Source organism: Kitasatospora purpeofusca (genome assembly GCF_000718025.1).
GTDB lineage: Bacteria > Actinomycetota > Actinomycetes > Streptomycetales > Streptomycetaceae > Kitasatospora > Kitasatospora purpeofusca.
Window position 1 is genome coordinate 228,157 of record NZ_JODS01000003.1, and the last position, 230,686, is coordinate 458,842.

At 73.4% G+C, this 230,686-nt stretch carries 182 protein-coding genes, 8 tRNA genes and 6 pseudogenes (2 of these 196 running past the window's edge); 101 read left to right on the top strand and 95 right to left on the bottom strand.

Features of this window, described 5'->3' with window-relative positions; genetic code table 11:
• The 6 genes and pseudogenes from yidC to IF01_RS0107090 form a co-directional block, all read left to right on the top strand.
• Window positions 1-621 carry the 3' portion of a membrane protein insertase YidC gene (gene yidC, locus IF01_RS0107065; protein WP_030392423.1) on the top strand. Its footprint begins 549 nt before the window's first position, so the window shows 621 of its 1,170 coding nt (coding positions 550-1,170); its start codon lies off the left edge, out of view; it ends in the stop codon at window positions 619-621.
• 84 nt (window positions 622-705) lie between these two features.
• Complete coding sequence (locus IF01_RS0107070; RefSeq protein WP_030392424.1) at window positions 706-1,236, top strand: Jag family protein; 531 nt, start codon at window positions 706-708, stop codon at window positions 1,234-1,236.
• 282 nt (window positions 1,237-1,518) lie between these two features.
• Window positions 1,519-2,262, top strand: a pseudogene (rsmG, locus tag IF01_RS0107075) (16S rRNA (guanine(527)-N(7))-methyltransferase RsmG); the annotation flags it as partial.
• A gap of 268 nt (window positions 2,263-2,530) precedes the next feature.
• Complete coding sequence (locus tag IF01_RS0107080; protein WP_094745482.1) at window positions 2,531-3,508, top strand: ParA family protein; 978 nt, start codon at window positions 2,531-2,533, stop codon at window positions 3,506-3,508.
• Window positions 3,505-4,572, top strand: coding sequence for a ParB/RepB/Spo0J family partition protein (locus IF01_RS0107085; RefSeq protein WP_030392427.1), 1,068 nt, complete (start codon window positions 3,505-3,507; stop codon window positions 4,570-4,572). The genes IF01_RS0107080 and IF01_RS0107085 overlap by 4 nt, the downstream gene beginning before the upstream one ends.
• Before the next feature lie 123 nt (window positions 4,573-4,695).
• On the top strand, window positions 4,696-5,313 hold the full coding sequence (locus IF01_RS0107090) for a GNAT family N-acetyltransferase (protein ID WP_030392428.1): 618 nt from the start codon (window positions 4,696-4,698) through the stop codon (window positions 5,311-5,313).
• 106 nt (window positions 5,314-5,419) lie between these two features.
• Here the strand turns inward: IF01_RS0107090 and trxA are convergent, their stop codons facing one another.
• From trxA to IF01_RS0107125, 7 genes are all read right to left on the bottom strand, one after another.
• On the bottom strand, window positions 5,420-5,746 hold the full coding sequence (gene trxA / locus IF01_RS0107095; protein WP_030392429.1) for a thioredoxin: 327 nt from the start codon (window positions 5,744-5,746) through the stop codon (window positions 5,420-5,422).
• A 134-nt stretch (window positions 5,747-5,880) separates the two neighbouring features.
• Window positions 5,881-6,846, bottom strand: coding sequence for a thioredoxin-disulfide reductase (gene trxB, locus IF01_RS0107100; RefSeq protein WP_030392430.1), 966 nt, complete (start codon window positions 6,844-6,846; stop codon window positions 5,881-5,883).
• Window positions 6,847-7,019: 173 nt separating this feature from the next.
• Window positions 7,020-8,051, bottom strand: a complete 1,032-nt coding sequence (locus tag IF01_RS50905) for an anti-sigma factor family protein (protein ID WP_051754994.1) — start codon at window positions 8,049-8,051, stop codon at window positions 7,020-7,022.
• The gene (sigM, locus tag IF01_RS0107110; RefSeq protein ID WP_078879783.1) at window positions 8,048-8,785 is read right to left on the bottom strand and encodes an RNA polymerase sigma factor SigM; all 738 of its coding nucleotides are present in this window, start codon (window positions 8,783-8,785) and stop codon (window positions 8,048-8,050) included. Before sigM ends, IF01_RS50905 begins: the two co-directional genes overlap by 4 nt.
• Before the next feature lie 43 nt (window positions 8,786-8,828).
• A complete protein-coding gene (locus IF01_RS0107115) occupies window positions 8,829-10,844 on the bottom strand; it encodes a protein kinase family protein (RefSeq protein ID WP_051754995.1) in 2,016 nt (671 codons plus the stop codon).
• Between the two features lie 231 nt (window positions 10,845-11,075).
• Window positions 11,076-13,643 carry a murein biosynthesis integral membrane protein MurJ gene (gene murJ / locus IF01_RS0107120; RefSeq protein ID WP_051754996.1) on the bottom strand — a complete coding sequence of 856 codons (2,568 nt, stop codon included), beginning with the start codon at window positions 13,641-13,643 and terminating at the stop codon, window positions 11,076-11,078.
• A 56-nt stretch (window positions 13,644-13,699) separates the two neighbouring features.
• Entirely contained in the window at window positions 13,700-16,204 is a 2,505-nt protein-coding gene (locus IF01_RS0107125; RefSeq protein ID WP_051740571.1) for a DUF6049 family protein, read from the bottom strand.
• Window positions 16,205-16,584: 380 nt separating this feature from the next.
• Between IF01_RS0107125 and IF01_RS0107130 the strand changes: the two genes are divergently transcribed.
• On the top strand, window positions 16,585-18,006 hold the full coding sequence (locus IF01_RS0107130) for a CCA tRNA nucleotidyltransferase (protein ID WP_030392436.1): 1,422 nt from the start codon (window positions 16,585-16,587) through the stop codon (window positions 18,004-18,006).
• Window positions 18,007-18,109: 103 nt separating this feature from the next.
• Here the strand turns inward: IF01_RS0107130 and IF01_RS43625 are convergent, their stop codons facing one another.
• The 5 genes from IF01_RS43625 to IF01_RS0107155 form a co-directional block, all read right to left on the bottom strand.
• Window positions 18,110-19,195, bottom strand: a complete 1,086-nt coding sequence (locus tag IF01_RS43625; RefSeq protein ID WP_157855175.1) for an LppU/SCO3897 family protein — start codon at window positions 19,193-19,195, stop codon at window positions 18,110-18,112.
• Window positions 19,196-19,229: 34 nt separating this feature from the next.
• Window positions 19,230-19,820 carry an LppU/SCO3897 family protein gene (locus tag IF01_RS43630; RefSeq protein ID WP_051740567.1) on the bottom strand — a complete coding sequence of 197 codons (591 nt, stop codon included), beginning with the start codon at window positions 19,818-19,820 and terminating at the stop codon, window positions 19,230-19,232.
• A 187-nt stretch (window positions 19,821-20,007) separates the two neighbouring features.
• Complete coding sequence (locus IF01_RS0107145) at window positions 20,008-21,345, bottom strand: MFS transporter (protein WP_233290081.1); 1,338 nt, start codon at window positions 21,343-21,345, stop codon at window positions 20,008-20,010.
• 129 nt (window positions 21,346-21,474) lie between these two features.
• A complete protein-coding gene (locus IF01_RS0107150) occupies window positions 21,475-22,557 on the bottom strand; it encodes an inositol-3-phosphate synthase (RefSeq protein ID WP_030392440.1) in 1,083 nt (360 codons plus the stop codon).
• A 128-nt stretch (window positions 22,558-22,685) separates the two neighbouring features.
• The gene (locus IF01_RS0107155) at window positions 22,686-23,384 is read right to left on the bottom strand and encodes a PadR family transcriptional regulator (protein WP_030392441.1); all 699 of its coding nucleotides are present in this window, start codon (window positions 23,382-23,384) and stop codon (window positions 22,686-22,688) included.
• Between the two features lie 508 nt (window positions 23,385-23,892).
• Between IF01_RS0107155 and IF01_RS50910 the strand changes: the two genes are divergently transcribed.
• Window positions 23,893-26,532, top strand: coding sequence for a transglycosylase domain-containing protein (locus tag IF01_RS50910; RefSeq protein WP_167349728.1), 2,640 nt, complete (start codon window positions 23,893-23,895; stop codon window positions 26,530-26,532).
• A gap of 216 nt (window positions 26,533-26,748) precedes the next feature.
• On the top strand, window positions 26,749-28,287 hold the full coding sequence (locus tag IF01_RS0107165; RefSeq protein ID WP_051754999.1) for a glycosyltransferase family 87 protein: 1,539 nt from the start codon (window positions 26,749-26,751) through the stop codon (window positions 28,285-28,287).
• A 67-nt stretch (window positions 28,288-28,354) separates the two neighbouring features.
• Here IF01_RS0107165 and IF01_RS0107170 read toward each other — a convergent pair whose 3' ends face one another.
• From IF01_RS0107170 to IF01_RS0107180, 3 genes are all read right to left on the bottom strand, one after another.
• Window positions 28,355-29,389: an alanine racemase gene (locus IF01_RS0107170; protein ID WP_030392444.1), complete on the bottom strand. Its 1,035-nt coding sequence runs from the start codon at window positions 29,387-29,389 to the stop codon at window positions 28,355-28,357.
• A gap of 58 nt (window positions 29,390-29,447) precedes the next feature.
• The gene (locus IF01_RS0107175; RefSeq protein WP_030392445.1) at window positions 29,448-30,566 is read right to left on the bottom strand and encodes a lipid II:glycine glycyltransferase FemX; all 1,119 of its coding nucleotides are present in this window, start codon (window positions 30,564-30,566) and stop codon (window positions 29,448-29,450) included.
• A gap of 227 nt (window positions 30,567-30,793) precedes the next feature.
• Window positions 30,794-31,093, bottom strand: coding sequence for a hypothetical protein (locus IF01_RS0107180; protein WP_030392446.1), 300 nt, complete (start codon window positions 31,091-31,093; stop codon window positions 30,794-30,796).
• Between the two features lie 299 nt (window positions 31,094-31,392).
• On the opposite strand from IF01_RS0107180, the gene rpsF reads away from it, so the two are divergent.
• The 4 genes from rpsF (at window position 31,393) to rplI (ending at window position 33,171) form a co-directional block, all read left to right on the top strand.
• On the top strand, window positions 31,393-31,683 hold the full coding sequence (gene rpsF, locus IF01_RS0107185) for a 30S ribosomal protein S6 (RefSeq protein ID WP_030304539.1): 291 nt from the start codon (window positions 31,393-31,395) through the stop codon (window positions 31,681-31,683).
• 95 nt (window positions 31,684-31,778) lie between these two features.
• A complete protein-coding gene (locus tag IF01_RS0107190) occupies window positions 31,779-32,393 on the top strand; it encodes a single-stranded DNA-binding protein (RefSeq protein WP_030392447.1) in 615 nt (204 codons plus the stop codon).
• Window positions 32,394-32,470: 77 nt separating this feature from the next.
• Window positions 32,471-32,707 carry a 30S ribosomal protein S18 gene (gene rpsR / locus IF01_RS0107195; RefSeq protein ID WP_030304537.1) on the top strand — a complete coding sequence of 79 codons (237 nt, stop codon included), beginning with the start codon at window positions 32,471-32,473 and terminating at the stop codon, window positions 32,705-32,707.
• A 17-nt stretch (window positions 32,708-32,724) separates the two neighbouring features.
• Window positions 32,725-33,171, top strand: coding sequence for a 50S ribosomal protein L9 (gene rplI / locus IF01_RS0107200; RefSeq protein ID WP_030392448.1), 447 nt, complete (start codon window positions 32,725-32,727; stop codon window positions 33,169-33,171).
• A gap of 111 nt (window positions 33,172-33,282) precedes the next feature.
• On the opposite strand, the gene IF01_RS0107205 is transcribed toward rplI, so the two are convergent.
• Window positions 33,283-34,608 (bottom strand): MATE family efflux transporter, encoded by a 1,326-nt coding sequence (locus IF01_RS0107205; protein ID WP_030392449.1) that lies wholly within the window; start codon window positions 34,606-34,608, stop codon window positions 33,283-33,285.
• Window positions 34,609-35,204: 596 nt separating this feature from the next.
• Here IF01_RS0107205 and dnaB point away from each other — a divergent pair.
• The 4 genes from dnaB to IF01_RS0107230 all read left to right on the top strand — a co-directional run bounded on the left by dnaB (window position 35,205) and on the right by IF01_RS0107230 (window position 41,528).
• A complete protein-coding gene (gene dnaB / locus IF01_RS0107215; RefSeq protein ID WP_051740702.1) occupies window positions 35,205-36,701 on the top strand; it encodes a replicative DNA helicase in 1,497 nt (498 codons plus the stop codon).
• A 226-nt stretch (window positions 36,702-36,927) separates the two neighbouring features.
• Complete coding sequence (locus tag IF01_RS0107220) at window positions 36,928-38,586, top strand: PKD domain-containing protein (protein ID WP_051740558.1); 1,659 nt, start codon at window positions 36,928-36,930, stop codon at window positions 38,584-38,586.
• A 193-nt stretch (window positions 38,587-38,779) separates the two neighbouring features.
• Entirely contained in the window at window positions 38,780-40,003 is a 1,224-nt protein-coding gene (locus tag IF01_RS0107225; protein WP_063764159.1) for an acyltransferase family protein, read from the top strand.
• 118 nt (window positions 40,004-40,121) lie between these two features.
• Entirely contained in the window at window positions 40,122-41,528 is a 1,407-nt protein-coding gene (locus IF01_RS0107230) for an acyltransferase family protein (RefSeq protein WP_051740556.1), read from the top strand.
• A gap of 75 nt (window positions 41,529-41,603) precedes the next feature.
• On the opposite strand, the gene manA is transcribed toward IF01_RS0107230, so the two are convergent.
• Window positions 41,604-42,803, bottom strand: coding sequence for a mannose-6-phosphate isomerase, class I (gene manA, locus IF01_RS0107235; protein ID WP_030392454.1), 1,200 nt, complete (start codon window positions 42,801-42,803; stop codon window positions 41,604-41,606).
• Window positions 42,804-43,124: 321 nt separating this feature from the next.
• Between manA and IF01_RS0107240 the strand changes: the two genes are divergently transcribed.
• The 12 genes and pseudogenes from IF01_RS0107240 (at window position 43,125) to IF01_RS0107295 (ending at window position 55,586) form a co-directional block, all read left to right on the top strand.
• Window positions 43,125-43,886, top strand: a complete 762-nt coding sequence (locus IF01_RS0107240) for a polyprenol monophosphomannose synthase (protein WP_030392455.1) — start codon at window positions 43,125-43,127, stop codon at window positions 43,884-43,886.
• Between the two features lie 232 nt (window positions 43,887-44,118).
• Window positions 44,119-45,126, top strand: a complete 1,008-nt coding sequence (locus tag IF01_RS0107245; RefSeq protein ID WP_051755000.1) for an MBL fold metallo-hydrolase — start codon at window positions 44,119-44,121, stop codon at window positions 45,124-45,126.
• A 22-nt stretch (window positions 45,127-45,148) separates the two neighbouring features.
• Window positions 45,149-45,720 (top strand): annotated as a pseudogene (mobA, locus tag IF01_RS0107250) (molybdenum cofactor guanylyltransferase); the annotation flags it as partial.
• Between the two features lie 105 nt (window positions 45,721-45,825).
• A pseudogene (locus tag IF01_RS49220) lies at window positions 45,826-46,110 on the top strand (DUF6457 domain-containing protein); the annotation flags it as partial.
• Window positions 46,111-46,115: 5 nt separating this feature from the next.
• Entirely contained in the window at window positions 46,116-47,318 is a 1,203-nt protein-coding gene (locus IF01_RS0107260; RefSeq protein ID WP_375340972.1) for a molybdopterin molybdotransferase MoeA, read from the top strand.
• On the top strand, window positions 47,315-48,391 hold the full coding sequence (locus IF01_RS0107265) for a potassium channel family protein (protein ID WP_199523262.1): 1,077 nt from the start codon (window positions 47,315-47,317) through the stop codon (window positions 48,389-48,391). The genes IF01_RS0107260 and IF01_RS0107265 overlap by 4 nt, the downstream gene beginning before the upstream one ends.
• Before the next feature lie 11 nt (window positions 48,392-48,402).
• Window positions 48,403-48,966 carry a YbaK/EbsC family protein gene (locus IF01_RS0107270; protein ID WP_030392461.1) on the top strand — a complete coding sequence of 188 codons (564 nt, stop codon included), beginning with the start codon at window positions 48,403-48,405 and terminating at the stop codon, window positions 48,964-48,966.
• A 51-nt stretch (window positions 48,967-49,017) separates the two neighbouring features.
• On the top strand, window positions 49,018-49,995 hold the full coding sequence (locus IF01_RS0107275) for an NAD(P)H-quinone oxidoreductase (RefSeq protein WP_030392462.1): 978 nt from the start codon (window positions 49,018-49,020) through the stop codon (window positions 49,993-49,995).
• A 150-nt stretch (window positions 49,996-50,145) separates the two neighbouring features.
• A complete protein-coding gene (locus tag IF01_RS0107280; protein WP_030392463.1) occupies window positions 50,146-51,096 on the top strand; it encodes a hypothetical protein in 951 nt (316 codons plus the stop codon).
• A 259-nt stretch (window positions 51,097-51,355) separates the two neighbouring features.
• Entirely contained in the window at window positions 51,356-51,910 is a 555-nt protein-coding gene (locus IF01_RS0107285; RefSeq protein ID WP_030392464.1) for a bacterial proteasome activator family protein, read from the top strand.
• Window positions 51,911-52,242: 332 nt separating this feature from the next.
• Window positions 52,243-53,655: a protein kinase domain-containing protein gene (locus IF01_RS0107290; protein WP_078879784.1), complete on the top strand. Its 1,413-nt coding sequence runs from the start codon at window positions 52,243-52,245 to the stop codon at window positions 53,653-53,655.
• A gap of 110 nt (window positions 53,656-53,765) precedes the next feature.
• Window positions 53,766-55,586 (top strand): protein kinase domain-containing protein, encoded by a 1,821-nt coding sequence (locus tag IF01_RS0107295; RefSeq protein ID WP_078879746.1) that lies wholly within the window; start codon window positions 53,766-53,768, stop codon window positions 55,584-55,586.
• A 61-nt stretch (window positions 55,587-55,647) separates the two neighbouring features.
• Here IF01_RS0107295 and IF01_RS0107300 read toward each other — a convergent pair whose 3' ends face one another.
• Window positions 55,648-56,736 carry a phosphotransferase enzyme family protein gene (locus IF01_RS0107300; protein WP_078879747.1) on the bottom strand — a complete coding sequence of 363 codons (1,089 nt, stop codon included), beginning with the start codon at window positions 56,734-56,736 and terminating at the stop codon, window positions 55,648-55,650.
• Window positions 56,737-56,801: 65 nt separating this feature from the next.
• Window positions 56,802-57,461, bottom strand: coding sequence for a response regulator (locus IF01_RS0107305; protein ID WP_030392468.1), 660 nt, complete (start codon window positions 57,459-57,461; stop codon window positions 56,802-56,804).
• 380 nt (window positions 57,462-57,841) lie between these two features.
• Here IF01_RS0107305 and pdhA point away from each other — a divergent pair, with 380 nt between their 5' ends.
• From pdhA to IF01_RS0107320, 3 genes are read left to right on the top strand one after another with little or no spacing between them, the layout of a single operon-like run.
• Window positions 57,842-58,984 carry a pyruvate dehydrogenase (acetyl-transferring) E1 component subunit alpha gene (pdhA, locus tag IF01_RS0107310; protein ID WP_030392469.1) on the top strand — a complete coding sequence of 381 codons (1,143 nt, stop codon included), beginning with the start codon at window positions 57,842-57,844 and terminating at the stop codon, window positions 58,982-58,984.
• Window positions 58,984-59,958, top strand: a complete 975-nt coding sequence (locus IF01_RS0107315; protein WP_030392470.1) for an alpha-ketoacid dehydrogenase subunit beta — start codon at window positions 58,984-58,986, stop codon at window positions 59,956-59,958. Before pdhA ends, IF01_RS0107315 begins: the two co-directional genes overlap by 1 nt.
• Window positions 59,959-59,973: 15 nt before the next feature.
• Complete coding sequence (locus tag IF01_RS0107320) at window positions 59,974-61,413, top strand: dihydrolipoamide acetyltransferase family protein (RefSeq protein WP_030392471.1); 1,440 nt, start codon at window positions 59,974-59,976, stop codon at window positions 61,411-61,413.
• A 387-nt stretch (window positions 61,414-61,800) separates the two neighbouring features.
• Here IF01_RS0107320 and IF01_RS47400 read toward each other — a convergent pair whose 3' ends face one another.
• Window positions 61,801-62,877, bottom strand: coding sequence for a hypothetical protein (locus IF01_RS47400; protein ID WP_030392472.1), 1,077 nt, complete (start codon window positions 62,875-62,877; stop codon window positions 61,801-61,803).
• Window positions 62,878-63,260: 383 nt separating this feature from the next.
• Between IF01_RS47400 and IF01_RS43635 the strand changes: the two genes are divergently transcribed.
• Window positions 63,261-64,496 carry a M64 family metallopeptidase gene (locus tag IF01_RS43635; protein ID WP_051740552.1) on the top strand — a complete coding sequence of 412 codons (1,236 nt, stop codon included), beginning with the start codon at window positions 63,261-63,263 and terminating at the stop codon, window positions 64,494-64,496.
• A 74-nt stretch (window positions 64,497-64,570) separates the two neighbouring features.
• Window positions 64,571-65,917, top strand: coding sequence for an MFS transporter (locus IF01_RS0107335; protein WP_030392474.1), 1,347 nt, complete (start codon window positions 64,571-64,573; stop codon window positions 65,915-65,917).
• 60 nt (window positions 65,918-65,977) lie between these two features.
• On the opposite strand, the gene IF01_RS43640 is transcribed toward IF01_RS0107335, so the two are convergent.
• Both IF01_RS43640 and IF01_RS0107345 read right to left on the bottom strand, forming a co-directional pair.
• Window positions 65,978-66,814 carry a BRO-N domain-containing protein gene (locus IF01_RS43640; protein WP_030392475.1) on the bottom strand — a complete coding sequence of 279 codons (837 nt, stop codon included), beginning with the start codon at window positions 66,812-66,814 and terminating at the stop codon, window positions 65,978-65,980.
• Between the two features lie 149 nt (window positions 66,815-66,963).
• A complete protein-coding gene (locus IF01_RS0107345) occupies window positions 66,964-67,785 on the bottom strand; it encodes a maleylpyruvate isomerase family mycothiol-dependent enzyme (protein ID WP_030392476.1) in 822 nt (273 codons plus the stop codon).
• A gap of 175 nt (window positions 67,786-67,960) precedes the next feature.
• Here IF01_RS0107345 and IF01_RS0107350 point away from each other — a divergent pair, with 175 nt between their 5' ends.
• From IF01_RS0107350 to IF01_RS0107360, 3 genes are all read left to right on the top strand, one after another.
• Entirely contained in the window at window positions 67,961-68,758 is a 798-nt protein-coding gene (locus tag IF01_RS0107350; RefSeq protein WP_030392477.1) for a carbon-nitrogen family hydrolase, read from the top strand.
• 230 nt (window positions 68,759-68,988) lie between these two features.
• A complete protein-coding gene (locus tag IF01_RS51335) occupies window positions 68,989-70,092 on the top strand; it encodes a GntR family transcriptional regulator (RefSeq protein ID WP_063764161.1) in 1,104 nt (367 codons plus the stop codon).
• A 120-nt stretch (window positions 70,093-70,212) separates the two neighbouring features.
• Complete coding sequence (locus IF01_RS0107360; RefSeq protein WP_030392479.1) at window positions 70,213-70,860, top strand: putative DNA-mimic protein; 648 nt, start codon at window positions 70,213-70,215, stop codon at window positions 70,858-70,860.
• Window positions 70,861-70,921: 61 nt separating this feature from the next.
• Here the strand turns inward: IF01_RS0107360 and IF01_RS0107365 are convergent, their stop codons facing one another.
• On the bottom strand, window positions 70,922-71,707 hold the full coding sequence (locus IF01_RS0107365) for an SLATT domain-containing protein (protein WP_030392480.1): 786 nt from the start codon (window positions 71,705-71,707) through the stop codon (window positions 70,922-70,924).
• 472 nt (window positions 71,708-72,179) lie between these two features.
• Between IF01_RS0107365 and purD the strand changes: the two genes are divergently transcribed.
• The 4 genes from purD to IF01_RS0107385 all read left to right on the top strand — a co-directional run bounded on the left by purD (window position 72,180) and on the right by IF01_RS0107385 (window position 78,498).
• Window positions 72,180-73,427, top strand: coding sequence for a phosphoribosylamine--glycine ligase (gene purD / locus IF01_RS0107370; RefSeq protein WP_030392481.1), 1,248 nt, complete (start codon window positions 72,180-72,182; stop codon window positions 73,425-73,427).
• Between the two features lie 699 nt (window positions 73,428-74,126).
• Complete coding sequence (locus IF01_RS0107375; RefSeq protein WP_030392482.1) at window positions 74,127-75,704, top strand: M48 family metalloprotease; 1,578 nt, start codon at window positions 74,127-74,129, stop codon at window positions 75,702-75,704.
• Window positions 75,705-75,938: 234 nt separating this feature from the next.
• Window positions 75,939-77,480 (top strand): N,N-dimethylformamidase beta subunit family domain-containing protein, encoded by a 1,542-nt coding sequence (locus IF01_RS0107380; RefSeq protein WP_030392483.1) that lies wholly within the window; start codon window positions 75,939-75,941, stop codon window positions 77,478-77,480.
• 118 nt (window positions 77,481-77,598) lie between these two features.
• Window positions 77,599-78,498 (top strand): phosphoribosylaminoimidazolesuccinocarboxamide synthase, encoded by a 900-nt coding sequence (locus IF01_RS0107385; RefSeq protein WP_030392484.1) that lies wholly within the window; start codon window positions 77,599-77,601, stop codon window positions 78,496-78,498.
• Between the two features lie 28 nt (window positions 78,499-78,526).
• On the opposite strand, the gene IF01_RS0107390 is transcribed toward IF01_RS0107385, so the two are convergent.
• The 7 genes from IF01_RS0107390 to IF01_RS0107420 all read right to left on the bottom strand — a co-directional run bounded on the left by IF01_RS0107390 (window position 78,527) and on the right by IF01_RS0107420 (window position 83,147).
• Complete coding sequence (locus tag IF01_RS0107390) at window positions 78,527-79,147, bottom strand: response regulator transcription factor (protein ID WP_030392485.1); 621 nt, start codon at window positions 79,145-79,147, stop codon at window positions 78,527-78,529.
• A 25-nt stretch (window positions 79,148-79,172) separates the two neighbouring features.
• On the bottom strand, window positions 79,173-80,399 hold the full coding sequence (locus IF01_RS0107395; protein WP_030392486.1) for a sensor histidine kinase: 1,227 nt from the start codon (window positions 80,397-80,399) through the stop codon (window positions 79,173-79,175).
• Between the two features lie 98 nt (window positions 80,400-80,497).
• The gene (locus tag IF01_RS0107400) at window positions 80,498-81,352 is read right to left on the bottom strand and encodes an ABC transporter permease (protein ID WP_030392487.1); all 855 of its coding nucleotides are present in this window, start codon (window positions 81,350-81,352) and stop codon (window positions 80,498-80,500) included.
• Complete coding sequence (locus tag IF01_RS0107405) at window positions 81,349-82,353, bottom strand: ABC transporter ATP-binding protein (protein ID WP_030392488.1); 1,005 nt, start codon at window positions 82,351-82,353, stop codon at window positions 81,349-81,351. The genes IF01_RS0107400 and IF01_RS0107405 overlap by 4 nt, the downstream gene beginning before the upstream one ends.
• 163 nt (window positions 82,354-82,516) lie before the next feature.
• Window positions 82,517-82,592 (bottom strand) — tRNA-Gly (locus IF01_RS0107410).
• Window positions 82,593-82,629: 37 nt separating this feature from the next.
• Window positions 82,630-82,702 (bottom strand) — tRNA-Gly (locus tag IF01_RS0107415).
• Between the two features lie 127 nt (window positions 82,703-82,829).
• Window positions 82,830-83,147 carry a histone-like nucleoid-structuring protein Lsr2 gene (locus IF01_RS0107420; RefSeq protein WP_030304494.1) on the bottom strand — a complete coding sequence of 106 codons (318 nt, stop codon included), beginning with the start codon at window positions 83,145-83,147 and terminating at the stop codon, window positions 82,830-82,832.
• A 460-nt stretch (window positions 83,148-83,607) separates the two neighbouring features.
• On the opposite strand from IF01_RS0107420, the gene purS reads away from it, so the two are divergent.
• The 4 genes from purS (at window position 83,608) to IF01_RS0107440 (ending at window position 87,697) form a co-directional block, all read left to right on the top strand.
• Window positions 83,608-83,868 (top strand): phosphoribosylformylglycinamidine synthase subunit PurS, encoded by a 261-nt coding sequence (gene purS / locus IF01_RS0107425; RefSeq protein ID WP_078879748.1) that lies wholly within the window; start codon window positions 83,608-83,610, stop codon window positions 83,866-83,868.
• Entirely contained in the window at window positions 83,865-84,542 is a 678-nt protein-coding gene (gene purQ / locus IF01_RS0107430) for a phosphoribosylformylglycinamidine synthase subunit PurQ (RefSeq protein ID WP_030392490.1), read from the top strand. The genes purS and purQ overlap by 4 nt, the downstream gene beginning before the upstream one ends.
• Window positions 84,542-86,797, top strand: coding sequence for a phosphoribosylformylglycinamidine synthase subunit PurL (purL, locus tag IF01_RS41400; RefSeq protein WP_037779194.1), 2,256 nt, complete (start codon window positions 84,542-84,544; stop codon window positions 86,795-86,797). Before purQ ends, purL begins: the two co-directional genes overlap by 1 nt.
• Window positions 86,798-86,869: 72 nt before the next feature.
• Window positions 86,870-87,697 (top strand): sterol carrier family protein, encoded by an 828-nt coding sequence (locus IF01_RS0107440; protein ID WP_030392491.1) that lies wholly within the window; start codon window positions 86,870-86,872, stop codon window positions 87,695-87,697.
• A 71-nt stretch (window positions 87,698-87,768) separates the two neighbouring features.
• Here IF01_RS0107440 and IF01_RS41405 read toward each other — a convergent pair whose 3' ends face one another.
• From IF01_RS41405 to fbaA, 3 genes are all read right to left on the bottom strand, one after another.
• Window positions 87,769-88,605 (bottom strand): DUF3152 domain-containing protein, encoded by an 837-nt coding sequence (locus IF01_RS41405; RefSeq protein WP_051755002.1) that lies wholly within the window; start codon window positions 88,603-88,605, stop codon window positions 87,769-87,771.
• 350 nt (window positions 88,606-88,955) lie between these two features.
• The gene (locus IF01_RS0107450; protein WP_030392493.1) at window positions 88,956-89,369 is read right to left on the bottom strand and encodes a DUF3151 domain-containing protein; all 414 of its coding nucleotides are present in this window, start codon (window positions 89,367-89,369) and stop codon (window positions 88,956-88,958) included.
• Window positions 89,370-89,424: 55 nt separating this feature from the next.
• Window positions 89,425-90,453 (bottom strand): class II fructose-bisphosphate aldolase, encoded by a 1,029-nt coding sequence (gene fbaA / locus IF01_RS0107455; protein ID WP_279617254.1) that lies wholly within the window; start codon window positions 90,451-90,453, stop codon window positions 89,425-89,427.
• A gap of 363 nt (window positions 90,454-90,816) precedes the next feature.
• On the opposite strand from fbaA, the gene IF01_RS0107460 reads away from it, so the two are divergent.
• Window positions 90,817-91,542, top strand: a complete 726-nt coding sequence (locus IF01_RS0107460) for a DedA family protein (RefSeq protein WP_030392495.1) — start codon at window positions 90,817-90,819, stop codon at window positions 91,540-91,542.
• 134 nt (window positions 91,543-91,676) lie between these two features.
• Here the strand turns inward: IF01_RS0107460 and IF01_RS0107465 are convergent.
• From IF01_RS0107465 to IF01_RS0107500, 8 genes and pseudogenes are all read right to left on the bottom strand, one after another.
• A pseudogene (locus IF01_RS0107465) lies at window positions 91,677-92,057 on the bottom strand (type I phosphoribosyltransferase); the annotation flags it as partial.
• A gap of 53 nt (window positions 92,058-92,110) precedes the next feature.
• Window positions 92,111-93,328 (bottom strand): SRPBCC family protein, encoded by a 1,218-nt coding sequence (locus IF01_RS48115; protein ID WP_157855176.1) that lies wholly within the window; start codon window positions 93,326-93,328, stop codon window positions 92,111-92,113.
• Window positions 93,329-93,457: 129 nt separating this feature from the next.
• A complete protein-coding gene (locus IF01_RS0107475; RefSeq protein ID WP_244215455.1) occupies window positions 93,458-95,107 on the bottom strand; it encodes a polyamine aminopropyltransferase in 1,650 nt (549 codons plus the stop codon).
• A gap of 142 nt (window positions 95,108-95,249) precedes the next feature.
• Complete coding sequence (locus IF01_RS0107480; protein ID WP_030392499.1) at window positions 95,250-95,777, bottom strand: DUF2617 family protein; 528 nt, start codon at window positions 95,775-95,777, stop codon at window positions 95,250-95,252.
• A gap of 444 nt (window positions 95,778-96,221) precedes the next feature.
• The gene (locus IF01_RS0107485) at window positions 96,222-97,412 is read right to left on the bottom strand and encodes a pyridoxal phosphate-dependent aminotransferase (RefSeq protein ID WP_030392500.1); all 1,191 of its coding nucleotides are present in this window, start codon (window positions 97,410-97,412) and stop codon (window positions 96,222-96,224) included.
• A 148-nt stretch (window positions 97,413-97,560) separates the two neighbouring features.
• Window positions 97,561-98,124, bottom strand: a complete 564-nt coding sequence (locus tag IF01_RS0107490; protein ID WP_030392501.1) for a type III secretion system chaperone family protein — start codon at window positions 98,122-98,124, stop codon at window positions 97,561-97,563.
• A 182-nt stretch (window positions 98,125-98,306) separates the two neighbouring features.
• Window positions 98,307-100,913: an ATP-dependent chaperone ClpB gene (clpB, locus tag IF01_RS0107495; RefSeq protein WP_030392502.1), complete on the bottom strand. Its 2,607-nt coding sequence runs from the start codon at window positions 100,911-100,913 to the stop codon at window positions 98,307-98,309.
• A gap of 71 nt (window positions 100,914-100,984) precedes the next feature.
• Window positions 100,985-102,052, bottom strand: coding sequence for a LysR substrate-binding domain-containing protein (locus IF01_RS0107500; RefSeq protein WP_078879749.1), 1,068 nt, complete (start codon window positions 102,050-102,052; stop codon window positions 100,985-100,987).
• A gap of 71 nt (window positions 102,053-102,123) precedes the next feature.
• On the opposite strand from IF01_RS0107500, the gene IF01_RS0107505 reads away from it, so the two are divergent.
• The 3 genes from IF01_RS0107505 (at window position 102,124) to IF01_RS0107515 (ending at window position 105,880) form a co-directional block, all read left to right on the top strand.
• The gene (locus tag IF01_RS0107505; protein WP_030392504.1) at window positions 102,124-103,248 is read left to right on the top strand and encodes an SLAC1 family transporter; all 1,125 of its coding nucleotides are present in this window, start codon (window positions 102,124-102,126) and stop codon (window positions 103,246-103,248) included.
• Window positions 103,249-103,842: 594 nt separating this feature from the next.
• Window positions 103,843-104,874 carry a helix-turn-helix transcriptional regulator gene (locus IF01_RS50915; RefSeq protein ID WP_030392505.1) on the top strand — a complete coding sequence of 344 codons (1,032 nt, stop codon included), beginning with the start codon at window positions 103,843-103,845 and terminating at the stop codon, window positions 104,872-104,874.
• A complete protein-coding gene (locus IF01_RS0107515; protein ID WP_244215456.1) occupies window positions 104,861-105,880 on the top strand; it encodes a LuxR C-terminal-related transcriptional regulator in 1,020 nt (339 codons plus the stop codon). Before IF01_RS50915 ends, IF01_RS0107515 begins: the two co-directional genes overlap by 14 nt.
• Before the next feature lie 7 nt (window positions 105,881-105,887).
• Here IF01_RS0107515 and IF01_RS43645 read toward each other — a convergent pair whose 3' ends face one another.
• From IF01_RS43645 to dnaK, 6 genes are all read right to left on the bottom strand, one after another.
• The gene (locus tag IF01_RS43645) at window positions 105,888-106,514 is read right to left on the bottom strand and encodes a TIR domain-containing protein (RefSeq protein WP_051740548.1); all 627 of its coding nucleotides are present in this window, start codon (window positions 106,512-106,514) and stop codon (window positions 105,888-105,890) included.
• A 562-nt stretch (window positions 106,515-107,076) separates the two neighbouring features.
• Window positions 107,077-108,108, bottom strand: coding sequence for a TrmB family transcriptional regulator (locus IF01_RS43650; protein WP_051740546.1), 1,032 nt, complete (start codon window positions 108,106-108,108; stop codon window positions 107,077-107,079).
• A gap of 203 nt (window positions 108,109-108,311) precedes the next feature.
• A complete protein-coding gene (locus IF01_RS0107530; RefSeq protein WP_078879750.1) occupies window positions 108,312-108,824 on the bottom strand; it encodes a heat shock protein transcriptional repressor HspR in 513 nt (170 codons plus the stop codon).
• 7 nt (window positions 108,825-108,831) lie between these two features.
• On the bottom strand, window positions 108,832-109,983 hold the full coding sequence (dnaJ, locus tag IF01_RS0107535; RefSeq protein ID WP_030392509.1) for a molecular chaperone DnaJ: 1,152 nt from the start codon (window positions 109,981-109,983) through the stop codon (window positions 108,832-108,834).
• A gap of 158 nt (window positions 109,984-110,141) precedes the next feature.
• Complete coding sequence (gene grpE, locus IF01_RS0107540) at window positions 110,142-110,777, bottom strand: nucleotide exchange factor GrpE (protein ID WP_030392510.1); 636 nt, start codon at window positions 110,775-110,777, stop codon at window positions 110,142-110,144.
• Window positions 110,774-112,621 (bottom strand): molecular chaperone DnaK, encoded by a 1,848-nt coding sequence (gene dnaK / locus IF01_RS0107545; protein ID WP_030392511.1) that lies wholly within the window; start codon window positions 112,619-112,621, stop codon window positions 110,774-110,776. The genes grpE and dnaK overlap by 4 nt, the downstream gene beginning before the upstream one ends.
• A 321-nt stretch (window positions 112,622-112,942) precedes the next feature.
• On the opposite strand from dnaK, the gene IF01_RS0107550 reads away from it, so the two are divergent.
• The 4 genes and pseudogenes from IF01_RS0107550 (at window position 112,943) to IF01_RS0107565 (ending at window position 118,903) form a co-directional block, all read left to right on the top strand.
• Window positions 112,943-115,165: a (Fe-S)-binding protein gene (locus IF01_RS0107550; RefSeq protein ID WP_030392512.1), complete on the top strand. Its 2,223-nt coding sequence runs from the start codon at window positions 112,943-112,945 to the stop codon at window positions 115,163-115,165.
• Between the two features lie 352 nt (window positions 115,166-115,517).
• Window positions 115,518-116,591, top strand: a pseudogene (gene manB / locus IF01_RS0107555) (mannose-1-phosphate guanylyltransferase); the annotation flags it as partial.
• Window positions 116,592-116,766: 175 nt separating this feature from the next.
• Entirely contained in the window at window positions 116,767-117,834 is a 1,068-nt protein-coding gene (locus tag IF01_RS0107560) for a Yip1 family protein (protein WP_030392514.1), read from the top strand.
• Window positions 117,835-117,988: 154 nt separating this feature from the next.
• On the top strand, window positions 117,989-118,903 hold the full coding sequence (locus IF01_RS0107565; protein WP_030392515.1) for an alanyl-tRNA editing protein: 915 nt from the start codon (window positions 117,989-117,991) through the stop codon (window positions 118,901-118,903).
• Window positions 118,904-118,983: 80 nt separating this feature from the next.
• Here the strand turns inward: IF01_RS0107565 and dcd are convergent, their stop codons facing one another.
• Window positions 118,984-119,559: a dCTP deaminase gene (gene dcd / locus IF01_RS0107570; protein ID WP_030392516.1), complete on the bottom strand. Its 576-nt coding sequence runs from the start codon at window positions 119,557-119,559 to the stop codon at window positions 118,984-118,986.
• Between the two features lie 82 nt (window positions 119,560-119,641).
• Window positions 119,642-119,800 (bottom strand): hypothetical protein, encoded by a 159-nt coding sequence (locus tag IF01_RS0107575; protein ID WP_369826071.1) that lies wholly within the window; start codon window positions 119,798-119,800, stop codon window positions 119,642-119,644.
• A gap of 338 nt (window positions 119,801-120,138) precedes the next feature.
• Here IF01_RS0107575 and IF01_RS0107580 point away from each other — a divergent pair.
• A tRNA-Gly gene (locus tag IF01_RS0107580) sits at window positions 120,139-120,212 on the top strand.
• Between the two features lie 134 nt (window positions 120,213-120,346).
• On the opposite strand, the gene IF01_RS0107585 is transcribed toward IF01_RS0107580, so the two are convergent.
• Complete coding sequence (locus IF01_RS0107585) at window positions 120,347-123,325, bottom strand: Z1 domain-containing protein (protein ID WP_030392518.1); 2,979 nt, start codon at window positions 123,323-123,325, stop codon at window positions 120,347-120,349.
• A 13-nt stretch (window positions 123,326-123,338) separates the two neighbouring features.
• The gene (locus IF01_RS0107590; protein ID WP_030392519.1) at window positions 123,339-124,874 is read right to left on the bottom strand and encodes an ATP-binding protein; all 1,536 of its coding nucleotides are present in this window, start codon (window positions 124,872-124,874) and stop codon (window positions 123,339-123,341) included.
• A 486-nt stretch (window positions 124,875-125,360) separates the two neighbouring features.
• On the opposite strand from IF01_RS0107590, the gene IF01_RS0107595 reads away from it, so the two are divergent.
• The gene (locus IF01_RS0107595) at window positions 125,361-127,565 is read left to right on the top strand and encodes a tetratricopeptide repeat protein (protein WP_208624298.1); all 2,205 of its coding nucleotides are present in this window, start codon (window positions 125,361-125,363) and stop codon (window positions 127,563-127,565) included.
• On the opposite strand, the gene IF01_RS0107600 is transcribed toward IF01_RS0107595, so the two are convergent.
• The 4 genes from IF01_RS0107600 to IF01_RS0107615 all read right to left on the bottom strand — a co-directional run bounded on the left by IF01_RS0107600 (window position 127,504) and on the right by IF01_RS0107615 (window position 132,532).
• Window positions 127,504-129,279, bottom strand: a complete 1,776-nt coding sequence (locus IF01_RS0107600) for a CDP-glycerol glycerophosphotransferase family protein (protein WP_244215457.1) — start codon at window positions 129,277-129,279, stop codon at window positions 127,504-127,506. The two genes, IF01_RS0107595 and IF01_RS0107600, sit on opposite strands and share 62 nt — an antisense overlap.
• Window positions 129,280-129,405: 126 nt before the next feature.
• Window positions 129,406-130,056: a TetR/AcrR family transcriptional regulator gene (locus tag IF01_RS0107605; RefSeq protein WP_233290078.1), complete on the bottom strand. Its 651-nt coding sequence runs from the start codon at window positions 130,054-130,056 to the stop codon at window positions 129,406-129,408.
• Between the two features lie 548 nt (window positions 130,057-130,604).
• On the bottom strand, window positions 130,605-131,249 hold the full coding sequence (locus tag IF01_RS0107610) for a response regulator (RefSeq protein ID WP_030392523.1): 645 nt from the start codon (window positions 131,247-131,249) through the stop codon (window positions 130,605-130,607).
• Complete coding sequence (locus IF01_RS0107615) at window positions 131,246-132,532, bottom strand: sensor histidine kinase (RefSeq protein ID WP_051755003.1); 1,287 nt, start codon at window positions 132,530-132,532, stop codon at window positions 131,246-131,248. Before IF01_RS0107615 ends, IF01_RS0107610 begins: the two co-directional genes overlap by 4 nt.
• 291 nt (window positions 132,533-132,823) lie before the next feature.
• Between IF01_RS0107615 and IF01_RS0107620 the strand changes: the two genes are divergently transcribed.
• From IF01_RS0107620 to IF01_RS0107640, 5 genes are all read left to right on the top strand, one after another.
• Complete coding sequence (locus IF01_RS0107620) at window positions 132,824-133,387, top strand: GlcG/HbpS family heme-binding protein (RefSeq protein WP_030392525.1); 564 nt, start codon at window positions 132,824-132,826, stop codon at window positions 133,385-133,387.
• Between the two features lie 329 nt (window positions 133,388-133,716).
• A complete protein-coding gene (locus IF01_RS0107625; RefSeq protein WP_037779198.1) occupies window positions 133,717-134,130 on the top strand; it encodes a YunG family protein in 414 nt (137 codons plus the stop codon).
• 41 nt (window positions 134,131-134,171) lie between these two features.
• A complete protein-coding gene (locus IF01_RS0107630; RefSeq protein WP_279617253.1) occupies window positions 134,172-135,182 on the top strand; it encodes an NAD(P)-dependent oxidoreductase in 1,011 nt (336 codons plus the stop codon).
• A gap of 285 nt (window positions 135,183-135,467) precedes the next feature.
• Complete coding sequence (locus IF01_RS43655; RefSeq protein WP_030392528.1) at window positions 135,468-136,760, top strand: LPXTG cell wall anchor domain-containing protein; 1,293 nt, start codon at window positions 135,468-135,470, stop codon at window positions 136,758-136,760.
• Between the two features lie 235 nt (window positions 136,761-136,995).
• Window positions 136,996-138,213 carry a hypothetical protein gene (locus IF01_RS0107640; RefSeq protein WP_244215464.1) on the top strand — a complete coding sequence of 406 codons (1,218 nt, stop codon included), beginning with the start codon at window positions 136,996-136,998 and terminating at the stop codon, window positions 138,211-138,213.
• On the opposite strand, the gene IF01_RS0107645 is transcribed toward IF01_RS0107640, so the two are convergent.
• Window positions 138,210-139,046, bottom strand: coding sequence for an aquaporin (locus IF01_RS0107645; protein WP_244215458.1), 837 nt, complete (start codon window positions 139,044-139,046; stop codon window positions 138,210-138,212). The two genes, IF01_RS0107640 and IF01_RS0107645, sit on opposite strands and share 4 nt — an antisense overlap.
• Window positions 139,047-139,231: 185 nt before the next feature.
• Between IF01_RS0107645 and IF01_RS0107650 the strand changes: the two genes are divergently transcribed.
• Entirely contained in the window at window positions 139,232-140,029 is a 798-nt protein-coding gene (locus IF01_RS0107650) for a MerR family transcriptional regulator (RefSeq protein ID WP_030392531.1), read from the top strand.
• A gap of 111 nt (window positions 140,030-140,140) precedes the next feature.
• Here the strand turns inward: IF01_RS0107650 and IF01_RS0107655 are convergent, their stop codons facing one another.
• The gene (locus IF01_RS0107655) at window positions 140,141-141,118 is read right to left on the bottom strand and encodes a helix-turn-helix domain-containing protein (RefSeq protein ID WP_037779324.1); all 978 of its coding nucleotides are present in this window, start codon (window positions 141,116-141,118) and stop codon (window positions 140,141-140,143) included.
• A 313-nt stretch (window positions 141,119-141,431) separates the two neighbouring features.
• Between IF01_RS0107655 and IF01_RS0107665 the strand changes: the two genes are divergently transcribed.
• The 3 genes from IF01_RS0107665 to IF01_RS0107675 all read left to right on the top strand — a co-directional run bounded on the left by IF01_RS0107665 (window position 141,432) and on the right by IF01_RS0107675 (window position 145,489).
• A complete protein-coding gene (locus IF01_RS0107665) occupies window positions 141,432-142,844 on the top strand; it encodes a hypothetical protein (protein ID WP_157855177.1) in 1,413 nt (470 codons plus the stop codon).
• Window positions 142,845-143,144: 300 nt separating this feature from the next.
• Complete coding sequence (locus IF01_RS0107670; RefSeq protein WP_244215459.1) at window positions 143,145-143,831, top strand: SigE family RNA polymerase sigma factor; 687 nt, start codon at window positions 143,145-143,147, stop codon at window positions 143,829-143,831.
• A complete protein-coding gene (locus tag IF01_RS0107675; RefSeq protein ID WP_030392536.1) occupies window positions 143,828-145,489 on the top strand; it encodes a hypothetical protein in 1,662 nt (553 codons plus the stop codon). The genes IF01_RS0107670 and IF01_RS0107675 overlap by 4 nt, the downstream gene beginning before the upstream one ends.
• A 190-nt stretch (window positions 145,490-145,679) precedes the next feature.
• On the opposite strand, the gene IF01_RS0107680 is transcribed toward IF01_RS0107675, so the two are convergent.
• Window positions 145,680-147,185 (bottom strand): aminopeptidase P family protein, encoded by a 1,506-nt coding sequence (locus tag IF01_RS0107680; RefSeq protein WP_030392537.1) that lies wholly within the window; start codon window positions 147,183-147,185, stop codon window positions 145,680-145,682.
• A gap of 152 nt (window positions 147,186-147,337) precedes the next feature.
• Window positions 147,338-148,936 carry a PP2C family protein-serine/threonine phosphatase gene (locus tag IF01_RS0107685; protein ID WP_051755004.1) on the bottom strand — a complete coding sequence of 533 codons (1,599 nt, stop codon included), beginning with the start codon at window positions 148,934-148,936 and terminating at the stop codon, window positions 147,338-147,340.
• Window positions 148,937-149,648: 712 nt separating this feature from the next.
• Between IF01_RS0107685 and IF01_RS0107690 the strand changes: the two genes are divergently transcribed.
• Window positions 149,649-150,305: a bifunctional DNA primase/polymerase gene (locus IF01_RS0107690; protein WP_030392539.1), complete on the top strand. Its 657-nt coding sequence runs from the start codon at window positions 149,649-149,651 to the stop codon at window positions 150,303-150,305.
• Window positions 150,306-150,586: 281 nt separating this feature from the next.
• Here IF01_RS0107690 and IF01_RS0107695 read toward each other — a convergent pair whose 3' ends face one another.
• The 4 genes from IF01_RS0107695 to IF01_RS0107710 all read right to left on the bottom strand — a co-directional run bounded on the left by IF01_RS0107695 (window position 150,587) and on the right by IF01_RS0107710 (window position 155,309).
• Complete coding sequence (locus IF01_RS0107695) at window positions 150,587-151,573, bottom strand: DUF5926 family protein (protein WP_030392540.1); 987 nt, start codon at window positions 151,571-151,573, stop codon at window positions 150,587-150,589.
• Window positions 151,574-151,763: 190 nt separating this feature from the next.
• Complete coding sequence (locus tag IF01_RS0107700; protein WP_323182153.1) at window positions 151,764-152,183, bottom strand: hypothetical protein; 420 nt, start codon at window positions 152,181-152,183, stop codon at window positions 151,764-151,766.
• A 561-nt stretch (window positions 152,184-152,744) separates the two neighbouring features.
• Window positions 152,745-153,602 (bottom strand): glycerophosphodiester phosphodiesterase family protein, encoded by an 858-nt coding sequence (locus IF01_RS0107705; RefSeq protein ID WP_233290075.1) that lies wholly within the window; start codon window positions 153,600-153,602, stop codon window positions 152,745-152,747.
• A gap of 315 nt (window positions 153,603-153,917) precedes the next feature.
• Window positions 153,918-155,309: a purine-cytosine permease family protein gene (locus tag IF01_RS0107710; RefSeq protein WP_051740527.1), complete on the bottom strand. Its 1,392-nt coding sequence runs from the start codon at window positions 155,307-155,309 to the stop codon at window positions 153,918-153,920.
• A gap of 326 nt (window positions 155,310-155,635) precedes the next feature.
• Here IF01_RS0107710 and IF01_RS0107715 point away from each other — a divergent pair, with 326 nt between their 5' ends.
• The 8 genes from IF01_RS0107715 to IF01_RS0107755 all read left to right on the top strand — a co-directional run bounded on the left by IF01_RS0107715 (window position 155,636) and on the right by IF01_RS0107755 (window position 164,792).
• Entirely contained in the window at window positions 155,636-157,450 is a 1,815-nt protein-coding gene (locus IF01_RS0107715) for a S1C family serine protease (protein WP_244215461.1), read from the top strand.
• A 66-nt stretch (window positions 157,451-157,516) separates the two neighbouring features.
• Window positions 157,517-157,604: transfer RNA gene (locus IF01_RS0107720), tRNA-Ser, on the top strand.
• Between the two features lie 222 nt (window positions 157,605-157,826).
• Window positions 157,827-158,954, top strand: coding sequence for a peptidoglycan-binding protein (locus IF01_RS49225; protein WP_051740525.1), 1,128 nt, complete (start codon window positions 157,827-157,829; stop codon window positions 158,952-158,954).
• Between the two features lie 97 nt (window positions 158,955-159,051).
• Window positions 159,052-159,888 (top strand): MerR family transcriptional regulator, encoded by an 837-nt coding sequence (locus tag IF01_RS0107735; protein ID WP_030392546.1) that lies wholly within the window; start codon window positions 159,052-159,054, stop codon window positions 159,886-159,888.
• 72 nt (window positions 159,889-159,960) lie between these two features.
• Window positions 159,961-161,301: an MFS transporter gene (locus tag IF01_RS0107740; RefSeq protein WP_078879754.1), complete on the top strand. Its 1,341-nt coding sequence runs from the start codon at window positions 159,961-159,963 to the stop codon at window positions 161,299-161,301.
• A gap of 77 nt (window positions 161,302-161,378) precedes the next feature.
• On the top strand, window positions 161,379-162,743 hold the full coding sequence (locus IF01_RS0107745) for an FAD-binding oxidoreductase (protein WP_030392548.1): 1,365 nt from the start codon (window positions 161,379-161,381) through the stop codon (window positions 162,741-162,743).
• Between the two features lie 426 nt (window positions 162,744-163,169).
• On the top strand, window positions 163,170-163,499 hold the full coding sequence (locus tag IF01_RS0107750; protein WP_030392549.1) for a hypothetical protein: 330 nt from the start codon (window positions 163,170-163,172) through the stop codon (window positions 163,497-163,499).
• Window positions 163,500-164,021: 522 nt separating this feature from the next.
• Window positions 164,022-164,792 (top strand): pyridoxine/pyridoxamine 5'-phosphate oxidase, encoded by a 771-nt coding sequence (locus IF01_RS0107755; protein WP_233290074.1) that lies wholly within the window; start codon window positions 164,022-164,024, stop codon window positions 164,790-164,792.
• Window positions 164,793-164,919: 127 nt separating this feature from the next.
• Here IF01_RS0107755 and IF01_RS0107760 read toward each other — a convergent pair whose 3' ends face one another.
• Complete coding sequence (locus IF01_RS0107760) at window positions 164,920-165,990, bottom strand: EamA family transporter (protein WP_208624290.1); 1,071 nt, start codon at window positions 165,988-165,990, stop codon at window positions 164,920-164,922.
• Between the two features lie 152 nt (window positions 165,991-166,142).
• Here IF01_RS0107760 and IF01_RS0107765 point away from each other — a divergent pair, with 152 nt between their 5' ends.
• The gene (locus tag IF01_RS0107765; protein WP_051740523.1) at window positions 166,143-167,021 is read left to right on the top strand and encodes a DUF1906 domain-containing protein; all 879 of its coding nucleotides are present in this window, start codon (window positions 166,143-166,145) and stop codon (window positions 167,019-167,021) included.
• A gap of 7 nt (window positions 167,022-167,028) precedes the next feature.
• On the opposite strand, the gene IF01_RS48120 is transcribed toward IF01_RS0107765, so the two are convergent.
• Window positions 167,029-167,226, bottom strand: coding sequence for a hypothetical protein (locus tag IF01_RS48120; RefSeq protein ID WP_149030314.1), 198 nt, complete (start codon window positions 167,224-167,226; stop codon window positions 167,029-167,031).
• Between the two features lie 180 nt (window positions 167,227-167,406).
• Between IF01_RS48120 and IF01_RS0107775 the strand changes: the two genes are divergently transcribed.
• Window positions 167,407-169,068 carry a long-chain fatty acid--CoA ligase gene (locus IF01_RS0107775; protein ID WP_030392553.1) on the top strand — a complete coding sequence of 554 codons (1,662 nt, stop codon included), beginning with the start codon at window positions 167,407-167,409 and terminating at the stop codon, window positions 169,066-169,068.
• An 88-nt stretch (window positions 169,069-169,156) separates the two neighbouring features.
• On the opposite strand, the gene IF01_RS0107780 is transcribed toward IF01_RS0107775, so the two are convergent.
• Window positions 169,157-172,906 (bottom strand): response regulator, encoded by a 3,750-nt coding sequence (locus IF01_RS0107780; protein WP_063764162.1) that lies wholly within the window; start codon window positions 172,904-172,906, stop codon window positions 169,157-169,159.
• Window positions 172,907-173,086: 180 nt separating this feature from the next.
• Here IF01_RS0107780 and IF01_RS0107785 point away from each other — a divergent pair.
• From IF01_RS0107785 to IF01_RS43665, 6 genes are all read left to right on the top strand, one after another.
• Window positions 173,087-173,177 (top strand) — tRNA-Ser (locus tag IF01_RS0107785).
• Between the two features lie 165 nt (window positions 173,178-173,342).
• Window positions 173,343-173,418 (top strand) — tRNA-Arg (locus IF01_RS0107790).
• Window positions 173,419-173,449: 31 nt separating this feature from the next.
• Window positions 173,450-173,525 (top strand) — tRNA-Arg (locus IF01_RS0107795).
• Window positions 173,526-173,819: 294 nt separating this feature from the next.
• A complete protein-coding gene (locus IF01_RS50920; protein WP_037779201.1) occupies window positions 173,820-177,320 on the top strand; it encodes an Ig-like domain-containing protein in 3,501 nt (1,166 codons plus the stop codon).
• A gap of 185 nt (window positions 177,321-177,505) precedes the next feature.
• Window positions 177,506-178,825 carry an SPFH domain-containing protein gene (locus tag IF01_RS0107805; protein WP_051740521.1) on the top strand — a complete coding sequence of 440 codons (1,320 nt, stop codon included), beginning with the start codon at window positions 177,506-177,508 and terminating at the stop codon, window positions 178,823-178,825.
• On the top strand, window positions 178,822-179,943 hold the full coding sequence (locus tag IF01_RS43665; protein WP_030392556.1) for a C40 family peptidase: 1,122 nt from the start codon (window positions 178,822-178,824) through the stop codon (window positions 179,941-179,943). The genes IF01_RS0107805 and IF01_RS43665 overlap by 4 nt, the downstream gene beginning before the upstream one ends.
• 64 nt (window positions 179,944-180,007) lie before the next feature.
• Here IF01_RS43665 and IF01_RS0107815 read toward each other — a convergent pair whose 3' ends face one another.
• Complete coding sequence (locus IF01_RS0107815) at window positions 180,008-180,973, bottom strand: aldo/keto reductase (protein WP_030392557.1); 966 nt, start codon at window positions 180,971-180,973, stop codon at window positions 180,008-180,010.
• Window positions 180,974-181,100: 127 nt separating this feature from the next.
• Here IF01_RS0107815 and IF01_RS0107820 point away from each other — a divergent pair, with 127 nt between their 5' ends.
• Window positions 181,101-181,295: a hypothetical protein gene (locus IF01_RS0107820; RefSeq protein WP_030392558.1), complete on the top strand. Its 195-nt coding sequence runs from the start codon at window positions 181,101-181,103 to the stop codon at window positions 181,293-181,295.
• A 54-nt stretch (window positions 181,296-181,349) separates the two neighbouring features.
• On the opposite strand, the gene IF01_RS51340 is transcribed toward IF01_RS0107820, so the two are convergent.
• The 8 genes and pseudogenes from IF01_RS51340 to IF01_RS0107865 all read right to left on the bottom strand — a co-directional run bounded on the left by IF01_RS51340 (window position 181,350) and on the right by IF01_RS0107865 (window position 191,751).
• Window positions 181,350-182,459 carry an endo alpha-1,4 polygalactosaminidase gene (locus IF01_RS51340; RefSeq protein WP_341845478.1) on the bottom strand — a complete coding sequence of 370 codons (1,110 nt, stop codon included), beginning with the start codon at window positions 182,457-182,459 and terminating at the stop codon, window positions 181,350-181,352.
• 22 nt (window positions 182,460-182,481) lie between these two features.
• Entirely contained in the window at window positions 182,482-183,186 is a 705-nt protein-coding gene (locus tag IF01_RS0107830) for a spherulation-specific family 4 protein (RefSeq protein WP_030392560.1), read from the bottom strand.
• Complete coding sequence (locus tag IF01_RS0107835; RefSeq protein ID WP_030392561.1) at window positions 183,183-184,088, bottom strand: NAD-dependent epimerase/dehydratase family protein; 906 nt, start codon at window positions 184,086-184,088, stop codon at window positions 183,183-183,185. The genes IF01_RS0107830 and IF01_RS0107835 overlap by 4 nt, the downstream gene beginning before the upstream one ends.
• Before the next feature lie 164 nt (window positions 184,089-184,252).
• Window positions 184,253-184,954, bottom strand: a pseudogene (locus IF01_RS0107840) (nucleotidyltransferase family protein); the annotation flags it as partial.
• A 72-nt stretch (window positions 184,955-185,026) separates the two neighbouring features.
• Window positions 185,027-186,019 carry an SDR family NAD(P)-dependent oxidoreductase gene (locus IF01_RS0107845; RefSeq protein ID WP_030392563.1) on the bottom strand — a complete coding sequence of 331 codons (993 nt, stop codon included), beginning with the start codon at window positions 186,017-186,019 and terminating at the stop codon, window positions 185,027-185,029.
• 155 nt (window positions 186,020-186,174) lie between these two features.
• Window positions 186,175-187,689 carry a hypothetical protein gene (locus IF01_RS0107850; protein ID WP_030392564.1) on the bottom strand — a complete coding sequence of 505 codons (1,515 nt, stop codon included), beginning with the start codon at window positions 187,687-187,689 and terminating at the stop codon, window positions 186,175-186,177.
• 73 nt (window positions 187,690-187,762) lie between these two features.
• Window positions 187,763-189,268: a GT4 family glycosyltransferase PelF gene (pelF, locus tag IF01_RS0107860; protein ID WP_078879757.1), complete on the bottom strand. Its 1,506-nt coding sequence runs from the start codon at window positions 189,266-189,268 to the stop codon at window positions 187,763-187,765.
• A 104-nt stretch (window positions 189,269-189,372) separates the two neighbouring features.
• Window positions 189,373-191,751 carry a type IV pilus biogenesis protein PilM gene (locus IF01_RS0107865; RefSeq protein ID WP_233290070.1) on the bottom strand — a complete coding sequence of 793 codons (2,379 nt, stop codon included), beginning with the start codon at window positions 191,749-191,751 and terminating at the stop codon, window positions 189,373-189,375.
• 412 nt (window positions 191,752-192,163) lie between these two features.
• Here IF01_RS0107865 and IF01_RS0107870 point away from each other — a divergent pair, with 412 nt between their 5' ends.
• Entirely contained in the window at window positions 192,164-193,090 is a 927-nt protein-coding gene (locus tag IF01_RS0107870; RefSeq protein ID WP_051755007.1) for a tyrosine-protein phosphatase, read from the top strand.
• A 22-nt stretch (window positions 193,091-193,112) separates the two neighbouring features.
• On the opposite strand, the gene IF01_RS0107875 is transcribed toward IF01_RS0107870, so the two are convergent.
• From IF01_RS0107875 to IF01_RS0107910, 8 genes are all read right to left on the bottom strand, one after another.
• Complete coding sequence (locus tag IF01_RS0107875; RefSeq protein ID WP_030392568.1) at window positions 193,113-194,039, bottom strand: RNA polymerase sigma factor SigF; 927 nt, start codon at window positions 194,037-194,039, stop codon at window positions 193,113-193,115.
• 176 nt (window positions 194,040-194,215) lie between these two features.
• Window positions 194,216-195,085 (bottom strand): RNA polymerase sigma factor SigF, encoded by an 870-nt coding sequence (locus IF01_RS0107880; RefSeq protein ID WP_078879759.1) that lies wholly within the window; start codon window positions 195,083-195,085, stop codon window positions 194,216-194,218.
• Window positions 195,086-195,386: 301 nt separating this feature from the next.
• Window positions 195,387-195,680 carry a Dabb family protein gene (locus IF01_RS0107885; protein ID WP_030392570.1) on the bottom strand — a complete coding sequence of 98 codons (294 nt, stop codon included), beginning with the start codon at window positions 195,678-195,680 and terminating at the stop codon, window positions 195,387-195,389.
• 60 nt (window positions 195,681-195,740) lie between these two features.
• Entirely contained in the window at window positions 195,741-195,905 is a 165-nt protein-coding gene (locus IF01_RS48900; protein WP_167349729.1) for a hypothetical protein, read from the bottom strand.
• Between the two features lie 524 nt (window positions 195,906-196,429).
• Window positions 196,430-196,519, bottom strand: a tRNA-Ser gene (locus IF01_RS0107895).
• Window positions 196,520-196,587: 68 nt separating this feature from the next.
• A complete protein-coding gene (gene tadA / locus IF01_RS0107900; protein ID WP_051740515.1) occupies window positions 196,588-197,097 on the bottom strand; it encodes a tRNA adenosine(34) deaminase TadA in 510 nt (169 codons plus the stop codon).
• Between the two features lie 57 nt (window positions 197,098-197,154).
• The gene (locus IF01_RS0107905; protein ID WP_231978635.1) at window positions 197,155-197,652 is read right to left on the bottom strand and encodes a tRNA adenosine deaminase-associated protein; all 498 of its coding nucleotides are present in this window, start codon (window positions 197,650-197,652) and stop codon (window positions 197,155-197,157) included.
• Window positions 197,653-197,941: 289 nt separating this feature from the next.
• Complete coding sequence (locus IF01_RS0107910; RefSeq protein WP_037779206.1) at window positions 197,942-198,178, bottom strand: hypothetical protein; 237 nt, start codon at window positions 198,176-198,178, stop codon at window positions 197,942-197,944.
• A 174-nt stretch (window positions 198,179-198,352) separates the two neighbouring features.
• Here IF01_RS0107910 and upp point away from each other — a divergent pair, with 174 nt between their 5' ends.
• On the top strand, window positions 198,353-198,988 hold the full coding sequence (gene upp, locus IF01_RS0107915) for a uracil phosphoribosyltransferase (RefSeq protein WP_030392574.1): 636 nt from the start codon (window positions 198,353-198,355) through the stop codon (window positions 198,986-198,988).
• 105 nt (window positions 198,989-199,093) lie between these two features.
• Here the strand turns inward: upp and IF01_RS0107920 are convergent, their stop codons facing one another.
• Both IF01_RS0107920 and IF01_RS0107925 read right to left on the bottom strand, forming a co-directional pair.
• Window positions 199,094-199,762: a LytR C-terminal domain-containing protein gene (locus IF01_RS0107920; RefSeq protein ID WP_051740513.1), complete on the bottom strand. Its 669-nt coding sequence runs from the start codon at window positions 199,760-199,762 to the stop codon at window positions 199,094-199,096.
• A 243-nt stretch (window positions 199,763-200,005) separates the two neighbouring features.
• Window positions 200,006-200,302, bottom strand: coding sequence for a type II toxin-antitoxin system VapB family antitoxin (locus tag IF01_RS0107925; protein ID WP_030061387.1), 297 nt, complete (start codon window positions 200,300-200,302; stop codon window positions 200,006-200,008).
• 180 nt (window positions 200,303-200,482) lie between these two features.
• Between IF01_RS0107925 and IF01_RS0107930 the strand changes: the two genes are divergently transcribed.
• Window positions 200,483-202,075 (top strand): helicase HerA-like domain-containing protein, encoded by a 1,593-nt coding sequence (locus IF01_RS0107930; RefSeq protein ID WP_030392576.1) that lies wholly within the window; start codon window positions 200,483-200,485, stop codon window positions 202,073-202,075.
• Between the two features lie 54 nt (window positions 202,076-202,129).
• Here the strand turns inward: IF01_RS0107930 and IF01_RS0107935 are convergent, their stop codons facing one another.
• Window positions 202,130-203,293: a glycoside hydrolase family protein gene (locus tag IF01_RS0107935; RefSeq protein WP_030392577.1), complete on the bottom strand. Its 1,164-nt coding sequence runs from the start codon at window positions 203,291-203,293 to the stop codon at window positions 202,130-202,132.
• A 113-nt stretch (window positions 203,294-203,406) separates the two neighbouring features.
• On the bottom strand, window positions 203,407-204,087 hold the full coding sequence (locus IF01_RS0107940; RefSeq protein WP_030392578.1) for a rhomboid family intramembrane serine protease: 681 nt from the start codon (window positions 204,085-204,087) through the stop codon (window positions 203,407-203,409).
• A 118-nt stretch (window positions 204,088-204,205) separates the two neighbouring features.
• On the opposite strand from IF01_RS0107940, the gene IF01_RS0107945 reads away from it, so the two are divergent.
• Entirely contained in the window at window positions 204,206-204,724 is a 519-nt protein-coding gene (locus IF01_RS0107945; RefSeq protein WP_030392579.1) for a YbhB/YbcL family Raf kinase inhibitor-like protein, read from the top strand.
• Between the two features lie 102 nt (window positions 204,725-204,826).
• Here the strand turns inward: IF01_RS0107945 and IF01_RS0107950 are convergent, their stop codons facing one another.
• A complete protein-coding gene (locus IF01_RS0107950) occupies window positions 204,827-205,792 on the bottom strand; it encodes a helix-turn-helix transcriptional regulator (protein ID WP_030392580.1) in 966 nt (321 codons plus the stop codon).
• A gap of 192 nt (window positions 205,793-205,984) precedes the next feature.
• On the opposite strand from IF01_RS0107950, the gene IF01_RS0107955 reads away from it, so the two are divergent.
• The gene (locus IF01_RS0107955; RefSeq protein ID WP_244215467.1) at window positions 205,985-207,403 is read left to right on the top strand and encodes an MFS transporter; all 1,419 of its coding nucleotides are present in this window, start codon (window positions 205,985-205,987) and stop codon (window positions 207,401-207,403) included.
• 95 nt (window positions 207,404-207,498) lie between these two features.
• On the opposite strand, the gene IF01_RS0107960 is transcribed toward IF01_RS0107955, so the two are convergent.
• Together IF01_RS0107960 and cyaB are read right to left on the bottom strand one after the other, a co-directional pair.
• Complete coding sequence (locus tag IF01_RS0107960; protein ID WP_030392582.1) at window positions 207,499-208,119, bottom strand: HhH-GPD-type base excision DNA repair protein; 621 nt, start codon at window positions 208,117-208,119, stop codon at window positions 207,499-207,501.
• A 146-nt stretch (window positions 208,120-208,265) separates the two neighbouring features.
• On the bottom strand, window positions 208,266-208,832 hold the full coding sequence (gene cyaB / locus IF01_RS0107965) for a class IV adenylate cyclase (RefSeq protein ID WP_051755008.1): 567 nt from the start codon (window positions 208,830-208,832) through the stop codon (window positions 208,266-208,268).
• A 293-nt stretch (window positions 208,833-209,125) separates the two neighbouring features.
• Between cyaB and IF01_RS49795 the strand changes: the two genes are divergently transcribed.
• The 3 genes from IF01_RS49795 to IF01_RS0107985 all read left to right on the top strand — a co-directional run bounded on the left by IF01_RS49795 (window position 209,126) and on the right by IF01_RS0107985 (window position 213,087).
• Window positions 209,126-211,600, top strand: a complete 2,475-nt coding sequence (locus tag IF01_RS49795) for a terpene synthase family protein (RefSeq protein WP_037779207.1) — start codon at window positions 209,126-209,128, stop codon at window positions 211,598-211,600.
• Window positions 211,601-211,765: 165 nt separating this feature from the next.
• Window positions 211,766-212,569 carry a VOC family protein gene (locus tag IF01_RS0107980; RefSeq protein WP_030392584.1) on the top strand — a complete coding sequence of 268 codons (804 nt, stop codon included), beginning with the start codon at window positions 211,766-211,768 and terminating at the stop codon, window positions 212,567-212,569.
• Window positions 212,566-213,087: a DinB family protein gene (locus IF01_RS0107985; RefSeq protein WP_030392585.1), complete on the top strand. Its 522-nt coding sequence runs from the start codon at window positions 212,566-212,568 to the stop codon at window positions 213,085-213,087. The genes IF01_RS0107980 and IF01_RS0107985 overlap by 4 nt, the downstream gene beginning before the upstream one ends.
• A 51-nt stretch (window positions 213,088-213,138) precedes the next feature.
• Here the strand turns inward: IF01_RS0107985 and IF01_RS0107990 are convergent, their stop codons facing one another.
• On the bottom strand, window positions 213,139-213,897 hold the full coding sequence (locus tag IF01_RS0107990; RefSeq protein WP_030392586.1) for an ArsR/SmtB family transcription factor: 759 nt from the start codon (window positions 213,895-213,897) through the stop codon (window positions 213,139-213,141).
• Window positions 213,898-214,063: 166 nt separating this feature from the next.
• Here IF01_RS0107990 and IF01_RS0107995 point away from each other — a divergent pair, with 166 nt between their 5' ends.
• Entirely contained in the window at window positions 214,064-214,870 is an 807-nt protein-coding gene (locus IF01_RS0107995) for an isocitrate lyase/PEP mutase family protein (protein ID WP_030392587.1), read from the top strand.
• Between the two features lie 41 nt (window positions 214,871-214,911).
• Here the strand turns inward: IF01_RS0107995 and IF01_RS0108000 are convergent, their stop codons facing one another.
• A complete protein-coding gene (locus IF01_RS0108000; RefSeq protein WP_030392588.1) occupies window positions 214,912-215,403 on the bottom strand; it encodes an Lrp/AsnC family transcriptional regulator in 492 nt (163 codons plus the stop codon).
• A gap of 158 nt (window positions 215,404-215,561) precedes the next feature.
• Between IF01_RS0108000 and IF01_RS0108005 the strand changes: the two genes are divergently transcribed.
• A complete protein-coding gene (locus IF01_RS0108005) occupies window positions 215,562-217,136 on the top strand; it encodes a PLP-dependent aminotransferase family protein (protein WP_051755009.1) in 1,575 nt (524 codons plus the stop codon).
• 25 nt (window positions 217,137-217,161) lie between these two features.
• On the opposite strand, the gene IF01_RS0108010 is transcribed toward IF01_RS0108005, so the two are convergent.
• Both IF01_RS0108010 and IF01_RS41430 read right to left on the bottom strand, forming a co-directional pair.
• A complete protein-coding gene (locus IF01_RS0108010; RefSeq protein ID WP_037779208.1) occupies window positions 217,162-217,857 on the bottom strand; it encodes a response regulator in 696 nt (231 codons plus the stop codon).
• Entirely contained in the window at window positions 217,854-219,125 is a 1,272-nt protein-coding gene (locus IF01_RS41430) for a sensor histidine kinase (RefSeq protein ID WP_208624291.1), read from the bottom strand. Before IF01_RS41430 ends, IF01_RS0108010 begins: the two co-directional genes overlap by 4 nt.
• A 234-nt stretch (window positions 219,126-219,359) precedes the next feature.
• Between IF01_RS41430 and IF01_RS0108020 the strand changes: the two genes are divergently transcribed.
• Window positions 219,360-221,567, top strand: a complete 2,208-nt coding sequence (locus IF01_RS0108020) for an MMPL family transporter (protein WP_078879764.1) — start codon at window positions 219,360-219,362, stop codon at window positions 221,565-221,567.
• 89 nt (window positions 221,568-221,656) lie between these two features.
• Here IF01_RS0108020 and pdxR read toward each other — a convergent pair whose 3' ends face one another.
• Window positions 221,657-223,108, bottom strand: a complete 1,452-nt coding sequence (gene pdxR / locus IF01_RS0108025) for a MocR-like pyridoxine biosynthesis transcription factor PdxR (RefSeq protein WP_051740505.1) — start codon at window positions 223,106-223,108, stop codon at window positions 221,657-221,659.
• 270 nt (window positions 223,109-223,378) lie between these two features.
• On the opposite strand from pdxR, the gene IF01_RS0108030 reads away from it, so the two are divergent.
• The 8 genes from IF01_RS0108030 to IF01_RS0108065 all read left to right on the top strand — a co-directional run.
• A complete protein-coding gene (locus IF01_RS0108030) occupies window positions 223,379-224,209 on the top strand; it encodes a B3/B4 domain-containing protein (RefSeq protein ID WP_063764164.1) in 831 nt (276 codons plus the stop codon).
• Window positions 224,210-224,264: 55 nt separating this feature from the next.
• Window positions 224,265-225,485, top strand: coding sequence for an ATP-grasp domain-containing protein (locus IF01_RS0108035; RefSeq protein ID WP_030392595.1), 1,221 nt, complete (start codon window positions 224,265-224,267; stop codon window positions 225,483-225,485).
• Window positions 225,486-225,490: 5 nt separating this feature from the next.
• Entirely contained in the window at window positions 225,491-226,831 is a 1,341-nt protein-coding gene (locus tag IF01_RS41435) for an MFS transporter (RefSeq protein ID WP_063764165.1), read from the top strand.
• A 52-nt stretch (window positions 226,832-226,883) separates the two neighbouring features.
• Window positions 226,884-228,185 carry a TrpB-like pyridoxal phosphate-dependent enzyme gene (locus IF01_RS0108045; RefSeq protein ID WP_030392689.1) on the top strand — a complete coding sequence of 434 codons (1,302 nt, stop codon included), beginning with the start codon at window positions 226,884-226,886 and terminating at the stop codon, window positions 228,183-228,185.
• Window positions 228,186-228,395: 210 nt separating this feature from the next.
• Window positions 228,396-229,076: a flavodoxin family protein gene (locus IF01_RS0108050; RefSeq protein WP_233290067.1), complete on the top strand. Its 681-nt coding sequence runs from the start codon at window positions 228,396-228,398 to the stop codon at window positions 229,074-229,076.
• 49 nt (window positions 229,077-229,125) lie between these two features.
• Window positions 229,126-229,509, top strand: a complete 384-nt coding sequence (locus IF01_RS0108055; RefSeq protein ID WP_051740503.1) for an AraC family ligand binding domain-containing protein — start codon at window positions 229,126-229,128, stop codon at window positions 229,507-229,509.
• Window positions 229,506-229,886: a chorismate mutase gene (locus IF01_RS43670; RefSeq protein ID WP_030392598.1), complete on the top strand. Its 381-nt coding sequence runs from the start codon at window positions 229,506-229,508 to the stop codon at window positions 229,884-229,886. The genes IF01_RS0108055 and IF01_RS43670 overlap by 4 nt, the downstream gene beginning before the upstream one ends.
• Window positions 229,883-230,686 carry the 5' portion of a UbiD family decarboxylase gene (locus IF01_RS0108065; RefSeq protein ID WP_030392599.1) on the top strand. It continues 669 nt past the right edge of the window, so the window shows 804 of its 1,473 coding nt (coding positions 1-804); it begins with the start codon at window positions 229,883-229,885; its stop codon lies off the right edge, out of view. Before IF01_RS43670 ends, IF01_RS0108065 begins: the two co-directional genes overlap by 4 nt.

Here is a 230,686-nt window from a genome sequence, read left to right on the forward strand (position 1 = left end):
CGCCAGCTGATGACGAAGAACGTCGACCTCACCGTGAAGACGCCGTTCATGCAGCAGCAGAAGATGCTGATGTACGTCTTCCCGATCATGTTCGCCGTGATGGGCATCAACTTCCCCGTCGGTGTCCTGGTCTACTGGCTGACCACCAACATCTGGTCGATGGGCCAGCAGCTGATCGTCATCCGCAACAACCCGACGCCGGGCAGCAAGGCCTGGGACGAGCGTCAGGAGCGGCTGAAGAAGCAGGGCCGGCTGAACCCGGACGGCTCGGTGATCCAGGGCCCGCTCTGGGGCCTGCTGCCGGCGAAGAAGTCGGCCGCGACGGCCGAGGCCGTGGTGGAGGAGTCGGTGCAGGTGCGCCGCCAGCAGCCGCGGAAGCAGACCAAGTCGCAGCGCCAGCACGGTGGCAGCCAGCCGGCGAGCCTGACCAAGGACGCCCCGGCCGAGCAGCCCGCGGACGCGGTGCCGGCGGACTCGGCCGACACCGCGAGCACCGGTGCCGCCGGTGCCGCCGGTGCGGCAGGTGCCGCCAAGCAGACCGCGGCCAAGCCGGCCGCCACCCGTCAGCAGGGCGGCCGACAGCAGCCCAAGCGCGGCGGACAGCGGCCGAAGAAGAAGTGACCGGCCCGGTCCGAACCGCCTCCGCGGCCCCCTGAACCTCGTTACCGGCCCACCAACCGGGCCCATCTCCGAAGGAGTCCATCAGTGACGGAAGGCACCACCTCCGCCGTCGAGGCCGAGGCCGCCCCCGGCGCCGACGAGAACATCGTCGCCCGCCTGGAGCAGGAGGGCGACATCGCGGCGGACTACCTGGAGGGTCTGCTCGACATCGCGGACCTCGACGGTGACATCGACATGGACGTCGAGGGCGACCGCGCACTGGTCTCCATCGTCAGCGACGGCAACGACCGGGCCCTGCATCGGCTGGTCGGCCAGGACGGCGAGGTGCTGGAGGCGCTGCAGGAGCTGACCCGGTTGGCCGTCCACCGGGAGACCGGCGAGCGCAGCCGCCTCATGCTGGACATCGCCGGCTTCCGGGCCCGCAAGCGCACGGAGCTGGCGACCCTCGGGTCCCAGGCCGCGGAGCAGGTGAAGAGCTCCGGCGAGCAGGTCAAGCTGCGTCCGATGACCCCGTTCGAGCGCAAGGTCGTCCACGACGCGGTGGCCGCGGCCGGTCTGCGCAGTGAGTCGGAGGGCGAGGAGCCCCAGCGTTGCGTGGTCGTGCTGCCGGCCTGACGGCCGGGCGACCGCCGGCCGCCAGGGCGGCCGGCAAGCGACACGAGGACCCGACCCCGTCCGCCACGCGCGGGCGGGGTCGTCGTCCCTTCGCGGGGCGCTGGCCCGGCGAGAGATGTTTCACGTGAAACGGTGCAGGAGCGGGTCGGTGGATCCGGGGAGCGGAGAGGTCGAGATGGACACGGAGAGCGTGCCTGCCGGAGAGCCGGAGTCGGGGGCCGGTGGTCCGGACGCCGGGAGCGCGTCCGCGGGCGGGGGGCCGGCGGGGGGGGCGCCCCCCCCCCCCCCCCGCCGGCCGTCGCCCGGGAGGTCTTCGGCGAGCGGTTCGACGCCGCCGTCCGCTACACCGAGCTGCTGGCGACCGAGGGCGTGACCCGGGGGCTGATCGGCCCGCGCGAGGTGCCCCGGCTCTGGGACCGCCATGTGCTCAACTGCGCGGTGCTCGCCGAGCTGCTGCCGGCCGGGACGACGCTGTGCGACGTCGGCTCCGGCGCCGGGCTGCCCGGCATCCCGGTGGCGCTGGCCCGCCCGGACGTCTCGGTGACCCTGCTGGAGCCGCTGCTGCGCCGGACCACCTTCCTGGAGGAGGTGGTCCGCGAGCTCGGTCTGGAGAACGTCACCGTGCTCCGCGGCCGGGCCGAGGAGATGGTCGGCAAGCTCGCGGTGGAGGTGGTGACCGCCCGTGCGGTGGCGCCGCTGGAGCGGCTGGCCGGTTGGGGCCTCCCGCTGCTGCGTCCGCACGGCCAGATGCTGGCGCTCAAGGGCGACAGCGCGGAGCAGGAGCTCGCCGACTCGCGGGCCGGGCTGGCGAAGCTCGGCGGGGTGGAGTGGTCGGTGATCTCGGTCGGCGACGGCACCCTGGAGACCTCGACCCGGGTGATCCAGGTCAAGGTGGGCGAGAGCCCGGGCGGTGTGCGGGCGGCGACCCGCCGGGCCAAGGCCGCGGCCAGGGCCGGCCGGGCCGCGGCCGGTGGCGCGACCCGCGGCGGCGACCGCGCCCGCAACCCCCGGCGGCGTCCCCGCTGACACCGGGATGGGACTCGACACGGGCGGGTGGTCCTCGGACCGCCCGCCCGTGGTCGTCCGGGCCGCCGCCCGAGCGTTTCCGACGCCCCGGTGACGGCAGGGCGGCCGGCCGGACGACTCGGGGTTCACCGGAGTGTCGCATCGTCAGAATTCCGACATTGCGGGCATGGTGTTTCACGTGAAACGTCGCTCTCTGCTCTCGGGAATCCTCGCCCGCAGCCGGGCGGTGACTGTTGCCGCTCCGGTTTCACGTGAAACACTGAGCCCCATGCAGGACTCGGAGACCATCGACCAGATCGATGACACGCCCATCGCGCGTGCCGCCCAGGCTGCGGTCCAGGCCATCGGCCGAGCGGGCGAAGGACTGCCCCGGCCGGCCGCCACCCGGGTGATGGTGGTGGCCAACCAGAAGGGCGGGGTGGGCAAGACCACCACCACCGTCAACCTCGCCGCCTCGCTGGCCATGCACGGGCTGCGGGTCCTGGTGGTCGACCTCGACCCGCAGGGCAACGCCTCGACCGCGCTCGGCATCGACCACCACGCCGAGGTGCCCTCGATCTACGACGTACTGGTGGAGGGCAAGCCGCTGGCCGACGTGGTCCAGCCGGTGGTCGAGGTCGAGGGGCTGTTCTGCGTCCCCGCCACCATCGACCTGGCCGGCGCGGAGATCGAGCTGGTGTCGCTGGTGGCGCGGGAGAGCCGGCTGCAGCGCGCCATCGCCGCGTACGAGCAGCCGCTGGACTACATCCTGATCGACTGCCCGCCCTCGCTGGGCCTGCTGACGGTCAACGCCCTGGTCGCCGGCCAGGAGGTGCTGATCCCGATCCAGTGCGAGTACTACGCGCTGGAGGGCCTCGGGCAGCTGCTGCGCAACGTCGAGCTGGTCCGGGCGCACCTCAACCCGGCGCTGCACGTCTCCACGATCCTGCTCACCATGTACGACGCCCGGACCAGGCTGGCCGCCCAGGTGGCGGAGGAGGTCCGGACGCACTTCCCGCAGGAGGTGCTGCACACCGCGATCCCGCGCTCGGTCCGGATCTCGGAGGCGCCCAGCTACGGTCAGACGGTGCTCACCTACGACCCCGGCTCCACCGGTGCGCTCTCCTACCTGGAGGCCGCGCGGGAGCTGGCGCTGCGGGCGGTGCCCGCCGCGGGCGGCGGTTCGTTGGTGGGGCAGCAGCGGGACGGTTCGGGGCAGCAGGGCGCCCCGGTGGCACAGCACGGTACGACGGAGGGCAATCGGTGAGTGGTCGCAGGGGTCTGGGACGAGGACTCGGGGCGCTGATCTCCCCGGTGGCCCCGGCGGGCGCAGGGGTCGGGGGCGCGGCGCAGCCCGCGGCGGCCCCGGCCGGCACGGCGTCGCCCACGGCGGTGCCGACGCTGCCCTCGGGCCGGGGCACGCTGGCGGCCAAGGCCGCCGCGGAGAGCCTGCGGGAGCAGGCCGCCGCCGAGGCGGAGCTGACCCGGGTGGAGGGCGCCTACTTCGCCGAACTGCCGCTGGATGCGATCACCCCCAACCCGCGCCAGCCGCGCGAGGTGTTCGACGAGGACAAGCTGGCCCAGCTGGTCGCCTCGATCAAGGAGGTGGGCCTGCTCCAGCCGGTGGTGGTGCGCCAGTCCGCGCCGGGGCGCTTCGAGCTCATCATGGGCGAGCGGCGCTGGCGGGCCTCCCGGGAGGCCGGGCTGGAGCAGATCCCGGCGATCGTCCGGGCCACCGAGGACGACAAGCTGCTGCTGGACGCCCTGCTGGAGAACCTGCACCGGGCGGAGCTCAACCCGCTGGAGGAGGCGGCCGCCTACGACCAGCTGCTGCGGGACTTCTCCTGCACCCACGACGAGCTGGCGGACCGGATCGGGCGCTCGCGTTCGCACGTGTCCAACACCCTGCGGCTGCTGAAGCTGCCGCCGGCGGTCCAGCGGCGGGTGGCCTCCGGGGTGCTCACCGCGGGCCACGCCCGGGCGCTGCTCGGGGCGCCGGACCAGGAGCGGCAGGAGGAGCTGGCCAAGCGGATCGTCGCGGAGGGGCTCTCGGTGCGGACCACCGAGGAGATCGTCGCGCTGATGGACCGGGAGGAGCGGCCCAAGCGCCAGGCGCCCAAGGCCGGGAAGATCCTCTCGCCGGCCTTCAACGACCTGGCGAGCCGGCTCTCCGACCGCTTCGAGACCCGGGTGAAGGTCGAGGTGTCGCAGCGCGCCGGCAAGCTCGGCAAGGGCAAGGTGGTGCTGGAGTTCGGCTCCGTGGAGGACCTGAACCGGATCCTGGACAGCCTCGCGCCCGGTGAGGACGGACTGCGGCTGTCGCAGGGCTGAGCCGGGCCGATCGCGGCACGCGATGGGTGCATGTTCCACGTGGGCGCTGTTTCACGTGAAACATGCACCCATCGGCATTCGGGGGGAATGCTCGACTGTGGAGTGGACGAGGAGGTGCGGGGCATGGGACGCCGGATCGTTCCGTTGACGCTGGACAACCTCGCGGATCTGCCGTCGACCTGCCGCTCCTGTGTGTTCTGGGAGCTGGACCCGGTCAGCGGCCGGGCGGCGGTGGAGTCCGGCAAGCCCGAGCTGGAGAAGGAGGGGTGGATCTCCGCCGTCCTGCTGGAGTGGGGGTCCTGCGGCCGGGTCGTCTACGTGGACGAGCAGCCGGCCGGGTTCGTGCTCTACGCCCCGCCCGCGTATGTGCCGCGTTCGCAGTCCTTCCCGACCAGCCCGGTGGCCTCGGACGCCGTTCAGCTGATGGTCAGCCGGGTGCTGCCGGGCTTCCAGCGGCAGGGGATCGGCCGGGTGCTGGTGCAGACGGTGGCCAAGGACCTGCTGGGCCGGGGGTTCCGGGCGATCGAGGCCTTCGGGGCGGTGGGGCGGCAGCCGGTCAGCTGTGTGCTGCCGGCCGAGCACCTGCTGGCGGTGGGCTTCAAGACGGTCCGCCCGCACCACCGCTACCCGCGGTTGCGGCTGGAGGCGCGGACCACGCTCTCCTGGCGGGGGGACGTCGAGGGGGCGCTGGAGCGGCTGCTGGGCGGCGGTCGGAAGGAGCCGGCGCTGCGGCCGTTCTGAGCGCTCCCGGTGCCTCGGGGCGGCCCCCCGGAGGGCCGGGGACAACGGACGAGGGCGGGACTCCCGGTGGGGAGTCCCGCCCTCGTGGCGTTCCGGGGGAACGGACCTAGATCAGGCCGTCCAGCTCGCGCAGCAGCGCGGCCTTCGGACGGGCGCCGGTGATCTGCTTCACCGCTTCGCCGTTCTTGTAGAGGATCAGGGTCGGGATGGAAATCACGTTGTACGTCGCGGCGGTCTGCTGGTTCGCGTCGACGTCGAGCTTGGCGATGGTGAGCTTGTCGCCCTGCTCGGCCGCGATCTCCTCCAGAACCGGGGCGACCTGACGGCACGGGCCGCACCATTCGGCCCAGAAGTCGACGAGAACGGGCTTGTCGCTCTTGAGGACGTCCGCCTCGAACGTCGCGTCGGTCACGGTGGTGGTGGCGCCGGCCACGGTCACTCCTAGGGGTCAATCGGGCGAGGGGCTGCCAGGTCTACAACACCGCACAGGGCGGTTCTGTTTCGTCCCGGCGGGGTCGGGTGTGTTTCACGTGGAACACACCCGACCGGACGGTGGATCGCTTCGGGTCAGACCGCGACGGTGGCGGCCTGGGCCTCCAGGTCGGCCAGCGAGGCCAGGTAGCGCTCTGCGTCCAGGGCGGCGGAGCAGCCGGTGCCGGAGGCGGTGATGGCCTGGCGGTAGGTGTGGTCGACGACGTCGCCGGCGGCGAAGACACCCGGGATGTTGGTGCGGGTGGAGGGGGCCTCGACCTTGAGGTAGCCCTCGGCGTCGAGCTCCAGCTGGCCCTTGAAGAGCTCGGTGCGCGGGTCGTGGCCGATCGCGATGAACAGGCCGGTGACCGGGAGCTCGCGCAGCTCGCCGGTGGTGGTGTCGCGCAGGGTGACACCGGTCAGCTTCGGGTCGCCGTGGATGGCCTCGACCGCGCTGTCCCACTCGAAGCTGATCTTCTCGTCGGCGAAGGCGCGCTCCTGCATCGCCTTGGAGGCGCGCAGGGTGTCCCGGCGGTGGATCACCTTGACGCTGCGGGCGAAGCGGGAGAGGAAGGTCGCCTCCTCCAGGGCGGTGTCGCCGCCGCCGACCACCGCGATGTCCTGGTCCCGGAAGAAGAAGCCGTCGCAGGTCGCGCACCAGGAGACGCCCCGGCCGGACAGCTTGTCCTCGTTGGGCAGGTCCAGCTTGCGGTGCTGGGAGCCGGTGGTGACGATCACCGCGCGGGCCTTGTGGACGTTGCCCTCGGAGTCGGTGACGGTCTTGATGTCACCGGTGAGGTCGACCGAGACGATGTCGTCGGGGATCAGCTCGGCGCCGAAGCGCTCGGCCTGGGCCCGCATGTTGTCCATCAGCTCGGGGCCCATGATGCCGTCCCGGAAGCCCGGGAAGTTCTCGACCTCGGTGGTGTTCATCAGGGCGCCACCGGCGGTGACGGCGCCCTCGAAGACCAGGGGCTTGAGGGAGGCGCGGGCCGTGTAGAGCGCGGCGGTGTATCCGGCGGGGCCGGAGCCGATGATGATCACGTTACGGACGTCGCTCACTGCATCTCCTGGTTCGCATCGCGACCCGCGTTTGCTGCGGGGAGGGCGGTCCTGCTCCGCCGCCCGGGACAACGACTGACCAGTGTCTCGCATTCCCAGGAGGATCAGTACCAGGCGACCGCACTCTGGGAGTGTCGCGCGGCCCCGGGCATGGATCGCACGGGAACCACCGGTCAGGGTGCGGGGACGGTCAGATGGCGCAGCACCGGTCCGCAGTCGGGGGCGCGGAGGTAGACGTCGAGCAGCTCGGGACGGCCCGGCAGGGCGTACACCAAGAGGTCCGCGGCCGCGCCCGCGTAGCTGCCCCGGTCGGTGGCCAGCAGGGCGGCGGTGCTGGGGGGCGGGCAGGCCGGGGTGGAGCGGTCGCCGCCGACGAGGCCCTGGCCGCCCTCCGCGGGCGGCACGGCGGTCGCCCCGGCGCCCTCCGAGGGGTCGGTGGCGGAGCCCGAGCCGGGGGCCGAACCCGAGCCGGGGACAGAACCGGGGCCCGAGCCGGGGCCGGTGGAGGGCTTGACCGGGCGGGTGGTGCCCGCGGCGGCGAGCAGCTGCGCGACCTGGGCGGCGAGCCGGTCGTCCTGGTAGGCCGTGCCGCCGGTGGCACGGTCGGTCCTGGCCCCGGCGGCGGAGCTCTCCGGGGCGGTGGTGCCGGCGGCGGGGGCGGCGCCCGCGTCGGCGGTGGTGCTGAGGTCCTGCCGCCCGGAGGAGGACAGGGAGAGGAAGGCGCCGCCGAGGCCGAGGGCGACCAGCGCGGCGGCCGAGCCGAGCAGCAGGGCCCTGCGGCGGCCCCGGCGGGACCGTCCCGGGCCGGTGCCGGCGGCGGTGCCCGCGACCGGGCGGGACGGCGGGGCCTTCGGCGACCCGGTGGGCGCGGGCCGGGCGGCCGGCACGGACGGTGTGGACGAGGTGGACGAGACGGACGCGATGGACGCGGTGGGCGCCGCGGGCGGTCCGGCGGCGGCCGCGAGGGCGGCGTCGATCCGGGCGGCGACATCGGCCGGCACGGCCGGAGGCTCGGCCGCGCCGAGCAGCGCCGACACCTCGGTGAGCGCGTCGACGGTCTCCCGGCAGTCGGCGCAGCCGGCCAGGTGCTCCCGGAGCGCCTCGGCCTCGGCGGGGGCGAGCAGGTCCTCGGAGAGGTCGGCCAGCTCGTCGACCGAGGGGTGCGGTCCGGCGGTGGGGTCGGAGGAGGAGGGCGGTGCCGTCATCGCGTACTCGCGTCTCCTTCCAGAATCGGCCGGGCTGGATCCGGGGCTGTCCCTGTGACGGTGCGGCCGCCGCGTGGGTTCCCGGTCGGACGGGAGGTGTTGCCCGGGGGCGGTGTTTCACGTGAAACAGCGCTCCCCCGCGACGCCGGGCCGGCCTCCTCGCGCAGATGCCGGACGAGCGGCAGCAGCCGGGCCCGGCCCCGGGCGCAGCGGCTCTTCACCGTGCCCACCGGCACCCCCAGCAGCTCGGCCGCCTCGGCGACCGGATAGCCCTGCATGTCGACCAGGACCAGCGCGGCCCGCTGCTCGAGCGGGAGCTCGGCGAGCGCGGCGGACAGCTCGCGGTGCACCTCGGCGCGCACCACCGGGGAGTCGGCCGGTTCGGCCGAGCCGACCAGGGCGTCCAGCCGCTGCGGATCGTCGTCCAGCGGCTTGGTCCGGCGGGTGGCCGCCCGGCGGGCGCGGTCCAGGCAGGCGTTGACCACGATCCGGTGCAGCCAGGTCGTGACGGCCGACCGGCCCTGGAAGGTGTGGGCGGACCGGAAGGCGGAGACCAGGGCGTCCTGGAGGGCGTCGGCGGCCTCCTCGCGGTCGCCCAGGGTGCGCAGGGCGACGGCCCAGAGCCGGTCCCGGTGGCGGTTCACCAGCAGGCCGAAGGCCTCCCGGTCGCCGCCGACGTGCCGGGCGAGGAGCGCCGCGTCGTCGTCGGGCCGCTCCGGTCCGTCCTGCGCCACGTCCACCCCTCGTCGTTCGTGCCCCGCCACCGCGGTCGGCGGGTCAGCCGAAGACCTTCACGTCGCCGAGGAAAGCCTGGTACTTGCCCGGGTTCGGACCGCTGTCCGGATTCTTGGACAGGTTGGTCAGCCAGATCAAGAGATAGCGGGTGGTGACCGGGCTGTCCAGGTTGTACTCGACCGCCGTGCCGGCCTTCTTCCCCAGGACGGTGAAATCACCCGGCTTGGCGGTCTGCGCGTTGCCGACGGTCTTGCCGGGCATCCGGAGCTCGGCCGTGGTGGCGGTGCTCCACTTGAGGGTCACCTTGGAGACCGTCTGCGCCGAGCCGAGGTCGAGCAGCAGCCCGGTGCCCTCCTTGGTGCCCGGCTTGGACCCGAACGCGTCGCTGTACCAGTTGGTCTGCCACTCGCTGGCCGGGTCGTCGTCGATGGCCTTGGCCAGGCTGGCCGCGCCGTCCGCCTTCTCGCCCAGCGGGTTGTAGGACAGCGCCTCCTTGACCGGGATCGGAGCCGGGTCGTGGGTGGCGGCGTGGGCGCTGGGGGTGGCGGAGGTGGAGCTGGGCTGGGGGGAGGCGACGGCCGTGCTCCCCGGGCGCAGGCTGTCCACCAGCTGCCAGGAGGCGACGCCGATGGCGCCGAGGGCGACCGCCGACGCGGTCACCTTGACCACGGTGCGCAGCCGTCGTCCGCTGCGCCGCACCGGGGCGGCCACCGGGGCCGGCGCGGTGCCGGGGGCGGCCACCACCCGGGTCGGGTTGGGTGCGGTCGGCAGTGCGTGGGTGTTGTGGCGCGGCGGGCTGGTGAAGGCCGGGAGCTCGGGCTGGGGCTGGCGGATGCGCGGCATCAGGGCGATCGCCCGGGCCAGTCCGTCGGGGGTGGTGATCGGCTCGGCGTGGTGCGGCGGGTGGTCGAGCAGGGCTCGGGCGGCCAGCTCGGACAGGCCCTTGTGGACGCCGGCGCGGACCTGGTCCGGTGCCACCTCGCGGAGGTTCCTGGGCAGGCCCTGGAGGTCGTAGCGGTCCTCGGGGTAGGGCCAGCGGTGGGTGAGGGCGGCGAACAGCAGGGCGCCGATGGCCCGGGTGTCGACGCGCTCGGCGTCCTCCCCGCTGCCCTCGCCGGTGAGGCCGCGCAGCGCGGCGTCCACCGCGATGCCGTTGATCCGGTACTGGCCGCTGTCGGTGCGCAGCACGCAGCGCGGGGTGAGCCTCAGATGGGCCTGGCCGCGCCGGTGGGCGGCGGCCACCGCGTCGGTCACCTGGCGGACCATCTGGTACGCCTCGTGCGGCTCCAGCGGGCCGTCGGAGAGCAGCTTGGCGAGGTCGGATGCGTGCGGCAGCCACTCCCGCACCACGTAGACCAGTTCGCCCTCCTGGACGGCGTCCAGGACCTGCACGAAGCGCGGGTCGCCGAGCAGGGCGGCGGACTTGGCGGCGGCCAGCACCTTGCGGGCGCGCTGGTGGCCGGAGGCCATCAGGTGGACGCCGACCGCCCGGCGGAGCTTCTCGTCGACCGCCCGCCAGCTGCTGAAGGTCTCGGTGGAGGAGATGCACTCCTCCAGCCGGTAGCGGTGGCCGATCATGTCGCCGCTGCGCCGCTGGGGGGCGGGCAGGGTCTGCGGCAGGGTGGCGGTGTCCCGGGGGTCGTGGGTCGGCTGCGGGTCGCGCGGGGGGCGTTTGGCGGGTGCCGCGGCGGCCGGGCCGGGGTCGGTCCGGCCGGCGGCGGCGTCGCCCGAGGCCAGTTCGGCGGCGATCTCGGAGACCGACAGCGGGGCGGTCGACTCCGGGGCCGGTTCGCCCGGGGCCTGCGCGGTCGGCGCGGTCGGCGCGGTCGGTGCCGGCGCGGCCGGAGCCGGGGTGGCCGGTGCCGGAGCGGGCGAGGCCCCGGCGGGCTCGCCGCTGTCGGTGCGGCCGGCGCGGCCGTCCTTCTCCGCGGGGGAGCCGGCCGCGGTGGCCCGGGCCGTGCCGTCGGCGAGTTCGTCGATCGCCGCCGCGAGCGCGGCCTCGTCCGCCGCCCCGTCAGCTGCCGATGTGTCGACGACCGCCTTGGTGCCATCAGCCACCGTGGTCCTGCCTCCCCTTGTGTCGCCCCGGGCCTGAGAGAGAGTCGTTGGAGTGCATCGGCGGGTGACTCCGGTGCTCCAGGACAATTGTGCCCACTGTTCTCCACCGGGTACGACCGCCGAAAGGTCCGCGCGGTTGCCTGTTGGTGGAGAGATGTGGTGCAGATCCGACGCCGGGCCGCCCTGCCGGGCCCGGGACGACCCGGGGTCCGGTGGCGGCCCGACCCCGGGTCAGCGGCCCAGTCGGCCGCGCACCATACCCAGCATGGCGTTGAGTTCCTCGATCCGCAGCCGCTTCGCGATGAGCACGAAGACGGCCAGCTGGAGTCCGCCGGCCAGGACGACCGTCAGCACCGCGCCGGCCCAGCCGCCGACGACCTTGGTGACCGCCAGGCTGACGGCCAGACCGACCACCGCTGCCGGGACCGAGGCCGTCGTGAGGCGGGAGTAGGTCTTGCCGATCCGCTTGGTGTCCAGCCCGCCGATCCTCTTCTTCAGCTTGGGCACCGCCACCGTCACCCCGATGGCGTACGCGAGACCGTAGCCGAACGCCATCCCGGTGACCGTCCACTCCGGGGGCAGGAGCACCCAGCAGAGCAGCGAGAAGCCGGCCTGGCAGGCGGCGACCCACACGGTGTTGGAGAACGGGGTGCGGGTGTCCTCGTAGGCGTAGAAGCCGCGGAGCATCACGTACTGCGCCGAGTACGGGATCAGGCCGAGCGCGAAGGCGGAGAGCATCAGGCCCACGTTGCGCGCGTTGTCCAGGGTGGTGTCGCCGCCGCCCACCCCGTAGATGGACTGGCCGATGGCCGGCCCGAGCGCCAGGAAGAGGAACGCGGCCGGGACGACCGCGACGGCGGTGGTGCGCAGTCCGTAGGAGATGTCGTCGCGGACGGCGCCGGCGTCCTCGTCGGCCGCCGCGCGGGACAGCCGGGGCAGCACCGCGCTCATGATCGAGACGGTGATGACGGCCTGCGGGAGCTGCCAGATCAGCAGCGCGTTGGAGAAGGCCGCGAGGCCGACGCCGCCGTGGCCGCCGGTCTCGGCGTCGGCGCCGGCCGCGGTGGCCAGCTGGGTGATGACCAGGTAGCCGGCCTGGTTGGCGAGCACGAAGAAGAAGGTCCACTTGGCCAGTCGGGCGGCCTTGCCCAGGCCGTGCCCGCGCCAGTCGAAGCGCGGCCGGAAGGAGAAGCCGGCCGCCCGCAGGTACGGGATCATCGCCAGGGACTGCACCGCGAGGCCCACCAGGGTGCCGATGCCGAGCAGCCGGACGCCCTCGGGGGTGATCGTCTCCGGCTTGACGTGGGTGCTGTCGAAGCCGCCGTAGACCCAGATGTAGGCGCCGAAGGTGAAGATCACCACGAGGTTGTTGAGGACCGGGGTCCACATCATCGCGCCGAAGCGGCCGCGGGCGTTGAGGATCTGGCCCATCACCACATGGATGCCCATGAAGAAGATGGTCGGCAGGCAGTACCGGGCCAGGGCCACGGTGGTGTCCGCGCGGGCCGGGTTCTCCATCATCGGGTGGGCGATCAGCTGGACCAGCAGGGGGGCCCCGAGCACGGCCAGGAAGACCACGCCGGCCAGGCCGACCATCACCAGGGTGAGCAGCCGGTTGGCGTAGGCGGTGCCGCCGTCCGCGTCGTTCTTCATGCTGCGGACCAGCTGCGGCACGAAGACGGCGTTCAGCGCGCCGCCGCCGATCAGGATGTAGAGCAGCGTCGGCAGGGTGTTCGCGGCGTTGTAGGAGTCGCCCATCACGGCGATGCCGATCGCGCCGGCGATCACCATGGTGCGCAGGAAGCCGGTGCCCCGGGAGACCAGGGTGCCGGCCGCCATGATCGCGCTGGAGTTCAGCACCGAGGCGATCTTGCCGCCGCCGGCGGTCTGCTCGGCGGGCGCGGCCGGGGCGGCGTCCGCGGGGCGGGCGTGCTCCTCGGCCGTGAGGTCGGCGAGCGGCTCCACGGCGGGCGGCAGCTGCACCGCGGCCACCTGGAGGGTGGCCTCCTCCTCGGAGAGCGGCGGGTCGAACTCGATCGGCGGGACGAACGGCCTGGGGCCGTCCTGGCCGCCGTGGCCGCCGTGGCCGTAGCCGGGCGGCGGCCCGTGCTGCGGCGTGTGCTGTCCCGGGTACGCGCCGGCCGGGGGGTACGGCGCGGCCGGGGCGACGGGCGGGACGGCTGCGGCCGGCGGCTGCGCGCCGGGCTGCTGGACCGGGTGCTGCTGGACCGGCGGCTGCTGCGCGGGGTACTGCTGGCCGGGGGACGCCTGGGCCGGCGGGCGCGGGGCCTCGGCCGTGGTCCGTCCGCCGCCGAACAGCGAGTCCACCCCGACGTACTCGGTGGACTCGGAGTCCCAGGCGGAGTGCGCCGGGCCGGGCTGCCACTGCTGCTGCGGCTGCCCGCCCCAGCCCTCGGCCGGGGCGGCCGGGGCCGCGGGGGCGGCCGGAACGCCCGGCTGCTGCGGCCGCTCGTCGCGCCAGTCCGCCCGCGCGGGGGTGTCCCAGCCGGGCTGGACCGGCGGCACCGGCGGGCCGAACGGAGTCGGCGCCGCGTAGTCGCCGCCCTGCGGCGGCAGCTGCGGCGGCACGTCGTACGCGGCCGCCGGCTGCTGCGGCGCGGCGGGCGGGGCGGTCCGCAGACCGTACGGGTCCGGCTCGCCCGGACCGTCGCGGTAGGCGTCCGCCGCGTACGGGTCCTGGGCGTAGGTGTCGGCCACGTACCAGTCGCCGGACGGCGACTCGGCCCCGGGACGGCCCTCTCCGCGGCCCGGAGGCCGCTCCTCGCTGCGCCCGGTCATGTCACCTCTTCGCTGTCGTGGGGAGGCCGCTCCGGAGTCGGGCGGTATCGGCGCTGTCAAGGACCAACCTTCTCATCACTGGTGGCCCGATCCCGGCCATCCGCGCTGCTGTCGCGCGGTGTCCGCGCCGCTCCGTCCTGTTCCGGCCGTTCCGGGGCGCCCGGGCGGTCCGCCTCCGCGGCCTCGGCGGCGGCCCCGGGACCGTCCCCGCCGTCGCTGCGGCCGGGTCCGTCGGTGTCGTCCGGGCCGGTCCCGCCGCCCTGCGGGGCGAGCGGCGCGTCGCCCTCGTCGCCGTGCGCCACCCGCCGCTTGCGCTGGCGGACGAACCGCAGCGCGGCGAGCAGGAGCAGCAGCGCGCCGCCGCCGAAGACGTAGAGCACCCCGTTGGTCACCGAGGTGACCTGGACGGTGAAGGTCACCGGTTCGCCGTACTTCTGCGGGTTCGGCCCGGTGGTGTAGAGCTGGGCGGTCATGCTCACCGGCCCGTTGTTCTTCGCCTCGGCGGGGAAGCGCAGGGTGACGCTCTGCGAGGCGGGCAGCACCAGTTCCTCGGTCGGCAGCTCGACCCGGAGCCGGTTCTGCTGGGCCGGGGTGAGGACCAGCTTGAGGTTGGTGACCGTCTGGGTCAGGTCGTTGCGGACGCTGACCTGGAGCACTCCGGTGTCGCCCGCGAAGGTGATCTCCCGCTTCGGCGGCACCTTCACCGCGCCGGTCAGCTCCTTGAGGTAGCGCTTCACGCCCTCCCGGTAGTCGGCCCCGGCCGAGCCCTCGGTGCGCCACTCGGTGGACAGCGAGCGGACCATCGCCGCGCTGAACGGGCCGCGCACCCGCTGCGGCAGGGTCAGCACCCGCATCAGCGTGTCCAGGTCGGTCTGGATCCGGGTGGTGGTGGTCAGGTCGAAGGCGGACAGCTCCGAGTCGCGGGCCCGGGCCGGGTAGTCGGCGGGGGCGGGGACGGCCGCGTTCGCCTTCGGGTCCGGCGGCAGCTGGGCGAGGGCGTCCAGCTTCACCGGCTCCACCCACTTGCCGTCCTGGGCCGCCTGGAGGGCGGTCGCGAGCACCTTGGCGGCGTCGGCGTCGAGATCGCGCGGCGGCATCACCAGCAGGCCGCGCGGGTTCTGCGGCTCCTGGCGGGAGATCACGAAGGTCTCGGCGAGGAACCGCTGGACGGCCCGGCTCTGCTCCTCCTGGGTTGTGAGCCCGCCCTCGAACAGGGAGGAGATCAGCTGGTCGGCGACCACCGCGGTCTGCCCGTTGCCGATCGGCCGGGCGGCCGAGGGGGTGTACTTCAGCGCGTCGGACTCGGGCATGCTCGCGCCGTTCACCAGCACCAGGCTGTTGCCGGTGCGCTGGGCGACGGCGGTGATCCGCTGGTCCAGGTAGCCCCGGTAGGGCCAGGCGACGTCGGCCCGGGTGTCCACCGACAGCCGGCCCTCGACGGTCAGCCGGCCGGCCGTGGCCGCCTTGCTGAGCGCGGTGTCGATGCCCTCCAGCTCGGGGGCGTTGTGCGCGATCGAGGCGAGGTCGGGATCGGCGTACGGCAGCGCCACCACCTGGCTGCCGGGCTTGGCCACGGCGGCCCGCAGCTTGTCCAGCCAGGCGGTGGCGGCGGCGGTGCCGGTGCCGGGGACGGTGTTGTCGTCCTTGGCCGCGTTGCCCTCGGTGCCCGGCTTCTGCACCACGTAGCGCTTGGTCATCGCGAACGCGGTGTCCAGCAGGTCCGGGTCCACCACCCAGGTCAGCCCGGTCAGCGCGGCGCCCGTGTCGACCAGCGCGTACAGCCGGCCGCCGGGGGCGAACTCGGTGGCCAGGCTGTCGTCCCGGAGCACCGGGACGGTCTGGTCGTTCTCGGAGAGGGTCTGCGCGGCCAGTACCGGCGCGTGCACCAGCGGCCAGAGGGTGGTCACCTTGGACGGCTGGGCGTCGCCCGGGGACGGGTTGTAGGGCAGGAAGCTGCGGGCGATGCCGAGCGGGCGGTCGCGCTGGTTGTCGGCGGTCGAGCCCCAGACGTCCACCGCCAGCTCGTACACGCCCTCGGCGGAGAACTGCAGGTCGGCGACGGCCACGCTGAGGGTGTACGGCTGGCTCTGGCCGGGGCCGAGCTCGTTGAGGGCGTACTGCGGGCTGTCCATCGAGATGCCGTCCGCGTTGAGCGGGACGCTGCGGGAGGACACCGAGGCGAGTTCGCTGCGGGTGGTGAGCGGCTTGCTCGGCCAGGGCCGGCGGACGGCCGCGTGCGCGGACTTCAGCACCGACCTGCCGGCGTTGGTGACGTGCCCGGTGATCGTCACGGTGCCGCTCTGGACGGCGACCGGCTTGCTCACCGACTCGATGGTCATGGTCACCGGGAGCTCGGCGCTGACCGCCGTGTCGGCGACCGGCCTGGCCCCTCCGGCCGGGGCTCCTCCGGCCGGGGCCGCGCCGGCGGTGCCGCCGGGCAGCGCCGAGGCGAGCACCAGCGCGGCGCCGAGCGCGCCCGCCAGCCGCCGGACGGTTCGTCCCAGGACCCGCCCGGGGCGCCGGTCCGGCTCCGGACCGGGGTGCCGTGCCGGCTCACTCACGCGGTTCGCCCTCGCTCACGGGTTCGCCCTCGCCGTTCTCGATCGCTGCTGCTGCTGCCGTGCTGCTGCGGATGTTCCGTCGGCCGTGGGATGCCGTGAGGATCAGCCGTGAAGAAAATGCGGCGGTCCGGTGCCTCGGTGGCCGTGACGGCGCACGGCACCGCGGCCCGTGCTCGGCGCATCCGGACTCGTTCCACCGGCATGGTAACGATGTGGTGAGGGGTGCGGTGTTGCGGGCCGGGGAGTGAGCCGCCGGAAACACGCGGGCGACCGGGCCGCCGGGCCACGTACCCTTGTGAGCCGTGTCCACTGCCAATGAGCCCACCGCCCACCCGACCGGCACCCATCATTCCAGTTCCGCCGTCCAGGTCGTCCCCGGCCTGAGCGAGGCGCAGACCCTGGGTCTGCAGGAACTGCTGCGGGTCTCCCCGGTCGCCGACGAGATCGCCCGCCGTTTCCAGGCGGCCGGTCACCGGCTCGCGCTGGTCGGCGGCTCGGTCCGGGACGCCCTGCTGGGCCGGCTCGGCAACGACCTCGACTTCACCACCGACGCGCGTCCGCAGCAGGTGCTGAAGCTGGTCAAGGGCTGGGCCGACGCGGTCTGGGACGTCGGCATCGCCTTCGGCACGGTCGGCGCGCGCAAGGACACCCCGGAGGGCTCCTTCCTGATCGAGATCACCACCTACCGCTCCGAGGCGTACGACCGCACCTCCCGCAAGCCCGAGGTGAGCTACGGCGACACCATCGAGCAGGACCTGGTCCGCCGCGACTTCACGGTCAACGCGATGGCCGTCGACCTGCCCGGCCGGGGCTTCGTCGACCCGCACCGCGGCCTGGACGACCTGGAGGCCCGGGTGCTGCGCACCCCCGCCACGCCCGAGGAGTCCTTCTCCGACGACCCGCTGCGGATGATGCGGGCCGCCCGGTTCGCCGCCCAGCTGGACTTCGAGCCGGCCCCCGAGGTGGTCGCGGCGATGACCGCGATGGCCGAGCGGATCACCATCGTCTCCGCCGAGCGGGTGCAGGCCGAGCTGAACAAGCTGCTGCTGGCCGCGCACCCGGTCAAGGGCCTGCGGCTGCTGGTCGACACCGGCCTGGCCGACCACGTCCTCCCGGAGCTGCCGGCGCTGCGCCTGGAGCGGGACGAGCACCACCGCCACAAGGACGTCTACGAGCACTCGCTGACCGTCCTGGAGCAGGCCGTCGACCTGGAGCAGGACGGCCCCGACCTCACCCTGCGGCTGGCCGCGCTGCTGCACGACATCGGCAAGCCCCGCACCCGCCGCTTCGAGCAGGACGGCCGGGTCTCCTTCCACCACCACGAGGTGGTGGGCGCCAAGATGACCCGCAAGCGGATGCGCGACCTGAAGTACTCCAAGGAGCTCACCGAGGACGTCTCGCGGCTGGTCGAGCTGCACCTGCGCTTCCACGGCTACGGCGGCGGCGAGTGGACCGACTCGGCGGTGCGCCGCTACGTCAACGACGCCGGCCCGCTGCTGGAGCGGCTGCACAAGCTGACCCGCTCGGACTGCACCACCCGGAACCGGAAGAAGGCGGCCGCGCTCTCCCGCACCTACGACGGCCTGGAGAGCCGGATCGAGGTGCTCAAGGAGCAGGAGGAGCTGGACGCCGTCCGCCCCGCGCTGGACGGCAACCAGATCATGGAGCTGCTCGGCCTCGAGCCCGGCCCCGCGGTCGGCAAGGCGTACAAGCACATGCTGGAGCTGCGGCTCGAGCACGGCCCGATGGAGCACGACGCGGCGGTCGCCGCGCTGCGCGACTGGTGGGCCGCCCAGCAGTAGGGCACAGGGTGCCGCGAGGGGTGGTCCCGGGTTCTCCCGGGGCCACCCCTCGTCCGTGCGCGGGCCGGTCGGCGCGGGCCCGGGTACGGGCCCGGGCGCGGGTTCAGAGCTTCTTCAGGCAGAGCACGAAGCTGAGCGCCTCGGTGCTGGACTCACGGGTGTAGGTGCTCTCGGCGCCGGTGACGTTCTCGCAGGCCTTGTCGTTGTCGCTGGTCCCGTAGACCTTCTTGAGCACCTTGTACTGGGCCTTCGGGTCGCCGCAGGGCAGCATGGTGATCCGCGGGCTGGCGTCGTGGGTGGCGGTGGTGCCGTTCTCGTTGCGCAGGCAGTCGCCGGCCTTGGCGGTGTCGATGTCGCTGGCGACCTTGGTGGCGGACGGCGTCGGCAGGGTGATCGTCGGCACCGGGACCGCCGGCACCGTCGCCGCCGGGACGGACGGGACGGACGGGACGGACGGGAAGGTCGGCGACGGGAAGGCCGGCACGGTCACCGAGGGCATCACCAGCGGGCGGTAGGGGTCGTCGTGCTTCGTGGAGGCGAAGAGCGCGCCGGTGGCGATCAGCACGATCCACGAGCCGATCCCGAGCACCGGCAGCAGCAGCATGAAGATGTGCGGCCGCTTGGTGAGCGGCACCCCCGGGTCCAGCTGCGGCCCGTGCGTGCCGGGCGCCGGCGGCGGCAGGTCCTTGATCCTGTTGTGGGCGGCGAGGTTCCGCAGCAGGGTGACCACGGTGAAGATGCCGGAGAGGTAGCTCCACCAGCCCTGCACCAGGGTGCGGGCGGACATGTCGCGCACCACGGCGGTGCCGCAGGTGCGGCAGAACGGTCCCGGCTGCTTCAGGAACCGCATGATGATGATGATGCCCTGGTGGCCGCGGACGGTGGTCTCGACGGCCGGGAAGCCGCCGCAGAACCGGCACACCGGACCGCCCTGCGGGGCGTAGCCGGCCGGCGCGGGGTAGCCCCCGGCCTGCGGCGGGTAGGCGTAGCCCCCCGGCGGGGCCTGGGCGGGCGCGCCGTAGCCGGGTGCGGCCGGCGGCGGTGCGGCCGGGTAGCCGTAGCCGGCCGGGGGCGGTGCGCCCACCGGCTGCGGGGCCGGCGCGCCGGCGTACGGGTTGCCGGTGGCGTACGGGTTGGTGCCGTCGGCGGGCGGCGGCGAGCCGTACGGCATCTGGGGCGGAACGGACAAGGGGATCCCCCGGGGAAATTCAGGTGGTGGACGGTCAGGACTTCTTCACCGGCGGGACGCCGGCGAGCGGGCCCAGGCAGAGCACGTAGCGCTTCTTGTTCCAGCGGCGGCCGCTCTTGCCCGAGACGGTGCTGGTGGTGCCCGCGGTCTCGCGGCACCTGCCGGTGTCGGTGGTGGACTCGAACTTGGCGAGCACCTTGTAGTTCGCCTTGCTGTCGGTGCACTTGACCACCGAGACGTCGCGCGAGCCGGAGGCCTTGACGCAGTCGCCGGCCTTGGCGCTGCTGACACTGGGGCCGGTGACGAAGTAGCCGACGATCAGGGCGATCACACCCAGGACCAGGCCGACCGCCTTCAGTCGGGCTTTGCCGCGGCCCTTGGCGGGCGGTCCGGGCTGCGGCGCGGCCGGCGGGTAGCCGTGCGGCGAGGCCTGCCCGTACGGTCCGGGCGCCGGTGCCTGCGGGTACATGGCCTGCGGGTACGGCGCGGGCGGGTAGGGACCCTGCGGGTGGACGGGCTGGGGCTGGGCCGCCTGCGGTGCGGCGGGGTAGCCGTAGCCGGGCGGGGGCGGCGGTGCGCCGTAGCCCGCGGGCACCGGCTGGGGCTGGCCGTACGGCGGGGGCACCGGGGGACCGTAGGGCTGCGGCGGCGGCGCGGCACCGTAGCCAGGAGGCGGCCCGTACGGACTGGGTGGTGTGCTCATCAGATTGTCCCCCGAGACAGAGTGCTGCCGCTGCGACAGATCTGACGTACCTTAGCGACTCGGAACGACGCCGCCGGGGTGCAGGGGCCGACCGGCCGGACGGCCGTGGTCAGCGGGCCGGGTCGCCGGGGAGCGGGCCGGTGCGGCGGGCCGCGCGCAGGTAGAGCACGGCCGAGGCCGCGTACACCAGGGAGACGCCGGCCACGACCGTGACCGAGCGGCCGGAGAGCGGCAGCACCAGTGCGGTGACCAGCGCGGCGGCCACGAAGGCGACGTTGAAGAGCACGTCGTAGATGGCGAAGATCCGGCCCCGGAACTCGTCCTCGACGGACTCCTGCACCACGGTGTCGGCGCAGATCTTGGTGCCCTGGGTGACCACACCGAGCAGCAGCGCCGCGATCAGGCAGGGCACCAGGTCGAAGCCGAGGCCGAGCGCGGGCACGAAGACCACCGGGGCGGCCAGGCAGAGCGTCATCCAGCCGGCCAGCCCGAGCCGGCGGCTGCACCAGGGGCTGATCACCGCCGCGATGAAGAACCCGGCGGCGGAGAGGCCGACCGCCTGTCCCAGGGTGGCCAGACCGGCGGCGCTGTCCGCCGGGTCGTTGAAGGTGTACCGGGCGAGCATCACCACGACGACGATCAGCACGCCGTAGCAGAACCGGGCGGCGGTCACGGCGGCCAGCGCGTGCGCCGCCGGGCGGCGGTCCCGCACCAGGTGGACGACGGCGGCCCGCAGCTCGCGGGCGGCCTGGGCCAGGGCCTGGCCGATCGCGGGCCGGCCGGGGTGGTTGCCCGGGCCGAGCAGGTCCTTGTCCATCCGCAGCGCGGCCAGCGCGGCGGACAGGTAGAGCAGCGCGGCCACGCTCACCAGGGCGGCGTCGGCCCGGGGGCCCGGCGGCATCACCTGGTGCAGCAGGAAGCCGAGACCGCCGCCGCAGGCCGCCGCGACGGTGCCCAGGGTGGGGGAGAGCGCGTTGGCGGTCACCAGCTGCTCGGCCCGCACCACCCGGGGCAGCGCGGCGGAGAGTCCGGCCAGGATGAACCGGTTGAGCGCGGTGACCAGCAGCGCGGAGGCGAAGAACAGCCAGGTCGGCGCCTGGACCAGCAGCAGCCCGCCGGTGAGCAGGCCGAGCCCGAAGCGGGCCAGGTTGCCCAGGTAGAGCACCTGCCGCCGGCGCCAGCGGTCCAGCAGGACGCCGGCGAAGGGGCCGATCACCGAGAACGGCAGCAGCATCACGGCCAGCACCGAGGCGATGTCGGCGGGCGAGGACTGCTTCTCGGGGGAGAAGACGACGTAGGCGGCGAGCGACACCTGGAACACGCCGTCGGAGAGCTGGGACAGCACCCGGGCGGTCAGCAGCCGGCGGAAGTCGCGGCCGCGGAGCAGGCCGAAGAGCGTGGCGCTGTGCGCGGCACGGTGGGTACTGCCGTTCTCGGTGATCGCCACCCGCTCAGGGTGCCATGGATCCGGGCGGTGTTTCACGTGAAACATTCGCCGGGAAAAGGTGAACGGGCCCGCGGTCGTGGACCGCGGACCCGTTCGGTGCTCAAGGACTCAGCACTGGGAGGGGCGAGCTCAGCGCTCGACCTCGCCCTTGATGAACTTCTCGACGTTCTCGCGGGCCTCGTCGTCGAAGTACTGGACCGGCGGGGACTTCATGAAGTACGAGGAGGCCGAGAGGATCGGGCCACCGATGCCGCGGTCGAGGGCGATCTTCGCGGCGCGCACGGCGTCGATGATGACACCGGCGGAGTTCGGGGAGTCCCAGACCTCGAGCTTGTACTCGAGGTTCAGCGGGACGTCGCCGAACGCGCGGCCCTCGAGGCGGACGTACGCCCACTTGCGGTCGTCCAGCCAGGCCACGTAGTCCGAGGGACCGATGTGGACGTTGTTGGCGCCCAGCTCGCGGTCGCGGATCTGCGAGGTGACGGCCTGGGTCTTGGAGATCTTCTTGGACTCCAGGCGCTCGCGCTCGAGCATGTTCTTGAAGTCCATGTTGCCGCCGACGTTCAGCTGCATGGTGCGCTCGAGGACGACACCGCGGTCCTCGAACAGCTTGGCCATCACGCGGTGCGTGATGGTCGCGCCGACCTGGGACTTGATGTCGTCACCGACGATCGGCACGCCGGCCTCGGTGAACTTGTCCGCCCACTCCTTGGTGCCGGCGATGAACACCGGGAGGGCGTTCACGAAGGCGACCTTGGCGTCGATGGCGCACTGGGCGTAGAACTTGGCGGCGGCCTCGGAGCCCACCGGCAGGTAGCAGACCAGGACGTCGGCCTGGGCGTCCTTCAGGGCCTGGACGACGTCGACCGGGGTCTCGTCCGACTCCTCGATGGTCTCCCGGTAGTACTTGCCCAGGCCGTCCAAGGTGTGGCCGCGCTGGACCGTGATGCCGGTCGGGGGCACGTCGCAGATCTTGATGGTGTTGTTCTCGGACGCCGTGATGGCGTGCGCGAGGTCCTGGCCGACCTTCTTGGCGTCGACGTCGAAGGCGGCGACGAACTGCACGTCACTGACGTGGTAGTCACCGAACTGGACGTGCATCAGCCCGGGGACCTTGCCGGCCGGGTCGGCGTCCTTGTAGTACTCGACACCCTGCACCAGCGACGTGGCGCAGTTGCCCACACCCACGATGGCTACGCGAACCGAACCCATTCCCGGTTGCTCCCTGTGATCTCATGAGCGCCGCCGAAGGTCGGCGGTACTCGTCCTGCTTATTCGATGACTGCAAACGGGCGCATGACGCGCCCACTCCTGCCGCGCGGCACAGGGCTGACGCGGTCTCAGCGCTCCTGGGCGGAACGCCCCGGGCGGTCGTGCGGTGGCCCGGGCGGGTCCACGGACCCGTCCTCCTGGCCTCGGCCGTCCGAAGTCTGGGGTACTGCGGAGCCGGTCCCGTCGGCGGGCGCCCCGGTCCGGCCGGAGCGGTTGGCCCGCTCGGTCTCGATCAGCTCGTTGAGCCAGCGGACCTCGCGCTCCACCGACTCCAGTCCGTGCCGCTGCAGTTCGACCGTGTAGTCGTCGAACCGCTCGCGGGCCCGGGCCAGCGAGTTGCGCATCCGCTCCAGGCGCTCCTCCAGCCGGCTGCGGCGGCCCTCCAGGACGCGCATCCGCACGGCCCGGTCGGTCTGACCGAAGAAGGCGAAGTGCACACCGAAGTGCTCGTCCTCCCAGGCGTCCGGGCCGGCGTCGGCGAGCAGCTCCTCGAAACGCTGCTTGCCCTCGGCGGACAGCCGGTAGACGATCTTGGACCGCTTGCCGTTGAGCGCGGTGGCCGGGACGTACTCGACGTCCGGGTTGTCCTCGACCAGGAAACCCTGGGCCACCAGGCTCTTCAGACAGGGGTAGAGCGTCCCGTACGAGAAGGCGCGGAACGAGCCGAGCAGGACATTGAGCCTCTTGCGCAGCTCGTAACCGTGCATCGGGGCGTCGTGGAGCAGTCCGAGAACGGCGAACTCCAGCACTCCTGAGCGTCTGCCCACTGCCTTCGTCCTCCCCTCTCCGGTCGGTCCGCGACCCGCCTCGACCGGCGCTATGCCGTTCCGATGTATCGGCTCGATATATCGAGAACAGTAAGCCTGGGTCCGCGAACGGGCAAGGGGGACGCGCGTGAATGTGATCACAAGACGACGCGCGGGTGTGCTTGGCAACGGGCGTGTAATGATCTGTTGCCGTTTTGCGGTTATTGGCGATTGATGCCCGATTAGTTCGGATTCGGAGCTGCGTACGCTGTCGCGTGTGCACGAGGACCACCTCCGGGGTTAGGGCGGTTACGGGCATCGGACGTGGACCCTGCCTTCAGGCTCGACCGGCCTGGCGAGGAGTAGCTGGAAGATGAGCGAACGACGGCGCAGGTCGCCCGGCGGCGACGGTCGCCCGCCGGGCGGCGGCAACGGACGGTCGGAAGGAGCCGGGCGCGACGAGCTGGGCTCGGAGGGTCTGGGCCGACGGCGCCCGCCGGGCGCGCGGGACACCGCCCAGCAGCCCCGGATGACCCGAGCCGAAATGCGGAAGGCCGCCCAGAAGGGCGGCCGTCGCGGTGCCGAGACGGCGGCCGCAGGCGCGGCCGCCGGCCGGGGCGGCGCCCCCGGCAAGAAACGGTTCATCGACTACCCGCGCTTCGGCAAGCAGGGCGTCCGCCGCTGGCTGCCCTCCTGGCGGCAGTGGCTGAGCGCCGTGCTGCTCTTCGCCGCGGCCTGCGTGGGGGCGGTCTTCTTCGTCTACCAGAGCACCAAGATCCCGCCGCTGAACGCCCTGGTGAACGACCAGAACAACATCTACTACTGGGCCGACAACACCGAGATGGTCCGCAAGGGCGAGACCAACCGGCAGATCGTCGAGCTGGCGGACATCTCGCCCAACCTCCAGAACGCGGTCATCGCGGCGGAGAACGAGACCTTCCGCACCGACAGCGGCATCGACCCCAAGGGCATGCTGCGCGCGGTGGTCAACATGGCCAAGGGCGGCCAGACCCAGGGCGCCTCGACCATCACCCAGCAGTACGTCAAGAACGCCTACCTGACCCAGGAGCAGACTCTCAGCCGCAAGGTGAAGGAGTTCTTCATCACCCTGAAGGTCAATCAGGAGTACGAGAAGCCCGACATCCTCAAGGGCTACCTCAACACCAGTTGGTTCGGCCGCGGCGCCACCGGCGCCCAGGCCGCCGCCCAGGCGTACTACGGCGTCAACGCCAAGGACCTCGACCTGTGCCAGAGCGCCATGCTGGCCGGCCTGCTCAAGGGCGCGTCGTACTACGACCCGACCATCAAGGCCAACCAGGCCCGCGCCGAGGAGCGCTGGAAGTGGATCCTCGACCGGATGGTGGAGACCAAGAACACCACCGCCGAGGAGCGGGCGAAGTGCACCGCCTTCCCCACCCCGATCAAGCAGGTCCCGTCGGCCAATATGAACGGTCAGATCAGCTACATGGTCGAGACCGCCAACAAGTACGTCATGGCCAAGGACCCGACGATCGACCAGCGGGCGATCGACAAGGGCGGCTTCAAGATCTACACGACCTTCCAGAAGGACAAGGTCGACGCCCTGAAGAAGGCCGTGGACGACGTCAAGGCGGAGACCCTCAACGTCCAGAAGCGCCCGAACAACGACAACTTCGTCCAGTTCGGCGCCTCCAGCATCGTCCCCGGTGACGGCGCGATCGTCGCCATCTACGGCGGCGAGGGCGTGGAGAACGGGAACTTCGGCAACAACGCCGACGCCCAGGGCGTCCAGGTCGGCTCGACCTTCAAGCCCTTCGTCCTGGCCGCGGCCATGCAGACCGGTGTGCAGACCGCGACCGACGACAAGGGCAAGCCCAAGCGGATCAACGCCGACAGCCGCTACCTGTCCGACGACCTCTCGGAGATCCGCAAGCCGGACGGCTCGCTGCTGCTCGGTGACGACGGCAAGCCGTACCGGCAGAAGAACGAGGAGAAGGGCAAGCGCGGTTACGTCTCGCTGCGGATGGCCATGCAGTACTCCTACAACGTGCCCTTCGTGCAGCTGAACCAGGACGTCGGCGGCCAGACCGTGATGCAGACCGCCGAGGCGCTGGGCATCCGCAAGGAGAGCATCGAGAAGGAGTCGAAGACGGCGACCTTCCCGCTCGGCGTCTCCACCGTCAGCCCGATCCGGATGGCGGACGCCTACGCGACCTTCGCCGCCAGCGGCAAGCAGGCCGAGCCCTACTCGGTCGCCAAGGTCCTGGTGGACGGCAAGGAGCGACCCGGTTTCGGCAAGCACGAGACCAAGCAGGCGGTGGAGGCGGTGGTCGCCGACAACATCACCGACGTGCTGGTGAACGTGGCGCAGAACGGTACCGGTAAGAAGACCAACACCCTGGGCCGCCCGGTGGCCGGCAAGACCGGTACCACCGACGAGAACAAGTCGGCCTGGTGGGTCGGCTACACCCCGCAGCTGGCCACCAGCGTGGCGATGTGGCGCGAGGACCCGACCGCGCACGAGCGGCTCTCGCTGAACGGCACCGGCGGCAAGGACTCGGTGCACGGTGGTGACGTCCCCGCGGACGTCTTCACCCGGTACATGAAGGCCGCGCTGGCCAACGAGAAGAAGCTGAACTTCCCGACCCCGCAGCCGGTCGGCTCGCAGGTCGACTCCTCGGGCGCGCCGAGCACGGCGAGCGCCGTGCCGACCCCGACCACGACCGAGAGCGTGACCGCTCCCCCGGTCGACCCGAACGCCGGGCAGCCGACCCAGCCGCCGGTCACCCAGGGGCCGGCCTGCGTCCCGGGCGTCGACTGCCCGGGCACGGTGCCCACCCAGCCCGGTCCGACCAAGACCAACCCGAACCCGGGCGGCGGGACGACCGGCGGTGGCGGGACCAACGGCGGCGGCGCAAACGGCGGCGGCGCAAACGGCGGCGGCACGGCCAACGGCGGTGGCGCCAACGGTGGCGGTACCAACGGCGGCGGCGCCAACGGCGGCGGTGGCACCACGCCCTCGCCGAGCTGCCTGCTCGGTCCGATCGGCTGCAGCACGCCGACCCAGCCGGCCACCCCGACCCCGGATCCGGGCGGCGGGGCCGGCGGCGCGACCGGCGGCCCGACCAGCAAGCCGCCGAAGCCGTCCACCTCGCCCTCACCGGGCGGCGGCAGCGCCATGGTGCCGTAGCAGGCGCCGCAGCGAGCGGCTCGGCAAGCGGTGACCGCGGAACGGCGGTGGGAGGCTCCCCGGAGCCCCCGCCGCCGTTTCGCCGTATTCGGCGCGATTCGTGCCGGTACCCGGGCCCCGGGCGGCCGACCCGGGGCCGACCCGGCGGCCCCGGCCCCGGGAAAAGGGGCAGGGTCCTCCTCGTACGCGCGGGCGGGGTGCGGCAGGATGTCCGCCATGACGTCCAGCACTCGTGAGGAAGAGGACCGGGCCGCGCCGGCGGCCGGTCCACAGGCCAACACCGTGGTGGTGCCGGCGGACGAGGACCCGGTCGCGGCCGCGGGCAGCGAGGTGATCGGCGGTCCGCCCGGGCGGCGCGCCCTGCTCGGCGTCTCCTGGTGGATCCCGGCCCGCTTCCTGGCGCTGGTGGTGATCGTGGTCTCGGTGCTGGGCATGGCGCAGAAGCTGCCCTGCTACAACGCCGCCTGGTTCCAGCCCGGCTCGCCGCAGTACGTGCACGCCTGCTACAGCGACATCCCGCACCTGTTCTCCGGGCGCGGCTTCGCGGCCGGGCTGCACCCCTACGTGGACCGGATCCCGGGCACCTCCGGGGATCTGCAGTTCCTGGAGTACCCGGTGCTGACCGGCCTGTTCATGCAGGTCTCGGCCTGGCTGACGCCCGGCGGCGGCGCCCTCCAGGACCAGGAGCGCTGGTTCTGGACCATCAACGCGGGCCTGCTGATGGCCTGCGCGGTGGTCGCCGTGGTCGCGCTCTCCCGCACCCACCGGCGCCGCCCCTGGGACGCGCTGATGTTCGCCCTGGCACCGGTGCTGCTGCTCAACGCCACCGTCAACTGGGACCTGCTGGCGGTCGCGCTGGCCGCCGTCGCGCTCGCCTGGTGGTCCGGTTCGCGGCCGCTCTGGGCCGGCGTGTTCATCGGGCTCGCCACCGCGGCCAAGCTCTACCCGCTGCTGCTGCTCGGCCCCCTGGTGGTGCTCTGCTGGCGGGCCGGACGCGGTCGCGACCTGCGGGCCCTGCTCGGCGGAGCGGTCGGCGCCTGGCTGCTGGTCAATCTGCCGATCATGATGGCGAACTGGCAGGGCTGGTCGACCTTCTACGTCTTCAGCAAGCACCGCACCGAGGACTACGGCTCGCTGTGGCTGATCCTGATGCAGAACCGCGGCGTCGGACTGGCGAACCTCGACACCTTCATCGCCGTCCTGATGCTGCTGAGCTGCGCGGGGATAGCGTGGCTCGGGCTCGCGGCGCCGCGCCGGCCGAGGGTGGTCCAGCTGGCCTTCCTGGTGGTGGCCGCGTTCGTGCTCCTCAACAAGGTGTACTCGCCGCAGTACGTGCTCTGGCTGCTGCCGCTGGCGGTGCTGGCCCGGCCGCGCTGGCGGGACATCCTGATCTGGCAGGCCTGCGAGGTGCTCTACACCCTGGGCATCTGGTCCCACCTGGGCTTCGTCACCGGCGCCAAGCAGCACGGGATCGGCGAGTCCTGGTACCACTTCGCGATCGTGCTGCACCTGCTCGGCACGCTCTACCTGGTGGGCCTGGTGGTCCGGGACATCCTGCTGCCGGACCGCGACCCGGTCCGCTGGGACGGCAGCGACGACCCGTCCGGCGGGGTGCTCGACGGGGCCCCGGACGTGTTCGTGCTCGGCAGCGCCCGCCGGCTGCGCGAGGAGGAGAGCTACGCCGGATACGCGCCGGCCGGCCCCGAGGCGTGGCTGGAGGAGCCGCCCGCCGCGGAACCGGCCGAGAAGGTCTGACCGACCGGACCGGCCCCCGCGGGGGCCGGTCCTGCTTCTAGCGGTCGACCTTCCAGTGGTCGACCTTCTAGCGGTCGACCACGCGGTCGAAGTGCGTGGTGGTGTGCCGGACCTGGAGGCCCAGCTCGTCGCCGATCACCGGCGGCTCGCTCTCGCCGTCCAGGAGGAGCAGCGACACCTGCATGTGCGGCGGCTCGGCGAACCAGAGCTGCTTGCCCGCCCAGTGGTACGGCGACTTGGTCTTGTTGACGGTGGCCAGGCCGGCCCGGGCGATGCCCTTGGCCCGCGAGGACATGCCCTGGACGTACTTGGGCGCCTCCAGGCCGATGCCGTGCGCGGTGCCGCCGGCGACCACCAGCAGGTGGCCGTCGGCCGGCGCCGGGTGCTGGCGGTAGCCGTAGCGGTCGCCCTTCTTGACCGGGGTCACGTCCAGCACCGTGGCCCTGACCTCCAGCGCGCCGTGGTCGCCCAGCCAGAGCCGGGTGCCGATCCGGGCCCGGAAGACGGTGCCGGGGAAGCGCTGGGTCAGCTGCTCCATGCCCGCCGCGCCGAGGTGGCTGACGAAGACGGTGTGCACCGGGAGGCCGGCGGCCCGGGCGGTCTCCACCCAGTACGCGACCTCCTCGACGGGGCTGGAGCCGTCCGGCCGGTCCATCGGCAGGTGCAGCGCCAGGCCCTCGAAGGCGACGCCGTCCAGCTCGGCGGCGACCGTCGTGAGGTCGGCCGCCGAGACGCCGTGCCGGCGCATGGTGGTCATGCACTCCAGCACCACCCGGGCGCCGTGCAGCGCCCGCAGGCCGTCCACGCTCGCCACCGTCCGGATCACCCGGGCGTGCGGCAGCGGGAGCGCCTCCTCGCCCACCCGGTAGGGGGTGAGCACCAGCAGCTCGCCGCCGTACCAGTCGGCCGCGTCGGCGGCCTCGTAGGCGGTGCCGACGGCCAGCACGCCGGTGCCGAGGAGGGTCGCCTCCTCGGCCAGGCGGTGGTTGCCCAGTCCGTAGCCGTTGCCCTTCGCCACCGGCACCAGGCCGGGGAACTCGGCCAGGACGGAGCGCTGGTGGGTACGCCAGCGTTCGGTGTCGAGATAGAGCGACAGCGTCATCGGGTCATCTCCCAGGGGGTGTTGGGCACGGCGGCTCGGGAACTCGGCGGGGTGCTGCTCAGCGGCGCGACATGTAGAGGTCGAGGGCCTTGTGCAGCAGCTTGTTGAGCGGGAAGTCCCACTCGCCGAGGTACTCGGCGGCCTGGCCGCCGGTGCCGACCTTGAACTGGATCAGGCCGAACAGGTGGTCGTTCTCGTCCAGGGTGTCGGAGATCCCGCGGAGGTCGTACACGCCGCCGCCCAGCGCGTAGGAGTCGCGCATCATCCGCCACTGGATCGCGTTGGACGGCTTGACCTCGCGCTTGTGGTTGGCCGAGGCGCCGTAGGAGTACCAGACGTGCTCGCCGACGACCAGCATCGTGGTCGCCGCCAGCGGCTCGCCCTCGTGGTAGGCGATGTACAGCCGCATCCGGTTCGGGTCCTCGGCGGTGAGGGCGTTCCACATCCGCTGGAAGTACGACAGCGGGCGCGGGGTGAACTTGTCGCGCTCGGCGGTCACCAGGTAGAGCTGGTGGAAGATCGGCAGCTCGTCGTAGCCGCCCTGGACCACCTCGACGCCGCTCTTCTCGGCCTTCTTGATGTTGCGGCGCCAGAGCTGGTTGAAGCCCTTCTGGATGTCGTCCAGCGAGCGGTTGGCCAGCGGCACCTGGAAGACGTAGCGCGGCTGGACGTCGCCGAAGCCGGCGCCGCCGTCCTCGCCCTGGAGCCAGCCGGCCTTGCGCAGCCGGTCGGCGACCTCGAAGGCGCGCGGCTCGTACCAGTCGGCCTCGATGTCGCGCAGGCGCTTCGCCTCCTTGCCGGCGATGGCCTCCTTGATGGTCGGGGCGTTCCAGCGGCGGATGACCACCGGCGGGCCCATCTTCACCGAGAAGGCGCCCTGGGACTTCAGGTGGGCGAGCATCGGCTGCAGCCAGCGGTCGAGGTCCCGGTCGAACCAGTCGATCACCGGGCCCTCGGGCAGGTAGGCGAGGTAGCGCTTGACCTTGGGCAGCTGGCGGTAGAGCACCAGGCCGGCGCCGACCAGCTGGTTGTGCTGGTCGAACCAGCCGATCGACTCGGTGCGCCACTCGGCCTTCACGTCGCCCCAGGACGGCACCTGCATGTGGCTGGCCGAGGCGCGGCTCCTGATGAAGGCGAGGTGCTCCTCGCGGGTGATCGTCCTCAGGCGCAGGCTCATGCTCGGTGCTCCTCGTCGGTCGGGCTGCGGTGGGCCCCGTGTTCTCGGGCTGACCCTATCGTCCGGGGTTCTGTCGGCCGTGGGTCCCGTCCGCCGCGGGTCCCGGCCGCGGTGGGTCCCGGCTGCTGCGGGCCGTCCGCCGCGGGCACGACGGCGCCCCCGCGGCGTACCGGTCCGTCGAAGACAGATACGCCGCGGGGGCGCCGGGGGTTCCTTGCGGGGGTGCGCTAGCCCCAGAGCCCGCCGCGGGCGATACCGAGGTAGAAGCCGATCGCCGAGGCGCCGAGCGTGATCATCAGGACGAAGCGCTCGGCCGTGGTCACGGAGATGTACATCCCCAGCAGGCCGGTGATGATCCCGAACAGGCCGGTCCACGAGGTCAGCAGATGCAGGTTGTGGAAGAACGAGGTGGTGAAGGCGATCACGCCCAGTACGGCGGTGACGCCAACCAGGGTGTTCTCGCGCGGGTGCGGGTGGCCGTCGGTGTTCAGGGTGAGGGCCGGCATGCGGTGGACGGTCTGGGCCATGTGTCCCACCTCCTGGCGTGGAGACGAACGAGCAGGAAACCCGTTCCGTCCAGATTGCGGCGGTTGGGCCGGTCTCACAACCCCTATGCGTTTTGTTCGTCCGTCCGGGTGCGGGTAGGGTGGGTCGTCTGCACTGGTGTAGTTGTGCCCTCCGCTGCCCTCTTTCGGGTGAACGGGGACGGGCTGTCCGACCCGGCCGCTACGGTGGCCGAAGTCGGCACGACACCGGTGTCGACGCTGCACAACCCTCCTGCCACGGAGAGACCGTGGCCGTTGAGTCCAAAGGAGGTGGGTTACTCATGCGTCACTACGAGGTGATGGTCATCCTCGACCCCTCGGTCGAGGAGCGCGCCGTTTCCCCCCTGATCGAGAGCTTCCTGGCTGTCGTCCGCAACGCGGGCGGCAAGGTCGAGAAGGTCGACACCTGGGGTCGCCGCCGTCTGGCCTACGAGATCAACAAGCAGTCCGAGGGCATCTACTCGGTCATCGACCTCCAGGCCACGCCTGAGGTCGTCAAGGAGCTCGACCGCCAGATGGGCCTGAGCGAGTCGGTTCTGCGGACCAAGGTCCTGCGCCCGGACACCCACTGAGCCACCTCTGAGGCCTTCGGGTCTCGGGTAGCTCGCGTCCGCTGTTTCACGTGAAACAGCGGTGAACGGACATCTTCCCGAGAGGTCATCACCACATGGCAGGCGAGACCGTCATCACCCTCGTCGGCAATCTCGTCGACGACCCCGAGCTGCGCTTCACCCCGTCGGGTGCGGCGGTCGCGAAGTTCCGCATCGCGTCCACCCCCCGCACCTTCGACCGTCAGACGAACGAGTGGAAGGACGGCGAGAGCCTCTTCCTCACGTGCAACGTCTGGCGGCAGCCGGCGGAGAACGTGGCCGAGTCGCTGCAGCGCGGCATGCGCGTCATCGTGCAGGGCCGACTGCGCCAGCGGTCTTACGAGACCAAGGAAGGCGAGAAGCGGACGGTCTTCGAGGTCGAGGTCGACGAGGTCGGTCCGAGCCTGCGCTCGGCGACCGCGAAGGTCACCCGGGCCAACCGGTCCGGTGGTCCCGGCGGCGCCCCCGGTGGCGGCGGCTTCGGCGGCGGCCCTCAGGGCGGCGGCCAGGGCGGCGGCAACTGGGGCGGCGGTGGCGGCCAGCAGGGTGGCGGCTGGGGTGGAAACTCCGGTGGCCAGTCCGGCCCCTCCGACGACCCGTGGGCGTCCAGCGCTCCCTCTGGTGGAAACCAGGGTGGCGGCAGCTGGGGTGCCCCGTCCGGTGGCGGCTTCTCGGAAGAGCCCCCGTTCTAAGAGCTGACAGATTTCGTGCGGCCAGGGGCCCGGCGTCGTGAGACGCCGGCCCGGTCGTGAACCCAATGGAGCACACAATGGCGAAGCCGCCTGCTCGCAAGCCGAAGAAGAAGGTTTGCGTCTTCTGCAAGGACAAGGTCAACTACGTTGACTACAAGGACACGAACCTGCTGCGGAAGTTCATCTCCGACCGTGGCAAGATCCGTGCCCGCCGGGTCACCGGCAACTGCACCCAGCACCAGCGTGACGTCGCCACGGCCGTGAAGAACAGCCGTGAGATGGCGCTGCTGCCCTACACCAGCACCGCGCGCTAAGAGAGGGTGACCGAATAATGAAGATCATCCTCACTCACGAGGTGCCGGGTCTCGGCTCCGCCGGCGAGGTCGTCGAGGTCAAGGACGGCTACGCCCGCAACTACCTGGTCCCGCGTGGCTACGCCATCCGCTGGACCAAGGGTGGTCAGAAGGACGTCGACGCCATCCGTCGCGCCCGCAAGATCCACCAGATCCAGACCCTCGAGGCCGCCAACGAGGTCAAGGGCAAGCTCGAGGGCGTCCAGGTCAAGCTGGCCGTTCGCTCGGGCGACGCCGGCCGTCTGTTCGGCTCGGTGACCCAGGCCGACGTCGTCGAGGCCATCAAGGCCGCCGGCGGCCCGGCGGTCGACAAGCGCGCCGTCGCGATCGCCTCGCCGATCAAGACCGTGGGCACCCACAAGGTCTCGGTCAAGCTGCACTCGGACGTCCAGGCCAACCTGGACATCGCCGTCGTCGCCGCCTGATCAGCGACAACGCCGTAGCAGTGGCCGCAGGGCCGGTCTCCCCCTCGGGGGAGGCCGGCCCTCGGTCGTTCCGGGACGCCCGAACCGGTACGCCCCGTAGGGCGTCGGGGCTCAGTTCCGGACGGCGCCGGTGACCAGCCACTTGCCGCCCCGGGCCCGCGCGGCCAGGAAGCCGGCGCGGACCAGCATGAAGAGGTTCAGCGCCCACCAGAGCCCGGCCAGCCCGGTGCCGCTGGCCGGCACCGCGAGCGCGGCCGGGGCGAACACGACGAGCGTGGCGAGCATCGCCCGGGCCAGGTACGTGCCGTCCCCCGCGCCCATCAGTACGCCGTCCAGGACGTAGACCAGCCCGGAGACCGGCTGGCAGAGCGCGAGCAGCAGCAGGACGGTGTTCAGCTCCTGCTGCACCGCCGGGTCCGGGGTGAACAGCGGGACGTACAGGGGCCGGGCGACCACGATCAGCACGCCCAGCACCGCCCCGGCGCCGACGCCCCACTCGATCATCCGCCGGGTGGCCGCCCGGGTACCCGGAATGTCCGAGGCGCCCAGGTAGCGGCCGATGATCGCCTGGCCGGCGATCGCGATGGAGTCCAGCGCGAAGGCGATGAACAGCAGCACCGTCATGGCGATCTGGTGCGCGGCGATCTCCTTGTCACCGAGACCGGCGGCCACCGCGGTGGCGATCATCAGGATCGCGCGCAGGCTCAGGGTGCGGACCATCAGCGGCCCGCCGGCCCTGGCGCTCGCGCGTATCCCGGCGGCGTCCGGCCGGAGCGAGGCCCGTTCCCGGCGGGCCCCGCGCACCACCACGAACACGTAGACGGCGGCCATGCCGGTCTGGGCGATCACCGTGCCCCAGGCCGAGCCGGCCACCCCGAGCCCGGCGCCGTAGACCAGACCGGCGTTCAGTCCGAGGTTGGCGGCGAACCCGGCGACGGCCACGTACAGCGGAGTCCGGGTGTCCTGGAGGCCGCGGAGCACGCCGGTGGCGGCCATCACCATGAGGACGGCCGGGATGCCGAGCGCGCTGATCCGCAGATAGGTCACCGCGTACGGGGCGGCGGTCGCCGAGGCACCGAGGACGTCGGCCACCCGGGGGGCCAGCAGCAGGGTCAGCGCGACCACGGCGGCGGAGAGCGCCAGGGCCAGCCAGATTCCGTCGATGCCCTGCTGGATCGCGGCCCGGCGGTCCCCGGCGCCGATCCGGCGGGCGACCGCGGCGGTGGTGGCGTAGGCGAGGAAGACGAACACCCCGGTCGCGGTGGTGAGGGCGGCCGAGGCGACGCCGACACCGGCCAGCTGGGCCGTGCCGAGGTGGCCCACGATGGCGGAGTCGGCCATCAGGAAGAGCGGCTCGGCGACCAGGGCGCCGAAGGCGGGGACGGCGAGGGCGAGGATCTCCCGGTCGTGGCGGCGGCGGTCGGCGGTGAGGGTCATGGGGTCCAGGCTACTCATCCACAGGTAAGCGCCGCCAGGGGGTTTTGCAGCTTACTCGTACGCCTGGGCGACTGGGCCGTCCGGGTCTGTGTCCACCGCCACCCGACTGTGTGTGAAGAATTTCTCATGCACAGGCCCTGGAGGAGGGAATCCCAGGTCAGCGAGTTGACGGTGGATCGATGGTCTGGTTATCCACAGGGCTTTCCACAGGGGCGTCCACAGGTTTGCGGTACTTCTCCACAGCCAGCGGCCGCTCGTCCACACCCCCTGTGGATAACCGCCTTGGCCGAAAGGCTCCCGGCGCCTTAGCGTGGGGCCTCCGGCCGACACTCCCACCCGCCCCGGCGTCCGATTTGTCGGTGCGGTGGCGTAGAAATGCGGTGGCGGGGAGTCGGGTTCCGCTCCCTCCCGGCCGCCACCGGCAAGGCCCGCTCCAACTCGCACCACTCGCTGATCGGGGAACACGCGTGACCGGCCCCCAGTACGACGACCACGACGCCCCGCCCCCGCCGGAGGACGACTGGCAGGGTGCCGACGACCCCTTCCCGGTCGGTGCCTTCGCCGACGCCCCCTTCCCGGACGGTCCCGGCGACCGGCTGCCGGTCTCGCGTGCCCGCGGCAACGGCCAGGGCAAGGGAGAGGGCGGCGGCTTCCAGAAGGGCGGCAAGGGCGGTTCCGGTGGCTCCGGCGGTTCGGGCGGCTTCCAGCGGGACGGCAAGCGGCGCCAGGGCGGCGAGGACGAGCGCTCCGGGGAGGGCGGCCTGGAGGGCTTCGAGCGGGTCCCCCCGCAGGACCTCGCGGCCGAGCAGTCCGTCCTCGGCGGCATGCTGCTGTCCAAGGACGCCATCGCCGACGTGGTCGAGGTGCTCAAGCCCGCCGACTACTACCGCCCCGCGCACGAGCTGGTGCACGGCGCGATCCTCGACCTGTACGCGCGCGGCGAGCCGGCCGACCCGATCACCGTCGCCGGTGAGCTGACCAAGCGCGGCGAGCTCCAGCGGGTCGGCGGCCCCGGCTACCTGCACACCCTGGTCAACTCCGTCCCGACCGCCGCCAACGCCGAGTACTACGCGCAGATCGTGCACGAGCGCGCGGTGCTGCGCCGGCTGGTCGAGGCGGGCACCCGGATCGCGGGCATGGGCTACGCCGCCGAGGGCGACGTCGACGAGATCGTCAACGCGGCCCAGGCGGAGATCTACGCCGTCACCGAGCAGCGCACCAACGAGGACTACGCCCCGCTCGCCGACATCATGGAGGGCGCCCTCGACGAGATCGAGTCGATCGGCTCCCGCAACGGCCAGATGTCCGGCGTCCCGACCGGCTTCGCCGACTTCGACGCGCTCACCAACGGGCTCCACCCCGGCCAGATGATCGTCATCGCGGCCCGTCCCGCGATGGGCAAGTCCACCCTGGCGCTGGACTTCGCCCGGGCCTGCTCGATCCACCACAAGCTGCCGAGCGTGATCTTCTCGCTCGAAATGGGCCGCAACGAGATCGCCATGCGTCTGCTCTCCGCCGAGGCGCGGGTGGCGCTGCACCACATGCGCTCCGGCTCGATGACGGACGACGACTGGACCCGGGTCGCCCGCCGGATGCCCGACGTCAGCGAGGCGCCGCTGTTCATCGACGACTCGCCGAACCTGTCGATGATGGAGATCCGCGCCAAGTGCCGCCGGCTCAAGCAGCGCAACGACATCAAACTGGTCGTCATCGACTACCTCCAGCTGATGCAGTCCGGCGGCTCCCGCCGGGCCGAGAACCGTCAGCAGGAGGTCTCCGACATGTCGCGAAACCTGAAGCTGCTGGCCAAGGAGCTGGAGGTGCCGGTGATCGCGCTGTCCCAGCTGAACCGTGGTCCCGAACAGCGCACCGACAAGCGGCCGATGGTCTCCGACCTGCGTGAGTCCGGCTCGATCGAGCAGGACGCGGACATGGTCATCCTGCTGCATCGCGAGGACGCCTACGAGAAGGAGTCCCCCCGCGCCGGCGAGGCCGACCTCATCGTGGCCAAGCACCGCAACGGCCCGACCGCCACCATCACCGTGGCCTTCCAGGGCCACTACTCGCGCTTCGTCGACATGACCCGCGACTGATCCGCGACCGTCGCCCGCCACCGGTCCGCTGGTGACCGAGAGTGATATTTAGTGACCGCAGGACCGCTCCACGAGCGGTCCTGCGGTCGGTCCGGACCGTTCTGTCCGGTACGCCCCCGCCCAGGGATCGGGACTGTCGGAAAACCGTTGCTCCGTACGCGGTCCTTCAGTAGCCTGCGCGAGCACCTGTTCGGTGCTTCGTTCGACAACACCCTTGGGGGGTACGGTGCTCAGTCACCGTCACATCATCGTCGCCGCCGCCGTGGTGACGAGCCTGGTCGTCGGTCCCGGCCTCGCCGTCGCGGCCGGAACCGGTACGGCGGGGGCCCCGGCCCACCCGGCCGCGGGCGCCGTGCCGGCCAAGCCGGCCAAGTCGCTCGGCGACATCGCCTCCTCCGCCTTCGGCACTGTCCGTAGCCCCGCCGAGGCCTCGGTGCGGCAGCAGAGCAAGGCCGCCAAGGCCCAGGGGGCCGCCGCCGCGACGGCCAACAACAGCCTGGCCGTGGGCGTCGGCGTCTACGGCACCAGCGCCCGCAGCGTCCAGGCGATCACCTGGATCAACAGCGACATCGCGCCGCTCGACCTGGTGGTCGACTGGGGTGACGGCACCTCGGACCGCATCAACGGGGTCGGCACCGGTCAGGGCATCCACGACCACGACTATGCCGCCCTCGGCCAGTACACGGTCACGGTCACGGTCTCGGACGGCAACGGCGAGACCACGACCAACAGCGTCACGGTCGCCACCGCCGGTACCAAGTTCACCCCGTACGGTCCGACCCGGCTGCTCGACACCCGCGACGGCACCGGCGCCCCGGCGGGCCGGGTGCAGCCCTGGGCCGAGACCCGGGTGAAGATCGCCGGCAACGGCGGGATCCCGGAGGGGGTGACCGCGGTGGCGCTCAACCTCACCGTCGTCGACCCGACCGGCGGCGCGGGCCACATCATCGCCTACCCCGGTGAGGAGACCCGTCCGGAGACCTCGAACGTCAACTACACCCCGGGCCAGACCGTCCCCAACCTGGCCATCGTCCCGGTCGGCGCCGACGGCTACGTCAACCTGTACAACCGGGGCGGCGCCGCCGTCGACCTGCTCGCCGACATCGCGGGCTACTTCACCAGCTCGGAGGCCGCCGGCTACACCCCGGTCGGCCCGACCCGGCTGGTGGACACCCGTGAGGGCCAGGGCAAGGTGCCCGGATGGACCTCCTTCCCGGTCCGGACGGCGGGCCAGGCGGGCATTCCGGCCGGGGTGAGCGCGGTGGCGCTCAATGTCACGGTGACCGACCCGCAGAGCGACGGCCACCTGACCGTCTACCCGGGCGACCGCCAGGCGCCGAGCGTGTCCAACCTCAACTTCCGCCGCGGGCAGACCATCGCCAACTCGGTGATCGTGCCGGTGGACGCGTCGGGCCGGATCCAGGTGCTCAACGGTGCCCAGGGCGCCTCGGACGTGATCGTGGACGTCGTCGGCTACTACGCGGCCGGCGGCAGCGCCTACGTCCCGAGCTCCCCGGTGCGCCTCGCGGACACCCGGAACGTGGAGGGCGGTTCGATCTCCAGCCAGGGCTACCTCTACATGGGTCTGGGCGTGGGCGCCCCGGAGTTCACCGGCTTCGTGCTCAACAGCACGGTGACCAACACCCAGACCGACGGTCACCTGACGGTCTTCCCGGACCCGAACAGCATCGACCGGTACCAGGACGGCACCTACGCCTGGCCCACCAAGCCGAACGCCTCCACGTTGAACTGGAAGGCCGGCGAGACCGTGCCGAACCTGGTCCAGGCGGACCCCGGCGTCAACGGGATCATCGACTTCTGGAACGCCAGCGGCGGCAACGCCGATCTGGTCGTCGACCTGTTCGGCTTCTACATGAACCGCTGATCCCCGGCGGGCGACCGCACCCCGGGAGCGGCCTCACCAGGCCGCTCCCGGGCGTTTCCCGGCGTTTCCCGGCGTTTCTCCCCGCCGGACCGGGCCGGGTGGGCCCAGGGGGACGGGTCCCGCCGATGGGCTACTGTCCTCGCCGTGACTCCGCTCCCGGTGTCGCCCCCCCACGCCGTAGGAATGCCCCCACATGTCCCGAATATCGAGCCTCAGATCCGCCGTGTTCGGCACCCAGCCACTGTCGGAAGCGCTGGGCCGGGAGAACGGGTTCGGTCTGCTGCGGCTCCTGCTCGCCCTCTCGGTGATCTTCGCCCACGCCATGCCGCTGGGCGTGCGCAGGGGAAGCATCGGGGCGCACTGGTCCCGCAACCAGGTGGAGCTGGGAGGTCTGGCGGTGGCCGGCTTCTTCGTGCTCTCCGGTTTCCTGATCACGGGCAGCGGCGTCCGGCTCAGCACGGCACGCTTCGTGTGGAACAGGGCCATCCGGATCCTGCCGGGCCTGTGGGTCTGCCTGATGGTCACGGCCTTCGTCGTCGCGCCGCTCGTGGCCCGTCGGGAACACCTGCTGGACGGCTTCTGGTCGCACCCCCAGGGCCCCTGGCAGTACGTCATGGCGAACTGGTCGATCGGCACCGGTCAGCCGGGGATCTCCGGGCTGCTGTCGCACAACGCCGACTCCGGATTCAACGGCTCGCTCTGGTCGCTCGCCTACGAGGTGCTCTGCTACCTGGTGGTCGCGGCCCTCGCCGCACTGACCGTGCTCCACCGGGCGCGCTGGGTCGTGCTCGCAACGGTCGTCGCCCTGTACTGCTACATGGTCTACCTCGCGATCCACGGTCCCGGTCTGCGGTCGCCCATCTACATCCCGACGACACTGCCGGACTGGCGACTCCCCTTCCTCGGCACGATCGGCATGGACAAGCTCGTGCCGCTGGGGCTGCTGTTCGGTCTCGGAGCGGTCGCCGAGCTCTACAAGAAGCAGCTGCGGATGAACGGGATCGCGGCCCTGCTGTCCTTCGCCCTCCTGATGGGGAGCGCCCGGTACGGCGGCTTCTACCTGATCGGACTGCCGGCCCTCGCCTACCTGCTGATCTGGCTCGCCTGCCGGATGCCCCGCCCGCTGACGAAGGTCGGCGCCAAGGCCGATTTCTCCTACGGCGTCTACATCTACGCGTTCCCGATCCAGCAGGGCCTGGCCCTCTGGCACGTGCAGAGGCACGGGTACGCCGTCTACACCGGCGCCTCCGTCGTGCTGGCCCTCGTCGCCGCGGTGCTCTCCTGGTACCTGGTGGAGAAGCCCGCGCTGAAGCTCAAGAACCTCGGGCTGCCCCGGAAGGACACCGGTGGAGCGGCCGGGCCGCCGCGGCCCGCCCGGGAGCCCGCCACCGCCCTGTCGGCCCGACCCGCCGGCTGACCCGTCGGCGTCGCTCCGTCCGGGGTCCGGAGGGGCGTGCCGCCGCCCGGGCTCCCGGGCGCGGAACGGGGTGCTCCGGGGACGATGAGTTCCGAACGGATGGGCTACTGTCCATGCCGTGAATCTCATACGACTGCAGCTCCCCGGCCGATTCCGGAGAGCCGACCGCGGTGCGGCGGCCTCCGCCGGTGCCCGCCTCGGTTGGCTGGACGCCCTGCGCGGCATCGCGGCCCTGGTCGTGGCCCTGCACCACTTCGGCATCCTGGAGCTGCTGCCGTTCGGCGGGGCGGTCTGGGACCACTTCGACCTGGGACTGTACGGCGTGATGCTGTTCTTCCTGGTCAGCGGTTACATCATCCCCGCCTCGCTGGAACGCCGGGGCGACGTCCGGGCGTTCTGGGTGGGCCGGCTGTTCCGGATCTACCCGGCGCTGATCGCCGCCTTCGCGGTGTCGCTCCTGATGCTGCCCGAGGGCGACGGATCGGTGGCGCTCTTCCGTACCGGCCACAACCTCATCTCGCTGGCCGCGAACGCGACCATGCTCCAGGACATGCTGAACGTCATCAACGGCATGGGCGTGACCTGGACCCTCACCTACGAGATGGTCTTCTACTTCCTGGTCACCGGCCTGTTCACGCTCGGCTGGCACCGGCGCAGCGGCACCATCGCGGTGACCTTCGCCGCGATCGCCCTGGTGTTCGGCGGATCGCTCGCCAGCTCCACGCTCGCCCAGTCCGTGGACGCGACCCGGCACCTGGTGCTGGCGGCCGTGCTGATCGTGGTGATGGGCTTCCTGTGCATGCTCAGCGGCAACCCGGCGCTGGCCCGGATCGGCGCCCTGCTGGTGGCCGGCCTGGCGCTGGTGCTGCTGTTCCTCAACAGCCGCGCCCCCGTCTTCGAGACCTTGCTGATCTTCGCCACGATGTTCGCCGGCACCGTGCTGTACCGCGCCGAGCACGGCCAGATCGACCGGGCCCAGGCCTGGCTGTGCTGCGGGTTCGTGGTGGTCTCCGGAGTCGCGATCGGCTGGATGTACAACCGCAACGGTGTCGAGCTGAACACCTGGAACTCGGGCTGGGTCGCCTGGTCGCTGTCGTTCACGGGCGCCTGGGCCACCTTCCTGGCGGCGATGCTGCTGCGCAAGAAGCGCTTCCCGAAGCCGCTGACCTGGCTCGGCTCGGTCAGCTTCTCGCTGTACCTGCTGCACGTGCCGCTGCTGCACACCATCCGCCCGCACCTGGCGAACCCGATGCCGGAGACCGCCGGCGCCAAGACGCTCTGGACGGTCGAGTACCTGGCGATCTCGCTGGTCGCCGCCTACCTGCTGTACCGGCTGGTGGAGCTGCCGTTCCAGAAGCTGGGGCGCAAGGCGCTGAAGGCGCTGGAGCGGAAGTTCCCCGCGGGACCTGCGGACGGACCCGGGGACGGCCCGACGGACGGAGCGGCCCGCCCGGCCGCCGTTCCGGCACCGGCCGAGCCGGCGGGCGCCCGGGTGCCCGTGGAGGCGGGCGCCTCGACGGGCTGAGGCCCGTTCGGGCACACCTGCACCGTTTCCCGTCCCCGTTCCCCGGTACTTTCGCCGGGGGCGGGGACGGACGGCTCAGAGCGTGACGGTGGCCCGGAAGACGGTGGCGCCGGTACCGGTCAGCCGGATCGCGGCGCCGGTGGCCGGGAGGAAGGCGGACTCGCCGCGGGCCAGCTCCAGGCTGTCGCCGTCGGCCGAGGCCAGCCGGGCCGTGCCCGCCGTGCAGAGCAGGATCTGCGGCGCGTCGCCGGGCAGCGTCCGCTCCCGGCCGTCGAGGACGAACCGGGAGAGCCGGAACTCGTCGATCGGCACGGGGTAGAGCTCCTCGCCCGGCGTCGTGTCCACCGTGACCGGCAGCAGCGGCTCGGGCGCGGTGGCGGCGAACACGACCACCTTGAGCAGCTCGGGCACGTCGATGTGCTTGGGGGTGAGGCCGGCTCGCAGCACGTTGTCCGAGTTGGCCTGGAGCTCGACGCAGACGCCGTGCAGATACGCGTGCGGGACGCCGGCGCCCAGGTAGAGCGCCTCGCCGGCGCGCAGCAGGACGTGGTTGAGCAGCAGTCCGGCGATCAGCCCCCGGTCGCCGGGGAAGTCCCGGGCGATCCGGACGTACGGCGCGTACGGCCCGTCCGGGTCTTCGGCGGCCGCCTTGCCGACCGCCTCGGCGGTGTCCCGGACCACGGCCTCGGCGGCCGGGCCCTCCAGGCCGAGTGCGGCGGCGAGGGCGCCGCTGAGTGCCTCGGACTCGTCGTCGGCCCGGAGCGGGGCGATCACCGGCTCCAGTGCGGGGACGCCGAGACCGGCCAGCAGCGCGGCCGCGTCGGCGGGCCGGCGGAAGCCGCACAGTCCGTCGAAGTCGCCGAGGGCGCAGATGAGTTCGGGCTTGTGGTTGGCGTCTCGGTAGTTGCGGTGCGGGGCGTCCAGCGGGATCCCCAGGGCGTTCTCGGCCGCGAAGCCGGCCCGGGCCTGGTCGAGCGAGGGGTGGGCCTGGATGGAGATCGGGATGCCCGGGGTGAGGACCTTGAGCAGGAACGGCAGGGTGGGCCCGAACCGGGTCACCGAGGCGGCCCCCAACTCGCCCTCGGGATCCGCCGCGATCAGCTCGTCCAGCCGCCGCGGCCCCTCGCCCCGGTCGGCCCGGGAGGGGTCGCCGGGGTGCGCGCCCATCCAGAGCTCGGCCTGCGGTTCGCCGGTCGGCTCCTGCCCGAGCAGCTCGGGGAGCGCGGTGACGGATCCCCAGGCGTACGGGCGGACGGTGTTGACGAGCTTGTCCATGGGCGCGGTCCTGCTCCTTTGCTGCGGTGGGCTGGCGGGCCTCGCCGCCGGGCGGCGCCCCGCGGGCGGTGCTGACGGTGGGCATCCGGGCAAAGGCCGGGCATCGACCCTAGCCGACCGGTGCCTCCGCAGGGGAAACGCCGGAGGCCGGTGGGGAGTGCCTCGGGCGGCGGGTCGGTTCGAGAACGCGGTAGTAGGATGCCAGGACCCAGTGTTTTCCACAGTGTCCCCCAGTCGGCGGGTGCCGGCCGGGGCTGTGAGTCCTGATGAGTGCGGGCAACGGTGACTGGCACTTCCCGCCACCGGCCGAGAGGTTAGTACGTGACCGTCAACCAGCAGAGTTTTGCTGATCTCGGCCGGGTGCTGGTGATCATCCCCACCTACAACGAGGTGGAGAACGTCGAGCGCATCGTCGGCCGGGTCCGCGCCGCCGTCCCCGAGGTGCACATCCTCGTCGCCGACGACAACAGCCCGGACGGCACCGGTGAGCTCGCCGACAAGCTGGCGGCCGAGGACTCCCACGTGCGCGTCCTGCACCGCAAGGGCAAGGAGGGTCTGGGCGCGGCCTACCTGGCCGGCTTCCGCTGGGGCATCGACGAGGGCTACGACGTGCTCGTCGAGATGGACGCCGACGGGTCGCACCGGCCCGAGGAGCTGGAGCGGCTGCTGACCGCGCTGCGCGGCGCCGACCTGGTGCTCGGCTCGCGCTGGGTGCCCGGCGGCCGGGTGGTGAACTGGCCGAAGTCCCGGCTGCTGCTCTCGCGGGCCGGCTCGACCTACTCGCGGCTGATGCTCGGCGTGCCGATCCGGGACGTCACCGGCGGCTACCGGGCGTTCCGCAAGGAGACCCTGCTGGGCCTGGGCATGGACGAGGTCGCCTCGGCCGGCTACTGCTTCCAGGTCGACCTGGCCTGGCGCACCGTGAAGGCCGGTTTCAAGGTGGCCGAGGTGCCGATCACCTTCGTCGAGCGGGAGCTCGGCGCGTCCAAGATGAGCCGGAACATCGTGGTCGAGGCGCTCTGGCGGGTGACCTCCTGGGGCGTCGCCGACCGCTTCGCCCGGCTGACCGGCGGGAAGCGCTGACGCCGCCGGGCCACCCGGACACGTGAGCGGGAAGGCGTGCCCCTTCGGGCGCGCCTTCCGCGTTTTCGGCGTGCGCTGCTCCCATGCTGTAGGGCGCGAGGCCCGGCCGTGCCGGGGGCCGCCGTACCCGCCACCACCGCATACCACCACGCACCGCACACCAGCACGCACCGCAAACCACCACCGCCGAGCCGGACCGAGACCGGGGCAGCCGAACCAGAGGGAGCAACCAGTGACGCCGTCCCCGTCCGACCAGAACACCGCCGGGGCGCCGGTCCGGCCGCTGGAGGTGGCCGTCTTCACCGGCCCCGAGTCGGCCTTCTTCGCCACCTCCACGCTGATCCTCGGCGAGCACACGGCGATCCTGGTCGACGCCCAGCTCACCCGCAGTGCCGGCCGCGAGCTGGCCGAATGGGTCGCGGGCAAGGGCCGTCGGCTGCTCGCCATCGTGGTCACCCACCACCACCCGGACCACTACTTCGGCGCCGAGGAGGTGCTGCGGCTCTTCCCGGACGCCCGGCTGCTGGCCGCGCCGCCGGTCGTGGACGGCATCCTGCGCACCGCCGCCGCGAAGGTCGCCCAGTGGAAGCCGGTGTTCGGGGACGACATCCCGGACCATCCGCTGGTCCCGGCCCCGCTGCTCCCCCAGCCGCTGATGATCGACCGGCAGGCGATCCCGGTGCTGCTGCTCGGACAGGGCGACTGCGACGGTTCGACCGTGGTGCACGTGCCCAGCATCCGCACCGTGATCGCCGGCGACTTCGTCTACAACGGCACCCACGTCTGGACCGCCGACACCACGCCGGAACGCCGCACCGAGTGGGTCCGCAACCTCGGCCGGATCGCCGAACTCGGCGTGGAGCGGGTGATCGCCGGACACCGCGCGCCCGACCAGGGCGACGACGCGGCCCGGGTGCTCGCCTTCACCGGGGAGTACCTGCAGGACTTCGACCGGCTGCTGGCCGAGCACCCGGACGACACGGAGGCGCTGGTCGCGGCCGTGAACGAGCGGTACGGGGAGCTCACCCTGCCGGCCGTGCTGGAGCTGAGCGCGGCCGCCAACACCGCCGCCCGCGCCGCTGCCGACACTGCCACCGACACCTCGGCCGCGGCTCCGGCCGTCGACCTGGACGACGCCGCCGTGGACGACGCGGAGGACGCGGACGACGCGGACGCGGAGGACCCGGGCGACGCGGACGGCCCGGCCGACCGGGAAGCGCCCGGCCCGACCGCCGACTGAGCCGGCGGCGGATACTGGCGGCATGACGCCGTACGACGTGATCGTCCCGGCCGGGGGAGCTGCCCGCCGGCTCGGCGGCGCGGACAAGCCGGCCCTGACCGTCGGCGAGACCACCCTGCTGGACCGGGTGCTCGCCGCCTGCGCGGGCGCCGGGACCACCGTGGTGGTCGGCCCGGCCCGCCCCACCACCCGCCCCGGGGTCCGCCGGACCCGCGAGCACCCGCCCGGCGGCGGACCGGTGGCGGCCGTCGCGGCCGGCCTCGCCGAGGTCACCGCCGAACTGGTGCTGCTGCTCGCCGCCGACCTGCCCTTCCTCGACGAGCGCACCGTCCACCGGCTGGTCACCGCCCTCGACGAGGCCGGGCCGGACACCGAGGCGGTCGTCCTGGTCGACGCCGCCGGCCGCGACCAGCCGCTCGCCGCCGCCTACCGCACCGCCGCCCTGCGCACCGCGCTGGCCGCCGCCGGCGACCCCGCCGGTCTCCCGCTGCGCCGCCTGACCGGCAACCTGCGCACCCTGCGGCTGGCCGACACCGACGACGTCACCTACGACTGCGACACCTGGGAGGACCTCGCCCGGGCCCGGGAGCGCGACAGCCACTAGCGACAGCCACCAGGGGTCCTCACCCCGCTGCGCACCCCGGTGTGCGGGAAACGACGCGCGGCGCTCACCGGGCAAACATCCCGGGGAAACCGCCGATCAGGCAGCATGTCCGCATGGAGCGCACGCTGGATGACTGGATCGCCGAGGCCTGTACCGAGCTGGGCATCGACCTGGACGTCGATGTCAAGGGTCTGCTCGACCTGGCCCGGGTGGTCGCGCACGGGGTGGACCGGCCCGCCGCCCCGCTGACCACCTTTCTGATCGGGTACGCCGCAGCGTCGCGCGGCGGCGGGCCGGAGGCGGTCGCCGAGGCGTCCCGGCGGGCCGCCGCGCTCGCCGAGCGCTGGGCCGCCGCGGCCACGGACCAGGGGCAGCCGTGAGCGCGGTGGAGGACCTCGTCGTGCTCGACCAGCCGCCGGCCCCGACCGGCCCGACGGGCTGGGCGGCCGCCCGGGAGACCGCACGCCGGGCCGGCCGGCCCGGGTCCGCGCCCCCGCGCGTCCCGCTGGCCGAGGCGCTCGGCCGCACCCTCGCCGAGCCGCTGACCGCGCTCACCGACCTGCCCGCCTTCGACACCTCGGCGATGGACGGCTGGGCGGTGGCCGGGCCCGGCCCCTGGCGGGTGTCCGGCCGACTGCTGGCCGGGCGCCCCGCGGACGGCCCGCTGGCCGACGGCGCCGCCGTCGAGATCGCCACCGGCGCCCAGCTCCCCCCGGGCGCCACCGCCGTGCTCCGCCGCGAACACGGGGAACCGGACGGCCCGCTGCTGCGCGAGCGCGTCCCCGGCGCGCTGACCACCGGCCAGGACGTCCGCCCGCGCGGTCAGGAGTGCCGGCGCGGCGAGCAACTGCTCCCGGCCGGGACCAGGATCGGTCCGGCCGTGCTCGGCCTGGCCGCGGCCGGCGGCCACGACCTGCTGGCCGTGCACCGGCGCCCGGTGGTGGAGCTGCTGGTGCTCGGCGACGAACTGCTCGGCTCCGGCCTGCCCCGACCCGGCCTGGTCCGGGACGCGCTCGGTCCGCTGCTGCCGCCGTGGCTGCGGGCCGCCGGCGCGGAGACCGGCGAACCGCGCGCCGTCCGCGACGACTTCGGACTGCTCAGGGACGCGCTGCGGCACTCCACCGCCGATGTGGTGGTCACCACCGGAGGGACGGCGGCCGGTCCGGTGGACTTCCTGCACCGGGCGCTCGCCGAGGTCGGCGCCCGGCTGCTGGTGGACGGGGTCGCCGTCCGCCCCGGCCATCCGATGCTGCTGGCCGAACTGCCCGGCGGGCGTCATCTGGTGGGTCTGCCGGGCAATCCGCTGGCCGCGGTCGCGGGGGCGGTCACCCTCGCCCTGCCGCTGCTGCACGCGCTGGCCGGGCGCGGCCCCGGCGAACCGGTCCGGGCCGTGGCCGTCGCCGCCCTGCCCGGACACCCGGTGGACACCCGGCTGCTGCCGGTCCGGCGGACCGCCCACGGGGTGGTCCAACTCCCCTACGACGGACCGGCGATGCTGCGCGGGATCGCGCTGGCGGAGGCGCTCGCCGTGGTGCCGCCGGGCGGCGCGGCGGCCGGTGCCGCGGTCGAACTGCTGGAGGCGCCGTGAGCACCGGCGGCGGACGGGGGTTCGGCCGCTTCTCCGGCCGGGCCGCGGCGGAGGCGGAGCCCTGGGCGGACGCCGGGATCGTGCTGCCCGCCCGGCGCAGCGCCCCGGCGCTGCGGCAGGTCGGCTTCCGGCTGCTGCTGGCCCTGGCGGTGCTGGTGGCCACGACGCTGATCGTCTGGGTGGACCACGAGGGCTACAACGACAACGCCGGGGGCGGGGTGAGCCTGCTGGACTCGGCCTACTACGCCACGGTGACGCTCTCCACCACGGGCTACGGCGACATCACCCCGTACAGCGACACCGCCCGGCTCACCAACATCTTCGTGATCACCCCGCTGCGGGTGCTGTTCCTGATCATCCTGGTCGGCACCACCCTGGAGGTGCTCACCGAACGCACCCGTCAGCAGTGGCGGTTGAACCGATGGAGGTCCACCGTGCGCGAGCACACCGTCGTGATCGGCTACGGCACCAAGGGCCGCAGCGCGATCGACACCCTGATCCTGCAGGGGGTGCGCAAGGAGGAGATCGTGGTGGTCGACCCGCAGCGCAAGGCGGTCGACCAGGCGGCCCAGCACGGTCTGGTGGCCGTGCTCGGCGACGCCACCAGGACCGACACCCTGCTGCGGGCCGGACTCCCCACCGCCGCCCGGGTGGTGGTGGCGCCGGAGCGGGACGACACCGCCGCCCTGATCACCCTGACCGCCCGCCAGCTCACCCGCACGGCCACCGTCGTGGCGGCGGTGCGCGAGGACGAGAACGCCCCGCTGCTGCGGCAGAGCGGCGCCGACGTGGTGGTGACCAGCTCCAGCGCGGCGGGCCGGCTGCTCGGCATGTCGATGCTCAGCCCGCACACCGGTGCGGTGATGGAGGACCTGCTCACCTACGGCGACGGCCTGGACGTGGTCGAGCGCCCGGTCACCCGGGCCGAGGCCGGGCACAGCCCGCGCGAGTGCGAGGACCTGGTGGTCGCGGTGGTCCGCGGCCGAAGGGTGATCAACTACACCGAGCCGGAGGCGCAGACCCTGCAGCTCACGGACCGGGTGATCGTCATCAAGTCGGCCGCCCAGGCGTAGGGTCGTCCGTCATGAGTGATCAACCACCGCTCCCCTTCGGCGCCTTCGAGTTCCACGCCACCGCGCTGGAGGTGGCCGACCGGCTGGCGGCCCCGGTGGCCGAGGCACTGGCGGCCTGGCCGGACCGGGAGGCCGCCGGTTCGGTGCTCTACGTCGAGACCGACCCGGAGAAGGCCGACACCGCCGTCTTCTGCGAGACCTACGAGGTGCCGCTGGAGGCCTCGGCGAACTGCGTGGTGGTCGCCGCCCGGCGCGGCGGGGAGACCACCATGGCCGCCTGCCTGGCGCTGGCGACCACCCGGGTCGACGTCAACCGGGCCGTCCGCAAGCACCTGGACGCCCGCAAGGCCTCGTTCGCCCCGATGGACGCCGCGGTCGGGGCGACCGGCATGGAGTACGGCGGCATCACCCCGGTCGGGCTTCCGGCGGGCTGGCCGCTGCTGGTCGACGCGGCGGTCGCGGCGGCCCCGTTCGTCCTGGTGGGCAGCGGGCGGCGGCGGGGCAAGCTGATCCTGCCGGGCCGGGCGGCGGCCGCGCTGCCCGGAGCGGTGGTGCTCCCGGAGCTGGCCGGCTGACAGGCGGGTCGGCCCGCCGTCCGGCCGCCGGGTCGCAGTAGCGTCGGGTCCATGCATGCGATGACGATTCCTGAACCCGGCGGGCCCGAGGCGCTGCGCTGGGCGGAGGTGCCGGACCCGGTGCCCGGGGAGGGCGAGGTCCTGGTCGAGGTGGCGGCCACCGCCGTCAACCGCGCCGACCTGCTCCAGCGGCAGGGCTTCTACGAACCGCCGCCGGGCAGTTCGCGCTATCCGGGCCTGGAGTGCGCGGGCCGGATCGCCGCGCTGGGGCCCGGGGTGGCCGGCTGGGCGGTCGGTGACGAGGTGTGCGCGCTGCTGGTCGGCGGCGGCTACGCGGAGCGGGTCGCGGTGCCGGTCGGCCAACTGCTCCCGGTGCCGAAGGGGTTGACCGCGGAACAGGCCGCCGCGCTGCCGGAGGTGGTCTGCACGGTGTGGTCCAACGTCTTCCTCACCGCGCGGCTGCGCCCCGGCGAGACGGTGCTGGTGCACGGCGGCGCGAGCGGCATCGGGACGATGGCGATCCAGCTGGCCAAGGCCGTCGGTGCCCGGGTCGCCGTGACGGCGGGCGGCCCCGAGAAGCTGGCCCGCTGCGCCGAACTGGGCGCCGACGTGCTGATCGACTACCGCGAGCAGGACTTCGTCGAGGTGCTCGGGGAGGCCACCGGCGGGGCCGGGGCGGACGTGATCCTGGACATCATGGGCGCCAAGTACCTGTCGCGGAACGTGGACGCGCTGGCGGTCAACGGGCGGCTGGTGATCATCGGGCTGCAGGGCGGGGTGCAGGGCGAGCTGAACCTCAACACCCTGCTGCGCAAGCGCGCCGCGGTGATCGCGACCAATCTGCGCGGGCGGCCGCTGGCCGAGAAGGCGGCGATCGTGGCGGCGGTGCGCGAGCACGTCTGGCCGCTGGTCGAGTCGGGCGTGGTGCGGCCGGTGGTCGACCGGGTGCTGCCGCTGGCGGAGGCGGCCGAGGCGCACCGGGTGCTGGAGGCCGGGGCGCAGGTCGGCAAGGTGGTCCTGAAGGTCTGAGGCCGCGGGTCGGGCGGGTCCGGGGGCCTGGCGGCCGCCCGGGCCCGCCGTACGACATGCCCGGAATGTCGGACTGTGTGAGTCTGGACGGGAGCTGTCCCGCCGCCGACCCCGCCCAGCGCGGTCGGCCGTCGCGGAAGGACCTCGACCGTGCCCGCACCCGCACCCTCGTCCGCGTTCCTCGGGCCGCTGCCCGCGGCCCTGCCGCCGCACCCTTCCCACCGCCGCACCGGCCGGCGGCTGCTTGCGGTGGCGGTGCTCGGGCTCGCCGTGCCGCTGGTGCTCGGGCCGGCCGCGATCGCCCTGCCGAGCGCGCCGGCCGGTGCCGTCGGTGCCGTTCCCGTCCCGGTCGCCGCCCCCGAACCGTCGGAGCAGCCGGCGGCCCCGGCGCCGTCCGGTTCGGCGGCGCCCTCGGACGGGTTCTCCCCGGTGGCTTCCCCGGAGCCGGAGCCGCAGCAGGAACCGGTGCCTGATCCGCAGCAGGAGCCGGAACAGCCGTCCGCCGGTGCCGAGCCGGAGCCGACGGCCGTCGCGGAGACCCCCGCCGAACCGACCGCGTCCGAGCCCTTCCCCGCCGAGCCCTCCCCCGAGCCGACCGTGCCCGGGCCCTCCTCCCCGGAGCCGGCCGCCCCGGTGTCGCCGTCCGCGGCCGTCCCGGCCGCCACCGCGGTGGCGTGGCAGGCGGTCGGCCGGGTCCGTCCCGGTCCCTCCTGGGCCGACCGGGAGCAGCGCCACGGCCGCCACCGTCCCGCCTCGGCGCCCGAGCGCACCGGGTCGGCCCCCGAGGGGGCGCCGGACCTGGGCCGGGCGCAGGCGGCCGAGCAGGCGCCGGAGCAGCCTTCCGCCACCGGCGCGGACGCCGCGCCGGGCCCGGCGGCCGGGGGTGCCGAGGGCGCGGTGGAGTCGGCCGCGCCGGAGGACGGCTCCGGCGGCGAGACCCTGGCACTCGGCCGGCCCGGGCCGCAGGCGGTGCTGGTCGGCCCGGCCCTGCTGCCCACCCGCTGGGACGACGCCGCCACCCGCCAGCTGCCGCTGGGTGCCGGTCTGGGGCTGATCGGCTGCGGGCTGGGCCTGATCGGGCTGCGGCTGCGCCGGCACTGACCGCGTCCCGGCGGTCGGACGGGGCCGCCCCCGGTGCGCCGGATCCGGGAGCGGACTGAGTATCCGTACGGATACCGCGGCCCCGCCCCCGGGCGTAGCGTCGTTTCCCGGTGCGGGCGCGCGGCCGGTCGCGGCACCGGCGGCGGGCGGGGCGGGGCGGGTCGGTCGGGGGCCTCCTCCCCGGCAACCCCAGTGAGGGAGAATGTGGTTCATGACGAATCCGATGAACGAGTACTCGTCGCAGGAGTTCCACCAGGCCATGGGCGGGCAGCCGCAGGACGGCCAGAAGGTGCTGATCGTCGGACCGGACGGGCTGCCGGTGGGTTCGGCGACCGGCCCGATGGGGGACGACGGCGACGGTCCGCGTGAACTGCCGGTGACCGAGATGGTCGAACAGCCCGCCAAGGTCATGCGGATCGGCAGCATGATCAAGCAGTTGCTGGAGGAGGTCCGCGCGGCTCCCCTCGACGAGGCCAGCCGGGCGCGGCTGAAGGACATCCACGCCAGCTCGATCAAGGAGCTGGAGCTGGGCCTGGCCCCCGAGCTGGTGGCCGAGCTGGAGCGGCTGTCGCTCCCGTTCACCGAGGACTCGATCCCGACCGAGGCCGAGCTGCGGATCGCCCAGGCGCAGCTGGTGGGCTGGCTGGAGGGCCTGTTCCACGGCATCCAGACCGCGCTGTTCGCGCAGCAGATGGCGGCCAGGGCGCAGCTGGAGCAGATGCGGCGGGCGCTGCCGCCCGGTCTGCACGGCGGGGAGCCGGAGGGGGACGAGCCGGGCGAGGGCCGCGGCATCCGCTCCGGTCCCTACCTGTAGCAGTCCCCCCACGCGTGGGCGTCCGCCCACCTGTGGACGTCGGCCGTACCCGTACCGCCACGGCCCCGCCGGGGCGGCACGGCACGGGGCGCGGCCGGCCGCGCCGGCGGCGCGAGCACTACCGACCGGTACCGGGTCGCGACCTGGACACAGTGTCGGCCCTGGGCCGGTCGGTGTCCCCGCGAGCCGATACCCTGACCCCCTGTCGCAGTCCGGGCGAGCGTCGCGACAGGGGTCGGGCAGGCCAGCGGGCCGGGCCCGGAAACACGCACGGACGAGACCGAATGTCACGGTCGCGGCGGTACGGCCGCGCCGAGGGGGAGCAGAGGACCATGAGCGAGCACGGCAACGCGGCGGCCGAGGGCTACTCCCTGGGCAACGGGCGGTACGTGCTGCAGCGGGTGCTGGGCGAGGGCGGTATGGCCTCGGTCCACCTCGCCTACGACAGCGTGCTGGACCGGCAGGTCGCGCTGAAGAGCATGCACGCCGAGCTGGGCCGGGACGACTCGTTCAAGGAGCGGTTCCGCCGCGAGGCCCAGGCGGTGGCCCGGCTGGAGCACCCGAACATCGTCACCGTCTACGACAGCGGCGAGGACATCGCCCAGGACGGCTCCAGCACGCCGTACATCGTGATGCAGCTGATCGACGGCAAGGGCCTGCGGGACGCCATCAACGAGGCGGTCGGCCAGCACGGCGCGATGCCGGTCGAGGAGGCGCTGCGGGTCACCATCGGTGTGCTGAACGCGCTGGAGGCCTCGCACGACATGGGCCTGGTGCACCGTGACATCAAGCCCGGCAACGTCATGTTCGACCGCAAGGGCAACGTCAAGGTCATGGACTTCGGCATCGCCCGCGCGCTGGAGAGCGGGGTCACCTCGATGACCCAGACCGGCATGGTGGTCGGCACCCCGCAGTACCTCTCGCCCGAGCAGGCGCTGGGCAAGCCGGTGGACGCCCGCTCCGACCTCTACTCGGTCGGCGTGATGCTCTTCGAGATGATCACCGGCCAGCTGGTCTTCGACGGCGACTCGGCCTTCTCGATCGCGTACAAGCACGTCCAGGAGGAGCCGCCGGCGCCGTCCACGCTCAACCCGCGGCTGGCCCCGGCGGTCGACGGGTTCGTCGCGACGGCGCTGCGCAAGGACCCGGCGCACCGCTTCGCGAGCGCGGCGGCGATGCGGGACGAGGCCGAGCGGCTGCTCTCGGCCGGCAAGGGCGGCGGCAGCCCGCTGGCGGCCAGCAACCCGCTGGTGATCACCGACGGTCCGCGGTCGGTGCACGCCGCGCCGCAGGCACCGCAGACCCCGCAGCCGTTCCAGCCCATGCAGCCGCAGCCGTTCCAGCCGCACGCGCAGCCGCAGTTCCAGACGCCGCCGCCGGTGTTCCAGGCCCCGCACACGCCGCAGCCCTTCCCGCAGCCGCAGCCGTTCCAGACGCCGCCGGTCTTCCAGCAGCCGCACACGCCGCAGCCCTTCCCGCAGCAGGCGCACACCCCGCCGCCGCACCCGATGCCGGCGCCGCCGTTCCAGCCGCAGCCGGTGCCCGCGTCGAACAGCGGTGGCTGCTCGACCGCCCTGGTGATCATCGGCATCATCGTCGGTGTGATCGTGCTGGCGGTCATCATCATCGCGATCGTGGTCAACCGGGCCGAGGGCCAGTCGAAGGACGGGGCGCGGGGCGTCTCGAGCGCGGTGGTCACGGCACCGGGACCGGACGGCCGGGCCGACCGGAATGGCCTGCTCTGACGGGTTCTGCCCGGAACACGCGTGCTCCGGGGGTCCGCCGGAGGCGGTAGCGTTCGGGGACACGAGCGACAGGGCACCGCGATCCGAGCGAAGGCCCGGGGCGAGGAGCGATGGCACAGACGCAGCATCCGGACGACGACGGGGCCTGGGCGACCGGTCCGGGCGGCGGGGCCCCCAGGATGCCGGAGCCGGGTGGCGACGCCGCCACGAGCGCGCTCCCGCCGTACGGCGCCCCGCAGACGCCCGGCCGGGGCACCGCCGCCCCGCTGGGCACGGTCGGTGACGGCCGCTACCGGCTGACCCACCGGCTGGGCCGGGGCGGCATGGCCGAGGTGCTCGCCGCCCAGGACGTCCGGCTCGGGCGGACCGTCGCGGTGAAGCTGCTCCGCGGTGAACTGGCCCAGGACGAGATCGCCCGGCTCCGCTTCACCAGGGAGGCGCACGCCGTCGCGGCGCTCAACCACCACGCGATCGTCGCGGTGTACGACACCGGCGAGGAGTACGTCGGCGAGGAGTCGACGCCGTACATCGTGATGGAGCTGGTCGAGGGCCGGACCGTCCGCGAGCTGCTGGTCGACGAGGAGGAGCCGCCGGTCGACCAGGCGCTGATCATCATCGCCGGGGTGCTGGAGGCGCTCGCCTACAGCCACCGGCACGGCATCGTGCACCGTGACATCAAGCCGGCCAACGTGATCATCACGACCACCGGCGCGGTCAAGGTGATGGACTTCGGCATCGCCCGGGCGCTCACCGGCACGGCCTCGACCATGACCCAGACCGGCATGGTCATGGGCACCCCGCAGTACCTCTCGCCGGAGCAGGCGCTCGGCAAGCCGGTCGACCACCGCTCCGACCTGTACGCGGCCGGCTGCATGCTCTACGAACTGCTGGCGCTGCGCCCGCCGTTCACCGGCGACACCCCGCTGTCGGTGGTCTACCAGCACGTGCAGGACATCCCGGTGCCGCCCTCGCAGGCCAATCCGCGGGTCCCGGCCGGCCTGGACCACCTGGTGCTGCGCTCGCTCGCGAAGAACCCGGACGACCGCTTCCAGGACGCGGACGAGTTCCGCGCGCACATCGAGCACGCGCTGCGCGAGCTGACCGGAGGCACCGGCGGCTGGCCGCTCGGCGCGACGGCCGGGCTGGCCGCGGCCGGCCAGGGCCACGGCGGGATGCCGCCGCTGGGCGTGGACGAGACGGCGGTGCTCGGGGCGGGTGTCCCGGGCGACCCGACGGCGATGCTGCCGTACCAGGTGCCGGGCGGCCCGCACACGCCCTCCTCCGCCTACCCGCCCTACGGCGGCGGCGACGGCTCGGACGACGGGCACGGCGGTGGGCACGGGCGCGGTGGCGGCGGCCGGCGCGGTCCGTGGCGCTGGGTGGCCGCCGTCGTGGCGGTGGCCGTCGCGGCCAGCGTGGGCATCGCCATGGCGCTGAGCGGCAACGACAACGGCGGTGGCGGCGGGAAGCCGAGCGACCTCGGCCCGACCACCGGGGTGGTGTCGACGGCGCCGGAGGCGACCACGCCCAGTTCCGGTGCGACCACGACCACGCCCCCGGCCGGGCAGAACTCGCGTCGTCCGCAGCAGCAGCCGACCGACACCAACAACAACGGCGGCAACCAGACCCAGCCGCCGAGCCAGCCGACCGGCAAGCACTCGAGCAGCCCGGCGGCGCCGACGCCGAGCAGCACCGGCAGCAAGGCACCGACCCCGAGCACCTCGGCGACCGGGTCGGCCAGTGTCCCGCCGACCAACACCCCGACCACGGGGACGGGCGGCGGCGCGACGACGCCCCCGGCCACGGCCCCGCCGGCGACCAACCCGCCGCCGACCGGCGGTGGCAGCCAGACGCCGCCGGCCGGGGGCGGTGCCGGCGGCACCACTCCGAAGCCGCCGACCGGCGCGCCGGTCACCCCGGCCGCTCCCTGACCGGTCACCGCGGTCGTTCCCCGGCCGGCCGTTCCCCGTCGGGGAACGGCCGGCCGTCGGTTCAGTTGGCGAAGGCGTCCAGGACCTGCTCGTACTCCTGGCACCACCACGCCAGCTGGCCCGCCGAGGCGGGGTAGAGCGGGTCGGCCCGGTGGTCGCCCCGCTGGTAGCGCCACTGGAGCATCCAGAAGTCGTTCAGCCGCTCCCACCAGACCCGGTGGGTCGCGGCGGCCAGGTGCTCGGCGGTGGCGGCCCCGGTGGCCCGGTAGGCCTGGGACCAGTGCCGGACCCGGACGAGGTCCAGCACCCCGGTGGCGCGGTCGTTGAGGACCAGGGTGGCCGCGCGGACGGCCTCCTCGGCGCGCGGCTGCCGTCCCAGCTTGTCCCAGTCCAGGACGGCCGCGATCCGTCCGTCCCGGTGCAGCAGGTTCAGCCCGTGGAAGTCGCCGTGGGTCCAGCCGGTGGGCGGGGCGGCCCCCGGGGCGGGACGCCGGTGGGCGTGCTCGGCGAGCAGCTCCAGCCGTTCGCCGAGCCGGCGCTCGACCAGCGCGTCCAGTTCGTCGCGGGGGTGGTGCTCGCGGGCCCGTTCGCGCAGGTCGTGGGCGAGCGCGGAGCTGTCGAGCGGATCGGCGCTGCGGTAGCCGGAGGGTTGTGCGACGGGCGCGCAGACCTCGTCGAGGGCGCCGTGCAGCCGGCCGAGCAGCGCACCCAGTTCGGCGCACTGCGGCGGGGACAGTTCGGTTCCGTGGCGGTGCCCGCCGTCCACCCAGGGGAAGAGGGCGAACAGCCGGCCGCCGAACGCGGCGATGGTGCCGGTCCGTTCGGCGAGGGCGAGCGGGGGCTCGACGGGCAGGCCCAGGGCGGCGAGGGCGGCCATCGCCCGGTGGTGGCCGGCGACCGCCTCGCGGCCGGCGGTCGCGGCGTCGACGTAGCACTTCAGGAAGTAGCCGCCGGCCTCGGTGGTGATCCGGTAGCCGCGGTTCAGCAGGCCTTCGGCGACGGGTTCGGCGGTGAGCAGGCGGCCCACCCGGTAGCGGCGCAGGACCTCGGCGAGCGCCGCGTGGGGGACGGGGGGGCTGAGCGTTCCTATCGGGGGTGCGGTGAGGTCGGGACGGGCTGGTGCACAGGCAAGGGTCTGGCTGAAAGTCACAGCCAGAGGTTAGGACCTCTCGGCGGGGGTCCTTGACAGGTCGTCAGTTGTGTGCTGTGCCCGTATCAGTGCTGCTGGTCCGCCTGGTGCCGCGCCACGAACGCCGCCGCCTGGGTCCGTCGCTCCATCCCCATCTTGGCGAGCAGACTGGAGACGTAGTTCTTCACCGTCTTTTCGGCGAGGTGCAGTTCATTGCCGATCTGACGGTTGGTCATCCCTTCGCCGATCAGGTCCAGGATGCGGCGCTCCTGCTTGGTGAGCTGGGAGAGCCGTTCGTCCTCCTTCTCGCCGCCGTCCCGCAGCCGGGCCAGCACCCGGCTGGTGGCGACCGGGTCGAGCAGTGACTTGCCGGCCGCGACGTCCCGGACCGCGGTGATCAGGTCGGTGCCGCGGATCGCCTTCAGCACATAGCCGGAGGCACCCGCCATGATCGAGTCGAACAGGGCCTCGTCGTCCGAGAACGAGGTCAGCATCAGGCACTTGATCTCCGGCATCCGGGAGCGGATCTCCCGGCAGACCTCGACGCCGTTGCCGTCGGGCAGCCGGACGTCGAGCACCGCGACATCGGGGTGGACGGCCGGGATCCTGGTCAGCGCCTCGGCGGCGGTGCCGGCCTCGCCGACCACCTCGATGTCCTCCTCGACGGAGAGGAGTTCATGGACACCCCGGCGGACCACCTCGTGGTCGTCGAGGAGGAATACCGTGATTTGTCCGTTATCAGTCACGCGCAAAGCCTCCCATATCACCCTACGAAAGACCTCTCGCCCGTACCGCGCCGGGGTCACGATCCGGCCAGAGCGGTCGAAACCGATGCCGGTAACCCCCTTACGCCGGAGCCTCCGCCCGGATAACGTGCGCTGGTGTCCTGAACGCGACCGAATTGAGAGCTGCGCCACACGCGCGGTTTGTAGACCCCGAACAAGTAGGACGTCCTAGCGCAGACGCGTCGAGGACGGACGCTGGGTAACGTTCTCGTGAGGGACGCCGTCGGAAAAGGATCACCACCTGCCCCGCTGCGGGTGCGCACACCCACGCGCGCCCCGCGAGGCGGTGACCGGACCGGTCACCGGCGACCCCGGGCGGCCGGACAGACCGAGGAGTGAACGTGACCGTCAAAAGCACGGCGAGGGCCCGCAAGAAGGCTGCCCCCGGCGTCCGCGCCACGGCCAAGGACGCCCAGCCGGAGCTCGTACAGCTGCTGACCCCGGAAGGCGAGCGGGTCGAGCACCCGGACTTCCCGCTCACCGTGGAGGCGGACGAGCTCCGAGCCCTCTACCGTGACCTGGTGCTGGTGCGTCGCTTCGACGCCGAGGCGACCTCGCTGCAGCGCCAGGGCGAGCTGGGCCTGTGGGCCTCGCTGCTGGGCCAGGAGGCCGCCCAGGTCGGCTCCGGCCGCGCGATGCGACCGGGCGACTACGCCTTCCCCACCTACCGCGAGCACGGCGTGGCCTGGTGCCGCGACGTCGACCCGCTGAACCTGCTCGGCATGTTCCGCGGTGTGAACCACGGCGGCTGGGACCCGAACGAGAAGAACTTCCACCTGTACACCATCGTGATCGGCGCGCAGACCCTGCACGCCACCGGATACGCGATGGGCATCACCAAGGACGGCGCCGACGACGCGGTGATCGCGTACTTCGGCGACGGCGCCTCCAGCCAGGGCGACGTCAACGAGGCCTTCACCTTCGCCTCGGTCTACAACTCGCCGGTGGTCTTCTTCTGCCAGAACAACCAGTGGGCGATCTCCGAGCCCACCACCACCCAGACCAAGATCCCGCTGTACCGCCGGGCCTCCGGCTTCGGCTTCCCGGGCATCCGGGTCGACGGCAACGACGTGCTGGCCTGCCTCGCGGTGACCCGCTGGGCCCTGGAGCACGCCCGCACCGGCAACGGCCCGGTGCTGATCGAGGCCTTCACCTACCGGATGGGCGCGCACACCACCTCCGACGACCCGACCCGCTACCGGGCGGCCGACGAGACCGAGGCCTGGAAGGCCAAGGACCCGATCACCCGGCTCCGCACCCTCCTGGAGAAGGAGGGCCTGGCCGACGAGGAGTTCTTCGCCTCGATCGAGGCCGAGAGCGAGCAGCTCGGACTGCGGGTGCGCGAGGGCGTGCGCAGCATGCCGGACCCCGACCCCACCCTGATCTTCGACCACGTCTACGCGGAGCCGCACGCGCTGGTCGATGAGGAACGGGCCGAGTACATCGAGTACGCGGCCTCCTTCGAGGCGGGGGAGAACCACTGATGGCCGGCCAGCTCAGCATCGCCAAGGCGCTCAACGGGGCGCTGCGCAAGTCGCTGGAGAGCGACCCGAAGACCGTCCTGATGGGCGAGGACATCGGCAAGCTCGGCGGCGTCTTCCGGATCACCGACGGCCTGCAGAAGGACTTCGGCGAGGACCGGGTGATCGACACCCCGCTCGCCGAGTCCGGCATCGTCGGCACCGCGATCGGCCTCGCGCTGCGCGGCTACCGCCCGGTCGTGGAGATCCAGTTCGACGGCTTCGTCTACCCGGCCTTCGACCAGATCGTCTCCCAGCTGGCCAAGATGCACGCCCGCGCACTGGGCCACGTCAAGATGCCGGTCACCGTGCGCATCCCCTACGCGGGTGGCATCGGCGCGGTCGAGCACCACAGCGAGTCGCACGAGGCGTACTTCGCCCACACCGCCGGTCTGCGGGTGGTCACCCCGTCCAACGCGCACGACGCGCACTGGATGCTGCGCCAGGCCATCGAGTCGGACGACCCGGTGATCTTCCTGGAGCCCAAGCGCCGCTACTGGGACAAGGGCGAGGTCGGCGAGTCCGCCGACCTGGGCCTGCACGACGCGCGGATCGTCCGGCCCGGTGCCGACGCCACGCTGATCGCCTACGGGCCGATGGTCAAGGTCTGCCTGGAGGCCGCCGCGGCCGCCGAGGAGGACGGCCGCCGGCTGGAGGTCGTCGACCTCCGCTCGCTCACCCCGGTCGACTTCGCCGCGCTGGAGGAGTCCGTCAAGCGGACCGGGCGCGGCATCGTGGTGCACGAGGCCCCGGTGTTCCTGGGCATGGGCGCGGAACTGGCCGCCCGGCTCACCGAGCGCTGCTTCTACCACCTGGAGGCGCCGATCCTGCGGGTCGGCGGCTACTACGCGCCGTACCCGCCGTCCCGGGTCGAGGAGTCCTTCCTCCCCGACCTGGACCGCGTGCTCGACGCCGTCGACCGCGCGTTCGCGTACTGATCCCGGGGAGCGCTGATGACCACCGAAGTTCGCTCGCTCCGCGAGTTCAAGATGCCCGATGTGGGCGAGGGCCTGACCGAGGCCGAGATCCTCAGCTGGTACGTCAAGCCCGGTGACACCGTCACCGACGGGCAGGTCGTCTGCGAGGTGGAGACCGCCAAGGCCGCCGTGGAGCTGCCGATCCCGTTCACCGGGGTCGTCGAGCAGCTGTTCTTCCCGGAGGGCGCGACGGTCGACGTCGGCACCGCGATCATCTCGGTCGCGGTGGCCGGAGCCGCGGGGGCACCCGTCCCCGCCGCCGTCGCCCCGGCCGCGGCCCCGGCCCCCGTGGCCGAGGCCCCGGAGGCGCCCGAGCCCGAGCGGCGCGAGGTGCTGGTCGGCTACGGTCCGCGGACCGGCGGCAGCCAGCGCCGGGCGCGGCGCACCACGGTCACGGCCACCGCCGCGGCCACCGTGCCGGCCCCCGCGCCCGCTCCGGCGCCCGTCGTCGCCCCGGCCCCGGTGCCGGTGGCGGCCGTCGAGGTGTCCGGTGACCGGCCGCTGGCCAAGCCGCCGGTGCGCAAGCTCGCCAAGGACCTCGGGATCGACCTCCGGGTCGTCACCCCGACCGGTCCGGACGGCGTGATCACCCGTGAGGACCTGCACGCCCACGCGGCGGCCGCCGCCGCCCCGGCGCCGGCCCCCGTCGAGGCCCCGGCCGCCGAGCCGGCCGTCGCCGCCCCGGTGTCCACCGCCGTGGTGCTGCCCGGCGCGGGCGACGTCCGGGTGCCGATCAAGGGCGTCCGCAAGGCGACCGCGCAGGCGATGGTGGCCTCGGCCTTCACCGCCCCGCACGTCACCGAGTTCGTCCAGGTCGACGTGACCCGGACGATGAAGTTCGTCCGCCGGCTCAAGGAGAGCGGCGAGCTGGGCCGGGACGTCCGGGTCAGCCCGCTGCTGCTGGTCGCCAAGGCGCTGCTCACCGCGGTCAAGCGCCACCCCGGGATCAACGCCCAGTGGGACGAGGCGGCCCAGGAGATCGTCATCAAGGGCCAGGTGAACCTCGGCATCGCCGCGGCCACCCCGCGCGGCCTGATCGTTCCCAACATCAAGGACGCCGGCGCCCGGACCCTCTCCGGCCTGGCGGTCTCGCTCGGCGAGCTGATCGAGACGGCCCGCCAGGGGAAGACGGCGCCCGGCGACATGCAGGGCGGCACGATCACGATCACCAATGTCGGCGTCTTCGGCGTCGACAGCGGCACCCCGATCCTCAACCCCGGCGAGGCGGCCATCCTCGCCTTCGGGGCGGTCCGGGAGCTGCCGTGGGTGCACAAGGGCAAGGTCGTCCCGCGCCAGGTCACCACGCTGGCCCTCTCCTTCGACCACCGGCTGGTGGACGGCGAGCTGGGCTCCAAGGTGCTGGCCGACATCGCGGGCATCCTGGAGCACCCGAAGCGCCTGATCACCTGGGGCTGACCCGCCCGGGAGACGCGAACGCGAGACATGAAGGGGCCCGACTCCGCACCGCCGTGCGGAGTCGGGCCCCTTCGTCCTGCGGTCCCGGTGGTGCTCAGGACCAGGCGGTGTCGTCGTCGGTGCGGTCGACGGCGGTGTGCTCGTGGGTCTGCTCGTACATGGCGCGGCTCCAGGTTTCGTCCTCTGACGATTGGGACGTCCGGCCCCGGGTGGGGTTGTCGCTGCTCCGGCGAAAATTCCCCCGGCGAAAATTCCTCCGGCGAAAGTTCCGCCGCTCCCACGGCGGGGGCCCTCCCCCGGCGCCGGTGCGGCGCGGGGGAGGGCCCCGGAGCGGTTCGTCGTTCGGGGACGGCGGCGGTGTCGTCGGCGCCTTCCTCCGGAACCGGGTCAGCGCTGCGCGCGCAGTCGGCGGACGGTGAGCACCATGCCCGCGCCGAGCGCGGCGATGCCGGCGGCGATGCCCGCGAGCAGGCCGTTCGGGGTGTCGGCGCCGGTCTGGGCGAGCTCCGGGGTGCCGGCCGGCGCGGTGGTGGCCGGGGCGGCGGTGGGGGTGGTCTTCGGCGCCACGGGGGCGGCCGGCGCGGCGGCGGGCGCGGCGGCGGCGGGCGCGGTCGGCTTCGCGGTGGCGGCGGGGGTGTTGTCGGAGACCGGCGCGGGCTTGGCGGCGGGCTTCGCGGCCGTGGTCGGCTCGGCGGCGGGCTTGGTGGTCCCGGCGGGCTTGGCCGGGGCGGGCTTCGCGGGGGTGGTCGGAGCGGGCTTGGGGACCTTGACCGTCATCTCCTTCTGCGCCCACTCGCTGCGCGCCCCGTCCTCGGCGGTGGCGCCGAGGCCGACGTGGATGAGGTCGAGATCGGCCGGAGCGTCCGCGGCGAGGCTGACGCGGAACGTGACGTGGTTGGCGCGGCCGTCCGCGATCGGAACCCCCTTGGCCGGGGTCGCGAACAGCGTCGGGTCGCAGCCGCGCCGCAGCGGGAGCTTCTTCCAGGTGCCGTCGGCGTTGTACTCCACGGCCAGGTACTTGGAGGCCACGTAGGAGACGCCCCCGTCGCCGTCGCCGGCCAGGTGGGTGGCGAGCGAGAGCGTGGGCACCACGTTGCGGTAGGGGGCCCCGGTGAAGTTGGTGATCCCGACCCCGATGTCGACCTTCGGCCCGCCCGCGGTGACGGCCAGCGTGGGGGTCATGTGGAAGCCGATCTCGGGGCCTCCGTTGTGGGTGACGGCCTCGGTCTTCGGGGCGTCGCCCTTCGCGGTGTCGGCCTTCGCGGTGTCGCCCTTGGGCGCGGCCGCCTTCGCAGCGGCCTTCGGCGCGGCCGCGACCGGCCCGTCCGACGAGCCGCAGGCCCAGGAGGACTCGGCGGTCAGCAACTGGACGGAGCCGGCGAGCAGGACGGTGGCGGCGACGGCGGCGACGCGGCGGCGGACGACGGTGTTCTTCGCGGAAGCGGGCATGACGGACGTGCGCATGACAGGACCCCCCAAGGTCTGGTGTCGTGGTGGTGGTGTGTGGTTTCGAAGGTGGCCGGATCGCTCCATCGCGTCGGAAGCGCCCCCCGGCTCGGCCGGTCATGCTCTCTCCCGCGTCCTTCGCTGGTACAGACAGCGATCCGGGGGCGGCAGTTGCAGGACGAACCAAAGATTCTCATGACTATTTTCGGTGATTCCAAGGTCACGGTTGGTGATCGAGAACCGCCTGGTTGGACTCATAGGTATGACTGGTCAGATCCTTGTGGTTCGTCCAGTTCGGTGACTTTTTCGCCGTTCCGTGAGGACGACACGCCGGGGCGGGTACGTCTTCGCGTCCACCACCCGGGCGACGCGGGTGACCGGAACGTCGAGGACGCACCCGTATGCCGCCTGGCAACCCTGGCCGGATCGTCCGGAGTCTGGCCGCGCTCGTGCTGGTGTCCACCGCCGTACTCCCGGCCGCGCTCGAACTGGCCGGACCCTCACCGTTCGGGGTGATCGGGGCCGGCGCCCCGGCCGACCGCGCGGTCCCGCCGCACACCGCGGTGCAGCACGCCGATCTGCGCACCGCCGGGGACGCGCCGACCGTCGACATACGGCGGACCGGCGACCCGGCCAACCGGATCACCCTCGTCCTGCTCGGCGACGGTTACACCGCCGCGGAACAGGACGTGTTCCGCGAACAGGCCGACCGGGCCTGGCGGGCGCTGATGGAGATCGAGCCGTTCCGCAGCTACCAGGGGTTCTTCAACATAAGGCGGGTCGAGGTGGTCTCCCCGGTCTCCGGCATCGCCGAGACCGAGAGCCGCGGCCGCAGCCCCGCCACCCCGCTCGGCATGCACTTCTGGTGCGAGGGCACCGCCCGGCTGCTCTGCGCCGACGAGGACGCGACGGCCCGGTACGCCGGCCGCGGCGAGGGCCCGCAGTACCTCATCGCGCTGGCCAACTCCACCGAGTACGGCGGCGCCGGCGGCACCGGGGTGACCACCCTGGCCGGCGGCAGCCCCGACGCCGGCCGGATCATCCAGCACGAGATCGGGCACACCGTCGGCGACCTCGGCGACGAGTACGACAGCGCGCCCGACGACGCCGACTACCCCAACCTCTCCACCGAGAACGCCGACGACATGCGCCGCAAGCAGTCCAAGTGGTGGCGCTGGCTCGGCGCGGAGTCCCCGGACGGTGCCGGGACCATCGGCGCCTACCGCAGTGCCAACGGCATCTACCGGCCCACCCCGGACTCGGTGATGCGCACCCTCGGCGGGGCCTACAACCTGCCCTCGCGGGAGGCGATCATCGAGGAGATCTACCGCCGGATCCGGCCCACCGACGCCGCCGTACCGGCACCCGGCGACGTCACCGGCCGGCCCCGGCTGGAGGTCCGGCCGGTCCCGCTGACCGGCCCCCGGCAGCTGCGGGTGGACTGGACGGTGGACGGCGTACCGGTCGAGCCGCAGGCGGCGGACCGCAGCTGGCTGGACACCGCCTCGCTGCCGCTGGAGCCCGGGCACGCCGCGACCGTCACGGCGACCGTCCGGGACACCACGGACTGGGTGCGCGACGAGGCCTTCCGGGAGCGCTACATGACGCGCGCGGTCTCCTGGACGGTGGCCGGCTGAGCCGGGGCGGGGTGCGGACCGTGACGGTCCCCACCCTGGGCATCCAATGATGGGATGACTAATCTGGGGCCACTATGACCGTGGAGCCAGCCCGTTCAGCCCGCCCCCTGTCCGCCTCCGCTCCTCGCGCCACAGCCGATCGCACCGGCGGCCCCGACGCCGGCCCCTGGCAGCCGCCCGGGGGCCGGGCCGCCTGGACCGCCTGGTCCATCGGGGCAAGCGTCTACGTCCTCGCCGTCATCCACCGCACCAGCCTCGGCGTCGCCGGCCTGGACGCCGCCGACCGCTTCGGCATCGGCGCCTCGGCGCTCTCCACCTTCTCGATCCTCCAGGTCCTCGTCTACGCGGCCATGCAGATACCCGTCGGCGTCCTGGTCGACCGGTTCGGCCCGCGCAAGGTGCTGCTGCTCGGCGTCCTGCTGCTCAGTACCGGCCAGCTCGCCTTCGCCTTCTCCGACGCCTTCGGCCCCGCGCTCGCCTCCCGGGCCGTGCTCGGCTGCGGCGACGCGATGACGTTCATCAGCGTGCTGCGGATCGCCGCCCGCTGGTTCCCCGCCGCGAAGAACCCGCTCGTCGCGCAGCTGACCGGCCTCGCCGGGATGAGCGGCAACCTGGTCACCACCGTGGTCCTCGCCCAGGCCCTGCACAGCGAGGGCTGGACGCCCACCTTCACCGCCATCGCCCTACTGGGCATCGCCGTCTTCGCGCTCGTCGCGCTCTTCCTCCGGGAGTCGCCGGAGGGCCCCGCGCCGGCCGCCCCGGCGGACGGACGGCCCCGCCCCGCCGTCGGCCGGCAGGTCCGGGACGCCTGGCGGGAGCCGGGCACCCGGCTCGGGCTCTGGATCCACTTCACCACGCAGTTCCCCGGCAACGCCTTCGGCCTGCTGTGGGGCCTGCCCTACCTGGTCCAGGCCCAGGGCATGACCCGCACCGGGGCGGGCGGAATGCTCACCCTGCTGGTGCTCGCCAACATGAGCTTCGGCTTCCTCTTCGGGCGGCTGCTCTCCCGCACCTCCCGGGCCCGGATGCCGATCGTGCTCACCACCATCGGCGTCACCGCGCTGCTGTGGGCGGTGACCCTCGCCTGGCCCGAAGGGCACCCGCCGCTCTGGCTGCTGGTCGCGATCATCCTGGTGATGGGCAGCAACGGCCCAGCCTCGCTGGTCGGCCTGGACTACGCCCGCGCCCGCAACCCCGTCGAGCGCCTCGGCACCGCCTCCGGCATCGTCAACATGGGCGGATTCATCGGCACGATGATCACCCTGTTCGGCATCGGGGTCCTGCTCGACGTCCTGACCCCGGACGGGGCGGGCGGGTACTCGGCGAGCGCCTTCCGCTGGGCGTTCTGCTGGCAGTACGTGCCGATGGCGGTGGGGACCGTGATGATCCTGCGGCTGCGGCGGAGGCTCTCGGCGGCGTAGGGTTTTTGACCTGCAGAAATGGGGGTTCCCTCAGAAATTCTGAGGGAACCCCCATTTCCATCAGCCCCGGTACTCGCGCATGAACTCGGCGATCTGTGGTGGTGTTCCGAAGATCCGTGCACCGTGCATCTCCACGAGGACGTTCTCGTGGTCGCCGACGGGTGGGGTTCCGGGTTCCGGCTCGGACCGGGCCTCGTCCCGCATCCGGACCAGGTCCACGATCCGCAGCTTCGGGCAGCCCGGGACCGGTCGGCTGCCCCAGATCCCGACGTGTTCCACGCCCGGGCACTCGAAGTACGGGCCGAACGGCGGCCCGCTGTCGTCCGGGCCGGGCTGCCGGAGACGCATCTCCCCGTGCCGGCAGTGGACCGTGCCGTCGGAGTGGACGGTCAGGCCGGGCCAGTCCTCGTGCTCGATCCGTGCGACGACGTACACCTGCTGGCCGATCGCCTCGCTGAGCGTCTCCGCCATCCGCCGCTGTTGGGCGGGGATGTCGGTGCCGCCGTGCCGGACGGACGGGAGCAACTCGTCCGTGATCCAGTCGCGGAAGGGGCGGGCGGATTCCTTGTCGGATCGCATGAGCAATCCGTACAGCCCCGCTTCACTCACCACGCCGAGGATCGGATTGCCCCGCCGATAGGCTTTCTGATCTGCGGAAACGCTTCTACCCTCTGTAGGAACAAGGGTCACCGCCCGCAGATCGACGGTTCGGTGCTGGTGTCGTTCCAGGACCTTTACCGCGTCGGTCGGATTCCCCCGCCCCAAGATCCGGCACACGTCCGCCGTGACGAACCACGGCTCGCCGTCGATCATCACGACCCTGATCGGCTGGCCTGTGACCGGGAAGCTCGACCGGACCAGCTCCATCCGCCCCTGCATCGTCTGTTCGTCGTCCATCCGGACGCCCCTCCTTCTTCCGGGTGACGCTGCCCGGAACAACGACGGCGAACAGGGGGGGGTATTGGTTCCAACGTGGCGTACGGGAGCACGAGGCGCACTCGCCCGGCGCGCACGGTCCGTGTACGCCGGGCGGGTGAACGGAGGGGCTACGGGGTGACGGAGAAGTTGGCCAGGACCCGGTCGGCGAGCTCCCGGTCGCCCTCGACGATCACCGAGCCGGGGCGGCCGCGGCCGCAGGCGAGGCGGACGTAGGTCTCCCAGTCGAGGGTGAGCTGGACGTCGGGGGCCAGGCTGATGGACTCGTCCACGCTGCCGCGGCCGGAGGAGTCGACCCGGACGGTGCGCAGGAACTCCACCGGGCCGGTGACGTCGACGACCACGGTGCTGCCGGCCGGGGCGCCGGCCCGGTTGGCGACGGCCTTCGGCAGGCCCTGGAGCAGGACGTCGCGGGAGACCAGCGCGGCCGGGGAGTCGAGGTTGCCCGGCGCGCCGAGGGCGCGGCGGAGGTCCTGCTCGTGCACCCAGACGTCGAAGGCGCGCAGCCGGAGCAGCTCGTGGTAGGGGATGTCGCGGCTCTGCGGGCCGGCCGGCCAGCGGACCGGCTCGTTCGGCAGCTGCTTGGCGTTCCGCAGCGCCCGGGAGCGGCGGATGATCGTGTAGTCCAGTTCGCCGGTCATCTCCAGCGCGGTGTGGCAGCGGCGCTTGTCGACGGGCAGTTCGAGGTAGCGGGCGGCGTCGGTGGTGACGTGCAGCAGGTCGCGGGGCAGGGAGTGGATCGGGCGCGGGTCGCCGAGCAGTTCGGACTCGACGGCGATCACGTGCGAGACGATGTCGCGGACCGACCAGCCCGGGCACTCGGTGGCCCGGTTCCAGGATCCCTCCGGCAGGGGGGCCACCAGTTCGGATATCGCCTCGATGGACTGCGTCCACGCGTCGGTGTACGCCTGCACGGTCTGGTTGTCCGTCACGGGAATCTCCGGCCCTCCGTCAGCTGCCTTGCCACGCGTGTCCGCGCGCTCCGGGACCGGTCGGGAAGGTCCGGGTCCCGGGCGCACACGCTAACCGCACGTTACGCTGCCGGGTGAGAGCAGGGCAGCGCTTTCGGGTGACGATCGTAGGACTCTTGCCGTGGACGGTGGTACTGTGCGCGCTTCATTGATCCAACTCGCGGTCTCCGACACGGAGCCCCCGGCCGAACGGCGGGCCCGTGCGGCCGCCCTGGTACGGGCCCAGCGGGGATCCGACCTGGTGGTACTGCCCGAGCTGTGGGCGCTCGGCGGCTTCGCCTACGACCTCTGGTCGGACGGCGCGGAGGCGCTGGACGGGCCGACCTCGGACGCGATGGCGGCGGCGGCGAAGGCGGCGGGCGTCTGGCTGCACGCCGGTTCGATCGTCGAGCGCGATCCGGACGGGCCGATCTACAACACCTCGCTGCTGTTCGCCCCGGACGGCGAGCTGGTGCACACCTACCGCAAGATCCACCGCTTCGGCTTCGACAGCGGTGAGGCGGTGGTGATGGGTGCCGGGCAGGAGATCGTCACCGCGGCCACCGACGTCGGCACGCTGGGCCTCGCGACCTGCTACGACCTGCGCTTCCCGGAGCTGTTCCGGGCGCTGCTGGACGCCGGTGCGCAGGTGCTGGTGGTCCCGGCGGCCTGGCCGGCGCGGCGGCGGGAGCACTGGACGCTGCTGAACCGGGCGCGCGCGGTGGAGGAGCAGGCGTACGTCCTGGCCTGCAACACGGCGGGCACGCACGGCGGGGTGGAGCAGGCCGGCCACAGCATCGCGGTGGACCCGTGGGGCCGGGTGCTGGCCGAGGCGGGGCCCGGCGAGGAGGTGCTGACCGTGGAGTTCGATCCGGCCGAGGTGGCCAAGGCCCGGGCGGAGTTCCCGGTGCACCGGGACCGGCTGCTCGGCATCCCGGCACCGGTCCAGCGCTGACGGCACCGCCGGGGAGCCCGAGCGGCTCCGGCGCGGCGGCCGCCCGGAGTGCGGACCGGGGAGGACAGGGCAGGACAGGGCAAGGCAGGGCAGGGGCGCGGGCGGGCGCATGTGGGGGGCTTGTACACAGCCGTGTCCTTTTTGAGAAGATGAGCCCTCGTCGTGTTACCAGCCGTTCTTCCGCCGGTCCGTCCCGTCCGGCCGCCAGCCCGTCCGAGGAGGTCGCGCGCATGTTCGGCACCGGCGCGGGCGACTCCCGTCCCGTGATCCAGCGCAACAGCCTGCGCGAGCAGATCGCGGGCGCGCTGCGCGAGGAGATGATGGCCGGCCGGCTCGCGGCCGGGCGGAACTTCACCGTCAAGGAGATCGCCGAGCTCTACGGGGTCTCGGCGACCCCGGCCCGCGAGGCGCTGGTCGACCTCGCCGCGCAGGGGCTGCTCCGGGCCGAGCACCACCGGGGCTTCACCGTGCCCGAGTTCGGCTGGGACGACTTCCGGGAGATCTTCGAGTCCCGGGTACTGATCACCGACAGTTACTTCCGTCGATTGGCCGTGAACCCCGGCCCGCCGGACGACAGCCGGCTGCCCTCGCTGCGCCGCCGGGCGGACGCCGCTGTGCGGGCGGCCCGTGCGGGCAACCTGGACGTGATGGTGGGCTGCGACCGCCGGTTCTGGCAGGAGGTCGCCGGCCTGCTGGGCAACCGCCGGATCGCCGACTACCTGGACTGGCTGCGGGTGCAGTCGTGGATGTTCGCCGCGCGCTACCTGCGGTCGATGCCGCAGCTGGGCGGGGTCTGCTGGGACAGCCACCTCGACCTGGTGGACGCGATCGAGGCGCGCGACGTGCCGCGCGTGCACCGGATCGTCTGCGAGTACAACCTCTTCACCGTCGGACTGCTGGCCGAGCTGGCCGGGCAGCAGGTGGAGACGGTGGGGGTGCTGCCGCTGCTGACCGGCCGCCCGGTCGGCGCGCCGGGCGGTTCCGGGACCGAGGACGGTCCGGTGGCGGCGGACGCACCCCGGAGCGGCGGGGACACGGAGGCGGGCAGTGCCCCGCAGCCGGAGACCCCGCGGGCCCAGGACGGCGCCGGGCCGGAGCAGTCGGCGCCGGGCACCCCGCACCACCCGGCGGAGCCGGGCCGGGAGGCCGGCGGCGCCCGGGGCCGGGAGCGCGACCTCGGCCGCGAGCTGGGCCGTGAACTGGGTCTGGGCCTCGGCCTGGTGCCGCAGCCGAGGTCGGTCCCGTACGGACGGTTCGGCCGCCGGCTGCCCGAACCGCCGTCCGGCCAACTGCCCGAGGGGCAGCCCGATCCGCATCGCGCGCCGGGCCGGTAGGGTGGGCGGTCGTTCGTCCCGGCCGCTCCTCGTACCGACCGTCCGGGTACCGACCCCCGTCCATCCGCCGTCCGCCGCCGCGCGGCCGGTTCCCGCCGCCCGGAGAGGAAGAGCCGGCCCATGGCCTGCGACCTCTGGCTCGTCCCGCTGGTGGACGTACTGAGCCACAGCCCCGACAACCCGTTCCGGGACGACCTCGCGCTCTACAACCGGGTGCTGGCCGACAACGGCCTGCCCGAGATGCCGGTCTACCGGTACGTGCCGGGACTCAGCGGGGCGGTCGAGCCGATAGCCGCCTTCGACTACGACTCGCTGCACTTCCTGCGCCGGGCCTACCTGCTGGGGCTCACCGGCCTGGACATCACACCGGTGGACGCGCTGGGCGGGGACTACGAGCAGCTGCTGGAGATGTTCGAGAGCAGCGCCGAGCAGTCGCACCTGGTCTGGCACTTCGACCACGCCGGCGCCTATGTGCCGATCGAGTTCGCCGCCCCGCTGGTGGAGGAGTCGCTGCTGGCCTCGGGCGGGCCGCTCGGCTCCAGCCACGGGCTGCTGCGCGAGCTCCAGGCCGTGGCCCCGGCGCTGGGCATCGACCCGCTCGACCCGCCGGCGCCGACCAGGCCGCTCGGCCCGACCGGCCTGGAGCAGCCGTTCGGCCCGCCGCTGGACGACCTGCACCCGTTCGCCCGGGAGCGGCACGCCTGGGCGGGCCTGTACGCGGCGGCGACCCGGAGCCTGCACCAGGGCTCGATGGTCGTCTTCGCCTGAGCCGCCCACCGCCCACCGCCCACGGTCAGGCAGCTGCGGGCTGCCTCCGCCCTCGCCCCCGCTACCGCAGCGGCCCCTCCGGCGGCCGCTGGCGCGGCATGGTGGGCCTGGCCCCCGGCGGCGGCAGCACCCGGACCTGGGCCCCGACGCCCGGCTCGGACCGCCCGCCCCAGCTGCCGGAGGCCTGGGTGGGCAGCCGGGTCATCCCGGCCCGGAACTCCAGCATCCACTCCGAGGTCTCGGTGCGGACCATGTCCGAGACGTCCTCGCAGAACCGCCGCAGCACCCCGAGGCACCGCTCGGCGGCCTCGCCCGCGGTCCCCTCGGTGGGGCCGAGCACCTCCCGCACGCACTCCGACGCCCAGTCGAACTGGAAGGCCTCCAGTCGGCGCTGCAGGGCCTGCGCGGTGGAGACGTCGCGCATCCAGCCGGAGGTCAGCCCGAACGCCCGGTCCGCGCCGTAGCAGGCGCCGGCCAGCGCCAGCCCGACGTAGCCCCATTCGGCGGCGTGGGCGACCGTCCCGGTGAGGTCGACCAGCGGGGCGGTGACCCCGCCGGCCGTGAAGCCGGTGGTGCCGAAGCGCAGCAGCCGGGCCCAGCGGCGCTTACGGATCCGGTCCCGGCGGTACCAGTCGATCGCCTCGACCGCCCGCTCCTCGGACCAGCGGTACAGCTCCTCGAGCCGCTCGGCGGGTTCGCCCCAGTCCCCGAGCGGGAACTGGCGGGCGCTCAGGTCGGACCGGTGGCGGGTCGACGCGCGGTGCGCGAGGGTCGCGGCGGGCGGATCCTCCTCGCCGATCTCCTTGCCCCAGGCACTCTCCTCGGGCTGCATTTCCGGCTGGCTCACCTGTGGGGCTCCCTGTGGCGGGCGGACGGCTGGTCTGGCTGGTCCCGACTCTGCGCGGACTGACGTGTCGTCGGCCTGACGGCCGGTGAAACGCCGGACAACGCGCCGAACACGCCGCCGTTCCGGGGCGGGTGCGGGCGTCCCGGGGCGGCACCGCCGACGGCCGCCGGCGGTGGTCCAACAGCACTTCTTACCGCCAAATGGCTGACCATGGGGGCGCTTCACCAATGATCGTTATCGGATTCGGCCACCGGATCCCGAGGTGGGAGGGTTGCGGCGGCCGACGGGATTTCACCCGTCCGAGGGAGTCGTCGGTGACCCGCTGTCCTGACCCGGGCACCGGAGAGCGACTCCGGCACCCCCGGGACTGGATGATCCTCCGAGGCCGTGCGTGTACCCGACCCCCCTCGATCGTCTCTTCCTACGGGACCGGAGAGCGGCCGGAACCGGCCACCGACTACCCTTACCCAGCGTGAAGGTCCTCGTCATCGGCGGCGGCGCCCGCGAACACGCCCTGTGCCGCTCTCTGTCCCAAGATCCCGCCGTGACCGAGCTGCACTGCGCCCCGGGCAACGCCGGGATCGCGCAGGTGGCGACGGTCCACCCGGTCGACCAGCTCGACGGCGCGCAGGTCACCGCGCTCGCCGTGCGGCTCGGCGCCGAACTGGTCGTGGTCGGCCCGGAGGCCCCGCTGGTCGCGGGCGTCGCCGACGCCGTGCGCGCGGCCGGCGTCCCGGTGTTCGGCCCGTCCGCGGAGGCCGCCCTGCTGGAGGGCTCCAAGGCCTTCGCCAAGGACGTGATGGCCGGCGCCGGCGTACCCACCGCCCGCTCCTACGTCTGCACCACCGCGGCCGAGGCCGCCGAGGCCCTGGACGCCTTCGGCCCGCCCTACGTGGTCAAGGACGACGGCCTGGCCGCCGGCAAGGGCGTCGTGGTCACCTCCGACCGCGCGGAGGCGCTGGCCCACGCCGGGGCCTGCGAGAGGGTGGTGATCGAGGAGTACCTGGACGGCCCCGAGGTCTCGCTGTTCGCGATCACCGACGGCACCACCGTCCTCCCGCTCCAGCCCGCCCAGGACTTCAAGCGCGCCCTGGACGGCGACCAGGGTCCCAACACCGGCGGCATGGGTGCCTACTCGCCGCTGCCCTGGGCCCCCGAGGGCCTGGTCGAGGACGTCCTGGCGACCGTGCTGCAGCCGACCGTGGACGAGCTGCGCCGCCGCGGCACCCCGTTCTCGGGCCTGCTCTACGCCGGTCTGGCGCTCACCTCGCGCGGCACCCGGGTGATCGAGTTCAACGCCCGCTTCGGCGACCCGGAGACCCAGGTCGTGCTGGCCCGGCTGCGCACCCCGCTGGCGGGAGTGCTGCACGCCTCGGCCACCGGCACCCTGGACCAGCTGGAGCCGCTGCGCTGGGACGAGGGCGCCGCGGTCACCGTGGTGATCGCCGCCGAGGGCTACCCGGCCGCGCCGCGCACCGGCGACCCGATCGAGGGCCTGGCCGAGGCGGAGGCCGCCGACGGCACCGCCTACGTGCTGCACGCCGGGACGAAGGCGGACGACGACGGCCGGGTGCTGAGCGCCGGGGGCCGGGTGCTGTCCGTCACCGCGACCGGCGCGGACCTCGTCGAGGCGCGCGAGCGGGCGTACCGGTCGGTCGGGCTGATCTCGCTGGCCGGCGGCCAGCACCGCGGGGACATCGCCCTGAAGGCCGCGCAGTAGCGGCCGCCCGCCCCCGTTCCGTCCCCGGGCCCCCGGCACGCCTCCGCGCGCCGGGGGCCCGGGCGTTCCGGGCCGCGCCCTCCCGCCCCGCCGGGTGCCGTCGGGCGACCCCGCGGGCCCGTCCGGCGCGAGCCCGGGCGCGGCCGCCCGGTGAGCCCCGCACCCGCCCCAGGGTCCTCCCCGGCAGGCTCCCCGGCACCCCGTGGACAACCCCCATGGACGCAGCGGCCGCCGGCGTTTCCGGGCCGGGTGGGACAGGTGCGACACCCGGTGCCGCCACACCGTTCGGTCCCCGGAATCCAGCCCATCGAGTGACAGCGACCGCATCCGGCTGACGTAACCGGCTGCCCGGCCTTATGGTGCGCTGGACCACGGCACCACAGGTCGGGCCGCTTCCGGCCGCCGCCGGGTAAGGGTGGTCGTGCGGGGGGATGCTGGACGGCGTCCGGCCGGACCGGACCCGCCGGGCGCTTCCCGGGGGCGGTCGTCCGGTTTTCGGGCGGTGTCACCGGGACGAGTGGAAACCGGGGCGATCCGGAACACCCACCCGGACCCGGGCGTCGAAAATGTCGGAAGCGCCACGCAGCATGTACTACCGGGGCTCGGACACTACCGTTTCCCGGTCGGAACTGATCGTTTCGAATCGGCTCAGGGCCCCGTCACGGGTGTCCCGGGGCTCCGAAGGGGGTGCCGCACCGTATGGCCGCTGTCGACACCGCGCGCGCTCACGCCCAGGCGGTCCTGCGGATCAGGGGTCTCGCCCTGGCCGCCGCCGCGCTGCCCGCCGCCACCGCGGTGGTGCTGCTCGCCGGCCGGTTCACCGGGCGGATCGGTGCCCCCGGCTCCCCCGACGGGGCGGGCTGGGACATCGCCCGCTGGGCGGTCTGCGCGGTCGCCGCGCTGACCCTCCTGGTGGCCGGGCTGGCCGCCCGCGCCTACCGCCGGGCCGTCCCGCCGCAGACCCCGGCCGTGCCGCTGGACCGCGCCCAGGCCCCCGAGCTGTACCGGCTGATCGACGAACTCGCCGACCGGCTGGAGGTCCCCGCGCCGTCCGCCGTGGCGCTCACCCCGGACTGCGACAGCTGGCTGGAGGACGTCCCCTCGTCCGGCTCCCGCCGCTCCCGGGCGGCCGGCCACCGGCCGACCGCCCCGGTGCTGGTCGTCGGCTCGCCGTTCCTCTGGTGGATGCGGGCCGGTGAGCTGCGGGCCCTGCTGGCCCCGGTGGTGGCCGGTACCGCGGCCGCCGCGGACCCGGACATCGCCGCCGCCCGGCACTTCCTGCGCGCCCTGGACGCCAGCCTGGACGCCGGCCCCGCCGACGGACCGGCCGGACTCCCCGGGGGCTGCGCACCGCGCCCGCCCCGCCGGGGCCCGGTCGCCCTGACCGACCGCCTCACCGACCGGATCACCCGCCGGCTGCTGGGCGCCTGCCGCGAGCACGCCGCCGAGCTGGAGCGCTCCGTCGCCGGCTGGGCCTCCGAGCAGGCCCGCGGCGTCGACTACGGCCTGCGGATCGCCGCGCAGGAGCAGGTCGGCCTCGCCTACGCGGGCTGGGACCGGCTGCTCACCCGGGTCGCGCTGCCCGCCTGGCGGCTCGGCCGGCACCCCGCGCACCTGAACGCCGGAGTGGTGGCCGCGCTCACCGAGCTGTCCCGGCGCGACCGGCTGGCCGACGGCTACAGCAGCCGGCTCGGCGACCGCCCGGCCTGCGACCTGCTGGAGGAGCCCGGCGAGGTGGACGCCGCGGTGTCCCGGCTCGCCGCCGAGCTGTTCTTCGGGGCGCCCGCCTCCGGTGCCTGGCGCGAGCTGGAGTGGGTCGACTACCCGGCCGAGGTGGTGGACGCCGGCTGGCGGGCCCGCGCCGCCGCCCTGCAGTCGGCGCTGGACCTGCTCGCCCCGCAGGCCCGCCCCGGCGCCCCGACGCTGACCCGGCTGCTGGGCCGGCTGGCCGACGGCGACGGCGAGCGGCTGGCCGCCGCGCTCGCCGCCCAGCTGGCGCGCACCACCGCGCCCGCGCCGCTGCTCGAACCGGTCCGGTCCGGGCGGGACGTCCTGGTCGACCACGTCACCGCGATGGTCTGCTGCGCGGCCGTGGACACCGCGGGCGCCGTCCCCGGCCTCGACTGGCTGGACGGCCCGGTGCTGCTGCTCGGCGGGGTCCGCCGCACCGACCTGGCCGAGCCGGTCGCCCAGGCCGTCGAACAGGGCCAGGACGGGCCGCTGCGGGCCTGGCTGGACGCCGCGGACGTCCGGCTGGAGAAGCCGGTCCGGCTCTGACCGCATGCCGGCCGGCCCCTCGGGGGCGCGAGCCCCGGGGGTGAGCGCCCCCGGCCGGACCGGCCGCCCGGGGTCTTCGCAGGCCGGAGGCCGTCCGTCCGACGGCCCCGAAGATTCCCGCCACTAGTTGCTACCGTGGGGTGACGCAGCGCCAGCACGGTGTGGTGTATTAGACCGCACGCACATCCGGGCGGCACGTGCCAACCGGCGAAGGTGCACCTGGGAGGGGCGCGCGTGGGGACCGAACTCAACCGCCGCTGGGAGTCCGGGACGCACGCGCACAGCGTCTCCGACCCCTTCGGCCAGGGCCCGCTGCCCTGGCTGCGCAGCCCGGACCAGTACGTCGCCGGTGCCGAGGGCGCCGAGGTGCCCTGGTACGTCTCGGTGGACGCGCCCGGGCAGCGCCCGCTGTCCGCCGGGGTGCGGGGCAGACCGGCGGTCGGCAGCCCGCTCGGCGCCAACGACGAGGAACAGCAGATCAAGGGCTTCGCCTCGGCCGGGGTGGTCCGCCCCGGCGGCTCGGTGGACCTGCGGGTCACCGTCAACCCGCCCCGCGAGTTCACCGTCGACGTGTTCCGGATCGGCCACTACGCGGGCGACGGCGCGCACCACATGACGTCCAGTCCGCTGATCGCCGGGATGTCCCAGCCGGCCCCGATGGTGGTCGGCCGGACCGTCTCCTGCCACCACTGGTGGCACACCTGGCGGTTGCAGATCCCGCAGCACTGGCGGCCCGGCGCCTACGTCGCCGTGCTCACCACCGCCGACATGCTGCACCGCAGCCACATCCCCTTCACGGTGCGGGACTTCGAGGACCAGAACCGCTCCGCCGAGCTGCTGCTGGTGCTCCCCGACGTGACCTGGCAGGCGTACAACCTCTTTCCCGAGGACGGCCGCAGCGGCGCCAGCCTCTACCACGCCTGGGACGGCGGCCGGCTGGTCGGCGAGCCCGAGGCGGCCGTCACCGTCTCCTTCGACCGGCCGCACGCCACGGCCGGGCTGCCGCTGCACGTCGGCCACGCCTACGACTTCATCCGCTGGGCCGAGCGCTACGGCTACGACCTCTCCTACGCCACCGCCACCGACCTGCACGCCGGCCTGGTCGACGCCTCCCGGCACCGGGCACTGGTCTTCCCCGGCCACGACGAGTACTGGTCCGAGCCGATGCGCCGCGCCGCCGAACGGGCCCGGGACGGCGGCACCTCGCTGGTCTTCCTCTCCGCCAACACCATGTACTGGCGGGTCGAGCTGAGCCCCGGTCCCTCCGGCGAGCCCAACCGGATGCTCAACTGCCGCAAGCGCCAGAAGGTCGGCCCCGGCAGCCCGGCCGCCGGGGTGCCCGGCGCCGCCAGCGCGCTGTGGCGGGACGCGGGCGAGCCCGAGCAGCACCTGCTCGGGCTGCAGTACTCCGGCCGGGTCGCCGCGCCGGTCCCGCTGGTCGCCCGGCACACCGCGCACTGGCTCTGGGACGGCACCGGCGTCCAGGAGGGCGAGGAGCTGCCCGGGCTGGTGGCCGGCGAGGCGGACCGCTACTACCCCAAGGTCGCCCTGCCCGAGCACAGCGAGCGGGTGCTGCTCGCGCACTCCCCGTACCGGGACCTGGCCGGCCGCACCCGGCACCAGGAGACCTCGCTCTACCGGGCCCCCAGCGGGGCGTACGTCTTCGCCTCCGGCACCTTCGCCTGGTCGCCCGCGCTGGACCGGCCGGGGCTCACGGACGAGCGGATCCAGCGGGCCACCGCCAACCTGCTGGACCGGCTCTGCAAGAACGGCTGACCGCCGCGGCCCGGGGTCCGGCCCCCCGGCCGGGCCGGTGGCCATGACAGACTCGACCCCAGTGACCTCCCCTTTCGCGCCCCACGCCCGCGAACGACCCCTGAGGACTGAGACGATCTTGAGCGGATTTGTCACCAAGCCCGAGCCGGTCCAGGTGCCCGGCCTGGTCCACCTGCACACCGGCAAGGTGCGCGACCTGTACCGCGCCGAGTCGGGTGAGCTGGTGATGGTCGCCAGCGACCGCACCTCGGCCTACGACTGGGTGCTGCCCAACGAGATCCCGGACAAGGGCCGCATCCTCACCCAGCTCTCGCTGTGGTGGTTCGAGCGGATCGCCGACATCGTGCCCAACCACGTGCTCTCCACCGAGGTCCCGGCCGGCGCCCCCGCCGACTGGAAGGGCCGCACCCTGGTCTGCCGCAGCCTGGACATGGTTCCGGTCGAGTGCGTCGCCCGCGGCTACCTGGCCGGCTCCGGCCTGGAGGAGTACCGGGTCTCCCGCACCGTCTGCGGCATCGCGCTGCCCGAGGGACTGGAGGACGGCTCCGAGCTGCCCGCCCCGATCTACACGCCCGCCCTCAAGGCCGAGGTCGGCGAGCACGACGAGAACGTCTCCTACGAGGAGACCGCCCGCCGGGTCGGCGCCGAGCTGGCCAACCAGCTCCGCCGGACCACCCTGGACGTCTACTCCCGGGCCCGGGACATCGCCCGTGAGCGGGGCATCCTGCTGGCGGACACCAAGTTCGAGTTCGGCCTGCTGGACGGCGAGCTGGTGATCGGCGACGAGGTGCTCACCCCGGACTCCTCGCGGTTCTGGCCGGCCGACGAGTGGGAGCCGGGCCACCCCCAGCCCTCCTTCGACAAGCAGATCATCCGCGACTGGCTGACCTCCCCGGCCTCCGGCTGGGACCGGAAGAGCGAGCAGCCGCCGCCGGAGCTGCCGGCCGAGGTCGTCGACCGGGTCCGGGCCAAGTACGTCGAGGCGTACGAGCGGATCACCGGCCTGACCTGGGTCTGAGACCGGGCGGGCGCCCGCGGGCCGGCGGTCAGATCCAGCCGTGCTCGCGGGCGATCCGCACCGCCGCGTGCCGGTTCTCCGCGCCCAGCTTGGCGACGGCCGAGGACAGGTAGTTGCGCACGGTGCCCTGGGAGAGCGAGGCGCGTTCCGCGATCCCGGCGATCGAGGTGCCGTCCGCGGCCAGCTCCAGCACATCGGTCTCGCGCGGGGTCAGCGGCGTCTCCCCGGCGGAGATCGCGTCCGCCGCCAGCTCCGGGTCCACGTAGCGGCCGCCGGCCCGGACGGTCCGGATGATCCCGGCCAGGTCGGCCGCGGAGACGGTCTTCGGCAGGAAGCCCCGGACGCCGACCTCCAGCGCCCGCTTCAGATAGCCGGGGCGGCCGTGACCGGTGACGATCATGCAGCGGCAGTCCGGCAGCAGCGCCCGCAGCCGGGTGGCCACCTCGATGCCGTCCAGACCGGGCATCTGGAGGTCCAGCACCGCGATGTCCGGCCGGTGCGCCTCGGCCATCGCCAGCGCCTCCGGGCCGGAGGCCGCCTGCGCGACCACGGCGATGTCCTCCTCCAGGGAGAGCAGCGCGGCGAGCGCGCCGCGGATCAGGTGCTCGTCGTCGGCGAGCAGGACGCGGACGGGCGCGGGGTCGGTCATCGGCGGGCCTTCCGTACGGCGGGGGTCAGAGCGGGACGCTGGCGAGCAGCCGGAAGAGCCCCGGCCCGACGTCCGGGACGGTCAGCTCGCCGTTGTGGGCGGCGAGCCGTTCCCGCAGGCCGCTCAGGCCCGTACCGCCGCCCTGGGAGGGCAGCGGTACGGCCGGCACCCCGTCATTCTCCAGCTCCAGCAGGGCCCGGCCGCCCTCGCGGCGGAGCCTGATCGAGCAGTGGCCCGCCTCGCTGTGCCGCAGCACATTGGTGGTGGCCTCGCGGATCACCCAGCCGAGCACCGACTGGACCGCCTCCGGCAGTTGCTCGGCGTGCTCGCCGAGGTCGATCTCGCAGGCCACGTCGGCGGAGCGGAGCACCGCGCGGGCGCCGACCGCCTCCGCGTGCAGGGCCGCCGTGCGGTAGCCGCGGACCACGTCGCGGACCTCGCGCTGGGACTCCTGGGCGATCTGCTGCACCTCGGCCATCTGCTCGGCGGCCTCCGGGCGGCCGCGCCGGGCCAGTTGGACGGCCAGCTCGCTCTTGAGCGCGATGGTGGTGAGGTTGCGGCCCATCACGTCGTGCAGGTCGCGGGAGAACCGCAGCCGCTCCTCGGCGACGGCCAGCCGGGCCTGGGCCTCGCGGGCGGTGTCCAGCTCCTGGACCACCGACTGGAGCCAGGCGAAGCTGCGGCAGCTGCAGCCGATGAACAGCATGACCAGCCCGCTGCCGGTCAGCACCCCGAGCGAGGTGCCGAGGGCGGCACCGGTCAGCAGCAGCGCGGGGAGGACGGCGAGCAGGGCGACCGCCCCGGCGAGGGCCGCCCGGAGCGGGCGCAGCCCGACCGAGGCCGGGCCGAAGGCGGAGAAGAGCATGGTGCTGGCGACCGGGGCGGTGAAGGTCACGAGCTCCCCGCCGGAGGCCGCGTCGACCCGGGGGCCGAGCAGCAGTAGCGCCCAGGAGCCGGCCACCGCGACGCCGCCGTTGAGGGCGAGCCAGCGCAGGTGGTCGGTGGGCCGGTTCAGGTAGTGGTCCAGCGAGGTGCGGTAGGCGCGCAGGGTGACCAGGGTCTGGGCGAGGCCGAGCACCAGGGCGACCCTGGAGGCCGGGTCGCTCCCGGAGTCCGGGTCGGCCAGATTGATCATCACGGTGAGCGGCAGCGGGGCCAGCGCCATCAGGTAGAGCGACCAGCGGAGGTAGAGCTCGGAGCGCTGGGGCTTGGATCGGCCCCGCCACGCGCGCACCGGATTCACGACACCCATCTCTTCCGCTCCCCGTTCCGTCATGATCGTGCTGCGGCCTTCTTATCAGAGGTCGAACGGGGAGCGGGCCTTCGGATCTGTACCGGGCGGACGGGCGCTCAGCGGCGCGGCTCCCAGCGGAAGTACCGGACGGCGCCCCAGACCGCGAGGGCGAGCCAGACGCCCCCGGTCACCAGGTGCGGAGCGGCGGTGGCCCAGGTACCGGCGAACCCCGTCGGGGCGGCCGAGCCGTCGGTGCCGAACCAGCCGACCCGGACCAGCTGGAAGGCCGGGGTGGAGGGCAGCAGCCGGCAGATGTCGGCGAGGCGCTCGGGCATGACCTCCAGCGGGACGAACAGCCCGGAGCCGAACTGGGTGAGCAGCAGGACCGGCATGGTGGTGATGCCGGCGCTCTCCACGGTCCGGGTGAAGGCGCTGGAGACGGCGGCCAGTGCCATCAGCGTCGCGACCGCCAGGGCCAGGCCGACGACCAGCAGCAGCGGGTTGACCGGGGCGGTGAGGTGCAGGGCACTGGCGCCGACGACACCGATCACCCCGCACATCAGCAGGGCCAGGCCGACCGAGGGGACGGCGGTGCCGACCAGGATCTCGATGTCCCGGGCCTCCCCGGTGCGCAGCCGCTTGAGCACCAGCTCGCCGCGGCGGGCCACGTAGGCGGCGGTCAGGTTGTAGTAGACGACGAAGGCCAGCACCATGCCGACCGCGCCGTTGACCAGCAGCGAGTCGACGTCCAGGCCGGGGCTGCTCTCGGCCTGCTGGTCGAGGACGCTCTTGAGCCCGCCGATCAGCAGCACCGGCAGCAGTACGGCGGTGAACAGGGCGGTCCGGTTGCGGAGCAGCAGGACCCCCTCGGCCCGGCCGAGGGCGAGCAGCCGACGGACGACGGTGCTCCGCGGGCCGACGCCGGAGGACCGGGGGCGCTGCGGACCGGCGGTGGTGGTGGCGGTGGTCATCGGGCGAGTCCGATCAGCTTGCGGCGGGCGGGGGGAGCGGCGGGGGTGTCGGCCGGGGGCCGGTGGCCGGCCTCGGAGGCGATGGCCAGGAAGGCCTCCTCCAGCGAGGCGCTGCGGGCGTCGAGGGCGCCGAGCGCGATGCCGTGCCGGTCGGCCCAGCCGAGCAGCTCGGTCAGGGTGGCCTGGAGGGCGGGCGTCTTGACCATGACCTTCCGGCCGTCGACGGTGACCGTGGCGCCGGCCAGCGGCGGGAGGGAGGTGCCGGTGAACGCGGGGAGCTCGAAGGCGATCCGGGACGGGCGTCCGGCGATCACCTCGGCCACCGTGCCGGCCGCGACGATCTGCCCGCCGTGCATGATCGCCAGCCGGTCGGCGAGCTCCTCGGCCTCCTCCAGGTAGTGCGTGGTGAGCAGCACCGTGGTGCCCTCGGCGCGCAGCTCACGGACCAGCTGCCAGACGGCGGCGCGGGCCTCCGGGTCGAGGCCGGTGCTCGGCTCGTCCAGGAACAGCACCTCGGGCCGTCCGAGCAGGGCCATCGCCAGGTCGAGGCGGCGGCGCTCGCCGCCGGAGAGCTGCTTGACCCGGACGCCGCGGCGGTGGCCGAGGCCGACCAGCTCCAGCGCCTCGTCCAGGGGGCGGGCGTGGCTGGTGATGCCGGCCCAGGCGCGGCCGGTCTCGCCGACGGTGAGGTCGCCGGGGAAGCCGCCCTCCTGGAGCATGATGCCGATCCGTGGGCGGACGGCGGCCCGCTCCCGGTGCGGGTCGTGCCCGAGCACCCGGACCCGGCCCCCGGTCGGGGCGGCGAGGCCCTCGATGAGTTCCATGGTGGAGGTCTTGCCGGCCCCGTTGGTGCCCAGCAGGGCGAACAGTTCGCCGCGGCCGACGGTCAGGTCGACGCCGCGGACCGCGTGGTAGCGGTCACCGCCGGTGCCGTAGTGGCGGTTCAGGTCGGTGACCTCGATCACGGGGTCGCCGGCGGCGTGGGGCTGGCTCGTTTCCATGTCTCAAGCCTTCCGCCGACCGGGCCGCGCGGGCAGTGCGCGGTCTCACCGGAACCCGGTGCGGATCCACGGGTCGGCGATGACAAATGTCATGGGTGCCCGCGGGATTCCACCGGGACGGGAAACGCCGAAGGGCCCTCTCTTCCGAGAGGACCCTTCGTACTGGAGCGGACGACGAGATTCGAACTCGCGACCCTCACCTTGGCAAGGTGATGCTCTACCAACTGAGCCACGTCCGCAGGATGGAACTATTGAGTTGTACTGCTCGCTACTGCGAGCGGACGACGAGATTCGAACTCGCGACCCTCACCTTGGCAAGGTGATGCTCTACCAACTGAGCCACGTCCGCCTGGTGCCTGGGGCACCTGCCGCCTCTCCGGATCTCTCCGTTGCGGCGACGAGGAATACTCTACAGCATCTTTCGGGGTGGTCGCCCCACCCTTCTGGCGAGGGTGGGACGACCGGGGCCGGGGCGGTCAGTTCGCCTCGGCGAAGGCCTCGTAGACGTGCTTGGGGATGCGGCCGCGGGCGGGCAGCTCCATGCCGCGGGACTGGGCCCAGGCGCGCACGGCGGCCGGGTCGGGGGTGAGGGCGGTGCGGCGGAAGGACTTTCCGGTACGGCTCTGGCGGCGGCCGGCCGCGACGAACGGGGCGAGGGCCTCCCGCAGCTTTTCCGCGTTGTCCACGGACAAATCGATCTCGTACGACTTCCCGTCGACGCCGAAGTGGACGGTTTCTGCGGCTGCGCCGCCGTCCAGGTCGTCGGAGAGCGTGACAACTACACGCTGAGCCATGGGTGTCAATCCTCTCGGGCAATTCGGCCGACAAGGGCGCGGGTGCGCCCCGGGGCCTGATGTGCACCCTTCGCCCAAGTGCATACGGGCAGGCCGGATGGCCGTGCCGGATACGCAGCACTCGCCGCGGCAGGTGGCCCTATTCTGCACCCGAAGCGGGGAGAAATCGAAGAGTCCGGCTTTCTTTTCCGGATATTCACGTGTCTTCGTCGGCCGCCGGATACCCGTGCACTCGGCTGGCCGATCTGTCCGGAGTGCCGGTATTCGGGTGCTCTTCGGTGGTTCTCGCGGGGGTTCCGGAATCCGGCGAAAAGGGGCACCCGGCGGGGGGTGGTGGGCGGGTGGAGCCCTTGTGGCGTAAGGGTCGTCGGTCTACGCGCGTCACCGTCCCCGGCCAGCAAACACGCTCGAAACCCCCGGTAGTCTGGAGTTCCCCCGCCTCACGAAGACACCACCGGGAGTGCCAGTGGCACGCGTCGTAGTCGACGTCATGCTCAAGCCGGAGATCCTCGACCCCCAGGGACAGGCGGTGCAGCGCGCGCTGCCCCGTCTCGGATTCACCGGGATCTCCGACGTCCGCCAGGGCAAGCGTTTCGAGCTGGAGCTGGAGGGCCCGGTCGACGACGCCGCGCTCGCCCGTATCCGCGAAGCCGCCGAGACCTTTCTCGCCAACACCGTGATCGAGGACTTCACCGTCCGCGTCGAGGAGGACGGCAAGTGACCACCCGCGTCGGCGTCGTCACTTTCCCCGGCTCCCTCGACGACCGCGACGCCCGGCGCGCGGTCCGCCTGGCCGGCGCCGAGCCGGTCGCCCTCTGGCACCGTGACAAGGATCTCCACCAGGTCGACGCCGTCGTCCTGCCGGGCGGATTCAGTTACGGCGACTATCTGCGCTGCGGTGCGATCTCCCGGTTCTCGCCGGTGATGGAGACCGTCATCGAGCAGGCCCGGCAGGGAATGCCCGTTCTCGGTATCTGCAACGGCTTCCAGGTGCTGTGCGAATCCCACCTGCTGCCCGGCGCGCTCACCCGCAACGACTCGCTGCACTTCGTCTGCCGCGACCAGAAGCTGCGGATCGAGAACAACGGCAGCGCCTGGACCCGGGATTACACCCCCGGGCAGGAAATCGTCGTGCCGCTGAAGAACGGCGAGGGCCGCTTCGTCGCCGACGAGCGGGTCCTGGACGAGCTGGAGGCCGAGGGCCGGGTGGTCGCCCGTTACCTCGACGTCAACCCCAACGGTTCGTACCGTGACATCGCCGGCATCACCAACGCCGCCGGCAATGTCGTCGGTCTGATGCCGCACCCGGAGCACGCCGTGGAGCCGCTCACCGGTCCCACCACCGAGGGCCTGGGCTTCTTCACTTCCGTACTGAAGCAGCTGGTGAACGCCTGATGAGCCTCGACACCGTCAAGAACGCCGAGCAGACCCCGGACGCCGCCCAGCCCTGGGCCGAGCTCGGCCTCAAGCAGGACGAGTACGCCCGGATCCGGGAGATTCTCGGCCGCCGCCCGACCGGCGCGGAACTCGCCATGTACTCGGTCATGTGGTCGGAGCACTGTTCGTACAAGAGCTCCAAGGTCCACCTGAAGCAGTTCGGCGACAAGAAGCCCGAGACGGACGCCATGCTCGTCGGCATCGGCGAGAACGCCGGTGTGGTCGACGTCGGCCAGGGCTACGCGGTCACCTTCAAGGTCGAGTCGCACAACCACCCGTCGTACATCGAGCCCTACCAGGGCGCGGCCACCGGCATCGGCGGCATCGTCCGCGACATCCTGGCGATGGGCGCCCGCCCGGTCGCCGTGATGGACCCGCTGCGGTTCGGCGCGGCCGACCACCCGGACACCCGGCGCGTGCTGCCCGGGATCGTCGCGGGCATCGGCGGCTACGGCAACTGCCTGGGCCTGCCGAACATCGGCGGCGAGGTCGTCTTCGACTCCTGCTACCAGGGCAACCCGCTGGTCAACGCGCTCTGCGTGGGTGTCATGAAGCACGAGGACATCCACCTCGCGCAGGCCTCCGGCGCCGGCAACAAGGTCGTCCTCTACGGCGCCCGCACCGGCGGCGACGGCATCGGCGGCGTCTCGGTGCTCGCCTCCGAGACCTTCGACGACACCAAGCCGGCCAAGCGCCCGGCGGTCCAGGTCGGCGACCCGTTCCAGGAGAAGCTCCTGATCGAGTGCACCCTGGAGATCTTCCGGGAGAAGCTGGTCAAGGGCATCCAGGACCTCGGCGGCGCCGGGCTGTCCTGCGCCACCTCCGAGCTGGCCTCGGCCGGCTCCGGCGGCATGCGGATCGACCTCGACACGGTGCACCTGCGCGACCACACGCTCTCGCCCGAGGAGATCCTCATGAGCGAGTCGCAGGAGCGCATGTGCGCGATCGTCGAGCCGGACAAGATCGACCGCTTCCTGGAGATCTGCGAGAAGTGGGACGTCATCGCCAACGTCATCGGTGAGGTCACCGACGGCGAGCGGCTGGAGATCTTCTGGCACGGCGAGCTCGTGGTGGACGTGCCCCCGCGCACCGTCGCCCACGAGGGTCCGACCTACCAGCGCCCGTTCGCCCGCCCGAGCTGGCAGGACGCGCTGCAGGCCGACGCCCCGACGGCCGAGCGGCTGGCCCGCCCGACCACCGGCGAGGGCCTCAAGGCCGACCTGCTGAAGCTGGCCTCGCACCCGAACCAGGCCTCCAAGTCCTGGATCACGGACCAGTACGACCGGTACGTGCTCGGCAACACCGTGCTCTCGCACGGCGAGGACTCGGGCATGATCCGGATCGACGACGAGACCAACCTCGGCGTCTCGGTCGCCACCGACGGCAACGGCCGCTACACCAAGCTGGACCCGTACACCGGTGCCCAGCTGGCCCTCGCCGAGGCGTACCGCAACGTCGCGGCCGGCGGTGCCAAGCCGCTCGCCGTCTCGGACTGCCTCAACTTCGGCTCCCCCGAGGACCCGGACGTGATGTGGCAGTTCGCCGAGGCCACCCGCGGTCTCGCCGACGCCTGCCTGACCCTGGGCACCCCGGTGACCGGCGGCAACGTCTCGCTGTACAACCAGACCGGCGAGGTCGCCATCCACCCGACCCCCGTGGTCGCGGTGCTCGGCGTCATCGACGACGTCACCCGCCGCACTCCGATGGCGTTCGCCGAGGAGGGGCAGCTGCTCTACCTGCTCGGCGACACCGAGGACGAGTTGGGCGGCTCGGCCTGGTCGCAGGCGGTCCACGACCACCTGGGCGGCCTGCCGCCCAAGGTCGACCTGGAGCGCGAGCGGCTGCTCGGCGAGATCCTGATCGCCGGCTCCCGGGACGGCATGGTCGACGCCGCGCACGACCTCTCCGACGGCGGCCTGGGCCAGGCGCTGGTGGAGAGCTGCCTCAAGGGCGGCCGGGGTGCCCGGATCGTGGTGCCCGAGGGCATGGACCCGTTCGTGTTCCTGTTCTCCGAGTCGGCCGGCCGCGCCGTCGTGGCCGTGCCGCGCAGCGAGGAGCTCCGGTTCAACGACATGTGCACCGCGCGGGGCCTTCCGGCCGTCCGCATCGGTGTGGTGGACGGCGACTCCCTGGACGTCCAGGGGCAGTTCACCGTCGCGCTGGCGGAGCTGAAGGACGCCCACACCGGCGTCATCGAGGCCCTGCTGGCCTGATCGGCAGCGCTGCCGCCCGAGGGGCGGACGGTCCTTCCCGGACCGTCCGCCCCTCGGCGTATGTTGGGCCCCATGCCTGCCAAGTCCCGTACCTACCAGCCCGCCAGGGTGGCCGCCGCGCTCGCGGCGCAGACCGGGGCGCTGCGCGACGCCGTCCGGCGGCTGTGCGAACGCCCCGACGCCGAGGAGTCGCTGACCCGGCCGACCAGGCTCGGGGAGTGGCGGGTGCGCGAGCTGCTGGCGCACCTCGCCGTCCAGATCGAGTGGCTGCCGGCGCACCTCGACGATCCGGTGGAGGGCCGGGCGCCGTTGGACCTGCCGCGCTGGGTGGAGCGGGTCGGCGCCCTCGGCCCGCTGCTCGACGAGCAGGCCAGGGCGCGGGCGGCGGACGGGTTCGACGGTGACCCGGCTTCGGTCGCGGCGGCCTTCGACCGTGCCGCCGACGCGCTGCTCGGCGCCCTGGCCCGGCCGGAGGCGGCCGATCCGGCCCGGCGCTTCGAGATCCGGCTCGGCTCGATGGCGCTCACCGACTTCCTGGTGACCAGGCTGGTCGAGACCGTGGTGCACGCCGACGACCTGGCCGACGCGCTCGGCCCGGACGCCTTCCCGCACGACCGGCAGGCGGTGGCGGCCGTCACCAGGATGCTGGCCGACGCCTTCGCCGAGCTGGTGCCCGGCGGCGCGGTGGAACTCCGGGTGCCGCCGTACGCGGTGGTGCAGGCCGTCGAGGGGCCGCGGCACACCCGGGGCACCCCGCCGAACGTGGTCGAGACCGATCCGCTGACCTGGATCCGGCTGGCCACCGGCCGCGCCGACTGGGCGGACGCGGTCGACTCCGCCGCGCTGTCGGCCAGTGGCGAGCGCAGCGACCTGCGGACGTACCTGCCGGTGCTGGCCTGACCCGGGATCCCCGTCCCCGGAGGCCCGGCCGGTCCCTGGAGCTCCGGCCGGTCCCGGAGGCCCGGCCGGGCTCAGGGGACGGCGGGACCGCTCAGGTAGCTGCCGTCGGCGCTGTACGGCCAGGCGTTGGCCGTGCAGCCCTTGAGGCCGTAGATCTGCTGCATCATCGCGGGCGCCGGCTTGCCGGGGCCGGGGCAGCCCTCGTGGCCGTGGCCGATCCGGTGGCCCACCTCGTGGTTGACCACCAGGGCCCGGTACTCGTCGATCGGACCGCTGAACTGGGGCGAGCCGACGGTCCAGCGCTTGACGTTGACCACCACCTGGTTGCCGACGTTGCAGTTCACCTCGCCGTGGGTGTCCAGACCGGCCGCGCCGCAGATCCGGTCCACGGTGGCGGGGGAGGCGATCTTCACGGTGAAGTCGTAGGCCCCGGAGGAGACCAGCTGGAAACCGTTCCTGCGGTCGTTGGTCCAGCCGCGCTTGTCGGCGAGGATGCCCTGGATCTGGGCGGCGGAGGCCGTCGGGTCGATGCCGATGCCGTCCTCGACCTCGACCCGGTAGCGGCGGACGGTGCCCCGGCCGACCGGGTCGGCGGAGCCCTGGGCGACGGTGAAGGTGCCGGCGCCCTTGGCCGGCGGGGTCTCCGGGCCGCCCGGCGGCGGGGCGGCGGTGGGCGCGGGCGGAGCGCCGGTCGTGACCGGTGCCGGGGCGGTGGCCGCCGGGGGCACGGAGGGCGGCGCCGGGGGCACCGGGGTGGCGGGCGCGGCCGGGGCGGCGGTGGCGGTGCCGTCCGGCGGGGCGACCCTGGCCTGGGCGGTCCGGTCGGCGCCGGGCAGCGCGTCGGGGCGGTTCACGACGAACAGCGTGCCGCCGAGGATCAGCACCGCGGCGACCAGCGCGGTGAGCATGCCGGGCCCGAGCCGGCGGCGCGGCGGGCGCCGACGGCGGGAGCCCGCTCCGCCGCGGGGCCGAGCGCCGGATCCGCCCGTGCGGCGCGCCGGGCGCCCCCCGGGGTGTGCGGCGGTACGGGAACGGCGGACGGGACTGCTTGCGGGCACGCTGGGGCTTTCTGTCGACCCGTGGGGCCGCGGAACCTCGAACTGACGTGCGCGCCCCCCTGGCCCGCCCACCCTGGCATGGCGGACCGGTGAATGTCCACGTACGAGGTATGCACAGAACGGACAAAAACCGCCCCCGGTGTCCTGTCGGGCACCGGGGGCGGCGGGTCGCGAGCGGTCGGGGCACCGACCGTCGGGGGTCAGCCCAGGGTCGCGGCGGCGGTCGGCGAGCTGTCCCGGAGGAACTGCGCGCAGCGCTCCGCCTCCTCCTTCTCCTCGATCGCGGCGGCGGCCCGGCCGAGCGCGTGCAGCGCCCGCAGGAAGCCGCGGTTCGGCTCGTGCTCCCACGGCACCGGGCCGTGGCCCTTCCAGCCGCTGCGGCGCAGCGCGTCCAGGCCGCGGTGGTAACCGGTGCGGGCGTAGGCGTAGGACTCCACGACCCGGCCGGCCGCGAAGGCGTCGTCGGCGAGCTGGGCCCAGGCCAACGAGGAGGTCGGGAACTTCGCGGCCACCTCGGCCGGGGAGGCGCCGCCGGCCAGCAGCTCCAGCGGGCCGGGCTCGGCGGGCAGGTGCGTCGGGGCGGGACCCCCGAGGAGGTTCTCGTGAATGCTCATGCCCCCCAGTGAACCACCGGGGGGCACGAGCGCAGGACCACTGGGGGCAGGGCCGCTACTTCAGGCGGTTGCCCGCGGAACGCAGCTGCTGGGCGGCCTCCAGCACGCGCGCGGCCATGCCGGCCTCGGCGAGCTTGCCCCAGGTGCGCGGGTCGTAGGTGTTCTTCCGGCCGACCTCGCCGTCGACCTTCAGCACACCGTCGTAGTTCTGGAACATGTGCGCCACGACGGGGCGGGTGAAGGCGTACTGGGTGTCGGTGTCGAGGTTCATCTTCACGACGCCGTTCTCCAGCGCGGTGGCGATCTCCTCGGCGGTCGAGCCGGAGCCGCCGTGGAAGACGAAGTCGAACGGGTCGTTCTTGCCGTACTGCTTGCCGATCGCGTCCTGCAGCTCGCGCAGCAGCTCCGGCTTCAGCACGACGTTGCCCGGCTTGTAGACGCCGTGCACGTTGCCGAAGGAGGCGGCCAGCAGGTAGCGGCCCTTCTCGCCCAGGCCCAGGGCCTCGGCGGTGCGGACGGCGTCGTTGACGGTGGTGTACAGCTCGTCGTTGATCTCGTGGGTGACGCCGTCCTCCTCGCCACCGGTCGGGGTGATCTCGACCTCGAGGATGATCTTGGCGGCGGCGGCCTGGGCGAGCAGCTCCTGGGCGATGGCCAGGTTGTCGCTCAGGGTCTCGGCGGAGCCGTCCCACATGTGCGACTGGAACAGCGGGTTCTGGCCCTTGGCCACGCGCTCGGCGGAGACCGCCAGCAGCGGGCGGACGTAGCCGTCCAGCTTGTCCTTCGGGCAGTGGTCGGTGTGCAGCGCGACGGTGATGTCGTACTTGGCGGCGACGATGTGCGCGAACTCGGCGAGCGCGACGGCGCCGGTCACCATGTCCTTGTTGTGCTGGCCGCCCAGGAACTCCGCGCCGCCGGTCGAGATCTGGATGATGCCGTCGCTCTCGGCCTCGGCGAAACCGCGCAGCGCGGCGTGCAGGGTCTGCGAGGAGGTCACGTTGATCGCCGGGTAGGCGAACTTGCCCGCCTTGGCCCGGTCCAGCATCTCGTTGTAGATCTCGGGAGTTGCGATGGGCATGCGAATCCGCTCCTGTCGGTGTGCGGCGTACGGACGGTGCTGTCCGACGCTGTGTACGCCTGGTGACGACTCCGGGGTACCGGGGCCGGTGCGCGGCTCTGCGTGCGGCTTGACCGGTACCGAGGTCAGAGGCAGCGGCCGCGGAGCGGCGATGAGGGTGTTCGCCACCGCGGGCCGGTCGCCGGTGCCATCTTCCCAGAATGCCCACCGCCTCCACCATGCGGCCCGCCAGTCGGGACGGCCGCCCCCGGCAGCCGCCGTTCCCGGGGCCGCGCCCCGGGGGCGGCGGTGACGTGCGACGAAAGGACGATCACCCACCAACCCCCTGGGGCGAGGCTCGAACAAAGACGGGCCCGCTATCCTGCGGCCGTGGACTACAACCAGCTGGCCGTCAATCTGCTCGACGCCAAATCACTGATCTCGTCCCTCGGTGCGATCGGGCTGATCGCGATCATCTTCGCGGAGACCGGCCTGCTGGTCGGGTTCTTCTTCCCGGGTGACTCGCTGCTCATCATCGCGGGTGTCGCCGCCTCGAGTGCCGCCTCGTCGGTCCTCGGCGAGGGCCACCGACTGCCGATCGCGACCCTGCTGATCGGGGCGCCGATCGCGGCGATCGCCGGCGCCCAGCTCGGGCACCAGATCGGGGTGAAGGTCGGACCCAAGATGTTCGACAAGCCCGAATCGAAGATCTTCAAGCGCGAGTACGTGCAGAAGGCCGAGGAGTACTTCAACCGCTTCGGCCCCGGCAAGGCCGTCGTGCTCGCCCGCTTCATGCCGATCGTCCGGACCTTCCTGAACCCGGTCGCGGGCACCCTGGAGATGCCGGCCAGGACCTTCTTCCTCTGGAACGTCGTCGGCGGCGTGCTGTGGACCGAGTCGATGCTGCTGATCGGCTACTTCTTCGGTGACGCGCTCGCCCCGGTGATCGACAAGTACCTGATCCCGGCCGTGCTGCTGATCGTGCTGCTGTCCATCTCGCCGATGCTGGTCGAGGTGCTCCGCGAGCGCCGCAAGAAGAAGGCCGCCGGCCCCGAGGCCGAGAACGCCGACGCCGACGCCGTCCAGGCCGGTGGCGGCCGGCACCGGCGCGGCTGAGCCCTCCACGCCTTCCACGCCTTCCACCGAGGACAACGGCCGGGGGCCCCCGGGGGTTTGCCTGTCACAGAACACCGGCCCCCCCCCCCACACCCAACGGGCGGGGCCCGGGGGTTTTTGCACTAAAAACCCCCCGGGGCCCCGGCCGTTGTCCTCGGTGGAACCCGGCGGCCCTTGACCTCCGGGCCCTCGATCCGGCGCTGCAGGCCGTGCGCCTTGCCGGCCTTGCGGACCACGAAGGCGTCCAGCTCACGGCCGCGCGCGGCGGCGGCGTGCAGCATCGCGGCGGCGACCGGGTCGGCACCCAGGGTCAGCCCGCCCACGGCGTCGTACTCCAGGTGCGAGGTGGCGTCCAGCATCACCCGGCCGACCAGCGGGGCGGCCTGGCCGTCCAGCGTGATCCGGCGCAGGTCGACGTAGTAGTCGGCCTCCTTGCCGGAGGAAAGGGTCACCTTGCCGTGGACGACGGCCTTGTTCTTGATCTGTGCCAGCAGGGCGTCGCGGTCGTTGCTCATGGACATTCAGTCTAGGGCCTGCCCCGGCGCGGGGCCGGTCGGCGGGTGTCCGGTCAGCGGCGGCGGCGCAGGGCCCTGACCAGCACGACGGTGCCGCCCAGCAGGGCCACCCCGCCGCCGATCATCCACGGCACCGTGCTGCGGCCGCCCACTCCGGGCACCACGATGCCGCCGGCGTCGCCGCCCCAGCGGGAGGCCGCCCGGGCGCGGGCGCTGCGGGCCGGCAGGGCGGGGGCGTACGGGCCGCGCGGCGGGGCGTGGTCGACCTCCTCGGCGGAGCGGCCGACGATGCTGCGGCGGACCGGGCCGCCGAGCACCGGCTCCGGCTCGTAGCCGAAGGGCGGCTCGGCGGGGACCTCGGCGGAGACCTCGCGCTCGATCCCGGCGGCGGGCGTGTCGGCCCCGGCCTCGCCGGCGGCGGGCTCGTCGACGTCGTCGTCCTCGTCCGGGTCGCCGAGCGGGAGGCCGAACCGCTCCGCGTCGGCGTCGGAGAAGGCGATGAGGTCGGAGAGGTCGTCGTCGAGGTCGTCGCCGGGCTCGTCCTCGCGGTCCTCGTCGAGGGCCTCGTGGCGGTTCTCCAGGAACACCACCGTGGCGGAGTCGTCCGAGTCCTCGGAGTCGTCCGAGTCCTCCGAGTCGCCGGTGTCGTCGGACCCCTGGGTGTCCTCGGTGTCCTCGGCGTTCTCGGCGTTCTCGGCGGCGTCCGCCTCGGTTCCGGTGACGGCCTCCGCCTCCGCCTCCGCCGAGACCTCCACCTCGGCCTCCGCGTCCGCCTTCGCCTCGGTCTCGTCCTCGGCGTCGCTGTCGGGCCCGGTCGCGGCGGTGCCCTCCGGCGAGGTCAGGGCGGTGGCGAAGCGGTCCAGCAGCCGGCGGCCGGCCGCGTCGAGCGTCTCGCCGTCGAACTCGGTCAGCCGCCCGGTGGCACTCAGGTCACCGGTGAAGCGCACCACCGCGGTGCCCTCCTCGGACCCCTCGGCGACGCTGATCCGGACGGTGGCGGTCGCCTCGCCGCTGCCGCGAGCCTCCTGGCCCTCGGCGAACGCGGTCAGCACGCCCTCGCGGCCCTCGATCAGTGAGAGCACGCCCTTGTAGGTGATGGTGGAGGTGCCGATCCGCAGCTTCAGCCGACCCCCGATCTCCTCCGCCGGGCCACCGCCGACGGCGGCCGGTTCGGTGCTGAGCCCCGGCACGGAACGCGCCAGCAGCGCCGGATCCTGCAGGGCCTGCCGGACCTGCCCGGCCGGCATCGGGACGACAACCTCATGCTCCATGCCACGGAGCCTACCGACCGAACCCGCGCCCGGCCCCGCCCTGTCCCCTACCTGTCGCCGTGGCCCGCCCGCCCGCCGCCCGCCCGCCGACCCCCGACAGGCGGGGTCCGACGGGCCGGCGGATCCGGGTCAGTGCGGGCCGAGCAGGGTGAGGGCGGCGGGCGGGCGGAGCGGCCGCAGGGCGGTGAGCCGGGCGGCGGAGGCGCGCAGGCCGTCCGCGGTGAGGGCGCGGGGCGGCGGGGCGTCGGGGGAGAGGCTGAGCGGCGGCTGGGCGGCCGCGGCGAGCAGGAAGCTCTGGGTGCTCTCCGGCCCCGGGCGGCAACTGGCCGTCGCGCTGCCCGCGACGGCGTACGGGACGGTCCGCAGCCCGGCCGCCCGCAGTCCGGACTCCACCTGCCACAGCCCCTGCCGCCCGTGCTGCTCCTCGCCGCCGCGCACGGCGAGCCGTCCGCCCGGGGCGAGCAGCCGGGTGGTGAGGCCGTAGAACTCCTGGGAGTGGAACTTCACCGGTCCGCCGTCGGCGGGGGCGGGCAGGTCGGCGAGGACCACGTCGAAGGACTGGCCGGGCGAGGGCCGGACGCCGCGCAGCCAGTCCAGCGGGTCGGCCTCGGCGGTGCGCACCCGGGGGTCGTCCAGGGACCGGTCGGAGAGCGCGGCCAGGCCCGGGTCGGTGCGGGCGAGCCGGGGGAGCGCCGGGTCCGGGTCGACCACCAGCACCGAGCGGACGCCGCTGTGCCGCAGCACCTCCCGGAGCGCGAGCCCGTCCCCGCCGCCGAGCAGCAGCACCCGCCCGTCCGGTCCGGCGGCCATGGCGGGGTGGACGAGCGCCTCGTCGCCCCGGTAGGCGTCCGGTCCGCAGACCGCGAGCCGGCCGTCGACGTACAGCCGCAGCGGGCCCTCGGCCGGGCCGGTGAGCACGAGCTCCTGGTCGCGGCTCTGGCTGACGGAGCGGATCTGCCCGCCGTACATGGCCTGCCGGGCCGCCCGCTCGACCGCGCCGGACCACAGCGCGGCCGAGGCGAGCAGGGCGAGCACGAGCGCGCAGCCGCCCCAGAGCAGCCTGCGGGCCCGGGGGTCCGGTTCCTCGCGGAAGAGCCAGAGCACCAGGGCGCCCCCGGCGACGGCGTTGACGGCGCCGGTGACCAGCGCGCCGCTGCCGGGACCGAGGAAGGGCAGGATGAGGAACGGGAAGGCGAGGCCGCCGATCAGCGCGCCCACGTAGTCGGCGGCGAAGAGGTCGGCGGCGGCGCGTCCGGCCTCCTCGCGGCGGATCCGCTGGATCAGGGTCATCAGCAGCGGGATCTCGGCGCCGATGAGGACGCCGATGAGGCAGGTCAGGCCGACCATCGCGGCCTGGTAGCGGCCGATCCAGGCCCAGCAGGAGTAGAGCGCCAGCACCGACAGGCCGCCGGTGAGGGCGAGGGCGCACTCGACCAGGGCGAAGGCGGTGGCGGGCCGGCGGGTGAAGCGTTTGGCGAGCAGCGAGCCGAGGCCCATCGCGAACACCATGACGGAGAGCACGACCGAGGTTTGGGTGACCGAGTCCCCGAGCAGATAGTCGCCGAGGGCCACGAGTTCAAGCTCGTAGACGAGTCCGCAGGCCGCGCAGACGAACGCGGCGAGCAGCACCACCGCCCGGGCGAGCTCGGGGCGGGCGCGCAGGCGGGACCGACGGCGGGCGGGCAGGGAGGTCAGGCTCCGCCCGGGCCGGGGTGGGCTGCCGTCGTCGAGGTCGAGGCCCGGCTGTGCGGGGGGCGGACCGACCGGATGATTGATCACGAACAAACGCTAGGCGACGTTCGGGACGGACGGCTGCGCCCATTCGACGGACAGGGCGGTATCGCAGGTTGACGAATCGTTCCTGCGTACGAATGAATGTGCACGGCCGGGGCTATGGACGGAACGGCGGGGTCGGTGCCGGTCATCCGGAGACCACCAGCGAGGAGCGGGTGCAGACCAGCCGTCCTTCCTGCGGATAGGCGTGCCAGGTGCGCCAGAGCAGGCGGTCCACCCCGCCCTGGGTGACCAGCGCGGTGAAGGCGCTGGGGTCGCCGGGGAAGACGCCGGCCAGGCCGCGCGGGTGGCCCTCGACCAGGGCGAGCAACTCCTGCGCGCGGGCGGCGAAGTCGTGCGGCGGGAGGGCCTCGATCCGGGCCGCGAACTCGTACTCCCAGCCGTCGACCTGCTTGGCCACCCGGGCGGGCAGCGGCGTCCGGCGGCCGGGCAGGCAGGCGACGGTCTCCAGGCAGTGGCCCGGTCCGGCGGCGATCACGACCTGGTGGGAGGCGCCCAGCAGGCGCAGCTGGAGGGTGCCGGACGGGCCGGGCAGGCCGGGGCCGTCGAGTCTCAGGTCGCGGACCGCGAGGGCGGGCAGCGGCTCGCCGCCCAGGCACCAGGCCAGGTCACCCGCGCGGGTGTCCGTGTAGGAGGTCTGCAAAGTGGTGAGCATGCTCGGCTCCGCGTTTCAGCTCCGTGCGCGCCCTCCGAGCAGCAGCGATCGGGCCCGGGTCAAGGCGGGGCTGTTCGTGGCTGTGCGGTCCAGGGCGCGGCCGACCGTGGAAGGAAGGATTCCGGCTGGAGATTCAGCAGCAGAGAAGCACGAATACGCCGGGTCCGTCGGTGATTTACCCAACTTTGTCAAGCATTCACCGTTTCGAGCACATCGGCTTCGCTGCTCTGATCGACCCGGTGTGCGACTGTGCACCGCGCGCGCCTTTCGCTCCGGCCCGCACGCCGTGTGCGCGGATCGCAAGCTGTTCGCACTACGCGTGCGCCCTCGCCGCGGACGCGCCGGGCGCACGGTAGCAGCCTGGGGCGAAACCCTGCCGCGCAGGCACGACGGATTGCCCGACAGGCAGCAAGGCCGCTGCCCGTCGGGTGAATTGACGAATCGTCAGGACGTGCGAGAGGTCCGGTCGACAGGACGGAGCCGGGTCAGTCGGTCGACCGCCTCCTCCAGGACGTCCACCCGCTTGCAGAAGGTGAAGCGCACCAGCGGGCGGCCGGCGTCGGCGTCGTCGTAGAAGACGGCGTTGGGGATGGCCACGACCCCGCAGCGCTCGGGCAGGGCGCGGCAGAACTCGACGCCGTCCTGCTCGCCCAGCGGGGTGATGTCGGTGGTGACGAAGTAGGTGCCCTGGGGGCGGAAGACCCGGAACCCGGCCGCGGTGAGGCCGTCCGCGAGCAGGTCGCGCTTGTGCAGCAGATCGGCGCGGAAGCCGTCGAAGTAGCTGTCCGGGAGGGCGAGGGCCTCGGCGACGGCGTACTGGAACGGGCCGGCGCTGACATAGGTGAGGTACTGCTTGGCGGTGCGGACGGCGGCGACCAGCTCGGGCGTGCCGGTCACCCAGCCGACCTTCCAGCCGGTGAAGGAGAAGGTCTTGCCGGCCGAGGAGATCGAGACGGTGCGCTCGCGCATGCCGGGCAGGGCGGCGATCGGGTGGTGGGCGCCCTCGAACACCAGGTGCTCGTAGACCTCGTCGGTGACCACCAGGAGATCGCGCTCGACGGCGAGTTCGGCGACGGCGGCGAGCTCCTCGGGGGAGAGCACGAGACCGGTCGGGTTGTGCGGCGAGTTGAGCAGCAGCAGCCGGGTACGCGGGGTGACCAGCGAGCGCAGCCGGTCCAGGTCGGGGCGGAAGTCGGGGGCACGCAGGGTGAGCGGGACCCGGACCGCGCCGGCCATCGCGATGCAGGCGCTGTAGGAGTCGTAGAACGGTTCGAGGGCGATGACCTCGTCACCGGGCTCCAGCAGGGCGAGCAGGGCGGCGGCGATGGCCTCGGTGGCGCCGGCGGTGACCAGCACCTCGGTGTCCGGGTCGTAGTCGAGGCCGTAGCGGCCCCGCTGGTGCGCGGAGATCGCGGTCCGCAGCTCGGGGACGCCCGGGCCGGGCGGGTACTGGTTGCCGCGCCCGTCGCGCAGGGCCCGGACGGCGGCCTCGCGGACCTCCTCGGGGCCGTCGGTGTCGGGGAACCCCTGGCCGAGGTTGATCGAGCCGGTGGCGGTGGCCAGTGCGGACATCTCCGCGAAGATCGTCGTACCGAGCCCGTCCAGACGACGGTTCAGCAGCGGCCTCGCACCCATCACGGCTCCTCGTACCTCGGTGTCGGCGGTGGCCGGGCCCGTCCCGGGGCCCGGTCGGGCCCATCCTGGGGCCCGAGGGGCCCCGGGGACAAGGACGGCCCGCCACCGGGCGTCGGTGGCGGGCCGTGCACGGGGGTTCCCCGCGGGTTCAGTTCTCGTCGGCGCCGTCGGACGGCTTGTCCTCGCCGCCCTCGCCCTCGATCTCGTCCTGGAGGCCCAGACGCTCGACGATCCACTGCTCGAAGCCGACCGCGGCCTGGGTCCAGTTGGCGGTGGTGGTGACGAAGTAGTCCAGGTTGACGCCGGTGCCGACGATCATCTGGGCCTCACCGATCAGCCGGACCACGCCGTCCTCGTGGGTGTGGGTGTAGACCTTGGGCCACAGGGTCTCCCGGTTCCACTCGTCGATCAGGTCGAGGATCTCGCCCTTCTTCTCCAGCGGGTACGCGCGGTCGTAGAACGCGCGCACCGCGAAGAGCTCCTTCTGCTCGCCGCGGAACATGTAGTAGACGCGGAAGCCCTCCCAGGGGGCGGTGAGGTCACCCTCCTCGTCGACCACGTGCTTGAGCTGCATCTGGTCGAGCAGCTGGCCGACCAGGGCCTGGTCCGGGACGATGATCGGCGGCGGGCCGGCCGGTCGGCCGCCCTGACCGCCGGGCTGACCGCCCTGCGGCGCGCCGAAGGACGGGATGGACGACGGGTCGATGCTCATGGGGTCCTCTTCCTCAGTGCACATGGTGGTCGGCAATGAGAGGCCGCCCTTCCGAGTCCATCCTGCCTCATCCGGGGCCCACCTCACAGAGGTGCCCGCAAGCCGGGGCGGCATGGCCGGATCACGGCGCGCCCCCGGGTGATCCGGGGGCGCGGCGGGTCCGGGCGGCCGGTCCCGGAGGGTCATTTCTCCAGTGGTCCGCGGGCACGCACGGTGAGGCGGTCGCCGGTCTCGTCCCGCTCGACCAGCACGGTGTCGCCGTCGTGCACCTGGCCCGCCAGGATCGCCCGGGCCAGCTGGTCGCCGATCGCGGACTGCACCAGCCGGCGCAGCGGCCGGGCGCCGTACGCCGGGTCGTAGCCGGTGAGCGCCAGCCAGTCCCGGGCGGCCGCGGAGACCTCCAGCTCGAGCCGGCGGTCGCGCAGCCGGTCGGCGAGCCGGGCCACCTGGAGGTCGACGATCCGGGTCAGCTCGGCGGTGCCCAGCGGGTCGAAGACCACGATGTCGTCCAGCCGGTTGAGGAACTCCGGCTTGAAGGCGGACCGCACCGACTCCAGGACGAGGTCCTTCTTGCGCTCGTCCGGGGTGGTCGGGTCCACCAGGAACTGGCTGCCCAGGTTGGAGGTGAGGATCAGGATCGCGTTGCGGAAGTCCACCGTGCGGCCCTGGCCGTCGGTGAGCCGGCCGTCGTCGAGCACCTGGAGCAGCACGTCGAAGACCTCGGGGTGGGCCTTCTCCACCTCGTCCAGCAGCACCACGCTGTACGGGCGGCGGCGGACCGCCTCGGTGAGCTGGCCGCCCTCCTCGTAGCCGATGTACCCGGGCGGGGCGCCGACCAGGCGGGAGACGGAGTGCTTCTCGCCGTACTCGCTCATGTCGATGCGGACCATCGCCCGCTGGTCGTCGAAGAGGAAGTCGGCCAGGGCCTTGGCGAGTTCGGTCTTGCCGACGCCGGTGGGGCCGAGGAAGAGGAAGGAGCCGGTCGGGCGGTCCGGGTCGGCGATGCCCGAGCGGGTGCGCCGCACGGCGTCCGACACGGCCTGCACGGCCTCCGGCTGGCCGATCAGGCGTCGGCCCAACTCCTCCTCCATGCGAAGGAGTTTGGAGCTCTCGCCCTCCATGAGGCGGCCGGCCGGGATGCCCGTCCAGGACGCCACCACATCGGCCACGTCGTCCGGGCCGACCTCCTCCTTGACCATCGAGGCGGAGGTGTCCTCGCCGGCGGCGCGCTCCTGGGCCTCGGTGAGCTCCTTCTCGGCGGCCGGGATCTCGGCGTACATCAGCTTCGACGCCCGCTCGAAGTCGCCGTCCCGCTGGGCGCGTTCGAGCGCGCCGTGCAGGTCCTCCAGGCGGCCCTTGAGCTCGCCGACCCGGTTCAGGCTCTTCTTCTCCTGCTCCCAGCGGGCCGTGAGCACGCTCAACTGCTCGTTCTTGTCGGCGAGATCGCGGCGGAGCTTGGCCAGCCGGTCGACCGAGGCCGGGTCCGACTCCTTCTCCAGGGCCAGCTCCTCCATCCGCAACCGGTCGACGGAGCGCTGGAGTTCGTCGATCTCGACCGGCGAGGAGTCGATCTCCATCCGCAGCCGGGAGGCCGCCTCGTCGACCAGGTCGATCGCCTTGTCCGGCAGGAAGCGGGAGGTGATGTAGCGGTGCGAGAGGGTGGCCGCGGCGACCAGCGCGGCGTCCGAGATCTGCACCTTGTGGTGCGCCTCGTACCGGCCCTTGAGGCCGCGCAGGATGGCGATCGAGTCCTCGACGTTCGGCTCGCCGACCAGCACCTGCTGGAAGCGGCGCTCCAGGGCCGGGTCCTTCTCGATCCGCTCGCGGTACTCGTCCAGGGTGGTGGCGCCGACCATCCGCAGCTCGCCGCGGGCCAGCATCGGCTTGAGCATGTTGCCGGCGTCCATCGCGGAGTCGCCGCCGGCGCCCGCGCCGACCATGGTGTGCAGCTCGTCGATGAAGGTGACGACCTGGCCGTTGCTCTGCTTGATGTCGTTGAGGACGGCCTTCAGCCGCTCCTCGAACTCGCCGCGGTACTTGGCGCCGGCCACCATCGCGCCGAGGTCCAGCGCGACCAGCCGCTTGCCGCGCAGAGACTCCGGCACGTCGCCGGCCACGATGCGCTGGGCCAGGCCCTCGACCACGGCGGTCTTGCCGACGCCGGGCTCGCCGATCAGCACCGGGTTGTTCTTGGTCCGGCGGGAGAGCACCTGGACCACCCGGCGGATCTCCTGGTCCCGGCCGATCACCGGGTCGAGCTTGCCGTCCCGGGCGGCCTGGGTGAGGTCGGTGCCGTACTTCTCCAGGGCCTTGTAGGTGCCCTCCGGGTCCGGCGAGGTGACCCGGGCGCTGCCGCGGACGTCCTTGAACGCGGCCAGCAGCGCCTTGGCGGTGGCGCCCTGCCGCACCAGCAGCTCGGCGACCGCGCCGCCCTCGGCGGCCAGGCCGACCAGCAGGTGCTCGGTGGAGACGTACTGATCGTCGAGGTCGTCGGCGCGCTTGCCGGCCTCGGTCAGCACGGCCATGGTGTCGCGGGCCAGCTGCGGCGCGGCGACGGTGGAGCCGGAGGCGCTCGGGAGTGCGGTCAGCTGCCGGCGGGCGTCGGCGTCGATCGCGGACACGTCCGCGCCGACCGCCTCGAGCAGCGGCCTGGCGATGCCCTCGGGCTGTTCCAGCAGGGCGATCAGGATGTGCACCGGCTTGACGTCCGGGTTGCCGGCCGCGCCCGCCTGCCGGATCGCGGCGGACAGGGCGTCCTGCGTCTTGGTGGTGAACTTGCTGGCGTCCACTGCTGGGGGGTCCTCCCTCGTCGAGCTGATGTCTGCTCTCTACAGCATGCACTAAGTTGAGTCTATTCCGCTCAACTTTTGCGTGAACGGTCGGGGCGGGCCCGCAGAACGGGCCGCTCGCTCCGCGCGGCCGACCCGGCGGTGCCCGCGGCCGCGCCCGTCCCGGTGGCCGGCCGGGCCGCCGTCCTCGGCGGCAGGGTCCGCGCCTGGGCCATCCTCGCCTGGTGCGTCCCCGCCGTCCGCCGGGTCAGCGCCAGCAGGTCCCGGGCCGGCCCGGACGGCCGCTGCCCGGACGGCCAGACCGCCCGCAGCGGCCGCCGCAGGTCCAGCTCCTCCGCCAGCCGCACCGCCACCAGCCGCCGGGTCGCCAGCTCCTCCACCACCGCCAGCTCGCTCAGGCAGACCGGCCCGGCGCCGGTCATCGCCGCCGCCTTCAGCGCCGTCGACGAGGCCAGCTCCAGCCGCGGCGGCGCGGCGCCGCCGTACGGGTCCAGCGCCATCTCCAGCACCTCCCTGGTGCCCGAACCCGGTTCGCGCAGCACCAGCGGGGTCGCCGAGAGCTCCGCCCCGGACAGCGGCGAGCGCCGGCGCGCCCACGGATGGTCCGGTGCCACCACGACCACCAGCCGGTCCGCCGCCACCACCGCGCCCGCCAGCCCGGCCGGCGGCAGCGGCCCCTCGACGAAGCCCAGGTCGGCGTCCCCGGACAGCACGTGCCCGGCCACGTCCGCCGAGTTGGCGGTGCGCAGCGTCACGGCCGTCCCCGGATTGGTCGCGTGCAGCGCCAGCAGCCAGCCCGGCATCAGGTACTCGGCGACGGTCAGGCTGGCCACCACGGTCAGCCGGGCGTCCCGGCGCTCGCGCAGTGCGTCGATCCCGGCGTCCAGCGCCTGCGCCGCCTCCACCACCTGCCGGGCCCACTCGACCACCAGCCGGCCCGCCTCGGTGGGCCGGGAGCCGCGCGGGGAGCGCTCCAGCAGCGGGACGCCGATCTGCCGCTCCATGCCCTTGATCCGGGCGCTGGCGGTCGGCTGGCTCACCCCGATCTCGGCGGCCGCCCGGCCGACACTGCCGAGCCGGGCCACCGCGAGCAGCAGCTCCAGGGCACCGATTTCGGGGACGCGCGGGGAGAGGGGCATAGATCCAGGCTATGCCCTCATAGAGCGCGCGGCGCTACCGGCGGCCGCCGTCCCGGGGGACGGTTGATGCCATGGTCACCCTGCTCAGCGCCGCTCCCCCGATGTCCGCCCGGGCCCGCCTCACCGCCCGGGCCCGCCGCCTCGACCTCTCCCAGCTCACCCCGAACTGGTACGCGGTGGTCATGGGGACGGCGATCGTGGCGAACGGCGCGGCCGCCCTCCCGGTCCGGTGGCCCGGCCTGCTGGGGTTCGCCGAGGTGGCGTGGGCGCTCGGACTGGCCGCCCTGCTGCTGCTCGGTACCGCCCGCGCGGTCCACCTGACCCGGCACCGCGAGGCCGCCCGGGAGCACCTGCTGGAGAACCCGGCCACCGCCGTCTTCTACGGTTGTCCGCCGATGGCGCTGCTCTCGGTCGGCCTCGGCACCCTGACCGTCGGCTCCCGGGTGCTCGGCACCGGCCCGGCCGTCGCGATCGACCTGGTGCTGTGGACGGCGGGCACGCTGTACGCGCTGGCCGTCGCGGTCGGCATCCCCTATCTGATGATCACCCGGCACAAGGTCTCCCCGCTCGGCGCCAACCCGACCTGGCTGCTGCCCGTGGTCGCCCCGCTGGTCGCCTCCGCCGCCGGCCCGGCGCTGGTCCCGCACCTGCCCGCAGGCAGTGCCCGGGAGGCCCTGCTCTACGGCTGCGCGACGCTGTTCGGGATCGGCCTGCTGGCCACCCTGGCCCTGTTGCCGGTGGTGCTCACCGGCCTGGTGCACAGCAAGCTGTCCGCCCTGGCGCTCACCCCGACCCTGTTCCTGGTGCTCGGCCCGCTCGGCCAGTCCACCACCGCCGTGCACCAGCTCGCCGACGCCGCCGGCCCGGTCCTGCCCCGGCTCGCCCCGGTCGCGCTCCCGCTCGCCGAGCTGTACGGCGTGGCCGTGCTCGGTGTCGCGATGCTGTGGCTGCTGCTCGCCCTCGCCGCCAATCTGCGCGCCCGGCGGGCCGGGATGGGGTTCGGGATGACCTGGTGGGCGTTCACCTTCCCGGTCGGCACCTGCGTCACCGGGGCGGCCGCGCTGGCCCGGCACACCGGCTTCGCCGGGTTCACCGGGCTCGCCGTCGGCCTGTTCGCGCTGCTGCTGGCGGGCTGGGCGATCGCGGCCGGCGGCACGGCCGCCGCGCTGGCCGGCGGACGGCTGCTGGCCCGCTGAGGCCCGCCGAGGCCCGCCGGGACCGGCCCCGACGGCCCCACGAGTCCGGTTTTCCGGACTCCGCGCGTCCGCCACCGACCGGACGGGCGGTCGGAGAACTTCCGCAACACCTCGCTGACCTGGTACTTCGCAGGAACCGGCAACGGACCGGGCCGGTCGGGGCCGGTCCGGTGCTGCAGGTTTCTGCAATTGCGAGAACATGCAGCAGGGCGGCACTTGTTCACCGGCCGTCACGCTGTGAGGGTGGAGTCACGCCAGGTCGTCCGGGCAACCGCAGCCCGATGATGGCGACTTGCTCTTCATTGCTGGATGCGACCGGCACGTCCGCACGTGCCTGCATATCGGGGGGGAAGAGCGCCGGCCGGGACGCCATGTGTGGTGATGGCCCCCGGGACCGGAGCCGGCGAGGCGTTGCTGCTCCGCCTCGCCGGAAGCGCTGGGACCGCGGCGTAGACCGACGGCTCCCCGGACCCGTGTGCGACGGCACCCGAGGTCCGGGGACCCGTCGGTCCCCAGTAGCGTGAGGGCCGACGGTCACCGCGCCGCGCGCGCGGAGCACCACACCCCGAGAGAACCCGGCAGGGAGCGTTCGACGTGACGTTCGGAGCGACGGCGGATCCGAAGGACACCTCGGGCGGCGCCCCCGACGAGGGCGCGGCCGGCACCGCCGCGGCCGCCGGCGAGCCCGACGAGACCGCCCGCGGCCTCTACCTGGCGATCCTCGCCGACGGCGGCCGCGTCCGCTTCGCCGACGTCCCCGAGGCCGACCGCGCGGCCGTCCACCGGCTGGTCTCCATCGGCCTGCTGGTGCCCAACCCGATGGACGCCTGCTACACCGCCGTGAGCCCCCGCTCGGTCAGCGACCGCCTCGGCGCCGAACTCCGCAGCGAGGCCACCCGGCTCCTGGTCCGCGCCGAGAACCTCCCCGGCACCTTGGACGCCCTCACCCGCGCCTACGACGCGATGCCCCGCCCGCCCGAGCGCTCCGGCGGGGCCGTCTACATCGAGGGCCACATCCACATCCGGCACCGGATCTCGCAGCTGGTCTCCGACTGCCGTACCGAGGTCCTCACCGCCCAGCCGGGGCCCCGGCCGGCCGACGCGCTCAAGATCGCGATCCAGCAGGACGTCCAACTGCTCCGGCGCGGCTGCTCGTTGCGCACCATCTACCAGCCGGTCGCGATGTCCGAACCGCCCGCCCTGGCCTACGCCGAGGAGGTCACCCGGCGCGGCTCGCTGATCCGGATCCTGGACGAGCCCATCCAGCGGCTGATGATCTTCGACCGCTCGGTGGCCGTGATCTCCGCCTCGGACGACCACAGCACCGCCGCGTTCATCACCGACCCGGCCGCGATCGCCTTCATCGTCAACGCCTTCGAACGCGACTGGTGCCGCGCCGATGCCATCGGCCGCTCCACCGCGCCCGGCCGGGGCGCCGCCCACAGCCCGCCCGAACGCGTCGGCCGCCTGCTCGCCCGCGGCCTCACCCAGCGCGCCGTCGCCACCCGCCTCGGTCTGAGCGAACGCACCGTCGCCGCCCACATCTCCCGGCTGCGCGACCGCTACGGAGCCCAGACCCTCTTCCAGCTCGGCTGGCTGATGCGGGGCGGCCGTGACGACGGATGAGCCGGCGGCCCCGGCGGTCCCCAGGACCTCCGAGGTGCTGAACGCGGTACTGCCGGACGAGGCCGCCCGGGAGCTCTACCTCGCGGTGCTGCGCGAGGGCGGCCGGATCGGGTCCGCCGAGGTGGACCCGGCGGACCGGGGCGCGCTGGAGGCGCTGATCCGCCTCGGCCTGCTGGTGCCGCACGCCCTGGACTCGTCGTACGTGGCCGTGAGCCCGCGGGCGCTCGCCGACCAGGTGGCGGCGGACCTGCGGGCGGAGGGGGTCAGGCTGCTCCAGCAGTCCGAGCGGTTGCCGGACCGCCTGGACGAACTCGTCCGGGCCTACGAACGCACCTCGCGCCACCTCGATGTGACGGGAGGGGTGGAGCATGTCGAGGGTGTGCCGGAGATCCGCACGCTGCTGACCTGCCTCGCGCGGGAGTACCCGCACGAGTCCATGACCATGCAGCCGGGAGGCGCCCGTCCGGCCGGCGTCATCGCGGACATGCTCCACCACACCAGTGCCTACCTGCGCAGGGGCGGCAGCGTCCGGACGATCTACCAGCCGCCGGCCAGGCTCGACCCGGCCACGGTCGACTACGCCGCGGAGGTCACCCGACTCGGCTGCTCGATCCGGACGCTGGCCGCCGACTTCACCCGCCTGGTGATCTTCGACCGTTCGGTGGCGGTGCTGCCGAAGGGCGCCGACGGGACGAAGGCCGTACTGGTGACCGATCCGGCCGTGGTGGCGTTCCTGGTGGACACCTTCGAGCAGCACTGGCACCACGCCGAAGGCGTCAACTGGGCCGCGCTGGCTGCCGGTACGGCCGATTCCGCGGTGCACGAGCAGGTCGGCCGGCTGCTCGCCCAGGGGCTGACCCAGCGGACGATCGCCGCACGGCTGGGACTGAGCGAGCGGACGGTGGCCGCCTACATCTCCCGGCTCCGGGAGATGTACGACGCGGAGACGCTGTTCCAGCTCGGCTGGCAGATGCGCGGAGCCCGGGCGGGGGAGCCCGGTGCCTGAGCCGCGATCAGCCGGTGGCCGCGCCGGTGGGCCAGTAGCCGGTCGGGCCGACGGCCGGGGGCTGCTGCCGGGGGACGGTGAACTGCTCGCCGGGGGCGGTCCAGAAGCCCTCGCGCAGGGAGAGCGCCATGCCGGCCCAGTCGAGGGCGGTCTCCACGGTGTGGTGGAGCGCCTCCTGGGACCAGGTGTCGTCGAAGACCAGCGGCAGGACGGGGGCGACCTGCTCGATGGTGGCGATCAGCGGGTTGTGGGTGATGGCCTCGTCCACCAGCAGGACGATCGGCTTGCGCAGCGCGGACGCCCAGCCCAGCTCCAGGCTGACGCCGGCGGAGAGCGGCGCGCCGACGTAGGCGAAGACCAGGTCCGCGGACTGCAGCGCGCGGAAGTCCGACGGCACCCGCGGCTCGGGGGCGCGGCCGGCGACGGTCCAGGCGTCACTGTGGTGGGCGCTGTAGACGGCGGCGCCACTGCGGAGAAGGGTGGTGCGGAGGGTGGTCAGCCGCGTCCGGCTGGCAAGAGTCACCACACTGTCCGCCGGCCCGGTCAGCCGCATCAGCGGCGCGGCCAGGAAGACTCGTGCACGCCGACCCTCGTGGGCCTGGCTGTCGTGGTGACGCAGGTAGGGCTCAGTCATGTCGACTCCGGGGAGTGGCTGATCGGGTTCACCAGGTCCGGCAGGGTTGGGTCAGGGGTTCCGATCGGCGTGGCTGCGGTCTCCGCCCGAGGTGCGGGGCCGAATGGTGAATTGAAGGTACATCGGCAAGTGTGGTGAGCTTGCCGGGACCATCGGGAGCGAACTGATCGTCCATCGCTCGGGGCGGTCGAGTCCACTGCTGAGAGGTGTCATCTGACTGCCTGGCATGGAGATGACGCACTTCTGCGCAGGGGGCATGTGGCGCGCGCGTTCGAGCTGGGGCATTATGTGGTCGATTGCTCAGCTGTTCCCATTGCTCGATACCTTGCGACTACTCAGGAAGGCGTGATCGCATGCTTCGCCTGCGCCGGCACGTTCGCATTGTGGCAGTTTCGATCGCTGCCGTTGTAGCAGTATTGACCGCGAGCAGCCAGATTGTCTCGGCAGCTTCCGGCCACCAGCCCGCGTCGCACAGCCCCGCGTCCTCGGAGCTGCGGACGGTGGCACTGACGGACAGCGACAGCAACTGGACCTGAGCCGGTTCGTCGGAGGGCTCGCCGGGTCAGTCGGTGACCTGGTCCAGCCCGTCCGGCCGGCTCTCGGGGTGACCGTGCTGAGGCGTTCGGGCCAGCACGTATCCGAGCTGGAACAGTGAATCGACCTTGTAGTCCTCCCGCATGTCCGCTATGTGACGTGCGAGGGTCCGTTCACTGATGCCGAGGCTCCTGGCTATGACGCGATGACTGGTGCCCTTCAGCAGCAGATCGATGATCGTCTGTCGCAGGCGTGAGATGACTTCCTGGGGCACCGCTCGGGCGCCGTCGAATTCGAGTGCGCGGTTCCAGTTGCGCTCGAAGATGTCGGAGACCAGATAGCTGATGATCGCCCTGTCGTGAATGAACGCGGCCACATTCAGGTCGTCGGCGACAGGAATGATGGCGGTACGCCGATCGACGACGATGAGTCGCGTATAGGGCTCGTCCAGGGTGCGGACCTCCCCGCCCCCGTCCGTGATCGCCAGGACGTAGTCCCTGGTGGCCGCGTGGTAGCGGGTACTCGGGTGGTAGATCGTCCGGAACGAGGCGCCCCTCTGGAGCAGGGCCAGATCCCGGTCCCGGCTGCTGGCAAGGGCCTCCGGAGGGCGGGGACCGCCCGGTTGCGCGGCCAGGAACTCCTCGGTACAGCTGTTGGTCAACTGGCCCAGCCGTTGGTTGATCAGCACTTTTCCGCGCACGTACTCGATGCTGCCGCCGGTCTGCTTCGGCGTGTGGAAAGCCTCGGTCAGGTCCTTCAGGTCGATCGGCAGTGCCTCGGCCCGGGACAGCAGGTCGAGGGCCTTGCGCTGCCAGGAGGCGATGAGTCCGGACGAAAGCTGCTGGGGGTCCACGGCCACGAGGACGTTCGGATCGTCCGTGTCCGGCACCAGCAGGCCGATGTCGAGAAGCTCCTGAAGGTACTTGGCATCGGTGGCCTCCCGGTTTTCGGGCAACAGGCGACCGTGGGTGTGCAGGATGTCGAGATACAGCTTGCGTGCATTATCCGAAAGGACGCCGAGACCGCCTGAGGTGAGTCCGGGATCGGCCGTCTCGCTCATCTGCGGCTCCCTGGTGTCGGATAGGGCTGTGCGAAGCCGGGGCGCCGGCTTCGACGGGGATCTTGGACAGAGCCTTCGAGGGCCGGCATCGGTGTTTCTCGATCTGCTGTTGCCTGCACCGAGCACTCTCTCACCAAACGCCGCGCCGCCGGCACCCCCCGGCCAGGGGGAAACCGGCGGCGTCGGCGGGGCGGCGCGGGAGGTCAGCGCTTGGGGCGCCAGACGACCAGGGCGCTGGAGTGCGGCGTGGGGGGCTGGTACGGGACGAGGTCGCGGCGGTAGGAGGCGTGGATGGTGGCCTCGCGCTGCTGGAGTGCGGCGGCCGCGCTCTCCAGGGAGTCGGCCAGTTCCGCGATCCGGGACTGGAGGGCGCTGACCTGGTTCTCCAGCTCGATGATCCGCTTGATGCCGGCCAGGTTGATGCCCTCGTCCTGGGAGAGCCGCTGGACCTCGCGCAACTGCTGGATGTCGCGCGCGGAGTAGCGGCGGCCCCGGCCGGCGGTGCGGTCGGGGCAGACCAGGCCGAGCCGGTCGTACTGGCGGAGGGTCTGCGGGTGCAGACCGGAGAGCTCGGCGGCCACCGAGATCACGTAGACCGGGGTCTCCTCGGTGAGCACGTAGTGGGGCTGCGGGGCGCTCCGGCGCGTGGTGCGCCGGGCGCCGCCACCGGGAAGGCCGTCACCGAGGCCGGGTCCGATGGGTTCGTCGGGGATCATCTGGTCGTCACGCTCCCTTCGCCGCTCTGAACAGGGCGGCTCGTGGGTCGTCGGAGGCGGTCGCCTCGCGGTACTGCTCCAGTGCGGTCAGCGCGTCGCCGGTGACGGTCTGGGGCACCACGACCTCCACGGTGACCAGCAGGTCGCCGCGGGTGCCGTCCTTGCGGGTGGCGCCCTTGCCGCGGGCCCGCAGGGTCAGGCCGTTGGCACTGCCCGGGGGCAGCTTGAGCTTCACCGACGGGCCGTTCAGGGTCGGCACCTCGATGGTGCCGCCGAGCGCGGCCTCGGGGAAGGTGACCGGGACGGTCACGGTCAGGTTGTCGGCCTTGCGCCCGAAGACGGGGTGCGGGTCGACGTGCACGGTGACGTAGAGGTCACCGGGCTGGCCGCCGCGCTCGCCCTGGGCGCCCTTGCCCTTGAGCCGGATCCGCTGGGCGTCCTGGACGCCGGCCGGGATCCGGACCTGCATGGTGCGGGCGGAGCTGGCCCGGCCGCTGCCGTGGCAGTCGGTGCACGGGTCGTCGACGATCATGCCGCGGCCGCGGCAGTCCCGGCAGGGCTCGGAGAGCGCGAAGGCGCCCTGGCCCCGGCTCACGGTGCCGGAGCCCACGCAGGTCGGGCAGACCCGCGGGGTGGTGCCGGACTTGGCGCCGGTGCCGTTGCAGAGGCGGCAGGGGGCCTGGCTGGTCATCCGCAGCGGGACGGTCGCACCGTCGACGGCCTCCTCGAAGGAGAGCGTCACCTCGGTCTCGACGTCGGAGCCGCGCCGCGGCTGGGCCTGCCGGCCGCCCCGGTTGAAGAGGCCGCCGAAGACGTCGCCGATCCCGCCGTTGCCGCCGCCGCCCTGGCTGCCGCTGAACAGGTCGCCGAAGTCGAAGCTGTAGCTGCCGGTGCCACCGGGGCCGCCCCGGAAGCCGCCGTTGGCGAAGAGGCTGCGGGCCTCGTCGTACTCCTTGCGGCGCTTCTCGTCGGAGAGGACGTCGTAGGCCTCGGAGATGTCCTTGAACCGCTCCTCGGCCTTGGTGTCGCCCTTGTTGGCGTCGGGGTGGAACTCGCGCGCCAGCTTGCGGTAGGTCTTCTTGATCTCTGTGGCGCTGGCGTCCTTCGGCACGCCGAGGACCTTGTAGTAGTCCTTCTCCACGTAGTCCTTGCCGCTCATGGCCGGCGCCACCTCCCGAGGTCCATCGTCACAGTGCTGTCAACGGTCGGAACCCGGCCGGTCGTGCCGGGGGACCTCGACAGCGCGCTGCGGAGCCGTCCGCCGTACTGGCCGGCGTACGACTCCGCAGCGCAAGGGTTGTCAGCTGTCACCGGTGGTCAGCTGTCCGAGCCACCGTCGGCCTGGTCCTTCTTCTCCCCGCCCTTGGCGGTGTCGGCGTCCGGGCCGGGCGTGGTCTGGGTGCCCGGCTGGGGCTCCGCGACCGCGACCATCGCCGGGCGGATGATCCGCTCGCCGATCCGGTAACCGGGCTGGAGGATCTGGACGCAGGTGTCCTCGGTGACCTCCGAGGAGTAGCTGTGCATCAGCGCCTCGTGCATGGTCGGGTCGAAGGGCTCGCCCTCCTTGCCGAACTGCTGCAGGCCCAGCTTGGCGACGACCGTCTCCAGGGACTCGGCGACGGACTTGAAACCGCCCGTCACCTCGCCGTGGTCGCGGGCCCGGCCGATGTCGTCCAGGACCGGGATCAGCGACTCCAGGATGTTGGAGACGGCGATCTCACGGACCGTCAGCCGGTCGCGCTCGACCCGCTTGCGGTAGTTCTGGTACTCGGCCTGGAGGCGCTGGAGATCGGCGGTGCGCTCGGCGAGCTGCTTGGCCGCAGCGTCCCCCGAGGGGGTGCCCGCGTCGGTGCCCTCGGCACCGGCGGAGGCGGCCTCCTCGGCGGCCTTGATCACGGCCTCCTCGGCGGCGGAGTCGTCGCCGGGCTCGGCACCCTGCGGCTTCTCCGTCATGCCGCACCGCCCTTGGGCTTCTCGTCGTCCACGATCTCGGCGTCGACGACGTCGTCGTCCTTGGCACCGGCCTCACCGGCGTCGCCGGCCGCGCCCGCCGCACCGGCGGCGTCGGCGTTGGCGTAGAGCGCCTGGCCGAGCTTCTGGGCGGTGGTGGAGACCTTCTCCGAGGCCTCGCGGATCGCCGCGATGTCCTCGCCCTTCAGGGCCTCCTTGAGCTCGCCGATGGCGGTCTCGACCTCGGTCTTGACGTCGGCCGGGAGCTTGTCGGAGTTGTCGGCGATGAACTTCTCGGTGGAGTACACGAGCTGCTCGGCCTGGTTGCGGGTCTCCACGGCCTCGCGGCGCTTGTGGTCCTCCTCCGCGTACTGCTCGGCCTCGCGCATCATGCGCTCGATGTCGTCCTTCGGCAGCGCGGAGCCGCCGGTGACGGTCATCTTCTGCTCCTTGCCGGTGCCGAGGTCCTTCGCGCCGACGTGCATGATGCCGTTGGCGTCGATGTCGAAGGTGACCTCGATCTGGGGCAGGCCGCGGGGGGCCGGCGGCAGGCCGGTCAGCTCGAACATGCCGAGCTTCTTGTTGTACGCCGCGATCTCGCGCTCGCCCTGGTAGACCTGGATCTGCACGGACGGCTGGTTGTCCTCGGCCGTGGTGAAGATCTCGGAGCGCTTGGTCGGGATCGTGGTGTTGCGCTCGATCAGCTTGGTCATGATGCCGCCCTTGGTCTCGATGCCGAGGGACAGCGGGGTGACGTCGAGCAGCAGGACGTCCTTGACCTCGCCCTTGAGGACACCGGCCTGGAGCGAGGCGCCGATGGCGACGACCTCGTCCGGGTTGACGCCCTTGTTGGCGTCCTTGCCGCCGGTCAGCTCGCGGACGAGCTCGGCGACGGCCGGCATACGGGTCGAGCCGCCGACGAGGACGACGTGGTCGATCTCGGAGAGGGCGATGCCCGCGTCCTTGATGACGTTGTGGAACGGGACCTTGCAGCGCTCCAGCAGGTCCGAGGTGAGCTGCTGGAACTGGGCCCGGGTGAGCTTCTCGTCCAGGTGCAGCGGGCCCTCGGCGGAGGCCGTGATGTAGGGCAGGTTGATCGAGGTCTCGGAGGACGAGGACAGCTCGATCTTGGCCTTCTCGGAGGCCTCGCGCAGACGCTGCAGCGCCATCTTGTCCTTGGACAGGTCGACGCCGTGGCCGGCCTGGAAGACCTTGACCAGGTGGTCGACGACCTTCTGGTCCCAGTCGTCGCCACCGAGGTGGTTGTCACCGTTGGTGGCCTTCACCTCGACGACCCCGTCGCCGATCTCCAGCAGCGAGACGTCGAAGGTGCCGCCACCGAGGTCGAAGACCAGAATGGTCTGGTCGTCCTTGTCCAGGCCGTAGGCCAGGGCGGCCGCGGTCGGCTCGTTGACGATGCGCAGGACGTTGAGGCCCGCGATCTCACCGGCCTCCTTGGTCGCCTGGCGCTCGGAGTCGGAGAAGTACGCCGGGACGGTGATGACGGCGTCGGTGACCGTCTCGCCCAGGTAGGACTCGGCGTCGCGCTTCAGCTTCTGCAGGATGAAGGCGCTGATCTGCTGCGGGTTGAAGTCCTTGCCGTCCAGCCCGATCTTCCAGCTGGTGCCCATGTGGCGCTTGACCGAGCGAATGGTGCGGTCCACGTTGGTGACCGCCTGGCGCTTGGCCACCTCGCCGACGAGCACCTCGCCGTTCTTGGCGAAGGCGACGACGGACGGCGTGGTCCGCGCGCCCTCGGCGTTCGTGATGACGGTGGGCTCGCCACCCTCCAGAACGCTGACGACCGAGTTCGTCGTGCCGAGGTCGATGCCGACCGCGCGTGCCATCGTAAATACCTCCACGGAAGAGTTGAGCTTTACAGGCTCAAGGATGCATGACAGGCCGGGACGCGTCAACAGCTATGAGTCCTCGTCGCTCAAGTTTGGTGAGCCGAGGGGTGCGGGGAGGCGGCCGTGGCGCCGTCGTGACACGGCCGGGGTGCCCCCGGGCGTGCGTTCACGTGACTGCCGCCATACCTTGAGCATCTTCAGGAGAAGTGGTGCCCGGCGGTAATGTCCGGGCCGTCGGCCCAGCAAGTTACCGACGAGTACACTGCCCCGGAGACACTGCACACCCGCAACAAGCAAGCCGCAGGAGACGGAGAGCCGATGCAGCTAGCAGCGATCGTCATCTCGCTGGTCACGTTCGTGGTCGGCACCGCGCTCGCCGCTCGTGCGGCGCTCTACATCTACCGGGTGGTGCGGACCGGCCAGCCGGACGCCACCCGTTTCGGGCAGCCCGCCCAGCGGGCGAAGACCGTGGCCGTGGAGTTCGTCGGCCACACCAGGATGAACCGCTGGGGGATCGTCGGCGTCGCCCACTGGTTCGTCGCGGTCGGCTTCTTCACCCTGGGCCTGACCCTGCTCACGGCGTTCTTCCAGCTGTTCGACGCCGAGTTCGTGCTGCCGGTGCTCGGCGGCTGGCTGCCGTACGAGCTCTTCACCGAGCTGGTCGGCACCTTCACCACGCTGGGCATCGCCGCCCTGATCGTGATCCGCCTGCTGAGCCTGCCCGGCCGGGCCGGCCGCAAGTCCCGCTTCGCCGGCTCGATCGCCTGGCAGGCCTTCTACGTCGAGTACACGATCCTCGGCATCGGCCTGTGCATCATGATCCTGCGCGGCCTGGAGGGCGCGCTGGAGGGCGTCGGCTCCTACGAGGCCAAGTACCTGATCTCCTACCCGCTGGTGGCGGCCTTCCGCGGCCTGTCCCACGGGACCCTGGAGAACCTGGTCTACATCTTCGCGATGCTGAAGATCTGCACCTCCTTCGCCTGGGCGATCACCATCGGCATCAACCCCTCGATGGGCGTCGCCTGGCACCGCTTCCTGGCCTTCTTCAACATCTACTTCAAGCGCGCCGAGGACGGCTCCACCGCGCTCGGCGAGCTGCGCCCGATGACCAGCGGCGGCGCGCCGATCGACTTCGAGGACCCGGCCGACGACGCCGTCTTCGGCGTCTCCCAGGTCGAGCACTTCTCCTGGAAGGGCATCCTCGACTTCTCCACCTGCACCGAGTGCGGCCGCTGCCAGTCGCAGTGCCCGGCCTGGAACACCGGCAAGCCGCTCTCGCCGAAGCTGCTGATCATGAGCCTGCGCGAGCACGCCTTCGGCAAGGCCCCCTACCTCCTGGCCGGCGGCGGCAAGGACATGGAGGGCGAGGAGAGGGCCACCGCCGAGCAGCTGGCGGACGTCCCGGCGGCAGCCCTGGCCGAGGCCGAGCGCCCGCTGATCGGCACCGCCGAGGAGAACGGCGTCATCGACCCGGACGTGCTGTGGTCCTGCACCACCTGCGGCGCCTGCGTCGAGCAGTGCCCCGTCGACATCGAGCACATCGACCACATCGTCGACATGCGCCGCTACCAGGTCATGATCGAGTCCTCGTTCCCCACCGAGGCCGGCACCATGCTCAAGAACCTGGAGAACAAGGGCAACCCCTGGGGCATGGCCACCAAGGCCCGCCTCGACTGGGTCAAGGAGCTGAAGAAGGAGACCGGCATCGAGGTGCCGGTGATCGGCGAGGACATCGACCCCGCCGAGGTCGAGTACCTGTACTGGGTCGGCTGCGCCGGCGCCCTGGAGGACCGGGCGAAGAAGACCACCAAGGCCTTCGCCGAACTGCTGCACACCGCGGGCGTGCAGTTCGCGATCCTCGGCAAGGAGGAGTCCTGCACCGGTGACTCCGCCCGCCGCCTGGGCAACGAGTTCCTCTTCCAGATGCTCGGCGCGCAGAACGTCGAGACCCTGAACGCCGCGCTGGAGGACGCCCCGGTCAAGCGGATCGTGGCGACCTGCCCGCACTGCTTCAACACCATCGCCAACGAGTACCCGCAGCTGGGCGGCCACTTCGAGGTCATCCACCACACCCAGCTGCTGCAGCACCTCATCGACGAGGGCAAGCTCGTGCCGGTCAACCCGGTCGAGGGCCTGATCACGTACCACGACCCCTGCTACCTGGGCCGGCACAACAAGGTCTACAGCCCGCCGCGCGAGATCATGGACAAGGTCCCCGGTCTGCGCCAGCAGGAGATGCACCGCCACAAGGAGCGCGGCTTCTGCTGCGGCGCCGGCGGCGCGCGGATGTGGATGGAGGAGCGCATCGGCAAGCGGATCAACACCGAGCGCGTGGACGAGGCGCTGTCCCTCAACCCGGACATCGTCTCCACCGCCTGCCCGTTCTGCCTGGTGATGCTCTCCGACTCGGTGAACGGCAAGAAGAACGAGGGCGCGGCCAAGGAGCACCTGAAGGTCGTCGACGTCGCCCAGCTGCTGCTCGACTCGGTCAAGGCGGTCCCGCCGGCCGAGGCCGAGGAGCCGCAGACGGTCGACGCCTGAGCGGCGTCCCGCCCGGCGGGGCCGTGAACCGGCCCGCTTGTTCGACAGTTCTGCAACAACCGCCCGGCCCGGGGGGTGCCACCGGCATCCGCCCGGGCCGGGTCTTTCCGGTGACGGCCCGGGGCTTTTCCGGTGACCGCCGCGGGTTCTCCCGGCCGGCGCCCGGCCCCGTCCCGGGCGCCGAGGGCGGGACCACCGGGCGGCGCTCCTGTCAGAAGGAAATACAGTAGGCGCCGGACCGGCCGTGCGCCGGTCGATCCGTTCCGGCCCCCGGAACGGCGCACACCACACCGACGGAGGTATCGGCCCGCCGGGCCGGGCCGCACAGAGCACAAGGGGAACAGCGCAGACCATGACCGAGGCGATCATGCTGGTCGGTGGTAAGGGCACGCGACTGCGTCCGCTGACCACCCACACCCCCAAGCCCATGCTGCCGGTGGCAGGCGTCCCGTTCATCGCGCACCAGCTGGCGCGCGCGGCGGCGGCCGGGGTCACCCGCGTGGTGCTCGCCACCTCCTACCTCGCCGAGGTCTTCGAGGACCACTTCCAGGACGGCACCCCCTACGGCATCGAGCTGGTCTACCTGACCGAGCGCGAGCCGCTCGGCACCGGCGGCGCGATCCGCAACGCGGCCACCGGGCTCACCTGCGGCCCCGACGAGCCGGTCCTGGTCTTCAACGGCGACATCCTCTCCGGCGTGGACATCGCCGCCCTGCGCGACGGCCACGTGGCCGCCGGGGCCGATGTCACCCTGCACCTCACCCGGGTCGAGGACCCGCGCGCCTTCGGCCTCGTCCCGACCGACGAGCACGGCCGGGTGCTGGAGTTCCTGGAGAAGCCGGAGACGCCGGAGCAGATCGTCACCGACCAGATCAACGCCGGCTGCTACGTCTTCACCCGCTCCGTCATCGACCGCATCCCGACCGGCCGCGAGGTCTCCGTCGAGCGCGAGACCTTCCCCGAGCTGCTCGCCACCGGCGCGCTGCTGCGCGGCGTGGTCGACACCTCGTACTGGCTCGACCTCGGCACCCCGGCGGCCTTCGTCCGCGGCTCGGCCGACCTCGTGCTCGGCAAGGTCGACTCGCCCGCCGTTCCCGGCCCGACCGGCGACGCCCTGCTGCTGCCCGGCTCGACCGTCCGGCACGGCGCGGTGCTCAGCGGCGGCACCGTGGTCGCCGAGGGCGCGGTGGTCGAGGCCGGCGCGATCGTCGAGGGCAGCGTGATCCTGCCCGGTGCCGTCATCGGCGCCGACACCCTGGTCAAGGACTCGATCGTGGGCGCCTTCGCGACCATCGGCGACCGCACCGCGCTGGACGGCGCGGTGATCGGCGACGGTGCGATCGTGGAGTCCGACAACGAGCTGCCGAACGGCATCCGGATCGCCTGCGGCACCCTGCTGCCGGTCGGCGCCGTCCGCACCTCGGCCGGCCCGGGCGGCTGCCCGGCCGGCACCAGCGCCGCGGCCTCCGTGCACGGGCCGAAGGTGGCCGTGGGGCAGTAGCGCGCCGCCGTGGCCCCGCGGCAGTAACAGGCTCGCTGCAAACCGGACCCGGTCCGGTGCCCGGCCACCGGGGCGCCCGCCGGACGGGTACCTTCGGAACGTGGCTGGCAATCGATACGACAGCGGTCAGGGCGCCGACCCCCGTGGAGGGTGGTCGGCGCCCCCGCAGCAGCAGGCGGCGCCCGGGGGGTACGGGCCGACGGACGGGCCGGAGTACTTCACCGGCCCGCAGCAGGGCCCCGGCGGCCCGTCCGCACCGCAGGGCCCGGCCGACCCGTACGGTCCCGGCCCCCGCTCCCCGTACGCCTCGCAGCAGGACCCGTACGGCGGGCAGCGGGACCCGTACGCGGGGCAGCAGCCCTACCCGGGACAGCCGGGGCAGCCGGGACACCCGGGGCAGCCCTACGGCGGGCCGCAGCGGGACCCGTACGCGGCCGACCAGCCCGGGCACACCCGGGCCTTCCCGGTCGGCGCCGACCCGTATGCGGGCGACCCGTCCTCCTACGCTCCCGAGCAGCCGCCGTACCCCGACGGCTACGGGCAGCAGGGCCCGGCCCAGGGCTACGGCGACGACAACGTCGCCGTCTACCGGGCCGGCGGCCAGTCCGCGCCGCAGGCCACCGGGCCCAGGCCGAGCTGGCGCGAACTGCTGACCGGACTCTTCCGCACCCCCACCGCGATCTTCGACCGCACCCGCGACCACCAGGTCTGGCTGCCCGCCGTCACCGTCTCCCTGCTGTACGGCGCCCTCGCCGTGCTCGGCCTCGGCATGACCCGCGACGACGTGGTCAACTCGACCTTCACCGTGGCGCTCACCGCGCTGCTGGCGGCGGCGATCGGCTTCACCCTGGCCGGCGCCATGCTCGGCGGGGTCACGTACGCGCTGGCCCGGCAGTTCGGCGGCGACGGCCCGTGGCAGTCCACGGTCGGCCTGGCCGTGCTGATCGGCTGGGTCACGGACGCGCCCCGGCTGGTGCTGGCGCTGGTGCTGCCGGCCGACAACCTGCTGGTCCAGGTGGTCGGCTGGGCCACCTGGCTGCTCTGCGCGTTCCTGCTGACCAGCATGGTCCGCCGGGTGCACGACCTGCCCTGGGGCAAGGCGGCCGGCGCGGCCGCGCTGCAGCTGCTGGCGCTGCTGGTGCTGATCAAGCTGCCGACCCTCGGCTGACCCCGTCCCCCTCCCGGGCGCGCCCCCGGACCTCGGGGACAATGGAGCACGGGCCTCGCCTCGCGGGGCCCGTTGCCGTTGCCCGGGCGCCCGTCCGGGTCGCGCTGTTCGTCCTGTTCGGTCCACCCTCACCCTCACCCGCACGGAGCCAGGCATGACCCTCCCCACCACGCACGTCAGCTTCCCGGCCGGGGCGGTGACCGGCGAGTCGACGGTGCTCGCGGTGCACCCGCTGGACGGCGGCCGGTACGCCGTGGTCACCGGGGCGACGCCGTTCCACCCGCTCGACCACACCTGGCCCGACCAGCCCGCCGACCTCGGCACGCTCACCGTGGACGGCGTCGAGCTGGCCGTCGTCGACTGCCTCACCGGCGCGGTCGGCCCGGAGGGCAGCCCGGACGGTGGCCCGGAGGGCGGTCAGGTGCTGGTGGGCGCCGACATCCCGGTCCGGCGGGGCGACGAGGAGTGGTCCTGGCTGGTCCTGCACGTGCTCGCGGCCGACCCGGGCGACATCGTCGGCCGGCCCGCCGCCCTCGCCGTCGACGCCGGCCGGCGCGGGGCGCTCAGCGCCTCCCACAGCGGCTGCCACCTGCTCGCGCTCGCCCTCAACGAGGCGCTCGCGCCGCGCTGGCGCAAGGACCCGGGCCGCACCGACGCCTTCGGCCACCCGGACTTCGACAGCCTCGCCATGGCGAGCTCGGTGATGGACACCGAGGCGAGCACCGACACCTACCGGCTCGGCAAGTCGCTGCGCAAGAAGGGCTTCACCGCCGAGGCCACCGAGGAGTTCCCGGCCCTCGCCGACGCCCTCCCCGAGCTGACCGAGGCCGTCAACCGCCGGCTGGCCGGCTGGGTCGCCGCCGACGCCCAGGTGCGCATCGACGTCCCCGGCCCGGAGCTGACCGCCCGCCGCGAGTGGCACTGCGAGCTGCCCGAGGGCGCGGCGCGGATCTTCTGCGGCGGCACCCATCTGCACCACCTGGGCGAGCTGGCCGAGCTCCGCACCGAGCTGCGGCTCTCCGAGGACGGCAGCGAGCTGGTCGCCGTCACCCGCCCGAAGCGGGCCTGACACGGCGGCGGGCGGCCACCCCGTCCAGGGTGGCCGCCCGCGTCGTTCGTACTACCGCTGCGCCGTTACCGCTTTGCCGCTCAGACCTCGGAGCGGTGGAAGTTCAGGTAGGAACGGGACGGCGTCGGGCCGCGCTGCCCCTGGTAGCGCGAGCCGTACCGCTCCGAGCCGTACGGGTGCTCCGAGGGCGAGGAGAGCCGGAACAGGCAGAGCTGCCCGATCTTCATCCCCGGGTAGAGCTTGATCGGCAGGGTCGCGACGTTCGACAGCTCCAGCGTGACGTGCCCGCTGAAGCCGGGGTCGATGAAGCCCGCCGTGGAGTGCGTGAGCAGACCGAGGCGGCCCAGGCTGGACTTGCCCTCCAGCCGCGAGGCGACGTCGTCGGGCAGCGTGATGACCTCGAAGGTCGACGCCAGCACGAACTCGCCCGGGTGCAGGATGAACGCGTCGTCGCCCTCCGGCTCGACCAGCCGGGTCAGGTCCGGCTGCTCCTCGGAGGGGTCGATGTGCGGGTAGCGGTGGTTCTCGAAGACCCTGAAGAAGCGGTCAAGTCGTACGTCGATGCTCGACGGCTGGACCATCGCGGGGTCGAACGGGTCGATCACCACGCGGCCCTTGTCGATCTCGGCCCGGATGTCCTTGTCAGAGAGCAGCACGCTTCGAGGTTACGTGCACGACGCGGCCCCGGACGAATCGCCCGGGGCCGCATCTGTCACATCTCTCCCACGACCGCCCTTGTCAGGCGAGGAACTCCGCGGCCTCCAGCCGCAGCGCCCGGGCCAGTTGCGGCTCGGACAGCTCCCGTACGTCGGCCAGCACCGAACTCCTCAGCCGCCCGCACTGCGGGCACCGGATCAGCCGGCCCGGCCCCAGCCGGCCGGCTCCGAGATTCTGCATCGGGAACGTGGTGGTGCTGAACAGGTGCCCCTCGGCACAACGAACGACGGCGCGCTGCTCCATCGATCCCCTTCCCATCCTTACCCCGGTACTCACCCGTACTCGTCGCCCCGAACGGCGGAGCCCCCGGGACCAGCGTCACATTAGGGGAAGTTCCGGACATTCCACACCAAGGCTCGCCGCCCGCGCCCACCCGCCGGGGCAGTCTCACGCGGCCCACACAGTACGCCTCCACCCCGCCCCCGCGCGGCTCCGCCACGACCTCCGGCCACCTGTGCAACGACCGTCACGGATGGGGTACAGTGAGGACAGATCGAGCGTCTCTGACGACTCGTCAGGCGGGCGTAGTTTAATGGTAGAACATGAGCTTCCCAAGCTTATAGCGCGAGTTCGATTCTCGTCGCCCGCTCCATAGGTAAAGCCGCAGGTCACTGACCTGCGGCTTTTGTGTTTCCCGGGCCGGTCCACCGGCTTTCGGTCCTGAAGAGTCGCAGGAGCCCGGCCAGAGGGAGACTGGCCGGGCTCCTGCGATATGGCGGCTACGCCTTACTGATAGGCGATCGTGTCGACGATGGGGGAGTCGGACCGGCTCTTGTCGATGGGGCTGAACGTGATGGGGGCTCGTCCGGCTCCCACCGTGGAGGCCGGCGCCACCAGAGAGAAGACCATGGCGACGTTCCCGGGTGCCACCTCTCCGTTCCGCACGATCGTCAATGGATCCTCCTCGATGACCGGATAGAGGAGGATCGCTCCGCGTCGTTCTCGGGAGAACTCCTCCGTCACAGGGTCCGAGGTCGGCGGTATGGCGCGGGCGATGCGTCGGGCCGCATCACGGTGCTTCGCGTCGCTGATGTAACCGAAGATCTGGACACGACGGCGCTCGCGCCTTGAAAGGGCCAGCGGAAGAGAGCCGCTCACGCTTGCCGACGTACCGCGGTGGCTGTCCTGGTAGTGGGGCGTGATCAACAACCAGTCATCGATCAGATGGGGGTACTTGGTGATCTCGCGGAGGAAGCGCAGATGAGGCAGGAACGGGGTGGCATTCCACCAACGAAGGTTTTCGAGTACCCGCATGAGTTCGGGATGGGAGACCGTTGTCGTCAGCGCGGTGAGCCGGTGAGTCTTGTCTTGGCGCTCGTTGAAGGTTGTGAAGGTCACCGGTGTCGATGAAAGGCCTCGGAGTAGCGGAAGCCACAGTTCGGTGTTGTGCGCCAGATCTGTCTGGTTCGTCGGGTGGGCCGTCGGCTCGATGATCTGCCCCGGCCTGGCTATCTCCTCGATCTGGGCGTTGTACATCTTCGTCCGGCTGCTTGGCTTGAGCCAGGGCAGATGCTGGGAGACAAGCGGCGGGATCTGCTGGGGGGTGACGAGTGGCTGGCCGTCCTCGCCGAGTTCGGCGTACTGGGCGAGCTGGTCGCGGAAGGTTTCCTCGTCGAGGCAGATGGCCTCGAACGCCTCGTAGAGGTCTACCGTGGACTTGCTCGCCTTCGTGAGCTTTTCCGCACGGCTGATGTAGAGGCGAACGAGGTCCTGGTATCCGGGGCGGAACCCGAACCAGCGCCCCATTTGCATGAGGGTGTCGGCCTGCTGGGTGGTGCGGCGGTAATAGGTGACCGTGAGGCCCTCGACGGTGAAGCCGCGAGAGAGCTTGGTGCCGCCGACGAGGATCTTCCAGACGTGCGGCTGACGGTCGAAGTCGAGGTCGAGCTGGTCGAAGAACTTGTCGCTGTCGCCGTTCACGATGACGACGGGATTGCCACCCTTGCGGATCAGGCTGCAGGCCTGGATCACGTAGGGACGGAGGTCGTCGTAGGAGGAGGGGGCCGGAAGGTCGGCGGCGCGAGCCCGGGTGACCGGGAGGACATCTCCTTGGAAGAGGTCGGCCAGACGCTGGTGCCCGTGCGAGCTCGTGGTGTAACCGGCCTGGAGCCACATGGTGTTGAGGCGCCGAGCGAGCTCGGCATGGTCGTCCTTGCGTACGGACTCGTGGACCAACATGGTGTGGTGCCGATACGGGCCGGCGGGGACTCCGTGCGCCGCGCGGTACAACTTCATCGCACCAGTGAGGACGAAGGTGTCCATGGCGGCCTGCATGGACTCGTCGTCGATCTCGTCCGGCGAGTAGATACCACGGACGTGGGTCTTGGCGCGCGAGTTGGCGAACGTGCGCTCGTCCTGCGGAATAGGGGAGTCCAGGTCGTGGAAATCCTGCACGCCCATGTAGCCCTCGGGACGTGGAAGCGAAATCAGGAAGTCCCTGGGGAAGATGTCCTCGCTGTCGCTCGGGTCGATGAAGACGTTGGCGAACGGGGTCGCGGTGTATCCGACGTATTGGGAGCGCGGGAGCAGCGACAGCAACTGGGCGATACGGGAGTTGATGGCCGTCCGTTTGGGCCGGTCTGATTCCCATTTGGCCGGATTCGTGGTGTTGACCGATGCCTGATCGGACTCGTCATCGATGATCAGGGCCGGGAGTTCGCCGAGGAGGCCCTGGATCTGCTTGAGGTCCTTGATCAGTTTGTCGAGAACCGATTTGTTCTTTTTGACGACCATGACGCGGGCGTCAGCGTGATGAAGGTTGCGCGGGTCGTACAGCGGCAGGCCGCGCTCGCGCTTCTCGAACTCGATGCCGCGGATGCCCTGAAGGAGGCTCTGATAGTCCCGATCGCGGGTGGTGAGGCGTTCGATGTCGAAGGCGTGGAGGGCGGAAGGGCGCCCGCCGTGCGAGACGAACTGAGGCCACTCCTCGTCGTCGCCGATGTAGTCGATTCCGACCAGCGAATCGAGGTCCTCGGGGTCAGCCCCACGCAGGATGTTCTCCTGGCCGATGAGCTCCATGTCGAGGCGGCGCTGGGTCTGCTTGCGCAGGAGGTTCAGGGTGCCGCCGAGTATGATGACCAGGCGGTAACCGGCGTCGATGGCCTTGGCGGTGACGCCGGTGAAGTTGGCCGTTTTGCCGGACTGGACGTAGCCGACGACCAGGCCGCGAGCCTGTCGGCGCGCCACCTGCTCGGGGTCCGTGAGGCGCTCGACGACTGCCCGGCTGGCCTCGTCGAGGCTGGAGATCGCCTCGCTGCTCCAGCCCTTGGCGCGTAGGCGGTTCTCGTAGGCCGGCCAGTAGAAGGCGCGTGCCGCGGCGCGCTCCCTGGTGTACCAGGGGGTGAAGTCCGCCGTGATAGTGGTGTGCCCCGGGCTCTTGGAGACCACGGCGGCATTCGTGAGGGCCTTGCGCACGTCGTCTTCGAAGCCGAGGCGGCTGTATATCTCTGCGCGCCGTTCGTCGGTACGAGGAGGGTTGGTGGCCCAGAGGGCCCGCTCCTCGAAGTCCCAGGCGGTGAGTTTGCGTTCCCAAAGGGCGGTGAGGGCATCCGCCTCGTCGCCGAGGCGCTGGCTGAAGGTGGTGTCCGTGAGGTCGACGGAGGGAAAGTCCTCCGCCTCGGTCTCGGCTCGGCTGGCGAACGGTTTCGGGCCGCGCGTCATCCCGCCCAGGACAGCGGTGTGGATTTCGAGCAGTTCGTCGGTCACGGTGGGCTGTCCTTCAGTGGATGAAGCGATCACGTTGGGCGCTTACAGCGGCGAGCAGGATCACGTTCCAGTAGTCGAGCTGGTCGCTTCGCTTCTTTTCCCAGCGGGTGAAGCCGAACAATTCCTCGACCATCAGGTAGAGGAGGGCCTTGACGACCGGGGCGTCGTTGGAGCCGCTGTGCTGGCCCATGGTGAGGGTGTCACGGTGGCTCTTGTTGAGCTGGATCGAGCGGTTCTCGCGGTCCAGCTCGAAGAAGCGGTCCTCGGGGAGCGAGACCCAGGTGAAGGTGATCGGGTCCTCGCCCGGTTTCTCGGGCAGTTCTTCCTGGATAGTGCGCTTGACCTGTGGGGACAGACCTTTGCCGGGTGGGATGACCGCCCTGCGCTTGACCTCGGTGCGGGAGCTCCCTTCGCGGTAGACAGCTTCCGCTTCTTCGAGGAAGTTGCGGAACGTGCGGCCCTGCGCGTCCACGGCCTTCTCGACTCCCCGGGCGAAGGCCTGCGTCGCGTTGATGCCTTCCTTCTTCACGGTGAGGCTGAAGACTTGATTCGGTTGTGAGGGAAGATCGACCGCGATACGGGCGAGATTGAGGTGTCCCTCGGCCGCGCCCCGTTGACCGTTCCAACCGCCGGCCTGGACCAGGCGGTTGTTGCGGTAGAAATAGAAGCCCTGACGTTCCGCCAAGGGCCCGATGAGCTTGTACTCCGCGCGCGGGGACTTGGGTGGCCAGATGTGGGCAGTCAGCTCTACGTCGCCCACGCCTTCGACCGGTGCGGTGAAGGTCCGGGGATAACCGGCCTTGCCGGGGACCTTGTAGTTGAAGGGATCGAGCGGCTCGACCTCGACGCTGTCGAGGAGTTCCCCGGTGCGCACGTTCTCCACAGCGATATCGATCCGGACACTGCCGCTCTCGAGGAATCGGTGGAGATAGAGACCGAGGTGGGTTTCCAGCTTCTGGACCGCTTCGGAGAGGAAGCGGTCGGTTTGACTGATCTCAACCGTCTCGAAGGTCCTGACCCGGTCCCAGCGCACGACCGTGCCGTGCCACTCGATGATTCCGTCGTAACGGTCGAGGAGGGACTGGGCATAGTCCGGAGTGACGGTGTCGCAGCGGTAGTCGTCGGCGAGGGAGGACGAGGTCAGCTGACGTCCAGCGGCGCGACTGGTCTTGGTTTTGCTGACAAGCGTGAGTGCGTCGGCGTGCGAGAGCGACGCCGCCTTGAGGCCGGTTCCGTACATGCCGAGGGCGTTGCCGCCATATGCGCGGCGGCGGCCAACAGTCATGGCGGCGTCAAGGCCGGTGTCGTTCAGGCCGTGCCCGTTGTCGACGATGAGCAGGTTGAGAAGTCGATGGTCATCACGGAGGAAGTGGACGACAATCTGGCTGGCCTTCGCATCCAGGGAATTGTCGATGAGGTCGGCAACAGCGACCTCGAATCCGTACCCCTGGTTTCGGAGGGCTTCGGCATACCCGGAGTCAGGCGGGAGACGCTTGCTGCCACTGGTGGGGACGTCGTAGTGCCAGTCGGCACCCGGCTGGTGAGGCATGGATCTCGCAGGGGTGACCAGGCCGGCGCTGAGCGGACAGAATCAGCCCAGAAGGCGACCGAGAGTGTGATGGACAGGTATGACCGTACTTCAGTAATCCTGGCCAAGGGGAGTGATCCCGAATAGTGGGGACTCCCCTCCGACGTGCACAGGAGCGAGTGCTGGACGGGTCGCACCCGGGTCCGCTGGTCACCACCGGTGGGGGAGCTCGGCCGAGCGGTGCCAGGACCGTGCCAAGAGGGATGATCGGGCATGTGACGAAGGTCGCGTGGTCCGCGTCCCAGGGGATCACCGCAACAGCTACGTCACCACCGATTTCCCGCAGTCCGATGACGGGGCAAAGCGTGCCGTCATCAACACCTTCCCGGCATGGGCTGGGCCGTGGGCGGCGCCGTTGGGCCGGTGGCGGGGGTTCGGATCGGTCCAGCCGTCGTGGCAGTTGAAGGTCCTTCGGCGGGCTGGTGCGGCAGGCTACGGTGGGGCCGGATGCAACAGGTCGGGGCATTGGAGAACCTCTGCCTCACGGAGGACCGGGGGGTGGGGGCGGTGGATCCGCTGTCGTTGTCGATGGTGACGGCTTTCCTGGGTGCGGCCGGTGCGGGGATGGCCAACGAGGCGGGGAAGCGGGCCTGGGAGACGGTGGGCGGGCTGGTGGCCCGGGTGGTGGGGCGTGAGGTGCCGGCGCCGGTGGGGCAGGCCGAGCGGGAGTCGGTGGCGGGGCTGCTCGTGGCGGAGGCGTCGCGCAGTCCGGAGCAGGCGAGGGCGCTGGCCGCGGTGATGAGCGGGAGGGGTGCCGGCGGGGTGGCGGCGCACGGGGTGCCGCGGCTGCTGCCGGCCTCGGCCCGCTTCTTCACCGACCGGAAGGGCCCGCTGGCGCTGCTGGACCGGGAGGCGGACCGCAAGCCCGACGGTCTGCCGAAGGTGGCCGTCCTGCACGGTCCGGCGGGAATCGGGACCAGTGCGCTCGCCTTCCACTGGGGCGGCCGCGAGGCCGGCCGGTTCCCGGACGGGACCTTGTACACGGATCTCCGGGGCGGTTCGGCGAGCACCGCTCCGACGGCCGCGACGGTCCTGCGGCACTTCCTGCTGCGCCTGGGCGTGCCGGCGGAGTACGTTCCGCCCGCCGTGGAGGACCGGGTCGACCTCTTCCGATCGCTGCTGTCCGGCCGGCGGCTGCTGGTCGTGCTCGACCACGCGCAGTCGGCGGCCCAGGTCGGTCCGCTGATCACGGCGGCGCCCGGTGTGTTCACCCTGATCGTCGCCCGTCGTCCGCTCACCGGGTTGGACGCGGTCGCCGTCTCCGTCGGCCCGCTGTCCGACAAGGACGCCAGGCGGCTGCTGGCGGAGCTGGCGGGACGGTCCGCGATGGCGACGGCCCGCGCCGCGCTTCCCTCGGTGCTGGAGCGGTGTGCCGGCTCCCCGTTCGCGCTGCGGGCTGTGGCCCCGTACTTGGCGACGGGGTCGTTGGGCGGTGGCGAGCGGGGGGATTCGCCGAGTTCGCTGCCTCCGGTGCGGGCGGTCGCCGAGGAGGCCTACCGGCGGCTCGGCGCGGAGGCGGCGCGGATCTACCGGCTCGGGTCGCTGCGGCCGTGGCCCTCGCTGACCGCGGCCGCGGTGGCGGCGACGGCCGAGGTCCCGGAGGAGGACGCGGAGCGGGTGCTGGCCGAACTGGCGGAGCTCCAGCTGCTGGAGAGCACCGGGGACGGTCGCTACCGGTACCGGCCTGCGGTGCGTGCGCACGCGGAGGAGGCGGCGGCCCGCGAGGACGGCCTGGCGGGGTGCGCCGCGGCCGTGACCCGCGCCGCGGACTGGTACCTGAGGTTCGCCGTCCGCGCCGACTACGCGGCGCTGAAGGAGCGTTGGCACCTCGGCCCGCTGTACGCCGAGCTGGGTCCGGGGCCGTACCGGGACGAGGGCGAGGCGGTCGCGGCGCTGGTCGCCGAGGCGGGCAACCTGGTGGAAGCCGTGCTCGCCGCCGAGGAGTTCGGCCGCTCCGACACCGTCTGCCAGACCGTGGAGGCGCTCTGGGCCGCGCAGTTGAAGGCCGGCTGCCACGATGTCCTGCTGCCCGCGCTGAGGGCCGGGGCCCGGACGGCGGCCCGGCACTGCCCGGGGACCCGGACGGCCGGCCGGATGCACATCCAACTCGCCTTCGCCCTGATGGAGTTGCGGCAGGACGAGGAGGCGGAACGCGAGCTGCTGACGGCCGCGGCGGACGAGGCCGGGGCCGGGCACGCGCGCGGCCGGGCGACGGCGGTCGAGTCGCTGGGGCTGCTGCGCCTGCGGCAGTGGCGGTTCGGGTCGGCCCTGGAGTGCTTCGAGGAGGCGGACGGGCTGCTGGACGGGATCGGCCCGGCCGACGAGGGCGCCGCCGATGTGCCGCGGGCCCGGGCGCTGCTGCACCGGCACCGGGGGCGGGCGCTGAGGGGCCTCGGCCGCTTCGGCGAGGCGGAGCAACGGCTGGCCACCGCAGGGGAGTTCTTCCGCGAGAGCGGTGAGGGTTACAACACCGCCCGGGTGCTGACGGATCTCGCCGAGCTGCACCTCGACACGGCCGACCAGGCCGGGGCGCTGCCGCTGATCGACGAGGCCGTGGCGCTGCTGGGCCGGGAGAACGCCACCGTCCACCTCACCTACCTGGCCGGGCTGCGTGCCCAGTGCCTTCCGGACCGCCTTCCCGATCGACCGTGACGCGGACCCGTGCGAGGTGGGTGCCGGTGACGACGGTCAGGGTGGTGGGCGCCGGTGCGGTGGCTGCGGGGCCGGGGCCGGGGTCGGTGTGCAGCCGGGCGAGCAGTGCCGATGCGTGCACGGCCGGGTCGCCGGGGGTGTCGGAGGTGAGCCTGCACCGCAGTCCGCCGCGGTGCAGCACCTCGCACTCGCGGGGGCCGGTGACATAGGCGGCGAGCGAGGCGGACCGGTACCGGTCGAGCACCTCGGCGGCCCACTGCCGGGGCGAGCCGAACCGGGGGTCGTCGGCCTCGCCGTACCGGAGGACGACGTCGGCCGACTCCAGCACACCGGGGTCGAGGGTGTCCTCGTGCACGGCGAGGTGGCCCTCGCCCTCGGCGTCGTCGGGTTCGTAGCGGGGTTCGGCGAAGCGCCGGACGGTGATGGTGCCGTCCGTGCCGGTGCGGGTGAGGACGCGCAGCGGCGCGGTGCGCAGCGGTGGCTCGTACGGCGGCAGCGGCAGCGGGTCGAGCACGGCCGGGGCGGCCGGCTCGGGGATGCCGATGATCCCGTAGAAGAGGCCGCGCAGCAGGGCCGCGGACTGCCCCGGAGCCGAACTGGTCAGCTCGGCCGGCCCGTCGAGCGGGCGGTGTTCGGCCAGCAGCCGGTCCAGCTGGGGTGGCAGCGCCCGGTACGGATCGAGCCGGGGCGCGGACCGGACGAACGCCGCGACGGGTGACTCCGTCCCGAGGGCCTCGGGGTCGTCGGCGCCCAGCAGGACGGGGGTGCCGCAGGCGGCGGCGTAGTAGCTGACCGAACCGAAGTCGCCGAGCACCACGTCCGCGGCGATCAGGGCCTGGCGCCAGCCTTCGAGCGGGTCGACGAGGGCGAGCCCGGCCCGACGGGCCCGGTCCAGCCAGAGGCGGATCTGGCCGGGGCCGTGGCCGTGCCAGATGTTCGGGTGGAGGACGGCCGCCACCCGGTACTCGTCGGCGGGGAGTTCGGAGGTCAGCCGGGGCAGCAGGAGCGGGAGGACGTCCTCGGGGCCGGCGTCACCGAAGAGCGAGGTCGGGTTCCAGGTGGAGTTCAGCAGGACGAGGCGCTGCCCGGGATGCACGCCCAGGGCCCGCCGGTACCGGTCCCGGTGGTGCCGGGCGGCGAGGATGCGGTCGAAGCAGGGGTCGCCGGCCAGGACGGCGGTCGGCAGGGCCTCGGGGCAGGACTTGGCGAGTCGGTCGATCTGCTCGGGGTGGGAGAAGACCATGGCGTCCGCGATCGGGGTGCCCCCGGCGGTGAGGATCCACTCCGGACCGAGCCCGAACACGGTGTCCGGTGTCCGGTGTCCGGTGTCCGGTGCGGTCAGCGTCTTATTGTATCCGACGCCGTGCGAGAGGACCGTCAACTTACCTTTGAGGTCTGCGAGTTGGCCGCCGAAGCTGGCCGATATCGCCAGGTCCGCGGGAGTCGAGAGGGCCTGCTCCCAGGGCAGCACCGGGACACCCGTCGAAGCCAGCAGCTCCGCCACGCCCGCCTGGAACGGCGACGAGCCGGTGCAGGTCGCCAGCACCTGGACCCGCAGGTCGTCGCGGAACAGCGGAAGCACGTCGAGCAGCCGCGTCGCCGCCGTCACGTTGTGGACGACCAGCAGGACCCGTCGGCACCGTCCGCGGGTGGCCCAGCGGGCCGCCTCGGGCCCCACCGGTACGCGAACCCGGTGCTTCAGGTCCTCGCCCACGCTGCCTCCCAGCCCTTCCGGTTCGAGACCCCCGCCGCCGTCGTGTCCGATCTTGGAATCGGAACTTCCAACGTATCGCGTCGAGGAGTGAACGCCCGGCCCCCCGGGCCGCCCGGGCCGCCGTGGTCAGGGGCGGGGGTAGAGGCGGAGGAAGGCCTGGACCCCGGTGGTGACGGTGGTGTGCAGGGCGGCGTCGGAGATGGGGACGGCGCCGTAGAAGGACTGGTCGGCCGCGCCGCTGAAGGTGAGCAGGGTGAAGTGGGTGGCGGCGAGGTCGGGGTCGTCGAGGGTGAGCAGGGCCTGGGAGGCGAGGCGGGTGAGGTGGTCGGCCAGGTCGCGCTGGGAGGCGAGCGGGCCGGCGGCCAGCCAGGCGGCGAGGACGTCGGGCGGGATGTTGCCGGCCTCGGCGCGGATGGTGCGGCCGAGGGCGTAGTGCTCGCCGGCGGCGAGGACGGCCTTGGCGCGGTCGACGGCGAAGGCGGTGAGGTCGGCCTCCAGGTCGACGATCTTGTGCAGATGGCGGTCGGCCAGCCCGGCGATGATCTCGGTGAGTTCGCCGGCGGTCTCCAGGGCGACGGAGAGGAAGAGCTTCTCCTTGTCGCCGAAGTGGTTGTAGATGGTGCGCTTGGACACCCCGGCCTCGGAGGCGATGGCGTCGACGCTGGCCCGGGTGTAGCCCTCGCGGCCGAACACCGTGCTCGCCGCGCGGGCGATGGCCCGGCGCTTCTCGGGCATGCGGCGTGAGCCGGTGGTCACTGCCGGGTTCGCTGTGCTCATCGGGCGAGTCCCCTCCTCGGCGGGTTGCACTACCCGGTGCAGTTTACCTGGAGGGGTGCGAAGTGCGGACGGTGGTGAGGGCGGGAAAACGGGACCGGAAAGCAGGGAGGCGCGGAGCGAGTCCCCCCGGACCCGCTCCGCGCCGCGTCGACGCGCGACTTGTTCGCCGCTCCCCCCGACCACCCCGGACTCCGCCGTCCCCCCTGGCACCACTCTCCGGCGAGAGCGTTCCGCACAGGCCCGGCAGGCCCCTTTGTTGCAGGGCGTCGTTGATCGTTACGGTAACAAACCGCATGGTTGGTTTGTCAATACCCGGAATCCATGAAACATCCACAATCGGGGATCGCCGTCCGGTTGGCAAGGGGTGGCCGGGGACGGCCGGGGACGGCCGAGGGCAGGCGGAAGCGGCTGGTTGGATCGGCCGTTCGGGTGCCGGGGGAATCCGGGGCGGAGGTCGCGGGCCGACGGTTCGGAATCCGATATTCCGAACGGAATGTCGGTATTCGCTGCCGTCGGCGCTGCCACCAGTGCTGCCACCAGCGCCGCCGTCAGCGCAGCAGGCGGCGTTCCTTGGCGACCGCCACCGCGCCCGAGCGGGTGTCGACGCCCAGCTTGTCGTAGATCCGGCCCAGGTGGGTCTTCACCGTGGCCTCGCTGATGAACAGCGCCCGGGCGATCTCCCGGTTGCCGAGTCCCTGGGCGAGCTGGGCGAGGATCTCCGTCTCGCGCTCGGTGAGCTGCGGCGCCGGGGCCCGCATCTGCGCCATCACCCGGGAGGCGACCGGCGGCGAGAGCACCGTGCGGCCCTGGGCGGCCGAGTGCACCGCGGCGAACAGCTCCTCCGGCCGCTCGGCCTTCAGCAGATAGCCGGTCGCGCCCGCGCCGATCGCCCGGGTGATGTCGGCATCGGTGTCGTACGTGGTCAGCACCAGGACGTGCGGCGCCTCGGGGGCGGCGGTGATCCGCCGGGTGGCCTCCACCCCGTCGATGCCGTCGCCGAGCTGGAGGTCCATCAGCACCACCTGCGGGGCCAGCCGGGCCGCGAGGTCGACCGCCTCCTCGCCGCTGCTCGCCTCGCCGACCACCTCGATGTCGCCGGCGCTGGCCAGCAGGGCGAGCAGACCGGCCCGGACCACCGCGTGGTCGTCGCAGACCAGCAGCCGGACCGGGGACGGGGCGGGGGTGGGATTCATCGGACGGCTCCTGGGCCCTGGCGACGGTCGGGGGCGTTGGGGGTGTCGGGAGAGTCGGGAGAGTCGGGGGAGTCGGACGCGGGGGGAGCGGCGAGGGTGAGCGGGACCGCGGCCGAGACGACGGTGCCCTCGCCGGGGGCGCTCTCCACGGTCAGGGTCCCACCGAGCTGGCGCAGCCGGGCCCGCATGGCCGGCAGGCCGTGGCCCCGGCTCCCGGTGGGGGCGGTGTCGTCGGGGGCGAAGCCGCGGCCGTCGTCGGCGATGTCCAGGACGGCCTGGTCGCCGAGGAAGGAGAGGGTGAGGGCGGCGGCCGAGGCCCCGGCGTGCTCGCGGACATTGGCGAGCGCGCCCTGGGCGATCCGCAGCAGCGCGGACTGCGCGGCCGCCGGGAGCGGGACGGGCGCGCCGTCCAGGTGGAAGCGGACCGGCAGCCCGCTCTCGGCGGACTCCCGTTCGGCGAGCGAGCGCAGCGCCCGGTCGAGGGTGCGGCCGTCGGCGAGCTCGGCGGGCGCGAGGTCGTGGACGAAGCGGCGGGCCTCGGCGAGGTTCCGGGCGGCCACTGCGGCGGCGGTCCGGACGTGGCCGCGGGCGGTCGCCGGGTCGCCGTCCCAGGTGCGGTCGGCGGCCTGGAGCAGCATCTGCTGGCTGGAGAGGCCCTGGGCGAGGGTGTCGTGGATCTCCATGGCGAGCCGCTCGCGTTCGGCGAGCGTGCCCTCCCGGCGTTCGGTGGCGGCGAGTTCGCGCCGGGTGCGGACCAGGTCGGCGATCAGCGCCCGCTGCCGTTCGGCCTGCCGTTCCATGTAGAGGAAGACGCCGGTGGCCAGTGCGGCGACGGCGGGCGGCAGCAGGAGCAGGTTGGCGTCGGTCGCGCCCGGCAGCCGGACCTCGCCGACCACCACCAGCAGGGTGAGCGCCGCCACCAGGGGGATGGCCGCGGGCGTGGGCAGCGTGCGCAGGGCCGTGTAGACCAGCGGCACGGCGCACCAGGAGAAGCTCGGCGCGAGCAGCACCAGGACCACCCAGAGCACCGTCACCACGGCCAGCGGCCAGGCGGGCCGGCGCTGCCCGGGGGCGGGCGGGCGGCGGTGGGCGAGCCAGGAGCCGAGCGGCTGGACGACGGCCAGCGCGATGCTCAGGCCGAGCACCCAGGGGATGCGCGGACTGCCCGGGTGGTGGCTGAGGAAGCGGCTCAGCGAGGTGGCGAGCAGCAGCAGGAACGCGGAGTCGAGCAGGACGGCCAGCCGGCCGGCGTCCGGGTCGAGCGGGGGGCCGGGGTGGTGCACGGGGCCGCTCCTCGCTCGCCTGCTCACTCGCTTCGACGGTCGGTCGTCGTGGCCGGCCGGTCGTCGTGGTCGGTGGTGGTGACGGCCGGTGGTCGTGACGGCCGCCGCCCCGGCCGGGCTGATCCCTCGATGGTGACCCGTCCGGCCCGGGGGCCGCATCAGCCGATCGGCTGACGGGTCCGTCCTCCATCATGCCCGCGGGAGGTGTCCGGACCGCCGATGCGGCGGAGGGGGCTGTCGCCGGAGGATCGATCACGTTCCCAGCGACACCATCCGACGAGGAGCCGGACCATGAAGAAGATCTCCGTTCGCACCAAGGTGCTGACCGGTACCGTCGCCGCCGCCGCGCTGGCCGCCGCCACCCTCGGCGCCGTCTCGGCCAGTGCCGAGGCCACCGACACCCCGTCCGTCGCCGCCGCCGCGGTGAAGGCCGACACCCAGAACAAGAACCTCGCCCAGACCACCGGCCTGACCATCGCCGCCGCCACCAAGGCCGCCCAGGCCACCCTGGACGCGGCGACCAAGGCCGGTCAGAAGGTCTCCGTGGCGGTCGTCGACCGTGACGGTGTCACCCGGGTGCTGCTCAAGGGCGACGGCGCCGGCCCGCAGTCGCCGGAGTCGGCCGTGCGGAAGGCCTTCACCGCCGTCTCCTGGAACGCGCCCACCTCCGAGCTGGCCAAGCGGCTCGCCCAGGCGCCGAACCTGAAGGACATCCCGGGCACCCTGTTCCTGGCCGGCGGTGCGCCGGTGCAGTCGAAGGGTGCGCCGGTCGCGGCCATCGGTGTCGCGGGCGCCCCCAGCGGCGACCTGGACGAGCAGTTCGCGCAGGCGGGCGTGGAGGCGCTCGGCAAGTGACGCCCGGCGGGTGGGCGGCGCGGGGACGGAACGCGCGCCGGAGCGAACCCCCGACCGCTCCGGCGCGCACCTGCCCGCGCCCGCGCCCGCAGCGCACCCGCGCGGGCGGTCGCCCCGGCGGTTGCCCCGGCCCTCGTCCCGGCGGTCGGCCCGGCCGTCGTCCCCACTGTCGGGCCGACGGTCGTCGCGGCGGTCGCCCCGGAACGGCCTCCCGGCCGGTGCCCGCGGGCTCCCCGTACGGGTGAAGGTCACCCGGGTCGTCGCAGAACACGGGCACTTTGGCCGAAAAGCCGCTGCCGCTGTCGGTGCCGCGTGGCAGGCTTCCCGCTATGACGGCGTGGACCCTCAACGACATCGAACGTGCGATCCGCTCCTCCTGGGGTGTCGACACCTGCGCGCCCGAGGACCAGGCCCACTGGCGTCCCGACAATCCCGCCCACGGCCAGTGCCGGGCGACCGCCCTGGTGGTGCACGACCTGCTGGGCGGCGAGCTGATGATGGGCGAGGTGTACGTCGGCGGGGTCCGCACGGACCTGCACTGGTGGAACCGGTCCGCCGCCGGCGCCGAGGTCGACATGACCCGTTCCCGCTTCGGCCCGGACGAGGAGGTCGGCCCCGGCCGCCCGGTCGCCCGCCCGCAGCGTCCGGGCCGGCTCCAGGTCCAGTACCAGCTGCTGCGCCACCGGGTGGCCGCGCGGCTGGAGGCCGGGGCGGCGGACGGCCACCGCGCGGCGGCCGCCTGACCGCCCTCGGCAAGCCCGACGGCCCGTCCGCCCGCCCAACCGTGCCGCCGTGCCTCCGTCCCTCCGCGCGCCGGATCGCTCGGTCGTCGGACCGACGGGCTGACGTACAGTCGGTTGCTCGTGGTCGGACGACCGTTCCGTCCGCCGGGCGACAGCGGGAGTGTGCGATGAGCGGGACGACGGTCGGCTTCGTCGGACTGGGCGCGATGGGCCGGGGCATGGCCGGCAGCCTGCTGCGGGCCGGGTACACCGTCCGGGTGTGGAACCGCTCGCCCGAGCCGGTGGCCGAGATGGTCGCCCTGGGCGCCGAGGCGGCCGAGGGGCTCGCCGACGTCTTCGCGGCCCATGCGGTCGTCTCGATGCTCGCCGACGACGACGCCGTCGAACGGCTGCTGCTCGACCCGGTCCTGCTGGCGGACGCCGCGGCCACCCTGCACATCAACATGGCCTCCGTCTCGGTCGGCCTGGCCGAGCGGGCCGAGGCCCTGCACACCGAGCACGGCATCGGGTACCTCGCCGCGCCGGTGCTCGGCCGTCCGCCGGTGGCCGCCGCCGGGGAGCTCAACATCCTGGCCGCCGGTGCCCCCGCGACGCTGGCGGCGGCCGAACCGCTGCTCGCCGCGATGGGCCGGCGCGTCTGGCACTTCGGCGAGCGCCCGGCCCAGGCCAACACCGCCAAGATCAGCACCAACTTCCTGCTGGCCTGCGCGATCGAGTCGATGGCGGAGGCGTGCAGCCTGGCCGAGGCCAACGGGGTCCGGCCGACCGACCTGATCGAGATGCTCAGCGGCACGCTCTTCCCGGGCCCGGTCTACTCCGGATACGGCGCGATGGTCGCCGAACGCCGTTACGAGCCCGCCGGGTTCAAGCTTCCGCTGGGACTCAAGGACGTCGACCTCGCGCTCACCGCCGGGGCCTCGGCCCGGGTGCCGCTGCCGTTCGGCAGTGTGCTGCGGGACGCGTTCCTGGACGCGCTCGCGCACGGGGACGGCGAGAAGGACTGGGCGGCGGTCGCGGCGGTCGCGCGCCGGCGGGCCGGGCTCCCCGCGTAGCGGCGGGCCGGGCGCCCCGTACGGCGGCACCTTCTCCCCACCGTGTACCAAGCACCCGTCACGCTCCGACGGCGCACGGCAAAAGGCCCTTTTAGGTGCAGAGTTGGGCCAACCGGACAGAAAACGACCTGGTGCCGTTCCAAACCGGCACCCACCTTCCGGCACAGCGGGGGCCTTCGGTAGTCTCCGTCGGACTTTCAGCTTCGCGGGAGGATCGCGGCTCGGAAAACCACCGGGTCCACCCGCGCTCCCGGGCCGCGCCCGGACACTCCCGTGAGGTTTCCCTTGTCCATCTCCATACCTCGCAGTCTGGCCCTGGCCGGCGCCGCCGCGCTCGCCGCCTCGATGGCCCTCACCGGCGCCCAGGGCGCCGTCGCCGCCGCCACCGGCGCGCCCTCGGCCGCCGCGCCGCAGGCCGACAAGGCCGCCCACCGCCAGCTCGACCTGTCGCTGGACGGGGTACCGGGCACCTTCGTCGCCGGCGGCGAGTCCAAGCAGTTCAGCTTCACGATCGACAACAACACGAAGACGGACTTCGTCTTCTACCCGTTGCTCAAGTTCAAGAACGCCCAGGACACCCTGGAGGCGAAGGACCTGAAGGTCGAGTACCAGCTGCCCGAGGCGCTGGACAAGACCAAGGCCTGGCACCCGGCCGGGGCCGCGCCGGGCGCCGAGTCCGACGACGACGGCGTGCTGTTCCTGCTCGCCAAGCTCCAGGGCGACGGCAACCCGGACTTCGAGGACTCGCTGCTGGCCGTCACCAAGGGCAGCAGCCTGACGGTCGCCGTCCGCGTCACCGTGGCCAAGGACGCGCCGCGCGGCAACGCCGGCGTGGTGCCGGTGGTCTTCTCCGCCGAGGCCGAGGGCAAGAACCCGATCGGCGAGGCCGAGTTCAGCTGCGACGGCATCCGCGGCAAGCGCTTCAAGATCGTGGCCGAGGGCCCGGGCAAGCCGAGCCCGACCGCCACGCCGTCGACGGCCAAGCCGACCACCCCCAGCACGAGCCCGACGGTGAAGCCGACCGGCAGCCCGAGCACCAGCACCTCGCCGTCGCCGACCGCCTCGACGACCCCGAGCCACACCCCGAGCACGACGGCGACCCCGTCGACCACGGCCACGCCTTCCACGACGGCCACGCCGTCGACCACGGCGACGCCGTCGACGACCGCCACCCCGTCCACCACGGCGACCCCGTCGACGACGCCCTCGACGACGGCCACCCCGTCGACGACCGCCACCCCGTCGACCTCGGCCTCGCCCTCGGCGAGCACCACCGCGACGCCGAGCGGGAGCACCTCCCCGAGCGCGCCCGCGACCGCCGCCCCGTCGAGCCCCGCGCCGACCCAGGACGACACCGCCGGGTCGATCGACTTCCCGGTGAGCGTGCCGAAGATCAAGCCGCTGCCGATCACCCCGGCGGCCGTCACCAAGGCCAAGTCCAACGCGGACAAGGCGCTCGCCACCACGGGTGGCGGTGACGACACCACCGCCATCGCGATCGCGGGCGGCGCCGTCCTCGCGGCCGGTGTCGGCACCCTGGTCGTGCTCCGCCGCCGCCGCACCGCGCAGCAGGGCTGAGCCCGGACCGTCCCGGCACCACGCCGAGGCACACCGCCTGACACGGAACCGCCCGTGCTCCCGTACCCGGGGGCACGGGCGGTTCCGTTCGGTCGCCTAGGATGACCGGCCGAGGGGGCGGCACGGCGGACGAGGTACTGGGGTGCGTGGAACGGGCGCGGGGCGCCGGGAGCGGTCGGGTCGGCCGGGACGGGCCTGGACCGACTACGAGGCGGCCACCGGCCGGATCGCGGGCCTGCCGGTGCGCAGACACCATGTCCTGCTGCTGGCCTGGACGGTGCTCTGGTTCCTGCTGGTCGAACCGAGCGGCGGCTTCTCCTGGCACTACCTGCGCCAGGGCGAGGAACTGCTCTTCAGCGACCGGTCGGACGGCGGTCTCTCCCTCTACGCCCACCACCCCGAACTGCAGATCGGCCCGGTCAGCCTGGCCGTGGCCCGGCTCTTCGCGCCGTTCCCGGGGCATTCCGGCGAGGTGCTGGCCGAGGCGGTGATGTCCGGCCTCGGGCTGGCGATGCTGGTCCTGGTGGGCCGCACGGCCGCCCAGTACCACCTGGGCACCGGTACCAACCACCGCCGGCTCCAGCAGCGGCTGCTGGTCGCGGGCCTCGCGTTCATCCCGATGTGGGTCGAGGTGTCGGTCCGCTTCGCGCACCTGGACGACGTGCTGGCGCTGTTCTTCACCACCCTCGCCGCGCACGAACTCAGCCGGGGCCGGGCGACCGCGGTCGCCGTGTACCTGGCGCTGGCGGTGGACTCCAAACCGTGGGCGCTGGCGTTCGCGCCGCTGATCCTCGCCCTGCCCAGGGCCAGGTGGCTGCGGACGGGCCTCTGGTTCGCCGGGCTGGTCGCGGTCGCCTGGCTGCCGTTCTACCTGGGCGACCTGGACACCATGGCGGCCGCGAAGTTCACCATCCCCAACCAGACCGCCTCGGCGCTGCGCTGGTTCGGGGTGACCGATCCGACGACGCCCTGGTGGGACCGCCCGGCGCAGTTCGCCCTCGGCCTGGGCCTGGGCAGCCTGGCGGTGTGGCGCGGCCGCTGGCCGGCCGTCGTCCTGCTCGGGGCGGACGCCCGGATCCTGCTCGACCCGAGCGTCTACACCTACTACACGGCGTCGATCATGCTCGGCACGCTGCTCTGGGACACCGTCGGGCAGCGGCGGCTGGTGCCGTGGTGGAGCTGGATCGCGCTGGTCGCGCTGTACGGGGGCACGCTGTTCCTGCCGTCCGACCCGGCGCGCGGACTGGTCCGGCTCGCCTTCGTGGTGGTCTCGGCGGGGTGCGTGCTGCTCCTGCCGGCCCAGCGGCGGCGCGGCTCCGGCCGCCGTCCCCCCGGCCGGGGCGGTCCGGAGGGCGGTCCCGAAGGCGGTCTCCCGCAGCAGCGCACGGGACGGCGGCGGACCGGCCGGCGTCCCTCGGCGCCCAGGCAGCGCGCGACCGTCCAGTCCTCCTAGCGCTTGTCGGACGGCCCCGGGCGGACGCCGGGGTGCGCGCGCTCCCGGCCGTCGAACAGCAGCGCCGCCAGGCCGAGTCCGGCCGCCGCCCCCGCGCACTGGGCGAGGACGAAGCCGGGGACCGAGCCGGGCGTGATCCCGGTCCAGCCGTCGGTGAGCGCCCGGCCCAGCGTCACGGCCGGATTGGCGAAGCCGCCCGAGGAGGTCGCCCAGCAGGCCACGACCACCCAGAGGCCGACCAGTGCCGGGACCAGCCGCCCCCGCCCGGCGGCCGTCGCCCCGGTCACCACCAGCAGCAGCGTCCCGGTGGCCACCGCCTCGGCGAGCCACAGCGCGCCGCTCCCGCGCGACACCGCCGACAGCCGGAACACGGGGTGCCCGAACATCGCGTCGGCCAGTCCGGTGCCCGCCACCGCGCCGACCGTCTGCGCGGCGGCGTACCCGACCGCCTCGCGCAGCGGCAGCCCGGCGGGGGTGCCCCGGCCGGTCCACCAGGCGCCCGCGGTGATCAGCGGGTTGAGGTGCCCGCCGGAGACCGGGCCGAACAGGGTGATCAGCACAGTCAGGGCCGCCGCCGAGGCGCCGACGTTCGCCAGGAAGCGCAGCCCGGCGTCCGAGGTGAGGGCGTCCGCCTGTCGGCCGGAGCCGACCACGGCGGCGGCCAGCAGCGCGGTGCCGACCAGCTCCGCCGCCAGCCGGCGGCCCAGCGGCGGCGGCGCGGCGGTCGGTTCGGGCACGGAGGCCGTGGCGGCCGGCAGGACGGCGGCGGGCAGGGAGTCGGTCGACGGCGTCGGCTTCGGCAGTGGCGTTCCGGGCGGTACGGGCGTGGTCACGCGCACATGCTGGTGGCCGTCCGTCCGTCCCGGCAATTGGCCGGACCCCACAAACCGGTGCCCGCCCGGCCCGGCCGGATCGGAGACTTCTCCACCGGCACCCGACACTGGACCCGGCCCCTACGACTTGACCCTCACGCAACGGGAGGAGGCAGGGTCGTGGTCAGCAGGAAGGGAGTACCCCGATGAACAGCGGAGACGAGGACGGCCGCACCGGCCGCACGGTCGGCGCGGTGGCGCGGATCGCCAAGGTGACCGTCCGGACCCTGCACCACTACGACGAGATCGGCCTGCTGTCCCCCAGGGGCCGCACGCCGGCCGGCTACCGCCGCTACGACGAGGCCGACCTCGGCCGGCTGCAGCGGATCCTGTTCTACCGCGAACTCGGGTTCCCCCTGGAAGAGATCGCGGCTGTTCTGGACGACGACTCGGTGAGTCCGAGCGAGCACCTGCGGCGTCAGCACCGGTTGCTGACCGACCGCATCGCGCACCTCCAGAAACTGGCCGCGGCCGTCGAACACGCCATGGAGGCAGAGAAGATGGGTATTCAGCTGACCCCGGAGGAGAAGTTCGAGCTCTTCGGCGAGCACTACCGCGAGGAGTGGGAGGGCGAGGCCGAGCAGCGCTGGGGCGACACCCCGGCCTGGGCGGAGTCCCAGCGCCGTACCGGCGGCTACGACAAGGCCGACTGGCAGCGGATCAAGGCCGAGGCGGACGCGCTCAACGCCCGTCTGGCCGAGGTGTTCACCGCCGGCGAGCCCGCCGACGGCGGCCCGGCGATGGACCTCGCCGAGGCGCACCGGCAGCACATCCGCGACAACTTCTACGACTGCACGTACGAGATCCACCGCGGTCTCGCCGGGATGTACGTCGCCGACCCGCGGTTCACCGCGGTCTACGAGCAGCTCGCCCCGGGCCTGGCCCAGTGGCTGCACGACGCCATGCTCGCCAACGCGGCCTTCCGCACGGACGGGCAGGGCTGACACCGGGTCGGGCCCGCTGTCGTGCGGCGCTGCGCCGCGGGGGCGCGCCACGCCCCGGAGCGACGCCCCGGAGCGACGCCGCGCCCCCGGGGTCACGTCACGTCCTCGGGGTCACGCCACGCCGCGGCCGAAGGAGCGCCGGTAGGCCGTCGGGGAGGTGCGCATGACGCGCCCGAAGTGGTGCCGGAAGGTCGCGGCGCTCTCGAACCCCACCGCGCCGGCGATCTCCTCGACGGTGCCGTCGGGCGCCTCCAGCAGCGGCAGGCTGGCCGCGACGCGCTGGCTGATCACCCAGCGCATCGGGCTGGTGCCGTTGCGGGCGGTGAAGTGCCGCAGGTAGGAGCGGTCGGACATCCGGGCGGCCCGGGCCAGTCCGGTGACCGTGAGCGGGTCCGCCAGGTGGTCCAGCGCCCACTGCATCGAGCGGGCGACGCCGTCGTCCTCCTCCTCGACCGGCCGGACGGCGGCCTCGATGAACTGGGCCTGGCCGCCGTCCCGGTGCGGCGGCACAACGAAGCGGCGGGCCACGCTGTTGGCGACCTTGGCGCCGTGGTCGCGCCGGACCAGGTGCAGGCAGAGGTCGATCCCGGCCGCGCTGCCGGCGCTGGTCAGCACCGATCCGTTGTCCACGTAGAGCACGTCCGGGTTGACCCGGACGGCCGGGTGGCGCTGCCGCAGCAGTTCGGCGTACCGCCAGTGGGTGGTGGCCTCCTGGCCGTCGAGCAGGCCGGCGGCGGCCAGGGCGAAGGCCCCGGAGCAGATCGAGACGATCCGGGCGCCGCGCTCGTGCGCGGTGCGCAGCGCCTCGACCAGGGCGGGGGAGACCACCCCGCCGAAGGCGTTCGGCACGCCGGGGACCACCACGGTGTCGGCGGCGGCGAGGTCGTCGAGGCCGTGTTCGGCGGTGAGGGTGAAGCCGCCGACCGAGCGGAGCGGTGCGCCGGGGCGGTCGGCGCACACCCGCAGCCCGTACCAGGGGGCGGCCAGCAGTCCGCTCAGCTCGGGCCGGGCCAGGCCGAACACCTCGACCACGACGCCGAGCTCGAACGGGGTCATGCCGTCGAAGGCGTAGACGGCGACCTCGTGCACCGGCTCCGGCCGCCGTCCGATGCTGACGGCGACCGGGCCGGTGACGGGAACAGCGGCATTGGCGGCATCGACGGCGGCGGCGGTCGTCGGACCGGTCGAGCGCTGCTCGGCCATGGGACCCCCTACTGACGGGTGGTGGCGGAATGCCGGTGAGTGTAGCCGTTCCGGCCAGTTCGAAATTTCCTTCGAACCACCCACAACTCCTGGGGAGGATGGGCGTCTGAGAGGGTGAGGGCCGATCCGGCGCGGGCATGACCGCACCGGTGCCGGGTCTCGCTCACTGGCCGAGTCCGACTACCACGGGGAACCCACCATGCGTCCGTCCACTGTCCGGCGTCTCGTCAGGACCGTTCCGCTGGCGGCCGTCGTGGCCGGCGCGGCCGGCTACGCGCTGCTTCCGGCCGAGGCGGGCGCGGGCGCCCGGCCGGCTCGGTCCGCGGCTCCGGCACCCTCGGGCGTGGCCCTCGTCGAACCGGTGGCCGACGCCCGGTCCGTCCCGGAGGGGACGTCGCCCACGGCGACGGCACCGGGGGCGAGCACCGCGGCCGGGACGCCGGGCCCGGTGGGCGGCACCTCGGCCGTACCGACGGGGTCCGTGCCGGGCGCGGCCGCCCCGACCACCCCGACCACCGCGAGCGCTCCGACGTCCGCGAGCGGTCCGGCGTCCGCGGTGGCGAAGCCGGCCGAGCCCGCCAAGGGCGTGCCCGTGCCCGCCGGGACCGCCCGGCCCTCGGGCCCCGCCCCGGTCACCGCCCCGAGCGGCGGTCCGGCCCCCGCGACCGGCACCTCCCCGGACTGGCCGGAGGAGCCGCCCTCCGCGGTCGGCGAGCGGGTGGACGTCGCGATCCGCTCGCTCAGCGGAGCCTGGGAGATCCGCGGCGGCGGCAGCTACTTCGAGTTCGAGGTGACCTGGAGCAACGCCACCGACCGGCGCTTCGACGAGATCGTCCCGGTGGTCCGGGTGCTCCCGTTCGACTACCCGGCCGCCGTGGCGCGGCTCGGCGTGACGGCCAAGGGCACGCTGGACCGCAAGGACATCGACGAGTGGCGAGAGGTCAAGCCGGACCAGAAGGGCGTGGACAGCGGGCCCCAGCAGGGGGCGTTCGCGCTCGACCCGGGCGAGAGCCGGGCCGTCCGCTACCGCCTGACCCTGGGGGCCGACAGCATGTCGGGCCGGCTGCCGATCCAGGCCGACGCCTATGTCGGGCGCGGCGCCAAGGCGGTGTCGGTCGGCGGCACCCAGGCGCGGATGAACGTGACGACGGGGCAGCCGATCCGGTTCACGGCGACGAAGGCGACCGACATGACCGTCGGCCGGATCCCCTCCGAGCTGCGGGTGGAGCTGGCCAACCTGGACGCCACCGGCAACCACACCGTGTCCCCGGCGGTCAGGGTGACCGACCCGCTCGGCCGGAACACCATGCACGGCCTGGTGCCGGGCGACCTCTCCGCCGAGGTGCTGGTGGACGGCGAGTGGCGCCGTCTGTCGGGCGCGCTCGACGCCGACGGCCAGGTCCGGCTGGACACCGCCGGGCTGACCCGGGTGCTGGTGCCGGGCGAGACGGTCGTCTACCCGTTCCGGTTCAACCTGCCGAAGGGCTGGAACGCCGGCAGCGGGCTGGAGTTCACGGTCGGCGGGACGGTCGACGGCGGCTCCCTCCCGACCCAGAAGGCGCGGCCGCGGATCACCTGGATGGCGGACGACACGCCGAAGGCGACCTCCTAGGCCGCGCCCGGGCCGCGCACCGGCGATCCGGCGCACGACCCGGCGAGCCGGCGTACCAGGGGCGGCACCCGCCCGGTCCGGCACCCGCCCGGTCCGGCACCTGCCCGGTCCGGCACCCGCCCGGTCCGGCACCTGCCGGTCCGACGAGTGACCGGTCACGCACCCGGCCGGTGCGCGGTGCGCCCGGTCCGGCACGACCTGCCCGGCGGGCCCGCTCGTCCGACCGGGCCCGCCATCCAATGACGATGTCCTGACGCACCGGCGGGAGCCGGGCCGCGGTCGGGGGGAAAGCGAAGACGGATGTCCATGGCCATCGGGCGGTCCGCCCAGGCCGCCCAGGAGCGGGGGTTCGGCCTCCGCCGACTGCTGGCGCTGCTGTTCGGCGCCCGGGAGACGCAGGGCGCGGGGGAGCTTCTCGACGTCCCGGTCGCCGCGCAGACGGCCGGCCAGCGCCGGGCCGGGTTCCGGCTGCTGGCCGGTGGCGGCCGGACCCGCGAGGCCGGGCCGACGCTGACCGAGCTCTACCTCACCCACCGGCTGAGCCTGGTCCGGCTCGCCGTCCTGCTGGTCGACCATCAGGACCAGGCCGAGGACGTCGTGCAGGAAGCTTTCGCCAAGCTGTACCAACGGCACGGCGACGAGCTCGACGACCTCGACAACGCGCTGGCCTACCTGCGTACGGCCGTGGTCAACGGCGCGCGCTCGGTGCTGCGCCGCCGCCGCACGGCCCGCGAGTACGTGCCGCCGCACGAGGCGGACGCGCCCTCGGCGGAGGACCACGCCGTCCTCCACGACGAGCACCGGCGGGTGCTGGTGGCCATGCAGGAGCTGACCGCGCGCCAGCGCGAGGTGCTGGTGCTGCGCTACTGGTCCGACCTGTCGGAGTCGGAGATCGCCGAGATCCTCGCGGTGTCGCGCGGCACCGTGAAGTCCACCGCCAGCCGGGCCCTGGACGCCCTGGAGCGGAAGCTGGGGGACGCCCGATGAGCGACGACCGGCGTCCCACGCCCGACCACGAGCCGGACGGCGAGGCTGCCGGCCCCCAGCGTCCCGACCCGCAGCGTCCCGACCCGCAGCGTCCCGAGGCCGAGCGCCCCGACCCGCAGCGTCCCGAGGCCGAGCGCCCCGAGGCCAAGCGCCCCGACCGGGACGGCCCGCGCGGCAACCGGGCCGCGGCGGGCGGCGCCGGTACCGGCGTCACCACCCCGGTCGGCGGGGAGTCGCCGATGGAGCGGCTGCTCCGGGAGGCACTGGCGGCCCGCGCCGCCCGGATCACCGCCCAGGACCTGCGCCCGGCCGACCCGCCGAAGGGGCCCCGCAACCGCAGGCGGCCCGCCTACCTGGTGGGTCTGCCTCTGATGGGACTCGCCGCGGCCATGATCGTCGGCGTGCTCACCGTCCCCAGCGACATCCTCGCCGACAAGGGCGACGACGCGCCGGCGGCGACGATGAGCGACGGCCCGGTGCCGACCCGGGGCGCCGACGGGGCGACCCCGAGCGGCTTCCCCGCACCGCCCGCCGACGACCCGGCCCGCCCGGTCGGGGAAGCGGCCCCGGGGACGACCGGAGGTCCGTCGGCCACCGCCCCGGGCACCGGAACCGGGACCGGGACCGGGCCGGTGCTGCCCGGCCAGGAGGGGGAGACCGCCGCACCGCCGGGGGCCGGGGCGGGAGCGTCCTCCCCGTCGCCCGGCGGCCCGGCGGCCGGAGCGCAGTCCGCCCCACCGCCCCCGGTGGTGCCCGCGCCCTCGGGCACGGTCCGCCAGGGCGGCGGCGTCGCGCTGAGCTTCGACGGTCTGACGGGGACGGAGGCGATCGTCGGCGCCGGCCCGACGACCTTCTCGGTGACCTGGCGCAACACCACCCAGCGGCTGTACGACGCGGTGGCCCCGGTGGTCTCGGTCCGGACGCTCACCGGCGCCGTCCGCTCCGGCCGGTCGGTGCGCGGCCGGCTCCAGCGCGAGGAGGAGGGCGGCGGCTGGACGGACGTCCCGCTGACCGTGGGTTCGGGCGCCTATCTGGCCTCGGGCGACGCGGCCGCGTTCGCGCTCGCCCCGGGGGCCGCCCGGACGCTCCGCTACCGGCTGGACCCCTCGATCGACAGCGCGGAGGGGACGCTGCTGATCGAGGCCCTGGCGGTGCTGCCGAGCACACCGGAGCGGTTCGAGGAGGGTTCGGCGCTGGCGCCCCTGCTGCTGACGAGCGCCCCGGCGGCCAGCCGGACGGCGCCCGAGCTGAGACTCAACTACGCGGCGAGCGACGGGGTGATCGCCGGGCGGCCCAGCTCGTTCGCGATCACCATCAGCAATCCCGGGGCGGCACCGCTGGCCTCGGTGGTGCCCACCCTGGTGCTGACCGGTGCGGACGCGGCCAAAGCGGTCGTCGAGACCAGGTACGGCGCCGGCGCCGGGGTCCGCCGGCTGCCGGTGGCGCCGGACGGCAACGGGCAGCTGGTGGTCGACACCTCGCTGCTGGAGCGGCTGATGCGTCCGCACGAGTCGAAGTACCTGGAGTTCCAGGTCAGCGTCCCGGAGGACTGGAAGCCCAACGCGGACTTCGCGGTGGTCGTGGGGGCCAGGGGCGACGGCCGGGACGCGGCGCCGATCCTGATCCGGCCGAGGTTCGCGGCGGCGGCCGACTCCTGACCGCCCCGGGCCGCCCGGCCGGCGGCCGCCGACCTGTGACGAGGCCCGTCGGCGCTCCGGCCCCCACTGCTCGGGGGCCGGACCGCAGACGGGCCGGACCGCAGACGGGCCGGGTCGCTCCGGGGCGCATCCGCCCCGGAGCGTCGTTCGTGGACCCTGCTGGTGGGCCCTGTTGGTGAGCCCGGGTTCGTCAGCCCTGGTTGAACGAGGCCATCCACGCCTCGACGTCCTCGGAGCGGCGCGGCAGGCCGGCCGAGAGGTTCTCGTTGCCGTCGGCGGTGACCAGGATGTCGTCCTCGATCCGGACGCCGATGCCGCGGTACTCCTCGGGGACGGTCAGGTCGTCCTGCTGGAAGTAGAGGCCGGGCTCGACGGTGAGCACCATGCCCGGCACCAGCAGCGCGTCGACGTGCTCCTCGGTGCGCGAGTGGGCGCAGTCGTGGACGTCCAGGCCGAGCATGTGGCCGGTGCCGTGCAGGGTCCAGCGGCGCTGCAGGCCGAGCTCCAGGACCTTCTCGACGTCGTACACCGAGGCGTCCAGCAGGCCCCAGGCGAGCAGCCGCTCGGCGAGCACCCGCTGCGAGGCGTCGTGGAAGTCGCGGAAGCGGGCGCCGGGCTTCACGGCCGCGATCCCGGCCTCCTGGGCGTCGTAGACCGCGTCGTAGATCTTCCGCTGGAGCTCGTCGAAGCGCCCGTTGATCGGCAGGGTGCGGGTGACGTCGGCGGTGTAGAGGGTCTCCGTCTCCACGCCGGCGTCCAGCAGCAGCAGCTCGCCGGGGCGGACCTCGCCGTCGTTGCGCACCCAGTGCAGGGTGGTGGCGTGCGCGCCGGCGGCGCAGATCGAGCCGTAGCCGACGTCGTTGCCCTCGACGCGGGCGCGGCGCCAGAAGGTGCCCTCGATCCAGCGCTCGGAGGTGGCGACGGCCTGGCCCAGCTCGCGCACGCAGTCGGTGAAGCCGTTGACGGTGGCGGCGCAGGCGGCGCGCAGCTCGCCGATCTCCCACTCGTCCTTGACCAGCCGCAGACCGCTCAGGAACTCCTTGAACCCGGCGTCCTGGTCGGCGTCCAGCACATCGGCGAGCGCGGCCTCCAGGCCGGCGTCGTAGCCGCGCACGATCCGGGTCGGCACGCCGTCGGCGGCGCGGTCGGCCAGCTCGTCGGCGGCCTTGCGGACGTCGCGGACCGGCAGGCCGAGCAGCTGCTCCTGCTCGGTGAGGCTGTGCCTGCGGCCGACCCACAGCTCGCCGTAGCCGTCGAGCCAGAACTCGCCGTTCTCGCGGTCGGAGCGGGGCAGCAGGTAGAGCACGAAGTCGTGGCCGGTGGCGCCGGTGGGCTCGGCGACCAGGACGGCGTCCTCGGTGCGGTCACCGGTGAGGTGCACGTACTCGCTGGAAGCGCGGAAGCCGTAGTCGGTGTCGTTGGAGCGGATCTTGAGGGTGCCGGCCGGGACGACCAGGCGCACACCGGGGTGGGCGGCGGAGAGCGCGGCACGGCGCTCGGCGGCGTAGCCGGCCTGCGGGACCGGGGTCAGGCCGTGCAGCTCGGTGTCGGCCCAGCCGGACTTCATCGACGCGGCGAGTTCGTCGGAGACCTCGGAGTAGAGGCCGTTCTTGCGGCCCTTGAACTGCTGCGGTTCCTCGTCGCCGCCGATGGCCTCGGGGTTCTCGGCCACCGCCGGGGTGCGGTCCTCGGTCACGTACGTCGCCTCCTTGCGCGTGGTGCCGCCCGGGGCGCGTCGGATCACGACACGGGTGGGCGGCCGTGCGTCCATGGTACGGACGCCCGGCCGCTCACCCGTTCGGGCCTTCACCCGGTCGTGCCCGGCCCCGGTGCCGCAGGGCCCGGCGGTCACTCGAAGCGGGCGGCGAGCAGCATCAGGTCGTCGGTGGCCGGGGCCTGGGCGGTGGGGCGCCGGGGGGCGGCCCCGCCGTCCCGGTCGGCGGGGTCCTGACCCGCCGCGCGGCGGTCGGCCCGCTCCCGCCGGTCGGCGTCCCGCTCGGCGGCGGCCGCGAGCAGGTGGGCGCAGAGCCGCTCGGGGTCGGTCCGGACGTCCCGGGGGGCGTCGGCGGCGGCCCGGCGCAGATCGGTCTGTCCGGAGTGCAGGGTCTGGCCGAAGCGGCGGGCCAGCCCCTCGGTGTAGAGGATCAGGGTGTCCCCGCGCTCGGCGGTGAACTCGACCCCGGGCGCCTCCCAGCAGGAGAGCATGCCGAGCGGCGCGGAGAGCGAGGTCTCGATGAACTCGGCGCCGTACCTGGTGACCAGGACCGGCGGGCAGTGGCCGGCCCCGGCCAGGGTGACCCGGCGCTCCTCCGGCTCCACCCAGGCGTAGACGGCGGTGGCGCTGCGGGTCGGCTCGGTGGTCTTGAGCAGCAGTTCGAGGTCGCCCAGGACGGACACCGGGTCCTCGCCCTCCAGCACCGCGTACGCCCGCAGCGCGGCCCGGACCCGGCCCATCGCGGCGGCTGCGCCGGGCGCGGAGCCGGGGCCGGCGCCGGGGCCGTCGCCGGAGACCGAGCCGACGGTCAGCCCGACGGTGCCGTCCGGCAGCGGGATCGCGTCGTACCAGTCGCTGCCGCAGGAGCGGTCGAGTCCGGCCGGGACGAGCCGGGCGGCCAGCCGGAGCCCGCCGGGCTGCGGGAGCCGGTCGGGCAGCAGACCGCGGCGCAGCGCCTCGGTGGTGCGCCGGACCTTCTCCGCGTCCAGCTGCTTGGCCAGCAGCGGCGCGGCGACCTCGGTGTAGCGGCGGGCCAGTTCGCGGCGGCGGTCGGTGGGGTCGGCAGGGGCGTCGTAGAACCACAGGGCGGCAGCCAGCGGGCCGTCCTCCTCGGTGGCGAGCGGCAGGCCGTAGCAGCCGCCGAGGCCGAGCTGCCCGGCGAGTTCGCGCAGCCGGGCGCCGATCGCCGGGTCCTCGGCGAGGTCGTGCGAGCGCACCTCGGCGGGCCGGTCGTGCTCGCGCAGCAGCCGGGCGAGCAGGCTCTGGTCGGCCGGGACGGTCTCCAGCGCGCCGAGGCTGGCGCGGTCCAGGCCGAGCCCGAGCGGCTGGCTCGGGCCGCCGCCGGGCAGCACGGTGACCAGCAGGGCGCGGTCGGCGCCGAGCAGCGCGGTGCCCGAGGCGAGGACGGCGTCCAGGGTGGCGCCGAGACCGCGGGCGCGGGCGAGCCGCTCGGTGTGCTCGTGCAGGCTGGCGAAATCGGACAGCCGTCCGGCCAAACGGTCCTGCACGCCGGTCGGGGCCGGGGCCGCGGGGTCGGGGGCGCCGGGGGCCGGGGCCGCGCCGGTGCCGTCCTCGGGGCGGCGGTCCGTGCCCTCGGGCCGTCCGGCGGACGGCTGGCCGGCGGCGGCCGGGGCCGGGCCGTGGAAGCCCGGCGGATCGAGGACGGAGAGCCCGCTGGTGCCGCCGGGCTCGACCGGCTCGGAGGACGCCGACGGTGGGGGGGACTCGGTCATGCCGCCACTCCTGACGCGGTGGTACGTGTCACGCGGATCATGCGGAACCCCCCGGGAACGGCCGTTCTGGAGCGAGCACGGCCAAAGGGGCGTGTTTCGCCTCGATTCGCTACTACTCGTCATTGATCGACAGCAATGCCACCACTTCTACACAGGCCATTCGGGGCATGTCCAGAGTCAGGACAAGGCTGGTGACCGGTTCCGGGCCTGGTGGGGCCGGTCGGGGGGCGCGTTCTGCTCCGCGCACGCCGGTCGGTCGCGCCACGGTCCGGCGGGGCGCGACGGCTCCGCCCGGCGGGCATGGAGCGGCCGGTGAACGGGCAGAACCGAGGGGACGGTTCCGGCGGCCGTCCGGATCGTATGCCTTTACCGCCGGCCGGCCGGGCCGGCCGGAAGCGACTCACTCGTACGGTGGAACCAACCGCGCCCGGGCGGCGTCCATCCGGTCGCATACGGGATTCTCGTTCCAAGGGCTGTTCTATTCCGCGGCCCTTTCACATCGTGCTCCACCGCGTGCTCCAGGCCCGCGCCGCAGTTCGCACCGCCGTCCGCACCGCCGCTCGCCCTGCCCGCCGTTCGGCCCCGGCCCGGCTCCCGGTCCGTTCCCTCCGTCCGGTTCGCAGGCAGTCCGGCGTCCCCGGCCGGTGGCGGCGGCCGGCCCGGCGGCCGCGGGTCGGAGCCTTCGAGCGGTCACGGAAAGGAACGGGTGCCAATGCGTGACAACCCACTGCGCGACGACCCGAGGAACCGGTCGGCGGCCCGGGCGGCCCGGCTGGCCGGGGCCCTGTCGGCAGCCACCGAACACCGCTGGCCCGTGGTCCCCGGAACCGTCCTGCTCGCCGGCGGAGCCTGCTCCTGCGGCGACCCGGACTGCCCGGTGCCGGGGGCCCATCCGCACGACCCGACCCTGCTGGCGGCCACCACCGATGCCCGGATGGTGCGTTGGTGGTGGGAGCAGCGCTGCCCCGACGCGCCGGTGCTGGTCGCGACCGGCCGGACGGTCTCCGCGGTCAGCCTGCCGGCGGCGGCCGGGGCCCGCGCGCTCGCCTACCTGGCCGCGCTCCGGCTGCGGCTCGGTCCGGTGCTGGCGATGCCCGGTCGCTACGCGATGCTGGTCGCCCCCTACTCGCTCGACGCGCTCGGCGAGATGCTCGTTCAACTCCCTTGGGTGCCGGGATCGTTGCGCTACCACGGGAGTGGCGGATTCCTGCCGCTGCCGCCCGGTGGCGGGGCCGGCGACCGGGTGCGCTGGGTGCTGCCGCCCCGTCAGGGCGCCGACGGCGGCGTCTGGCTGCCCCAGGTCGGTCCACTGCTGGGCGAGTTGGTGGACGCGGCGGTCCAGCTGGACAGCGGCCGCTCGGCCTACTGACGGCGCGGCCGGGCCGCTGCCCGCGCGGTGCGACCGGGGCGTCCGGCGTATCGATCGGGCACGGCCGACCCGCGTTGGCGTGGGATGTTCGGAAAAACAAAAGATCCGGCCGCTGGCGACGGGGGATGCACCAGCGACCGGACTCTTTAGACAGTAACAAGGATCCGCGCCCGCGCCAATTTCCAAGACGCCGTCGCAGCCCGGAAATTGCGGGTTACGGGCGACAATGTGACGCGTATCACGTCGGACGGCCGGGCGGCCGCCTTCCTTGCGACCCGCCTTTAGTTCAGGGTGACCTGACGGTTCACCAGGTTCGCGCGGGCCCGCCGCTCGTCCGCGGTCAGCGGAGCCGGGTCGGCCAGCGTCGCCGCGAGGAGCTCGGCGAACTCGGCGGCCGGCTTCTCGCAGTCGGCCGCGGTCATGTCGACCGGCAGGTCCCAGACCGGCACCGTCAGGCCGTGCGCCCGGAACGAGCCGACCAGACGGGTGTCCGGGCCGAGCGAGGACTTCTCGGCGGCGGTCAGCCGGGCCAGCGCGTCCAGCAGCTGCTCCTCCGGCACGGTCATCACCCAGCGCAGGTGGTTCTTGTCCGGGGTGCCGCACCAGTAGGCCGAGTCGAGGCCGGCCAGCTTCTCGGTCGGGATCGCCGAGGCGTTGGCGCGCTCCAGCGAGGCGGCCACCTCACCGGTCGCGGTCTCGGCGTCCTCCAGCCAGAACTCGAAGCCGGTGTGCACGGCCGGCTCGAAGGCGGCGGCGGGGTCCAGCAGGTCCTGCAGGCGGCGGCCGCCCGGCACGGTCCGGCGGGCCGGCACCGGCGAGCCCGGCTCGGCGGCCAGGGCCAGCTCCAGGGCGTCGCCGAGGTCGCGGCTCAGGTCGCCGGAGGAGGACTGGGTCTGCAGGCCCAGCAGGATCGAGCCGTCCTGGCGGCGCAGCGCGGGCCAGGCCAGCGGCAGCACGGTGGCCAGGGTGACCGACGGGACCTCGCCGTTGGCGCTCTCGGCGACCCCGGCGGCCAGCGTCAGCGGCACGGTGGCGGCGGGCACCAGCTCGCGCAGCGCCACCCAGTCCGCCTCGCCGGCCAGGCCCTCGAACGGGCGGTGCACGAGCTCCTGGACCGCGTGCGAGGCCTCGCGGCCGTGGCAGGCCTTGTAGCGGCGGCCCGAGCCGCAGGGGCAGTCCTCGCGGGCCCCGACCACGGGGATGTCGCCCGTGACGGCGGGGGTGGACTGGCTGCGCTGCGGCGCCTTCTTGGCGGCCTTCTTGCCCATGGTGCGGCTCTCCCGGGAACGGTGGTGTTGTGCTCCGGGCAGCCTACTGACGTTCTCCCGGAGTGTGGCGCGCACCGGGGCGCGGGCACGGCCCGCCGCCGGGCTGCGGCCGACCGGCTGCCGGGCGCGCGGCCGGGCGCGCGGCCGGGCGTCCGCGCGGTCCGGTGCCGTCCGGTGTCGTCCGTCGGCCTCAGGCCTCCCGGTGTCCGCCGGCCGTCCGCCGGGCGTGCCGGGCCCGGGCCGGCAGGGCCGCCCACACCGTCACCTCGCCCGGGGCGTCGCGCACGCCCCAGTCGCTCGCCAACTGGTCCACGATGCTCAGCCCGCGGCCGCCGTGCGAGGTCAGCGAGGGGCTGGACGGCGACGGCCGGGTCGGCGACCCGCCGTCGGTCACCTCCAGGGTGAGCACCCCGTCGGCGTGCATCTGCCAGCGGACCAGTACGCCGCCGGCGTCCTCGTCGGGCTCGCCCGGGGCGGCGGCCGGAGCCGCCGGGCCGACGGCCCGGGACGGTCCGCCGACCAGCAGCGGTTCGGCCGCCTCGGCGCGGGCACCCCGGCCGAGGGCCGGCAGCGGCCCGAGCGGCCGGGCGTAGCGACAGGCGTTGCTCAAAAGCTCGGAAAGGATCAGAACAGCATCATCAATGACCGGTTGCGGTATCTCCCGGTCTCCCAGATCTCGACGCAGTCGGCGCCGTGCGACCCCGACACTCGCTGGGCCGTGCGGCACTGCCATGGTCGATGAAGTCGGCACTTCACGCGCCACCATCAACGCCACCCCCGGACCTCCTTCAGCGTATGCCGAGGGATGGATGCCCCTTGGCAATACGTCGGAAACGACCGCGCGGCGATCCTGCGCGGTCATTTCAGGCCGGTGTACCGAGGGTGCGCGACAAGTGATTCCGTGCTCACCCTCAGTCGTGAAACTGTATGAATTGCGGCAGAAATCGTTGCCGAAAGGTTTGAGTCCCTACCAAGACGGTCAGCTTGTCACGGTGGTTGAACGGTTCACCACGGCTTCACGGGATGCCCGTGCGACACGGCACGACACAGCACGGACCAACATGGCACGACGCGGCCCGACAAGGAACGGCTCGGCAACGAACGGCTCGGCACGGAACGGCTCGGCACACACGGCGCGGCACGGCACCGCACGCCGCGGGGCCGCGTGCCGTCACCGGCCGAGCTGGGCCAGGACCTCCGCCGGGCGGTTGGTGATGATCGCCGACACCCCGAGCTCCAGGCACAGCTCGACGTCGGCCGGCTCGTCGACCGTCCACACGTGCACCTGGTGGCCCAGCTCGACCAGCCTGGTCACCAGCCCCGGCCGGGCCCGCACCAGGTCCATGCCCGGTCCGGCGATCCGCGCCCCGCCCGGCAGCGGCGCACCGGGGCGCAGCCGCCCGCGCAGCACCAGGCCGCGCTCGAACAGGAACACCCTCGGGTACTGCGGCGCCGCGGCCGCCACCCGGGCCAGCGCGACGGAGGAGAAGCTCATGATCCGGGCGTTGACGCCGTGGCCCGCGCCGGTCTCCGCCGGATCGGCGCCCCGGCGCCCGGACGCGCCGCCGATGCCGAACCGGTCCAGCATCCGCAGCAGCTCGGACTCCACCCGGCCGCGGAACCGCACCGGGTGCTTGGTCTCGATCGCGAGGTCCACCGGCCGCCCGGAGTCCACGGCCAGCTCCAGCAGGCTCTCCAGCCGCAGCACGCCGCGCAGCTCCGGGTCCTCGCTGGGCCTGCCGGTCTTCCAGGCGCCGAAGTCGTGCGCCTCCAGCTCGGCGAGCGTCATCGCGGAGACCGTGCCCCGGCCGTCCGAGACCCGGCCGATCCGCCGGTCGTGCACACAGACCAGCTGTCCGTCGGCGGTCACCCGGACGTCGCACTCCAGTGCGTCGGCGCCCTCGGAGAGCGCCCTGCGGTAGGCGGCGAGGGTGTGTTCGGGCAGGGCGTGCGAGGAACCGCGGTGGGCGATCACCTGGACGGGCCGGGTGGTGCGGGCCGTCACGGGCGAGACATCAGGGCTGGTCACGCCCTCCACGATAGGCGGCGGAAGTGACGCCGGGGCGACGCCGGCCCCAACCCGGAGGGCCGACTTCGTCACTCCCCCGCGCGGTCGGGGTCGTTCCGGACGGTGCGGTGGCCGGTACTGCGGCCGGTGCCGCGGGCGGTGCGCCGCCGATCCGGCGCCGGTGCGCCGCCGGTCCACGGCCGGTGCTCCGCAGACGTTCCGAGCGGCGTTCCACCGGTGTTCCGTGGGCGTTCCGTGGGCGTTCCGCCGGAATTCCACGGGCATTCCGCGGGCATTCCGGCGGCCCCTCGTCCCGGAGGCCCCGGGCCGTCCGGATCAGCGCGCGTCGGCGGCGGCCCGGCCCCGGGTGAACGGGGTGAGCGCCCAGGTCGCCAGCGCGGGCACCAGGAAGCCGAACAGCGAGGCCGAGGTCCACTCCTGCGGGGTGAAGTGCAGCAGCTCCTGCGCGGACGTCCAGAAGTCCGTCCACCAGCCGGCCACCGCGGTCGGCGCGATCAGCTGGTAGACCGCGAAGCCCAGCGCCCACGGCAGCAGCATCAGCCAGCGGGACGGCGCCCCGTCCGAGAGGTCCCAGCCGCGCCGCCCGGCGCCGAGGAAGTAGTCGACCGCCAGCACCGCGAACATCGGCACGAAGACCGAGCCGATCAGCCCCAGGAAGGCGTAGTACGAGTCGGTGAACGCGGTGATCTGCAGCGCGAGCACGGTGATCAGCGCGCCGGTGCCGCCCGTGAGCAGCCGGCGGTCGACCTTCGGCAGCAGGTTGTGGATCGACATCGCGGTCGAGTAGACGTTCGCGAAGGACTGGTCGGTCTCGCGCAGCACCAGCACCAGCAGGAACAGCCAGCCCGCCCAGACGCCGAGGAAGGAGTCGAAGATCCGCTCGGGGTCGCCGTCCGCCTGCAGCAGCGCCATCAGGCCGAGCACGTAGCACCAGACCTGCGCCACCGTGTAGCCGGAGAAGCTGCCCCAGAACGCCGAGCGCGGAGTGCGCGAGTGCCGGGTGTAGTCGGCGGCGAGCGGGACGAAGGAGATGGACACCGCGATCATCGCGTCCGTCGCCCGCAGGAAGCCGTGCCAGTTGCCCGCACCCGGGTCGGCGACGCCGTTGCGGCCGAGCTGGACGGTGAAGTACACCATCGCGACCGCCACCGCGACGGCGACGAAGCGGCGCAGTACGGCGATCGCGCCCAGCGGCCAGATGGTCAGCGCGGTGGTGATCGCGCCGGCCAGCACGACGAAGAGCCAGCGGTAGCCCTCGGTGCCGACGACGGTCTGCGCGCCGAGCGCGATCGTCAGCAGCTCGTACACGCCCCAGCCGATGCACTGGACGATGTTGAGCACCGTCGGCACGTAGGACAGCCGGGTGCCGAACAGTCCGCGCAGGGTCGCCATGGCGGGCGCGCCGGTGCGGGCGCCGATCAGCGCGGCGACCCCGAGCATCGCGGTGCCGACCACGGTGCCGGCCACGATCGCGGTCACGGCGGCGGCCAGCGACAGCTCGCTGCCCTTGGCGCCGAGCACGGTCGCGGCGGTGGTGAAGCCGATCAGCGAGACGCCGAGGTTCATCCAGAGCGCGAAGTGGTCGCGGAAGCGGAGGGTGCGGGGCGGCTCGGTGTCGAGCACCAGCGGCGCCTCGACCCGGGCCGGGGGCTCCAGGACGGCGGTGGCCGAGGACGGGGACGACGAGGACGTCGAGGCAGGCGGCATGGCCGATATCTCCCTACGCCGGCATTACCCGGACAGGTTCCGGCGGTCTGCGCCCCCTCGACGGTCCGTCCACGGATCCCGTGGCGTACGGTCGACCGGCGCACTCTCAGCCTGGTGGGTCCAAGCTCCCGCGTGTCAGTTCGGAGCGACAGGCTAGCGGGCACGGGGAGGAACGCCAAGGCCAGGGGGTCGGGCGGGCGGCGCTCGGGGCGTCCGTCTGGTCGGGCTAAGGATTCTTATGAGTTCTTCAGAAGGCTCCTTACGGCAATCGAATCGAGTGTGCGAAAAACTATGGTTGTTGGTCCTGTCAGCGATGGAGGTCGTCCGTGAGCACCGAGCGCGAGGTTGGGTCCACCGGGCCGCAGGGGGAGCAGCCCTCCGGCGGCCAGGGGGTGGTGGGTTCCCCTGCTGACGGTCCGGCGCAGCAGAATGCGGCCGGCCCGTCCCCCGCGGCGGAGCAGTCGACTCCGGCCGCCGAGGGGGGTTCCGGCGGGTTCACGCCCACCGTGGCGTTCGGCAAGCTGACCGCCCCCGAGCCGGCGGCCCCGCCGGCCCCGGTGCCGGCGCCCGCCGCACCCGCCGCACCCCTGGCCGTCGAGCCCGGCTACCTGGACGCCCCGCCGCCGGTCCTGCCGCCGGCTCCGGCTCCGGCCGCCGCCCCGGCCGCGCCCGCCGCCCCGGCCGGCCCGCAGGGCGGCAACCCGTACGCGACCCCGGCCCCCGGCACCCCGGTGCCCCCGGCCCTCGCCGCGCACGACCCGTACGCGGCGCAGTCCGCCCCGCACGACCCCTACGCGGCGCCCGCCGCGGCCCAGCACGACCCGTACGGGACGCCCGCCGCCCCGCCGGCCCCGGGCGCGACCGGGCAGCACCACCACCCGTTCGGCGCAGGCCAGCCGCTCGGCGGCTGGGGCGCCCACGACGTCACCCCCGGCGCGCCCGGGGCCCCCGGTGGTCCGGGCGGCCCGCTCGGCTACCCGGGCGAGTACCCCGGCGCCCCCGGCCCCGGCGGCCCGCGCAAGAAGCGCGGCGGCCTGATCGCCCTGGTCGCGGCCGTGGCCCTGGTGGCCGGTGTGGCCGGCGGCGCGGTCGGAGTGGCCGTCGCCGACCGCGACGACACCTCCGTCAGCGCCAAGGCCGACCGCAGCTCCACCACGGTCCAGGCCAACAACACCCAGAAGAACGAGCCCGCCCCGGGCTCGGTCGCCGGTATCGCGCAGAAGGCGCTGCCCAGCGTCGTCACCATCAAGGCGCAGGGCAACGGCGAGTCGGGCACCGGCACCGGCTTCGTGTTCGACACCGAGGGCCACATCCTCAGCAACAACCACGTGGTGGCGCCCGCGTCCACCAGCGGCGGCAAACTGACCGTCAAGTTCGCCGACGGCAGCTCCTACGGCGCCTCCGTGCTCGGCCGCGCCGAGGGCTACGACGTCGCGGTGATCAAGCTCGACAGCCCGCCCAAGGGCAAGTTGACGCCGCTTCCGCTGGCCGACTCCGACAAGGTCAACGTCGGTGACTCCACCATCGCCATCGGTGCCCCGTACGGCCTGGAGTCCACCGTCACCACCGGCATCATCAGCGCCAAGGACCGCCCGGTCGCCTCCGGCGACGAGACCGGCGCGCAGGCCTCGTACATGAACGCGCTGCAGACCGACGCCTCGATCAACCCCGGCAACTCCGGCGGTCCGCTGCTGGACTCCTCGGGCGCGGTGATCGGCATCAACTCCGCGATCCAGTCCAACGCCTCCGCCAACGGCCGGGCCGGCTCCATCGGCCTGGGCTTCGCGATCCCGGTCAACCAGGCCAAGTGGGTCGCGGACACCCTGATCAAGACCGGCAAGCCGGTCTACGCCAAGCTCGACGTGCTGCGCAACGACGACTACAAGGGCGACGGCGCGCAGATCCAGACCCGCGACATCCAGGGCCAGCCGGCCGTCACCCCCGGCGGCGCCGCCGACCAGGCCGGCCTCAAGCCGGGCGACGTGATCACCAAGCTCGGCGGCAGCCCGATCGAGAACGGCCCCGCCCTGGTCAGCAAGATCTGGACGCACAAGCCGGGCGAGACCGTCGACGTCGAGTACACCCGCAACGGCCAGACCGCCACCACCAAGGTCACCCTCGGCACCCGCGTCGGCGACTGACCCCCGCCCCACCCCGGAAACCCGGTGCACCGAACCCCACCGGACCCGTTAGGCTGACCTCCGCCTGGAGAGCTGCCCGAGCGGCCTAAGGGAACAGTCTTGAAAACTGTCGTGCGGTAACCCCGTACCGTGGGTTCGAATCCCACGCTCTCCGCCGGTAGGAGAAAGAACCACCTGCTCAAGGCGGGTGTCGACCTCAGGGTCGGCACCCGCCTTTGTGCTTGTCGGGGGTGGGCCGGGGGTGGGCCGGGTGGGGAGGTGCCCCGTTTTCACCTGAACGGGGGGTTTGTGGGGGATGCGTCGTTCTGGGGAGGGCCGGGTCTCGTGTGTTCGGGCGTAAGGGGCGAACTGCCCTGGGCCCGGCAAGGAGAGACGGATGGCCTGGTACCCCGGCGCGGAGAAGATGGAGCTCCAGCCAGAGTCGGACGAGCAGCCGGCGATCACGCCGACGCAGGTGATCTTCCACAGTGTGGCGGCGCCGTGGACGCCGCGGCGGATGTACGAGTACTGGCGGGACTCGACCAACCTGGAGTCGCACTTCGGGGTCGGGTACGACGGCGGTGTGGGGCAGTTCGTCGGCACCGAGACGCGTGCCGACGCCAATATGGGCGCCAACCGCAGAACCGACGGCAGCGGCGCGGTCAGTGTGGAGACGGCCAGCGACGACGCGAGCACCGACCCCTGGACGGACGCCCAGGTCGCCGCCCTGGTCGCGCTCGGGGTGTGGCTGCACCAGCGGCACGGCATCCCGACGCGGATCTGCCCGCAGTGGGACGCGCCCGGCTTCGGGGTGCACCGGATGTTCCCGCAGTGGTCGGACGGCGGCACGGCCTGCCCGGGGGACGCCCGGGCCCGGCAGTTCCGCGAGGTGGTGCTGCCCGGCATCGTCGCGGCGGCCGGCGGCGCGCCGGTGCCCACGCCGCGCGGGGACTCCGGCCCGGCCGGCGACTCCGGGCCGGCCCGGTACCGGGTGACGATCAACGGGCTGGAGTACGGCTACGGCGCGCACGGACCGCAGGTCCGGGAGGTCGGCGAGGCGCTCGTCCGGCAGGGCTTCGGCCGACACTACGCGTCCGGCCCGGACGAGGACTGGCGGGACGCCGACACCCTCAACTACCAGGACTTCCAGCACAGTCTGGGGTACTCGGGGGCGGACGCCGACGGTGTGCCGGGCGAGGGGTCGCTGCGTCGGCTGCTCGGCCGGCTGCCCTCCCCGCGCCGGGTGTCGCTCGCCCACGTGGTCGCGGCCGCCCGCACCGACCCGGGCGCCGAGCAGGGGCACCAGACCTACGGGGGCGAGGTGCGGATCGTCGAACAGGCCCTCGCGGACGAGGGCTTCCTGGAGCAGCGCTGGGTGGACGGCTCGCTCGGCACCCGGACGGTCCAGGCGTACGCGGCCTTCCAGCGCAGCCTCGGCTACGCGGGGGAGGACGCCAACGGGGTCCCCGGCCAGCGCAGTCTGCGCACGCTGGGGGACCGGCGGGGGTTCGACGTGACCGACTGAGCGCCGCCCGCCGGGGACGGCGGGACCGGCGGTGGCTGGATCCTCCGGGCGCGGGGCTTGACCATGACACCGTGTGAGGCCCTGAACTGGAGGGACCATGTTGAACATCGGAGACTTCGCCAAGCACGGCCGGGTGTCGGTCCGGATGCTGCGTCACTACGACGCCATCGGGCTGATCCGGCCCGCCCGGGTCGACCCGTCCAGCGGCTACCGCTGCTACGAGGCGGCCCAACTCGCCCGGCTCAACCGGGTCATCGCCCTCAAGGAACTCGGCTTCACCCTGCACCAGGTGCGGGCCGTGCTGGACGAGGAGGTGGACCCGGCGGAGCTGCGCGGGATGCTGCGGCTGCGGCGGGCCGAGCTCGCCGCGGCCATGGCCGCGGACGCCGAACGGCTGGCCCGGGTCGAGGCGAGGCTCCGGACGATCGAGAGTGAGGGGACCATGTCCGCACAGGACGTTGTGGTGAAGCCGCTGCCGTCGGTCCGGGCGGCCGAGCTGGCGGGTGTCGCGGCGAGCTACGAGCCGCAGGACATCGGGCCGGTGATCGGCCCGCTGTTCGAGGAGCTCTGCGGCCGTCTGGCGGCGGCCGGTGTCGCGGCCGCCGGGCCCTCCGTCGCCCGGTACGAGGACACCGGGGACGGCGACGGTTCGGTGCTGATCCGGGTCGCGGTGCCGGTACCGGCCGGGACCACCGCGGCCACGGGCGAGGAGCACGGCTTCGCGGTGGTCGACCTGCCGGCCGTCGAGGAGGCGGCGACGGTGGTGCACCGGGGTTCGATGGACGAGTCGCTGGGCTCCTTCCAGGTGCTGGCGCGGTTCGTCGAGGAGAACGGCTACCGCTCGACCGGCTACGCCCGGGAGCTCTACCTGGAGTGCCCCGAGAACCCGGCGGACTGGGTGACGGAGCTGCAGGAGTCGGTGGTGCGCGTCTGATCCGCGCGTGATCCGCGCCCGACGGCCCGGCGTTTGCCCTGAAGCCGGTCGAGGGTCCTAGCGTCGACGCGCATGACGACCACCGGTTCCCTCGCACCCGGCGCCGACGCCGACGCGGCCGATCCAGACGCGGCCGATCCCGCCGCCGCTGCCCGGCCGGCCCTGCCCGCGCCCTATCTGCGCTGGCTGGCCGGTGCGCAGCTCGGGGCCCTGGGCGACGCCGCCCTCGCCTTCGCCCTGGGCTGGGCCGCTGCCGCGCACGGCGGGGCCGCCGCCGGCCTGGTGCTCACCGTGATCACGGTGGCCCGGACGGTGCTGGTCCTGGTCGGCGGCGCGGTGGCGGACCGGCTGGGGGCGCGCCGGGTGATGCTCGCCGGGGACGCGGTGATGCTGGCCGCGACGCTCGCGCTGGCGGCGGCGGCCGGAGTCCTGGGTACTCCGCTCCGGCTGCTGCTGCTCGCGGCGCTGGTGATCGGCGTGGTGGACGCGTTCTACCTCCCGGCGAGCGGGTCGATGCCCCGGCTGCTCGTGGACGCCGGGCAGCTGCCGCGCGCCCTGGCCCTGCGGCAGGCGGGTGGTCAGCTCGCCGCCCTGCTGGGGGCACCCCTCGGCGGCGCGCTGGTCGCGGCGGGCGGGCTGCCCGCGACGGCGCTGGTGGACGCGGCGAGCTTCGCCGTCCTGCTGCTGGTGCTGCTGCTCCTGCCGGTGTCCGACCCGCGACGGGCCCCGGCGGCCCGCAGCGGTGGCGACGCCGATGCCGGCACAGGCACAGGCACAGGTACCGGCACGGACAGGCCGGCCGGATTGCTGCGGGAAGCGGCCGCCGGCGTGCGGCTGGCGACGGGCGACCGGTTGCTGCGGGCGGCGCTGCTGCTGGCCGGCGCCGCGGCCGGCGCGGTGCTGCCGGTGGTCGCGCTGCTCGGGCCGCTGCTGGCCCGGTCCGCCGGCTGGGGCGCGGGGGCGGCCGGTCTGGTGGCGGGCGCCCAGGGCGCGGGCGTCCTGGCGGCGGCGGTCCTGCTCGCCCGGCGGGGCACGGGGGCCGGACGGCGCCCGCTCGGCGCGGGGACGGGGGCGGCGGCCGGGCTCTGCGCCGCCGCGGCGGGCATCGCGCTGCTGGCCGCGGCGCCGGTCCCGGCGGCGGCCGTGCTCGGCGGGCTGCTGACGGGAGCCGGGTCCGGGCTGTTCGCCGGCCGGCTCGGGCCGCTGGTGCTGGGAGCCGCGCCGGACACCCATCTCTCCCGGGTGCAGGCCCTGCTGACCCTGGTGCAGAGCGCCGCGCTGGTGCTCTCGACCGGGGCGCTCGGCCTGCTCGCCGACACGGCCGGACCCCGGCTGCCGATCGCCCTCTGCGCGCTGGCCACCGGGGCCGCCGGGGTGCTCACCCTGGCCTCGCCGGTGCTGCGCCGGGCCTGACCGCGGTGTACTTGCCGGGCGGGCGGACGGCGGGCAGAGTGCGAGACCGGTACGGGCGGCGGAGGGCGGAGGCGGCGATGAGTGATCTGACGGACCGGCTGGCGGAGGGCCTCCCGCCCGGGGCGATGGCCGTGGACCCGGACGTGACGGACGCCTACCGGCACGACATGGCGGACTTCTGCCCGGCCGGCACCCCCGCCGTGGTGGTTTTCCCGGAGACGGTCGAGCAGGTGCAGCACGTACTGCGCACCGCCACCGCGCTGCGCGTCCCGGTGGTCCCGCAGGGGGCCAGGACCGGTCTGTCCGGCGCGGCCAACGCGGTCGACGGCTGCATCGTGCTGTCGATGCTGCGGATGAACCGGATCCTGGAGATCGACCCGGTGAACCGGATCGCGGTGGTCGAGCCGGGGGTGGTCAACGCCGAGCTGTCCCGGGCGGCCGCCGCCTCGGGGCTCGCCTACCCGCCCGACCCGTCGAGCTGGGAGTCCTGCACCATCGGCGGCAACATCGGGACCGGCGCGGGTGGCCTCTGCTGCGTCAAGTACGGCGTGACCAGCGAGTACGTGCTCGGCCTGGACGTGGTGCTGGCCGACGGACGGCTGCTGTCCACCGGCCGCCGGACGGCCAAGGGCGTGGCCGGCTACGACCTGACCCGGCTCCTGGTCGGCTCCGAGGGCACGCTGGGGGTGGTGGTCCGCGCGGTGCTGGCGCTGCGGCCGGCCCCCGCCCCGCAGCTGGCGCTGGCGGCGGAGTTCCCGAGCACGGCCTCGGCGGGCGCGGCGGTCTGCGAGGTGATGGCCCGCGGCTTCACCCCCTCGCTGATGGAGCTGATGGACCCGGTGAGTGTGCGCGCGGTCAACGAACTGGGGCGGATGGGCCTGCCGGAGTCGACCCGGGCGCTGCTGCTGGTGGCCTTCGACGGTCCGGACCGGGTGGCCGAGCTGGCCGCGGTCGGCGAGCTGTGCCGGGCGGCCGGGGCGACCGAGGTGGTGCCGGCCGAGGACCAGGCCGAGTCCGAGCTGCTGCTGGAGGCGCGCCGGCTGGCGCTGCCCGCGCTGGACCGGCTGGGCACCACGATGATCGACGACGTGGCGGTGCCGCGGTCGCGGCTGGCCGAGATGCTGGAGGGGGTGGCGGCGATCGGTCAGCGGCACGGGCTGACCATCGGGGTGGTGAGCCACGCCGGGGACGGCAACACCCATCCGATCGTCATCTTCGACGCGGCGGACCCGGAGCAGTCGGCGCTGGCGCAGCGCTCCTTCGACGAGATCATGGCACTGGGGCTGGAGCTGGGCGGGACGATCACCGGGGAGCACGGGGTGGGGCTGCTCAAGCGGGAGTGGCTGGCGCGGGAGCTGGGGCCGGTGGCGATGGAGCTGCAGCGGCAGCTGAAGGCGGTCTTCGATCCGCTGGGGATCCTCAATCCCGGCAAGGCGGTTTGACCACCCCCTCGGGCCGGGCAACGAAGGTATTGTTCTCCGGATTTTCAGACTGTCGCAGGATGGCCGGAATTATCGACACGGTAGCGTGACCGCACCCGGCGGGGGGCGTGTTTGTTCCGCCGCACGCCAGGGTGGTGCGCCGGGTTGTCCGTGTGCCTCCTTCACGCCTCCTCCGGAGACTCGGTCGTATCCGACCGTTCGGGCGACATCGCAGGTCGGCGGCGGTGTGTCGGCGTGCTTCCAGGATCGCTCGCAGTTATGCGCGGGGCTGCTGGATATCACGCTAAAGGGCGAAAAGGGCACCGGGAGGTGGTGCTTTGTCGATTTGTTGCGGAAGTCTGTGACCCGGCGTCGCAGCCCGCAGGTGTTCGTCTGGCCGGCGAACTCCCGCACCCATTGCACGATTACCGTTTCTTGGAGGCTCCCATGGCTCGCAACCGAATCCGCCGTACCGCCGGTGTGCTGCTCGCGGCCCCGCTCGCGGCCGGACTGCTGCTCGCCGGTGCCGGCGCCGCCGCCGCCGACAACGGCGCGCTCGCCAACGACGGGTCCAACAGCGGTGTGGTGTCGAACGTCGGGACGGGCAACGTCTTCGGCTCGGTCGACGGCAACTACATCTCGAACCAGCAGACGGCGACCGGCTCCGGCGCCTCGAACCAGGCCAACACCCTCGCGGTGAAGGACAACTCGGGCACCATCCTGGCCGGTCAGTCCAACAAGAACTACAGCATCGTCTTCGCGCCGATCTTCGGCTGAGCACCCGGGCGATCGGGCACCGGGGAGCCCCGGGTGCCGGCGCCGACCGGGAGCCGTCGACGGCGGGGGCGCCGTCGACGGAGCACCGGGGCCGGCCGGGGCGGACGCGGGTGGGCTGAGCGCCCGCGACGGGTCCGGAGCGGACCGCGAAGTGGATCGGAAGAACCGCGATCGGAACGGATCGCACAGCGCGCAACCGGGCAGCGGAAAGGGTCACCGCGAACCGGTCCCGTGGGCGGCACCGAACATCGGTGCCGCCCTCGGGCGTTGTCCGGGCGTTGTCCGGGCGTGTCCGGGCGTGTCCGGACGAGCCGGGCGTGTCCGGGCGTGTCCGGGCGGGCAGGGGGGGCGGGCCGGGCGTTCCCGGGGGCGGGCACGGGCGGGCCGGTGCAGGGCCCGCGCCCTGACTCGTCACCGTGCGGCGGTACGGTTGCGCTCCGACAGTGCACCCCCGAGCCCGGCGCCCCCCGGCGGCCCTTCCGGCGAGGGGCTGCGGCGGCGGCAACCGGAAGGAAGGGCGCGATGGCAGCCGAGGACGAGGACCTGAGCGGCCCGGGCGGGACCACGCCCGTACCCGGTCCCGGGTCGGGCCCGGAGCCGCGCCCGGAAACGCGGCCCGAGCCCCGGTCGGTGCCCGAGCTGATGCTGGGCCGACCGCCGATGGCCCGCCCGCTGCCGGGCTTCGACACCGGGGCGGCCCCGGCCGAGCCCGGCCCGCTCTTCGTCGACTGGCTCGCCACCGCCGTCGACGCCGGGGTGCTGGACCCGCAGGTGTTCACCCTCTCCACGGTCGACGCCGACGGCCTGCCGGACGCCCGCGTCCTGGTGCTGCGCGACGTGGACGCGGCCGGCACCGGCTGGGTGTTCTCCGCCGCCGCCGACAGTCCCAAGGGCCGCCAGCTCGCCGACCACCCGGCGGCCGCGCTCACCGTCTACTGGCCCCGGCTCGGCCGCCAGGTGCGGGTCCGCGGCACCGTCGAACGGGCCGCCGACCTGGTCGCGGCGGCCGAGTTCGCCACCCGCTCCCCGGACGCCCGGATCGGCGCGCTGGTCGGGCGGCAGAGCGAGCCACTGGCCTCGCCGGCCGAGTACGAGGAGGCGGTGGCGGTGGCCCGGCGCCGCCTGGAGGCCACCCCGGACGCGGTCGCCGCCGGGCACGCCGTCTACACGCTGTGGGCGCACGAGGTCGAGTTCTGGCAGGGCGAGGCCGAGCGCCACCACGTCCGCCTCCGCTACACCAGAACCGGGCCGGTGCTGACCCCGGAGTGGTCGCGCACCCTGCTCTGGCCCTGAGGCACCCGAAGCACCCGAAGCACCCGAAGCACCCGAGGCACCCGAAGCACCTGAAGCGCTGGAAGTACCTGAAGCACCACGGCGGTCGGCGTCCAGGCGCCGACCGCCCGGCTCGGCGCCGCCCGGCTCAGCGCCGCCCGGTCAGGGTGGCCCCGACGCTCGCCGCCACCACACAGCCGATCCCCGCCAGCTGGGCCGCGCCCAGCAGCTGCCCGAGCACCACCAGCCCGACCAGCGCGCTGACCGCCGGCTCCAGGCTCACCAGCACGCTGAACACCCGCTGCGGCATCCGCCGCAGCGCGGTCATCTCCAGCGCGTAGGGGATCACCGGCAGCAGCAGGGACACCCCGGCGACCGCGAGCAGCAGCATCAGCGGCGAGGCGTCCGGCGCGGACAGTCCGTCCCAGGCCTCGCCGAGCCCGAACGGCGCCACCACCAGCGCGCCGACCGTCATCGACACGGCCAGCCCCTGGAAGCCCTGGAACGCCGCCCCGACCTTGTCCGTGAACAGGATGTACGCGGCGTAGCAGGCCGCCGCCCCGAAGGCGCAGAGCAGGCCGACCGGGTCGAGTCCGGCGCCGCCCTCCCCGCCCTCGCCGAGCAGCGTCAGCAGCGCCACCCCGCCGGCCGCGAGCAGCGCCCAGAGCAGATGGCTGGCACGGCGGGCGAAGAACAGTGCCACCGCGAGCGGGCCGAGGAACTCGATGGTGGCGGCGGTGCCCATCGGCAGCCGGTCGATCGCCCCGGCGAACAGCAGGGTCATCCCGGCCGAGGCCATGCCGAGCAGGCCCGCGGCGGCCAGGTCGCGCGGCCGGAGCCCGCGCAGCCGGGGCCTGGTGACGGCGAGCAGGATGACCGCCGCGAAGCTCAGCCGGAGGAAGGTGGTGCCGCTGACCCCGAGCGGGCCGAACAGCGGCTTGGAGAACGCGATCCCGGTCTGCACCAGGAACATCGCCGTCAGACACAGCAGCGGCGCCGGGATGCTCTCCGGGCGCCGCAGGAAGTTCGGGAACCGTCGGCCGGACGGTCGGCCGGTTCGCGGGCCCGGTGGCAGCCCCTCCGCGGGCGCCCCGCCTCGTCGCCAGCCGCCCCGCTCGCCGGCGGGCTCGCCCTTGGGGGCGGGCGGCATGACAAGCGCCTCGGCGACGGCGGCGGCCGTCGTCGGGGCAGAGGTTTCGCTGAGGTGGGGCGTGGGCATGGAGGCGAGTTTGCCGTAAGGAGCCACCGGGCAGCAAGCTCGTTACAAATATCGGGACGGATACGGACGGGTGCGTCCGAAAGGGTGGGCTTTTCCGGCGTACGCGGCGCGGCTGCCGCGGTTGTCCGACGTTCCGTCAGTATCAAGGCGGCGTGCGCTATCTCCGCCCCGCGGCCATCGCCGCCGCCTCCTTCGTCCTGCTGCTGGCCGCCGGCGGTCCGGGCGCGAGCGCCGACGAGACCGCGCCGGTGGTCGCCGCCGCCCCCCGGATCCGGGCCACCGTCCTGCCCGACCGGATCGGCCCGCCGACCGCCCGGGCCCGGGACCTCTTCACCGGCGCGGCCTTCGACGCCTGCACCGCGCCACCGCTGGAGACCATGCGGGCCTGGCGCGACGCCTCGCCGTACGGGGCGGTCGGCATCTACACCAGCGGCAGCCAGCGCGGCTGCGCCCAGCCGAGGCTCAGCGCGGACTGGGTGCGGCAGGCCAGGGCGATGGGCTGGCGCTTCCTGCCCGTCCACGTCGGCCTCCAGGCGCCGTGCAGCGAGCTGAGCCGCAAGCCGAAGCGGATCGACCCCGCGCGGGCCGTCCAGCAGGGCCGCGAGGAGGCGGTCGAGGCGGTCCGCGGTCTCAAGGCGGTCGGGCTCGGCAAGGGCAGCCCGGTCTTCCTGGACATCGAGGCCTACCCCCTGCGCGACCCGGCCTGCGGGCAGGCCGTGGTCGACTTCACCCTCGGTTGGACCCAGGCCCTGCACCTGGCGGGCTACGGTTCCGGCTTCTACTCCAGCCTCGACTCCGGCATCGCCGACCTCGCCGCGGCCGCCCGGGCCGGCAGCACGCCGCTGCCCGACACCCTCTGGTACGCCCGCTGGGACGACCGGGCCGACACGGTGGGCGGCGGGGCGCTCGGCCCGGACCTCTGGGCCGGGCGCCAGCGCGTCCACCAGTACCGCGGCAATGTCGAGGAGACCTACGGCGGCGCGACGCTCACCGTCGACCGCAACCAGGTCGACGCCCCGCTGGCCGGCTGAGGCGGCCTCACTCCCGCAGGGCGAGCCCCAGGAAGCCCAGGCCGCCGCAGTGGCGGCAGGTCTGCGGGATGTGCCCGGTGCCGGTCCGGCCCGCGCGCAGGCCCATCCGCGCCTCCGTCCGCACACCCTCCGCGCAGCACGGGCACGGCATCCGGAGCCCGCTCGGCAGCGGCCCCGCCCGTCGGTCGTCACGCCCGTCACCCATGCCCCCAGTATCCCGCCCGTCCCGGCGGCCGTGATCGGGGCAACTGTGCCGGAATGCTGACAGCGGGGGTGCGGCGCGGCACAATCGGGCTCTACTGCCCCGTATTACCGCCCAGTAGCCGGTCTCCGGCCGGGCCAGGGGGCAGCACCGCCGCAGTGCAGCCCAGGTCGAGGAGGACCCGTGTTCAGCACGATGCAGGACGTTCCGCTCACCGTCGCCAGAATCCTTGAGCACGGGGCGACCGTCCACGCCCGCTCGACCGTCACCACCTGGGACGGCACCGGACCGGTGGTCCGGACCTACGCGGAGGTCGGGGCGCGGGCCGCCCGGCTGGCCTGGGCCCTGCGGGACGAGCTCGGCGTCACGGCGGACGACCGGGTGGCCACCCTGATGTGGAACAACGCCGAGCACCTGGAGGCCTACCTCGCCGTGCCGGCGATGGGTGCGGTGCTGCACACCCTCAACCTGCGGCTCCCCGCGAACCAGCTGTCCTTCATCGTCGACCACGCCGCCGACCGCGTGATCATCGTCAACGGCACCGTGCTCCCGCTGCTGGCCGCCGTCCTGCCGCGGCTCGCCCCGACGCTCAAGCACATCGTGGTCAGCGGCCCGGGCGACCGCTCGGTGCTGGCCGGCTTCGAGGGCGGGGTGCACGACTACGAGGAGCTGATCGCCGACCGGCCGACCGAGTACCCCTGGCTCACCGACATCGACGAGCGCCGGGCCGCCGTGCTCTGCTACACCTCCGGCACCACCGGCGACCCCAAGGGCGTCCTCTACAGCCACCGCTCGGTCTACCTGCACTGCCTCCAGGTCAACACCGGCGACAACTTCGCCTTCACCCCGCGCGACACCGCCCTGCCGGTGGTGCCGATGTTCCACGTCAACGCCTGGGGCATCCCGCACGCCGCCTTCATGTCCGGCGCCAACCTGCTGATGCCGGACCGCTTCCTCCAGCCCAAGCCGATGGCCGAGATGATCGCCGCCGTGCGGCCCACCGTCAGCGCGGCCGTGCCGACGATCTGGAGCGGGCTGCTGGACGAGCTGGACGCCGGCGACTACGACACCTCCAGCCTGCGGATGGTCGTCATCGGCGGGTCGGCCTGTCCGCCCTCGCTGATGAAGGGGTACGAGGAGCGCCACGGCATCCGGGTCATCCACGCCTGGGGCATGACCGAGACCTCGCCGCTCGGCTCCTTCGCCCAGCCGCCGGGCGGCCTGACCCCGGAGGAGGAGTGGCCCTACCGGGTCAGCCAGGGCATCTTCCCGGCCTCCGTCGAGGCCAGGCTGATCGGCCCGGGCGGCGAGCGGATGCCCCACGACGGGGTGTCGGCGGGCGAGCTGGAGGTGCGCGGCCCGTGGATCGCGGGGGCGTACTACGGCGGCGCCGGGCAGGACCCGGAGCGCCCGGACGACAAGTTCTCCGAGGACGGCTGGCTGCGCACCGGCGACGTCGGCACCATCACCGCGGACGGCTATCTGACGCTCACCGACCGGGCCAAGGACGTGATCAAGTCCGGCGGCGAGTGGATCTCCTCGGTGGACCTGGAGAACCACCTGATGGCGCACCCGGAGGTGGCCGAGGCCGCCGTGGTGGCCGTGCCGGACGAGAAGTGGGGCGAGCGCCCGCTGGCGACCGTCGTGCTGCGGCCGGGCGCCACCGTCGGGCTGCCGGAACTGCGGACCTTCCTGGCCGGGCGGATCGCGTCCTGGCAGCTGCCCGAGCGCTGGGCGATCGTCGAGGCGGTGCCGAAGACCTCGGTCGGGAAGTTCGACAAGAAGGTGATCCGCGCCGACTACGCGGAGCAGAAGCTGGACGTCACGCTGCTCGGCAAGGAGTAACACCCGGCGGGCCACCCCCGCCGGAACGACCTGGGCCGGCCACCCCCGCAGAGGGGGTGGCCGGCCCAGGTCGTTCCGTACCGCGTGCTCAGCCGGCCGCGGCGACGCCCGCCTCGCCCATGGCGCCGATCCGCCCGAGCAGGTCGACGATCCGGGACTGGACGTCCTCGCTGGTCGAGCGCTCGGCGAGGAAGAGGATCGTCTCGCCGGTGCGCAGCCGGGGCAGCTCGCGCGGGTCGAGGTCCACCGAGGTGTAGACGACCAGCGGGGTGCGGTGCAGTCGGTCGTTGGCGCGCAGCCAGTCCAGCAGGCCGACCCGGCGGCGGCGGATCTGGAGCAGGTCCATCACCACCAGGTTGGGCTGCACGCTGCTGGCCCGGGCGACGGCGTCGTTCTCGTCCACCGCGTGCTCGACGTGCATGCCGCGCCGCTCCAGGCTGCCGATCATCGCGACGGCGATGTCCGGATCGCTCTCGACCAGCAGCACGCGCGGGGCGTGGTTCTCGCCGTCGCGCGGGGCGAGGGCGCGCAGCAGCACGGCCGGGTCGGCGCCGTACGCGGCGTCCCGGGTGGCCTGGCCGAGACCGGCGGTGACCACCACCGGGACCCGGCTGTTCAGCGCGGCGGTGCGCAGCGACTGCAGCGCGGTGCGGGTGATCGGGCCGGTCAGCGGGTCGACGAAGAGCGCGGCGGGGAATCCGGAGACCTGTGCGTCCACCTCCTCGCGGGAGCGGACGATCACCGGGCGGTAGCCGCGGTCCTGCAGCGCCTGGCTGGTGGCCGGGTCGGGCTCGGGCCAGACCAGCAGCCGGCGCGGTCCGCCGTCGGGGGCGGGCGCGGGCACCGGCCGCTCGCCGGACTCGAGACCGCCGCTCGCCGGGGCGATCGCCAGGGCCGCCGGGGCGGCCGGCGTGGGCGCGGCGGGCAGCTCGGCCATCGGTCTCGGCGCGGGCCGGGCCTCGGCGGGGGCGGGCACGACGGCGGCGCCCGGGCCCACCTGGGCGCCCGGTCCCGATCCGCCGGGCACACCGGGCAGGCCGGTGCCGCCGAGCGGCCGCGGCGGGGCCAGCTCGCCCAGACCGGTGCCGACCGGCTGCGGTCCGTCCCCGCCCTCGCGGCGGTCGCCGCCGGGGGTACCGGGCACGGCGCCGTCCGGCAGGGCCGGGGCCGCCGACGGCAGCGCGGGCAGTGCGGCGGGCGCACCCGCCGCGGCGCCGTCGGGCGCGGCCGGGCCGCCGTTCTCGCCGCCGGGACCGGGCGGGACGGCCAGCCGGCGGCGGCGGCCGGTCGGCGTGGGACCGGCGGGCTCGGCCGGAGCCGGGGCCGGACCCGCCGGCAGGGCGTGCTCCAGCCCGGGGTACACGGGGGTCTCGGGAACGCCGGGCAGCGCGAAGCCGCCGGAGGAGTCCTCGTTGCCGGGCAGCGCGCGGCGGCGCCGGGACGGCCGGGGCTCGGAGCCGGACTCGTCCGGACTTCCCGCGCCGTCCTGACCGCCCCGGCCGGCCGCCGGCTCCTCCGGGGAGGGGCCGGGGCCGAGGGCGATCGGTGTGCGCGGGCCGGCCGGAGCGTCGGCGGTCCGGCTCTCGCCGTCCGGGCCGGCGGCTCCGTCACCCGAGGTCGGGGCCGAGGTCGGGGCCGGGGTCGGGTGTCCGGCGTCGACCGGGACGGCGTAGGCGGTGCCGGAGCGGCCGTCGTCCTTGCCCCAGGGGTCGCTCTGCGGGTCGTTCGGGCCGCCGAGGCCCTGCCGCCCGTAGGCGGGGTCGTTGCCGGTGCCGTTCCACTGCTCGGGGACGGCGCGCTCGATCCGGGCCGGGGCGTTCGGCCACTGGTCGGCCGGGATGTCCGGGCGGCCGCCGGTGCCGGGGGCGTCCTGGGCGGTCCCGCGGTCGGCGGTCGGCTGCTCGACGGCGGGGCGCCCGCGCCGGCCCCGGCGCTCGACGACCGGCGCCGGGTCGGTGCCGGGCTCGGCGGCCGGGTCGGCCGGCGCAGCGTCGGGGGCGGCGGTCGCGGAGTCACCGCGCCCGCCCTCCCGGGCGGTGCCGTCCGCCGGGGTGGCGGAGGAGCCGCGATCGGCCTCGGGGCCCGCCGGACGGGGACCGGAGGGCGAGCCGCCCCCGGCCGCCGGCTCCTCGGCGCGCGCGGTGGGCAGCTGCGGGATGCCCGGCAGGTCGGGCAGGACGGCGCTGTCGCTCTCCTTCGGCCGGTCCGAGCGGCCCTCGGCGCCCGCGCGCTCGGCGGCGGCCTTCGCGGCGACCGGGTCCAGCGGCAGTTCGACGACATAGGTGGTGCCGGCGCGACCCGGCAGCTCGTGCGGCTGGAGCACCCCGCCGTGGCGCTCGACCACCGCCCGGGCTATCGGCAGGTGGACGGGGCTGCCGCCGCGCCCGGGGCCGCGGATCTCCACCCTGGCGACCTCGCCGCGCTGGGCGGCGGCCAGCACCACGGCCGGGGTGTCGCCCCCGCCCGGCGGCAGGGCCGGGGTGCCGGGGGCGGCGAGCCCGGGGGAGGGCAGCTCGGGCTCGGCGTCCAGCGACAGACCGACGCCGCTGACGTCCGCGACCAGGTGGGCCAGCGCCTGGGCGAGCCGCTGCTCGTCGGCGATCACCTCGACGGCGGCCGCGTGCACGGAGAACCGCACCCGACCGGCGCCGACCAGCTCGCCCGCGTGCTCGACGGCCCGGCGGACCACCTTGTCCAGGGCGACCGGGACCCGCTCGACGGGCTTCGGCCCGCCGCCCTTGCCGTCCGCGGCCGCCGCGGCGGCGGCGCTCTCGCCGGCCTCGGAGCGCTGGTGGGCCAGCACACCGTCGATCAGCTTGCCGAACCGGCGGCACTCGTCGGCGAGCCGGCGCAGCGTCCAGTTGGCCTCCGGCCAGAGCTGCCCGGCCGGGTCGGCGGCGAGGGTGTCGATCCGTCGGTGCAGCGCGGTCAGCGCGCCGCCGAGCTCGCTCTCCAGGACGGCGGTGAGGTGCTCGTTGCGGGCGACCAGCGCGAGTTCGCGGCTGCGGTCGGTGAAGGTCATGACCGCGCCGACCAACTGGTCGCCGTCCCGGACCGGGGCGGTGGTGAGGTCGACGGTGACCGGCCGGCCGTCCTTGCGCCACAGCACGGTGCCGCGCACCCGGTGCTTGCGGCCGGAGGTCAGGGTGTCCAGCAGCGCGGACTCCTCCAGCGACAGCGGGGTGCCGTCGGCCCGGGAGTGCTGGATCAGCGGGTGCAGCTCACGGCCGCCCAGCTCGCTGGCCCGGTACTCCAGGATGTGCGCGGCGGCCGGGTTGACCAGCACGCAGCGGCCTTCGAGGTCGACGCCGAGCACGCCCTCGGCGGCGGCCCGCAGGATCATCTCGGTCTGCTTGTGCTGACGGCGCAGCTCGGCCTCGACGCCGAGCCGGCCGGTCAGGTCGCGGACCAGCAGCAGGAGCAGGTCGGAGGAGCGGGAACCCTCGCGGTACGGGTCGTAGGGGACCAGCGAGGAGACCGCGTAGCCCCGGCCCTCGCCCGCGCCGGAGCCGTCGTCGTCGAAGTCGTTGCCGGACACCTCGACCGGGAAGGTACTGCCGTCGGTGCGCCGGGCCGTCATCCGGACCGGGCGGTCGAGCGCCTCGTCCTCGCGGGTGGCGGGTCGCATCGAACCGGGGATCCGGCTCGGGTCGAACTCCGGCAGGAGGTCGAGCACACCCATGCCGACCAGTGAGGTGCCGGGCGCCTGGAGCGCCTGTACGGCCGCGGTGTTGGCATCGACGACCGTGCCGTTGCTGTTGACCAGCAACAACGCATCGGGCAGGGCGTCGAGTATGGCGGCGAGGCGAGCAGCGCCTCGGATCGGCCTGCTGCTCACGTCGACAGGTCTCCTCGGCTTCAGGGCAGCTCTCTCCGGAGAGGGCAGTATCTCATTCTTCTTTGCGGCGAGGACGACCCGCCTAGTAACGTTGTCGGCGGTTGGTGCCGGGCCCCCGGGTTGTGGCATCATCACAGGCACAGGGAACGGCTCCGCGCACGCGGGGTTGGTCCATGTGGAGGAGGCTTCGCCTAGTCCGGTCTATGGCGCCGCACTGCTAATGCGGTTTCGGGGTTATTCCTGATCGAGGGTTCAAATCCCTCAGCCTCCGCAGCCGGAAGAGCCCCGTCGACGATCTTGTCGGCGGGGCTCTTCCCATGTCCGCGGCCTGCCGCCGCGGGCCGCCCGAGGTGCCCGGATCAATCGATTTCGCCCCTCGCCGCAGGTCATGTAATGTTGTCCCCGCACCGCCCCGCTGGAACGTTCACCGGGGCGAGCGCTCATAGCTCAACGGATAGAGCACTTGACTACGGATCAAGAGGTTGCAGGTTCGAATCCTGCTGAGCGCACCAAACCCCGCAAGACCGGATCCGTCCGGCACTTGCGCTCATAGCTCAACGGATAGAGCACTTGACTACGGATCAAGAGGTTGCAGGTTCGAATCCTGCTGAGCGCACCAGAAGAGAACCCCCGGCCCTGGTGGCCGGGGGTTCTTTCGTTTCCGGGGCTCCCCGTCGTGCTCCGGGCGGGCGCGGGCGGTCCGGCCCCGCGCGGGGGCAATGGGTGGAATGCGTACCTTTCGGGTACATCCCGTCCTGCCGGGGGCCTGAGGCTGCCAATCGGGTGTCATACGGCCAATAGTGCAAGTGTCGCGGTATGACCGGACCAGGATCGTGATTCCGTTTTGTCACATCTTGTGTCCAGACTGCCCGGTCACCCAGGCCGCCCGGCAGCCGATGTGAAGGAGAGCCGGATGAACCGACAGTTCCCGGCTGCGGCCGGTGCCGCCGCGGTCCTGGTGGCCGGGCTGCTGATCGGTTGGAACCCGCCGCCCTCGGCCGCCCAGCAGTCCCCCGGGAGCTGGAACGCCGAACGCGGCGCGGTGCTGCCCTCCGGGCTCTCCGTCCGACTGGACTTCTCCGCCGACCCCGGGATGTCGGTCACCGCCGGCCCGGGGAAATTGGCGGACCGCGCCGGCGGCGGCCGTTCCCGCGCGCTCTACGCCGACGGACTCCGGCCCGGGGATCCCGCTCAGTCCTTCCGGATCTCCGAGGACCGTCCGCAGACGGACGGTTCCTGGCGCACCGTCGGAACGCTCCGGCTGACATTCTCCCGGGCCGTCCGCAATCCCCGGCTGCACCTCAGCGGACTCGCCGGAATCACCACCGCGAAATCCGGTTCCACCGGCACCGCGACCAGGCTCACCCTGACCGGCGGCTCCCCGGCCGCGCCCACCCTGGTCAACCGCACCGACTGGCCCGGCTGGACGGTCGACGGCAACACGCTCGCCCCCGCCCGGGCCGACGGCGGCGCCGACGGCGACCCCGGGTCCGCCGCCGAGGGCAGCCTGGAGCTGGCCGGCACCTTCCGCACGGCGGTCTTCCGGGTCGAGCGGCGCTCGACCGCCCGGGCCGGATCCACCACCGCCCCGGCCCCGCTCACCCAGGCCTACACGGTCACCCTCGACGAGGGGGTCGGCACCGCGCCGCAGGGCTACGGCAACGCCTCCCACCTGCTCTCCGACCTCTACCTGGGCGGTGACGCCGCCACCCAGGGCGCCAAGGCCGACGGGCGGCCCGGCTGGCTGTTCCGGCGCGCCGACGCCGGGCGGGCGGACGGCGGCGGGGAAGGGTCCGCGGACGGCGGCACCGGCGGCGGGGACGGATCCACGGGCGGCGGCAGTGGTGGGGACGGCGGGGCCAACCCGCCACCGCCGCAGCTCCAGCCCGGCCGGGGCGAGTACCAGGGCGCCGACCCGGCCGTCAGTTACCCCGCCGAGGCGGCGATCGGCCACGACTACCGGCTCACCGTCCCGGTCGCGGTCGGCGACTCCTCCGCCACCCTGGCCGGCTGGGTCGACTTCAACCGCAACGGCCGCTTCGACGCCACCGAGCGGGTGCAGACCGACGTCGCCCCCGGCGGGCACAGCGTCTCGCTGGAGTGGACCGTCCCCGCCGACGCGGCCTCCGGCGAGACCTGGGCCCGGCTGCGGATCGGCCGGGACGCCGCCCAGCTGGTGCCGGCCGGCGGCTTCGCCGACTCCGGGCAGGTCTCGGACCAGCGGATCCGGCTGACCGTCGGGGCCGCCCGCCCGGAGATCTCCGAGCCGGTCGACGGCACCACCCTCGCCGAGGCCCGCCCCCGGATCTCCGGCGAGGGCGCGGTGGCCGGTGCCACCGTCGAGATCCGCGAGGGCGACACCGCGCTCTGCCGGACCCGGGTCGCCCGGGGTGGCGACTGGTCCTGCCGCCCGGACACGGCGCTGGCCGCGGGCCGGCACAGCCTCACCCCGGTGGAGACCACCGGCGGTGGCGTGGTGCTGCGCGGCGAGCCGGTGCGGATCACCGTCAAGACCGCGCCCCCCGGCGCGCCGGTGCTCACCCTGCCCGAGTTCACCAACGACCCGGGCCTGCAGCTGGCCGGCACCGGCGAGCCGGGCAGCACCGTGACCGTGGTCGACCGGTCGGCCGGAACGCGCGAGGCGGCCGCCGGGGGCGGCGGCTCCGGCGGCCAGGGGACCGACCTGTGCAGCACGGGGGTCCGGCCCGACGGCGGCTGGTCCTGCCTGCCGGTGGAGAACCTGGCGGACGGCCGGCACCGGCTCACCCCGACCGCCGCCGACCTCGCCGGGAACCGGACCCCCGGTCAGGCGGTCGAGCTGGTGGTCGACACCGTGCCGCCGGACCGTCCGGTGCTCACGGCGCCGACCGCCGGGGAGACCCTCCGGGTCGCCCGGCCCCGGCTCGCCGGGAGGGCCGAACCGGGGGCCCAGGTGCTGGTCACCGCGCGGCCGGAGCGCGCCGCCGAGGCCGCGCGGATCGTCGCCTGCGGGACGACGGCCGCCGTCGACGGCAGCTGGGCCTGCACGGCGAACCGTGATCTGCCGGAAGGGGAGCAGTGGCTGGTCGTCACCGCGACCGACCTGGCGGGGAACGGGACGGCGGCGGAGGCCGTGGCGGTCACCGTCGCTCCGGCGGGCGGGGCGGTCGCGCCGACGCCCGCGCCGACGCCGACGCCGGACGTGATTCCCACGGTGGTGCCGTCAATGACTCCATCGGTGACTCCTTCGGTGGTTCCTTCAGTGACTCCGGCTCCGACGGCGAGCGTTGCCCCGACGCCGGTACCGACGCCCACGGTGACGTCCACGGGGGCGCCCACGGGGGCGCCCACGGCGGTGACGGTCGTGCCGTCGTCGTCGCCCACGCCTGCGCTCTCCCCGTCCCCGACGGCGGCGGTCCCGTCCCCGACGGTCTCGCCCTCGGTGCCGGTGCCGCCGACCCCGTCGACCCCGTCGGTGCCGTCCGCTCCGTCCGCTCCGTCCGCTCCGTCGGTGCCGTCTCCGACCGTTGCCGAGCCGGTCCTCGATCCGGTCCCGTCGGGGCTGCTGCCGATCGTCGTCCCGCCGGTCGGTGGGGCGGCGGGGGCTCCGGTGGTGGCCTCGCCTTCGCCGAGTGCGGCCCCGGTGGCGGTGGCTTCGGCCACCGGCAGTCCGTCCCCGGTCGTCCCCTCGACCGCTTCCGCCACGGCTCGGCCCAGCTCGTCCCCGACGGTCTCGCCGTCGGTGCCGGTGCCGCCGACCCCGTCGACCCCGTCGGTGCCGTCCACCCCGTCCGCTCCGTTCACCCCGTCGGTGCCGTCGACCCCGTCGACCCTGTCCACCCCGTCCGCTCCGTCGACCCCGGCGGTGCCGTCCCCGACCGTTACCGAGCCGGTCCTCGATCCGGTCCCGTCGGGGCTGCTGCCGATCGCCGTACCGCCTGTAGTGGCCTCGCCCTCGCCGAGCGCGGCCCCGGTGGCGGTGGCTTCGGCCACCGGCAGTCCGTCCCCGGCCGTCCCCCCGACCGCTTCCGCCACGACGTCCCCGAGCCCGAGTCCGACCGTGACCGCGTCCGCGTCCGCGATCCCTGCCCACACTGCCACTCCGACCCCCACCCCCACCCCCACGCCCACTTCCACCGCCACCCCGAGCCCGACGGCGGCGGCCGCCACCCCGACCGGGGCCGACCCGGATCCGGCGGACGTCTCCGCCCCGGACCGGGACCGGTCCGACCGGGTCCGGGGCCCGGCTGCCCCGCCTGAGCGCGGGCAGCAGCGGGCGGCCGGGCCGGTGGACCCCTCGTCGCCGGTGGCTGCCGACCGGCAGCGGTCGGACGCCTGGCGCGGCGCGTTCGCCGGGCTCCTGCTGGTGCTCGCCGGGATCGGGCTGATCACCCGTCGGGTGCTCGCCAGGGGAACCGGGACCCGGAGGCGCTGAACCGCTCCCACCATCCGCTCATGTGCCTGCGCGTCAACTCCGGCTTCGGATGATTCGTCAGGAAATGTCGACACACATAAGCTCAAATGTCGCATTTGATGACGTATGAACTTAGCCTGACTCTGGCACTGCCCGTCAGATCCGGGCCGCCCGTTGCGCGACACACTGAACCTGAGGATCCGTGCATGGACGTCACCCGCGACTCTTCGCAGCGACCCGACCACCTGCCCAAAGCACTTCCCCCGGCGCTGCCGGAACGTTCCGCCTCCGGCTCCAGCCCGCTCGCCAAGGTGTTGCGGACATCCGGGTCGGCCGCCGGACCGGCCGACAGCGGTCCGCCGACCACTCCGCTCACGGTCCTCCCCGGACCCGCCGGCTCCTCCGCCGATCCGCGCGATCCGCTGGAAGTGGCGGAGCCGGCCGCCCGGACGGTCCAGGTGGCCCCGCCGCCGTTCCCGGTCGCGGACCCGTTCCCGGTCGTGGAGCCGGAGGCGGTCCCGGTCGGGATGCCGGCGGCCGCCACCTCGCGCCGGCCGCCGCGCGCCGACCAGGCGCTCCGCGAGCGGAACGCGGCCGGTCTGCCGGGCTGGGTCGCGCTGCTGGCGCTGCTGCTCGGCACGGCCGCGGTCCTGCTGGTGCTGGTGCGCGACGGAGTCGTCCCGCACTGGGACGCGCTGCCCGATCTGCGCGCGGACGCCGCCCGGGCCAGTGGCCGGGCCGAGGTGACCGCCCGTTCGGTAGCCGCCGTGACCGCCGCCGGGCTGCTCGTCGTGCTCGCGCTCGCCGGACTGCTGGCCAACGCCGGCGGCGAGACCCGGGTGCTCACCCGCTGGGGCCGCTACCGGGGCACCGTCCGCCGTACCGGCCTGGTCTGGGTGAACCCGCTGCTGCGCCGTCGCCGGGTGGACGTCCGGCTGCGGCACTGGCGCAGCGAGCCGGCCAAGGTGGTCGACCGCACCGGGACGCCGATCGTGGTCCGGCTGCTGATCGTGTGGCGGGTCAAGGACACCGCGCGAGCGGTGCTGGCGATCGAGGACCACGAGAGCTATCTGCGCGAGCAGGTCCAGGCGGTGCTCACCAGGACCGCCTCCACCCTGCCCTGCGACAGCAACGCGGCACCCGGCCCGGCTCTGCGCGACGGCCAGTGGTTCGCCGACGAGCTGACCCGGGCGCTGGCCGCCGAGGTCGCCCCGGCCGGGCTGGAGGTCTACTCGGCGCAGCCGCTGGCGCTGGACTACGCGCCGGAGGTGGCCGAGTCGATGCGCCGGCGCCGACTGGCCGATCTGGACGCGGGCCTGCGCACGGTGCTGGTGGACGACGCGGTGGAGGCGGCGGCGCTCGCCGTGCGCCGACTGGAGCGCGCCACCGCGCACGAGTTGGACGAGGCCGCCCGGAGTGCGCTGATGGAGCACCTGCTGGTCGCCTTCGTCGCCCCGGCCGGAGTGGCCGCCTCGGTACCGCCCCCGGCCGCCCGGGCCGGGCGGAAGGAAGGACGACCGGCATGAGGATAGCCAGCGGCACGGACGTCGGCCTCGCGTTCGTGGACGGGACCGCCGACGGGTTCGACGCGCGCGACGGCTTCGACGGCTTCGACGCCCACCGGGGCTTCGAGGGCATCGAGGGCCCGGACGGTTTCGAGGGCCTCGACACCCCGGACGGTTTCGAGGAACGCCTCGGCGGCGCGGGCTGCGGCTGCCCGCACTGCGCGGCCCGGCCGCGCACCCCCCGAACGGCTCGGCCGTCCGGGGGCGGCCGAATACACCGGGCGGTGCGCACTGCCTGCCTGGCCACCACCGTGCTGGCCGGCGCCGGGGTGGTCGGACTGACCGCCGGTGCCGGGGCCGCGCAGGCGGCGCCGGGCAAGCAGGGCTGGGACGGTTCCAAGTACTGGTTCAAGAACGCCCGGGGCGAGTGGCGCTGGACCGGCCACTACAGCGTGTACGTGAAGGCCGTGGGCGGCTCCGGTTCCTCGTCCTCCGCCGGCTCCTCGACCACCGCCGGTGGCTCGTCCACAGCCGTTGCCCCGACCGGCTCGACCGGCTCGACCGGCTCGACCGCCCCGACCGGCTCCACCGCGCAGCCGGTCGCTCCCGAAGCGGCCGTCCGCTCCGCCGGACCGCGCCAGGGCTGGGACGGTTCCAGGTACTGGTTCAAGAACGCCCGGGGCGAGTGGCGCTGGACCAGCCACTACGACATCTACCTCGACCGCACCGGCCGGTCGGGCGGCGGGACGTCGGCCGAGGACCAGGCACCCTCCTCGGACCGGGCGGAGTCGGTGATCGGCTACGCGCTGGCCCAGCTCGGCAAGCCCTATGTGTGGGGCGGCGACGGTCCCACCGGTTACGACTGCTCGGGGCTGGTGCAGCAGGCCTTCCGGCGGGCGGGCGTCGCGCTGCCGAGGGTGGCCGACGACCAGTACGCGGCGACCACCCCGATCGCGCAGGACCGGCTGCGCCGGGGTGACCTGCTGTTCTGGTCGGACAGTGGCCGGGCCTCGGGGATCCACCATGTGGGGATCTACCTGGGCGGCGGGAAGTTCGTCGAGGCGCCCCGGCCGGGGAAGACCGTCCGGGTGTCGGTGATCAGCAGCGGCTTCCGGCCGACCCACTTCGGCCGGCCGTGACGGCGGCGGCCCGCGTTGTCCACAGCCTGTGGACGACGCGGGCCGCGCGGCGACGGTGCCGGGGTCAGGCGGAGGCGTCGTCCAGCAGCGCGGTCTGCGCCGGGGTGAGCTCCAGTGCGGCGGCGGCCAGCAGCGGCGGGAGCTGGTCGACGGTGCGGGCGCTGGCGATCGGGGCGGCGACGGTCGGCCGGGCGGCGAGCCAGGCCAGGGCGACGGTGGCGAGCTCGACCTCCTGCTCGGCGGCCACGGTGTCGAGCGCCTCCAGGACCTTGGGGCCGCGCGGGCCGTCCAGGTAGCGGCCGGCCCCCTCGGCGCGGGCGCTGGTCACCGAGGTGCCGCCCGGGCGGTACTTGCCGGTGAGGAAGCCCGAGGCCAGCGCGTAGTAGGGGACGGTGGCGAGGCCGTGCGCGGCGACCACCTCGGCCAGCGGGCCCTCGAAGGTGCCGCGGGAGACCAGGTTGTAGTGCGGCTGGACGGCCACGTACTTCGCCAGGCCCTCGCGCTCGGCGAAGGCCAGGGACTCGGCGAGCCGGTCGGCGCCGATGTTGGAGGCGGCGACGGCGCGCACCTTGCCCTCGCGCACCAGCGCGTCCAGGGCGGTGACGAACTCCTCCACCGGGGTGTCGTCGTCCTGGTGGGTGTAGTAGAGGTCGATGTGTTCGACGCCGAGACGGCGCAGCGAGCCCTCGGCGGAGGACTTGATGTTGGCCGCGCGCAGCCCGCGCGCCTCGGGGTGCAGCCCGACCTTGGTGGCGACCACGACGGAGTCGCGGTTCCCCCGGCTGCGCAGCCAGTTCCCGATGATCGTCTCGGACTCGCCGCCGGTGTTGCCCGGGACCCAGGAGGAGTAGGTGTCGGCGGTGTCCACGAAGTTGCCGCCGGCCGCGGCGTAGGCGTCGAGGACGGCGAAGGACTCGGCCTCGTCGGCGGTCCAGCCGAAGACATTGCCGCCGAGGGAGAGCGGGAACACCGAGAGCTCGGAGTCACCGAGCTGCGCGTAACGGGGGGCGTCGCTGCGGGAATCGGTCATGGTCCGAGTCAACCCGATCGGTGGGACGGACATTCCGGGGTCGTGGGGTACTTCACATGCTTGTCGCACAGTCGTAGTGCGGAGACCGGGTGTCGGGGCGGTCCGCGGATTCGTTAGAGTCCCTGCCATGGCTGACAACGACTACGACCCCGCCGGCAGCACCCAGATGTTCCGGGCCTTCGTCGACGAGACCCCGGCACCCCAGGCGCCGGGCTCCGTCAACACCTACGGCGCCAGCGGCAGCCGCACGGGCATGATCGCGGCGATCGCCGTGGGTGTGCTCGTGGTGGTGGGTGCCGTCATCTGGCTGGCGGTCAAGTAACCCTCGTGGCTGATCGCCTGGCGGTCCGGCGGCCGCGCGGCCGCCGTCCCTGCGTCAGCAGGGCTTCCGCCAGGCGTCCAGTTCGAGCTTCTTCTGCATCGAGCTGAAGCCCAGGGCCTTGGTCCTGGCGCAGAACCGGTCCGTGCCGAGCTTGTACTCGACGTGGAACACCGCCTTGCCCGCCTGGATGAAGGGCGAGAGCCGGCCGCACTCGTCGAACTGCGCGCACTCCTCGTTCACCGCGAAGTCGAAGTCGCCCAGCAGGGCGGGGACCTGGTCCAGGTCGTTCTTCAGACCGATCGCCAGGCCGCGTTCGTGGGCGAGCGTGGCGAGCATGCGGTTGTAGCGGAGCTGGTCGTCCGCGGTCAGCGGGAAGCCGCTGTTCTGGTTGTACGCCTCGATGGTGTCGGGTTCGACGGCGTCGAAGCCCTTCTGCCGGCACATGTCGAAGCGGGCCGCCATCAGCGGCTTCAGCTGGTCGAGCTTGCGGATGTCGAACCACTTCTCGCCCTTCCAGCCGTTGCCCGAGCCCTGGAGGGCCTGGGCGAAGGCGGCGGCGTCGGGGCGGAAGTCCTCCCAGGAACCGGCGTTGATGTAGCAGATCACCTTGCGGCCCTTGGCGTGCAGCGCGGCGACCACGGAGGCGTCGGTCTCGAAGCCGTCGATGTCGTAGACCGGGACGTCGACGGACTGGTCCACGCCGCCGCCGAGTTGCCACTGCCAGGCGAGGCCGGGGGTGGGCTGCCAGCGGGCACCGGCCGGGGCGGCCGGCGTACCGGGAGTGCCCGGGGTGCCGGGGACGGCCGGAGTGCCGGGGGTACCGGGTCCGGTCGGGGTGCCGGGCGTGGTGGGGCGGCCCGGGGTGCCGGGAGCGCTGGGAGTGCCCGGGACGGAAGGCGTGCCCGGGGTGCCGGGCGGGACCGACGGGGTGCCGGGGGCCGGCGTCGTCGGGGTGCCCGGGTCGGCGGGGGAGGACGGGGCGTCCGGGGTGCCGGGAGTGCCCGGGACGGGGGCGGCGGTGGCCGCCGGGGGCTGCGCGCCGGTGGCGTCGGCCGAGGGGTCGTCCTCGTCCTCCGAACCCGAACTGCTGCACGAGGTCGCCAGCAGGGCGACGGCGGTGGCGAGGGCGAGGGCGGCGGCCAGGGGCCGGGTGCGGCGGGTCACGGTGCTCGAACTCCGAGTGGGGTCAGGTGGGTTCGGTGACGGGCCGACCGACGGTCAGCTCGTGCGGCAGGGTGCGCCAGGGGTTGTCCCCGGTGCCCGGCACGGCGCAGCCGACGCCGGCCCGGCGGGCGGCGATCAGCGCGGCCGCCTCCCCGGAGCGTTCGACGGGCACGTCGTAGACCAGGTGGCAGAACCGGGCGGCGGCGTGCCGGCCGGTCCACAGCGGCAGGGCCACCTCCTGGTACGCCGCCCAGTCGCCCTCGAAGGTGACCAGCAGGTCGGCCAGGCCGACCTCGGCGTACCCGGGGTCCGGGTGGTCGCCGTGGCCGAACACCACGGTGGCGCAGCCGGCGGCGCGGGCCGCGGTGGCGAGGCGCCGGTAGTGCGGCAGCGCGCCGGGCGCGGCCGACACCTGGTCCAGGTAGACGCCGGTGATGCCGTGGCGCTGACGGTAGGTCAGGATGTCGTTTACCACGGCGGCGTGCGGCCGCCGGCCGTAGTCGGTGTCGGCGTAGCCGAGCAGCGGCAGACCGGCCTTGCGGAGCTCCTCGGCGGCCTCGGTGAACACATGGTCGGGGTCGCCCGGCCCGTCGGCGAGGTTGAGCACGACGGCGGCGATCCGCTTCGGGTCGGCGGCGGCGACCGCCTGCCAGGCCGCCGGGTCCACCGCGGGGTGGACGTACAGCGGCACCAGCAGGCGGCCGTCGTGGTGGCTCGCGCCCGTCATGCGGTGACCAGCGGTTCGGTGGAGAGCCAGAGGTCGCGCAGGGTCTCGTCGAGCCCGGTCTCCGGGTGCCAGCCGAGTGCCCCGGCGGCGGCCGACACGTCGGCCTGCTGCCAGGAGACGGCGGCGGAGCGCTCGGAGCCGGCGCCGCTCTCGTCGATCCGGCCGGTGAAGCCGGCCGCCGCGACCAGGCCGTCGGCGATCGCCCGGACCGGCCGGGCCTGCCCGGAGGCCAGGTTGAGCAGCCGCGGCAGCGGACCCTCGGCGGCCACCGCAAGGGCGACCGCGCGGGCGATGTCCCGGGCGTCGACGAAGTCGCGGTGGGCCGAGAGGTCCCCGACCCGCACCACCCCGTCGGTGCCCTCCGCCGCGGCCCGGCGCAGCTCGGCGGCGAGCCGGCCGGGCAGCGAACCGGCCGGGGCGCCGGGGCCGACCGGGTTGAACACCCGGAGCACCACGGCGTCCAGCGGCGAGCCGGCCACCGCGAGGGAGCCGGCCAGCTTGGTGGCGCCGTAGACGCCGACCGGGCGGGCGTCGGCGTCCTCGGCGAGCGAGCTGCCGGGGGCGCAGACGCCGTACTCGCCGGCCGAGCCGATGTGAACCAGCCGGGCCTTCGGGGCGCCCTGTTCGAGCGCCTCGCAGAGCACGGCCGGGCCGCGGGCGTTGACCTCGGCGAGTTTGACGGCGCTGCCGGCCACCGCACCCGCGAAGTTGACCACCGCGTCCGGGGCGTGCGCGGCCAGTTCCTCGCCGAGCGGACCGGCCTGGGCGGTGGCCAGGTCGAGCCGCAGGTCGTGGTCGGGCCGCCGCCCGGCGGTCAGCACGGTGGCACCGGGCAGGGACCGCAGGGCGGTGGCGGCGTGGCGGCCGAGGAAGCCGTCGGCGCCGAGCAGCAGGATCCTCACGCGGCCCGTCCGTCGTTCTCGGGGCCGGTCGGCACCGCCGCGGCCGGCTGCCCGTCGGCGGCGTCGATCGCCGTGCGGGCGGCGGGGACCGGCCGGTCCTGGCCGTTCGGCACCGCGTACAGGCCCTCTCCCGCGGCGGGGCCGGTGATGACCGGCTCGTCCGGGAGCAGCAGCGAGCGGTTGAGCGAGAACTCGGCGTTGGCCCGGTCGTAGTCGTCCGGGCGGCCGATGTCGAGCCAGTAGCCGTCGAACTCGTAGGCGGACGGCGGCGTCCTGGCGGCGAGCAGGTCCAGCACCAGCTCGTCGAAGCCCAGCGGCAGACCCGGGGTGTACTTGGCGAGCGCGGCGCGGGAGACGCCGTACACGCCCATCGAGACCCGGTAGTCGATGCTCGGCTTCTCCTGGAAACCGGTGATGGCACCGTCCTCGGCGGTCAGCACGCCGAAGTCGATCTTCACCTGGCGGGCGTAGGTGGCGATGGTGAGCGGGGCCCCGGACGACTCGTGGTGCTTGAGCACCCCGGCGAAGTCCAGGTCGGTGAGGACGTCGCCGTTCATCACCAGGAAGTTGTCCGGCAGCCGGTCCTGCATGGTGAGCAGCGGACCGAGGGTGCCGAGCGGGCTGTCCTCGACGGCGTAGCCGACCCGCAGCCCCCACTGGGAGCCGTTGCCGACGTAGGCGCGGATGATGTGGCCGAGGTGGCCGATGGCCAGGGTGACGGTCTGGAAGCCCGCGGCGGCGAGCTGGCGCATCACGATCTCCAGGATCGCGTGCTGGTCGCCGATCGGGACGAGCGGCTTGGGAAGCGCGGTGGTGTACGGGCGGAGTCGAACGCCCTTACCGCCGGCCAGGATCACTGCGTGCATGGTGGTTCCCCCACGGAAGTCGATGCGACAAGGGACCTTCGGTGCCGGGAGCGGCCGGAAGGCGGGACCGGATCAGACGTTGTAGATGTCGGTCTTGTAGCGGGCCAGGTTCGACGGGTCGCGGAAGAACTCGATGGTCTGCTCCAGGCCCTCCTCGAGGGAGTACTGCGGGGTCCAGCCGGTGGCGGCGCGCAGCCGGGTGGCGTCGGCGACCAGGCGCATGACCTCGGAGTTGGTCGGACGGATGCGCTGCTCGTCCTCCTTCACCGTGACGTCGACGCCCATCAGCTTGCCGACCAGGGTGACCAGGTCGCCGACCGAGATCTCGCCGCCGGTGCCGGCGTTGAAGGTGCGGCCGACGACGGCCTCGGCGGGGGCGGTGCCGACCGTGCGGAAGGCCAGCGCGGTGTCCTTGACGAACATGAAGTCACGGGTCGGGCGCAGGTCGCCGAGGGTGATCTCGGTCTCGCCGGCCGCGAGCTGGGCGATCACGGTCGGGATGACGGCGCGCATCGACTGGCGCGGGCCGAAGGTGTTGAACGGGCGCAGGGTGACGACCGGGGTCTCGAAGCTGGCGTGGTAGCTGTCGGCCAGCCGGTCCCCGCCGGCCTTGGAGGCGGCGTACGGGGACTGGGTGTTGATCGGGTGGTCCTCGGAGATCGGCACGGTCTGCGCGGTGCCGTAGGTCTCGCTGGTCGAGGTGTGCACCAGGCGGGGGATGTCCAGGTGGCGCACGGCCTCCAGGACGTTCAGGGTGCCGGTGACGTTGGTCTCGATGTACGAGTGCGGGGCCTGGTAGGAGTACGGGATCGCGATCAGGGCGGCCAGGTGGTAGACCGCCTCGGTGCCCTTCACCAGGCCGTTCACGGAGCCGGGGTCGCGGACGTCGCCGAGAACGATCTCGACGGAGTCCAGCACCTCCTTGGAGAGGGTCTCCAGCCAGCCGAAGGACGAGAACGAGTTGTACTGGACCATCGCGCGGACATGGTGCCCGTCGGCGACCAGGGCCTCGACGAGGTGGGAGCCGATGAAACCCTCGGCTCCGGTGACGGCGACGCTGCTCATGGTGATTCGCTTCCTGTGTCTTTCGGGGACGTGTACTGCACGGACCGGCCGGGTGCGGTGACGGTGTGGTGACCCGGCCGGAGGTGGTTCGGTCGGTGCTGGTTCCGTGGTGCGCTGTTCAGCTGTTCAGCGGTGCCGGTTCAGCGGGCGCCGCATCAGCGGTGCTTGGTGGTGCGGCCGAGCACGGGCCCGGCGAGGGCGGTGAGGACGGCCGCTGCGGCCCCGCAGCCGATCAGCTGCAGGACGGTCGGGTCCGCACCGGTCAGCAGTCCGGCGCTTTCGGCGCCCGCGGCTGCCAGACAGATGAGGGCGGTGCTCCAGCTGAGCCCGAAGGCGTTCAGCAGCAGCGCCAGCCAGAGCGAGCCGCCCAGCAGCAGCAGCGCGCCGAGCTCCGGGACGCCCAGCGCCGGGGCGCCGGGCCAGAGCACGGTCGCGGCGGCGTCGAGGGCGGCCACGGTGGTGAGGTAGATGAAGAGGCAGCCGAGCAGCACACCGCCGGTGCGGCGGGCGAACTCGACCGGGGTGTGACTGGTGCGCAGCGCGGCCACGGCCATCGCCCGGTAGCGGAAGAGCAGCCACTCGGCGAGTCCGAGGCTCAGCGTCAGGGCGATCATGGCCGGCCCCGTCGGGCTGGTCGAGACGCCTTCGGCGCTGCCGGTGCGCACCGCCTGGTGCACGGTGACGCCGAGTCCGGCGATCAGGGTCAGGGTGCCGACGGCGAGGCCGAACAGCAGGTGCGGGACCTCCTTGGTCAGCGGCAGCCGCAGCGGGACCGGATCGGCCTCGCCGCGTCGGCAGCGCAGCAGCTCCCGGGTGGCGAGCCAGACCGCGAGTCCGAGCGAGGCCAGCAGCACCGAGGTGCGGACGACCTGCGGCACGTCGACGGCGAGCACGACCCCCGCTCCGACGGCCGACGGTGCCAGCGCCACCAGCAGGAACTTCTCCCGCCCGAGCACCAGCAGCACGGTGGCCGCCGCGAGGTAGCCGGACTGCCCGGCGGCGAAGCACAGCGCGCCCAGCGGTCCGCCGACCACATAGCCGGCGACGGCCGCGGTCAGTGCGCCGAGCGGCGCTCCGATCGCCAGACAGCCCGCGGCCGACCGCCGCCGCCCCCGGCCCAGCCAGGCGTAGGAGCGGTGGGCCAGGGCCTGGTTCCAGGACCAGCTGACCAGGGTCGCGACGGACAGCGCGAGCATGCCCGAGGGCAGCCCGAAGCGCATCCGGTCGGCGGCGAAGAGGTTGGCGCCGAGCAGGTAGCCGAGACCGGGCAGGGCGAACACCAGGCCGCGCACGACGCACCGCCAGGGATCGGCCCGCCAGGGGTTGGCGAACTCGGCACTCGGTCCGGGGTAGCGGCGCTCGACCCGTTCGAACAGCTCCTCGGCGAGGGTGAAGGAATCGGGGCGGCCGTACAGCAGGGCCGCCTGCTCGTCGGAGAGGCCGTCGGACTCGAGGATGGCCGCGATCTCGTACGGGTGGACCGCGTCCGCGCAGATGTCGCGCAGCCGCTCGGCGAGCTCGTCCAGCGGGTCGGCGGAGAGATCGAGCTGCTCCGGCACCGGCGGGCGCTGGGGCGGCAGGGTCGGGCGGCGCCGCTTGAGCGGCAGCACCCGCAGCTGGACGGTCTCGTCGACCGCCTCGCCGGGAACCAGTCGCAGGGGCCCGCTCATGCGGTCACCTCGCTGCGCTCGGCGGCCGCTTCGCGGTACACGCGCCGGTTCATGATTCGCTCGGTGCCCTCGTTCATGCGGTCACCTCGCTGCGCTCCTGCTCGGCCGCCTGCTCCCAGTCCGGGTCCGGCGGTCCGTCGGTGACGGCGACCACGCCCTCGGGGAGCCAGCGGGCGGTGCCCAGCAGCTCGGTGTAGATGCCGCGGAAGCCGTCGATGTTCTGGCGGAGCGTGAACTGGTCGATCACCCGGAGCCGGGCCTGCTCGCCGAGCCGGGCCCGGCGCTCCGCGTCGCGCAGCAGCTCGATCGCGGCCGCGGCCATCGGCTCGGGCTCGCGCGGGGGGACGACCAGGCCGGTGTCGCCGACCGCCTCGCGCACACCGCCGACGTCGGTCGAGACGGTGGCGCGGCCGCAGGACATCGCTTCGATCAGGGTGAACGGGAAGCCCTCGCTGATCGAGGAGAGCATCACCACGTTCCCGGCCGCGTACGCGTCGGTGATGTCCGCGACCCGGCCCTCGAAGACCACCGAGTCCCCGGTGCCGAGCTCGGCGGCCAGCGCCTCGCACTTCTCGCGGTAGGCCTCGCCGCCCTTGGGCGTGCCACCGAACAGCCGCAGCCGGGCGTCGGGTATCTCGCGCCGGACTATCGCGAACGCGCGTATCAGCGTCTCGAGGTCCTTGATCGGGTCGACCCGGCCGGCCCAGCTGAGCGTCGGGGTCTCCGGCTCGGGCCCGGCGGGCGGGAAGGCCGCCGGGTCGACGCCGTTGTACACGGTGCGGATGTGCGTGGAGGGCGTGCCGCCGCGCTCCTCCCAGCGCCGGTTGTACCGGTTGCCGGGGGTGACCAGCGCGGCCCGTCGGTAGCTCTCCTCGGCGAGCATCCGGTAGAAGCCGAGCAGCAGGGCCTTGACCGGCCAGCGGTACGGGCCGGTGCGGTAGCCGAGGTAGCGCTCGCGCAGGTAGATGCCGTGCTCGGTCAGCAGAAACGGTACGCCGTACTGCTGGGAGGCGATCAGGCCCGGCAGGGTGGCGAGGCCGCCGCTGGCGGCGTGCGCCACGCCGTCGCGCGGCGGCTCGACCGAGAGCGGCCGCAGGGCGTGCTCCAGCAGGTCGGTGGCGTTCAGCGCGTCGTGCATGGTGGGCCGGGAGACCGCGGTGGTGAGGTACTCGCGGGTCCACACGTGCTGCAGGGTGCGCAGGGCGCGCTCGCTGCGCAGCGCCGGGCTGAGCAGCCCGCGCCGGGCGAGGTCGGCGAAGCCGTACAGCTCGGTGCCGAAGTGGGTGGTGTAGACCGGGTCCAGGATGGAGTGCAGAAAGCGCTCGTAGGCGTTCAGGAAGCGGCGCATCTCCTTGCCGCGCGGTGCCTTGCCCTCCGAGGCCGGGCCCCACAGCGGGGCCGTGGTGACCGACCGCACGTTGGCGGGCAGCTCCCAGGCCAGTGCCTCGTGTCCGGTACCGGTGACGGCGATGATGTCGAACTCGACGTCCGGCATGCCCTGTACGAGTTGGTCGCACCAGACACTCACACCGCCGTGCTGGTGCGGGTACGTCCCCTCGGTGAGCAGGGTGACGCGCATTCCTGTCCCCCCTCCTGTTCTTGCCTCAAGCGCCCGGCCGCATCGGCCGGTGGGTGGTGCCGGTGGCGGGCCGGGGGAGCCGACCCGCCACCGGGTTCACCTGTCTAGCGGGTGCCGGACGTACCGGCGGTCTTCTTGACGGGTTCGGCCTTCCCCCCGGAGGCCTTGCCGTGCTGTGCGGTGTCGCCCTTGCCGGCGGCCTTCCCGGTGGTACCGGTCGCCTTACCAGCAGTGGTACCAGCAGCGACGTTCTTGCCCGCCACCGGGGCCCCGCTACCGGGGACCAGGGTCGGCGCGTCGGTGCGGTCGGTGTCGCCCGGACCGGCCGGGACTGCGTCCGCGGTGCCCTGCGGGACGACCTTGGTGTCGGCCGGCGCCGGGGCCGCGACGGACTTGGCCGCGACCGACGGGCTGACGGCCGCCGGTGCGGCCGGCGCGGCCGGCAGCTGCAGCTGGACCGCGCTCTGCAGCTGGCCGGGCTTGACCCAGCCGGACAGCGAGCCCGCGTAGGCGGTGCCGAAGGCGGCGGTGCCGATGGCGAGCTGCTGGACCGTGCCGGTCGGCATGGTGGCCTGGACCTGGACGCCGGACGGGGCGCTGACCCGGACCGCGTTGCCGATGCGGTAGCCGGTGACCTGGCCGTTGCTGACGGCGTTGCTCCAGGCCGCGCGGCGCTGGAACTCCAGACCGAGGTCCTTCTGCGCCAGGTTCACGACCGGGGTGTTGTCGGCGTGCAGCGAGCGGTAGGTCGAGAGGACCTTCTCCAGCACCGGGTAGACGATCCGGTCCTCGGACAGGTTCGACTGGTGGATGAAGTGCGGCCGCGGGTCGTTGTTCAGCACGTGGCCGAGGTCGATCCGGGCCTCCAGCGGCACGATGTACGACTGGTAGCCGGTGTTGACGTCGAGCGGCGTCGGCAGGCAGGTGGAGTTGGCGTTGTTCTCGCAGACGCCGCTGCCACCGTTGGCCGCGCTGGTGTAGATCCAGTTGTACTCGTCGGTCTCCTCCTTCGCCGTGGCGGCGTTGTAGAAGACGTTCATCGGGTAGCGCGGGACGGTCAGCGCCGCGCCGACGGCCCGCTGGGCGGGCTCGCGGGAGGCGTCGCTGGCGGTCCACTTGACCCCGTTGGCGGCCAGCGACGGGGCCAGGTACGGGTTGTCGCTGGTCTCCTGCGGCGCGGTCAGCAGACCGGAGTGCTCACCGGTGACGAGCTCGCTCTTGTCCAGGGTCAGACCCCGGGCGGCCGCCCAGTCGAGGTTGTTCTTGATCTGGGAGGTGATGGTCGCCTGGTCGACCCAGACGGTGCTGCCCGAGGCGTTCTTGGTGCACTTCCACGGGACCACCGAGACGTCCTGGAGGCAGCCCAGGTACGGGTGGGTGTAGGTGTGGTTGACCCACCGGTAGCTGCTCTGGTCGGCGATCATCTGGTCGACCACCGGGTCGGCGGTCGTCTCGTGGTCGGCCTTCCAGTCCTCGCTGCCACCACCGTTGAACACCATGTCCATGGTGAAGTTGTGGTCCAGCTGCCACTGCTTGGCGAACTGCGCGTCGGCGACCGTCATCCGGATCGGGTTGGCCGTCTCCGGGGTGCCGGGCGGGCAGGTGACGTCACCGGGGGTGCACTTCAGCACGGTGTCCCAGCGGTCGTCGGCCAGGAAGACGTCGTCGACGTGGGCCGCGAAGTAGTTGCGGTCGTAGCCGAGGTGGACACCCTGGGTGATCCAGTCGACGATGCCGCGGGCCAGCAGCCGGTACTGCTGCTGGTACTGGTTGTAGACGAAGGTGACGACCAGTTCCTTGCGGCCGTCGTGGGCGTACTCGCCGACCAGCGAGCCCTTGGCGGTGCTGCCGGGGATCGGCACCTCGACCAGCGGGGTGAAGCTGGAGCCGGCGGGCAGGTCGGTCCTCGGAGTGGAGAGGTAGCCGTAGCTCTCCGAGATGGCCGGGTCGTTGTCCTCGAAGGGTATGGTGCCCTTGAGGTACCCGAACGATCCGCCCAGGCCCGAGGCGGTGACCTGGCCCTGGAAGCCGTCCAGGGTGCCCATGTAGCCCGGGTTGACGGCCCAGTTCAGGCCGACGTCGGGACGGGCGTAGGTGTAGGCGTCGACCTGACGGACACCGAACGCCGCCTCGTACGCGGCGATCGCGGCCATCTCGGCGGAGCCGGCCGTGAACGGGTTGTCGTTGGGCAGGACGATGCCCTGGTACTTGCCGCGCGGCTGGCCGTTCAGCGTGTCGCTGAGGAAGGCCGTGTCGATCACCGGGCGGGCGGCGTCGTTGAGGTCGACGAGCTTGTACGGGGTGCCCTGGCTCTTGAGCTCGGCCGCGATCGCGGCCGTGGCCGGACCGCCGTCGCTGATCACGAGCACGGTGAGGTCGATCCGGGGCGTAGTGGTGGCGGCGTGCGCGAGGGACGACTGCAGGCCACCGGCCAGCAGAACGGCTGCCGCGCAGGCGGCAACTCTTCGGGTCGCTCGACCCATGTTGTCTTTCCTCCCCTGGGCAGGGCGCTCCGCTGCTCGCGTTCACCTGCCCTGTAGCTGTTCGAGGGCAGCAGGCTGCCCGGCGCCCATCCTGGTGGAACTTGCGTTCCTGGCGGGACCGAATGGGCAGGAGTGCAGCGAATCTGTTACCAACGTTCATGGTCGGGCCATGAGGGCGCTGATTGTGGCCGAAACCGTACCGGCTGCGCAAATAATCAATTAAAAATTAAAGCCTGGAACCGAGCGTTACCGCTGATCACCCATCGTGTGACCAGACGGATGAACCGGACCCTACACTGGCCGCGTTGCCCGTGACACTCTCGCACATCCTGCCGTTTTGATGGGCAGGTTCATGCAATATCGCTCACGGTTGTGCCATGTCACCGTCCGAATATCCAATGGGGGGCGCAGCGTGACCGATCAGCCGACCGGAGCCGCCGATTTCCCGGCCGCCCGCAGCCTGGGTCTGTTCGGTGCGGTCAACGCCCGCGACCTCGGCGGCTACCGCACGGCCGAGGGGCTGGTGCTCCGGGCCGGCGTCGCGCTGCGCAGCGACGGCCTCAACCGGCTCACCGACGAGGACCTCGGGCGGCTGGCCGGGCTGGGCCTGCGCCGGATCGTCGACCTGCGCAGTCGGGACGAGGTCCGCGAGGCCGGGGCGGACCGGACGGCCGACGGCATGACCCTGCATCACCTGCCGGTGTTCGCGGTGGACTTCGACATTCACGCGACCCTGCGCTCGGCGCTGGCCGAGCGGGATCCGGCCGGACAGCGCGCCCTGCTCGGGGACGGCCGCGCCGGGGCGATGATGACCGGCCTCTACCGGTGGTTCGTCACCGATTCCATTGCCCGCGAACAATTCGCCCGGGTGCTGCGGCTCCTGGCCGAACCGGGTGCCTCGCCGCTGCTGTTCCACTGCTCGGCCGGAAAGGACCGGACGGGGTGGGCGGCGGCGGTACTGCTGACCGCTCTGGGGGTGGACCGGGAAACGGTGTTCACGGATTATCTGCTCACCAACGAGCGTTCCGCCGCCGTGGTCGGGGCCGTCCTGGAGAGCCTGCGGGTCCGCGGTCTGATGAGCGAGCCGGAGCTGCTGCTTCCGGTCCTCCGGGCCGAGCGGCACTACCTGGAGGCGGCCTTCGAGGAGGTCGCGGCCGGCTGGCCGGACTTCGACGCGTTCTGGGCGGACGGCCTCGGACTGGACGGGGGTGTGCTGGCCGGCCTGCGGGCCAATCTGCTGGAGTCCGGGGACCGGTCGGACCTCGCGGCCCCGGTGGGTGCGACGGCCCCGGGTGCGGCAGCGGAGCCGCCCCCGGGCGCCGGCTCGCCGGCGGCCTGAGCCGTCCGGCCCGCCGCCCGGCTCAGCCCTCGGTGGTCAGGCCCTCGCGCAGCTGGGTGAGGGTCTTGGTGAGCAGCCGGGAGACGTGCATCTGCGAGATGCCGATCTCCTCGCCGATCTGGGACTGCGTCAGATTGCCGAAGAAGCGCAGCATGATGATCCGGCGCTCGCGCGGCGGCAGCTTGGCCAGCAGCGGCTTGAGCGACTCCCGGTACTCCACGCCCTCCAGCGCGAGGTCCTCGTAGCCGAGCCGGTCGGCCAGCGGGCCCTCGCCGTCCTCGTCGCTCGGGCTGGAGTCCAGCGAGCTCGCGGTGTAGGCGTTCCCGACCGCCAGGCCCTCCACCACGTCCTCCTCGCTGACGCCGAGGCAGGCGGCCAGCTCGGCGACGGTCGGGGAGCGGTCGAGCCGCTGGGCGAGCTCGTCGCCGGCCTTGGTGAGCGCCAGCCGCAGCTCCTGGAGCCGCCGGGGCACCCGCACCGACCAGCTGGTGTCGCGGAAGAAGCGCTTGATCTCGCCGACCACCGTCGGCATCGCGAAGGTCGGGAACTCGACCCCGCGCTCCGGGTCGAAGCGGTCGATCGCCTTGATCAGGCCGATCGTGCCGACCTGGACGATGTCCTCCATCGGCTCGTTGCGGCTGCGGAACCGCGCCGAGGCGTAGCGGACCAGCGGCAGGTTGAGCTCGATGAGGGTGTCACGGACGTAGGTGTGCTCGGTGCTGCCCGGTTCGAGGGCGCCCAGCCGCAGGAACAGCGAGCGGGAGAGCGTCCGGGTGTCGAGCCCGGATCCCGGCGCGGCCGCGGCTTCCGGCGCGGCTCCGGGGCCGGGCGCCGGCCCGGAGTCCGGCGCCGCCGCGGAGTCCGGTGCGGTCCCGGCCCGCTGGAGCGGGATCTGCGCGGCGGAGGCCGCTTCAGCGTGGATCTCCGCAGTGCCCAGCTCTCCGGACATGCACCCACCCCCTCGTGACTGACGGTCCAACGGGTGCCGCCGGGGGAACGTTCCCGTGCTCCCGGCCGGCCCTCTTCCCCCCTCCATACCGGCTCACGATCCCCGGCAAACCCGAACGTCGCAAGATGTCACGCGGCGGTGACGCCCCGTTGTCGGGCCGTGACGCGGCGGCCCGGTCAGTCGTCCCAGGAGTTGCCGGTCCTGAGCCTGGTCAGGATCCGGGACAGCAGCCGGGAGACGTGCATCTGGGACATCCCCAGCTCGGTGCTGATCTGCGACTGCGTCAGATTGGCGAAGAAGCGCAGCATGACGATCCGTCGCTCCCGCTCGGGCAGCTGGACCAGCAGGTGGCGGACCATGTCCCGGTGCTCGACCTCGGCCAGCGCGGAGTCCTCGTAGCCGAGCCGGTCGAGCAGCGCCAGGCCGCCCTCGTGCTCCTGGGCGGCCTCCAGGGAGGCCGCGTTGTAGGCCCGCCCGGCGTCCAGGCAGGCCCGGACGTCCTCCTCGGGGATGCGAAGGCTGGCGGCGATCTCCGGCACCTTGGGAGTCCGCCCGTGGACCACGGTGAGCTCCTCCATCGCCCCGCTGACCTGCACCCAGAGCTCCTGGAGCCGGCGCGGGACGTGCATGGTGCGGACGTTGTCGCGGAAGTAGCGCTTGATCTCGCCGAGGATGGTCGGCAGCGCGTAGGTCGGGAACTGCACGCCGCGGCCGGGGTCGAAGCGGTCGATGGCGTTGATCAGGCCGATCGTGCCGACCTGGACGACGTCCTCCATCGGCTCGCTGCGGCTGCGGAAGCGGGTGGCGGCGTACCGGACCAGCGGGATGTTGACCTCGATCAGCGCGGCCCGGACCCGTTCCCGTTCCGGGGCGTCGGGGGGCAGCTCGGCCAGCCGCTCGAAGAGCACCCGGGTGAGGGTCCGGACGTCGACGGTGGGCCGTCCGCCGGGCCCGCGCAGGCCGTCCGGGCGGAGCTCTCCGGCCGGGCTGATCACGGTGGCGAGCACCTCGTCGTCCGGTGCGCTCCCTGGTGTCCGCACGGACACGTCACCCCTCCCAATGTTGACAACGGTGGGACCTGCGGACCGGGTGCCCTGTTTCGTTCCTCACCTCACCATGTCCGGCAAAACCGGTCATAGCATCACAAGGCGGGCGCATGTCGGGCAAGTACCGCGTGGAGGTGTGTTGGTGCGGCGCCCGGTGATCGGCGGTCCCGGCGGAGGGGTGGGCCGGGGATCGTTCCGGGACAGAGCAAGGCGCCCCGCCCGGGTGCCGGGCGGGGCGCCGCGGGCCGTCCGGGGGACGCGCCGGCCGGGGCCGGGGCGTCCGCAGGAGGGTCCGCCGGGGTCAGACCTCGATGTCGGCGATCACCCAGGTGGCGAACTCGCGCCACTGGGCGGCCGCGGCCTGGTGGGCCGGGTGGGTGAGGTAGGCCTGGAGGGCCTCACGGTCCTCGACCAGGCTGTTGATGGCGTAGTCGTGGGCGATGTCGCGGTCGGTGGTGTTCCAGCCGCACTCCCACTCGCGCAGCTCGGGGACGACCGGGCCGAGCTCGGCGAAGGCCTCGGCGCCGGCGAGCGCGCGCTCGTCGTCCTTGCTGACGCCTTCGTTGAGCTTGAACAGGACCAGGTGGCGGATCACGGTGCCGCTCCTCGCGGACGGGGTCGGATGTCGGGCCCACCGTAGCCGGTGGGTCCCGGACTACTTCACCAGGCCGGTCATGAACGTGCCGATCGCCTTGGCGGCGTTGGAGATGCCCTCGAAGCCCAACTGCACCAGCTCGGCCGCGCGGGTCGGCGAGGTGATGATCGTGTAGAGCACGAAGATGAGCAGGAGGACCATTCCGATCTTCTTCGCCTGCGCCATCCGGTGACCTTCCTCCCTGCTGTGGGCCGCCGCCGTTCGGTCCCCGAGCGGCCCGTGCAACGGGCAGCTTATCCACCCGGACGGTCTATCAAGTGTGCGACGCGTTCACCCGGCGGGACGAAGGTCCCCGCGACAGGGGCCTTTCTCCGGGTGCCGGGGCCCGGCGCGGACGGCAGGATGGTTGACGTACCGAGGATCTGGCAGGAATCACCGGTACATGGATCCGGAGCCCCCGCTGTGGGACCGGGCGCCGCGACTTCCCCCCGACGCGGCTCCCGGTTGTGGGACTCCGTCCGGGGGAGCGGTCAGTCCCCCCGAGCCGCTCCCCCCTTCCAGGCTCCGTACTCGACAGGCGTTGGTGGTCATCGGCCGACGGGTACGGAGCCTTTTTTCGTGCCCGGATCCGGGTTCGCCCGGGTGCCGGGTGCGTGCCCGCGTACGCGTCCGCGCTCGGGCCGGCCCGCCGCCCGTGTGCGGGAACGCCGAGAGCCCGTCCGGGTCTCCGGACGGGCTCTCGGTCTGGCTGGCGGTAGCGGTGGGATTCGAACCCACGGTGAAGTTGCCCCCACACACGCTTTCGAGGCGTGCTCCTTTGGCCGCTCGGACACGCTACCGAGGGGAACTCTACCGGACGGGTGGCGCGGGAACGAAATCCGTGTCCGGGGGCGCCTGCGGGGGCCGGTCAGCGCTGGGTGTCGAAGAAGGCGCGGAGCTGCGCGCCGCATTCCTCGGCCAGGACACCCGGGATCACCTCGGGGCGGTGGTTGAGCCGCCGGTCGCGCATCACGTCGAAGAGCGAGCCGGCCGCGCCGGCCTTCTCGTCGAGGGCGCCGTAGACCACGCGGTCGATCCGGGAGAGCACGATGGCGCCCGCGCACATGGTGCAGGGCTCCAGGGTGACGACGAGGGTGCAGCCGCTCAGCCGCCATTCGCCGACCCTGCGCGCGGCCTCGCGGACCGCGACCACCTCGGCGTGGCCGGTCGGGTCGCCGACGGCCTCGCGCACGTTGTGGCCCCGGCCGATGATCCCGCCGTCGGGGCCGAGGACGAGCGCCCCGACCGGGACGTCCCCGGTGGCCGGCGCCAGAGCGGCCTCGGCGATGGCGAGGCGCATCGGCGCCGCCCAGCGGTCGCGGACCGGATCGGGGCGGACGGGAGCGGGCAGCGGCGGGATCGGGCGGGCGGACTGCATGGCATCCAGTGTCGGGCATGGTGAGGGCCCGGCTGTCCGGGCGGTGGACACGGGGTGTTACCGGACGGCCTCCAGGACCTCGCCGCAGCCGAGCGCCTCGGCGATCTCCTCCAGGGCGTCACCGGGCACCGCGCCCTCGCCGCTGAGGGAGAGCAGGGCGTCCGCGGCGAGTCCGAACTCGGTCAGCAGGTGGGCGTCGCCGAGCGGGCCGACCGGGACCCCGTTGTGGCCCTCGCCCTCCTCGTCGTCCTGCTCCTCGGCCTCGGCCTCCTCCTCCAGCTCGGCGACCAGGTTGTCGAGGTCGCCGAACTCGCTCTCGCCGGCCTGGTCCACCAGTTCGTCGGTGAGCACCGAGCCGTAGGAGCTGCGGGCGGCGGCGGCGCCGTCCGACACGAAGATGCGCGGGTCCTCCTCGCCGTCCACCCGGACGATGGCGAACCAGGCGTCCTCCTGTTCGATGAAGACCAGGACGCTGTCGTCGTCCTGGGCCGCCCCGCGGGCCAGATCGGCCAGGTCGGCAAGGGTTTCGACGGAGTCGAGCTCCGTCTCGCTCACGTCCCACCCGTCCTCGGAGCGAGCAAGCACTGCAGCGAAGTACGCCACCAGGGACACTCCCAAGATCTCGTCTCGGCTGTCGGCGCGCTCGGGCGACGCGGAACTGGCCGCCCCCGCGCCAGAGGCGGCCCGCTGTTCGGACCGTCCCATCGGAATCGTGACAGAAAGCCAGGCTCTGCGGGGGGTGTTCTGCAGCGCGTCTTTGCAGGTCGTGTCGGAAGGGTTGGCCGCCGGACGGTGTACGGCGACCGGGCGGCAGCGGGACTGTGGAGAACCCGTGGAGAGCCCGTCAGATCCGGAAGGTTCGCATCCGCATCGCCTCGCGCATCCGGCGTTCCTTGGTGCGGCGGGGCTGGACCCGCTCGCGGAGTTCGCGGGCCTCGGTGAGTTCGCGCAGGAAGACGGCGCGGCGCCTGCGGCGCTCCGCCTCGGTCTCCGGACGGTCCGGGGGCGGGCCCGAGAGGCCGCCCGACGAGGTCGGGGCCTCGTCCGCCGAGCCGTTCCCGTGGTGCGGGTTGCTCGTCATAGGACCTGACTTTCCCAGATCGGCCGGGTTGATACCACAGGAAGCCGTTCCGTCCGGACATTCGCGGTGCGTCACCGCGCGTCACGGCAGAGTGAGCACCGGCCCGGGACGGCGCGCGGCGCGGCCTGGCACGGCGTGTCGTACGGGCGTCCGGGCGCGGGCTAACCTCGACGCATGCGGATCCACGTCGTCGACCACCCCCTGGTCGCCCACAAGCTCTCCACCCTGCGCGACGAGCGCACCGACTCGCCGACCTTCCGTCGCCTGACCGACGAGCTGGTGACCCTCCTCGCGTACGAGGCCACCCGGGACGTCCGCACCGAGGAGGTGGAGATCACCACCCCGGTGGCCGTCACCACCGGTACCCGGCTGTCCTACCCGCGCCCGCTGGTGGTGCCGATCCTGCGCGCCGGCCTCGGCATGCTGGACGGCATGACCCGGCTGCTGCCGACCGCCGAGGTCGGCTTCCTGGGCATGGTGCGCAACGAGGAGACCCTCGAGGCCTCCACCTACGCCACCCGGATGCCGGACGACCTGTCCGGCCGCCAGGTGTACGTGCTCGACCCGATGCTGGCCACCGGCGGCACGCTGGTCGCGGCGATCCGGATGCTGATCGAGCGCGGCGCCACCGATGTCACCGCCGTGGTGCTGCTGGCCGCCCCGGAGGGCGTCGCGGTGATGGAGCGCGAGCTGTCCGGCCTGCCGGTCACCGTGGTCACCGCGGCCGTCGACGAGCGGCTGAACGAGAACGGCTACATCGTCCCGGGCCTCGGCGACGCCGGCGACCGGCTGTACGGCACGGCCGGCTGAACCGGTCCGGACACGGACGCGACGGAGCCCCCCGGTGCTGAACCGGGGGGCTCCGTCGTGCGTGCTCGGGTCCTTGTCCGTATCCGTGTCCGGATCCGGGGCGGGTCAGCAGCTGCCGGTGCTGCTCGGGGCGGGGACCGGCCGGGTGGCCAGGGCCAGCGCGGCGGCGGCCTGGGTGTCGTCGAGCAGCGTGTTGTAGCTGTCGCCGATGACGAAGTCCACGGTGCCGTCGGTCCGGGCGTCGGCGGTGCTGGTGGCACCGGCGATCACGGAGCCGACCAGGGTGGACGCCCCGGCGCCGGCCGGGCCGGCGACCACCTGGGCGGTGCCGGGCACCTTCTTGTCGAGCTCCGCCGGGGCGTTGCCGACCTTGCCGATGGTGAAGCCGCGCTTCTTCAGCTCCTCGGCGGTGCGGGCGGCCAGGCCCGCCTTGGAGGTCGCGTTGTAGACGTTCACGGTGACGGCCGCGGGCTGCGGGACCGCCGCGGGGTCGATCGGGGCGGCGGCCGTACCGGGCACGGTCGGCGCCTCCGGGGTCGGGGCGGCCAGCGGTTTGCCGGAGGGGCCGGCGCAGGCCTGGGCGGAGGCGTTCTTGCCCTTGCCGCTGAAGATGTCCCAGAGCTGGACGCCGCCGAGGCCGATCAGCGCCAGCGCGAGCAGCGCGCCGAGCAGCGCGAACACCTTGCGGCTCTTCTTCGGTGGCCGGCCCAGCCGCGGATAGGCGTTGCCGGTGATCCGGTACTGCTTCCCCTTCAGACCTTGGGGAGTCAACATGCTCACGGTTTGTCTCCCCCTCGTGCCGGGGCGGGGATCGGGTGAAGGTGGGTCGCGGCGTCGCGGGAAGGCGATCGCGGCCGTAGTCAGCAGATTAGTGCCGTACAGCCGCGAAGGTACTAAACGATCATCATCCGGAGTACTCCGGGACCCGAATGGCGGCACCCCGGTACGAACGGACCGCCCCCCGGTACTGACCGGGAGGCGGTCCGACACGTGCGGCCGGGTGAACCGGCCGGGTGGTCATTCCATTTCGAGGACACGGGCGTGCAGCACCTGGCGCTGCTGGAGCGCGGCGCGGACCGCGCGGTGCAGTCCGTCCTCCAGGTACAGGTCTCCGTGCCACTTCACGACATGCGCGAAGAGGTCCCCGTAGAAGGTGGAGTCCTCCGCCAGGAGGGTCTCCAGATCCAGTTGTCCCTTGGTGGTCACCAGCTGGTCGAGTCGCACCGGGCGCGGGGCGACGTCCGCCCACTGGCGGGTGCTGGTACGGCCGTGATCCGGGTACGGCCGACCATTGCCGATGCGCTTGAAGATCACACGGAAAGCCTACCGTTTGGGCGGCGGATGGCCCAGCAGCCGTGGCGTCGCCACGCGCACCGGTGCGAGCTGCGGGCGGGGGATTGCGGCTGTTTTATGGGAAATGTCGTGTAGATCCCTCGGGATCGATGCCCGTTCCTCCGGCCCTCGGGGCCGCCGCACCGCCCGGGAGGGTGCCCGATGTCCGCTCTCGTTCCGTCCGCCGTCCGGGAGATCGCCGACGGGTACGCCTTCACCGGGCCCGCGCTGGACCTCGGCGCGGTGCTGCTGGACGGCACCGCGTACGCCGACGCCCCGGTGCGGCTGCCGCTCGCGGTGCTCAACCGGCACGGGCTGGTGGCCGGGGCCACCGGCACCGGCAAGACCAAGACCCTCCAGCTGATCGCCGAGCAGCTGTCCGCCCAGGGCGTGCCGGTGTTCCTCGCCGACATCAAGGGCGACGTCTCCGGGGTGGCCGCGCCCGGCGAGCCGGGGGAGCGGACCGCCGCCCGGGCCGCCGAGGTGGGCCAGGACTGGCGGCCGCAGGGCTGCCCGGCCGAGTTCTACGCGCTCGGCGGCCTGGGCAGCGGCATCCCGCTGCGGGCGACCGTGACCAGCTTCGGCCCGCTGCTGCTGTCCAAGGTGCTGGACCTGAACGAGACCCAGGAGTCCTCGCTCGGCCTGGTCTTCCACTACGCCGACCGCAACGGCCTGGAGCTGTACGACCTGAAGGACCTCACGGCGGTCATCACCTTCCTCACCTCGCCCGAGGGCAAGGAGGAGCTGAAGGGCATCGGCGGGATCTCCGCCGCCACCGCCGGGGTGATCCTGCGCTCGCTCACGCTGCTGGAGAACGAGGGGGCGGGCGCGTTCTTCGGCGAGCCGGAGTTCGACACCGCCGAGCTGCTGCGGACGGCGGACGGCGGCGCGGGCGTGGTCTCGGTGCTGGAGCTGCCGGCGGTGCAGGACCGGCCGCGGCTGTTCTCCACCTTCCTGATGTGGCTGCTCGCCGACCTCTACCAGGAGCTGCCGGAGGTCGGGGACCTCGACCGGCCGAAGCTGGTGTTCTTCTTCGACGAGGCGCACCTGCTGTTCAAGGGCGCCTCCAAGGCCTTCCTGGAGGCGATCACCCAGACCGTCCGGCTGATCCGTTCGAAGGGGGTCGGGATCTTCTTCGTCACCCAGACGCCGAAGGACGTGCCGGCGGACGTGCTGGCGCAGCTGGGCAACCGGGTGCAGCACGCGCTGCGGGCGTTCACCCCGGACGACGCCAAGGCGCTGAAGGCGACCGTCTCGACCTTCCCGAAGTCGCCCGCCTACGACCTGGCGGAGGTGCTGACCTCGCTCGGGACCGGGGAGGCGGTGGTCACGGTGCTGTCCGAGAAGGGCGCGCCGACGCCGGTGGCGGCGACCAGGCTGCGGGCTCCGCAGTCGCTGATGGGGCCGATCGGGCCGGCGGTGCTGCAGGCCGCGGTGGACGGGTCGGCGCTGGCCGGGAAGTACCGGGACGCGATCGACCGGGAGTCGGCGTACGAGAAGCTGGCGGCGCGGGCGGCCCGGCCGGAGGCGGAGCCGGTGCCGGCCCCGGTGCCCGCGGGCGGTGCGGAGCCGGCGCCGGAGCGGTCGTCGGAGCGGGCCCGGGAGCGGTCGCCGGAACGGGCGCAGGAGGGCGGCGGGCTGCTGGGGTCGCTGATGAGCAACCCGGCGCTCAAGTCCTTCGCCCGGTCCGCCGGGACGCAGCTCGGGCGGGAGATCTCCCGGAGCCTGTTCGGGACCTCCCGGCGGCGCCGGTAGCGGGCCGGTCGGGGTGGCCGGGCCGGCCGGTGAAGGTCGGGGCCGGCCGGGGCCTCAGGCCAGCGCGGCGCCGATCCGGTCCAGCGAGGACAGCCGCATCAGGCCGTAGTGGTAGAACTCGACCTCCGGCACCCCCAGGTCGCGCAGCACGGCGATCTTGGCGGCGAGGTCGGCCGCGCCGTCGCAGTCCGAGGCCATCGGCCGCAGGATCACCGCCATGTCCTGCGGGCGCACCCCGTGCAGGGCGAAGGCGGCGACCTTCTCGCGGACCGCCTCGGGCGTGCGGGCGTAGCCGAGGGTCTCGATCTGGTGGGCGGCCTTCGCCAGCCCCGGCAGGTCGATCCCGGACAGCCAGCCGGTGCCCGGGCCGCCGCCGTCCATGAAGCTCAGCCGCATGCCGTGGCGGGCCGCCTCCTCGGCGAGTTCGGCGGCCAGCGAGGTCACCGTCGCGGCCGAGGCGTCCACGTAGGCGGCGACCGCGCCGTCCGCCAGCTCGTCCAGTGCGGCCGGCTCGGCGGCCGCCGCCTCGTCGGCCAGCCGGCGGCGGACCTCGGCGCGGACGGTCGCGGCCACCTCCTCGGCGGGGACGCCCGCCCGGACGGCGGCGGCCCGGCAGTGCGCGCAGAAGCAGAGCCCGAGCAGCGCCTCGGCGGCCGGGCCCAGCTCCTCGAAGTAGCGCTCGTGGTGGTAGCCGTGGCGCAGGCCGTGGAAGTGCAGCGACTCCGCCCGGATCGCGTCCACGCCGTACCGGGCCAGCTCGGTGACCAGGGTGCGGGCGTACTCGCGGACCTCCGGGTGGGCCGGGCACAGCTCGGTGAAGTGGCGGTCGCCGAAGGCGTTGGCAGGGGCGCAGTCCGGGTGCTCGAAGCCGAGCCGGTCGTTGTGGCAGAAGACCGTCCACGCGTGCAGCTTCAGGTCGCGCCGGCGGGCCTCCGCGGCGGCCTCGGTGAAGGGGTCGCGGTCGCCGATCGCGGTGGACGGCGTGGGCCGCAGCCGGCGGCCGGACCAGCGGGCCGGGTCGGGGCGGAAGTACGCCGCGCCCGGCTCCAGGTAGCGGATCACCCGGCGGGGGTTGTGCGGGAAGACGTCGCGGGCCTCGTGGTAGACCGAGGCGAGGGTGACACCGCCGACCCCGGCCCGGTCGGTGAGGTTGCCGAAGAAGGTGTCGGCGCCCTCGTCGAGGAGGTCGGTGGCGAAGGCGAGGACGGACGACTCCACGGTGCGGCTCCGGAGCAGGGGGCGGGTGCCCGCCCACGCTAACCGGCGGGGTGCGCAATGGTCTATACCTGGCCGGGGTGGCGCGCCGGGGGTGCGGTGCCGGGCGCGGGGGCTCAGATGCCCAGGTCGTCGAGTTCCTTGAGCAGGGCGGAGGCCGGGCTGCCGGGTGCCGTGCCGGGGCCGGCCGCGGCCGCAGCGGGGGTGTCCGGGGCCCGCCGGGGGCGGCGGTCGCGCAGCAGCCAGGCGCCGAGGAGCCCGCCGGCCAGTCCGCCGAGGTGGCCCAGCCAGCTGACCCCCTGGGCGCCCGGGAGCACGCCCAGCAGGAGGTAGGAGTAGAGCGCGGCGACCACCACGCCGATCACCGTGTCCGCCAGGTTGCGGTCGAAGACCCCGCGCAGCACCACGTAGCCGAAGTACCCGTAGACCACGCCGCTGGCGCCCGCCGTGACGGCGTCGGGGCGCTCGAACCACCAGACCGTCAGACCGCTGGACACCACGATCAGCGCGGTCGCGAGCAGGAAGCGCTTCATGCCCCGGTACGCGGCCAGGAAGCCGAACGCGAACAGCGGCCAGGAGTTGGCCTCGATGTGGTCCCAACCGAAGTGCAGGAAGGGCATGGTGAGCAGGTCGGGCAGTTCGTCGAGCCGCCCCGAGCTCATGCCGTACTCGTAGGAGAGCCGGTAGTCGTCCAGCCAGTTCGCCACCTGGACCGCCCAGATGACGGTCAGCACGCCGAGCATCGTGAGGAGCGCGGCGCGGGAGTCACGGAGCAGTCGGGCGAATCGCGGAGCCATGTCCCGACTGTAGAGCCGGGCCGGGCGGTTGGTCACCCTACTAAGGTGAATCCTGTCCGACGGCCCGCGTCCGGGCCCGGGCCTCCCCTTTTCCCGCCGTGCCGAGAGGTGACCCTCCATGAGTGTGCGTCCGCCGCTGCCGTACGAATTCCTGCCGCAGGTGCCGTCCTTCGAGCTGACCAGCGAGGACATCGCCGAAGGCGGCACGCTGGCCCAGGAGTTCGTCCACGCCGGGGGCAACCTGTCGCCGCAGCTGGCCTGGTCGGGCCTGCCGGAGGGCACCCGCTCGATCGCCGTCACCTGCTACGACCCGGACGCGCCGACCGGCTCCGGCTGGTGGCACTGGCTGGCGCTGAACCTGCCCGCCGACACCGCCGGTCTGGCGCGCGGCGCCGGGGCCTCCGACGGCGACCTGCCGGGCGAGCGCTCCTTCCACGCGCGCAACGACTTCCCGGGCCACCAGTACGACGGCGCGGCCCCGCCGCCCGGGCCCGCGCACCGCTACGCCTTCGCCGTGCACGCCCTCGACGTGGACGCGCTGGACGTCACGGCCGAGACCCCGGCGGCCCAGATCGGCTTCCACATCACCTTCCACACCCTGGCGCGGGCCGTGCTCACCGCCGAGTTCGGGGTCTGAGGACCGCTTCCGACGGCGGCGCCGTCGCCCGTGCGACCTGCGGGCGGTGGCGCCGTCCGTTCTCCCGGGTCGCTTTCCGGCCCTCCTCGGGCCGGGTCGGCCTCAGGTCGGCTCGGCGGCGCGGCCGGCGCGGTCGGCGAGGGCGCGCAGGTGGGTGCGCAGCTCGGGCGGCGAGTGCACCTCGAACTCGCAGCCGGCCATCAGCAGGCGCATCGCCAGCCATTCCAGGGAGTCGGTGCGGGAGCGCAGCCGGCAGGTGTGCTCGTCGACCGGCTCCACCTCGGTGTCGCCGTAGCCGCCCACGCGGTGCCGGGCCTCCTCGGCGGAGAGGTGCAGGGTGGCGTCCAGGGTGTAGGCGGAGGACTCCCGGCGGAGCTTGCTCGCGACGTACGCGGCGGCGTCCTCGGCCGGGAGCGGGCGCGGGGTGAAGCGGGCGCCGGTGGCGAAGGGGTCGCTGACCCGGTCCACCCGGAACAGCCGCCAGTCGTCCCGGTCGAGGTCGAAGCCGACCAGGTACCAGCGGCGGCCGGCCGACACCAGGCGTTCCGGCTCGACCAGGCGGTGGGTCTCGGCGCCGTTGCCGGCCCGGTAGCCGAAGCGCAGGCGCTCGTGGTTGGCGACGGCGTTGGCCATCACGGTGAGGTCCTCCGGGTCGACGGTCGGGCCGTCGCCGCCGAGCAGCGGGAGGGTGGCCCGGTCGAGGGTGGAGACCCGGTGGCGCAGCCGGGAGGGCAGCACCTGGAGCAGCTTGCCGAGGGCGCGCACCGAGGCCTCCTCGATGCCGACCACGGCGTGTCCGGCGGCGGCGCGCAGGCCGACCGCGATCGCCACCGCCTCCTCGTCGTCCAGCAGCAGCGGCGGCATCGCGGTGCCCGCGACCAGCCGGTAGCCGCCGACCGGGCCCATCGAGGCCTCGACCGGGTAGCCGAGCTCGCGGAGGCGGTCGATGTCGCGGCGGATGGTGCGGGGACTGACCCGAAGCCGTTCGGCGAGCTCGCTGCCGGGCCACTCGCGCGGGGTCTGGAGCAGGGAGAGCAGGCTGAGGAGTCGTGCCGGGGTATCGGTCATGAGGTCCAGGGTGCCCGAAGTGGCGGACAGGATCTGACCTACATGCTTCCTAATGTGGTCCACGTGCTGATGACGGACGGCGACGAGGAGCGTGTGGTGCAGAAGGATTCGGGTTCGGGCGCGGGTTCGGGAGTGGGGGCCGGACCGGTGACAGTGTCGGACCGGCGGAGGTGGATCGCGCTGGCGATCGTGATGACCGCCTCCTTCATGGACCTGGTGGACGTCACGATCGTGAACATCGCGATCCCGAGCATCCAGGAGTCCACGGGGGCGTCCTTCTCCGCCGTCCAGTGGGTGACCGGCGGCTACGCGCTGGCCTTCGCGATCGGGCTGATCACCGGTGGTCGGCTGGGCGACATCCACGGCCGGAAGCGGCTCTTCCTGATCGGCATGGCCGGCTTCACCCTCGCCTCCGCGCTCTGCGGTCTCGCGAGCGGCCCCGAGGTCCTGGTCGCGATGCGGATCCTCCAGGGCGGGACGGCGGCGCTGATGGTGCCGCAGGTGCTGTCCATCGTCCACGCGACCTTCCCGGCGGAGGAGCGCGGCAAGGTGTTCGGCCTGTTCGGCGCGGTGGTCGGGCTGGGCGCGGTCAGCGGACCGCTGATCGGCGCGCTGCTGACGGAGTGGGACCTGCTCGGGCTCGGCTGGCGGCCGATCTTCCTGATCAACCTGCCGGTGGGGATCGCCGGTCTGGTGCTCGGCCGGATCTACATCGGTGAGTCCAAGGCCGAGCGGGCGCTCCGGCTGGACCTGCCGGGCGTGCTGCTGGCCAGTACCGGACTGCTGATGCTGATCTACCCGCTGACCCACGGCCGGGAGGCCGGCTGGCCGCTCTGGGGCTACCTGGTGATGGCCGGGAGCCTGCCGGTGTTCGCGCTGTTCGTCGCGTACGAGCGGGTCAAGACCCGGCGGGACGGCTCGCCGCTGGTGGAGCTGTCGCTGTTCCGGGTGAAGTCCTTCGCGGCGGGCATCGGCGTCCAGCTGACCTTCGGTGTGGTGTCCGGGATCTTCTTCCTGGTCTGGACCCTCTACATGCAGCTCGGCCTGGGTTGGAGCCCGTTGAAGGCCGGCGCGACCGGTATCCCGTTCTCGCTCGCGGTGTCGGTGGCGGCCGGGGTGTCGGTGCAGCAGCTGGTGCCGCGCTTCGGGCGCAAGGTGCTCCAGGCGGGGGCCCTGGTGATGGCCGTCGGCGTGCTCGTCTACATCGCGGAGGCGCACCGGTACGGCACCGGTATCGCGCCCTGGCAGATGGCGCTGCCGCTGGTGGTGATGGGTGCCGGGATGGGTCTGATCGTCGCGCCGATCACCAACGCGGTGCTGGCGGAGGTCCCGCAGGAGCACGCCGGCTCGGCCTCCGGGCTGATCAACACGGTGAACCAGGTGGGCCTGGCGCTCGGCCTGGGGCTGGTCTCGGTGGCGTTCTTCGACGCGGTGCCGGCCGGGGCGGCCGGGGGCCCGGCGTTCGTGGGCGCGTTCCAGCACGCGATGTGGTGGGTGCTCGGGGTGCTCGCGGTGGTGTTCCTGCTGATGTTCGCGCTGCCCGGGAAGCAGCGGGCGCAGGCCGCTCCGGCCGCCGCCGAGGAGACCGAGCGGGACCTCGCCCTGGTCTAGGGCGTCACGTCTTCGTCGTGTGCCGAGGGGCCGGGGAGAACACTCCCCCCGGCCCCTTTTTGCACATCCGGCGCCCGTCGGGAGCGGCCGGAGGCTCAGGCGCGGACCTTGGTCCTCGCCCGGGCGTCCTTCGCCGCCTTCTCCTCCTTGGCGGCGAGCTTCAGTTCCTGCTTGGTGGCGCGCACCCGCTCCAGCGACTCGGGGCCGGTGATGTCCGCGACCGAGCGGAACGCCCCGTCCTCGCCGTACGCCCCGGCCGCCTCGCGCCAGCCCTCCGGCCGCACGCCGTACTGCTTGCCGAGCAGGGCGAGGAAGATCTGCGACTTCTGCTTCCCGAACCCCGGAAGGGCGTTGAGCCGGCTGAGCAGTTCCCGCCCGGTCGCCACGTCCTTCCAGAGCGCGGCGGCGTCCCCGTCGTACTGGGCGACCAGGAACTGGCAGAGCTGCTGCACCCGTTTGGCCATCGCCGCCGGGTAGCGGTGCACCGCGGGCTTCTCGCAGAGCAGGGCGACGAACTCCTCCGGGTTGTAGGTGGCGATCTCGTGGGCGTCCAGGTCCTCGTGCCCCAGCCGCCCGGCGATCGTGAGCGGTCCGGTGAACGCCCATTCCATGGGCACCTGCTGGTCCAGCAGCATCCCGACGAGCGCGGCGAGCGGGCTCCGCCCGAGCAGTTCGTCGGCCTCGGGCTGCTGCGCGAGCCGCACGGTGACGTTCATGGGCTGACCTCCTCGGAGCGTGGATTCGGGTCGCGCCCAGTCTGCCGGGCGGGCGCCGAGGGGGCCGCGTCAACACGCCATGACCAGCCGATTCCTTGGAACGGCCGGTTGGTTCGTCGGCGGACTTCCGTGCGCCGGCGGTGCCGTCACTCCAGACCGAGGGTCAGATGGGGGTAGCCGAGGCGGATCCGCTCACCGAGTCCGGCACCCGGCGCGAGGCCGAGACCGCCGATGAACGCCTCCAGCCGGGCGGTCGCCTCGGCGACGGTGTCCGCCTCTCCCTTGAACTCGAACTCGACGAACTCGCCCAGCCCGGCGACCCGGTCGAAGGCCACCGCGATCCCGTCGACGTGCCACTCCTCGCGGGTCTTGTCCACGACCGTCAGCTCGGTGAAGTCGAGCGAGGCGAGCAGCCGCCGCACCGCCTCCGGGTCGGCCACCGTGCTCTCGTACTCGTCGCAGTGCGTCTTCACCGGCGAGGCGATCGGATGGAACCGCTTGAAGTTGACCGACGCCGCCCCGTCCTCGACCCGCACCCGCAGCCACTCGGAGACCACCTCCGGCTCGAGGAAGTCCCGGTGCGGCGCGTTGTAGTACGTGTCGACCTGCCGGGACGGCGTCCCCGGCCGCGCCCCGAGCGCGGCCAGCCGCTCCTTCAACCCGTCGGCCGGGCCGACGAGTCGGAACTTCTGCTCGACCTCGGTGTACTCCACGGCGGTGCGCCCCTGTCGGTCGGGATCTCGGATGTCGGATGTCGAACTCGCCGGTGCGGGCGGCGTGGTGAGGCCCCGGGCCGGCGCGGTCCGAGCGTAGTGGACCGGCGGGAGCCGGAAGGGTGGGGTGGGGCCGATCAGTCGCACTGGTGATCCAGTGGCATGAGGTGAGTTGATCAGGTGTTCGATCGAACTGGGCTATCTCATATGACTGTTCCGGTTCTCCGGCTGGGAGTGCCGTCGTCGGGTAATGCTGTGTCGGCCTTGTCGACGCGTCCAGAAAGGCTCGCCCGGTGTCCCAGCCGTTCGAACTGCCCTCCTTCTACGTGCCGCACCCGGCGCGGCTCAATCCGCACCTCGACGAGGCCCGGGCCCATTCCTCGGTGTGGGCCCGGGAGATGGGCATGCTGGAGGGGTCGGGGATCTGGACCACGGCCGACCTGGACGCCCACGACTACGGGCTGCTCTGCGCCTACACCCACCCCGACGCGTCGGCCGAGGTGTTGTCGCTGGTCACCGACTGGTATGTGTGGGTGTTCTTCTTCGACGACCACTTCCTGGACGTCTTCAAGCGGACCAACGACCGGGTGGGCGGCAAGGCGTACCTGGACCGGCTGCCGCTGTTCATGCCGGCGGACCCGGCGGCGGAGATGCCCGAGCCCACCAATCCGGTCGAGGCCGGGCTGGCGGACCTCTGGCGGCGGACGGTGCCGGCGATGGGGGAGGACTGGCGGGTGCGGTTCGCCGAGAGCACCCGGAACCTGCTCAACGAGTCGCTCTGGGAGCTCGCGAACATCAACGCGGGCCGGGTCGCCAACCCGGTCGAGTACATCGAGATGCGCCGCAAGGTGGGCGGGGCGCCCTGGTCCGCCGGGCTGATCGAGTACGCGGCCGGGGCCGAGGTGCCGGCCGGGGTGTCGGGGTCGCGGCCGCTGCGGGTGCTGATGGATGCCTTCTCGGACGGCGTCCACCTGCGCAACGACCTGTTCTCCTACCAGCGCGAGGTCGAGGACGAGGGCGAGCTCAGCAACGGTGTGCTGGTGCTGGAGAAGTTCCTGGAGTGCACGACGCAGGAGGCCGCGGAGGCCGTCAACGGCCTGCTCACCTCGCGCCTCCAGCAGTTCGAGAACACCGTGGTGACGGAGCTGCCGCAGCTGTTCGCCGACGCCGGGCTGGACGCGCAGGAGCAGGCCCGGGTGCTGGCGTACGTCAAGGGGCTGCAGGACTGGCAGGCCGGCGGGCACGAGTGGCACATGCGGTCCAGCCGGTACATGAACGGCGGTGGCGCGGCGGCGGACGCGACCACCTGGTGGGACCCGTTCGCGATCGGCGGGGTCGGGACGTCGGCGCTGGACGTCCTGCGGTCCGGCGGGGCGCTGGGCGATCTGGCCGAGGAGCTCGGCTCGTTGAGCCGGACCGGGCCGGTGACGCGGGACTGGACGCCGACGGTCGGGGAGTCGCCGGTGGCGGCCCTGCTCGGCGCGCTGCGGGGGGCCGGTGCCTCGCTGGAGTCGCCCGGGACGGGGCTGATCGGCGGCTCGCGCGGGGACGTCGAGCCGGGGGTGCGGCGGGCGCGGACGCACGCGCACGTGCCGTTCCAGGCCGTCGGGCCCTCCCGGCTGCCGGAGTTCCGGCTGCCGTTCACGGTCGAGCTGAACCCCTGCCTGGACGCCTCGCGGCTGCACACGGTCGAGTGGGCGGACCGGATGGGCCTGCTGGAGGCCCGGCCGGGGGACCCGACCGCGGGCGTCTGGAGCACGGCGGACGCGGCCGACTACGACCTCGCGCTCTGCGCGGCCGGTATCCACCCCGACGCCAGTGCCGACCAACTCGACCTCACCACCGACTGGTTGCTGTGGGGGACGTACGCCGACGACTGGTTCCCGCGGGCGTTCGGCCGGACCGGCGACCTGGCCGGGGCCAAGGCGGTGCGCGAGCGGTACCTGCTGCTGATGCCGGTCGACGGGGAGCCGGGCGCGGAGCCGCTGAACGCGCTGGAGCGCGCGCTGGCCGACCTCTGGGCACGGACCGCCGGCCCGATGGCGCCCGAAGCGCGGGGGAAGTTCCGCACGGCCGTCGACACGATGGTGGAGAGCTGGATCTGGGAGCTCAACAACCAGGTCCAGAACCGGATCCCGGACCCGGTCGACTACCTGGAGATGCGCCGCGCCACCTTCGGCTCCGACCTCACCATGGCGCTGTCCCGGCTGGCGCACGGGAAGGTCGTGCCGGACGGCGTCTACGCCAGCGGTCCGATGCGGTCGCTGGAGAACGCGTCCGCCGACTACGCGGCGCTGATGAACGACCTCCACTCGTACCAGAAGGAGGTGGAGTTCGAGGGCGAGGTGCACAACGCCGTCCTGGTGGTGCAGAACTTCTTCGACTGCGACTACCCGGCGGCGGTGCGGATCGTCGACGACCTGATGCACTCGCGGCTCGACCAGTTCCGGCACGTGGCGGTCGAGGAGTTCCCGGTGATGTTCGAGGACTTCGGGCTGGACGGGCCGGCCCGGGCGACGCTCGCCGGGTACGTGAAGGAGCTGGAGAACTGGCTCGCCGGGATCCTGATCTGGCACCGGGACTGCCGCCGGTACCGGGAGGAGGACCTGCTGCGGCACTTCGGGCAGGACGCGGCCGGGGCGGTGGCCGAGGTGGCGGTGGAGCCGGCCGGTGCCGCGGTGGGCGCGCTGCTGGTGCGGCCGACCGGGCTCGGGACCTCGGCGGCCTCGGTGGCGGGCGCCTTCGGCCGGGTCGCGGTCGGGTCCTGAGGGGCCGGAGCAGACCGGAGTCCGGGCGGACGGCGCTCGGACGGCTGCGGCGGCCCGCCGGGGGACTGGTCCTCCCGGCGGGCCGCCGGCCTTTTGGCGCGCGCGGGGGCAGGGTACTGGCTAGGGTGGCGAACCGGGACAAAACGCCACACGAGAGGCTTTGCCATGCCCGTGCTACCCGAAGGAACGCCCTGCTGGGCCGACGCGATGTTCACCGACCTGGAGGGCGCCAAGGCCTTCTACGGCGACGTACTCGGCTGGACCTTCGGTGAGTCCTCCTCCGAGTACGGCAACTACACCCAGGCCTACTCCGACGGCAAGGCGGTCGCGGCGATCGTCCCGCCGATGCCCGGCCAGGACGGGACCGCGGTGTCCGCCTGGTGCCTCTACCTCGCCTCGCCCGACGCCGCCACCAGCGCCGAGAAGATCCGCGCCGCCGGGGGCGAGGTCCTGATGGGCCCGATGGCCGTCGGCGAGTTCGGCTCGATGGTGATCGCCAAGGACCCGGCCGGGGTCGTCTTCGGCGTCTGGCAGGCCGGGACCCACGAGGGCTTCGAGAAGCAGGGCGCGTCGGGCGCGTACACCTGGGCCGAGGTCATCACCCGCGACGAGGCCGCCGCCGACCGCTTCTTCCCCGCCGTCTTCCCCTACGCCGTGAAGCGGATGGACTCGGAGCAGGTGGACTACAAGATCTTCCACGTCCGGGAGCAGCCGGTGCTCGGCCGGATGCTGGCGGGACCGACCGACCTGCCGGCCGAGGCGCCGAACTACCTCAGCGTGTACTTCGCCGTGGACGACTGCGACGCCACCGTCGCCAAGGTCACCGACCTGGGCGGCAAGCTGTACTTCGGCCCGATGGACAGCCCGTTCGGCCGGTTCGCGGCGGTCGGCGACCCGCAGGGCGCGGCGTTCGGCGTGATCGACCTCGGCCGGACGGCCGGGGACATGCCGGTCATGGTCGCCGAGTGAGCGCGCCGCAGCCGGCGGGGGCGGCCGGGCTCGGCGGCGAGCGGGCGGACCTGCTGCAGACCCTCGACAAGCACCGGGGGTTCCTGCGCTACACGGTCCGCGACCTCACCGACGAGCAGGCCGCCCGGCGCACCACCGCCAGCGCGCTGTGCCTGGGCGGGCTGATCAAGCACGTGGCCGGGACGGAGGCGGGCTGGATGCGGTTCGTGGTCGGCGGCGCGGACGCGATGGTGTCCGACCCCGGCGACTGGGAGGCGCAGTTCAGCATGGCCGAGGGGGAGACCCTGGCCGGGCTGCTCGCCGGGTACGAGCAGGTGGCCGCCGCGACGGACGCGCTGGTGGCGAGTCTGCCGGACCTGGACCTGGGGCATCCGCTGCCCGCGGCGCCGTGGTTCGAGCCCGGCGCCGTCTGGTCGGCACGGCGGGTGCTGCTGCACATCATCGCGGAGACGGCGCAGCACGCCGGGCACGCCGACATCATCCGGGAGTCGCTGGACGGGGCGAGGACGATGGGCTGAGGGGCGGCGGCGGGCGGCGACCGGGTGAGGGCGGGGCGGAGCGGGGCCGGGTCAGGCGGGCAGGGGCTCCACGCCGAGCAGTTCGCGCAGGGCCCGCTCGCCGTCCGGGGTGACCCGCAGCGCGCGGCCGGAGCCGATCCGCTCCACCCAGTTCCGGTCCAGCGCCGTCCGGCAGAGCAGCGCGCCGAAGGCTCCGCCCAGGTGGTTGCGCCGTTCCGTCCAGTCCAGGCAGGTGCGGACCACCGGGCGGGCGCCGGGGCGTCCGGCCCGGGGCGGCAGCTCGGCGCCCAGGTCGGTCAGCCAGGCCCGGCCGAGGGCGGTCAGGGCCGGGCCGTCCTCCTCCGTCACCAGGCCGCGGGCCAGCACGGCGTCGCCGACCGTCACGCCCAGCCGGCCGGCGAGGTGGTCGTAGCAGGTCCGGGCGCGGGCCTCGGCGCTCAGCCGGGTGCTCTCGCGCAGGGAGCGCGGGGCGGGGGAACCGGCGGCCGGCGTCCGGCCCGGCGTTCGGCCCGGAGTTCGGCCCGGAGTTCCGTCCGGCGTTCCGCTCAGGGGTGTGAAGGCGGACAGGTCCTCGATCAGCGTGGCGACCTCCGGTCCGGCCAGCCGGACGTAGCGGTGCCGGCCCTGCCGCTCCTCGGCCAGCAGACCGCCGTCGATCAGCCGGGAGAGGTGCTCGCTGGCGGTGGACGGTGCCACGCCCGCGTGCCGGGCGAGTTCACCGGCGGTCCAGGCGCGGCCGTCGAGCAGGGCCGTGCAGAACGCGGCTCGGGTGGGATCGGCGAGCAGGGCGGCCAGTCGGGCGAGGGACATGGCTCCATGGTGCCCCCGGGACGGTTCGGCGGGCGCCGAAACGTCGCGGTCCTACCGTGGGGGCGGCGCCCGGGGCACCGCTTCCGACGCCCGAGCCGCCGGGGACCCGACCCGACCCGACCCGACCCGACCGACCCGATCCCCGTCCGTACGAGAGGACCGTCCGATGAGCACCGCCCCGCTGGATACCCCGTTCGCCGCCCTCCACCGCCGCCCGGGCGAGCCGCTGCTGCTCCCCAACGCCTGGGACCACGCCTCCGCCGCCGTCCTCGCCGAGCAGGGCTTCGCCGCGATCGGCACCACCAGCCTCGGCGTCGCGGCGGCGGCCGGGCTGCCCGACGGTGCCGCCGCCACCCGGGACGAGACGCTCCGGCTGGCCCGGCGCCTCGGCCGGTCCGGGCGCTATCTGCTCTCCGTCGACGTGGAGAACGGGTTCAGCGACGACCCGGCCGAAGTCGCCGACCTGGCCGTCGAGTTGGCGGAGTACGGGGTGGTCGGCGTCAATCTGGAGGACGGCCGCCCGGACGGCACACTCACCCCCGCGACCGTGCACACCGCCAAGATCGCCGCGATCAAGGCCGCGGTGCCGGCGCTGTTCGTCAACGCCCGCACCGACACCCGCTGGCTCGCGGTGCCGGATCCCGCCGAGGAGACCGGCCGCCGACTCGCCGCCTACGAACAGGCGGGCGCGGACGGCCTGTTCGTGCCCGGGCTGACCGACCCGGCCGCCGTCGCGCGGATCCGCGGCACCGTCACCGCCCCGCTGAACATCCTCTGGTCCCCGACCGGCCCCACCCTGGCCGAACTCGCGGCGCTCGGGGTCGCCCGGGTCAGTCTCGGCTCGCTGCTCTACCGGACCGCCCTCGGGGCCGCCGTCTCGACCGCCCTCGCCGTCCGCGACGGCGCCCCGGCGGCCGCAGCCGGCACTCCCGGGTACGCCGCGGTGCAGTCCCTGTACGCCGACGGGCGGTGAGGGCGGGGCCCGGCCGGTGACGAGACGGCGGGGGCCGGACGTCAGCCGTCGTTCGTGAGGTACCGGCGGCCGGGGATCTGCTCGAAGATCAGGTTGGTCCGGGTCTGCGCCACCGCCGGGTGGGTGGTGAGGTGGTCCACCACGAAGTCGCGCAGCTCCTCCGGTCCGGCCACGCCCACATGCAGCAGGTAGTCGTCGGACCCGGCCATGTGGAACACCGCCAGGACGCCGGGCAGGTCGGGCGCGCTGCTGCGGAAGCTCTCGTTCTGCTCACGGGTGTGCGCCCGCAACCGGACCGAGATCATCGCCTGCAGCGGCAGTCCGATCGCCGCCGGGTCGATCTCGGTCCGGAAGGCGCGGATGATGCCGCGTTCGCGCAGGGTGCGCACCCGCGCCAGGCAGGTCGAGGGGGCGATGCCCACGGCCTCGGCGAGCGCGTTGTTCGGCGTGCGGGCGTTCTCGGCGAGGACGCGCAGAATCGCGCGGTCGATGTCGTCGACGGGCGCCCGGTGGGCCTGCGGAAAATTCGGCACGTCGCCCAGAGTCGCCGACCCGGCCGCACATTGGCAAGGCAAACATGATCGATTTCGAATCTTGTTCGGAAGGCTGTCGCCGGGGTGCGGAGAAGTTCCATTCTGGCGGGTGAGCGGCCCCGGCCGACCCCGCCCAGCGAACCCGGAGTGCCGCGCCCATGAGCCCCACCACCGTCCCCGCCCCACTGCTCCCGGCACAGGCCCCGGCCCCCGCTGCTCTCGACCTCGCCGGCACCGCCGATCTCGACGCGGAGCCGGAGCGCGGTGACTTCGCGATACCCGCCGAGGGCCTCACCGACGGCGAGCGGCTGCGCGCGCTCGACCGGATGGACGGCTACCTCACCCGCAAGCGCCGGCACCTGGTCGGCTACCAGGCCACCCAGGAGCTCGCGGGCAGCGCGCTCGACCTCGCCCGCTTCATGCTCAGCAACATCAACAACCTCGGCGACCCGTTCCAGAGCGGTGGCTACAAGCCCAACACCAAGGTCGTCGAGCGCGCGGTGCTCGACTACTACGCGCGGCTCTGGCACGCCGGGCCGTCGTACGACCCGGCCGACCCGGAGTCGTACTGGGGCTACATGCTGTCCATGGGCTCGACCGAGGGCAACATGTACGCGCTCTGGAACGCGCGCGACTACCTGACCCGGCCCGGCGCGCCCCGGCCGGTGGCCTTCTACTCCGAGGACACCCACTACTCCTTCGCCAAGGCCGTCCGGGTGCTCGGCGTCGACACCTTCGCCGCCGTGGGCGCGGCGGACTACCCCGGTGAGTGCCCGCTCGGCGGCGACTGGCCCGCCGAGGTGCCCTCGATGCCCGGCCCGTCCGGCCGCTCCTGGGACGGATCCGGGGCGGTGGACGCCGAAGCGCTCGCCGTCCTGGTGGAGTTCTTCGCGGCGAAGGGGCACCCGATCTTCGTCAACTTCAACCTCGGCAGCACCTTCAAGGGCGCCCACGACGACGTCCGGGGCGCGTGCGAGCTGCTGCTGCCGGTCTTCGAGCGGCACGGGCTGCTGCCCGGCGCCGGGGACGACGCCCGCCGGGGCTTCTGGATCCACGTGGACGGCGCGCTCGGCGCCGGCTACGCGCCGTTCCTGCGGATGGCCGCGGCGGACCCGGCGTTCGGCTGGACGCCGGAGGCCGAGCTGTCGGAGTTCGACTTCGGCCTCACCCTGCCGACCGGGGAGGCGGGGGAGGCCCGGGAGGTCGACATGGTCGCGTCGATCGCGATGAGCGGGCACAAGTGGGCCGGTGTGCCGTGGCCCTGCGGCGTCTTCATGACCAGGACCAAGTACCAGCTCGAACCGCCGACCCAGCCCGAGTACATCGGCGCCCCGGACAGCACCTTCGCCGGCTCCCGCAACGGGTTCTCGCCGCTGGTGCTGTGGGACCACCTGTCCCGGCTCTCCTACCGCGACCAGGTCGACCGGATCCGCCGCTCCCAGGAGCTGGCCGAGTACCTGGAGAGCGGGCTGCGCGAACTGGAGCGGGAGACCGGCGCCGAGCTCTGGCCCGCCCGCACCCCGGGCGCGATCACAGTGCGCTTCCGCAAGCCCAGCCCCGCGCTGGTGGCCAAGTGGTCGCTCTCCTCCGAGAACGTCCTGACCACCCCCGGCGACCCGGCCGGCCTGCGCGGCTACGTGCACGTCTTCCTGATGCCCTCGGTCGACCGCTCCAAGCTGGACGCCCTGCTGGCCGACCTCGCCCGGGACCCGGTGATCCTCGGCGCCGAGTGACGTCCGGGGCGCCCCGGACCCGCTCCTAGGCCTGGTCGCCGCCGCCCGTGCGGGCGGTGATCAGGCCGGACTCGTAGGCGGCGATGACCGCCTGGGCGCGGTCGCGGACGTCCAGCTTGCCGAAGATGCTGGTGATGTGGTTCTTCACCGTGGAGTGACTGATGTCCATGGAGCGGGCGATCCCGGTGTTGTCGAGGCCGGTGGCCATCAGCCGCCAGACCTCCACCTCGCGCGGTGTGAGCTCGCCCGTCACGGCGGCGGGCGGCGGCGGGGTGTCGAGGGGCGCCCGGACGTAGGTGGAGATCAGCCGGGAGAGCAGCCGCGGCGCGACCACCGCCTCTCCGGCGTGGACGGTGCGGATCGCCGCGCCGAGGTCCTCCGGCGAGACGTCCTTGGGGAGGAAGCCGTGGGCGCCGGCCCGCAGCGCGGCCACCACGTACTCGTCCATGTCGAAGGTGCTGAGCGCCAGGACCTTGCAGTCGGGCAGGGTGCGGGACAGCTCCTCGGTGGCGCCGACGCCGTCCAGGACGGGCATCCGGATGTCCATCACCACGACGTCGGGGCGCAGCCGGTGGGCCAGGGCGACGGCCTGTTCGCCGTCCTCGGCCTCGCCCACCACCTCGACGGTCGGGTCCGGCGAGAGGATCAGCGACAGCCCGCGCCGCACCAGCGGCTGGTCGTCCACGAGGAGGACCCGGATCGGGGGCGTCGTGGTGGTCATCGGGTCACCTTCCCGTGCTGGACGGCCGCCTCTGCGGTCTCGTCGGGGGCCAGCGGCAGTTCGGCCAGGACGGCGAAGCCGCCCTCCGGCCGTGGACCGGTTGTCAGTGCGCCGCCGTGCAGGGCGACCCGTTCGCGCATGCCGATCAGGCCGTAGCCGCCCCGCTCCCCGGCGGCCGGCCCGGTGTCCGGCGGGGCGAAGCCCGCGCCGTCGTCCAGCACCTCGACGGTGATCCCGTCCGACCGGTAGCCGATCCGGACGGACGCGCGGGCCGGTCCGGCGTACTTGCGGGCGTTGGTGAGGCCCTCCTGGACGATCCGGAACACCGTCAGGCCGACGGTCGGCGGCAGCGGCTGCGGGGCGCCGCGGACGCTGAGCTCGGTGGGCAGTCCGGCCCGGCGGGACTCCTCGACCAGCCGGTCGAGGTCCTCCACCCCGGGCTGGGGCGAGGGCGGGGCGGCGTCCGGTTCGTCGCCGGCCCGCAGGACGTTCAGCAGCTGGCGCATCTCGCGCAGGGCCAGCCGGCCGGAGGACTCCAGGGTGACCAGGGCGTCCCGGACCACCTCCGGGTTGGCGAGGTTGGCCCGGGCGCCGCCCGCCATCAACTGCATGGTGGTGATGTGGTGGGCCACGATGTCGTGCAGCTCCCGTGCGATGCGGCGGCGTTCCTCGGCCACCGCGCGGTCGGCCAGCAACTGGCGGTTGGCCGCGACCTCGCGCTGCCAGCGCGAGATCGCGAGGCCGCCGGCGGCGACCAGCGCGGTGGAGGCGGTGGCGGCGATGGCTTCCGCCGAGCCCGGGACGCCGAAGCCGCTCTGGCTGATCATGGTCGCCAATGCCGTCGCCGCGCTCGCGGCGGCGGTGGCACGACCGCTGCAGTGCCGGGCGACCGAGTACACGGCCACCGTGAGGACGGCGCCGAAGTGAGCCCCCATCGGCGCGAGCACGTTGGCCAGGCTCCCCAGCACCAGGACGGCGGCGAGCGTCCCCAGCGGGCGGTGGCGCCGGGCGACCAGCGGCAGGCCCGACAGCAGCAGGACGAGGAAGCCCGGGACGCTGATGCCGCGGTCGCCCTCGACCTGGTCGAAGAGCAGGTAGGCCACCAGGTCGAGCAGGCCGGCGCCGACGGCCACCAGCCCGTCGGTGTGGCTCCACGGGGTGCCGTCCGCTGTGCCGGGCGGGCTTCCGGGCGGACCCCCGGCATCGGCCGTGCCCGCTGCGGGGCGCTGACGCCCGTCCATCTCGGTCCTCCCGGGCTGATCAGCCATGACGCCCCCATTCTGGCACCGGCCCGCCGGGCCGGGCGTGGTCCCCGCGGCCGAGAGCCGGAGGCCGGGCCCAGGACCACGGTCCCGGGTCCGGGCGGGCCGGGGGAGCAGGACCCCCGGTCCGGATCGTCCGTCGCCCCGACGCCCGACCCCCCTTCCGCCTGATGGTCTTGGAACAGGCCGGGAACCCCCGGTTCCCAAGCCGACGTTCGCGTCCAGCCACCGGAGGGCAGCGTGATCCGCGCACTGACCCGTTTCTCGACCAGGAACGCGTGGAAGGTCATCGCCCTCTGGGCGGTCCTCGGCGTCGGGCTCACCCTGCTGAGCCCGATGCTGATGTCCCGCGTCACCCAGTCGCAGAGCGGCGACTTCCTGCCCGCGAGCTACGACTCGGCGGCGGCCCTGCGGATCGCCGAGGAGAACTTCGGGATCGACCCGGACGCCACCACGGTGACGGTGCTGGTCGCCAGGACCGACGGCAAGGCCCTCACCCCCGCCGACGAGAAGCGGATCGGGGCCGAGGCGGCGAAGCTCGGCCAGCGCCGGGTGGAGATGCCCCGGATGAAGGACGAGCCGAGCTTCCTGCTGCCGGACCGCTCCCAGACCCCCAAGGTCGCCCCCGCGATGGTCGCCCCCGACCGGAGCTTCGAGTTGCTGAGCGCCGAACTGACCGGCAACGCCGGGGACGACGGGGTCCAGAAGGTCTACCGCGCCTTCCGGGACGCCACCCGCGCTCAGTTCGCCGAGGCCGGGATGCGCACCGGGTTCACCGGTGGCCTGGCGGAGGCCGCCGACTCGGCCGACGACAACCGGACCGCCACCAAGGTCGGCGGAGCCCTGGTGATGGGCCTGATCGTACTGCTCAACGTGCTGGTGTTCCGCAGCGTGCTGGCCGCCGTGCTGCCGCTGCTCGCCGTCGCCTTCATCGGTGGTGTGGCCGGCGGGGCCGTGGCCGGCGCGGCCTCCCTGACCGGGCTCAAGCTGGACGCCTCCACCCCGGGCCTGATCTCCGTGGTGCTGCTGGGCATCGGGATCGACTACCTGCTGTTCCTGCTCTTCCGGTTCCGCGAGCACCTGCGGGCCCGGCCCGAGCAGCCCGCCCGGGAGGCCGCCGCCGAGGTGGCCGGCCGGGTCGGTACGGCGATCACCTCCGCCGCGCTGACCATCGTGGCCGCCTTCGCGACCCTGGGTGTCGCCAGCTTCGGCCAGTTCCGCTCGCTCGGCCCGGCCATCGCGGTCGCCGTCCTGGTGATGCTGCTGGGCAGCCTCACCCTGATGCCCGCCCTGCTCGCCGCCTGCGGCCGCAAGATCTTCTGGCCGTCCAAGAGCCTGCGGCGGCAGCCGCGCGAGGGTGCCGCCGCCCGCTTCGGCGCGCTGGTCGCCCGTCGGCCCGCCGCGATGCTGCTGGCCTCCGTCGCGCTGCTCGGCGCCCTGGCCGCCGGGACGGTCGGCATCACGATGGACTACGGCCAGGGCGGCGGCTCCAAGACCGCTGCGGCGGCCACCGCCACCGAGATCTCCCGGGCGCTGCCGGCCGGCGTGTCCGACCCGACCAGCGTCTACGTCACCGCCGCCGGCGGCGGCCCCGTGGACCCGGGCAAGCTGGACGGCCTCTCCCGCGCCCTCGGCAAGGTCGAGGGGGTCGGCCAGGTCGGTGGCACGGTGCTGAGCCCGGACGCCCGCGCCGCCCGGATCGACCTCTACCTGACCGCCGACACCCAGAGCGCGAAGGCCCGCGAGCTGGCCTCCGGCCCGGTCCGCGCCGTCGTCGCGGCGAACACCCCGGCCGGTACCAGCGCCCATGTGGGCGGCACGGCGGCGATCTTCGCGGACATCTCGGTCGCCGTCGACCACGACCTGACCGTGGTCTTCCCGGTCGCGGCCGCCCTGATCGCCCTGATCCTTCTGCTGCTCCTGCGCAGCCTGCTGGCCCCGCTGGTGCTGATGCTCGCGGTCGGGCTCGGCTTCGCCGCCACCCTCGGCGCCTCGACCCTGGTGTTCCAGCACCTGCTGGACAAGCCCGGCGTCAGCTTCACCCTGCCGCTGGTGCTGTTCCTGTTCGTGGTGGCGCTGGGCACGGACTACAACATCCTCATCACCGACCGGATCCGGGAGGAGATGGAGCAGCCCGGCCCGGTCCGCGGCGCCGTGGCCCGCGCCGTCCGCCACACCACGCCCGCCATCGCCACCGCGGGCCTGGTCCTGGCCGGCTCCTTCGCCACCCTGGCCACCACCCCGGGCAGCGAGCAGGTCGCCTTCGCGCTGACGCTCGGCATCCTGCTCTCGGCGCTCGTGCTCTCCCTGGTCCTGGTGCCGGCCATGGCCGCGCTGCTCGGCCGCGGCCTCTGGTGGCCGCTGCGGACCGCTCCGCGCCACGCGTCCGCCGGGGCGCAGGCGGGGACGCCGGACCGGGAGCCCGTCCCCGAGCGGCTGAACGCCTGAGCACCTGAGCACCTGAGCGTCCGACTGCTCGGACGCCTCGTACCCCCCTCGGCGCCCGGCCTGCCCCCGCAGGCCGGGTACCGAGGGGTTCACGTCGTTTCCCCGTCCTCCGCCCCCGGCAGCAACCGCCGGTAGGCGACGCCGAGTTCGGCGATCGCGCGGGCCAGCCCCTCGCACCCGACGGTGGCGTAGCTGAGGACCAGGGCCGGCGGCCGGCCGGTGTCGGTGAGGGTGTGGAAGCGCCCGCCGCGGATCAGCACCGAGCGGGCGCGGGCGGCACGGATCAGGGCGTCCTCGCCCACGGCGGGCGGCAGTTCGAGGTACGCCTGCAGGCCGCCGTCGCCGCCGAGCACCCGGGTGCCGGGCAACTGCCGGGCCACCTCCCGCCGGACGACCTCCCGGCGGCCGGCGAACTCCGCGCGCAGGCGCCGCTGGTGGCGGTCGAGCCCCCCGGTGTCGATGAAGCGGGCGAAGGCGAGCTGTTCCAGGCCCGAGCAGCCGATGTCCCAGCCCGCGCGGACGTGCTCCAGCGAGGCCATCAGCTCGGACGGCGCGGCGAGCCAGCCCAGCCGCAGCGCGGGGGCGAGGACCTTGCTGGCGCTGCCCGCGTAGACGACCCGGTCCGGCGCCAGGCTCTGCAGGGCCGACGGCTGGCCTGAGCGGCTCCGGTAGGCGTTGTCGTAGTCGTCCTCGATGACGTAGCCGTCGACCGCGCGCGCCCAGGCGATCAACTGCTCCCGGCGCTCCCGGCTCAGGCACGCGCCGGTGGGGAACTGGTGGCCGGGGGTGGTCAGGACGGCTCGGGCGCCGGACTGTTCGAGCAGGTCGACGCGGATGCCCTCGGCGTCGACCGGGATGCCGACCGGCCGGATCCGGGCGCTCGCGATGAACTCCCGTTCGCCGGGGTGCCCCGGGTCCTCCACGGCCAGGGTCCGGTGGCCCCGGTCGCCGAGGACGCGGCAGAGCAGGGCGAGTCCCTGGGCGAAGCCCGAGGTGATCATGAGGTCCTCGGAGCGGGTGCGCACCCCGCGGACCCGGCCGAGGTAGCCCGCCAGGATGTGACGGGTCAACGGAACCCCGGCGGGCGGGGAGTAGCTGAGCTCGCGGTGGCCGGCGGCGCCCAGTGCGACGGTGACGCAGCGGATCCACTCCTGGCGCGGGAAGGCGAGCAGGTTGGAGGTGCCGGTCCGCAGGTCCCAGGCGGCCTCTCCGCCGTCGCCGTCCGCCGGGGCGGAGACGGAGGTGGCGGCCGCGGCGGTGAGGGCGGAGGACACCGGGGCCAGGCCGCCGCCGTCCTCGGCGACCGAGGTGCCCGAGCCGCGCCGGGTCACCAGGTAGCCCTCGGCGGTGAGTTGTTCGTACGCCTCCACCACCACACTGCGCGAGACGCCCAGGTCGGTGGCGAGCTGGCGGCTGGAGGGTAATCGGGTTCCGGCGCGGAGGGTCCCGTCCTCGACCAGGCGACGTACCGCGTCCCGCACTTGTAGTGCCAGTGGGACGCGGGAGCCGCGATCGACGTCGAGAGCCAGATGCCAGGCCAAGTGGCCTCCTGTGCAGAGGGTGAAGTGGTATGGACCGAGCATTGTCACATTTGATGGACTCGTTCCGCACAGGCAACCGCCGCGCGGGAACGCGCGAGGGGCCCGGGGCCCGTCGCGGGGGCGGCAGGGCCGTCGACCGGGCGTCACCGGGTGGCCGAGTGGACGGAAGTGGCACCAACAGATGTCCGGGAATTGGCCGCAGTCGGACGCGGCCGGCTCCCTATCGTCGGTCAGGTCATCAACCCAGCTCGGACGCGAAGGACTCACCTCATGGACCGGACCAGCGCCCTGAAGGTCATCGTCGACGAAAGTCTTCTGGCGCGGGTGCCCGGCTACGTCCTCGGACTGATCGCCGTCCCGGTGGTCGACGTCGCGGCGGCCGCACCGGAGGTCGACGACCTCCTCACCGCCGCCGAGGACGCCCTCCACGGGCTCTCCCTGGGCAAGGCGGAGGTCTCCGCCCTGCCCCCGATCGCCGCCTGGCGGGACGCGTACCGCAGCGTCGACGTCAACCCCAACCGCTTCCCCTGCGCGGCGGAATCGGTGCTGCGGCGGGTGGCCAAGGGCGACCGGCTGCCGCGGATCAACGCCCTGGTGAACCTCTGCAACGCCGTCTCGCTGGACAGCCGGCTGCCGGTCGCCTCCTGCGATGTCGGCGACATCACCGGGGAGCTGGCCGTCCGGCTGGCCCACGGCGGCGAGACCTACCTGCCGCTGGGCGCGCCGGAGGCACCGGAGCACCCGGAGCCGGGCGAGGTCGTCTACGCGGACACCCAGGACCGGGCGCACTCGCGGCGGTGGAACTGGCGACAGAGCGAGGTGATCAGGACCGACGTCGGCCGACGCCGGCTGCTGCTCACCGTCGAGGCGGTGCACGAGGGCGGGCGCGCGGACGTGGAGCGGGCGCTCGACCGCCTCGCTGCCGCGCTCGACGCGCTCGGGGCGGTGCGTCAGCGGCCCGTCGTGCTGGACGCCGCCGAGACCGGAGTCGAGTTGTTCGTGCCGGAGCAGGACGTGTCCGAGCAGTCCGTCCCGGAGCGGGACGTGCCGGAGCAGTCGGCAGCGGAGTCGGCGGCCGGGTCGTCCGTCGTCGCGGGTTGATCGTCGTGGGAGCCGGCCCCGGTGCCGGACCGACCGCTACCTCCAGGAGAACCCGATGAACCCCGCGATTCTGATCGTCTACCGCCCCGCCGCCGGCCGCTACCTCGCGCAGTTCCGCAGCGTGGTCGAGGTCGCCACCGAACTCGGCCACCACCCCGTCGTCCTGGTGCCCACCGGCGAGATCCCGCCCGAGGTCGAGGGCCTGACGGTCCGGGAGGCCGACCTGGACTCCACCCCGGCCTTCCGGGCCGCCGTGGACGGGATCGCCGCCGAGTACCGGCTGGTCCGGATCTTCCCGCTGTTCGAGGGCGACGTGCTGCCCGCCGCCCGGTCCCGCCGGGACCACGGCATCCCCGGACTGACGCCCGACCAGGCGCTCAACTTCCGCGACAAGAACGTGATGCACCGCCGCGCCGAGGAGCTGGGCGTCAAGGTCGCCCGCTCCTGCCGCCCCGACACCCTGGGCGCGGTCGAGGAGTTCGCCGCGCAGGCCGGCTACCCGCTGGTGATCAAGCCGTACGCGGGCTGGGCCTGCGGCAGCACCTACCGGGTCGACGGGCCGGAGCGGCTGGCCGAGGTGTGGGAGGAGATGGGCGACGACCGGCACGAGTACCGGGTCGAGGAGTTCGTCCGCGGCACCGAGTTCCATGTGGACGCGCTGCTCCAGGACGGCGAGGTCGTCTTCGAGCAACTGTCCCGCTACACCTACTCGGTGCTGGAGTACCGGGACGAGCCGGGCGGCACCATCTCCCGCAAGCACGACCTCAGCAAGCACGAGCAGCGGATCCTGGAGCTCAACGCCACGGTGCTGCGCGGCTTCGGCATGCGCACCGGCGTCGCGCACGTCGAGTTCTTCCTGGACGAGGACGGCGAGGCGGTGTTCGGCGAGGCGGGCGCCCGGGCCGGCGGCGGCTCGATCGTCCCGGCGATCCAGGCCGGTCGCGGCATCAACCTGGCCGGCGAGTGGGCCCGGCTCGAACTCGACCCGGAGCACCGCACCGCGGCCCGGCTCGGCCCGGAGATCGGCACCGAGTACCTGTCCTCGGGCGAGTACGGCCGGATCACCGGGATCAGCTCGCCCGCGGACCTCAACGCGCTCGACGGCGTCCTGGACGCGGACGTCTGGAAGGCCGTCGGCGACGTGCTGGCCCCGCCGGTCGCCTCCAACGACGTGCTCGGCTGGTACGTCTGCGAGGGCAGCGACTACGACGACGTGCTGGCGCGGTTCCGCACCGTCCGCCAGGCCTTCCGGGTCGAGACCGAGTCGGCGGTCTGACCGGGATGGCCACGAGTACCGGAGAAGGGGCCGCCGCCCCCAAGGCCTGGACGGCCAGGTTCAAGGAGTTACCGCTCCCGCTGCGGGTGCTGTTCCTGACGTCCTTCGTCAACCGCGCGGGCATGTTCGTCTTCCCGCTGCTCGCCGTCTACCTGGTGCGCAGCAAGGGCCTCGGCACGGCCGAGGCGGGCCTGCTGATCTCGGTCGGCTCGACCGGCCTGCTGGTGGGCTCGCTGCTCAGCGGGCCGGTGTGCGACCTGCGCGGCCGCCGGGACGCCCTGGTCGCCGCCCTGGTGCTCAACGCGGTCGGCTACCTCGGCCTGGGCACCCTGGACGGCGCGCCGTGGACGTACGCCCTGCTGCTGTTCGTCGCCCTGGTGGGGATGGGCATGTTCGGCCCGGCGGCCAACACCCTGATCGCCGACCTGGCTACCCCCGAGCAGCGGCCGTTCTCGTACACGGTCAGCTACATCGGCAACAACCTGGGCATGGGCATCGGCCCGCTGCTGGGCGGGGTCGCGGCCGCGTACTCGTACCACGTGATGTTCGCGGGCAACATCGTGGTCGGGCTGCTGTGCGCGGTCGTGATCCGGATCTGGGTGCCCCGGGACACCAAGTCCGGCACCGCCGCGCCCAAGGCGGCCGGTGGCGGCCGGCTCCGGCTCGGCGGCGTCCACGGCCATGTGCTGTGGATGGTGCTCGCCTCGTTCTTCTACGTGGCGCCGCTGATCGGTCTCGAGTACGCGCTGCCGCTGGCCGTGACCACCGAGCTGAACGCCTCGGCCGGGCTGGTCGGCGTGGTGTACACGGTGAACAGCGTCGTGGTGGTGGGCCTCGGGCTCCAGCTGGAGAAGCGGATCGCCAGCTACCCGATCCGCACCCTGCTGCTGGTGGCCGGGGTGCTGTGGGCGCTGGGCCTGGCCGTGCTCGACTTCGGCTTCTCGCTCGCGGCGGTGCTGGCGTCCACCGTGGTGTGGACGCTCGGCGAGATCATCGCCTCCGTGGTGGTGCCCACCTACATCGCGGACCACGTGGACGAGCACCGGGTCGGCCGCTTCATGGCGCTCAACGGCTTCGTGCTGGGCCTGGCCCGGCTGGTGGTGCCGTTCGGCCTCGGGCTGATCTGGCAGAACCACGGCGCGCGTCCGGTGCTGCACACCATGCTGGTCACGCCGCTGGTGGGTATCGCGGTGTTCGCGGTGCTCCGGATCCGGTCCTCGGCCGCGAGCGCGCCGGCCGCCCCGGCCGCCGGCCCCGGTCCCGCCGCAGCCTCTTCTTCTTCCTCCTCCTCAGCTTCCGTCGAAGCCGGACCCGGACCGGCCGATGCCGTCCGCTCCGGTGCCTGAACCGTGTGACCGTCCGATCGACCGCCGTATCCATGCATTCCGGGAGGGCCCGATGATCACCAAGTTCTTGCTGCCCGAGGACCGAATCCCCACCACCTGGTACAACGTGCTGGCGGATCTGCCGAAGCCGGTGCCGCCGATGCTGCACCCCGGGACGAGGGAGCCGCTCACCCCGGCCGACCTGGCGCCGCTGTTCCCCGAGTCGCTGATCGCCCAGGAGTTCAGCACCGAGGCCGAGATCGACATCCCCGGCGCGGTGATCGACGTCTACCGCCAGTGGCGGCCCAGCCCGCTGGTCCGGGCCCACCGGCTGGAGCGCTCGCTCGACACCCCGGCGCGGATCTACTTCAAGTACGAGGGCGTCAGCCCGGCCGGCAGCCACAAGCCCAACACGGCCGTGCCGCAGGCGTACTACAACAAGCAGGCCGGTGTGGAGAAGCTCACCACCGAGACCGGCGCCGGCCAGTGGGGCAGCTCGCTCGCGATGGCCTCCGCCTACTTCGGCCTCGAGTGCGAGGTCTTCATGGTCAAGGTGAGCCACCAGCAGAAGCCCTACCGCCGGGCCCTGATGGAGACCTTCGGGGCGACGGTGCACGCCAGCCCCAGTGTGCTCACCGACGCCGGACGGGCCGCGCTCGCCGCCGACCCCGACGCCAGCGGCAGCCTGGGCCTGGCCATCTCGGAGGCCGTGGAGGCCGCGGTCAAGAGCGGCGGCCGGGCCAAGTACGCGCTCGGCTCGGTGCTCAACCACGTGCTGACGCACCAGACGGTGATCGGCCAGGAGGCGCTGCTCCAGATGGAGTTGGCGGAGGACTACCCGGACATCGTGATCGGCGCGGCGGGCGGCGGCTCCAACTTCGGCGGCCTGGTCCTGCCGTTCCTGCGCGAGCAGCTGCGCGGCGGCCGCTCGGTGCGGGCACTCGCCGTCGAGCCGGCCTCGTGTCCGACCCTCACCCAGGGCCGCTACGAGTACGACTTCGGCGACACCGCGGGCCTCACCCCGCTCACCATGATGCACACCCTCGGCCACGACTTCGTGCCGCCGAGCATCCACGCGGGCGGGCTGCGCTACCACGGCATGGCGCCCATCATCAGCGCCCTGAAGGACCTCGACCTGCTGGAGGCCCGGGCCGTCCCGCAGACCGCCTGCTTCGAGGCCGGCGTCCTGTTCGCCCGCAACGAGGGCATCGTCCCGGCGCCGGAGTCCACCCACGCGGTGCGGGCGGCCATCGACGAGGCGCTGGCCTGCAAGGAGAGCGGCGAGGCCCGCACCATCCTGTTCACGCTGTCCGGCCACGGGCACTTCGACATGCAGGCCTACACGGACTACTTCGCCGGCAAGCTCAAGGACTGACGTCCGAGGACCGACGTCCGACGACCGACGTCCGACGACCGACGTTCGAGGATCGGCGAGAAAGCTCAAGGACTGACGAGTACTGAGCGGTGACAGGCGGGCGAACAACCGGACGGGCCCTCGCACCACGGGGCCCGTCCGGCCGCCCGCCCCCGTAGGGGCAGACTACGAGGGGGGAACCACGTGCAAGGATCAACTCCGACTCCGATAGTGCTCGGGATCTGCGGCTCCGAGCGACCGGGCGGCAACACCGACCTCGCGTTGGAGTACGCCGGCCGCCTGGTCCGGGAACGGGGCGCCGAGTTCCGGACCGTCCACCTGCGCGAGCACCGGATCTCGCCGTGCAGCCCGTGCGGCGACTGCAACCAGCGGACCACACCCTGCGAACTCCGCGACGACATGCCCGCGATCGTCGAGCAGATGAAGCAGGCGGACGCCATCGTCTACGCGACCCCGGTGCACGGCTTCGGCCCCGCCCATCTGATGCAGATCTTCATCGAACGGGCCGGCGTCGGCTTCCTGCGCTTCGACCGCCCCCTCGCCAACAAAGTGGGCGGCATCATCGTCGTCTCGCGCCGGTACAGCGACGCCGCGGTGCACAGCCAGCTGGTCGACAACCTGCTGCTCAACCGCATGATCCTGGTCGGCAGCGGCTTTCCGGCGCTGCTGCGCAACACCTCTCCGCAGCCGCAGCTCCAGGACGCCGAGGGCCTGGAGGCACTGGAGCGGATGCTGCACCGCATGATCGACATGTCCCAGCTGCTCCGCCGCCACCAGACGGCCGACGGTCGGCCCGTGCTGCCGCTCGACGACCGCAACGAGCGGGTTTCCCGCGCCCCGCGCGTCGTCCTGCCGGGGCAGCGAACCTCCTCGGAGAAGCAGGCCAGCTGAACCGCCGATCCACCGATATCCCTTTTCCGACGTGTTGTTGAGGAGTGCCATGTCCACCGAGACCGAGACCGGCGACCAGCAGGGCGGCCAGACCGGGGACCCCGTCCTGGTCGGCGTCGACTTCGACCTGATCCCCTGGGAGAAGTGGCAGAAGCCGGGCGCCGAGGGCCGGGTGAAGATCGCCTACACCCAGGGCCTGCGGGTCCGGCTGATGGAGCTGCCCGCCGGCTTCGACGAGCACGAGTGGTGCCTCCGCGGCCACCAGGGCTACGTGCTGCAGGGCGAGTTCACCATCCACTTCGAGGACCGTTCGGTGCCGTGCCGCCCCGGCATGGGCTTTGTGATCCCGGACGACGAGAAGCACCGTTCGCAGGGCGCGCAGGGCGAGCCGACCGTCGTGTACGTCGTCGACAAGGTGGTGCCGACCGCATGAGCGCCGACCGTACGGGCGCCGACCCGTCGTCGCCCGCGATCGATCCCCGGATCGAGGAACTGCGGCTCTCCGTCGACGCGCTGGACCGGCGGATCGTCGCGCTGCTGGCGGAGCGCACCGCCGTGGTGCGGGAGCTGACCGGGTTCAAGCGGGACGAGGAGACGGTCCGCTCCCCGGGCCGGGTCGAGCAGGTCGTCGCCAAGGTCCGGGGTCTGGCGGACGAGCACGGCATGCCGCCGGGGATCGCCGAGGCCACCTACCGCACGCTGATCGACGAGCTGACCGGGATGCAGATGGTGCTCCTGGAGGAGCGCCGGGCGGTCGCTTCCGCCGCGGCCGGTTCCGCGGCCGGGGCCGCCGCCGGGGAAGGGCCATGAGCCGTCGGCACCCGGCCGACCTGCGGGCGGCGCTGGCCGCGCTGGACCTGATGCCAGGAGAACTGGTCCGGGTCCGGGAGGAGGTCCCGGCCCGGTTCGGGGTCTCCTCCCGCTACGCCCGGTGGGCCGGCGCCCCGGCGGCGCCGCCCACCGGCCCCGGCCCGGCCGTCCTGTTCGAGCAGGTCACGCCGTCGGGCGGCGCGGCCGAGGACGGCGAGGGCGGCGAGGGCGGCGAGGAGCACGATGCCAGTGCCGTGCTGATGGGCCTGTACGGGACCAGGCGCCGGGCGGCCGCCCTGCTCGGCGCCACCCCCGCCGAGCTGGCCCACCGGCTGCTGGACGCGGTGGCCGCACCGCTGCCGCCGGTGCCCGCCGCCGACCCCGACCGGTGGGCCCGCAGCGACCGGAAGCCGGACCTGACCACGCTGCCCGTCCCGGTGCTCACCGACGAGGACGCCGGCCCGTACCTCACCCTCGGCGCCGTCCTGGCCACCGACCCGGCCACCGGCGTGCGCAACCTGTCGATCCACCGGATGTGCGTCCAGGGCCCCGACCTGCTCACCATCTGGATGGTGCCGGGGCGCGACCTCGAACAGGCCCACCGCAACTCGCTCGCCGCCGGACGGCCGCTGCCGGTGGCGATCCACCTCGGCCTCGGCCCCGCCGTGCTGCTCGCCTCCTGCTGCCCCACCTCGCTCGTCCCGACCGGGACGGACGAACTGGCGGTCGCCGGGGCACTCGCGGGCGCGCCGGTGGAACTGCTGCCCTGCCGCACGGTGGACGCCGAGTACATCGCCCAC

Coding starts and splice junctions, on each gene's coding strand:
- IF01_RS0107910 (WP_037779206.1), bottom strand. CDS start 198,178: ATGACGAGCAACCCGCACCACGGGAACGGCTCGGCGGACGAGGCCCCG.
- IF01_RS0107395 (WP_030392486.1), bottom strand. CDS start 80,399: ATGGGTGTCGTGAATCCGGTGCGCGCGTGGCGGGGCCGATCCAAGCCC.
- IF01_RS50920 (WP_037779201.1), top strand. CDS start 173,820: ATGAACCGACAGTTCCCGGCTGCGGCCGGTGCCGCCGCGGTCCTGGTG.
- IF01_RS0107920 (WP_051740513.1), bottom strand. CDS start 199,762: ATGTTGACTCCCCAAGGTCTGAAGGGGAAGCAGTACCGGATCACCGGC.
- IF01_RS0107940 (WP_030392578.1), bottom strand. CDS start 204,087: ATGGCTCCGCGATTCGCCCGACTGCTCCGTGACTCCCGCGCCGCGCTC.
- IF01_RS0107665 (WP_157855177.1), top strand. CDS start 141,432: ATGCGTCCGTCCACTGTCCGGCGTCTCGTCAGGACCGTTCCGCTGGCG.
- IF01_RS49225 (WP_051740525.1), top strand. CDS start 157,827: ATGGCCTGGTACCCCGGCGCGGAGAAGATGGAGCTCCAGCCAGAGTCG.
- IF01_RS48900 (WP_167349729.1), bottom strand. CDS start 195,905: ATGGCGCAGGCGAAGAAGATCGGAATGGTCCTCCTGCTCATCTTCGTG.
- IF01_RS0107080 (WP_094745482.1), top strand. CDS start 2,531: ATGCAGGACTCGGAGACCATCGACCAGATCGATGACACGCCCATCGCG.
- IF01_RS0107740 (WP_078879754.1), top strand. CDS start 159,961: ATGACGACCACCGGTTCCCTCGCACCCGGCGCCGACGCCGACGCGGCC.
- IF01_RS0107955 (WP_244215467.1), top strand. CDS start 205,985: ATGACCGCCTCCTTCATGGACCTGGTGGACGTCACGATCGTGAACATC.
- IF01_RS0107710 (WP_051740527.1), bottom strand. CDS start 155,309: ATGCCGCCTGCCTCGACGTCCTCGTCGTCCCCGTCCTCGGCCACCGCC.
- IF01_RS0107275 (WP_030392462.1), top strand. CDS start 49,018: ATGCATGCGATGACGATTCCTGAACCCGGCGGGCCCGAGGCGCTGCGC.
- IF01_RS0107995 (WP_030392587.1), top strand. CDS start 214,064: ATGAGCACCGCCCCGCTGGATACCCCGTTCGCCGCCCTCCACCGCCGC.
- rpsF (WP_030304539.1), top strand. CDS start 31,393: ATGCGTCACTACGAGGTGATGGTCATCCTCGACCCCTCGGTCGAGGAG.
- IF01_RS0107450 (WP_030392493.1), bottom strand. CDS start 89,369: ATGAGCATTCACGAGAACCTCCTCGGGGGTCCCGCCCCGACGCACCTG.
- IF01_RS50910 (WP_167349728.1), top strand. CDS start 23,893: ATGACCCGAGCCGAAATGCGGAAGGCCGCCCAGAAGGGCGGCCGTCGC.
- IF01_RS0107290 (WP_078879784.1), top strand. CDS start 52,243: ATGAGCGAGCACGGCAACGCGGCGGCCGAGGGCTACTCCCTGGGCAAC.
- IF01_RS0107420 (WP_030304494.1), bottom strand. CDS start 83,147: ATGGCTCAGCGTGTAGTTGTCACGCTCTCCGACGACCTGGACGGCGGC.
- IF01_RS0107850 (WP_030392564.1), bottom strand. CDS start 187,689: ATGAGCGGGCCCCTGCGACTGGTTCCCGGCGAGGCGGTCGACGAGACC.
- IF01_RS0108055 (WP_051740503.1), top strand. CDS start 229,126: ATGTCCACCGAGACCGAGACCGGCGACCAGCAGGGCGGCCAGACCGGG.
- IF01_RS0107875 (WP_030392568.1), bottom strand. CDS start 194,039: ATGTCCGGAGAGCTGGGCACTGCGGAGATCCACGCTGAAGCGGCCTCC.
- IF01_RS0108010 (WP_037779208.1), bottom strand. CDS start 217,857: ATGACCACCACGACGCCCCCGATCCGGGTCCTCCTCGTGGACGACCAG.
- purL (WP_037779194.1), top strand. CDS start 84,542: ATGAGCCTCGACACCGTCAAGAACGCCGAGCAGACCCCGGACGCCGCC.
- IF01_RS41435 (WP_063764165.1), top strand. CDS start 225,491: ATGGCCACGAGTACCGGAGAAGGGGCCGCCGCCCCCAAGGCCTGGACG.
- IF01_RS0108005 (WP_051755009.1), top strand. CDS start 215,562: ATGAGCCCCACCACCGTCCCCGCCCCACTGCTCCCGGCACAGGCCCCG.
- IF01_RS0107675 (WP_030392536.1), top strand. CDS start 143,828: ATGAGCGACGACCGGCGTCCCACGCCCGACCACGAGCCGGACGGCGAG.
- IF01_RS48115 (WP_157855176.1), bottom strand. CDS start 93,328: ATGGAGCATGAGGTTGTCGTCCCGATGCCGGCCGGGCAGGTCCGGCAG.
- IF01_RS0107360 (WP_030392479.1), top strand. CDS start 70,213: ATGGCCTGCGACCTCTGGCTCGTCCCGCTGGTGGACGTACTGAGCCAC.
- IF01_RS0107595 (WP_208624298.1), top strand. CDS start 125,361: ATGCAACAGGTCGGGGCATTGGAGAACCTCTGCCTCACGGAGGACCGG.
- IF01_RS41430 (WP_208624291.1), bottom strand. CDS start 219,125: ATGGCTGATCAGCCCGGGAGGACCGAGATGGACGGGCGTCAGCGCCCC.
- IF01_RS0107500 (WP_078879749.1), bottom strand. CDS start 102,052: ATGCCCCTCTCCCCGCGCGTCCCCGAAATCGGTGCCCTGGAGCTGCTG.
- pelF (WP_078879757.1), bottom strand. CDS start 189,268: ATGCGCGTCACCCTGCTCACCGAGGGGACGTACCCGCACCAGCACGGC.
- IF01_RS0107945 (WP_030392579.1), top strand. CDS start 204,206: ATGAGTGTGCGTCCGCCGCTGCCGTACGAATTCCTGCCGCAGGTGCCG.
- IF01_RS0107150 (WP_030392440.1), bottom strand. CDS start 22,557: ATGGGTTCGGTTCGCGTAGCCATCGTGGGTGTGGGCAACTGCGCCACG.
- IF01_RS0107605 (WP_233290078.1), bottom strand. CDS start 130,056: ATGAGCACAGCGAACCCGGCAGTGACCACCGGCTCACGCCGCATGCCC.
- IF01_RS43635 (WP_051740552.1), top strand. CDS start 63,261: ATGCCGCCTGGCAACCCTGGCCGGATCGTCCGGAGTCTGGCCGCGCTC.
- IF01_RS0108035 (WP_030392595.1), top strand. CDS start 224,265: ATGAACCCCGCGATTCTGATCGTCTACCGCCCCGCCGCCGGCCGCTAC.
- IF01_RS0107960 (WP_030392582.1), bottom strand. CDS start 208,119: ATGAACGTCACCGTGCGGCTCGCGCAGCAGCCCGAGGCCGACGAACTG.
- IF01_RS0107175 (WP_030392445.1), bottom strand. CDS start 30,566: ATGAGCCTGCGCCTGAGGACGATCACCCGCGAGGAGCACCTCGCCTTC.
- IF01_RS0107590 (WP_030392519.1), bottom strand. CDS start 124,874: ATGCCTCACCAGCCGGGTGCCGACTGGCACTACGACGTCCCCACCAGT.
- IF01_RS0107335 (WP_030392474.1), top strand. CDS start 64,571: ATGACCGTGGAGCCAGCCCGTTCAGCCCGCCCCCTGTCCGCCTCCGCT.
- IF01_RS50905 (WP_051754994.1), bottom strand. CDS start 8,051: ATGACGGCACCGCCCTCCTCCTCCGACCCCACCGCCGGACCGCACCCC.
- IF01_RS0107735 (WP_030392546.1), top strand. CDS start 159,052: ATGTTGAACATCGGAGACTTCGCCAAGCACGGCCGGGTGTCGGTCCGG.
- IF01_RS0107620 (WP_030392525.1), top strand. CDS start 132,824: ATGAAGAAGATCTCCGTTCGCACCAAGGTGCTGACCGGTACCGTCGCC.
- IF01_RS0107490 (WP_030392501.1), bottom strand. CDS start 98,124: ATGAGCATCGACCCGTCGTCCATCCCGTCCTTCGGCGCGCCGCAGGGC.
- IF01_RS0107205 (WP_030392449.1), bottom strand. CDS start 34,608: ATGACCCTCACCGCCGACCGCCGCCGCCACGACCGGGAGATCCTCGCC.
- IF01_RS0107575 (WP_369826071.1), bottom strand. CDS start 119,800: ATGCAGAATCTCGGAGCCGGCCGGCTGGGGCCGGGCCGGCTGATCCGG.
- IF01_RS0107845 (WP_030392563.1), bottom strand. CDS start 186,019: ATGAGCAGCGTCGCCGTCACCGGAGCCGAGGGTTTCATCGGCTCCCAC.
- manA (WP_030392454.1), bottom strand. CDS start 42,803: ATGGACAAGCTCGTCAACACCGTCCGCCCGTACGCCTGGGGATCCGTC.
- rpsR (WP_030304537.1), top strand. CDS start 32,471: ATGGCGAAGCCGCCTGCTCGCAAGCCGAAGAAGAAGGTTTGCGTCTTC.
- IF01_RS51335 (WP_063764161.1), top strand. CDS start 68,989: ATGTTCGGCACCGGCGCGGGCGACTCCCGTCCCGTGATCCAGCGCAAC.
- IF01_RS0107480 (WP_030392499.1), bottom strand. CDS start 95,777: ATGCTCACCACTTTGCAGACCTCCTACACGGACACCCGCGCGGGTGAC.
- IF01_RS0107820 (WP_030392558.1), top strand. CDS start 181,101: ATGGCTGACAACGACTACGACCCCGCCGGCAGCACCCAGATGTTCCGG.
- IF01_RS0107690 (WP_030392539.1), top strand. CDS start 149,649: ATGCGTGACAACCCACTGCGCGACGACCCGAGGAACCGGTCGGCGGCC.
- IF01_RS0107830 (WP_030392560.1), bottom strand. CDS start 183,186: ATGACGGGCGCGAGCCACCACGACGGCCGCCTGCTGGTGCCGCTGTAC.
- IF01_RS0107505 (WP_030392504.1), top strand. CDS start 102,124: ATGGTCACCCTGCTCAGCGCCGCTCCCCCGATGTCCGCCCGGGCCCGC.
- upp (WP_030392574.1), top strand. CDS start 198,353: ATGCGGATCCACGTCGTCGACCACCCCCTGGTCGCCCACAAGCTCTCC.
- IF01_RS0107375 (WP_030392482.1), top strand. CDS start 74,127: ATGGCCGCTGTCGACACCGCGCGCGCTCACGCCCAGGCGGTCCTGCGG.
- IF01_RS0107320 (WP_030392471.1), top strand. CDS start 59,974: ATGACCACCGAAGTTCGCTCGCTCCGCGAGTTCAAGATGCCCGATGTG.
- IF01_RS0107485 (WP_030392500.1), bottom strand. CDS start 97,412: ATGGGTGCGAGGCCGCTGCTGAACCGTCGTCTGGACGGGCTCGGTACG.
- IF01_RS0107165 (WP_051754999.1), top strand. CDS start 26,749: ATGACGTCCAGCACTCGTGAGGAAGAGGACCGGGCCGCGCCGGCGGCC.
- IF01_RS0107950 (WP_030392580.1), bottom strand. CDS start 205,792: ATGACCGATACCCCGGCACGACTCCTCAGCCTGCTCTCCCTGCTCCAG.
- IF01_RS0107865 (WP_233290070.1), bottom strand. CDS start 191,751: ATGGGTCGAGCGACCCGAAGAGTTGCCGCCTGCGCGGCAGCCGTTCTG.
- IF01_RS0107565 (WP_030392515.1), top strand. CDS start 117,989: ATGACCCTCCCCACCACGCACGTCAGCTTCCCGGCCGGGGCGGTGACC.
- IF01_RS0107180 (WP_030392446.1), bottom strand. CDS start 31,093: ATGGCCCAGACCGTCCACCGCATGCCGGCCCTCACCCTGAACACCGAC.
- IF01_RS0107400 (WP_030392487.1), bottom strand. CDS start 81,352: ATGACCACCGCCACCACCACCGCCGGTCCGCAGCGCCCCCGGTCCTCC.
- IF01_RS43645 (WP_051740548.1), bottom strand. CDS start 106,514: ATGACTGAGCCCTACCTGCGTCACCACGACAGCCAGGCCCACGAGGGT.
- IF01_RS43640 (WP_030392475.1), bottom strand. CDS start 66,814: ATGGACGACGAACAGACGATGCAGGGGCGGATGGAGCTGGTCCGGTCG.
- IF01_RS0107190 (WP_030392447.1), top strand. CDS start 31,779: ATGGCAGGCGAGACCGTCATCACCCTCGTCGGCAATCTCGTCGACGAC.
- IF01_RS0107440 (WP_030392491.1), top strand. CDS start 86,870: ATGCCTGCCAAGTCCCGTACCTACCAGCCCGCCAGGGTGGCCGCCGCG.
- rplI (WP_030392448.1), top strand. CDS start 32,725: ATGAAGATCATCCTCACTCACGAGGTGCCGGGTCTCGGCTCCGCCGGC.
- IF01_RS0107930 (WP_030392576.1), top strand. CDS start 200,483: ATGTCCGCTCTCGTTCCGTCCGCCGTCCGGGAGATCGCCGACGGGTAC.
- IF01_RS0107745 (WP_030392548.1), top strand. CDS start 161,379: ATGAGTGATCTGACGGACCGGCTGGCGGAGGGCCTCCCGCCCGGGGCG.
- murJ (WP_051754996.1), bottom strand. CDS start 13,643: ATGACCGGGCGCAGCGAGGAGCGGCCTCCGGGCCGCGGAGAGGGCCGT.
- IF01_RS0107405 (WP_030392488.1), bottom strand. CDS start 82,353: ATGGAAACGAGCCAGCCCCACGCCGCCGGCGACCCCGTGATCGAGGTC.
- dnaJ (WP_030392509.1), bottom strand. CDS start 109,983: ATGAGCGGCAAGGACTACGTGGAGAAGGACTACTACAAGGTCCTCGGC.
- IF01_RS0107170 (WP_030392444.1), bottom strand. CDS start 29,389: ATGACGCTGTCGCTCTATCTCGACACCGAACGCTGGCGTACCCACCAG.
- IF01_RS0107760 (WP_208624290.1), bottom strand. CDS start 165,990: ATGCCCACGCCCCACCTCAGCGAAACCTCTGCCCCGACGACGGCCGCC.
- dnaK (WP_030392511.1), bottom strand. CDS start 112,621: ATGGCACGCGCGGTCGGCATCGACCTCGGCACGACGAACTCGGTCGTC.
- IF01_RS0107090 (WP_030392428.1), top strand. CDS start 4,696: ATGGGACGCCGGATCGTTCCGTTGACGCTGGACAACCTCGCGGATCTG.
- IF01_RS0108030 (WP_063764164.1), top strand. CDS start 223,379: ATGGACCGGACCAGCGCCCTGAAGGTCATCGTCGACGAAAGTCTTCTG.
- IF01_RS0107815 (WP_030392557.1), bottom strand. CDS start 180,973: ATGACCGATTCCCGCAGCGACGCCCCCCGTTACGCGCAGCTCGGTGAC.
- IF01_RS0107805 (WP_051740521.1), top strand. CDS start 177,506: ATGGACGTCACCCGCGACTCTTCGCAGCGACCCGACCACCTGCCCAAA.
- grpE (WP_030392510.1), bottom strand. CDS start 110,777: ATGACGGAGAAGCCGCAGGGTGCCGAGCCCGGCGACGACTCCGCCGCC.
- IF01_RS0107610 (WP_030392523.1), bottom strand. CDS start 131,249: ATGAATCCCACCCCCGCCCCGTCCCCGGTCCGGCTGCTGGTCTGCGAC.
- IF01_RS0107625 (WP_037779198.1), top strand. CDS start 133,717: ATGACGGCGTGGACCCTCAACGACATCGAACGTGCGATCCGCTCCTCC.
- IF01_RS43670 (WP_030392598.1), top strand. CDS start 229,506: ATGAGCGCCGACCGTACGGGCGCCGACCCGTCGTCGCCCGCGATCGAT.
- IF01_RS43665 (WP_030392556.1), top strand. CDS start 178,822: ATGAGGATAGCCAGCGGCACGGACGTCGGCCTCGCGTTCGTGGACGGG.
- IF01_RS0108045 (WP_030392689.1), top strand. CDS start 226,884: ATGATCACCAAGTTCTTGCTGCCCGAGGACCGAATCCCCACCACCTGG.
- IF01_RS41405 (WP_051755002.1), bottom strand. CDS start 88,605: ATGCTCACCGCGCTGGTCGCCGCGGTGCTGATCCTCGGCGGCACGCTG.
- IF01_RS43650 (WP_051740546.1), bottom strand. CDS start 108,108: ATGAGCGAGACGGCCGATCCCGGACTCACCTCAGGCGGTCTCGGCGTC.
- IF01_RS0107755 (WP_233290074.1), top strand. CDS start 164,022: ATGGCAGCCGAGGACGAGGACCTGAGCGGCCCGGGCGGGACCACGCCC.
- IF01_RS0107990 (WP_030392586.1), bottom strand. CDS start 213,897: ATGTCCCTCGCCCGACTGGCCGCCCTGCTCGCCGATCCCACCCGAGCC.
- IF01_RS0107390 (WP_030392485.1), bottom strand. CDS start 79,147: ATGACCGACCCCGCGCCCGTCCGCGTCCTGCTCGCCGACGACGAGCAC.
- IF01_RS0107550 (WP_030392512.1), top strand. CDS start 112,943: ATGCAGCTAGCAGCGATCGTCATCTCGCTGGTCACGTTCGTGGTCGGC.
- IF01_RS0107650 (WP_030392531.1), top strand. CDS start 139,232: ATGAACAGCGGAGACGAGGACGGCCGCACCGGCCGCACGGTCGGCGCG.
- IF01_RS48120 (WP_149030314.1), bottom strand. CDS start 167,226: ATGGGTGACGGGCGTGACGACCGACGGGCGGGGCCGCTGCCGAGCGGG.
- IF01_RS0107270 (WP_030392461.1), top strand. CDS start 48,403: ATGAGTGATCAACCACCGCTCCCCTTCGGCGCCTTCGAGTTCCACGCC.
- IF01_RS0107670 (WP_244215459.1), top strand. CDS start 143,145: ATGTCCATGGCCATCGGGCGGTCCGCCCAGGCCGCCCAGGAGCGGGGG.
- IF01_RS0107225 (WP_063764159.1), top strand. CDS start 38,780: ATGTCCCGAATATCGAGCCTCAGATCCGCCGTGTTCGGCACCCAGCCA.
- IF01_RS0107750 (WP_030392549.1), top strand. CDS start 163,170: ATGGCTCGCAACCGAATCCGCCGTACCGCCGGTGTGCTGCTCGCGGCC.
- IF01_RS0107295 (WP_078879746.1), top strand. CDS start 53,766: ATGGCACAGACGCAGCATCCGGACGACGACGGGGCCTGGGCGACCGGT.
- IF01_RS47400 (WP_030392472.1), bottom strand. CDS start 62,877: ATGCGCACGTCCGTCATGCCCGCTTCCGCGAAGAACACCGTCGTCCGC.
- IF01_RS0107315 (WP_030392470.1), top strand. CDS start 58,984: ATGGCCGGCCAGCTCAGCATCGCCAAGGCGCTCAACGGGGCGCTGCGC.
- IF01_RS0107285 (WP_030392464.1), top strand. CDS start 51,356: ATGGGCGGGCAGCCGCAGGACGGCCAGAAGGTGCTGATCGTCGGACCG.
- IF01_RS0107980 (WP_030392584.1), top strand. CDS start 211,766: ATGCCCGTGCTACCCGAAGGAACGCCCTGCTGGGCCGACGCGATGTTC.
- IF01_RS0107685 (WP_051755004.1), bottom strand. CDS start 148,936: ATGACCGAGTCCCCCCCACCGTCGGCGTCCTCCGAGCCGGTCGAGCCC.
- IF01_RS0107530 (WP_078879750.1), bottom strand. CDS start 108,824: ATGATCCCCGACGAACCCATCGGACCCGGCCTCGGTGACGGCCTTCCC.
- tadA (WP_051740515.1), bottom strand. CDS start 197,097: ATGCAGTCCGCCCGCCCGATCCCGCCGCTGCCCGCTCCCGTCCGCCCC.
- IF01_RS0107695 (WP_030392540.1), bottom strand. CDS start 151,573: ATGGGCAAGAAGGCCGCCAAGAAGGCGCCGCAGCGCAGCCAGTCCACC.